At 71.8% G+C, this 230046-nt stretch carries 204 protein-coding genes, 2 tRNA genes, 3 pseudogenes and 2 riboswitches; of the genes and pseudogenes, 128 read left to right on the top strand and 81 right to left on the bottom strand.

The genetic code is table 11. From position 1 onward, the window contains the following. The 3 genes from ACZ4SF_RS24645 to ACZ4SF_RS24655 form a co-directional block, all read left to right on the top strand. Positions 1 to 844 (top strand): cytochrome c oxidase subunit I (locus tag ACZ4SF_RS24645; RefSeq protein ID WP_468388096.1); only part of this gene is annotated, 844 nt, incomplete at its 5' end. Then, positions 841 to 1239, top strand: coding sequence for a cytochrome c oxidase subunit 4 (locus tag ACZ4SF_RS24650; protein WP_468388098.1), 399 nt, complete (start codon positions 841 to 843; stop codon positions 1237 to 1239). The genes ACZ4SF_RS24645 and ACZ4SF_RS24650, both read left to right, overlap by 4 nt. Positions 1240 to 1398: 159 nt before the next feature. Further along, the gene (locus ACZ4SF_RS24655) at positions 1399 to 2661 is read left to right on the top strand and encodes a L,D-transpeptidase (protein ID WP_468388100.1); all 1263 of its coding nucleotides are present in this window, start codon (positions 1399 to 1401) and stop codon (positions 2659 to 2661) included. A gap of 77 nt (positions 2662 to 2738) precedes the next feature. Here the strand turns inward: ACZ4SF_RS24655 and ACZ4SF_RS24660 are convergent, their stop codons facing one another. Then, entirely contained in the window at positions 2739 to 3140 is a 402-nt protein-coding gene (locus tag ACZ4SF_RS24660) for a response regulator (protein ID WP_468388102.1), read from the bottom strand. 166 nt (positions 3141 to 3306) lie between these two features. Between ACZ4SF_RS24660 and ctaE the strand changes: the two genes are divergently transcribed. From ctaE to ACZ4SF_RS24695, 7 genes are all read left to right on the top strand, one after another. Further along, entirely contained in the window at positions 3307 to 3927 is a 621-nt protein-coding gene (gene ctaE, locus ACZ4SF_RS24665; RefSeq protein ID WP_468388104.1) for an aa3-type cytochrome oxidase subunit III, read from the top strand. 62 nt (positions 3928 to 3989) lie between these two features. Continuing rightward, a complete protein-coding gene (qcrC, locus tag ACZ4SF_RS24670) occupies positions 3990 to 4802 on the top strand; it encodes a cytochrome bc1 complex diheme cytochrome c subunit (protein ID WP_468388106.1) in 813 nt (270 codons plus the stop codon). Then, positions 4799 to 5857, top strand: a complete 1059-nt coding sequence (qcrA, locus tag ACZ4SF_RS24675; protein WP_468388108.1) for a cytochrome bc1 complex Rieske iron-sulfur subunit — start codon at positions 4799 to 4801, stop codon at positions 5855 to 5857. The genes qcrC and qcrA overlap by 4 nt, the downstream gene beginning before the upstream one ends. After that, entirely contained in the window at positions 5854 to 7500 is a 1647-nt protein-coding gene (gene qcrB / locus ACZ4SF_RS24680) for a cytochrome bc1 complex cytochrome b subunit (RefSeq protein WP_468388110.1), read from the top strand. Before qcrA ends, qcrB begins: the two co-directional genes overlap by 4 nt. A 120-nt stretch (positions 7501 to 7620) precedes the next feature. Beyond that, positions 7621 to 8685, top strand: coding sequence for an anthranilate phosphoribosyltransferase (gene trpD, locus ACZ4SF_RS24685; protein ID WP_468388112.1), 1065 nt, complete (start codon positions 7621 to 7623; stop codon positions 8683 to 8685). A 97-nt stretch (positions 8686 to 8782) separates the two neighbouring features. After that, a riboswitch (SAM riboswitch) is annotated at positions 8783 to 8899 on the top strand. 173 nt (positions 8900 to 9072) lie between these two features. Beyond that, positions 9073 to 10446, top strand: a complete 1374-nt coding sequence (locus ACZ4SF_RS24690; RefSeq protein ID WP_468388114.1) for an aminotransferase class V-fold PLP-dependent enzyme — start codon at positions 9073 to 9075, stop codon at positions 10444 to 10446. Between the two features lie 157 nt (positions 10447 to 10603). Next, complete coding sequence (locus ACZ4SF_RS24695; protein WP_468388116.1) at positions 10604 to 13003, top strand: protein kinase domain-containing protein; 2400 nt, start codon at positions 10604 to 10606, stop codon at positions 13001 to 13003. Positions 13004 to 13146: 143 nt separating this feature from the next. On the opposite strand, the gene ACZ4SF_RS24700 is transcribed toward ACZ4SF_RS24695, so the two are convergent. Beyond that, positions 13147 to 13428 (bottom strand): Lrp/AsnC family transcriptional regulator, encoded by a 282-nt coding sequence (locus ACZ4SF_RS24700; protein WP_468388118.1) that lies wholly within the window; start codon positions 13426 to 13428, stop codon positions 13147 to 13149. 202 nt (positions 13429 to 13630) lie between these two features. Next, a pseudogene (locus ACZ4SF_RS24705) lies at positions 13631 to 14368 on the bottom strand (rhomboid family intramembrane serine protease); the annotation flags it as partial. Between the two features lie 162 nt (positions 14369 to 14530). On the opposite strand from ACZ4SF_RS24705, the gene ACZ4SF_RS24710 reads away from it, so the two are divergent. The 5 genes from ACZ4SF_RS24710 (at position 14531) to ACZ4SF_RS24730 (ending at position 19895) form a co-directional block, all read left to right on the top strand. Then, a complete protein-coding gene (locus ACZ4SF_RS24710) occupies positions 14531 to 14770 on the top strand; it encodes a hypothetical protein (protein ID WP_129309567.1) in 240 nt (79 codons plus the stop codon). A 46-nt stretch (positions 14771 to 14816) separates the two neighbouring features. Beyond that, complete coding sequence (locus tag ACZ4SF_RS24715) at positions 14817 to 16160, top strand: NYN domain-containing protein (RefSeq protein WP_468388120.1); 1344 nt, start codon at positions 14817 to 14819, stop codon at positions 16158 to 16160. A gap of 212 nt (positions 16161 to 16372) precedes the next feature. Next, positions 16373 to 17404, top strand: a complete 1032-nt coding sequence (locus ACZ4SF_RS24720) for a C40 family peptidase (protein ID WP_468388122.1) — start codon at positions 16373 to 16375, stop codon at positions 17402 to 17404. 235 nt (positions 17405 to 17639) lie between these two features. Continuing rightward, on the top strand, positions 17640 to 18650 hold the full coding sequence (locus ACZ4SF_RS24725) for a C40 family peptidase (RefSeq protein ID WP_468388124.1): 1011 nt from the start codon (positions 17640 to 17642) through the stop codon (positions 18648 to 18650). Positions 18651 to 18677: 27 nt separating this feature from the next. Next, positions 18678 to 19895 carry a hypothetical protein gene (locus ACZ4SF_RS24730; protein ID WP_468388126.1) on the top strand — a complete coding sequence of 406 codons (1218 nt, stop codon included), beginning with the start codon at positions 18678 to 18680 and terminating at the stop codon, positions 19893 to 19895. A gap of 262 nt (positions 19896 to 20157) precedes the next feature. On the opposite strand, the gene ACZ4SF_RS24735 is transcribed toward ACZ4SF_RS24730, so the two are convergent. Continuing rightward, positions 20158 to 21393: a glycosyltransferase 87 family protein gene (locus tag ACZ4SF_RS24735; RefSeq protein WP_468388586.1), complete on the bottom strand. Its 1236-nt coding sequence runs from the start codon at positions 21391 to 21393 to the stop codon at positions 20158 to 20160. Positions 21394 to 21537: 144 nt separating this feature from the next. Between ACZ4SF_RS24735 and ACZ4SF_RS24740 the strand changes: the two genes are divergently transcribed. Together ACZ4SF_RS24740 and ACZ4SF_RS24745 are read left to right on the top strand one after the other, a co-directional pair. Next, positions 21538 to 22680: a glycosyltransferase family 4 protein gene (locus ACZ4SF_RS24740; protein ID WP_468388128.1), complete on the top strand. Its 1143-nt coding sequence runs from the start codon at positions 21538 to 21540 to the stop codon at positions 22678 to 22680. Positions 22681 to 22745: 65 nt separating this feature from the next. Further along, positions 22746 to 24368 carry a GMC oxidoreductase gene (locus ACZ4SF_RS24745; RefSeq protein WP_468388588.1) on the top strand — a complete coding sequence of 541 codons (1623 nt, stop codon included), beginning with the start codon at positions 22746 to 22748 and terminating at the stop codon, positions 24366 to 24368. Between the two features lie 13 nt (positions 24369 to 24381). Here ACZ4SF_RS24745 and ACZ4SF_RS24750 read toward each other — a convergent pair whose 3' ends face one another. After that, the gene (locus ACZ4SF_RS24750) at positions 24382 to 26178 is read right to left on the bottom strand and encodes an AMP-dependent synthetase/ligase (protein ID WP_468388130.1); all 1797 of its coding nucleotides are present in this window, start codon (positions 26176 to 26178) and stop codon (positions 24382 to 24384) included. A gap of 296 nt (positions 26179 to 26474) precedes the next feature. Here ACZ4SF_RS24750 and ACZ4SF_RS24755 point away from each other — a divergent pair, with 296 nt between their 5' ends. From ACZ4SF_RS24755 to ACZ4SF_RS24785, 7 genes are all read left to right on the top strand, one after another. Then, complete coding sequence (locus tag ACZ4SF_RS24755) at positions 26475 to 27272, top strand: metallophosphoesterase family protein (RefSeq protein WP_468388132.1); 798 nt, start codon at positions 26475 to 26477, stop codon at positions 27270 to 27272. A 123-nt stretch (positions 27273 to 27395) separates the two neighbouring features. Then, positions 27396 to 27836, top strand: a complete 441-nt coding sequence (locus ACZ4SF_RS24760) for an SRPBCC family protein (protein WP_468388134.1) — start codon at positions 27396 to 27398, stop codon at positions 27834 to 27836. 130 nt (positions 27837 to 27966) lie between these two features. Then, on the top strand, positions 27967 to 29139 hold the full coding sequence (locus tag ACZ4SF_RS24765) for an ArsA family ATPase (protein ID WP_468388136.1): 1173 nt from the start codon (positions 27967 to 27969) through the stop codon (positions 29137 to 29139). A gap of 55 nt (positions 29140 to 29194) precedes the next feature. After that, the gene (locus ACZ4SF_RS24770; RefSeq protein WP_468388138.1) at positions 29195 to 29686 is read left to right on the top strand and encodes a DUF5304 domain-containing protein; all 492 of its coding nucleotides are present in this window, start codon (positions 29195 to 29197) and stop codon (positions 29684 to 29686) included. Positions 29687 to 29753: 67 nt separating this feature from the next. Beyond that, positions 29754 to 30707 (top strand): ROK family glucokinase, encoded by a 954-nt coding sequence (locus ACZ4SF_RS24775; protein ID WP_468388140.1) that lies wholly within the window; start codon positions 29754 to 29756, stop codon positions 30705 to 30707. 145 nt (positions 30708 to 30852) lie between these two features. Then, positions 30853 to 31605: an endonuclease/exonuclease/phosphatase family protein gene (locus ACZ4SF_RS24780; protein WP_468388142.1), complete on the top strand. Its 753-nt coding sequence runs from the start codon at positions 30853 to 30855 to the stop codon at positions 31603 to 31605. Positions 31606 to 31721: 116 nt separating this feature from the next. Beyond that, a complete protein-coding gene (locus ACZ4SF_RS24785) occupies positions 31722 to 33089 on the top strand; it encodes a serine hydrolase domain-containing protein (RefSeq protein ID WP_468388144.1) in 1368 nt (455 codons plus the stop codon). Positions 33090 to 33317: 228 nt separating this feature from the next. Here ACZ4SF_RS24785 and ACZ4SF_RS24790 read toward each other — a convergent pair whose 3' ends face one another. From ACZ4SF_RS24790 to ACZ4SF_RS24800, 3 genes are all read right to left on the bottom strand, one after another. Next, on the bottom strand, positions 33318 to 33989 hold the full coding sequence (locus ACZ4SF_RS24790) for a TetR/AcrR family transcriptional regulator (RefSeq protein ID WP_468388146.1): 672 nt from the start codon (positions 33987 to 33989) through the stop codon (positions 33318 to 33320). A 72-nt stretch (positions 33990 to 34061) separates the two neighbouring features. Beyond that, a complete protein-coding gene (locus tag ACZ4SF_RS24795; RefSeq protein ID WP_468388148.1) occupies positions 34062 to 34646 on the bottom strand; it encodes a hypothetical protein in 585 nt (194 codons plus the stop codon). Beyond that, a complete protein-coding gene (locus tag ACZ4SF_RS24800) occupies positions 34639 to 35418 on the bottom strand; it encodes an alpha/beta hydrolase (protein ID WP_468388150.1) in 780 nt (259 codons plus the stop codon). Before ACZ4SF_RS24800 ends, ACZ4SF_RS24795 begins: the two co-directional genes overlap by 8 nt. 117 nt (positions 35419 to 35535) lie before the next feature. On the opposite strand from ACZ4SF_RS24800, the gene ACZ4SF_RS24805 reads away from it, so the two are divergent. The 4 genes from ACZ4SF_RS24805 to ACZ4SF_RS24820 all read left to right on the top strand — a co-directional run bounded on the left by ACZ4SF_RS24805 (position 35536) and on the right by ACZ4SF_RS24820 (position 39396). Then, positions 35536 to 36267, top strand: coding sequence for a lysophospholipid acyltransferase family protein (locus tag ACZ4SF_RS24805; protein ID WP_468388590.1), 732 nt, complete (start codon positions 35536 to 35538; stop codon positions 36265 to 36267). A gap of 43 nt (positions 36268 to 36310) precedes the next feature. Further along, complete coding sequence (gene macS, locus ACZ4SF_RS24810) at positions 36311 to 37546, top strand: MacS family sensor histidine kinase (RefSeq protein ID WP_468388152.1); 1236 nt, start codon at positions 36311 to 36313, stop codon at positions 37544 to 37546. Beyond that, entirely contained in the window at positions 37543 to 38220 is a 678-nt protein-coding gene (locus ACZ4SF_RS24815; RefSeq protein ID WP_468388154.1) for a response regulator, read from the top strand. The genes macS and ACZ4SF_RS24815 overlap by 4 nt, the downstream gene beginning before the upstream one ends. Before the next feature lie 147 nt (positions 38221 to 38367). After that, positions 38368 to 39396, top strand: a complete 1029-nt coding sequence (locus ACZ4SF_RS24820) for a 6-phosphofructokinase (RefSeq protein WP_468388156.1) — start codon at positions 38368 to 38370, stop codon at positions 39394 to 39396. Between the two features lie 16 nt (positions 39397 to 39412). Here the strand turns inward: ACZ4SF_RS24820 and ACZ4SF_RS24825 are convergent, their stop codons facing one another. Further along, positions 39413 to 41323, bottom strand: a complete 1911-nt coding sequence (locus ACZ4SF_RS24825) for an anthranilate synthase family protein (protein ID WP_468388158.1) — start codon at positions 41321 to 41323, stop codon at positions 39413 to 39415. A 100-nt stretch (positions 41324 to 41423) separates the two neighbouring features. Beyond that, positions 41424 to 41480, bottom strand: a complete 57-nt coding sequence (locus ACZ4SF_RS24830) for a trp operon leader peptide (protein WP_468388592.1) — start codon at positions 41478 to 41480, stop codon at positions 41424 to 41426. Positions 41481 to 41585: 105 nt separating this feature from the next. Between ACZ4SF_RS24830 and ACZ4SF_RS24835 the strand changes: the two genes are divergently transcribed. Continuing rightward, positions 41586 to 42938, top strand: coding sequence for a class II 3-deoxy-7-phosphoheptulonate synthase (locus ACZ4SF_RS24835; protein WP_468388159.1), 1353 nt, complete (start codon positions 41586 to 41588; stop codon positions 42936 to 42938). Positions 42939 to 43090: 152 nt separating this feature from the next. Further along, the gene (locus ACZ4SF_RS24840; protein WP_468388161.1) at positions 43091 to 43315 is read left to right on the top strand and encodes a (2Fe-2S)-binding protein; all 225 of its coding nucleotides are present in this window, start codon (positions 43091 to 43093) and stop codon (positions 43313 to 43315) included. 10 nt (positions 43316 to 43325) lie between these two features. Here ACZ4SF_RS24840 and bfr read toward each other — a convergent pair whose 3' ends face one another. Next, positions 43326 to 43805, bottom strand: a complete 480-nt coding sequence (gene bfr, locus ACZ4SF_RS24845; RefSeq protein WP_468388162.1) for a bacterioferritin — start codon at positions 43803 to 43805, stop codon at positions 43326 to 43328. A gap of 175 nt (positions 43806 to 43980) precedes the next feature. Here bfr and ACZ4SF_RS24850 point away from each other — a divergent pair, with 175 nt between their 5' ends. Continuing rightward, positions 43981 to 44613: a sulfite oxidase-like oxidoreductase gene (locus ACZ4SF_RS24850; protein ID WP_468388164.1), complete on the top strand. Its 633-nt coding sequence runs from the start codon at positions 43981 to 43983 to the stop codon at positions 44611 to 44613. Positions 44614 to 44632: 19 nt separating this feature from the next. Here ACZ4SF_RS24850 and ACZ4SF_RS24855 read toward each other — a convergent pair whose 3' ends face one another. From ACZ4SF_RS24855 to thiO, 6 genes are all read right to left on the bottom strand, one after another. After that, positions 44633 to 45142 (bottom strand): DUF4396 domain-containing protein, encoded by a 510-nt coding sequence (locus ACZ4SF_RS24855; RefSeq protein ID WP_468388594.1) that lies wholly within the window; start codon positions 45140 to 45142, stop codon positions 44633 to 44635. A 75-nt stretch (positions 45143 to 45217) separates the two neighbouring features. Next, entirely contained in the window at positions 45218 to 46099 is an 882-nt protein-coding gene (locus ACZ4SF_RS24860; RefSeq protein ID WP_468388166.1) for a deoxyribonuclease IV, read from the bottom strand. A gap of 57 nt (positions 46100 to 46156) precedes the next feature. Then, positions 46157 to 48085 carry a Stk1 family PASTA domain-containing Ser/Thr kinase gene (gene pknB, locus ACZ4SF_RS24865; RefSeq protein WP_468388168.1) on the bottom strand — a complete coding sequence of 643 codons (1929 nt, stop codon included), beginning with the start codon at positions 48083 to 48085 and terminating at the stop codon, positions 46157 to 46159. A gap of 441 nt (positions 48086 to 48526) precedes the next feature. Continuing rightward, positions 48527 to 49321 (bottom strand): thiazole synthase, encoded by a 795-nt coding sequence (locus ACZ4SF_RS24870; protein ID WP_468388170.1) that lies wholly within the window; start codon positions 49319 to 49321, stop codon positions 48527 to 48529. Between the two features lie 3 nt (positions 49322 to 49324). Continuing rightward, positions 49325 to 49537, bottom strand: a complete 213-nt coding sequence (gene thiS / locus ACZ4SF_RS24875) for a sulfur carrier protein ThiS (protein ID WP_468388172.1) — start codon at positions 49535 to 49537, stop codon at positions 49325 to 49327. Continuing rightward, on the bottom strand, positions 49534 to 50703 hold the full coding sequence (gene thiO, locus ACZ4SF_RS24880; protein ID WP_468388174.1) for a glycine oxidase ThiO: 1170 nt from the start codon (positions 50701 to 50703) through the stop codon (positions 49534 to 49536). The genes thiS and thiO overlap by 4 nt, the downstream gene beginning before the upstream one ends. Beyond that, a riboswitch (TPP riboswitch) is annotated at positions 50701 to 50812 on the bottom strand. Its footprint overlaps the gene before it by 3 nt. Before the next feature lie 53 nt (positions 50813 to 50865). Between thiO and ACZ4SF_RS24885 the strand changes: the two genes are divergently transcribed. The 6 genes from ACZ4SF_RS24885 to ACZ4SF_RS24910 all read left to right on the top strand — a co-directional run bounded on the left by ACZ4SF_RS24885 (position 50866) and on the right by ACZ4SF_RS24910 (position 55921). Next, positions 50866 to 51216: an avidin-fold protein gene (locus ACZ4SF_RS24885; RefSeq protein WP_468388176.1), complete on the top strand. Its 351-nt coding sequence runs from the start codon at positions 50866 to 50868 to the stop codon at positions 51214 to 51216. A gap of 32 nt (positions 51217 to 51248) precedes the next feature. Then, complete coding sequence (locus ACZ4SF_RS24890) at positions 51249 to 52484, top strand: NAD(P)/FAD-dependent oxidoreductase (RefSeq protein WP_468388178.1); 1236 nt, start codon at positions 51249 to 51251, stop codon at positions 52482 to 52484. 108 nt (positions 52485 to 52592) lie between these two features. Then, positions 52593 to 52958: an Rv2175c family DNA-binding protein gene (locus ACZ4SF_RS24895; protein ID WP_468388180.1), complete on the top strand. Its 366-nt coding sequence runs from the start codon at positions 52593 to 52595 to the stop codon at positions 52956 to 52958. 92 nt (positions 52959 to 53050) lie between these two features. Continuing rightward, entirely contained in the window at positions 53051 to 53698 is a 648-nt protein-coding gene (gene thiE, locus ACZ4SF_RS24900; protein ID WP_468388182.1) for a thiamine phosphate synthase, read from the top strand. A gap of 325 nt (positions 53699 to 54023) precedes the next feature. Further along, complete coding sequence (gene metF, locus ACZ4SF_RS24905) at positions 54024 to 54947, top strand: methylenetetrahydrofolate reductase [NAD(P)H] (protein ID WP_468388184.1); 924 nt, start codon at positions 54024 to 54026, stop codon at positions 54945 to 54947. Between the two features lie 56 nt (positions 54948 to 55003). Next, a complete protein-coding gene (locus tag ACZ4SF_RS24910; protein ID WP_468388186.1) occupies positions 55004 to 55921 on the top strand; it encodes an SCO2102 family sporulation regulator in 918 nt (305 codons plus the stop codon). A 247-nt stretch (positions 55922 to 56168) separates the two neighbouring features. Here the strand turns inward: ACZ4SF_RS24910 and ACZ4SF_RS24915 are convergent, their stop codons facing one another. The 5 genes from ACZ4SF_RS24915 to ACZ4SF_RS24935 all read right to left on the bottom strand — a co-directional run bounded on the left by ACZ4SF_RS24915 (position 56169) and on the right by ACZ4SF_RS24935 (position 62332). After that, complete coding sequence (locus tag ACZ4SF_RS24915; protein ID WP_468388188.1) at positions 56169 to 57680, bottom strand: phytoene desaturase family protein; 1512 nt, start codon at positions 57678 to 57680, stop codon at positions 56169 to 56171. Between the two features lie 58 nt (positions 57681 to 57738). Next, positions 57739 to 58341: a DUF4126 domain-containing protein gene (locus tag ACZ4SF_RS24920; protein ID WP_468388190.1), complete on the bottom strand. Its 603-nt coding sequence runs from the start codon at positions 58339 to 58341 to the stop codon at positions 57739 to 57741. A gap of 409 nt (positions 58342 to 58750) precedes the next feature. Next, complete coding sequence (locus tag ACZ4SF_RS24925) at positions 58751 to 59380, bottom strand: TetR/AcrR family transcriptional regulator (protein ID WP_468388192.1); 630 nt, start codon at positions 59378 to 59380, stop codon at positions 58751 to 58753. A gap of 47 nt (positions 59381 to 59427) precedes the next feature. Continuing rightward, positions 59428 to 61512, bottom strand: coding sequence for a YhgE/Pip family protein (locus tag ACZ4SF_RS24930; protein ID WP_468388194.1), 2085 nt, complete (start codon positions 61510 to 61512; stop codon positions 59428 to 59430). Beyond that, on the bottom strand, positions 61484 to 62332 hold the full coding sequence (locus ACZ4SF_RS24935; RefSeq protein WP_468388196.1) for an ATP-binding cassette domain-containing protein: 849 nt from the start codon (positions 62330 to 62332) through the stop codon (positions 61484 to 61486). Before ACZ4SF_RS24935 ends, ACZ4SF_RS24930 begins: the two co-directional genes overlap by 29 nt. Positions 62333 to 62498: 166 nt before the next feature. On the opposite strand from ACZ4SF_RS24935, the gene ACZ4SF_RS24940 reads away from it, so the two are divergent. The 3 genes from ACZ4SF_RS24940 to ACZ4SF_RS24950 all read left to right on the top strand — a co-directional run bounded on the left by ACZ4SF_RS24940 (position 62499) and on the right by ACZ4SF_RS24950 (position 64682). Beyond that, complete coding sequence (locus ACZ4SF_RS24940) at positions 62499 to 63083, top strand: SAV_6107 family HEPN domain-containing protein (protein WP_468388198.1); 585 nt, start codon at positions 62499 to 62501, stop codon at positions 63081 to 63083. Between the two features lie 167 nt (positions 63084 to 63250). Next, positions 63251 to 64021 carry a methyltransferase gene (locus ACZ4SF_RS24945; protein ID WP_468388200.1) on the top strand — a complete coding sequence of 257 codons (771 nt, stop codon included), beginning with the start codon at positions 63251 to 63253 and terminating at the stop codon, positions 64019 to 64021. A 277-nt stretch (positions 64022 to 64298) separates the two neighbouring features. Then, a complete protein-coding gene (locus tag ACZ4SF_RS24950; RefSeq protein WP_468388202.1) occupies positions 64299 to 64682 on the top strand; it encodes a DUF3040 domain-containing protein in 384 nt (127 codons plus the stop codon). A 137-nt stretch (positions 64683 to 64819) separates the two neighbouring features. Here the strand turns inward: ACZ4SF_RS24950 and ACZ4SF_RS24955 are convergent, their stop codons facing one another. From ACZ4SF_RS24955 to ACZ4SF_RS24970, 4 genes are all read right to left on the bottom strand, one after another. After that, complete coding sequence (locus ACZ4SF_RS24955) at positions 64820 to 67207, bottom strand: transglutaminase TgpA family protein (RefSeq protein ID WP_468388204.1); 2388 nt, start codon at positions 67205 to 67207, stop codon at positions 64820 to 64822. Continuing rightward, a complete protein-coding gene (locus tag ACZ4SF_RS24960; RefSeq protein ID WP_468388206.1) occupies positions 67204 to 68565 on the bottom strand; it encodes a DUF58 domain-containing protein in 1362 nt (453 codons plus the stop codon). Before ACZ4SF_RS24960 ends, ACZ4SF_RS24955 begins: the two co-directional genes overlap by 4 nt. Next, on the bottom strand, positions 68565 to 69641 hold the full coding sequence (locus ACZ4SF_RS24965) for an AAA family ATPase (protein ID WP_468388208.1): 1077 nt from the start codon (positions 69639 to 69641) through the stop codon (positions 68565 to 68567). The genes ACZ4SF_RS24960 and ACZ4SF_RS24965 overlap by 1 nt, the downstream gene beginning before the upstream one ends. 249 nt (positions 69642 to 69890) lie before the next feature. Then, positions 69891 to 70502, bottom strand: coding sequence for a beta-class carbonic anhydrase (locus tag ACZ4SF_RS24970; RefSeq protein ID WP_468388210.1), 612 nt, complete (start codon positions 70500 to 70502; stop codon positions 69891 to 69893). 356 nt (positions 70503 to 70858) lie between these two features. On the opposite strand from ACZ4SF_RS24970, the gene rsmH reads away from it, so the two are divergent. The 17 genes from rsmH to ACZ4SF_RS25055 all read left to right on the top strand — a co-directional run bounded on the left by rsmH (position 70859) and on the right by ACZ4SF_RS25055 (position 88913). Then, a complete protein-coding gene (rsmH, locus tag ACZ4SF_RS24975; protein WP_468388212.1) occupies positions 70859 to 71815 on the top strand; it encodes a 16S rRNA (cytosine(1402)-N(4))-methyltransferase RsmH in 957 nt (318 codons plus the stop codon). Positions 71816 to 71864: 49 nt separating this feature from the next. Continuing rightward, complete coding sequence (ftsL, locus tag ACZ4SF_RS24980; protein ID WP_468388214.1) at positions 71865 to 72446, top strand: cell division protein FtsL; 582 nt, start codon at positions 71865 to 71867, stop codon at positions 72444 to 72446. A 5-nt stretch (positions 72447 to 72451) separates the two neighbouring features. Further along, on the top strand, positions 72452 to 74416 hold the full coding sequence (locus ACZ4SF_RS24985; RefSeq protein WP_468388216.1) for a peptidoglycan D,D-transpeptidase FtsI family protein: 1965 nt from the start codon (positions 72452 to 72454) through the stop codon (positions 74414 to 74416). Positions 74417 to 74446: 30 nt separating this feature from the next. Beyond that, positions 74447 to 76102 carry a UDP-N-acetylmuramoyl-L-alanyl-D-glutamate--2,6-diaminopimelate ligase gene (locus tag ACZ4SF_RS24990; RefSeq protein ID WP_468388218.1) on the top strand — a complete coding sequence of 552 codons (1656 nt, stop codon included), beginning with the start codon at positions 74447 to 74449 and terminating at the stop codon, positions 76100 to 76102. Positions 76103 to 76106: 4 nt separating this feature from the next. After that, positions 76107 to 77522 (top strand): UDP-N-acetylmuramoyl-tripeptide--D-alanyl-D-alanine ligase, encoded by a 1416-nt coding sequence (locus tag ACZ4SF_RS24995; RefSeq protein WP_468388220.1) that lies wholly within the window; start codon positions 76107 to 76109, stop codon positions 77520 to 77522. Next, positions 77519 to 78592, top strand: a complete 1074-nt coding sequence (gene mraY / locus ACZ4SF_RS25000; RefSeq protein WP_201818126.1) for a phospho-N-acetylmuramoyl-pentapeptide-transferase — start codon at positions 77519 to 77521, stop codon at positions 78590 to 78592. Before ACZ4SF_RS24995 ends, mraY begins: the two co-directional genes overlap by 4 nt. Continuing rightward, positions 78574 to 80007 (top strand): UDP-N-acetylmuramoyl-L-alanine--D-glutamate ligase, encoded by a 1434-nt coding sequence (gene murD, locus ACZ4SF_RS25005; RefSeq protein WP_468388222.1) that lies wholly within the window; start codon positions 78574 to 78576, stop codon positions 80005 to 80007. The genes mraY and murD overlap by 19 nt, the downstream gene beginning before the upstream one ends. Positions 80008 to 80075: 68 nt before the next feature. Next, positions 80076 to 81437, top strand: a complete 1362-nt coding sequence (gene ftsW, locus ACZ4SF_RS25010) for a putative lipid II flippase FtsW (RefSeq protein ID WP_468388224.1) — start codon at positions 80076 to 80078, stop codon at positions 81435 to 81437. Positions 81438 to 81443: 6 nt separating this feature from the next. Beyond that, the gene (gene murG / locus ACZ4SF_RS25015) at positions 81444 to 82532 is read left to right on the top strand and encodes an undecaprenyldiphospho-muramoylpentapeptide beta-N-acetylglucosaminyltransferase (protein WP_468388226.1); all 1089 of its coding nucleotides are present in this window, start codon (positions 81444 to 81446) and stop codon (positions 82530 to 82532) included. Positions 82533 to 82558: 26 nt separating this feature from the next. Continuing rightward, positions 82559 to 83350 carry a cell division protein FtsQ/DivIB gene (locus ACZ4SF_RS25020; protein ID WP_468388228.1) on the top strand — a complete coding sequence of 264 codons (792 nt, stop codon included), beginning with the start codon at positions 82559 to 82561 and terminating at the stop codon, positions 83348 to 83350. Positions 83351 to 83629: 279 nt separating this feature from the next. Then, the gene (gene ftsZ, locus ACZ4SF_RS25025) at positions 83630 to 84838 is read left to right on the top strand and encodes a cell division protein FtsZ (RefSeq protein WP_468388230.1); all 1209 of its coding nucleotides are present in this window, start codon (positions 83630 to 83632) and stop codon (positions 84836 to 84838) included. Next, positions 84835 to 85602 carry a peptidoglycan editing factor PgeF gene (gene pgeF, locus ACZ4SF_RS25030; protein ID WP_468388232.1) on the top strand — a complete coding sequence of 256 codons (768 nt, stop codon included), beginning with the start codon at positions 84835 to 84837 and terminating at the stop codon, positions 85600 to 85602. Before ftsZ ends, pgeF begins: the two co-directional genes overlap by 4 nt. 6 nt (positions 85603 to 85608) lie before the next feature. Continuing rightward, positions 85609 to 86328, top strand: a complete 720-nt coding sequence (locus tag ACZ4SF_RS25035) for a YggS family pyridoxal phosphate-dependent enzyme (protein WP_468388234.1) — start codon at positions 85609 to 85611, stop codon at positions 86326 to 86328. Between the two features lie 128 nt (positions 86329 to 86456). Beyond that, positions 86457 to 87098 (top strand): cell division protein SepF, encoded by a 642-nt coding sequence (locus ACZ4SF_RS25040; protein ID WP_030642042.1) that lies wholly within the window; start codon positions 86457 to 86459, stop codon positions 87096 to 87098. A 59-nt stretch (positions 87099 to 87157) separates the two neighbouring features. Beyond that, positions 87158 to 87448, top strand: coding sequence for a YggT family protein (locus ACZ4SF_RS25045; protein WP_468388236.1), 291 nt, complete (start codon positions 87158 to 87160; stop codon positions 87446 to 87448). A 52-nt stretch (positions 87449 to 87500) separates the two neighbouring features. After that, positions 87501 to 88604, top strand: a complete 1104-nt coding sequence (locus ACZ4SF_RS25050) for a DivIVA domain-containing protein (RefSeq protein ID WP_468388238.1) — start codon at positions 87501 to 87503, stop codon at positions 88602 to 88604. Between the two features lie 234 nt (positions 88605 to 88838). Further along, positions 88839 to 88913 (top strand) — tRNA-Ala (locus tag ACZ4SF_RS25055). Positions 88914 to 88999: 86 nt separating this feature from the next. Here ACZ4SF_RS25055 and ileS read toward each other — a convergent pair. Continuing rightward, positions 89000 to 92143, bottom strand: a complete 3144-nt coding sequence (gene ileS, locus ACZ4SF_RS25060) for an isoleucine--tRNA ligase (RefSeq protein ID WP_468388240.1) — start codon at positions 92141 to 92143, stop codon at positions 89000 to 89002. A 605-nt stretch (positions 92144 to 92748) separates the two neighbouring features. Here ileS and ACZ4SF_RS25065 point away from each other — a divergent pair. The 5 genes from ACZ4SF_RS25065 (at position 92749) to ACZ4SF_RS25085 (ending at position 97815) form a co-directional block, all read left to right on the top strand. Next, on the top strand, positions 92749 to 93891 hold the full coding sequence (locus ACZ4SF_RS25065; protein WP_468388242.1) for a histone H1-like repetitive region-containing protein: 1143 nt from the start codon (positions 92749 to 92751) through the stop codon (positions 93889 to 93891). A 67-nt stretch (positions 93892 to 93958) separates the two neighbouring features. Continuing rightward, positions 93959 to 94594 (top strand): signal peptidase II, encoded by a 636-nt coding sequence (lspA, locus tag ACZ4SF_RS25070; RefSeq protein WP_468388244.1) that lies wholly within the window; start codon positions 93959 to 93961, stop codon positions 94592 to 94594. 73 nt (positions 94595 to 94667) lie between these two features. Next, positions 94668 to 95612, top strand: a complete 945-nt coding sequence (locus tag ACZ4SF_RS25075) for an RluA family pseudouridine synthase (RefSeq protein WP_468388246.1) — start codon at positions 94668 to 94670, stop codon at positions 95610 to 95612. After that, on the top strand, positions 95609 to 96076 hold the full coding sequence (locus tag ACZ4SF_RS25080) for a GNAT family N-acetyltransferase (RefSeq protein WP_468388248.1): 468 nt from the start codon (positions 95609 to 95611) through the stop codon (positions 96074 to 96076). Before ACZ4SF_RS25075 ends, ACZ4SF_RS25080 begins: the two co-directional genes overlap by 4 nt. Before the next feature lie 152 nt (positions 96077 to 96228). Further along, complete coding sequence (locus ACZ4SF_RS25085) at positions 96229 to 97815, top strand: Na+/H+ antiporter (protein WP_468388250.1); 1587 nt, start codon at positions 96229 to 96231, stop codon at positions 97813 to 97815. 60 nt (positions 97816 to 97875) lie between these two features. On the opposite strand, the gene ACZ4SF_RS25090 is transcribed toward ACZ4SF_RS25085, so the two are convergent. Beyond that, on the bottom strand, positions 97876 to 98982 hold the full coding sequence (locus ACZ4SF_RS25090) for a mechanosensitive ion channel family protein (protein WP_468388252.1): 1107 nt from the start codon (positions 98980 to 98982) through the stop codon (positions 97876 to 97878). 107 nt (positions 98983 to 99089) lie between these two features. Between ACZ4SF_RS25090 and ACZ4SF_RS25095 the strand changes: the two genes are divergently transcribed. Beyond that, entirely contained in the window at positions 99090 to 99659 is a 570-nt protein-coding gene (locus tag ACZ4SF_RS25095; protein ID WP_468388254.1) for a dienelactone hydrolase family protein, read from the top strand. Between the two features lie 7 nt (positions 99660 to 99666). Here the strand turns inward: ACZ4SF_RS25095 and ACZ4SF_RS25100 are convergent, their stop codons facing one another. From ACZ4SF_RS25100 to ACZ4SF_RS25115, 4 genes are all read right to left on the bottom strand, one after another. After that, positions 99667 to 101328, bottom strand: a complete 1662-nt coding sequence (locus tag ACZ4SF_RS25100) for an alkaline phosphatase D family protein (protein ID WP_468388256.1) — start codon at positions 101326 to 101328, stop codon at positions 99667 to 99669. Positions 101329 to 101532: 204 nt separating this feature from the next. Next, positions 101533 to 102357 carry a thioredoxin domain-containing protein gene (locus ACZ4SF_RS25105; RefSeq protein WP_468388258.1) on the bottom strand — a complete coding sequence of 275 codons (825 nt, stop codon included), beginning with the start codon at positions 102355 to 102357 and terminating at the stop codon, positions 101533 to 101535. 98 nt (positions 102358 to 102455) lie between these two features. Continuing rightward, positions 102456 to 103160 (bottom strand): hypothetical protein, encoded by a 705-nt coding sequence (locus tag ACZ4SF_RS25110; protein WP_468388260.1) that lies wholly within the window; start codon positions 103158 to 103160, stop codon positions 102456 to 102458. 66 nt (positions 103161 to 103226) lie between these two features. Then, complete coding sequence (locus ACZ4SF_RS25115; protein ID WP_468388262.1) at positions 103227 to 104567, bottom strand: DUF2252 domain-containing protein; 1341 nt, start codon at positions 104565 to 104567, stop codon at positions 103227 to 103229. A 302-nt stretch (positions 104568 to 104869) separates the two neighbouring features. Here ACZ4SF_RS25115 and dnaE point away from each other — a divergent pair, with 302 nt between their 5' ends. Then, positions 104870 to 108409 (top strand): DNA polymerase III subunit alpha, encoded by a 3540-nt coding sequence (gene dnaE / locus ACZ4SF_RS25120; protein WP_468388264.1) that lies wholly within the window; start codon positions 104870 to 104872, stop codon positions 108407 to 108409. A 123-nt stretch (positions 108410 to 108532) separates the two neighbouring features. On the opposite strand, the gene ACZ4SF_RS25125 is transcribed toward dnaE, so the two are convergent. After that, a complete protein-coding gene (locus ACZ4SF_RS25125) occupies positions 108533 to 108703 on the bottom strand; it encodes a hypothetical protein (protein ID WP_468388266.1) in 171 nt (56 codons plus the stop codon). Positions 108704 to 108928: 225 nt separating this feature from the next. Here ACZ4SF_RS25125 and ACZ4SF_RS25130 point away from each other — a divergent pair, with 225 nt between their 5' ends. The 4 genes from ACZ4SF_RS25130 (at position 108929) to ACZ4SF_RS25145 (ending at position 112781) form a co-directional block, all read left to right on the top strand. Beyond that, on the top strand, positions 108929 to 110149 hold the full coding sequence (locus ACZ4SF_RS25130) for an NYN domain-containing protein (protein WP_468388268.1): 1221 nt from the start codon (positions 108929 to 108931) through the stop codon (positions 110147 to 110149). 59 nt (positions 110150 to 110208) lie between these two features. Continuing rightward, on the top strand, positions 110209 to 111222 hold the full coding sequence (locus ACZ4SF_RS25135; protein WP_468388270.1) for an ABC transporter ATP-binding protein: 1014 nt from the start codon (positions 110209 to 110211) through the stop codon (positions 111220 to 111222). A gap of 64 nt (positions 111223 to 111286) precedes the next feature. Then, positions 111287 to 112108, top strand: coding sequence for an ABC transporter permease (locus ACZ4SF_RS25140; protein WP_468388272.1), 822 nt, complete (start codon positions 111287 to 111289; stop codon positions 112106 to 112108). Positions 112109 to 112142: 34 nt separating this feature from the next. Beyond that, complete coding sequence (locus tag ACZ4SF_RS25145) at positions 112143 to 112781, top strand: AAA family ATPase (protein WP_468388274.1); 639 nt, start codon at positions 112143 to 112145, stop codon at positions 112779 to 112781. A gap of 151 nt (positions 112782 to 112932) precedes the next feature. Here the strand turns inward: ACZ4SF_RS25145 and ybaK are convergent, their stop codons facing one another. The 4 genes from ybaK to ACZ4SF_RS25165 all read right to left on the bottom strand — a co-directional run bounded on the left by ybaK (position 112933) and on the right by ACZ4SF_RS25165 (position 116964). Continuing rightward, positions 112933 to 113436, bottom strand: coding sequence for a Cys-tRNA(Pro) deacylase (gene ybaK / locus ACZ4SF_RS25150; protein WP_468388276.1), 504 nt, complete (start codon positions 113434 to 113436; stop codon positions 112933 to 112935). Positions 113437 to 113450: 14 nt separating this feature from the next. Continuing rightward, on the bottom strand, positions 113451 to 114191 hold the full coding sequence (locus ACZ4SF_RS25155; protein WP_468388278.1) for an LON peptidase substrate-binding domain-containing protein: 741 nt from the start codon (positions 114189 to 114191) through the stop codon (positions 113451 to 113453). A gap of 11 nt (positions 114192 to 114202) precedes the next feature. Continuing rightward, positions 114203 to 115264 (bottom strand): hypothetical protein, encoded by a 1062-nt coding sequence (locus ACZ4SF_RS25160; RefSeq protein ID WP_468388280.1) that lies wholly within the window; start codon positions 115262 to 115264, stop codon positions 114203 to 114205. Positions 115265 to 115386: 122 nt separating this feature from the next. Next, a complete protein-coding gene (locus tag ACZ4SF_RS25165) occupies positions 115387 to 116964 on the bottom strand; it encodes an oxidoreductase (RefSeq protein ID WP_468388282.1) in 1578 nt (525 codons plus the stop codon). 189 nt (positions 116965 to 117153) lie between these two features. Between ACZ4SF_RS25165 and hisD the strand changes: the two genes are divergently transcribed. From hisD to ACZ4SF_RS25215, 10 genes are all read left to right on the top strand, one after another. Then, complete coding sequence (hisD, locus tag ACZ4SF_RS25170; RefSeq protein WP_468388284.1) at positions 117154 to 118479, top strand: histidinol dehydrogenase; 1326 nt, start codon at positions 117154 to 117156, stop codon at positions 118477 to 118479. Next, positions 118476 to 119582 (top strand): histidinol-phosphate transaminase, encoded by a 1107-nt coding sequence (locus ACZ4SF_RS25175; protein WP_468388286.1) that lies wholly within the window; start codon positions 118476 to 118478, stop codon positions 119580 to 119582. The genes hisD and ACZ4SF_RS25175 overlap by 4 nt, the downstream gene beginning before the upstream one ends. Beyond that, a complete protein-coding gene (gene hisB, locus ACZ4SF_RS25180) occupies positions 119579 to 120172 on the top strand; it encodes an imidazoleglycerol-phosphate dehydratase HisB (protein ID WP_031166423.1) in 594 nt (197 codons plus the stop codon). Before ACZ4SF_RS25175 ends, hisB begins: the two co-directional genes overlap by 4 nt. A 3-nt stretch (positions 120173 to 120175) precedes the next feature. Continuing rightward, positions 120176 to 120340 carry a hypothetical protein gene (locus ACZ4SF_RS25185; RefSeq protein ID WP_258780527.1) on the top strand — a complete coding sequence of 55 codons (165 nt, stop codon included), beginning with the start codon at positions 120176 to 120178 and terminating at the stop codon, positions 120338 to 120340. After that, positions 120337 to 120981 carry an imidazole glycerol phosphate synthase subunit HisH gene (gene hisH, locus ACZ4SF_RS25190; RefSeq protein WP_468388288.1) on the top strand — a complete coding sequence of 215 codons (645 nt, stop codon included), beginning with the start codon at positions 120337 to 120339 and terminating at the stop codon, positions 120979 to 120981. The genes ACZ4SF_RS25185 and hisH overlap by 4 nt, the downstream gene beginning before the upstream one ends. Before the next feature lie 3 nt (positions 120982 to 120984). Continuing rightward, the gene (priA, locus tag ACZ4SF_RS25195; RefSeq protein WP_468388290.1) at positions 120985 to 121710 is read left to right on the top strand and encodes a bifunctional 1-(5-phosphoribosyl)-5-((5-phosphoribosylamino)methylideneamino)imidazole-4-carboxamide isomerase/phosphoribosylanthranilate isomerase PriA; all 726 of its coding nucleotides are present in this window, start codon (positions 120985 to 120987) and stop codon (positions 121708 to 121710) included. Beyond that, on the top strand, positions 121707 to 122102 hold the full coding sequence (locus ACZ4SF_RS25200) for a RidA family protein (RefSeq protein WP_468388292.1): 396 nt from the start codon (positions 121707 to 121709) through the stop codon (positions 122100 to 122102). The genes priA and ACZ4SF_RS25200 overlap by 4 nt, the downstream gene beginning before the upstream one ends. Continuing rightward, positions 122099 to 122854, top strand: a complete 756-nt coding sequence (gene hisF, locus ACZ4SF_RS25205) for an imidazole glycerol phosphate synthase subunit HisF (protein WP_468388294.1) — start codon at positions 122099 to 122101, stop codon at positions 122852 to 122854. The genes ACZ4SF_RS25200 and hisF overlap by 4 nt, the downstream gene beginning before the upstream one ends. A gap of 190 nt (positions 122855 to 123044) precedes the next feature. Then, entirely contained in the window at positions 123045 to 123632 is a 588-nt protein-coding gene (locus ACZ4SF_RS25210) for an ArsR/SmtB family transcription factor (protein ID WP_468388296.1), read from the top strand. A gap of 23 nt (positions 123633 to 123655) precedes the next feature. After that, the gene (locus ACZ4SF_RS25215; protein WP_468388298.1) at positions 123656 to 125008 is read left to right on the top strand and encodes an MFS transporter; all 1353 of its coding nucleotides are present in this window, start codon (positions 123656 to 123658) and stop codon (positions 125006 to 125008) included. 3 nt (positions 125009 to 125011) lie between these two features. Here ACZ4SF_RS25215 and ACZ4SF_RS25220 read toward each other — a convergent pair whose 3' ends face one another. Then, positions 125012 to 125410 (bottom strand): VOC family protein, encoded by a 399-nt coding sequence (locus tag ACZ4SF_RS25220; protein ID WP_468388300.1) that lies wholly within the window; start codon positions 125408 to 125410, stop codon positions 125012 to 125014. Between the two features lie 12 nt (positions 125411 to 125422). Further along, a complete protein-coding gene (locus ACZ4SF_RS25225) occupies positions 125423 to 126058 on the bottom strand; it encodes a TIGR03085 family metal-binding protein (protein ID WP_468388302.1) in 636 nt (211 codons plus the stop codon). A gap of 118 nt (positions 126059 to 126176) precedes the next feature. Between ACZ4SF_RS25225 and hisI the strand changes: the two genes are divergently transcribed. From hisI to lgt, 11 genes are all read left to right on the top strand, one after another. Then, positions 126177 to 126578: a phosphoribosyl-AMP cyclohydrolase gene (hisI, locus tag ACZ4SF_RS25230; RefSeq protein WP_468388304.1), complete on the top strand. Its 402-nt coding sequence runs from the start codon at positions 126177 to 126179 to the stop codon at positions 126576 to 126578. A gap of 11 nt (positions 126579 to 126589) precedes the next feature. Next, on the top strand, positions 126590 to 128068 hold the full coding sequence (locus tag ACZ4SF_RS25235; protein WP_468388306.1) for an anthranilate synthase component I: 1479 nt from the start codon (positions 126590 to 126592) through the stop codon (positions 128066 to 128068). A 61-nt stretch (positions 128069 to 128129) separates the two neighbouring features. Next, positions 128130 to 128768 carry a TIGR02234 family membrane protein gene (locus tag ACZ4SF_RS25240; protein WP_468388308.1) on the top strand — a complete coding sequence of 213 codons (639 nt, stop codon included), beginning with the start codon at positions 128130 to 128132 and terminating at the stop codon, positions 128766 to 128768. Between the two features lie 183 nt (positions 128769 to 128951). Further along, positions 128952 to 129209: an HGxxPAAW family protein gene (locus ACZ4SF_RS25245; protein WP_468388310.1), complete on the top strand. Its 258-nt coding sequence runs from the start codon at positions 128952 to 128954 to the stop codon at positions 129207 to 129209. Positions 129210 to 129376: 167 nt separating this feature from the next. Then, positions 129377 to 129787: a DUF2752 domain-containing protein gene (locus ACZ4SF_RS25250; protein WP_468388596.1), complete on the top strand. Its 411-nt coding sequence runs from the start codon at positions 129377 to 129379 to the stop codon at positions 129785 to 129787. A 133-nt stretch (positions 129788 to 129920) separates the two neighbouring features. Further along, the gene (trpC, locus tag ACZ4SF_RS25255) at positions 129921 to 130730 is read left to right on the top strand and encodes an indole-3-glycerol phosphate synthase TrpC (protein WP_468388312.1); all 810 of its coding nucleotides are present in this window, start codon (positions 129921 to 129923) and stop codon (positions 130728 to 130730) included. 20 nt (positions 130731 to 130750) lie between these two features. Continuing rightward, positions 130751 to 130957 carry a tryptophan biosynthesis modulator TrpM gene (gene trpM, locus ACZ4SF_RS25260; protein WP_468388314.1) on the top strand — a complete coding sequence of 69 codons (207 nt, stop codon included), beginning with the start codon at positions 130751 to 130753 and terminating at the stop codon, positions 130955 to 130957. 95 nt (positions 130958 to 131052) lie between these two features. Continuing rightward, entirely contained in the window at positions 131053 to 132336 is a 1284-nt protein-coding gene (gene trpB, locus ACZ4SF_RS25265) for a tryptophan synthase subunit beta (RefSeq protein WP_468388316.1), read from the top strand. Then, a complete protein-coding gene (trpA, locus tag ACZ4SF_RS25270) occupies positions 132333 to 133169 on the top strand; it encodes a tryptophan synthase subunit alpha (protein ID WP_468388318.1) in 837 nt (278 codons plus the stop codon). Before trpB ends, trpA begins: the two co-directional genes overlap by 4 nt. A 97-nt stretch (positions 133170 to 133266) precedes the next feature. Next, positions 133267 to 134046 (top strand): DsbA family protein, encoded by a 780-nt coding sequence (locus tag ACZ4SF_RS25275; RefSeq protein ID WP_468388320.1) that lies wholly within the window; start codon positions 133267 to 133269, stop codon positions 134044 to 134046. Positions 134047 to 134128: 82 nt separating this feature from the next. After that, complete coding sequence (lgt, locus tag ACZ4SF_RS25280; RefSeq protein ID WP_468388322.1) at positions 134129 to 135115, top strand: prolipoprotein diacylglyceryl transferase; 987 nt, start codon at positions 134129 to 134131, stop codon at positions 135113 to 135115. Positions 135116 to 135455: 340 nt separating this feature from the next. Here lgt and ACZ4SF_RS25285 read toward each other — a convergent pair whose 3' ends face one another. The 7 genes and pseudogenes from ACZ4SF_RS25285 to ACZ4SF_RS25315 form a co-directional block, all read right to left on the bottom strand. Next, a complete protein-coding gene (locus ACZ4SF_RS25285) occupies positions 135456 to 136274 on the bottom strand; it encodes an HpcH/HpaI aldolase/citrate lyase family protein (protein WP_468388324.1) in 819 nt (272 codons plus the stop codon). Continuing rightward, positions 136271 to 137476, bottom strand: coding sequence for a CaiB/BaiF CoA transferase family protein (locus ACZ4SF_RS25290; protein WP_468388326.1), 1206 nt, complete (start codon positions 137474 to 137476; stop codon positions 136271 to 136273). Before ACZ4SF_RS25290 ends, ACZ4SF_RS25285 begins: the two co-directional genes overlap by 4 nt. Beyond that, positions 137473 to 138366 (bottom strand): ribokinase, encoded by an 894-nt coding sequence (gene rbsK, locus ACZ4SF_RS25295; protein WP_468388328.1) that lies wholly within the window; start codon positions 138364 to 138366, stop codon positions 137473 to 137475. Before rbsK ends, ACZ4SF_RS25290 begins: the two co-directional genes overlap by 4 nt. Continuing rightward, positions 138363 to 139784 (bottom strand): ADP-ribosylglycohydrolase family protein, encoded by a 1422-nt coding sequence (locus ACZ4SF_RS25300; protein ID WP_468388330.1) that lies wholly within the window; start codon positions 139782 to 139784, stop codon positions 138363 to 138365. Before ACZ4SF_RS25300 ends, rbsK begins: the two co-directional genes overlap by 4 nt. Continuing rightward, entirely contained in the window at positions 139772 to 140974 is a 1203-nt protein-coding gene (locus ACZ4SF_RS25305; protein ID WP_468388332.1) for an ADP-ribosylglycohydrolase family protein, read from the bottom strand. The genes ACZ4SF_RS25300 and ACZ4SF_RS25305 overlap by 13 nt, the downstream gene beginning before the upstream one ends. A gap of 8 nt (positions 140975 to 140982) precedes the next feature. Further along, entirely contained in the window at positions 140983 to 142101 is a 1119-nt protein-coding gene (locus ACZ4SF_RS25310) for an ADP-ribosylglycohydrolase family protein (RefSeq protein WP_468388334.1), read from the bottom strand. A 455-nt stretch (positions 142102 to 142556) separates the two neighbouring features. Next, positions 142557 to 143576: pseudogene (locus tag ACZ4SF_RS25315) on the bottom strand (ADP-ribosylglycohydrolase family protein); the annotation flags it as partial. A 260-nt stretch (positions 143577 to 143836) separates the two neighbouring features. Here ACZ4SF_RS25315 and ACZ4SF_RS25320 point away from each other — a divergent pair. From ACZ4SF_RS25320 to ACZ4SF_RS25335, 4 genes are all read left to right on the top strand, one after another. Beyond that, positions 143837 to 144568, top strand: coding sequence for a VIT1/CCC1 transporter family protein (locus tag ACZ4SF_RS25320; protein WP_468388336.1), 732 nt, complete (start codon positions 143837 to 143839; stop codon positions 144566 to 144568). A 507-nt stretch (positions 144569 to 145075) separates the two neighbouring features. Further along, positions 145076 to 149668: a glutamate synthase large subunit gene (gene gltB, locus ACZ4SF_RS25325; protein WP_468388338.1), complete on the top strand. Its 4593-nt coding sequence runs from the start codon at positions 145076 to 145078 to the stop codon at positions 149666 to 149668. Further along, on the top strand, positions 149661 to 151124 hold the full coding sequence (locus ACZ4SF_RS25330) for a glutamate synthase subunit beta (RefSeq protein WP_468388340.1): 1464 nt from the start codon (positions 149661 to 149663) through the stop codon (positions 151122 to 151124). Before gltB ends, ACZ4SF_RS25330 begins: the two co-directional genes overlap by 8 nt. 151 nt (positions 151125 to 151275) lie before the next feature. Beyond that, the gene (locus ACZ4SF_RS25335) at positions 151276 to 152001 is read left to right on the top strand and encodes a vWA domain-containing protein (protein WP_468388342.1); all 726 of its coding nucleotides are present in this window, start codon (positions 151276 to 151278) and stop codon (positions 151999 to 152001) included. Positions 152002 to 152084: 83 nt separating this feature from the next. On the opposite strand, the gene ACZ4SF_RS25340 is transcribed toward ACZ4SF_RS25335, so the two are convergent. Together ACZ4SF_RS25340 and ACZ4SF_RS25345 are read right to left on the bottom strand one after the other, a co-directional pair. Then, positions 152085 to 153038, bottom strand: a complete 954-nt coding sequence (locus ACZ4SF_RS25340; RefSeq protein ID WP_468388344.1) for an acyl-CoA dehydrogenase family protein — start codon at positions 153036 to 153038, stop codon at positions 152085 to 152087. Beyond that, positions 153038 to 154177 (bottom strand): acyl-CoA dehydrogenase family protein, encoded by a 1140-nt coding sequence (locus ACZ4SF_RS25345; RefSeq protein WP_468388346.1) that lies wholly within the window; start codon positions 154175 to 154177, stop codon positions 153038 to 153040. Before ACZ4SF_RS25345 ends, ACZ4SF_RS25340 begins: the two co-directional genes overlap by 1 nt. Positions 154178 to 154237: 60 nt before the next feature. Between ACZ4SF_RS25345 and ACZ4SF_RS25350 the strand changes: the two genes are divergently transcribed. Genes ACZ4SF_RS25350 through ACZ4SF_RS25360 form a run of 3 tightly spaced genes read left to right on the top strand, consistent with a single transcriptional unit; the run spans position 154238 to position 156890 of the window. Continuing rightward, entirely contained in the window at positions 154238 to 155023 is a 786-nt protein-coding gene (locus ACZ4SF_RS25350) for an SDR family oxidoreductase (protein WP_468388348.1), read from the top strand. A 26-nt stretch (positions 155024 to 155049) separates the two neighbouring features. Continuing rightward, positions 155050 to 155706 (top strand): TetR/AcrR family transcriptional regulator, encoded by a 657-nt coding sequence (locus tag ACZ4SF_RS25355; RefSeq protein WP_468388350.1) that lies wholly within the window; start codon positions 155050 to 155052, stop codon positions 155704 to 155706. Positions 155707 to 155732: 26 nt separating this feature from the next. Then, positions 155733 to 156890, top strand: coding sequence for an acetyl-CoA C-acetyltransferase (locus tag ACZ4SF_RS25360; RefSeq protein WP_468388352.1), 1158 nt, complete (start codon positions 155733 to 155735; stop codon positions 156888 to 156890). A 210-nt stretch (positions 156891 to 157100) separates the two neighbouring features. On the opposite strand, the gene ACZ4SF_RS25365 is transcribed toward ACZ4SF_RS25360, so the two are convergent. From ACZ4SF_RS25365 to ACZ4SF_RS25380, 4 genes are read right to left on the bottom strand one after another with little or no spacing between them, the layout of a single operon-like run. After that, a complete protein-coding gene (locus tag ACZ4SF_RS25365) occupies positions 157101 to 158159 on the bottom strand; it encodes an NAD(P)H-dependent flavin oxidoreductase (protein ID WP_468388354.1) in 1059 nt (352 codons plus the stop codon). Further along, entirely contained in the window at positions 158159 to 158914 is a 756-nt protein-coding gene (locus tag ACZ4SF_RS25370) for a CoA-transferase subunit beta (RefSeq protein ID WP_468388356.1), read from the bottom strand. The genes ACZ4SF_RS25365 and ACZ4SF_RS25370 overlap by 1 nt, the downstream gene beginning before the upstream one ends. Continuing rightward, positions 158911 to 159762, bottom strand: a complete 852-nt coding sequence (locus ACZ4SF_RS25375) for a CoA transferase subunit A (protein WP_468388358.1) — start codon at positions 159760 to 159762, stop codon at positions 158911 to 158913. The genes ACZ4SF_RS25370 and ACZ4SF_RS25375 overlap by 4 nt, the downstream gene beginning before the upstream one ends. Further along, a complete protein-coding gene (locus tag ACZ4SF_RS25380; protein WP_468388360.1) occupies positions 159763 to 160506 on the bottom strand; it encodes an enoyl-CoA hydratase family protein in 744 nt (247 codons plus the stop codon). It abuts the gene before it with no gap. A 101-nt stretch (positions 160507 to 160607) separates the two neighbouring features. On the opposite strand from ACZ4SF_RS25380, the gene ACZ4SF_RS25385 reads away from it, so the two are divergent. Together ACZ4SF_RS25385 and ACZ4SF_RS25390 are read left to right on the top strand one after the other, a co-directional pair. Then, positions 160608 to 161384: an SDR family oxidoreductase gene (locus ACZ4SF_RS25385; RefSeq protein WP_468388361.1), complete on the top strand. Its 777-nt coding sequence runs from the start codon at positions 160608 to 160610 to the stop codon at positions 161382 to 161384. 1 nt (position 161385) lies between these two features. Continuing rightward, a complete protein-coding gene (locus tag ACZ4SF_RS25390) occupies positions 161386 to 162291 on the top strand; it encodes an SDR family oxidoreductase (protein WP_468388363.1) in 906 nt (301 codons plus the stop codon). A gap of 173 nt (positions 162292 to 162464) precedes the next feature. Here the strand turns inward: ACZ4SF_RS25390 and ACZ4SF_RS25395 are convergent, their stop codons facing one another. Beyond that, positions 162465 to 162950: a MarR family winged helix-turn-helix transcriptional regulator gene (locus tag ACZ4SF_RS25395; RefSeq protein WP_468388365.1), complete on the bottom strand. Its 486-nt coding sequence runs from the start codon at positions 162948 to 162950 to the stop codon at positions 162465 to 162467. A 115-nt stretch (positions 162951 to 163065) separates the two neighbouring features. On the opposite strand from ACZ4SF_RS25395, the gene ACZ4SF_RS25400 reads away from it, so the two are divergent. Next, on the top strand, positions 163066 to 164505 hold the full coding sequence (locus ACZ4SF_RS25400) for an MFS transporter (protein WP_468388367.1): 1440 nt from the start codon (positions 163066 to 163068) through the stop codon (positions 164503 to 164505). 82 nt (positions 164506 to 164587) lie between these two features. Here the strand turns inward: ACZ4SF_RS25400 and ACZ4SF_RS25405 are convergent, their stop codons facing one another. Then, positions 164588 to 165469 (bottom strand): hypothetical protein, encoded by an 882-nt coding sequence (locus ACZ4SF_RS25405; protein ID WP_468388369.1) that lies wholly within the window; start codon positions 165467 to 165469, stop codon positions 164588 to 164590. 80 nt (positions 165470 to 165549) lie between these two features. Further along, positions 165550 to 167307 (bottom strand): glycoside hydrolase family 35 protein, encoded by a 1758-nt coding sequence (locus ACZ4SF_RS25410; protein ID WP_468388371.1) that lies wholly within the window; start codon positions 167305 to 167307, stop codon positions 165550 to 165552. A gap of 231 nt (positions 167308 to 167538) precedes the next feature. Between ACZ4SF_RS25410 and ACZ4SF_RS25415 the strand changes: the two genes are divergently transcribed. The 6 genes from ACZ4SF_RS25415 (at position 167539) to ACZ4SF_RS25440 (ending at position 175288) form a co-directional block, all read left to right on the top strand. Next, positions 167539 to 168429, top strand: coding sequence for a helix-turn-helix domain-containing protein (locus tag ACZ4SF_RS25415; RefSeq protein ID WP_468388373.1), 891 nt, complete (start codon positions 167539 to 167541; stop codon positions 168427 to 168429). A gap of 34 nt (positions 168430 to 168463) precedes the next feature. Beyond that, positions 168464 to 168814 carry a chorismate mutase gene (locus tag ACZ4SF_RS25420; protein ID WP_468388375.1) on the top strand — a complete coding sequence of 117 codons (351 nt, stop codon included), beginning with the start codon at positions 168464 to 168466 and terminating at the stop codon, positions 168812 to 168814. A gap of 78 nt (positions 168815 to 168892) precedes the next feature. Beyond that, complete coding sequence (gene pepN, locus ACZ4SF_RS25425) at positions 168893 to 171403, top strand: aminopeptidase N (RefSeq protein ID WP_468388377.1); 2511 nt, start codon at positions 168893 to 168895, stop codon at positions 171401 to 171403. 108 nt (positions 171404 to 171511) lie between these two features. Further along, positions 171512 to 172336 (top strand): NAD(P)H-binding protein, encoded by an 825-nt coding sequence (locus ACZ4SF_RS25430; RefSeq protein WP_468388379.1) that lies wholly within the window; start codon positions 171512 to 171514, stop codon positions 172334 to 172336. A gap of 187 nt (positions 172337 to 172523) precedes the next feature. Next, a complete protein-coding gene (locus ACZ4SF_RS25435; protein WP_468388381.1) occupies positions 172524 to 173882 on the top strand; it encodes a pyridoxal phosphate-dependent decarboxylase family protein in 1359 nt (452 codons plus the stop codon). Next, complete coding sequence (locus tag ACZ4SF_RS25440; RefSeq protein WP_468388383.1) at positions 173879 to 175288, top strand: lysine N(6)-hydroxylase/L-ornithine N(5)-oxygenase family protein; 1410 nt, start codon at positions 173879 to 173881, stop codon at positions 175286 to 175288. Before ACZ4SF_RS25435 ends, ACZ4SF_RS25440 begins: the two co-directional genes overlap by 4 nt. Positions 175289 to 175296: 8 nt before the next feature. Here ACZ4SF_RS25440 and ACZ4SF_RS25445 read toward each other — a convergent pair whose 3' ends face one another. Next, positions 175297 to 177102, bottom strand: coding sequence for a bifunctional metallophosphatase/5'-nucleotidase (locus tag ACZ4SF_RS25445; RefSeq protein WP_468388385.1), 1806 nt, complete (start codon positions 177100 to 177102; stop codon positions 175297 to 175299). Between the two features lie 217 nt (positions 177103 to 177319). Between ACZ4SF_RS25445 and pyk the strand changes: the two genes are divergently transcribed. Next, a complete protein-coding gene (gene pyk, locus ACZ4SF_RS25450) occupies positions 177320 to 178756 on the top strand; it encodes a pyruvate kinase (RefSeq protein WP_468388387.1) in 1437 nt (478 codons plus the stop codon). 159 nt (positions 178757 to 178915) lie between these two features. Here pyk and ACZ4SF_RS25455 read toward each other — a convergent pair. Further along, positions 178916 to 178989: transfer RNA gene (locus ACZ4SF_RS25455), tRNA-Leu, on the bottom strand. A 101-nt stretch (positions 178990 to 179090) separates the two neighbouring features. Between ACZ4SF_RS25455 and ACZ4SF_RS25460 the strand changes: the two genes are divergently transcribed. After that, on the top strand, positions 179091 to 179741 hold the full coding sequence (locus tag ACZ4SF_RS25460; RefSeq protein WP_468388389.1) for an ANTAR domain-containing response regulator: 651 nt from the start codon (positions 179091 to 179093) through the stop codon (positions 179739 to 179741). Positions 179742 to 179881: 140 nt separating this feature from the next. On the opposite strand, the gene ACZ4SF_RS25465 is transcribed toward ACZ4SF_RS25460, so the two are convergent. From ACZ4SF_RS25465 to ACZ4SF_RS25505, 9 genes are all read right to left on the bottom strand, one after another. Then, complete coding sequence (locus tag ACZ4SF_RS25465; RefSeq protein ID WP_103815113.1) at positions 179882 to 180598, bottom strand: ABC transporter ATP-binding protein; 717 nt, start codon at positions 180596 to 180598, stop codon at positions 179882 to 179884. Further along, the gene (locus ACZ4SF_RS25470; protein WP_468388391.1) at positions 180595 to 181539 is read right to left on the bottom strand and encodes an ABC transporter ATP-binding protein; all 945 of its coding nucleotides are present in this window, start codon (positions 181537 to 181539) and stop codon (positions 180595 to 180597) included. The genes ACZ4SF_RS25465 and ACZ4SF_RS25470 overlap by 4 nt, the downstream gene beginning before the upstream one ends. Positions 181540 to 181544: 5 nt before the next feature. Continuing rightward, positions 181545 to 183371 (bottom strand): branched-chain amino acid ABC transporter permease, encoded by a 1827-nt coding sequence (locus ACZ4SF_RS25475; RefSeq protein WP_468388393.1) that lies wholly within the window; start codon positions 183369 to 183371, stop codon positions 181545 to 181547. Between the two features lie 5 nt (positions 183372 to 183376). Beyond that, entirely contained in the window at positions 183377 to 184306 is a 930-nt protein-coding gene (locus ACZ4SF_RS25480; RefSeq protein ID WP_468388395.1) for a branched-chain amino acid ABC transporter permease, read from the bottom strand. 110 nt (positions 184307 to 184416) lie between these two features. Beyond that, entirely contained in the window at positions 184417 to 185652 is a 1236-nt protein-coding gene (locus ACZ4SF_RS25485; protein ID WP_468388397.1) for a branched-chain amino acid ABC transporter substrate-binding protein, read from the bottom strand. A 289-nt stretch (positions 185653 to 185941) separates the two neighbouring features. After that, positions 185942 to 186577, bottom strand: coding sequence for a Tat pathway signal sequence domain protein (locus ACZ4SF_RS25490; RefSeq protein ID WP_468388399.1), 636 nt, complete (start codon positions 186575 to 186577; stop codon positions 185942 to 185944). Beyond that, a complete protein-coding gene (locus tag ACZ4SF_RS25495) occupies positions 186574 to 187011 on the bottom strand; it encodes a hypothetical protein (RefSeq protein WP_468388401.1) in 438 nt (145 codons plus the stop codon). The genes ACZ4SF_RS25490 and ACZ4SF_RS25495 overlap by 4 nt, the downstream gene beginning before the upstream one ends. Positions 187012 to 187167: 156 nt before the next feature. Next, complete coding sequence (locus tag ACZ4SF_RS25500; protein ID WP_468388403.1) at positions 187168 to 187659, bottom strand: hotdog fold thioesterase; 492 nt, start codon at positions 187657 to 187659, stop codon at positions 187168 to 187170. 47 nt (positions 187660 to 187706) lie between these two features. Continuing rightward, entirely contained in the window at positions 187707 to 190019 is a 2313-nt protein-coding gene (locus ACZ4SF_RS25505; RefSeq protein WP_468388405.1) for an FdhF/YdeP family oxidoreductase, read from the bottom strand. Between the two features lie 187 nt (positions 190020 to 190206). Between ACZ4SF_RS25505 and polA the strand changes: the two genes are divergently transcribed. Then, positions 190207 to 192933, top strand: a complete 2727-nt coding sequence (gene polA / locus ACZ4SF_RS25510; protein ID WP_468388407.1) for a DNA polymerase I — start codon at positions 190207 to 190209, stop codon at positions 192931 to 192933. A 196-nt stretch (positions 192934 to 193129) separates the two neighbouring features. On the opposite strand, the gene ACZ4SF_RS25515 is transcribed toward polA, so the two are convergent. Continuing rightward, positions 193130 to 193813, bottom strand: a complete 684-nt coding sequence (locus ACZ4SF_RS25515; RefSeq protein WP_468388409.1) for an NADPH-dependent F420 reductase — start codon at positions 193811 to 193813, stop codon at positions 193130 to 193132. Positions 193814 to 193878: 65 nt separating this feature from the next. Here ACZ4SF_RS25515 and ACZ4SF_RS25520 point away from each other — a divergent pair, with 65 nt between their 5' ends. Both ACZ4SF_RS25520 and ACZ4SF_RS25525 read left to right on the top strand, forming a co-directional pair. After that, entirely contained in the window at positions 193879 to 194385 is a 507-nt protein-coding gene (locus ACZ4SF_RS25520) for a winged helix-turn-helix transcriptional regulator (protein ID WP_468388598.1), read from the top strand. 612 nt (positions 194386 to 194997) lie between these two features. Beyond that, complete coding sequence (locus tag ACZ4SF_RS25525) at positions 194998 to 195399, top strand: hypothetical protein (RefSeq protein WP_468388411.1); 402 nt, start codon at positions 194998 to 195000, stop codon at positions 195397 to 195399. Here the strand turns inward: ACZ4SF_RS25525 and ACZ4SF_RS25530 are convergent. Further along, positions 195317 to 196180 carry a DUF4184 family protein gene (locus tag ACZ4SF_RS25530; protein ID WP_468388600.1) on the bottom strand — a complete coding sequence of 288 codons (864 nt, stop codon included), beginning with the start codon at positions 196178 to 196180 and terminating at the stop codon, positions 195317 to 195319. The genes ACZ4SF_RS25525 and ACZ4SF_RS25530 overlap by 83 nt on opposite strands. A 317-nt stretch (positions 196181 to 196497) precedes the next feature. On the opposite strand from ACZ4SF_RS25530, the gene ACZ4SF_RS25535 reads away from it, so the two are divergent. From ACZ4SF_RS25535 to pgfA, 3 genes are all read left to right on the top strand, one after another. Continuing rightward, positions 196498 to 198267 carry a lytic transglycosylase domain-containing protein gene (locus ACZ4SF_RS25535; RefSeq protein ID WP_468388413.1) on the top strand — a complete coding sequence of 590 codons (1770 nt, stop codon included), beginning with the start codon at positions 196498 to 196500 and terminating at the stop codon, positions 198265 to 198267. Positions 198268 to 198446: 179 nt separating this feature from the next. Next, positions 198447 to 198581 carry an SPW_0924 family protein gene (locus ACZ4SF_RS25540; protein WP_468388414.1) on the top strand — a complete coding sequence of 45 codons (135 nt, stop codon included), beginning with the start codon at positions 198447 to 198449 and terminating at the stop codon, positions 198579 to 198581. Positions 198582 to 198608: 27 nt separating this feature from the next. Then, a complete protein-coding gene (gene pgfA, locus ACZ4SF_RS25545; protein ID WP_468388416.1) occupies positions 198609 to 199601 on the top strand; it encodes a cell envelope lipid trafficking protein PgfA in 993 nt (330 codons plus the stop codon). A gap of 104 nt (positions 199602 to 199705) precedes the next feature. On the opposite strand, the gene ACZ4SF_RS25550 is transcribed toward pgfA, so the two are convergent. After that, complete coding sequence (locus tag ACZ4SF_RS25550) at positions 199706 to 202486, bottom strand: ATP-dependent RNA helicase (protein ID WP_468388418.1); 2781 nt, start codon at positions 202484 to 202486, stop codon at positions 199706 to 199708. A gap of 185 nt (positions 202487 to 202671) precedes the next feature. Next, positions 202672 to 203652, bottom strand: a complete 981-nt coding sequence (locus ACZ4SF_RS25555) for a class I SAM-dependent methyltransferase (RefSeq protein ID WP_468388420.1) — start codon at positions 203650 to 203652, stop codon at positions 202672 to 202674. A gap of 221 nt (positions 203653 to 203873) precedes the next feature. Here ACZ4SF_RS25555 and rpsA point away from each other — a divergent pair, with 221 nt between their 5' ends. Then, the gene (rpsA, locus tag ACZ4SF_RS25560; RefSeq protein ID WP_468388422.1) at positions 203874 to 205364 is read left to right on the top strand and encodes a 30S ribosomal protein S1; all 1491 of its coding nucleotides are present in this window, start codon (positions 203874 to 203876) and stop codon (positions 205362 to 205364) included. 188 nt (positions 205365 to 205552) lie between these two features. Here the strand turns inward: rpsA and ACZ4SF_RS25565 are convergent, their stop codons facing one another. Then, the gene (locus tag ACZ4SF_RS25565; RefSeq protein WP_468388424.1) at positions 205553 to 206512 is read right to left on the bottom strand and encodes a right-handed parallel beta-helix repeat-containing protein; all 960 of its coding nucleotides are present in this window, start codon (positions 206510 to 206512) and stop codon (positions 205553 to 205555) included. Between the two features lie 203 nt (positions 206513 to 206715). Between ACZ4SF_RS25565 and ACZ4SF_RS25570 the strand changes: the two genes are divergently transcribed. From ACZ4SF_RS25570 to ACZ4SF_RS25580, 3 genes are all read left to right on the top strand, one after another. Continuing rightward, positions 206716 to 207654: a PAC2 family protein gene (locus ACZ4SF_RS25570; protein WP_468388426.1), complete on the top strand. Its 939-nt coding sequence runs from the start codon at positions 206716 to 206718 to the stop codon at positions 207652 to 207654. Positions 207655 to 207747: 93 nt separating this feature from the next. Then, the gene (gene coaE, locus ACZ4SF_RS25575; protein WP_468388428.1) at positions 207748 to 208362 is read left to right on the top strand and encodes a dephospho-CoA kinase; all 615 of its coding nucleotides are present in this window, start codon (positions 207748 to 207750) and stop codon (positions 208360 to 208362) included. A 126-nt stretch (positions 208363 to 208488) separates the two neighbouring features. Beyond that, entirely contained in the window at positions 208489 to 208821 is a 333-nt protein-coding gene (locus ACZ4SF_RS25580; RefSeq protein WP_468388602.1) for a tetratricopeptide repeat protein, read from the top strand. Between the two features lie 267 nt (positions 208822 to 209088). On the opposite strand, the gene ACZ4SF_RS25585 is transcribed toward ACZ4SF_RS25580, so the two are convergent. Next, positions 209089 to 209394, bottom strand: a complete 306-nt coding sequence (locus tag ACZ4SF_RS25585; RefSeq protein WP_468388430.1) for a DUF6343 family protein — start codon at positions 209392 to 209394, stop codon at positions 209089 to 209091. A 137-nt stretch (positions 209395 to 209531) separates the two neighbouring features. Between ACZ4SF_RS25585 and ACZ4SF_RS25590 the strand changes: the two genes are divergently transcribed. From ACZ4SF_RS25590 to ACZ4SF_RS25600, 3 genes are all read left to right on the top strand, one after another. After that, a complete protein-coding gene (locus tag ACZ4SF_RS25590; protein WP_468388432.1) occupies positions 209532 to 210443 on the top strand; it encodes an acyltransferase domain-containing protein in 912 nt (303 codons plus the stop codon). A gap of 74 nt (positions 210444 to 210517) precedes the next feature. Next, entirely contained in the window at positions 210518 to 211204 is a 687-nt protein-coding gene (locus tag ACZ4SF_RS25595) for a class I SAM-dependent methyltransferase (protein WP_468388434.1), read from the top strand. A gap of 182 nt (positions 211205 to 211386) precedes the next feature. Then, the gene (locus ACZ4SF_RS25600) at positions 211387 to 212103 is read left to right on the top strand and encodes a uracil-DNA glycosylase (RefSeq protein WP_468388436.1); all 717 of its coding nucleotides are present in this window, start codon (positions 211387 to 211389) and stop codon (positions 212101 to 212103) included. 239 nt (positions 212104 to 212342) lie between these two features. On the opposite strand, the gene ACZ4SF_RS25605 is transcribed toward ACZ4SF_RS25600, so the two are convergent. Together ACZ4SF_RS25605 and ACZ4SF_RS25610 are read right to left on the bottom strand one after the other, a co-directional pair. Further along, positions 212343 to 212765, bottom strand: coding sequence for a RidA family protein (locus ACZ4SF_RS25605; RefSeq protein ID WP_468388438.1), 423 nt, complete (start codon positions 212763 to 212765; stop codon positions 212343 to 212345). A 115-nt stretch (positions 212766 to 212880) separates the two neighbouring features. After that, positions 212881 to 213090 (bottom strand): hypothetical protein, encoded by a 210-nt coding sequence (locus ACZ4SF_RS25610; RefSeq protein WP_468388440.1) that lies wholly within the window; start codon positions 213088 to 213090, stop codon positions 212881 to 212883. Positions 213091 to 213288: 198 nt separating this feature from the next. Here ACZ4SF_RS25610 and ACZ4SF_RS25615 point away from each other — a divergent pair, with 198 nt between their 5' ends. The 5 genes and pseudogenes from ACZ4SF_RS25615 (at position 213289) to ACZ4SF_RS25635 (ending at position 218966) form a co-directional block, all read left to right on the top strand. Further along, a complete protein-coding gene (locus ACZ4SF_RS25615) occupies positions 213289 to 215328 on the top strand; it encodes an FUSC family protein (RefSeq protein WP_468388441.1) in 2040 nt (679 codons plus the stop codon). A 238-nt stretch (positions 215329 to 215566) separates the two neighbouring features. Next, positions 215567 to 216479 (top strand): annotated as a pseudogene (locus tag ACZ4SF_RS25620) (amidohydrolase family protein). Between the two features lie 19 nt (positions 216480 to 216498). Further along, entirely contained in the window at positions 216499 to 217695 is a 1197-nt protein-coding gene (locus ACZ4SF_RS25625) for a cytochrome P450 family protein (protein ID WP_468388443.1), read from the top strand. A 296-nt stretch (positions 217696 to 217991) separates the two neighbouring features. Then, positions 217992 to 218636, top strand: coding sequence for a DUF899 domain-containing protein (locus ACZ4SF_RS25630; RefSeq protein ID WP_468388445.1), 645 nt, complete (start codon positions 217992 to 217994; stop codon positions 218634 to 218636). Positions 218637 to 218789: 153 nt separating this feature from the next. Next, positions 218790 to 218966 (top strand): hypothetical protein, encoded by a 177-nt coding sequence (locus ACZ4SF_RS25635; RefSeq protein WP_468388447.1) that lies wholly within the window; start codon positions 218790 to 218792, stop codon positions 218964 to 218966. Positions 218967 to 219056: 90 nt separating this feature from the next. On the opposite strand, the gene ACZ4SF_RS25640 is transcribed toward ACZ4SF_RS25635, so the two are convergent. The 3 genes from ACZ4SF_RS25640 to ACZ4SF_RS25650 form a co-directional block, all read right to left on the bottom strand. Then, complete coding sequence (locus ACZ4SF_RS25640) at positions 219057 to 221138, bottom strand: ABC transporter ATP-binding protein (RefSeq protein ID WP_468388449.1); 2082 nt, start codon at positions 221136 to 221138, stop codon at positions 219057 to 219059. A gap of 197 nt (positions 221139 to 221335) precedes the next feature. Then, complete coding sequence (locus ACZ4SF_RS25645; RefSeq protein ID WP_468388450.1) at positions 221336 to 221710, bottom strand: hypothetical protein; 375 nt, start codon at positions 221708 to 221710, stop codon at positions 221336 to 221338. A gap of 173 nt (positions 221711 to 221883) precedes the next feature. Then, positions 221884 to 222657, bottom strand: a complete 774-nt coding sequence (locus ACZ4SF_RS25650; protein ID WP_468388452.1) for an ATP-binding protein — start codon at positions 222655 to 222657, stop codon at positions 221884 to 221886. A gap of 225 nt (positions 222658 to 222882) precedes the next feature. Here ACZ4SF_RS25650 and ACZ4SF_RS25655 point away from each other — a divergent pair, with 225 nt between their 5' ends. Together ACZ4SF_RS25655 and ACZ4SF_RS25660 are read left to right on the top strand one after the other, a co-directional pair. After that, positions 222883 to 223743 carry a helix-turn-helix domain-containing protein gene (locus ACZ4SF_RS25655; RefSeq protein WP_468388454.1) on the top strand — a complete coding sequence of 287 codons (861 nt, stop codon included), beginning with the start codon at positions 222883 to 222885 and terminating at the stop codon, positions 223741 to 223743. Next, positions 223744 to 223998 (top strand): DUF397 domain-containing protein, encoded by a 255-nt coding sequence (locus tag ACZ4SF_RS25660; protein WP_030348027.1) that lies wholly within the window; start codon positions 223744 to 223746, stop codon positions 223996 to 223998. A 395-nt stretch (positions 223999 to 224393) separates the two neighbouring features. Here ACZ4SF_RS25660 and pdxR read toward each other — a convergent pair whose 3' ends face one another. Then, complete coding sequence (gene pdxR / locus ACZ4SF_RS25665; protein WP_468388456.1) at positions 224394 to 225833, bottom strand: MocR-like pyridoxine biosynthesis transcription factor PdxR; 1440 nt, start codon at positions 225831 to 225833, stop codon at positions 224394 to 224396. A 41-nt stretch (positions 225834 to 225874) separates the two neighbouring features. On the opposite strand from pdxR, the gene ACZ4SF_RS25670 reads away from it, so the two are divergent. Then, positions 225875 to 226402, top strand: coding sequence for a carboxymuconolactone decarboxylase family protein (locus ACZ4SF_RS25670; protein WP_468388458.1), 528 nt, complete (start codon positions 225875 to 225877; stop codon positions 226400 to 226402). 96 nt (positions 226403 to 226498) lie between these two features. On the opposite strand, the gene ACZ4SF_RS25675 is transcribed toward ACZ4SF_RS25670, so the two are convergent. The 3 genes from ACZ4SF_RS25675 to ACZ4SF_RS25685 all read right to left on the bottom strand — a co-directional run bounded on the left by ACZ4SF_RS25675 (position 226499) and on the right by ACZ4SF_RS25685 (position 229586). After that, positions 226499 to 227986 (bottom strand): glutamate synthase subunit beta, encoded by a 1488-nt coding sequence (locus tag ACZ4SF_RS25675; protein WP_468388460.1) that lies wholly within the window; start codon positions 227984 to 227986, stop codon positions 226499 to 226501. 235 nt (positions 227987 to 228221) lie between these two features. Continuing rightward, positions 228222 to 228701, bottom strand: coding sequence for an anthrone oxygenase family protein (locus ACZ4SF_RS25680; RefSeq protein WP_468388604.1), 480 nt, complete (start codon positions 228699 to 228701; stop codon positions 228222 to 228224). Positions 228702 to 228890: 189 nt separating this feature from the next. Beyond that, complete coding sequence (locus ACZ4SF_RS25685) at positions 228891 to 229586, bottom strand: DUF2293 domain-containing protein (RefSeq protein WP_468388462.1); 696 nt, start codon at positions 229584 to 229586, stop codon at positions 228891 to 228893. Between the last annotated feature and the right edge of the window lie 460 nt (positions 229587 to 230046).

Here is a 230046-nt window from a genome sequence, read left to right on the forward strand (position 1 = left end):
CATGGGCCTGATCGCCGCGACCATCGCGATCGCCGGTCTGTCCGTGACGGTGTGGGCGCACCACATGTACGTCACCGGCGGTGTGCTGCTGCCGTTCTTCTCCTTCATGACGTTCCTGATCGCCGTACCGACCGGTGTGAAGTTCTTCAACTGGATCGGCACGATGTGGAAGGGCTCGCTGTCCTTCGAGACGCCGATGCTGTGGGCGGTCGGCTTCCTGATCACCTTCACCTTCGGCGGTCTGACCGGTGTCATCCTGGCCTCGCCGCCGATGGACTTCCACGTCTCGGACTCCTACTTCGTGGTGGCGCACTTCCACTACGTGGTCTTCGGCACGGTCGTCTTCGCCATGTTCTCCGGCTTCCACTTCTGGTGGCCGAAGATGACGGGCAAGATGCTGGACGAGCGTCTCGGCAAGATCACCTTCTGGACGCTGTTCGTGGGCTTCCACGGCACCTTCCTGGTCCAGCACTGGCTGGGCGCCGAGGGCATGCCCCGTCGTTACGCCGACTACCTGGCGGCCGACGGCTTCACCGCCCTGAACACGATCTCGACGATCAGCTCGTTCCTGCTCGGCCTGTCGATCCTGCCGTTCCTCTACAACGTGTGGAAGACGGCCAAGTACGGCAAGCCGGTCGGCGTGGACGACCCGTGGGGCTACGGCCGCTCGCTCGAGTGGGCGACGTCCTGCCCGCCGCCGCGGCACAACTTCCTCACCCTGCCGCGGATCCGCAGCGAATCCCCGGCGTTCGACCTGCACCACCCTGAGATCGCCGCGCTCGAGCAGCTCGAGCACGCCGGTCACGGCACCGCCGTCGCGGGCAGCAAGGAGGCCGGCAAGTGAAGATCCAGGGTCGGATGTTCATCTGGCTGAGCGTCTTCATTCTGATCATGGCCATCGTGTATGGCGTGTGGTCGAAGGAGCCGGCCGGAACCACCGCGCTCTTCCTGGCCTTCGGCCTGAGCGTCATGATCGGCTTCTACCTGGGCTTCACCGCCCGGCGGGTCGACGCGGGCGCCCAGGACGACAAGGAGGCCGACGTCGCGGACGACGCGGGTGAGCTGGGCTTCTTCAGCCCGCACAGCTGGCAGCCGCTCATGCTGGGCTTCGGCGGCGCGGTCGCCTTCCTCAGCATCGCGGTCGGCTGGTGGCTGATCTACTTCGCCGCCCCGATCATCCTGGTCGGCCTGTTCGGCTGGGTGTTCGAGTACTACCACGGTGAGAACCGCACCCAGTAGTACGCGCCGAGCGCACCGGGAGCCCGGACCCCTCTTCAGGAGGGGTCCGGGCTCCCGTCGTTTCGGTGTGTTCGCGGCGTCCGTCCGTTGCCGCAGTGCCATTCACTCGTAGGAGGTACATGGCGCGCCGGTCCAGTCACCGTCTCATAGCGTGATCGTATGAATCACACTCCGCGGACCCGCACCGTCGTCAGCTGCACGCTGCTGGTGGCCGCCCTGGGCGCGGGCGTCACCGCTTGCGGTTCGGACGGCAACCCCCTGTCGGCCAAGCCGTACGACGCAGCGGACCAGATCTCCTTCAACGGCCCCACGGATGCGGGGAAGCGGGCCGACCCGGACAAGCCCCTGGAGATCACTGCCGAGAGCGGTGACGGCCGTATCACGGACGTCACCGCACAGGACTCCACAGGGCGTTACGTGGCGGGCGAACTGGCCGCCGACGGCAGCCGCTGGCACAGCACCTCCCCGCTGGCCGCCAACGCCCACTACACGGTCAGGGTGAGCACCGAGGACGAGGACGGCGCGCCCGGCCGCAAGGTCCTCACCTTCGACACCAGCAGGCCCACCAGCAAGAAACGCCTGAACGTCACCTTCGGGCCGGAGAAGGGCACGTTCGGCGTCGGACAGCCCATCACGGCACAACTCGACCAGCCGATCAAGGACAAGGCGCAGCGTGCCATCGTGGAGCGGGCGCTCAGGGTGGACTCCGTGCCGGCCGTGCCGGGCTCCTGGTACTGGGTCAGCGACAAGGAACTCCACTACCGCCCCAAGGAGTACTGGCCCGTCCACGCGACCGTCCAGGCGCACAGCAACCTGACCGGCGTCCGGATCAGCGACCGGCTGTGGGGCGGGAAGTCCAATGCGGTGAAGATCACCACGGGGGACCGGGTCGAGGTCGTCACGGACGCGGCCGCGCACCAGCTCACGTACTACAGGAACGGCCAGCAGATCGAGCAGATCCCGGTCACCACCGGCAAGGCCGGCTACGAGACCCGCAACGGTGTCAAGGTCGTACTGGAGAAGCAGTACTTCGTACGGATGCGCGGCACCACCGTCGGCATCGCCGAGGGCACCTCGGACTCCTACGACCTGCCCGTCTACTACGCCACGCGGGTCACCTGGTCCGGCGAGTACGTCCATGCCGCCCCCTGGTCCGTCGGCTCCCAGGGCTATGCGAACGTCAGCCACGGCTGCACCGGTATGAGCACGGCCAATGCCGAGTGGTTCTACGACAACATCCGTGAGGGCGACATCGTCAAGGTCGTCAACTCCTACGGTGACGAGATGGAGCCCTTCGGCAACGGCTTCGGCGACTGGAACGTCGACTGGGCGAAATGGCGGACGGGCAGCGCCCTCTTCAACGGCAGACCGGACGGCCCGGCACCGGGCGATGCGGTGCGCCTACGGCCGACAGCCGTGTGAGCGCCCTGATGGGGCGCGGGGAACGGCGCGGCCGGCCACGGACCGGCAGCCGCGCACGAACCCCGGGCCCCGGGCTGCTAGGCGCCCACCAGGCGCTTGCGGCGCAGCAGAGAAGCCAGCGCGGAGGCGAACTCCACCGGATCCACCGGCAGGGTCACCGCGGCGTCCGCCCGGCTCCACGTGGCCAGCCACGCATCCTGGGGCCGGCCCATCAGCAGCAGCACCGGCGGGCAGTTGAACACCTCGTCCTTGATCTGCCGGCACACGCCCATGCCCCCCATCGGCACGGCCTCACCGTCCAGCACGCAGACGTCGATGCCCCCCTTGTCCAGCTCGCGCAGCACCGCGTCCGGTGTCGCGCACTCCACGAACTCGACAAGGGGGACGTCCGGAGCCGGCCGGCGCCCGGCGGCCAGCCGTACTTGCTCGCGGGTGTTGGAGTCGTCGCTGTAGACCAGCACCGTGGCGGTCGGCTGCATTGTTCCTCCGAGACGTCAGCGTCGTACGGACAGGACGGACAGGGCCGTTCGGGCGGATGTTACTCCCGTCGTCGTCCCCATGAACACCACGTCAACACCGGTGTGGTGGGTGGCAACACTCCGAACGGCACCCCCCGGAGTGAGCGCGAGATAAGCGACCGACATAATGTCGGTCGTGGCGACAGCAACGACAGTAGAAACCGGGCACGCGCACCCGTCGGTCAACCGGCCGAACCTCACCAGCGTCGGAACCATCATCTGGCTGAGTTCCGAGCTGATGTTCTTCGCGGCCCTCTTCGCGATGTACTTCACCCTCCGGTCGGTGACCGGACCGGTCCACTGGAAGGAGCAGGCGGAGGCACTCAACGTGCCCTTCTCCGCCACGAACACCACGATCCTGGTGCTCTCCTCCCTCACCTGCCAGCTCGGCGTGTTCGCCGCCGAGCGCGGCGACGTGAAGAAGCTCCGTGGCTGGTTCATCCTCACCTTCATCATGGGTGCGATCTTCATCGGCGGTCAGATCTACGAGTACACGGAGCTGGTGAAGAAGGACGGCATCTCGCTGTCCTCCGACCCGTACGGCTCGGTGTTCTACCTGACCACCGGCTTCCACGGCCTGCACGTGACGGGCGGTCTCATCGCCTTCCTGCTGGTCCTCGGCCGTACCTACATGGCCAGGAGGTTCACTCACGAGCAGGCGACCGCCGCCATCGTCGTGTCCTACTACTGGCACTTCGTCGATGTGGTCTGGATCGGCCTCTTCGCCACGATCTACCTGATCAAGTAGCCGGGACCGCTCCCGCACATCCAGAAGCACCGACGCAGAAGATCCTGACACCGGGGTAATCCGTGAAAAAGCTCTCCGCACGACGACGCCATCCGCTGGCGGCGGTCGTCGTCCTACTCCTCGCGCTGGCGGCCACTGGGGGGCTGTACGCCGCGTTCGCGCCCGCGGGCAAGGCGCAGGCCGATGACACCTCCCAGTCCCTGACCATCAAGGAGGGCAAGAAGCTCTACGAGGTCGGCTGCGCCAGCTGCCACGGCACCGGTGGCCAGGGCTCCTCCGACGGCCCGAGCCTGGTCGGCGTGGGCGCCGCCGCGGTCGACTTCCAGGTGGGCACCGGCCGTATGCCGGCCTCCACCTCCCAGATGGCCCAGATCCCGAGCAAGAAGGTCGTCTACACGCAGGCCCAGATCGACCAGCTCGCCGCGTACATCGCGTCGCTGGGCGCCGGCCCGAACGTGCCCACCAAGGAGCAGTACGGCCCGGACGGGGCGGACATCGCCAAGGGCGGCGAGCTGTTCCGCACCAACTGCGCGCAGTGCCACAACTTCACCGGCAAGGGCGGCGCCCTCACCAAGGGCAAGTACGCGCCGAGCCTTGAGGGTGTCGCTCCGAAGCACCTCTACGAGGCCATGCAGACGGGCCCGCAGAACATGCCGTCCTTCCCCGACACCACGCTGTCGGAGAAGAACAAGAAGGACATCATCGCGTACCTGAACGCGGTCAACGGCAGCAAGACGGAGAACCCGGGCGGTCTGGAGCTGGGCGGCCTCGGGCCGGTCAGTGAGGGCCTGTTCGCCTGGATCTTCGGCCTCGGCGCGCTGATCGCGGTCGCCGTCTGGGTCGCCGCTCGGACCGCAAAGGCCAAGAAGTCATGAGTAGCCAAGACATTCCAGAAGAGAACCTGCCCGCTGAGCAGGACCACACGCACGGCGCGGTAAGCGTCGCGGACGAGGAGAACCCGTTCGCGGACCCGGGGCTGCCGCCGCACGAGCACCGCATCCAGGACATCGACGAGCGGGCCGCCAAGCGGTCCGAGCGCGTGGTCGCCATGCTGTTCACGCTGTCGATGCTGGCCACCATCGGCTTCATCGTCGCGTACCTGGTGATCCCGAACGACAAGTCGATCTTCGTCTTCCCGATCGGGCACATCAGCGCGATGAACTTCGCGCTGGGTCTCACCCTGGGCGTGGCCCTGTTCTGCATCGGCGCGGGCGCGGTCCACTGGGCCCGCACCCTGATGTCCGACGTCGAGGTCGCCGACGACCGGCACCCGATCGAGGCCTCCCCCGAGGTCCGCGCGAAGGTCCACGCGGACTTCCGCGAGGGCGCCAAGGAGTCCGCGCTCGGCCGCCGCAAGCTGATCCGCAACACCATGTTCGGTGCGCTGGCCCTGGTGCCGCTCTCCGGTGTCATGCTGCTCGGCGGTCTCGGCCCCGCGCCCGGCACCAAGCTCCGCCACACCCTGTGGGCCAAGGGCAAGCGCCTGGTCAACATGAACACCAACCAGCCGCTGCGCCCCGAGGACGTCGCCGTCGGCTCGCTCACCTTCGCCATGCCCGACGGCCTGGAGGAGCACGACGAGAACTTCCAGGACGAGATCGCCAAGGCGGCCCTGATGATCGTCCGGCTGCAGCCGGGCAACATCAAGGACAAGCGCGAGCTCGACTGGTCGCACGAGGGCATCGTCGCGTTCTCGAAGATCTGCACCCACGTCGGCTGCCCGATCTCGCTGTACGAGCAGCAGACGCACCACGTGCTGTGCCCGTGCCACCAGTCCACCTTCGACCTCTCCGACGGTGCCCGAGTGATCTTCGGCCCCGCCGGTCACGCCCTGCCGCAGCTGCGGATCGGCGTGGACAGCGAGGGTTACCTCCAGGCGCTCGGCGACTTCGAGGAGCCCGTCGGTCCTGCATTCTGGGAGCGCGGATGAGTACTGCACCGAACGAAAATGGCGCGGGGGGCCGCTCCCGCGGGAAGGCACCGGCCGGCGAGCGGATCGCCGACTGGGCCGACGGCCGGCTCGGGATCTACTCCCTGGCCAAGGCCAACATGCGCAAGATCTTCCCCGACCACTGGTCGTTCATGTTGGGTGAGGTCTGCCTCTACAGCTTCATCATCATCATCCTGACGGGTGTGTACCTGACGCTGTTCTTCCACCCGTCGATGAACGAGGTGGAGTACCACGGCAGCTACATCCCGCTCCAGGGACAGCTGATGTCCGAGGCGTTCAACTCGACCCTGCACATCTCCTTCGACGTGCGCGGTGGTCTGCTCATCCGGCAGATCCACCACTGGGCCGCGCTGATCTTCCTCGCCGGCATGTTCGTGCACATGATGCGCGTGTTCTTCACCGGCGCGTTCCGCAAGCCGCGTGAGATCAACTGGCTGTTCGGCTTCCTGCTGTTCGTCCTCGGCATGTTCACCGGCTTCACCGGTTACTCGCTCCCGGACGACCTGCTCTCCGGCACCGGTGTCCGCTTCACCCAGGGCGCGATCCTGTCCGTGCCGATCGTCGGCACGTACATCTCGATGTTCCTGTTCGGCGGCGAGTTCCCCGGCCACGACTTCGTCGCCCGGTTCTACTCGGTCCACATCCTGCTGCTGCCGGGCATCATGCTCGGCCTCGTGGTCGGCCACCTGATCCTGGTCTTCTACCACAAGCACACGCAGTTCGCGGGCCCCGGGAAGAGCGAGAAGAACGTCGTCGGCATGCCGCTGCTGCCGGTCTACATGGCCAAGGCCGGAGGCTTCTTCTTCCTGGTCTTCGGTGCCATCGCGATCATCGCCGCGGTCGCTCAGATCAACCCGATCTGGGCCATGGGTCCCTACCGTCCGGACCAGGTGTCCACCGGCGCCCAGCCCGACTGGTACATGGGCTTCGCCGAGGGTCTGGTCCGCTACATGCCGGGCTGGGAGATCAACTTCTGGGGTCACACGCTCGTCCTGGGCGTGTTCATCCCGCTGGTGCTCTTCGGTCTCGTCCTGGCGGCGATCGCGGTCTACCCGTTCATCGAGTCCTGGGTCACCGGCGACAAGAGCGAGCACCACATCCTGGACCGCCCGCGCAACGCCCCGACCCGTACCGCGTTCGGTGTCGCCTGGGTGACCGTGTACATGATCGGCCTGGTGGGCGGTGGCAACGACCTCATCGCCACCCACTTCCACCTGTCGATCAACGCCGTGACCTGGTTCGTCCGGATCTTCTTCTTCGCCGGACCGGTCATCGCGTTCCTCGTCACCAAGCGGATCTGCCTGGGTCTGCAGCGCCGTGACCGCGACAAGGTGCTGCACGGCCGCGAGACCGGCATCATCAAGCGGCTGCCGCACGGTGAGTTCATCGAGGTGCACGAGCCGCTCAGCCAGGAGCAGCTGCACACCCTCACGGCCCACCACCAGTACGAGCCGGCCGCGGTCGGCCCGACGGTCGACGAGAACGGTGTCGAGCGCAAGGTGAAGGCGTCCGAGAAGCTGCGCGCGAAGCTCAGCAACGCCTACTACGGCGAGGACAACCAGATCCCGAAGCCCACCGTCGACGAGTACAAGGAGATCACGAGCGGCCACGGCCACCACTGATCCCCGCGTCGCCACGCCACACCAGAAGGGCCCCGTCCGGCTTACGGACGGGGCCCTTCGCCGTGTCCCGGGCTGGATAGGGTGGGGACCACATTGTTCTTTCGACACCCAGGAGCGGCTATGAACGCTGTGACCCCCGCTGGAGGCGACACCGCGGCGGGCCGTTCCTGGCCCACCCTGCTGAACGGCCTGCTCACCGGTCAGGACCTGTCCGCCGACGACACGGCCTGGGCGATGGACCTGATCATGCGCGGGGAGGCGACCGACGCCCAGATCGCCGGGTTCATGGTGGCGTTGCGGGCCAAGGGCGAGACGGTCCAGGAGATCAGCGGCCTCGTCCGCACCATGTACGAGCACGCCAACGTGATCGAGGTGCCGGGCCCGGCCGTCGACATCGTCGGCACCGGCGGCGACGGCGCCAAGACGGTGAACATCTCCACCATGTCCGCGATCGTGGTCGCGGGCACGGGCGCGAAGGTCGTGAAACACGGCAACCGGGCCGCGTCCTCCGCCTCCGGCTCCTCCGACGTCCTGGAGAAGCTCGGCATCAACCTGAACCTGACCCCGCAGCGGGTCGCCGAGGTCGCCGAGGAAGCCGGCATCACCATCTGCTTCGCGGTGCGCTTCCACCCGTCGCTGCGTCATGTCGCCCCGGCGCGCTCCCAGTTGGGCATCCGGACCACCTTCAACGTGCTCGGTCCGCTCACCAACCCGGCCAAGGTGCGCGCCCAGGCGGTCGGGGTCGCCGACCCGCGCATGGCGCCCATCGTCGCCGGTGTCCTCGCCGAACGCGGAAACTCCGCACTCGTCTTCCGGGGCGACGACGGCCTGGACGAGCTGACCGTCACCGACACCTCCCGGGTGTGGGTGGTCCGGGACGGCAAGGTCACGGAGCAGACCTTCGACCCGCGTGACGTCGGCATCGACCTCGTCCCCGTGGACGCCCTGCGCGGCGCCGACGCGTCCTACAACGCGGAGGTGGCCCGCCGACTCCTGGACGGCGAGCAGGGGGCCGTCCGGGACGCGGTGCTGCTGAACTCGGCGGCGGCACTGGTGGCCCTCGAACCGACGGACGCGCCGCTCGCCGAGCAGATCCGCGCGGGCATGACCCGGGCGGCGGAGTCGATCGACTCGGGCGCGGCGAAGCGCACGCTGGAACGCTGGGTGGCCGTCAGCAACGCCTAGGGGGTGTCGCGACACCCCATGGCCCCCGTCGAGGTGCGTCCCGCGATCCGGACACGGGTTGCGGGGCGCCGATCATTTCGCGTACGTTCCTGTACCAGGTCATGAGCGACAGTCATTCGGCCCCGGCCGGCTGTCCGGCAACCCTCCGTCCGTGGCGGGGTGCCCCGGGTGAAGACCAGGTCGTAGGCAGCGAGGTCTACGGCAAGCGCGGACCCCTCGCGAAACCAGGGGTCCTGGTCGTCGAGGAGCCTTCCGTGAGCAAGCGAATGCGATAGGGCCGCAGAGCCCCGCCTCCGCATCCCCTTTCACCTTCACCGCGCTCGAGCCGCCGTACCTGCGTGTGCTGCTCGCGCGGTGAATTCCACCTGCCTTCACGGGAGTTCCGCCATGTCCGTCTCCACCGCTGCCACCGACCAGTCCGTCTGCCGTGACATCTCGGCGGTGCTGCCCGTTCTGGGCAGGGATGTCACCGTCCCGCTCGTCACCGGTGGCGAAGTCACCTACGCCGCCCTCGACTACGCCGCCAGCGCCCCCGCCCTCCAGCGCGTCTGGGACGACGTCGCCGCCTACGCCCCCTACTACGGCAGCGTCCACCGCGGCGCCGGCTACCTCTCGCAGCTGTCCACCGACCTGTTCGAGAACGCGCGCCAGGCGGTCGCCGAGTTCCTCGGCTGCCGGCCGGCCGACCAGGTGATCTTCACCCGCTCGACCACCGACTCCCTCAACCTGCTGGCCCGCAGCCTCCCGGCCGACTGCCAGGTCTTCGTCTTCGAGACCGAGCACCACGCCTCCCTGCTGCCCTGGCAGGACGCGAAGGTCACCTGCCTCGACGCCCCGCGCACCCCGCAGCAGGCCGTGCGCACCCTGGAGCGGGCGCTCGCCGACCGCGACCCCTACGGGCCGGCCCTGGTCTGCGTCACCGGCGCCTCGAACGTCACCGGCGAGCTGTGGCCGGTGCGTGAACTGGCCGCCGCAGCACACGCCCACGGTGCCCGGATCGTCCTGGACGCCGCCCAGCTGGCCCCGCACCACCCCGTGGACATCCGTGACCTGGACGTCGACTGGGTCGCCTTCTCGGGGCACAAGCTGTACGCCCCCTTCGGCTCCGGTGTCCTGGCCGGCCGCGCCGACTGGCTGCAGGCTGCCGGGCCGTACCTCGCGGGCGGCGGCGCCAGCCGCAAGGTCACCCGGCGCCAGGACGGCGGCGTGGACGTGGAGTGGCACGACAGCGCGGCCCGGCACGAGGCCGGCTCCCCGAACGTCATCGGCGCCTACTCCATCGCGTCCGCCTGCAAGGCGCTCACCGAGGCCGGCTGGGACACCCTGGTCGCCCGCGAACAGCACCTGATCCGCACGGTCCGAGCGGGCCTCGCCGAGGTCCCCGAGGTGAAGGTCCTCTCCCTCTTCGGCGACGACGCCCCCCGCGTCGGCGTCCTCTCCTTCGTCGTGGAGGGCTGGAACAGCTCCCACTTCGCCGCCGCCCTCTCCGCCGAGTACGGCATCGGCGTCCGCGACGGCCTCTTCTGCGCCCACCCCCTGGTCCGCACCCTCCTGGGCACCGGTCCGCAGACCCAGGGCGAGTGCGGCGCCCCCGAGGCAGCCCCGGGCGAGAAGTCCCTCAACGCCATCCGGGTGAGCTTCGGTGCGGGCACTCCCGACGAGCACGTCGAGCGCTTCGTCAACGCCGTCAGGGAACTGGTCCGGGACGGCGCCAAGTGGCAGTACCGCACGGAGGAAGGCCGCTGCGTCCCGGCGGTGTGACCAGCGCCCCGAAGGGACGGGGGGTACGGCGCGGGAAACCACGACGGACCCGCGCCCGCCGTACCATCGCACCCGGCAGACGATCGGGCGACGTCCACAGGTCCGACGGCGCCCAATACACTCCCCCTGGCAGCAGCTAGACCGGGGGGATCACGGAGTGCAATCGCTGCGCGCAACCGACCCGCGCCACATCGGCCCGTACGACGTCACGCACAGACTCGGCGCCGGCGGTATGGGCGAGGTCTATCTCGCCCGTTCCCGCACCGGACTCCGGGTCGCGGTGAAGGTCGTACGGGCCGAGCACGCCGAGGACCGCACCTTCCGTGCCCGGTTCCGGCACGAGGTGCGGGCCGCGCAGACCGTCGGCGGTGCGGGCACCTACACCGCGCGGGTCGTGGACGCCGACACCGAGGCCGAACGCCCGTGGATGGCCTCGGAGTTCGTGTCCGGCCCGAATCTGCGGGACGCCGTCCTGGACCACGGGGCGCTGCCCGAGCCGGCGGTGCGGGTGCTGGCCGCCGCGCTCGGCGAGGCGCTGGGTGCCATCCATGCCAAGGGGCTGGTGCACCGCGATCTCAAGCCGTCCAACATCCTGCTCGGCCCGGACGGGCCGCGGGTCATCGACTTCGGGATCGTCCGGGCCCTGGAGGCCACCGCGCTGACCCGTACCGGCGCGGTCGTCGGCTCGGTCGGCTACGTCTCGCCGGAGCAGATCCGCAACGGCGGCCAGGTGGGCCCGCCGAGCGACGTCTTCTCCCTCGGAGCGGTTCTCGCCTACGCCTCGGCCGGCCGGGAGCCGTTCGGCGAGGGCCAGGACTCGGTCGTCCTCCTGCGCATCCTGACCCGCGACTTCGATCTGTCCGGCGTGCCGGACGGCGTACGCCCGCTGGTGACGGCTTGTCTGCGCGAGGACCCGCTGGAGCGTCCGGTGCCGCAGGAGGTGGTGGCGAGCGCCGGGTTCACCCCGGACACCCTGCGCGCCGGGCTCCACCCGGGCTGGTACGGCCCCACGACCGAGCCGGGCTCCGCACCCGCAGACCGCCCCAGCGGCGTGGAGTACTTCGCACCGGCGCCCGCCCTCGCGCCGGTGTCCGCCCTCGCGCCGGGGGCCGATCCCGCCCTTACCCCGGGGGCCGATCCCGCCCCTACCTCGGGGGCCGATCCCGCACTCACGCCGGGGTCCGATCCCGCACTCACGCCGGGGGCCGATCCCGCACTCACGCCGGGGTCCGATCCCGCACTCACGCCGGGGTCCGATCCCGCCCCCAGGTCCGACACTGCCCCCACCCCCACCCCCGCCTCCTCGGCCACCCCTTCTCCGGCGCCTGCCTCTTCCGCCACCCCCACCCCCACCCCAGCCTCCTCCACCGTCCCCGCCGTTCGCCGCCTCGGTGCCGTCGCCCCCGGTCGGCGCCGTCTGCTGCAGGCGCTCGCCGGTGGCGCCGTCGCCGTGGCCGGTGCGGGCGTGGGGGGCTGGCTGTGGCAGCGGGGGACCGGGACCGAGGGGATGACCGGCGATTACCGGCTGCCCGAGGAGTCGGCCCCGGGCATGGCGCAGACCCCGGCCGCCGGCAGGCCCGCCGTGCTGCGCTGGCAGTACGACCTGGGTGGCATCGGCGGTCTGGACGGCCCTTGTTGCGCGCTCTCCCCGGACGGTTCCGTCATCTACGCCGGCACCTCCGACGGCGTCCTGCACGCCGTCTCCCGGGACGGCTCCAAGCGCTGGAAGGTGCGGCTCGGCGACGACGTCTCGACCCCCGTGGCCACCGCGAACGGCGTGTACTGCGTGGTCGGCTTCCATGCCGAGCAGGCGCGCCGGCTCACCGCGGTCAGTCCGTCCGGCAGCCCGCGGTGGACCCGCACCCTCGGCGACGAGGGCTACGCCGTTCCGGTGCTGCTCGGTGCCGACGTACTGGTCTCGGTCGGCGGCACGGACGCGGGCGGGCTGCGCTGCTACACCTCCGACGGCAGCACCAAGTGGACCGCCAAGACCCCGGCCGGCCCCACCGGCACACCCCTCGTCTCGGGCGGTGTGATCTACACGGGCAGCTACGGCGACGCGCTGCTGGCGCTGGACGCGCGGGACGGCTCGCGGAAGTGGCAGGTGGCCGCCGGCACCGACGTACGTGCCGTCGCCCTTGCGGGCAGCACCCTGCTCGCCGACACCGCCGGCATCCGTCAGGGCTTCCGGGTCACGGACGGGCGGCGGCTGTGGCGCAGGGAGGCGTACGCCGCGGCGATGACCGCGGGTGACCGGACGAGGGCCGTCGGCACGGACTCGAACAGCGTGTATGCCGTCCGGGCGGCCGACGGCTCGGTGGCGTGGACGTGCACAGTCGACGACGAGCAGGCCGATCCGTACGCGGTGACGGCCGGCGACACCGTGTACGCGCGAGCCGGTGACCGGGTCTGGGCGCTGGACCTGAACGGCGAGAAGCGCTGGGACGCGGCCCTCGGCCACGCCGCCCGCGACGACCAGCACACCCCGGTCGTGCGCGGCGGCCGGCTCTACGTCCCTTCGGGCACCGGCATCGCCGCGGTGGACCTGAACACCTAGCCCGCCCCGCTGACGCCTGGCCTGCCCCCTGAACGCTTGGCCTGCCCTGCTGGACGCCTAGTCCGCCTCGCTGAATGCTTGGCCTGCCCTGCTGGACGCCTGGCTCGCCCCGCTGAATGCTTGGTCCGCCCGGTCGCCAGGGCCTAGTTGTCGAGGCCGATCGCGAACGCGGCCTCCAGGTCGTGCTGGGAGTAGGTGCGGAAGGCGACGTGCGTGTCGGTGGCCTCCACTCCGGGGATCTTGCTGATCCGGCCCGGGATGACATCGGCGAGGTCGTCGTGCCGGCGGACCCGCACCATGGCGATCAGGTCGTAGGTGCCGGTGACCGAGAAGACCTCGCTGACGCTGTCCAGCGCGGCGATCTGCTCCGCGATCTCGGGGATCCGGTCCACGCTGGTCTTGATCAGAACGATCGCGGTGATCACGGCTGTTTCTCTCCCTCGGTGACCGGAGCTGGGGCGGCCTTCACTCTAGCTCGCCCGTCGCCCACCACCGCCCTTCCAAGGCCGCCCTACGGGCCCTTCCCTTCCCCGTCGCCCCCCACCGCCCTTCCAAGGCCGCCCTACGGGCCCTTCCCTTCCCCGTCGCCCACCACCGCCCTTCCAAGGCCGCCCTACGGGCCCTTCCCTTCCCCTCGCCCACCACCGCCGTGCCGGGGCCGCCCTGTGCGCCCTTCTTCTTCCGGTACCGCATCCACGCGTAGACGAAGCCGAGCCCGAATCCCACCAGGTGCGCGAGATAGGCCACCCCGGGGCCGTCGGAGACCCGGCCCGCGGCCAGCCACTGGAGTGCTGCCCAGAACGGCAGGACCACCCAGGCGGGGAAGCGCAGCGGCAGGAAGAACAGGAACGGCAGAAGACTTGTCACCCGGGCGTGGGGAAAGAGGTAGAGGAAGGCCCCGAGGACGGCCGAGATCGCCCCGGAGGCGCCGACCAGCGACTGCTCGGAGGCGGCGTTGGCCGCCGCGTAGCCCAGCAGGGCGAGGTAGCCGCAGCCGACGTAGAACAGGGTGAACTCCACCCGGCCCATCCGTTCCTCGGTCATCGCCCCGAAGACGAAGAGGAAGAGCATGTTGCCGAGCAGATGCACCCAGCTGCCGTGCACGAACAGTGCGGTGGCCGGGGTGAGCGCGGCCTGGGCCGGCGCGTCGAACAGCTCGGCCGGGATCACGCCCCATCGCCGGAAGTACGCCCGCTGCGCGGCGAGCAGTGCGTCCCCCGAGCCGTACCCGGGGACGAGTCCGGAGGCCGGACCGAGGAGGAAGAGCAGACAGCACAGGACGATGAGGCCGTACGTCACCGGTGCCGGGGTGCCCCGGGCCGCTCTGAGTGTCCGGCCTGCCGCGGTGCTCCAGGTGCTGATCATGACTACAGAGCATGACGTAACGGGACGCAAGCTGACAGACCGCCTCGCCGCCGCAGACGGGCGGGCGGCGAGGACCCGCCAGGCCGTAGGGTTACGAGCCACACGCGTCGAGTAGCGGCGCGGACGCACACGACGTATACGACAAGGAAGCGGACGGTCACGATGACGGTTCCCCTGCCGACGGCCACGACACGTTGGCGCTGCACCCTCTGCGGCAACCTCACCCGGTTCGACGTGACCCGCTCGTCGAAGGTCGTCGAGTACGTCCACCTCGATCTGGCCGGTGAGCCGACGGTGGAGGAGCGCGAGGTGGTCAGTGAGACCATCGAGTCGGTGCGCTGTCGCTGGTGCAATGCGGTGGACCAGGTGGAACTCGTGGACAGGCCGGGCAGCGGCTCCTGAGCGGAGTGCTCCCGGAGAGGCATTTTTCGGTATTGGGGTGTGACGGATGGTGGAGACCGCAGGCGGGGGGCCGGGCGACGGCACCGCTGAGGTGCTTGACCGTCCGCTGCCCGACGGCGTGCGCCGGCGGGTCGTGCAGATCGTCTCGGACGGCTTCGGCGGCCTGACCGTGGCGGAACTGCCCGCCCAGCTGAGGCAGTACGCCCGGTTCGCCCCCAATCGCCGGGCGAAGTTCGCCGGGAACGCCATGGCGGCGGCGCTGGAGACCGATCCCCTGTTCCGGCAGCGGATCGGGGAGAAGTTCAGAGAGGCGCAACCGGAACTCGCCGGTGCCCTGGACTCCGGCTCCCCGCCCCCGGCCGCGGACCCGCTCGACGTGGCGGCCGCGGCCTACGTACTGCGTCCGGCGGGCTGGGTGAAGCTGGTCACCGCGGCCGGCGAGGAGGCTCAGCGCGCGGACGCCGAGCGGGCCGACGAGGAGAGCCGGGCCGAGCTGGAGCGGCTGCGCGCCGAGCTGGCCCAGGCCCGTGACCACACCCGCGCCGAGACCGAACGGCTGCGCACCGAGCTGGAGTCGGCGAAGAAGGAAGCGGAATCGCTGCACCGCAAGCTGCGCGCCGCGCTCAGCGACGTGAAGCGGGGCGAGGCCGCGCTGCGCAGGATGCAGGGCGACATCGACGCCGCGCGGGCCGAGGCGCAGGCGCAGGTGTCGGCCGCGGAGAGCGAGTCGCGCCGGCTGAAGTCCCGCCTGGGCGAGGCCGAGGCCGCCCTGGAGGCCACCCGCCGGGCGGCCCGGGAAGGGCGCAGCGTGGAGGACATGCGCGTGCGGCTGCTGCTCGACACCCTGCTGGACGCGACCCAGGGGCTGCGGCGCGAACTCGCCCTGCCTCCGGTGTCGGTGCGCCCGGCCGAGACCGTGGATGCGGTCGAACCGGGACGAATGACCCCGAAGGACATTGCGACACGTGCCCTGTCCGAGCATGATCCGGCAATTCTCGACCAGCTTCTCGCACTGCCGCAGGCGCATCTGGTCGTCGACGGCTACAACGTGACCAAGACCGGCTATCCGCAGATGCCGTTGGAGAAGCAGCGGCTCAGACTGCTGGGCCAGCTCTCGGCGCTCGCCGCGCAGACCGGGGCCGAGGTGACCTGTGTCTTCGACGGCGCCGAACTGGCCGCGCCGGTGCTGCTCGCGCCGCCGCGCGGGGTTCGGGTGCTGTTCTCCAAGCCGGGCGTCACGGCCGACGAGCTGATCCGCCAACTGGTGCGAGCGGAGCCGCCGGGCCGTCCGGTCATCGTCGCCTCCACCGACCGCGAGGTGGCCGACGGGGTCGCCAAGGCTGGTGCCCGACCCGTGGCCTCTGCGGTGCTTCTGAAGCGACTGTCCTGAACGTCCAATCGACAGGGCTGATGCCCGAATTGGCCGTATCGTCACGCAACGTAGTGTCAATCGACTCTCACTGCATGTGAGTTGCGTGCAAAGAATGCATTGCGGGGCGGGATTTTTTGGTGTGAGGATTTGAACTGATCACAGCTGGGTCACTAGGGTCTGGGCTCGAACCTCCGAGCGGGTGATCACTCACAAGAAGGAGTTCGTCCTCCGTGGCGTCCCACCGTCGACCCAAGCAGCCGAGCCGCACGCGCGTGACCGTGCTCACCACCGCTGCCGCAGCTGCCGTCGCGCTCAGCGCCAACGCCGCCAACGCCGCACCGAGCGAGAAGCTCGGCAAGGACGAGGTCAAGGCAAAGGTCGACAAGCTCTACGAGCAGGCCGAGCAGGCGACCGAGAAGTACAACGGCGCCAAGGAGAAGCAGCAGAAGCTGCAGAAGGAAATCTCCACCATCCAGGACGACGTCGCCCGCGGCCAGGAGGAGCTCAACAAGCTGCGTGACGGCCTGGGTTCGCTGGCCACCGCGCAGTACCGCTCCGGCGGCATCGATTCCTCGGTCCAGCTGTTCCTGTCCTCCGATCCGGACGACTTCCTCGACAAGGCGTCCACGCTGGACCAGTTGAGCAGCCAGCAGGTCGACGCGCTGAAGAAGATTCAGGACAAACAGCGCGAACTCGCCCAGGAGCGGGCCGAGGCCACCGAGAAGCTCAAGGACCTCTCGGCCACCCGCACCGAACTGGGCAACAAGAAGAAGGAAGTCCAGGGCAAGCTCGCCGAGGCGCAGCGGCTCCTGAACACCCTCACCGCCAAGGAGAAGGCGGAACTGGCCGCCAAGCAGCAGCGGGCCGACCGCTCCTCCAGCGACCGGGTGGACCTCGGCGACGCCCCGCCCGCCTCCGGACGCGCCCAGGCTGCCTTCGCCGCCGCCCAGAGCAAGATCGGATCGCCGTACGTCTACGGCGCCTCCGGCCCCTCCTCCTTCGACTGCTCGGGCCTGACCTCCTGGGCCTACGGCCAGGCCGGCGTCTCCATCCCGCGCACCTCCGAGGCACAGGCGAACTACGGCACCCGGATCGGCATGAGCGACCTGAAGGTCGGCGACCTGGTCTTCTTTTACGGCGACCTGCACCACGTCGGCCTGTACGCGGGCAACGGCCAGGTGCTGCACGCCCCGCACACCGGTGCCGTCGTCCGCTACGAGGCGATCGGCAACATGCCGTTCCAGTTCGGCGTCCGGGTCTGACCCCCGGTCGGCCGGACACGCCGGCGCCCGAACGGGCGAATCCCGGCAACCGGAACTGACCCCACGCCCCGTCCGTGACCTGCGTCTCGGGCGGGGTGTCACTCTGCGTTGACGCCTCGGTCTTTGGCCGCGGCCCCTCCGCACGGCTACTGTCTGCCGCGTTTCCCCGGCGCCGGGGCCTCCCCGTCCTCAGGCGCCCGGGAGACCGTCTCTGTCCGTCAGCAGAAGGACTGCCGTGGGGTCCCATCGCCGCCTTGCACCTTCCGGATTCGACCGGGGCGCCACCGCCCTGTGCGTGCTGTCGGTCGCGGCCGCCGCGCTCGGCACCGTACCGGCGCAGGCCGCGCCGGGCACCGGCACCCGCGCCGAGGTGGACCGTCTGTACGAAGAGGCCGAGAAGGCCACCCAGGCCTACGACAAGGCCGACGAGCGCGCCGGGGTGCTGCGCCGCGAGGTCAGGGACGCGCAGGACCACATCGCCCGGCAGCAGCAGCGCATCAACACCCTGCGGGAGAGGCTGGGTTCGCTGGCCGGCGCCCAGTACCGGGCCGGCGGCATCGATCCGGCCGTCGCCCTGCTCTTCTCCGACGACCCCGGCGACTACCTGGACAAGGCCGCCACCCTCGACCGCATCGGCACCCGGCAGGCCGGACAGCTCAGGGAACTGCAGTCCGCGATGCGCGAACTGGCCCAGGAGCGCGCGGCGGCGACCGGTAAGCTCGCGGAGCTCGAACGCAGCCGCAAGGCCGTGGCCGCCCACAAGCGGACCGTGGAACGGAAGCTCGCCCGCGCCCGGCAGCTGATCAACGCCCTGCCCGACGGCGAACGCGCCGCCTACGACCGGGCCTCCCGGGGCAGCCGCGGCGACCTGCCCGAGCCGGGCGGCGCCGTCGCCGCCGACGGCCGCGCCGCCGCGGCCCTGGCGGCCGTCCGCTCCGCCCTCGGCCGCCCGTACGTGTGGGGGGCCAACGGCCCCTCCGGGTTCGACTGTTCCGGCCTGATGCAGTGGTCGTACGCGCAGGCCGGCATCCATCTGCCGCGCACCTCGCAGGAGCAGCGCCTCGCCGGCCGGCAGGTCCCGCTCTCCCAGGCCCGCCCGGGCGACCTGGTCGTCTACCGCTCGGACGCCAGCCATGTGGCGATGTACGCCGGCAACGGGCAGGTCATCCACGCGCCCTATCCGGGTGCCCCGGTGCGCTACGACCCGGTCGGGATGATGCCGGTCTCCTCGGTGACCCGGCCCTGACGGCGCTGAGCGCCGTACGATCGGGAAGTGGCTGGTCGCAGACGGGCGTGGGGCATCGGGGCCGTAGGGCTCAGTCTGCTGCTGCCCCTCGCCGGATGCGGCGGGGGGACGGCCGACGACCCGGCCCGGGCGGAGGTGCAGCAGGTGCTCGACCGGCGCTCGGCGGCCCTGCTCGGCCACGACGAGACGGCGTACGCCGCGACGGGCGCCCGCACGGAGTACGTCCGGCTGCGCGCCCTGCCGCTGGCCTCCTGGAGCTACCAGGTCACCGCTCTGCACCGCACCGCCTCCGGTGCCACCGCCGACGCCGACCTGCACTACCGCGTCGCCGGGTACGACAAGGCCCCCGTCGACGCGCGCCGCACCCTCACCCTGGGCCGCCGCGCCGGCGGCGGGTGGTACGTCACCGCCGACGAGCCCGCCGAGAAGGCCGGGCAGCAGCTGTGGGACCAGGGCACGGTGACCGCCGTGAAGGGCGCGCACAGCCTGGTGCTGGGCACCGGCTCGTCCGCCGGGGGCCTGCAGATGTACGCCGGGCTGGCCGATCACGCGGTACCGGCCGTCTCCGGGGCGTGGGGCACGGACTGGACCCGCCGGGTCGTCGTCCTCGTGCCGCGGTCCCTGGCCGGCATGGCGGCCCTGCTCGGCTCGCCCGCCGCCAACTACCAGGGCATCGCCGCCGTCACCACGGGCGAGGCGAGCGAGGCGAAGGGCCGGGCGAAGCCCGCGGGAGCCCCGGGCCGGGCACCGGCGGACCGGGTGGTGGTCAACCCGGAGGCCTACGCCGAGCTGGGCGACCTCGGCAAGCAGGTCGTCCTCACCCATGAGACGACCCATGTCGCCACCCGGGCCCACACGACCGCCGCCACCCCCCTGTGGCTCTCCGAGGGCTACGCCGACTGGATCGGCTACCTCGACACCGGCCGCAGTCCGGCCGACATCGCCCCGGAACTCGCCCGTGCCGTCCGCGACGGCGAGGTGCCCGATGCCCTCCCCGCCGACGAGGACTTCGCCTTCACCACCGAAGCCACGAAGCTGGCCCGCGCCTACGAGACCGGCTGGCTCGCCTGCCGGATGATCGCCGACCGGTGGGGCCCGGGCCGCCTCGCCGCCTTCTACCGCGCGGTCGGCGCCCACGCCGACCGCGCCGGCGCGGTCGACGATGCCCTGCGCACCGTGCTGGGCACGACCCCGCAGGAGTTCACCGCGGGCTGGCGCGACTACCTCACGAAGCAGCTCGGCTGAGCACCCCGACGGCCTCCCGCAGCCCTTCGCCTACAAGGTCATGTACAAGTCGTATACCTCGCCACCATGGCCTTCCACGCGGTGCGGCAGGCCGCCGCCATCCACACCGTGCACACCAGGGGCGACGGCGAGGGCGCCCGCCGGGACACCGGCCGGCAGACGGTGTGTGCGGCCTCGGCCTGCCCGGCGTCTGCCTGGCGCCGGCGCTCGCGACGGCCGTCCGGTGCGCGGCCGTGGCGGCGTCGCCGCGGCGGGCCGGACGTCAGGAGGAGACCGGTGTCTCCGTGGCGCGGGCGGGCTGAGGGGGGAAGGGGGCGGTGCGGGCCGGGGGGACCGTGGACTGCCAGAGGCGGTGGGCCGCGACCAGGGTCGCCGTCACCAGCAGGCCGTTGCGCAGGGCCAGCAGGGTGATGCCGTACCAGTCGCTCAGCACCACGTGCGAGAAGCCGAGCGGGAACTCCAGGACCGTCATGAAGGACGCGAGGAGGACCAGCACGGCGGGTGCCGTCATGCGGCCGGCTGCGTGGGTGAGGCAGACGGCGGCCAGGCCGACCAGCCACACCAGGTACTGCGGGCTGATCACCCTGCTGGTCACCGTGAACAGCAGCACCGCCGTGAGGGCCGCGTCCGCGACGGTGTGCGGGGCGAAGCGGCTCGCGCGCAGCCGCCACAGCAGCAGCCAGGCGAACGCGATCCCGGTCAGCGCCAGCGCGGCCGTGCTGACCTGGTCCACGTACGGGCCGATGAACTCGATCGACCCGTAGTTCAGCAGCACCTGCCCGTGCCATCCGAAGTGCCGGGCCACATGGAAGACCAGGCCGCCCACCGACTCCACCTCGGTGCCGCGGTCCCGCTGGAAGGTCAGGAAGGCGAAGGCGCCCGGCATGGACACCGTGAACAGGGCCGCGAGGCCGGCCGCGGTCACTGCCGCCGACGCCCAGGCCCGCCGCCGCACGGCACCGACCAGCAGCAGCGCCGGCCACACCTTGAGCAGCGCCCCGAACGCGGTCAGCGCGCCCATCACCCGCGGGTGCCGGGCCCCGGCGAGCAGCGCGCCGACGGCCACCGCGGTCACCGTCACGTCGTAGCGGGCGTACACCGTCGGCCCGAGCAGCGGCACGCCCGCCACCCAGACCCACGCCCCGCGCCGGGACCGCCCGGCGTGCCGGCCCGCGGACAGCAGCAGGGCCAGCACGACCGCGTCGGCCAGGCAGGCCAGCACGAAGAAGGCGTGCGTGTACGACAGGAAGGGCAGGACGGCGGGGGAGAGGATCGGGAGGGCGGCCGCCGGCGGGTACTGCCAGGTCACGTCGTCCAGCGGAAACGTTCCGTGCCGCAGGACCTCGTACCAGCCGCGGTAGATCACCGACACGTCCGACGTGACGTCCGGGCCCGGGAAGGTGTACACGCGGAACACGAACAGCAGCAGCGCCACGCGGGTGACGCCCCAGGTCGCGAGCAGCCATGCCGGGGACCGCCGGGCGGCCTTCGTCTCCACGTGATCCCCTGTCGTCCGGTTCATGGCGATTTCTGCGCCGTTCGATTCCGCTTCGAGCGTCCATGATGTCCTGCACAGCCGTGCGCATGCCACAGACTCGGCCGCTCCCGGCCGCGGACGGCCCATTCGGTAGGGTCGGCGGCGATGCACAAGACCCTGATCGTCACCAACGACTTTCCGCCCCGGCCGGGCGGCATCCAGGCCTTCCTGCACAACATGGCCCTCCGGCTGGACCCCGGGCGGCTCGTCGTCTACGCCTCCACCTGGAAGCGCGGCCGGGAGGGCGCCGCGGCCACCGCCGCCTTCGACGCCGAGCAGCCCTTCACCGTCGTACGCGACCGTACGACCATGCTGCTGCCCACCCCGCAGGCGACCCGGCGCGCGGTCGGGCTGCTGCGTGAGCACGGCTGCACCTCGGTGTGGTTCGGTGCGGCCGCCCCCCTCGGGCTCATGGCGCCCGCGCTGCGCAAGGCCGGCGCCGAGCGGCTGGTGGCGACCACCCACGGGCACGAGGCCGGCTGGGCCCAGCTGCCCGCCGCCCGGCAGCTGCTGCGCCGGATCGGGGAGTCCACGGACACGATCACCTACCTCGGCGAGTACACCCGCTCCCGGATAGCGACCGCGCTCACCGCGGAGGCGGCCGGGCGGATGGTGCAGCTGCCGCCCGGGGTCGACGAGAAGACCTTCCACCCCGCCTCCGGCGGCGACGAGGTCCGGGCGCGGCTCGGCCTGACCGACCGGCCGGTGGTGGTCTGCGTCTCCCGCCTGGTGCCGCGCAAGGGCCAGGACACCCTCATCCGGGCCATGCCCCGGATCCTCGCCGCCGAGCCGGACGCCGTCCTGCTCGTCGTCGGCGGCGGCCCCTACGAACAGGACCTGCGCCGGCTGGCCCGCGAGACGGGCGTCGGGTCCGCCGTCCGCTTCACCGGCGCCGTGCCCTGGTCCGAGCTGCCCGCGCACTACGGTGCCGGGGACGTCTTCGCGATGCCCTGCCGCACCCGCCGCGGCGGCCTGGACGTCGAGGGCCTCGGCATCGTCTACCTGGAGGCCTCGGCCACCGGCCTGCCGGTCGTCGCCGGCGACTCGGGAGGGGCCCCGGACGCGGTCCTGGAGGGCGAGACCGGCTGGGTCGTCCAGGGCGGCTCGGCGGAGCAGACCGCCGAGCGGATCGTCACCCTCCTCGGCGACCCCGGACTGCGCCGCCGTATGGGCGAGCGGGGCCGGCAGTGGGTCGAGGAGAAGTGGCGCTGGGACCTGCTGGCGCAGAAGTTGAAAGCTCTGCTGTAAAACGCACCGCGAGTCTAGGCGGAACGGGAAAATCCGCACATGCTGCGCGCATGACAGCAAAACTGATGCAACGTCAGCTGACGAGACGTCACATACTCGGTATGGCCGCGCTCCAAGCGGCGGCCACCCTCGGCTTCACCCGCGTCGGCCTCCAGTCCGCCCGCGCCGCCGAACCCGACGCCACCGACAACTCCCCGGCGATCGTGATCGGTTCCGGCTACGGCGGTGCGGTCGCCGCCCTCCGCCTCGGCCAGGCCGGTGTCCGCACCCTCGTCCTGGAGATGGGGCGCCTCTGGAACACCGCCGGCCCCGACGGCACGGTGTTCTGCTCCACCAGCGCCCCCGACCAGCGCTCCATGTGGTTCCGCAACCGCACCGAGGCCCCGCTCGCCACCTTCCTCTGGCTGGACGTGGTCAACAAGGCCATCGGCCCCTACCCGGGCGTCCTGGACCGCGTGCACTACGACCACATGTCCGTGTACGTCGGCCGGGGCGTCGGCGGTGGCTCCCTGGTCAACGGCGGCATGGCGGTCACCCCGCCGAGGGCCTACTTCACCGAGCAGTTCCCGGCGGTGGACGCCGACGAGATGTACGGCACCTACTTCCCGCGCGCCCGTGCCATGCTCGGCGTCAACACCATCGACCCGGCCTGGTTCGAGGCCACCGAGTGGTACAAGTTCACCCGGACCTCCCGCAGGGCCGCCGCCGCTGCCGGCCTCAGGACCACCTTCGTGCCCAACGTCTACGACTTCGGGTACATGCAGCGCGAGGCCGCCGGCACCGCCACGAGGTCGGCGCTCGCCGGGGAGGTCATCTACGGCAACAACCACGGCAAACGCAGCCTGGACAAGACCTATCTGGCAGCGGCCCTCGGCACCGGCAACGTCACCGTCCACACCCTGGAGAAGGTCAGATCGGTCGGCCGCGCGAGCGACGGCACGTACGTCCTGACCGTGGACCGGATCGACGACACGGGCAAGGTCGTCGGGACCAGGCAGTACGGCTGCACCTACCTGTTCCTCGGCGGCGGCAGCATCGGCACCACCGAACTCCTCGTCCGCGCCCGGGACACCGGCACCCTGCCCGACCTGGACTCCGCGGTGGGCGCGGGCTGGGGCCCGAACGGCAACACCATGCTCGGGCGCGCCAACCACGTGTGGGACACCGTCGGCGCCAACCAGGCCACCATGCCCGTCATGGGCATCGACGACTGGGCCAACCCCGACAACCCGGTCTTCGCGGAGATCGCCCCGCTGCCCATGGGCTTCGAGCACTGGATCAGCCTGTATCTCGCGATCACCAAGAACCCCGAGCGGGCGTCGTTCTCGTACGACACCATGTCCGGCACCGTGAAACTCGGCTGGACCGCCGCCCAGAGCGCCGTCTCCGCGGGCATGGCCAAGAAGCTGTTCGACCGGATCAACCGGGCCAACGCCACGATCTACCGCTACGACCTGTTCGGCTCGACCAGCAAGATCTTCGCCGACGACTTCACCTACCACCCGCTGGGCGGCTGTGTGCTGGGCCGGGCGACCGACGGCTACGGCCGGGTGAAGGGGTACCCGCGGCTGTACGTCACCGACGGCTCGCTCGTGCCCGGGTCGATCGGCGTGAACCCCTTCGTCACCATCACCGCGCTCGCAGAACGCCTCATGGCGCGGGTCCTCGCCGAGGACACCGCGCCATGAGACGACTCCCGGATCACTTGGCGTAGATCGCCTCGATCTCGTCCGCGTAGTCCTTCGCCACCACGTTCCGCTTGAGCTTCAGCGACGGAGTGAGGTGGCCCGACTCCTCGCTGAACTGGGAGGACAGAATGCGGAACTTCCGCACCGATTCCGCCTTCGACACCGCGGCGTTGCCGTCGTCGACCGCCGCCTGGACCGCCGCGTGCAGATCCGGGTCCTCGCGCAGCGACGCCGCGGTGGAGCCCGCGGGCTTGCCGTGGTCGGCGGCCCAGCGGCCCAGGAACTCCTCGTCCACGGTGACCAGCGCGCCCACGAACGGCCGCCCGTCGCCCACCACCATGCACTCCGCGACCAGCGCGTGCGCCCGGATCCGGTCCTCGATCACCGCCGGGGCGACGTTCTTGCCGCCCGCCGTGACGATGATCTCCTTCTTCCGGCCGGTGATCTGCAGATAGCCGTCCTCGTCGAGGGTGCCGATGTCACCGGTGTGGAACCAGCCGTCGGCCAGCGCCTCCGCGGTCGCCCCCGGGTTGTTCCAGTACTCCTTGAACAGGTGCTCGCCGTGCAGCAGCACCTCGCCGTCGTCCGCGATCCGCACCACCGAGCCGGGCAGCGGCTGTCCGACCGTGCCGATCTTCTGCCGGTCCCACGGGTTGAACGCGGTCGCCGCGCAGGACTCGGTCAGGCCGTAGCCCTCCAGCACCGTGAAGCCGATGCCGCGGAAGAAGTGCCCGAGCCGCTCGCCCAGCGGGGCACCACCGGAGATGGCGTACTCACCCCGCCCGCCGAGGACGGCGCGCAGCTTGCCGTAGACCAGCTTGTCGAACACCTTGTGCTTGATCTTCAGGCCCATCGACGGGCCCGACGGGCTGTCCAGCGCCTTGCTGTAGGCGATCGCGGTGTCCGCCGCCTTGTCGAAGATCGCGCCCTTGCCGTCCGCCTGCGCCTTGGCCCGCGCCGAGTTGTAGACCTTCTCGAAGACCCGCGGGACGCCGAGGACGAGCGTCGGCCGGAACGCGGCCAGCTCGTCGGTGAGGTGCTTGATGTCCGGGACGCAGCCCAGCTTGATCGGCGCCATCATCGGGGCGATCTGCACGAGCCGCCCGAAGACGTGCGCGAGCGGCAGGAAGAGCAGCACCGAACACTCGCCGGTACGGAACAGCGGGCGCAGCCGCTCCACGATGTTGCCACACTCGGCGAAGAAGCTGCGGTGGGTGAGCACACAGCCCTTGGGGCGGCCGGTCGTGCCGCTCGTGTAGACGATGGTCGCCGGGTCGTCGGCCTTGGCGAGCGAGCTGCGCTCCTCGACCGTCTGGTCCGACACGTCCTGCCCGAGCCGGCCCAGCTCCTCCACGCCCCCGGCCTCGATCTGCCAGACGTGCTTCAGCGCGGGCAGCGAGTCCCGCACGGACTCCACGGCGGCCGCGTGGTTGTCCAGCTCCACGACGCAGGCGGTCGCGCCCGAGTCGGACAGGATCCACTGGACCTGCTCCGGCGAGCTGGTCTCGTACACCGGCACGGTGACCCCGCCCGCGCTCCAGATCGCGAAGTCCATGAGGGTCCACTCGTACCGGGTCCGGGACATCAGCCCCACCCGGTCGCCCGGCTGCACCCCGGCGGCGACGAGACCCTTGGCGGCGGTGTGCACCTCGGCCAGGAACTCCCGGGCGGTCACGTCCTGCCAGGCATGGCCCACCTTGCGGGCGATGACGGCGACGTCGGGATGCTGCGCGGCGTTTCTGCGGACGATGTCGGTCAGATTGCCGTCCGCAGGGACCTCGTACAAAGCCGGAAGGCTGAACTCGCGCAAGACTGCTGCTCCTCATAGGGCGCCGGCGCCACGACGTTGTGCGATGCGACGGTGCGGTCCAAGGCTCGGGCAAGTGCTCGGGAATTCACTTGTTGAAATCCTGAGCACGACTGGACTGCCCGGACGTTACCCGCCGGTATGGCGTCTACGACAGGGGGTCCCGGCGAGATGTTCGCTGCGTCACACACACGGGCGTTCCTTTGCGCACAGTAGTCCACGGCTGAACCGACCGGCCAGTAACCGCAGGCCGGACCGGCACTGTTCACCTGTACCGCACACGCCTACGCTTGATCACCATGGCATCCACACGCAGCGGCGACCGGCGGACCCGCGTCCATGTGGTCAGCGACGTGCACGGCAACGCCCGTGATCTGGCCCGGGCCGGCGAAGGTGCCGACGCCCTCGTCTGCCTCGGCGACCTCGTCCTCTTCCTCGACTACGCCGACCACTCCCGCGGCATCTTCCCGGACCTGTTCGGCAAGGAGAACGCGGACCGCATCGTCGAGCTGCGCACCGCCCGCCGGTTCGCCGAGGCCCGCGAGTTCGGCGCCCGGCTCTGGGCGGGCATCGGCACCGACCGGGCCGCGGCCATCGAGAAGGCCGTGCGCAAGCAGTACGCCGAGCTGTTCGCCGCGTTCCCCACGCCCACGTACGCCACCTACGGCAATGTCGACATGCCGCCCCTGTGGCGGGAGTACGCCCGGCCCGGCACCACGGTCCTGGACGGGCAGCGGGTGGAGATCGGCGGCCGGACCTTCGGCTTCGTCGGCGGCGGCCTGCGCACCCCCATGCGGACGCCGTACGAGATCAGCGACGAGGAGTACGCGGCGAAGATCGAGGCGGTCGGCGAGGTCGACGTGCTGTGCACGCACATCCCGCCGGAGGTGCCCGAACTGGTTTACGACACGGTCGCGCGCCGCTTCGAGCGGGGCAGCCGGGCCCTGCTGGACGCCATCCGCCGCACCCGACCGCGTTACGCGCTCTTCGGCCACGTCCACCAGCCGCTCGCGCACCGGATGCGGATCGGCGTGACCGAGTGCGTGAACGTGGGGCACTTCGCCGGCACCGGGAAGCCCTGGGCGCTCGAATGGTGAGGCCCGGGAGACGGGGTGAAGTCGGCAGGTCGGCGGCGCGGTAGCCTTCACGCTGCACACACGTGCGCAGCCCGGCGCACGCATACCTCTTCAATACGGCCCGCATCTGGAGGAGCCACGGCGATGGCGGAACACACCAGTTCGAGCATCACGATCGAGGCGGCTCCGGCCGACGTCATGGCGGTGATCGCCGACTTCGCGCGCTACCCGGACTGGACCGGCGAGGTGAAGGAGGCGGCGGTGCTGGCCGCCGACGAGCTGGGCCGCGCCGAGCAGGTCCGCCTCGTCATGGACGCCGGTGCCATCAAGGACGACCAGACCCTCGCGTACACCTGGACCGGCGAGCACGAGGTGTCCTGGACCCTGGTCAAGTCCCAGATGCTCCGCTCCCTGGACGGCTCGTACATCCTCAAGCCCACCGGTCCCGGCACCACGGAGGTCACCTACCTCCTCACGGTCGACGTCAAGATCCCCATGCTCGGCATGATCAAGCGCAAGGCGGAGAAGGTCATCATCGACCGGGCGCTGGCGGGCCTGAAGAAGAGGGTCGAGTCGGGCCGGTAGCCTCGCGCCGCTCCGGCGCCGGCCGGCAGACGGGTACGGGAGCGTCGGGGCGGACGGTGTCCACGCGCCGGAGCCGCACCTCACATGCCGCCCCGCGCCGCCGGCCACGTCTCCGTTACCGTTCACACTCATGCGCACCATCCTGATCACGGGTCCGGGCGGCAGCGGTCGTACGACCATCGCTGCCGCCACCGCACTGCGCGCCGCAGGCGAGGGCACCCGCACCCTGCTGCTCAGTGCCGACCGCACCGACACCCTCGGTGCCGCACTGGGCTGCGGGACAGGACCGGTACCGACGGAAGCCGCGGCGAACCTCAGCACCTGGCGCCCCGACGCCGTCGAACGCTTCCGCGAGGACCTCACCGCCTTCCAGAACCGCGCCGCGAACGTGCTCGACCTCCTCGGCGCGGCCCGCCTGGACGCCGAGGAGGTCACCCCGCTGCCCGGCGCCGAGGAGCTGTCCTTCCTGCGTGCGCTGCGGGACGCGGCCCTCTCCGAGCGCTACGAGCTCCTCGTCGTCGACCTCCCGCCCCTTGCGGGAGCCCTCGCCCTGCTCGGCCTGCCCGAGGAGCTGCGCCGCTATCTGCGCCGGCTGCTCCCGCCCGAGCGGCAGGCCGCCCGCGCCCTGCGCCCGGTGCTCGGCCGGCTGGCCGGCGTCCCCATGCCCGCCGACTGGCTGTACGAGACGGCGGCCCGCTGGGACGTCGAACTGGCCGCCGTGGAAGCCGTCCTCACCGACCGCGACACCGCCGTACGCCTGGTCGCCGAACCCGGCCCGGCCGGCGCCGCCGCCGTCCGCACCGCGTCCCTCGGCCTCGCCCTGCGAGGCCTGCGCACCGAGGCCCTGATCGCCAACCGGACCCTGCCCGAGACGGCCCCCGACAGCTGGCCGCCCTCGCTCCTCGCCCAGCAGCGCAAGGCGCTCGCCGACTGGCGGGAGTCGTACGACGTCCACCCCGTCCCGCACCTCGGCCGCGACCCGCACGGCCCGGACGACCTCGACGCCCTCGCCGTGCCCGCCGTCAACCCGGCGCCCACCCCGGTCGAGTGGCCCGTCACCGACCGGATCGCCGAGGACGGCGTGCTGGTCTGGCACCTCCCGCTGCCCGGCGCGATACGGGACGAGCTGGACCTGATCCGGCGCGGCGACGAACTCCTGATCACCGCGGGCCCGTTCCGGCGCATCGTCCCGCTGCCCTCCGCGCTGCGCCGCTGCACCGTCGCCGGCGCCGGACTGCGGGACGGTGAGCTGTGCATCCGGTTCGCCCCGGACCCCGGTCTGTGGCCCGCCGCCGGACGATGAACCGGTTCGCCCGTTCGGGTAACGTCGTAAAGGCGAACCGTAGTCAGGAGCCGCCATGAGCGAAGAGCGCCCCGCACCCGATCCGGTCGAGGACGAGCAGGCGCGGGCGACCGACGCCGACGCCTGGGCCACGGCCTGCGCCGAGGACCTCGCCGCCCAGCAGGCCCGCCGCCGTGCCGAGCACGGTGCGCCGCCGGGCTCGGCCGCCGAGGAACTGAAGAAGCTCGTGGACTCGGTGGCCGGGAAGCTCTCCGGCCTCCAGTCGCCGCTCCTCGGCGGCCTCGCCGGACCCGCCGCCCAGCAGATGGTGCGGCAGGTCGTCCAGCAGGCGAAGGCCGCCGTCGAGCCCGTCATAGACCGCAACCCCGATGTCTTCGACCATCTGGCCGCGGCCGGCAGCGAGCTGCTCGCCGCCTACCGCTCCGCCGTCCAGGCCCAGGAGCGCCGCTGGACCGCCCGCACGGCCGACCCGGCCGCAGACCGGCCGGACGACCGCCGTGACGGGGGCGAGGGCACCGGTCCGGGCGAGCGCATCGACCTGGACTGAAGCCCTTCCCCGGCAGGGCCTCGGGTACGGTTGGCCGTAGCGGGGCTCGACCGAAACTGAGGGATTCATGGGACTCACCATCGGCGTCGACATCGGCGGCACGAAGATCGCGGCCGGCGTGGTCGACGAGGAAGGCAACATCCTCTCGACCTTCAAGGTGCCGACCCCCACCACGCCCGAGGCCATCGTGGACGCCATCGCCTCGGCGGTGGAGGGCGCGCGTGCCGGGCACGAGATCGTCGGCGTGGGCATCGGTGCGGCCGGGTACGTCAACCGGCAGCGCTCCACGGTCTACTTCGCGCCCAACATCGACTGGCGCAACGAGCCGCTGAAGGAAGAGGTCGAGGCCCGCACCGGCCTCCCGGTCGTGGTCGAGAACGACGCCAACGCCGCCGCCTGGGGCGAGTACAAGTTCGGCGCCGGCAAGGGCCACCGCAACGTCATCTGCATCACTCTCGGCACCGGCCTCGGCGGCGGCATCATCATCGGCAACAAGCTGCGCCGCGGCCACTTCGGTGTGGCCGCCGAGTTCGGCCACATCCGGATGGTCCCGGACGGCCTGCTGTGCGGCTGCGGCTCGCAGGGCTGCTGGGAGCAGTACGCCTCCGGCCGCGCCCTGGTCCGCTACGCCAAGCAGCGGGCCAACGCCACCCCGGAGAACGCCGAGCTCCTGCTCGGCCTCGGCGACGGCACCCCCGACGGGATCGAGGGCAAGCACATCTCCATGGCCGCCCGCCAGGGCGACCCGGTCGCCGTCGACTCCTACCGCGAGCTGGCCCGCTGGGCCGGCGCCGGCCTCGCCGATCTGGCCTCCCTCTTCGACCCCTCCGCGTTCATCGTCGGCGGCGGCCTCTCCGACGAGGGCGAGCTGGTCCTCGACCCGATCCGCAAGTCCTACAAGCGCTGGCTGGTGGGCGGCAACTGGCGTCCGGTGGCCGACGTGATCGCCGCCCAGCTCGGCAACAAGGCGGGCATGGTCGGCGCGGCGGACCTGGCCCGCGAACCCGATCCGATCATGTGAAGGTCACTGCCTGAGCCGTGATGACGGCACCGGCCTCAGGGGCGCGGGGACCCGCGCGACCGCCACGACGAACCGGCGGTCGCCCACGGACCTCGCGCCCCGCGTCATGCGGCGCCCCGGCTCCGGCGCGGCGTAGATTGACGGCATGGCAACCCCCCTGCTCCCCAACTCCCGTACGGAAGCCGACGGTTCCGCGGTCATCAGGGTCCTGAGCTACAACATCCGCTCGATGCGGGACGACACCAACGCCCTCGCTCGCGTCATCACCGCCTGCGCCCCCGATCTGGTCCTGATCCAGGAAGCCCCCCGCTTCTTCCGCTGGCGCAAGAAGCTCGCCCGCCTCGCGGGAGCCTCCGGCCAGGTCGTCCTCACCGGCGGCGCCACGGCCGCGGGACCGGCGATCCTGTGCAGTCTGCGCGCCACCGTCGAGCGGACGGAAGACGTCCTGCTGCCTCTCACCCCCGGCCTGCACAGGCGCGGCCTGGCCACGGCTGTCGTGCGGTTCGGCGGCGCCCGCGTGGGCGTGGTCAGCTGTCACCTCAGCCTCCAGCGGGACGAGCGCTACGAGCAGAGCGGCCTGCTCCTCGACCGCCTCGCCGGACTCGGCGTGGAACACGCGATCGCGGGCGGCGACCTCAACGAACGCCCCGACGGGCGCACGTTCCGCCGGCTCGCCGCGGACCTCCAGGACTGCCGCGCCGTCGCGCCCTGGGGCGGCGAGTTCACCTCCACCCCCGCCGACCCCCACCAGCGCATCGACGCGATCTTCGCCACGAAGGGCATCGCGGTGCTCGGCTGCGGTGTCCCGGTGGACCAGCCGGGCATGTCCCGGGCCGACCTGACCGCGGCCACGGACCACCTGCCGGTGCTGGCCGCCCTCCGGCTCCCTGCCCACTGACACCGAGGGCTTGAACTAAGTACAGGAAAGTCCTTGCGGGTCTGTCCGGGGATCCTCTACGGTCCTTCTTGTACTTAGTTCAAGTCGCTGTCCGCATCACCAGGAGGGGGAACCTGATGCCCCACGAGGAACTGCACGCGTTCGTCGAGGCCACGGCGGAGGAGTACGGGGTTCCGGGGGTCGCCGTCGGCGTGCTGACCGGCGGTCAGGAGATCCACGTCGTGCACGGGGTGACCAGCGCGGAACACCCGCTGCCCGTCGACGGGCGGACGCTCTTCCATCTGGCCTCGGTGTCCAAGAGCTTCACCGCGACCGCGCTCATGCGTCTGGTCGAGCAGGGCCGTGTGGACCTCGACGCGCCGGTGCTCCGGTACGTCCCCGGCCTGAAGCTCGCCGAGGCGGGGGCCGCCGAGCGGATCACCGTGCTGAACCTGCTCAACCACACCGCGGGCCTGGACTGGAACCTTGTCGACGCCGACGAGACCGACGGCTCGCTCGCCGCATTCGTCGCCCAGCTGGACCGGCTGCCGTTCATCGCGCAGCCCGGCGCCCGCGCCTCCTACAGCCAGGCCGGCTACAACCTGCTCGGCCGGGTGATCGAGAACGTCACCGGTCTGGCGTTCGAGAAGGCCGTGGCCGACCTGGTCCTGGAGCCGCTGGGCCTCGCCGACACCGTCTTCGACCTGGACGACGTCGTGGTCCGCCGCTTCGCCATGGGCCACAACCGTGCCGAGGACGGCACCCTCACCCCGGCCCGCCCCTGGAAGGCCTGGCGGGCCGGAACCCGCGGCAACAACCCCGGCGGCGGCATCGTCTCCTCGGTGCGCGACCTGCTGCGCTGGGCCCGGTTCCAGCTGGGCGACGGCGACGGCCTGCTGTCCGCCGGGACGCTCGGCCTGATGCAGCAGCCGACGGCCGAACTGCGGGGCAGCACGCTCGGCGACGCCTTCGGCATCTGCTGGTTCCTGCGCGACATCGACGGGGTCCGCACCGTCGGACACGGCGGCTCCGGCAACGGACAGTTCGCCGAGCTGCTCCTGGTGCCGGAACACGACTTCGCCGTCGTCTCGCTGGCCAACGCCGGCCCCGGCGGCTACCAGTTCAACCAGGCCGTCGTGAAGCGCGCGCTGGAGCTGTACCTCGGAGTGGTCGAACGGGAGCCGCAGCCGGTGCCGTACGACGAGGCGCGGGCACGGGAGGTCGCCGGGCGCTACGAGATCGACGCCATGTACCTGGACATCGCGGCCGAGGACGGCCGGCTGACGCTCGCCGTCGGCATCAAGCCGGAGATCCGCACCGCCTCCGAGACCGAGATGCCCCCGGACTACCCGGCCGCGGCCGTCGGGTTCCTGCCCGGCGACGGCGACGAGTACATCGTCACCGAGGACGGCCTGAAGGGACAGCGCGGCTTCTTCTCGCGCGACGCCGACGGCACGGTCACCGGGGTCGACCTGGCGGGGCGACTCTTCTCCAGGACCGTGTAGCCCCTGCGGGACCTCGGGGGGCTGATCGCGCAGTTCCCGGCTCTCCTGCCGAGTGCAGCGATCCGTGCCGGTATCGCCCAGCGGCTGCCGGCAGTCGTGCCTCCCACAAGCCGCTCCGAGCAGGGAGCGCCCTCGGGCGGCACGGGCGGGCGATGGGGATCCCCCTGCTCGAGGGGAGCCGAGAGCTTGGGGGAGGCGCCCTCCCGGCGAGCAGCGCCTGTCCCGTCGTCAGACGACGGCCGGCCGCAATCCGTCGAGCAGTGCCCGCAACCCCGCCGCATAGGTCCCCTCAGGCGCCGCCGCGTACTCCGTGGCCGCCGGTGTACGCAGACGCGCCCGCAGCCGGGGGAACGGCTCCGCCGTCTCCGCCGCCCGGGCGAGCGTCTCCTTGAAGGCCTGTTCGGGGTCCCCGCCGGCCCGGCGCAGCTTGCGGGTCAGGGAGGCCGTGGCGGCGGCGCCGAGCGCGTTGCCGAGGACGTAGGTGAACACCGCTCCGGCGGCACGGTCGGCGTCCTGCGCGGTGAAGCCGGCCGTCTCGAAGACCCCGAGCAGGTGGTCGTCGTAGCGGGACATGGCGGTGCCGTGGAGAAGGTGGGAGCTGATGGCCTGCACCAGCCAGGGATGGCGGAGGAACATCGCGTACAGGCCGTCGGCCATCGCCGTCGCGGTGCCACGCCAGTCGGCGGAGTCCAGCGGCGGCAGGCCGACCTCCTGCCACACGTGGTCCGCGGCCATCTGCACCAGGTCGTCCTTGTTCTTGACGTGCCAGTACACGGCCGTGGCCGCGGCCCCGAGCCGCCGGCCCAGGCTGCGCATGTTCAGGCCTTCGAGGCCCTCCTCGTCGAGGAGCTGCACGGCGGTCCGGACGATCTGTTCCGGGGTGAGCGTGTCGCGCGGCATGGGCTCACGATAGGTGAACGGGCCGGGCCCCTGCACAAAGTCCGGGCGCCGGCCCTCTCGTTCCCGGTCCCCTCAGACCACGGCCCCGCGTCCCGGGTGGTCGTCCTCGTCGTCGTCCGTCCGCATCCGCGTCACCAGCGTCACGAAGCCGCCGAGGAAGCCGCCGATGCCGAGGGTCGCCAGCCACCACGTCATCTCCCAGCCGAGCAGCACCGCCAGCAGGAGCAGGATCGGGCCGCCGACGACGCCCAGCCACGCGAACCGGGCCGTGGTGTCGGCGGACGGCAGCGGCGGGGGCTCCGGCGGCACGAAGTGGCCCTCGTCGTCCTCGCCGAAGTCGTCGTCGGACGGCTCGGGCGCCACGTGGTCGCGCGGGCCGCCGACCCCGGGCGCGAAGGAGACCGAGCCGCCCAGCGGCAGGGCGGGCTGCCGGCCCGCGGAGTCGTCCGTGCCGCTCCTCGGGTCGCCCTCAGGGTCCTTCTCCAGCAGCGCGAGGTCCTCCACCGCCTTGAACGGCCGGGATCCCGGCGGGTCCGGCGGCTCCTCGCCGTACCCGGCGACGATGGCGCGCCAGGCGGCGTCCTCGTCGAACGGCACCTTCTGCTCGTCCGGCTCGCGGCCCTCGCGGTCCTCACGGTCGGAGTCGTGCTCAGCCAACTGCGGCCGTCCCTTCCTTGCCGACACTGGGTGCGAGCCGGCCGACGAAGGCGAGGCTCTCCTCGAAGATCCGGTCCGCGTCCTTGTCCAACGTCGCGACGTGGTAGCTGTGTTCCAGCACGATCTCCGTCACGTCCGTGGACGACACCCGGCTCAGCACCCGCGCCGAGTCGGCTGCCGGAACGACATGGTCCTGGGCGCTGCGCAGCAGCAGCAACGGCTGGGTGACCTGCGGAAGCTCGCCGTCCAGCCGGCGCAGCCCCACCCGCAGCGAGTGCGCCGCGTGCAGCGGCACCCGGTCGTAGCCCAGCTCCGCCGCGCCCTCCTGGGCTATGTCGCTGGCGATGCCCTTCGTCGTACGCACCAGGTGCCGGGCCGCCGGAAGGGCGTACGCGGACAGACCGTGCACCTTGTTCGCCGGGTTGACGACCACCACCCCCGCGACCCGCTCGCCGTGCAGCGCCGCGAGCCTGAGGGCCAGCGCGCCGCCCATCGACAGGCCCGCGACGAAGACCCGGGAGCAGTGCCGGGCGAGCAGCCGCAACTCGCGGTCCACCTCCGCGTACCAGTCCTGCCAGCCCGTGAGCTGCATGTCCTCCCAGCGCGTGCCATGACCGGGCAGCAGTGGCAGGGACACGGTCAGCCCCCGGGCCGCATGGTGCTCCGCCCACGGGCGCAGCGACTGGGGCGCACCGGTGAAGCCGTGGCAGAGGAGAACACCCGTCTCCCCGCCCTCATGGCGGTACGGCTCGGCGCCGGGAAGAACTGGCATGTGCTTCACCGTACGCGACCGCACTGACACCGACCAGGGTCGTCGGGTCCTTCGGCGGTGCTCCGGGTTAAGGTCTCCTCGACGGAAACAGGAGGCACACAGGTGTTGTACGGCACGATGAAGGTCGCCATCGGCGGGCCGCTGAAGGTTGCCTTCAGGCCATGGGTGGAGGGTCTGGAGAACATTCCGGCCGAGGGCCCCGCCATCCTGGCCAGCAACCACCTGTCCTTCTCGGACTCGTTCTTCCTTCCGACGATGCTGGACCGCAAGGTCACCTTCATCGCGAAGGCCGAGTACTTCACCACCCCCGGCGTGAAGGGCCGCCTCACCGCCGCCTTCTTCAAGGGCGTCGGCCAGCTCCCGGTGGACCGCTCCGGGGCGCGCGGCGCCGGCGAGGCCGCGATCAAGAGCGGCATAGAGGTGCTGCAGCGCGGCGAACTGTTCGGCATCTACCCGGAGGGCACGCGCTCGCCCGACGGCCGGCTGTACCGGGGCAAGCCCGGCGGTCTGGCGCGCGTGGCGCTCGCCACGGGAGCGCCGGTCATCCCGGTCGCGATGATCGACACGGAGAAGATCCAGCCGCCCGGCAAGGTCATGCCCAAGCTGATGCGGCCCGGCATCCGCATCGGCAAGCCGCTGGACTTCAGCCGCTACCAGGGCATGGAGCACGACCGGTTCGTGCTGCGCGCCCTGACCGACGAGGTCATGTACGAGATCATGAAGCTCTCCGGCCAGGAGTACGTCGACATGTACGCCACCGCGGCCAAGCGCCAGATCGCGGATGCGGCGAAGGCGGCCAAGGAAGCCGAGAAGGCCGGCAGGGCCGAGAAGAAGCAGACGGAGTCCTAGACGGCGGGGCGGGGGAATCGGGGGACCGGGGGGATCGGGGGAGATGACCAAGCGCGAGCGCGTCATGCGGATGTCGGTCGAGCTGCCGCTGTGGCGGGCGCTCACCGGCTACCGCGTGCTCACCATGCTGTACGCCATCGGCCTGTGCGCCACCGCGTACGACCGGTTCGTCCGCCCCTGGGTCGCCGTCGCCTACTACGCCGTCCTGGTCGTCTGGACCCTGGCCACCCTGCCCAAGGTCGCCAGCGCGGCGAGCTGCACCAGGCGCTTCCTGGCCGCGGACCTCACCGTCGCGCTCGTCGGCATCCTGCTCACCCCGGTCGCCGACAGCCACCAGCGGATCGCCGACGGCGGACCCACCCTGCCGTCGATATGGACCGCCGGCGCGGTGCTCGCCTTCGCCATCAAGGGCGGCTGGCGCTGGGCGGCCGTCGCCTCCACGGCCGTCGCCGTGGTCAACCTGGTCGAGCGCGGCCACCCCGCCCGGGACACCGTGCACAACGTGATCCTCGTCTGGGTCGCCTCCATCGCCATCGGCTACGTGGTGGAGGTGGCCCGCGCCTCCGAGCGCACCCTCGCCCGCGCCCTGGAGATCGAGGCCGCGACCCGGGAACGGGAGCGGCTGGCCCGGGACATCCACGACAGCGTCCTGCAGGTGCTGGCGATGGTGAAGCGGCGGGGCGCGGCCCTCGGCGGCGAGGCGGCCGAGCTGGGCCGGCTGGCCGGGGAGCAGGAGGTGGCCCTGCGCACGCTGGTGTCGGGCGGTCTGCTGCCGGTGTCCCGGGTGTCGGAGGACCTGGCGGACGGCGCCGTCGTCCGCGTGGTGGAGGAGCCGTACGAGGACGAACCGGCCGGTCCGGTGGACCTGCGCGCCCTGCTCGCCCCCTACGCGTGCGCCCGGGTCAGCCTCGCCGAGCCCGGCGCCCCGGTGCTGCTGCCGCCGCCGGCCGCCCGCGAGGTGGCCGCCGCCGTGGGAGCCGCCCTGGACAACGTGCGCCGGCACGCCGGAGCGCAGACGCGGGCCTGGATCCTCGTGGAGGACGAGCCGGACGAGATCGTCGTCACCGTCCGGGACGAGGGCCCCGGCATCCCCGACGGCCGGCTCGCGCAGGCCGAGGGCGAGGGCCGGCTCGGGGTGGCCCAGTCCATCCGCGGCCGGCTGCGCGACCTCGGCGGCAGCGCCGAGTTCGTCTCCGTCCCCGGGCAGGGCACGGAAGTCGAACTGAAGGTACCGAAGGGCGCCGTACGGGCGCGGGGGAAGAAGGCGGAGCGACGATGACGCAGCAGCAGGACCCGATCAAGGTCATGGTGGTGGACGACCACCCGATGTGGCGGGACGCGGTCGCCCGGGACCTGGCCGAGTCCGGCCTGCAGGTGGTCGCCACCGCCGGCGACGGCGAGCAGGCGGTACGCCGCGCCAAGGCCGCCGCCCCCGACGTGCTGGTCCTGGACCTGAACCTGCCCGCCAAGCCCGGTGTCCAGGTGTGCAAGGAACTGGTCGCGCACAACCCGGCGTTGCGCGTCCTCGTCCTCTCGGCGAGCGGCGAGCACGCGGACGTGCTGGAGGCCGTGAAGTCCGGCGCGACCGGCTACCTGCTGAAGTCCGCCTCCACCGAGGAACTCCTGGACGCGGTGCGCCGTACCGCCGTCGGCGACCCGGTGTTCACGCCGGGCCTGGCCGGCCTGGTCCTCGGCGAGTACCGGCGCCTGGCCTCCGAACCCGCGCCCGCCCCGGACACCGACGAGCCCGGCGCGCCCCGGCTGACGGAGCGGGAGACGGAGGTGCTGCGGCTGGTGGCGAAGGGCCTGAGCTACAAGCAGATCGCCGAACGCCTCGTCATCTCCCACCGCACTGTGCAGAACCACGTCCAGAACACCCTCGGCAAGCTCCAACTGCACAACAGGGTCGAGCTGGTGCGGTACGCGATAGAGCGCGGGCTCGACGAGGAGTAGACCCGACCGGTGCCCCGACCGGTAATCGGACCGGTAAAGCGGCGTCCCGACAATTCACCGGAATTGCCCTCCCCGCCTCTCCCTGCGTGACGCACATCACCATTACCGTGACTCAGCGTCAGGCAACCGCGGTGAAGGGACATTTCCATGCGGGTCGGAGTACTGACCGGAGGCGGCGACTGCCCCGGGCTCAACGCCGTCATCCGGGGCGTCGTCCGCAAGGGCGTGCAGGAGTACGGCTACGACTTCGTCGGCTTCCGGGACGGCTGGCGAGGTCCTCTCGAGAACGACACCGTCCGCCTCGACATCCCCGCGGTGCGCGGCATCCTGCCCCGCGGCGGCACCGTCCTGGGCTCCTCGCGGACCAACCCGCTCAAGGTGGAGGGCGGCATCCGCCGGATCAAGGACAACCTGGCCAAGCAGGAGGTCGAGGCGCTCATCGCGATCGGCGGCGAGGACACCCTCGGTGTGGCCGCGCGACTCGCCGACGAGTACGGCGTGCCCTGCGTGGGCGTACCGAAGACCATCGACAACGACCTGTCGGCCACCGACTACACCTTCGGCTTCGACACCGCCGTCAACATCGCCACCGAGGCCATCGACCGGCTGCACACCACCGCCGAGTCCCACATGCGCGTCCTGGTCTGCGAGGTGATGGGCCGGCACGCCGGCTGGATCGCCCTGCACTCGGGCCTGGCCGGCGGCGCCAACGTCATCCTCATCCCCGAGCAGCGCTTCGACCTGGACCAGGTGTGCGCCTGGATCACCTCCCGCTTCAAGGCGTCGTACGCGCCGATCGTCGTCGTCGCCGAGGGCGCGATGCCGAAGGACGGCCAGATGGTCCTCAAGGACGAGTCCCTCGACTCCTTCGGGCACGTCCGCCTGTCCGGGGTCGGCGAGTGGCTGGCCAAGGAGATCGAGAGGCGCACCGGCAAGGAGGCCCGCACCACGGTCCTCGGGCACATCCAGCGCGGCGGCACCCCCAGTGCCTTCGACCGCTGGCTCGCCACCCGCTTCGGCCTGCACGCCATCGACTGCGTCCACGAGGGCGACTTCGGCAAGATGGTCGCCCTGCGCGGCACCGACATCGTCCGCGTCCCGATCGCCGAGGCCACGGCCAGGCTCAAGACGGTGGACCCGGAGCTGTACCGGGAGGTCGGGGTGTTCTTCGGCTGACGCGGCCACCGGACGGCTACACGGTCGTGCGGCGCAGCTGACCGGTCAGCTCCCGCACGATCGAGGCCCCGTTCAGCGTCAGCACCGACTCCGGGTGGAACTGCACCCCGCTGAACCCGGGGCCCCGGATCGCGTGCACCTCGCCGCCCGCGTCCCGGCTCACCTCGATCCCCTGTGCGGCGAGTTCACGCGCGGCGTCGTCGTCGCAGCGGGCCACGAAACTGTTGTAGAAGCCGACGGTCTCGCGCCGCCCGAACAGGTCGATCTCCGTCTGCGCCCCCTGGTGGGGCACTTCCTTGCGTACGATCTCCAGGCCCAGCTCCGCCGCGATCAGCTCGTGCCCGAGGCAGACGCCCAGAACGCCGTGCCGGCGCAGGGGCGTCCCCCCGGCCCGAGCGGAGCCGAGCGCCCGGGGGAGGACCACCTCGGCGGTGAGGTCCCGCAGGAACCGCATCCTGGGCTCGTCGAGGTCGGCGGGGTCACCGGGCCCCGGCCCGAGCACGACCGGTCCCTCGTGCGCGGACACCGCCTCCCGCAGCCCCGGCTCGTCGTACCGCCGGACGGTCACGTCGAGCCCGCCCGACCGCAGGACGTGGGCGAGCATCGCGGTGAAGGTGTCCTCGCAGTCGACCACGAGGGCATGGCCGGCCGGCCGCGGCGCACGCTCCTGCATCCGCAGCCAGAACGGCGCCAGCGACGAGCGCCGCCCGTCCAGCGCGGCCCGCACCCGCGGGTCGTCGGCCAGCCGGGGCCGCTCCCGCTCCGCCCGCGGCCGGCCCGGCCGGACGCCGAGGGCCGCCAGCACCCCCGCCGCCTTCGCGTGCGTCTCCGCGACCTCGCCCGCCGGGTCCGAGCCGCGCACCAGCGTCGCCCCGACCGGGACGCGCAGCCGGCCGTCCGCGGAGATGTCGGCGGTACGGATCAGGATGGGGGAGTCCAGCGTCTGGGCGCCGCCGGAGTCCCGTCCGAGCAGCGCCAGCGCACCGGCGTAGTACCCGCGCCCGACGCCGTCCCGCCCGAGGGGTTCGTACCGTTCGATCACCCGGCAGGCGTTCTGCACCGGCGACCCGGTGACGGTCGCCGCGAACATGGTCTCCCGCAGCACCTCCCGCACGTCCAGGGAGGACTTCCCGCGCAGCTCGTACTCGGTGTGGGCGAGGTGCGCCATCTCCTTCAGCCGGGGGCCGACGACCACCCCGCCCATGTCGCCGACGGTGCACATCATCTTCAGTTCCTCGTCGACGACCATGGACAGTTCCTCGATCTCCTTGCCGTCGCCGAGGAAGTCCAGCAGGTGCTCGGGCGTCGGCCCTCCGGCGGGATACCGGTACGTCCCGCTGATCGGGTTCATCACGACCGTCCCGCCGGACATCCGGACATGCACCTCGGGGCTGGCACCCACCAGCGTCCGGTCGCCGGTGTGCACGACGAAGGTCCAGTACGCACCCCGCTCGCCCTCCAGCAGCCGCCGGAACAGCGCCAGCGCGTCCGCGCGGGAGAACCCCGGGATCTCGCCCTCGTACGTCCGCCGGATCACGAAGTTCGCGCCCTCGCCCCGGCCGATCTCCTCGGTCAGCACCCGCCGGACGATCCCCGCGTACTCCTCGTCCCCGACGTCGAAGCCGCCCCCCTCGACCCGCACGCCGTGCCCCGGGAGCTGGTCCAGCGCGTCCGCGAGCGGGATCTCGTACGACTCCTCGGGTGTCAGCACCAGCAGCGGGGTGCCGTCGTCGCGGACGTCGAAGCCGCGCTCTCGGATCTGCCGGAACGGGACGAGGGCGAGCCCCTCGTCGGGCAGGTCGGCGAGCCGGTCCCGGCGGGTCACCGGGCCGAGCAGCACCTCCACCGTCTGCCCGGCGCGGCCGGGGGTGCGACGGCGCAGCAGGGCGAACGGACGGGGGTCGCAGAGCAGGTCCTGCAGATTCACGGGCGGGGCTCCTTCTCGATCTTCTGACGGAGAGGAACGACCCCGGAAAACACCGAAGGCCGCCCCTCGGGCGGCCTTCGCGAAGTCTGTGTACGCGCAGTCAGCGGGCCGCCGGAGAAGCGGTCCACCACCAGGTCTGGATCGACGGCGCGAACATGGGGCGAACCCTACCGCACCCCGCCGGTGTCCGCGTGGTAAGCAATCCGTCTCATTCTTCGAGCCAGAGGAAAATCATCCCACTCGACCCCGTAATGTTTACGGAGTGACCGTGAACGCTAAGACCAGCCCGAGCGCTGGCAACACCTGGCGAGACCTGCCCGCGGCGCAGCAGCCCGAGTACCCCGACGCCGAGGCTCTGCGCGCAGTGATCGCGGACCTCGAGTCGTATCCGCCGCTCGTCTTCGCGGGCGAGTGTGACCAGCTGCGCGCCCGGATGGCAGCCGTCGCCAAGGGAGAGGCGTTCCTTCTCCAGGGCGGCGACTGCGCCGAGGCCTTCGATGCGGTGTCGGCCGACCACATCCGCAACAAGCTCAAGACCCTCCTGCAGATGGGTGCCGTGCTGACCTACGCGGCCTCGGTGCCGGTGGTGAAGGTCGGCCGGATCGCGGGGCAGTACTCCAAGCCGCGCTCGAAGCCCACCGAGACCCGTGACGGTGTCACCCTGCCCGTCTACCGGGGCGACTCGGTCAACGGTTTCGAGTTCAACGAGGCCTCCCGGATCCCCGATCCCGAGCGGCTCAAGCGCATGTACCACGCCTCGGCGTCGACGCTGAACCTGGTGCGTGCCTTCACCACCGGCGGCTACGCCGACCTGCGCCAGGTCCATGCCTGGAACCAGGACTTCGTGCGGACCTCGCCGTCCGGGCAGCGCTACGAGCAGCTCGCCCGGGAGATCGACAACGCGCTGAACTTCATGCGGGCCTGTGGCACGGACCCGGAGGAGTTCAAGACGGTGGAGTTCTTCTCCTCGCACGAGGCGCTGCTGCTGGACTACGAGTCGGCGCTGACCCGGGTGGACTCGCGTACCGGGCGGCTGTACGACGTCTCGGGGCACATGGTGTGGATCGGTGAGCGCACCCGGCAGCTGGACGGTGCGCACATCGAGTTCGCCTCGAAGATCCGCAACCCGATCGGGATCAAGCTCGGCCCGACCACGACGGCCGAGGAGGCGCTGACCTACATCGACCGCCTCGATGCCGAGCGGGAGCCGGGCCGGCTGACCTTCATCGTCCGGATGGGCGCGGACAAGATCCGTGACCGGCTGCCGGAGCTGGTGGAGAAGGTCACCGCCTCGGGTGCGACGGTGGCCTGGGTGACCGACCCGATGCACGGCAACACCTTCGAGGCGGCCTCCGGGCACAAGACCCGCCGCTTCGACGACGTCCTCGACGAGGTCAAGGGCTTCTTCGAGGTCCACAAGGCGCTGGGCACCCACCCGGGCGGCATCCACGTGGAGCTGACCGGCGACGACGTCACCGAGTGCGTCGGCGGCGGCGACGAGATCTTCGTCGACGACCTCCACCAGCGTTACGAGACCGCCTGCGACCCCCGCCTCAACCGCAGCCAGTCCCTCGACCTCGCGTTCCTCGTCGCCGAGATGTACCGGGACCAGTGACCGGCCGGGGATGACTGCCCCTGGGGCGCGGATCACACCGGATCCGCGCCCCACCCACTTTTGCGGCCGCTGCAGGATGGGTAAGGTTAGGTTTGCCTCACCGGGAACACGGGACGGCACCAGAGAGCGATCCCGTCGGGAGGTGAATCCGCGTGTACGTGTGCAGCTGCTTCGGCATCACCGAGGCCCAGGTCAAGAAGCACGCGGAGGACGGCGCCTGCACCCCGCGCCAGATCGCCTCCGCCTGCAAGGCCGGCACCGACTGTGGTTCCTGTGTCCGCCGGATCCAGGCCATCCTCGGCCGTGGCGCCTGCCCGCGCCGCGAGCTGGCCGACCAGGGCCGGCCGGTCCTCACCTCGCTGGACGAGGCGGCCTAGCCCCTGCCCGTCAGCTGTCCGGCTGCTCGATGAGCTGGGCGATGTACAACGCCTCGCCGAGCTTCTCCACCAGCTCCAGCTGGGTGTCCAGGTAGTCGATGTGGTGTTCCTCGTCGGCGAGGATGTCCTCGAAGATGTTCGCCGACGTGATGTCACCCTTCTCGCGCATCACCTTGATCCCCCGCTTGAGCCGGTCGATCGCCTCCACCTCGATCTGCCGGTCGGCCTCGAACATCTCCCGGACCGTCTGCCCCACGCGGACATGGAACAGCCGCTGGTAGTTGGGCAGCCCCTCCAGGAACAGGATCCGGTCGGTGAGCACCTCGGCGTGCTTCATCTCGTCGAACGATTCGTGCCGCGTGTATTTGGCGAGCTTCGTCCAGCCGAAGTTCTCCTGCATCTTCGCGTGCAGGAAGTACTGGTTGATGGCGGTCAGCTCGCCGGTGAGCTGCTCGTTGAGGAACTCGATGACCTCGGGGTCGCCCTGCATCGCAGCGGCTCCTTCCACTCGCGGAGACGGGGAGGTACGCGGCGGCATGATTACACCGGCAACGTAGATCGTCCAGTAAGTGCGTACTTAGTAAGTACGCACTGAGTTGGTGTCACTTGTCCGGTTCGTGAGTGGGTGGTCAAGGGCACTGCCCGAGGTCTGTCAGGATGGATACATGGGTCATCCGGTGGAGCGAGAGTCTGGAGCAGCGGCAGGTACCGAGCTTCCGCCGGGTCAGCGGCTCCAGCGCGGCTGGCCGGTCACGCACTACGGGCCCGTACCGAAGTTCCGGCCCGAGCGCTGGGAGTTCCGGGTCTTCGGCGCCACCGCCGACGGTGACAAGCGCACCTGGAACCACGAGGAGTTCACGGCCCTGCCGTACACCACCGTGGTGGCCGATCTGCACTGCGTGACGAAGTTCAGCATGGTCGGCGCCGAGTGGGGCGGCGTCCCGGCCCGCACCGTCCTGGACCTCGCACCGCCGGCCCCGGACGTCACCCATGTGATGGTCTGGGCGGAGTACGGCTTCAGCTCGAACCTGCGCCTCGCGGACTTCGCCTCCGAGCGCACGATCTTCGCCACCCACAAGGACGGCGAACTCCTCACCGCCGAACACGGCTTCCCGGTCCGCCTGATCGTGCCCCACCTGTACGCCTGGAAGGGGCCCAAATGGGTCCGGGGCGTGGAGTACATGACCGCCGACCGCCGCGGCTTCTGGGAGGAGCGCGGCTACCACAACGTCGGCGACCCCTGGAAGGAACAGCGCTACTCCTACCAGGAGGAGCCCGGGGACGGCCCCGAGCTCTGATCCCGGTCCGCCCGGGCGGTCAGTGGTGGTACCGGTGCACCACCGCATGCCCCTTGCCGCGGCCGATCGTCCACTTGTTGACCGGGGTCGTCACCGCGAAGGCGATCACGAGGGACGCCGCGAGCGAGATCCAGAACAGCGCGTCGCCCAGCATGGCGTCCGTCGCGGACGGCCAGGCCAGGATGACGCCGTTGTCGATCAGCTCCATCACGGCGATGGACAGGGTGTCCGCGGCCAGCGCCACCCGGAAGGCGGTGCGGAAGTCCACGCCCGCCCGCAGCACCCCGCGCAGGGTGAACGAGTAGCCGAAGAAGAAGGCCAGCACGATCGCCAGCAGGGTGGTCGGCAGGTTGCCCCACCCCAATGCCGTGCCGATGACCATGCCGAGCACCTCGCCGACGGCACAGCCGGTGAGGCAGTGCAGGGTGGCCTGCGCGGCCGCCTGCCAGGTGGCGGCGGGGGCGTGGCCGTGGTGCTGATGCTCCGGGTGCTGTTGGTGCTGATGCTCTGTGTGGATCGAGTGGTCCATGGTTTCCCCCATGCCGAGTGACGGTTCCTGCGAATCACAGGAACCGTATACCCCCCGGGGGTATTCCTCAACGGGTCAGGAATCCCGGAGTCTCTTCAGCCGCTCCACGTCCGCCGCGTGTCCCTCCTTGCCGCCGGGCGTCTCGATGATCAGCGGCACGCCCGCCGTCGCCGGGTGGGTCATCAGGGCGCGGAAAGGGGCCTCGCCGATGTGGCCGGCGCCGATGTTCTCGTGCCGGTCCTTGTGTGCGCCCACCACGTCCTTGGAGTCATTGGCGTGGATCAGCTTCAGCCGGCCCGCGCCGACCGTGTCCACCAGCAGGTCCAGCGTCCGGTGCATCCCGCTCGGCCCGGTCAGGTCGTGCCCGGCGGCGAAGATGTGGCAGGTGTCCAGGCACACGCCCAGCTTCGGATGGGCGTCCAGGGCCTCGAAGTACGGCCCGAAGTCCCAGGTGCGCGAGCACAGCGAGGCGCCCTGCCCGGCGGTCGACTCCAGCAGCAGGAACGGGTCGTCGTCGTGCGTCAGCTCGTCCAGCAGCGGCAACAGGTGCTCGCGGACCTGCTTCAGCGCCACGTCCCGGGCCCGCCCGCCGGTCGCGCTCCCGGTGTGCACGACCACGCCCAGCGCGCCGATCTCCCGGCCGCGCCGCAGCGAGTGCCGCAGCGACTCCACCGACCGCTCCACGGTCGCCTCGGTGTGCGAGCCGAAGTTGATCAGGTAGGGGGCGTGCACGTACGCCGGGACCGACTCCTCCGCGCACGCCGCGCGGAACGCCTCGTCCTGCCGCGGATTCCCGGCGGGCGTCGCCCAGCCGCGCGGGTTGGCGACGAAGACCTGCACCGTCTCGGCCTTCAGCTCACGGGCGTACGACAGCCCCACGGAGTGCAGGCCGCCGGCCACGGGCACATGGCCGCCGACGGGATTGCGGGGGAGGGGGGAGGACTGGTCGGAACTCACCCGTTCAGGGTGTCATGTCCGCCCCGGCCCCCGGACCACGCTCCCCGGTGACCCCCGTCACCGGATGGTGATGGTGATCGTCGACCCCTTGGGCGCCTTGTCGCCGCCCTCCACCGACTGCTCCTTCACGGTGTCGCCGAACAGCCCGAGCAGCCCGCGGTCCTCGTTCACCTCGAAGCCCGCGCTCTCCAGGGCGTCGTGGGCGTCGTCCACGCTGTCCCCGACCACGTCCGGGACCTCGATCATCTCCGGACCCTTGGACACCGTCAGCGTCACCGTGTCGCCCTCGGCGGCCCGGCTGCCCTCGCGCGGGCTCTGCGCGGCCACCTCGCCCTTGTCGAACTCGGAGGAGTGGACCTGCTTGTCGGCGATCCGCACCTTCAGCCCGGCGTCGGTCAGCTCCTGCTTCGCGGTGTCCAGGTCGTCGCCCGTCACGTCCGGCATGTCGATCGGGCTGCCCTTGCTGACGGTCAGCGCGATCGCCGAGCCCGCGTGCCGCTTGGTGCCCGCGTCCGGTGTCGTACCGATCACCGAGCCCCTGGGGACGTCCTCGCTGAACTCACGGGTGATCATGCCCGGCTCCAGGCCGTCCGCCTTCAGCCGCGCCTGCGCCTTCGCGAGAGGCTGTCCCTCCAGGTTCGGCACGTTCACCGTCTCCGGGCCCAGCGACACGGTCAGCGTGACCGAGTCGTGGTCCCGGATCCGCTCGCCGGGCGCCGGGTCGCTGCCCATGACCGTGCCGCGCTTGACGGTGTCGCTGTAGGCCCGCTTGACCCGCCCGACGTCGAGCCCGGCTGCCGTCAGCCGCTGCCTGGCCTGCTCCTCGGTCTGGGTCAGCAACGGCGGGACCTTCGTGAACTGGCCCGAGTTGATGTACCAGACCCCGGTGCCCACGCCGATCAGCACCAGCACGGCCGCGATCACCGCCAGCAGCGCGCGCCGCGGCCGGGCCGGGCCCCGGCGGGGAGGCACGGGCGGGCTCTGGAAGCGGGCGGTGCGGTCGGTCCCGTCCCCGGGGGCTTCGTCGCCGACGGGCAGCGGCCGGGGCACCGTCAGTGCGCGCGGGATCACGCTCGTGCGGTCCTCCGCGTTGTCGTGGTCCGCGGTCAGCGCCTGCGGCGGGACCGTGTCCAGCTGCTCCTCGGTCAGCCCCTGGCGGGCCTCGCGGACCTGGGCGAGCAGCGCCACGGCGTCGTGCGGCCGGATGCCGGGGGTGCGCGCGGTGGCCGAAGCGACCAGCTCGTCCAGCGGGTACGGCAGCCCCGGCACGAGCGCCGAGGGCGGCGGCACGTCCTCGTGCAGGTGCTTGTAGAGCACCTGTGCCGGGGAGTCCCCGGCGTGCGGCTTCGCGCCCGTCAGCATCTCGTACAGGACGACACCGCACGCGTACACGTCGACGCGCGGGTCGGTGGTGCCCTGCTCGATCTGCTCCGGTGCGAGATACGACACGGTCCCGAGCACGGCACCCGTCGTGCTGGTCACCGTGTCCACGGACCGCACCAGGCCGAAGTCGGCGACCTTCACCCGGCCGTCGTCGCCTATCAGCACGTTCTCGGGCTTCATGTCCCGGTGCACGAAGCCGGCCCGGTGCGCGGCGCCGAGTGCGGCGAGCACCGGCTCCAGGATGTCCAGCGCGGCCCGCGGCTGCACGGCACCCCGCTCGCGCAGCACGTCCCGCAGGGTGCAGCCGGCGATGTACTCCATCGCCAGGTAGACGTACGACCCGTCGGCGCCCTGGTCGAAGACCTGCACCACGTTGGGGTGGTCCAGCCGGGCGACGGACTTCGCCTCCCGGATGAAGCGCTCGACGAAGGACCCGTCGGTCGCGAGCGTCGGGTGCATCACCTTCAGCGCGAGCACACGGTCCAGACGGGTGTCCAGGGCCCGGTAGACCGTGGCCATCCCGCCGGCCGCGATCCGCGCGTCGACGCGATAACGGCCGTCGAGCACCTGCCCGACGAGGGGGTCCTGAAGGGTCGTATCCACGAGAGCGCAGTCTACGAGGGGTGACCGACAGTTCCCCCGCCGAGACCGCTTTCCCCCGGCCACTGAAGCCGACCTGTGACGCGACACACGACAACGCGTAGCGAAGCCGCCCCCACAACCGCCGACGGCGAGAACGCCCCACGGCACCGCAGCCGCACCCGCGGTCGCCGACGGCGAGAACGCCCCACGGCGCAAGGCCCGCGGCACCGCAGCCGCACCCGCGGTCGCCGACGGCGAGAACGCCCCACGGCGCAAGGCCCGCGGCACCGCACCCGCACCCGCGGTCGCCGACGGCGAGAACGCCCCACGGCAAGGTCCGCGGCACCGCACTCGACCCCGCGGCCGCCGACGGCGAGAACGCCCCACGGGAAAGTCCGGCCTCTCAGCCGACGGTGACGGGCGGTGCGTGGGTGGGAGAGGAATGGCCCGCTGCAGCGCCGGTCAGAACGCGGGGCGCTCGGGATCCAGCACGGCCAGGCCCTCCGCAGGAGACGACGCCTCGGCGAGATACCGCCGCGGAATCCGCCCCGCCAGCCGAGCCAGCCGGCCCCCCTCCACCGCGAGCCGCATCGCCGCAGCCATCCGCTCCGGCTCCTGCGCCCGCGTCACCGCCGACGCCAGCATCACCCCCGCACACCCCAGCTCCATCGCCAGCGCCGCGTCGGACGCCGTACCGGCCCCCGCGTCCAGGATCACCGGCACACGCGCGTGCTCCACGATCAGCTGGAAGTTGTGCGGGTTGCGGATACCGAGCCCGGACCCGATCGGCGAGCCGAGCGGCATCACCGCGGCACAGCCGGCGTCTTCCAGCTTCCGCGCGAGAACGGGGTCGTCGTTCGTGTACGGCAGCACCGTGAACCCGTCGTCCACCAGCGTCTCGGCCGCCTCCAGCAGTTCCACCGGGTCCGGCAGCAGCGTCCGCTCGTCGGCGATGACCTCCAGCTTGATCAGGTCCGTGCCCAGCGCCTCCCGGGCCAGCCGGGCGGTCAGCACGGCCTCCCCGGCGGTGAAACAGCCCGCCGTGTTCGGCAGCACCCGGATGCCGAGCTTCTCCAGCACCGACAGCACCGAGCCGTGCACGGACGGATCCACGCGCCGCATCGCGACCGTCGTCAGTTCCGTGCCGGACGCGACCAGCGCCCGCTCCAGCACCTCCAGGCTGGGCGCGCCCCCCGTACCCATGATCAGCCGGGACGAGAAGGTCACCCCTCCGATGACCAGGGGATCGTCGGCCATGGCTCAGCCTCCCTGCACAGCGGTGAGAACTTCGATCCGGTCACCCTCGGCGAGGGCGGTCGTCGCCCACTGCGCGCGCGGGACGACGGTTTCGTTGACGGCGGCGGCCACCCCGCGCGGTGCCGCGGTGAGCGTCTGCACAAGGGCATCGAGCCCGGTGCCCGGAGCGATCTGGCGGGGTTCGCCGTTGACGGAGACGGTGACGGAGATGCTCATGCGGGCTGCTCCAGGTGTGCCAGGGCCGCGGTGCGGAATCGCTGCGGGGTGAACGGACGTGCCTCCTCGGGAAGCTCACCGGTGACCAGGGCGTGCGCCAGCACGTCGCCGGTGACCGGGGTGAGCAGCACGCCGTTGCGGTAGTGCCCGGTGGCCAGCAGCAGCCCGTCCAGGCCGGACGGGCCGAGCAGCGGGGCATTGTCGGGGGAACCGGGCCGCAGCCCGGCCCGGGTCTCGGTGAGCGGCAGCTCGGTGATGCCGGGCAACAGCTCGTGGGCGTCGCGCAGCAGCTCGTACACGCCCCCCGCCGTGACGGTGGTGTCCCAGCCCAGCTCCTCGCTGGTGGCGCCGACGACCAGTTCGCCGTTCTCCCGGGGCACCAGATACACGTGGCTGCCCCGCACCACGGCCCGCACGGTCCGGCTCAGGAACGGCGCGTACCGGCGCGGCACGGTCAGCCGCAGCACCTGCCCCTTGACCGGCCGGACCGGCGGCAGCAGCTCGTCCGGCACGCCCGCGAGCCGTCCGCTCAGGCTCCCGGCCGCCAGCACCACCTGCTGTGCGCGCAGCGCGGTGCCGTCCGCCGTGGTGACTCCGGCGGCCCGGCCCCGCGCCACGTCCAGCCGCTCGGCCCACGCGCGGTGGAACACCACGCCGGCCCGTTCGCACGCGGCCACCAGAGCCGCCGCCAGCCGCCGCGGGTCGATCTGGTGGTCGCCGTCGACCCGCAGACCGCCGCGCACCCCGGGCGCCAGCATCGGTTCCAGCCGCCGGCACTCCCGCCCGGACAGCCACTCCGACGCGAGCCCCGAACGCTGCTGCAGCGCATGCAGTTCGCGCAGGCCGGCGCGGTCGTCGGCGTCCAGCGCCACGGCGAGGGTGCCGCAGCGGCGGTAGCCGAGGTCGTGGCCCGTCAGTTCGGTCAGCTCGGCCGCGAAGCCGGGGTAGCGGCGGGCCGATTCCAGGTTCAGGGCGAGCAGGGTCTCCTCGCCGTAGTGCAGCTCGGTGACCGCGGCCAGCATCCCGGCCGCGACCTGCGCGGCCCCGCCACCCGGGGTGGGGTCCAGCACGGCGGTGGTGAACCCGCGCTGCGCGGCCCGCCAGGCCGTGACCAGGCCGATGATTCCGCCCCCGATGACGAGGACGTCGGACGTACGCGACGACATGGGCGTCCAGCCCCTCCCTTCGCCGGCATGACCCGGATCAGGTTCGTACGGTCGGAGGCCGCCAGCCTCCCTCTCAGCCCGGTGCGTCCGGGCTCCCGCGAGTGCTTGTACGGTGGCCACCCTAGCCCGCCCCGCTCGTCACTCGTAAGGGAGCCCTGTTCGATGGCCCGCTCGCTCGACGGACTGACACTCGCCCCCGTCGCGGACCAAGCCCCAGGTCAGGTGGGCACCCGCACCCGGTTCACGTACCACGAGAAGGACGGCGAGATCTGGGCCGAGTACGCGGGCGGTGACGTGGTACGCGGCCACCTGGTCGGCACCCGCGAGGGCGACCGGCTGGACTTCCGGTACGTCCAGCTCAAGACCGACGGGACGACCGCCTCGGGGCACTGCGTCTCCACGGTCGTGGAGCTGCCGGACGGGCGGGTGCGCCTGGAGGAGACCTGGGAGTGGGAGTCCCGGCCCGGCTCCGGCACGAGTGTTGTGGAACAGCTCACCGAGCACGCCCCCTGAATGACAGAACGTCAGTTGTCTATGGTGATCGGGTGAGCGAGCAGACAGCGCAAGAGGGCACGTCACCGGGGCGGCGCGTGGTCGTCGTCGGCGCCGGCATGGCCGGGGTGCAGACCGCGGTCGCCCTGCGGGAGCAGGGCTTCCGGGGCGGTGTGACCGTCATCGGGGCCGAGCCGCACCAGCCGTACGACCGGCCGCCCCTGTCGAAGGCCGTGCTGCTCGGCAAGGCCGAGGACTCCGCCTTCGACGTCGACTTCGAGTCCCTCGGCGTCGAGCTGCGCCTCGGCTGCGAGGTGTACGGCCTGCGCCCGGCCGTGCGCGAGCTGGACACCGAGGCGGGTCCGGTGCCGTACGACGTCCTGGTCCTCGCGGCCGGCGCCGAACCGATCACGCTGCCCGGCACCGAGGGCGTGCCCGGCGTGCATCTGCTGCGCACCCTCGACGACGCCGAACGGCTGCGGCCGGTGCTCGCCCGGCAGCACGACATCGTGGTCGTCGGCGCCGGCTGGATCGGCGCCGAGTTCGCCACGGCCGCCCGCGAGGCCGGCTGCGCGGTGACGGTCGTGGAGGCCGCCGACCGGCCGCTCGCCGGCGCCCTGCCCGCCGAGGTCGCCGCGCCCATGGCCGCCTGGTACGCCGACAGCGGCATCGAACTGCGCACCCACGCGCGCGTGGAGCGCATCGAGGCCGGCGTGGTGGTGCTCACCGACGGCACCCGGCTGCCCGCGGGCGCCGTCGTCGTCGGCATCGGCGCCCGCCCCGCCACCACCTTCCTGGCCGGTTCCGGCGTCGAACTGGGCGCGCACGGCGAGGTGCTCGCCGACGCCCACCTGCGCACCTCCCTGCCGGACGTGTACGCCGTCGGCGACTGCGCCTCCTTCCCCTCGGCCCGCTACGGCGAACGGCTGCTCGTCCACCACTGGGACAACGCCCTCCAGGGGCCGCGCACGGTCGCCGCGAACATCCTCGGCGAGACACCCGTGGTCTACGACCCGGTGCCGTACTTCTGGTCCGAGCAGTTCGGCCGGTTCGTGCAGTACGCCGGCCACCACGCCGCGGCCGACCGCCTGGTCTGGCGCGGCGACCCGACAGGCCCGTCCTGGTCGGTGTGCTGGCTGCGCGAGGGCCAGCTGGTCGCCCTGCTGGCGGTAGGCCGTCCGCGCGATCTGGCCCAGGGCCGCAGACTGATCGAGTCCGGCCGCCCCATGGACGCAGCGGCCGTGGCGGACCCGGCCCGACCTCTGAAAGACGCGACGGCAGCTCCCTAGAGCCACGGGAAACTGCGCGACCAGCCACAACGGCGCCGCGGACGGCCGACGACAGAGCGCGGCACAGCCGATCGCGACCTGCCCGGCGGAGCGCCTACGCTAGGTGGCGTGACCGAGATTGACGCAAAGATCGATGCTCTCGTCCCCGCCTGGCTCACCCTTCCCGACATCGCCGAGATGCTCGGCGTCGAGGTGACGCGTGTACGGCAGCTGGTCAAGGAGGGCCAGCTCATCGCCGTACGCCGAGGTGAGAACAGGGCGCTGCACGTCCCCGCCGCCTTCATCGACGGCGACAAGGTCGTCAAGGGCCTGGCCGGGACCCTGACGCTCCTGCGGGACGACGGCTTCACGGTCGACGAGATGATCGAGTGGCTCTTCACCCCCGACCCGACTCTGCCCGGCACCCCCGCGCAGGCCCTGAGCGAGAATCGCGGCACGGAGGTGAAGCGCCGCGCCCAGGCGCTCGCCGTCTGAGCCGACCCGCACCAGGAGGTGGCGTGCGGGCCGGCCGCCCGCACGCCACCGTCCAGTACCGCCAGGCACACCGACCCCGGGGGGACCCACGCATGTCCGACACCGCCCGCGCCGCGCTCGCCGGCGCCCGCCTGTACCTCTGCACGGACGCCCGCAGGCGCCAGGGTGACCTGCCCGAGTTCCTGGACGCGGTCCTGGCCGGCGGTGTCGACATCGTGCAGCTGCGCGACAAGGGCATGGAGGCCGCCGAGGAGCTGGCGCACCTGCAGGTGTTCGCCGAGGCCTGCGCCCGGCACGGCAAGCTGCTCGCGGTCAACGACCGGGCGGACGTCGCCCACGCGGCCCGCGCCGACGTGCTGCATCTCGGCCAAGGTGACCTTCCGGTCCCGGCCGCCCGGGCGATCCTCGGCGCGGACGTCCTGATCGGCCGCTCCACGCATGCCGAGGACGAGGCCGCCGCTGCAGCCGTCCAGGAGGGCGTGGACTACTTCTGCACCGGCCCCTGCTGGCCCACCCCGACCAAGCCGGGCCGCCACGCCCCCGGCCTCGACCTGGTCCGCCACACGGCGGGCCTCGGCACCGACCGTCCCTGGTTCGCCATCGGCGGCATCGACCTCGCCAACCTGGACCAGGTGCTGGACGCGGGCGCCCGCCGGGTGGTGGTGGTCCGCGCGATCACCGAGGCGGACGACCCGGGCGCGGCGGCGGCCGAGTTCGCGAAGCGACTGCGGCAGGTCTAGGGGCCGCTTTCCTCCGGCCCTTCCGGAGACTTCCCGGTCCTTGGCCGGAGCCTTCCCGCTCCTTGCCGGACACCTTCCCCGTCCGCTCCCCGTTCCTGACCGGAGCCTTCGCCTTTGCTTGCCGGAGGCCTTCCCGGCTCCTTCCCCGTGCCTGCCCGGAGCCGGCCCGGATCCCGCCCGGGTCTTCCCCTGGTCGCGGGCTCGGCGGCGGGTGCGCGGCGGCGGTGTCCGGACATCTGTCCAAGGGGCGGACAGGAAGTCGACAATTCGGGCATATTTCCGACGTGCGGTTGGGGGACCGCCCTCCCCTGGCTAACCTGCCCGTATGGCCCTCGGAACCGCATCCACCAGGACTGATCGCGCACGCACCGTGCGTGACATCCTCGCCGCCGGCAAGACGACGTACTCGTTCGAGTTCTACGCGCCGAAGACCCCCAAGGGCGAGCGGAGCCTGTGGAACGCGCTGCGCAGGGTCGAGGCCGTGGCCCCCGACTTCGTTTCCGTCACCTATGGCGCCGGCGGCACCACGCGGACGACCACGGTCCGCGAGACGCAGCAGATCGTCGTCGACACCACGCTCACGCCGGTCGCCCACCTCACCGCGGTCGACCACTCCATCGCCGAACTGCGCAACATCATCGGCCAGTACGCGGACGCCGGCATCCGCAACATGCTCGCCGTGCGCGGCGACCCGGCCGGCGACCCGATGGGCGAGTGGGTCCCGCACCCGCGGGGTCTGACGTACGCGGCCGAACTCGTCCGCCTCATCAAGGAGTCGGGCGACTTCTGCGTGGGCGTCGCCGCCTTCCCGGAGATGCATCCGCGCTCCGCCGACTGGGACACCGACGTCCGCCACTTCGTCGACAAGTGCCGTGCGGGTGCCGACTACGCCATCACACAGATGTTCTTCCAGCCGGAGTCGTACCTGCGGCTGCGCGACCGGGTGTCGGCCGCGGGCTGTGACACCCCGGTCATCCCCGAGGTCCTGCCGGTCACCAGCGTGAAGATGCTGGAACGGGTGCCGAAGCTCAGCACGGCGCTGTTCCCGGACGCCCTGAAAGAGCGGATCCTCACAGCAAAGGACGATCCGGCGGCGGTACGCTCCATCGGTATCGAGTTCGCCACGGAGTTCTGCGCTCGGCTGCTGGCCGAGGGAGTGCCCGGACTGCACTTCATCACGCTCAACAACTCCACGGCGACCCTGGAAATCTACGAGAACCTGGGCCTGCACCACACCCCGCAGGCCTAGACCGGCCGCACCGCGATACGACACACTGCGTAGCGGTCACTGGGAGAGGGGCGTACATGGGCTGGACGGTCCTCTACATCGCGTTCGGCATCGTCGCGCTGTGGTTGCTGGGCGAGGTGCTGCTGCAGTACAAGGCACGCCTGCGCTGGCGACTCCTCGCGTTCGCCGGGTTCCTCGGCGTCGTGATCGGTGTGCTGATGCCCTCCGTGATCGTGATCGGACTGGGCGCGATCGCCTTCGCGGTCGGCCAGACCTACGTCACGCTGTCGTTCCGCCGCGGCTTCGCCGCCGGCTGGGCGGTCAAGCGGCCCGACGCCGAGACCGAGGGCGGCAGCAAGCGCCGGCGCGGCCGGGCGGACCGGCGCGACGAGGGCCCGCTGGAGTCCGACCAGGAGTTCGCCGAGGCCGACGACGACCCCGCCGAGCACGCCGGCTACGGCCGCGGCCAGGCGCACGGCGGCTACGACGACGACTACGACCGCGACGACGTCTTCACCCCGGCCCCCTCGCGCACGGCGGACGAGCCCACCGCCGCCGAGAGCACCGCCGTCTACGAGCCGCAGCCCCTCCCCGACGACACCGGCAACTACGGCGTCTACGGCGACACCGCCTACGCGAACGCCCAGCAGAGCTACGCCTACGACTACTCCGGCTACCCCCAGCAGGGCTACGGCTACGACAGCGCAGGCCAGCAGGGCTACGCCAACTACTCCGACCCGTACATCGGCAGCCAGTCCTACGGTTCCTACGACCAGGGCTACGGCCAGCAGTACGGACAGCAGCAGGGCTACGCCCAGGACCCGTACGCCACCGGCGGCTACGGCGAGACCCCGGCCGGCGGGGTGTGGGTGCCGCAGCAGCGCACCGACGAGGTTTACGGCGGTGAACTCCCGCAGGAGCAGCCGTATCCGCACCAGGGGGGCGGGCAGCAGTCGCAGCCCGGTGCCGGATACGACGAGCAGTACCGCTTCTGAAGCCCCGGGCTCTGACCCCGGGCCCCGGCCCGCCGACTCCCGGCTCACCGTCTTCCTGCACGCCGTCTTCCTGCGCCTCGGCTTTCAGCGTGGCTGCCTTCCGCGCGTCGGCTTTCAGCCTGGCTGCCTTCCGCGCGTCGGCTTCCAGCCCGGCTGCCTTCTGCGCGCCGGTATCCAGCCCGGCTGCCCTCCTGCGTGCTTGCTTCCGGCGCGCCCGTTCCTGCGCCTCCGACCCGCCTGCCCCCGCTCACTGAGAGCCGCGGAACCCCGACCCCTCTACGATCAGGCCGGCCACCAGCGCGCCCGACATGCCGGCGTGCGGGAGGCCGCCGCCCGGGTGGGACCAGCCGCCGACCCGGTACAGCCCGGGCAGCCGGGTGGTGTTCGACGGGTGCAGGAAGCGCCCCTGGCCGGCGGCGAGGGCCGGCGCGGGCACGGCCCCGGACCGGGCGCCCGTCTCGGCCTCGATGTCACCGGGCACCCGCACCTCGTGCCACAACAGGCGCTCGCGCAGTCCGGGTACCGCGCGCTCGGCCGCCTGGAGGAGGAAGCCCGTGTACCGCCGGACCGTGCCGTCGTCGTCCCAGGCGGCCTCGGTGGACACCGTGGCGGACAGCACCACCGACTCGTGTTCGCCGTCGGGCCGCAGCGCGGGGTCGTCGGGGCGCAGCACCGTCACCGTCGGACAGCGGGGCTCGTCGCCGCCGGGCGAGGCCAGGAAGTCCCACTCCGACTCGGGAGCCGCCGGATGAACGACCGTGCGGTGCGCGGCTCCGGGCTCCCGCCGGCCACGCAGAGCCAGCAGCAGTGTGAACCGGGCGGGCGGGGCGGCGCCGGGGTCGGCCCGGACATCGCCCTCGTCGTCCAAGTGACGCTCCGTCAGCGACCCGAGCAGCGCCGGGTGCACGTCCGCCACGACATGGTCCGCCTCGGCGACGCTCCCGTCGGCCAGCTCCACCCCCGCGGCCCGGCCGTCCTTCTCCAGGATCCGGGTGACCTCGGTGCCGAAGACGAACTCCACCCGCCGCTTCAGGCAGCGCTCGTACACCGCGCGCGCCAGCTCACGGATGCCACCGCGCACGTACCAGGTCCCGAAGGCGTGTTCCATGTACGGCAGCACGGCCGCACTCGCCGGAGCGGACCAGGGAGCGAGGCCGTACGCCAGCGCGTGGCTCATCAGGATGCCCTCGAGGCGGTCGTCACGCAGTTCCCAGAAGCCGATCTCGGCCAGGGTCCGGGCCCGGCGCGTGCGCAGCAGCCGTTTGTGCGCAACCGCCGGATACGGCTCCTTGTCCGCCAGCACCTGCCAGTTGGGCCACAGCGGCTCCTCCAGCAGCGGCCGGCGCGTCCGGTCCCAGGCCTCACGGGCCCGCACCAGGAAGTCGCCCCAGCGCTCGCCCGCCCCCGCACCCAGCGCCTCGTCCAGGGCCGCGACGACACCCGCGCGCGAGGCGTTCGGCAGCGACACCTCGGTGCCGTCCGCGAAGACATGCCGGGCCGACGGGTCGACCTGGACCAGCTCGACGCAGTCCTCCAGCGGCTCCTTGCCGGTCTTGACGAACAGATCGCGGTACACCGCCGGCAACGTCAGCAGCCCCGGGCCCGTGTCGAAGCGGAAACCCTCCCGCTCGAACCGGCGCACCGCACCGCCGTACGTCTCCGTCCGCTCGTACACCGTCACCCGGTGGCCCGCGACGGCCAGCCGGGCAGCGGCCGCCATCGCGCCCATGCCGGCGCCGATCACCGCAATCCGTGCCATGTCCGGGACTTTATCGACCGCCACCGACAATCCGGCCACCGGGCGGCTGCGGCGCAGGTCAGGGGGCCCGTGAGGCCAGGCGCCGCTCCTCACGCCGCTGGGCCCGGCGGCGCAGGAAGCGCCGGATGCGCGAGACCAGGAACAGCAGTATCAGCAGGCCGCCCGCCAGCAGGACGGCCGCGATGATCGCCGCAGCCTTCGGATGGAACATCGCGAACGTGACGATGCCGCCGACCCCGAGGTCCTCGGCGACGCTCAGCACGAAGTTGCTGAACGGCTCCGGCGAGGTGTTGACCGCCATCCGCGTCCCGGCCTTGACGGTGTGACTGGCCAGCGCCGTCGACCCGCCCACCAGAGCGGCCGTCACGTCCGAGAGCGAGCCGCTGTGCCCGGCGAGCAGCGCCCCGACCCAGGCGCCCGCCAGCGGCCGGATCACGGTGTGCACCGAGTCCCAGAGGGAGTCGACGTACGGGATCTTGTCGGCGACGGCCTCGCACAGGAACAGCACACCGGCGGCGATCAGCACCTCGGGGCGCTGCAAGGTCTGCGGGACGTCGTCGCTCACCCCCGTCATGCCGAAGAGGCCGAGCAGCAGCACCACCGCGTAGGCGTTGATGCCGCTGGCCCAGCCGCTGGTGAAGACCAGAGGGAGTACGGACACGGAGGCGATCGTAACCAGGCGGGCGGCCGGAGTCGTGGGCATGCGCGCGGACGGCTGAGTACGCGTACCTAGACGGCCAGATGAGTACGCGCGCGGATGGGACGGCGGCCCCCGGGACGAGAGAGTAGAGGCACGGCAGGGGGCGTGGCCCGGCACCGCCGACACGGGGCGGCGGAACGGCGCCCGCCCGCCGGCCGCTCCTTCCGTCGATCCGTCGGCGGAAGCGAGACACGGGGGTCCCGGGGAAGACCACCACGGGGGTCCGCACGGGGGGCCCGCACGGGGGAGTGCGGGAAGGAAACACGGGGGATCACGGGGGAGCAGTACGGGGGGTCACGGGGAACAGAAGGCGCCGGTCCGGCAGCGGACCGGCGCCTTCCGTATGCGCCCGGTGGCGGATGCCCCGTGCTCAGACCCTGCCGCTGACCCGGCCCTGGAGCAGCCGGGACAGGGCCGCGTGGACGTCGTCGAGAGAGCGCTCCGGCTGGAAGGACTTCCAGTCCAGCGCGGCCACCAGGACCATGCCGACCAGGGCCGCCGCGGTCAGCTGGACGTCGATCTCGTCGCTGAACTCCCCGGTCGCCACGCCCTCGCGCAGCACCCCCTCGACCACCGCGACGGCCTCCTGCCGCACCACCATCAGGGTGGACTGCCAGGCCCGGTTGGTGCGCCACAGCTCGGCGACGTACAGCTGGGTGAAGGCCGGGTAGCGGTCGATGAAGACCAGGCCCGCGCGGACCATCGCGTCCAGCGCGTCCACCTTGCCGCCGCCCGCGCGCGTGGTCTCCTCGGCCGCCTCCTTCAGGGAGGCGGTGAGCAGGCCCACGCCGTGCCGCAGCAGCTCCTCGAAGAGAACGGACTTGCTCGCGAAGTTGTAGTACACCGTGCCCTTCGCGACCCCCGCCCGCTCGGCGATCTCGTCCACGGTGGTCGCGGAGAAACCCTGCTCGGCGATGAGCGTGACGGCCGCCTCGTAGAGCTTCTGGCGAGTGGCCTCGCGGCGCGTGCTGCCGCCGGACCTGGTGCTGCTGCTTTCCATGGCCCCGATTCTCACAGGTACGCGCGCGTGCAGGGGCTTTCCCGGGATCAAAGGCTCAGCTCCGGGTGCAGCCGGTCCAGCGTCCACACCTGACGGCGCCGGGCCGCGAGGGCGGTCAGCGCCAGGGCGCCGGCGGTGAACGCGGCGAGCACACCGCACGCCTGCCACACCGGCCCGAGCCCGCCGCCCGTGATGAGCCGGCGCAACGCCTCCACGATGTAGCTCATCGGCAGGAACGGGTGGATCGCGTTGAAGAAGCGCGGGCTGGTCTGCACCGGGTAGGTGCCGCCCGCCGAGGTCAGCTGCAGCATCAGCAGCGCGAGGACAAGGATCCGGCCCGCCGCGCCGAAGCGGGCGTTCAGCCACTGCACGATCGCCGCGAAGCACGCCGTGACCAGGCACAGGAAGCCGACCGTGCCGGCCGCCCGCAGCATCTGCAGACCGATCGCCCAGTGCAGTACGGCCATCAGCGCGGCCACCTGGAGCACGCCCACGGCGACCACCGGCAGCCAGCCGGCGAGCGCGATCCGCCAGGCGGACGAACCGGCCGCCAGGGCACGCCGGTTGAGCGGCGGGATCAGCATGTAGGCCACCATCGCGCCCACCCACAGCGACAGCGGGAGGAAGTACGGGGCGAAACCGGTGCCGTAGTTCGGCGCCTTGTGCAGGTCGTGGGAGGCCAGCTGGACCGGGTCGGCCATCACGCCGGTGCGCCGGTCGCGGTCCTGCTTGTCGTAGTCCGGGATCTTCTTGGCGCCGGAGTGCAGGCCGCCGGCCAGCTTCCCCGAGCCGTCGGAGAGCTTGTACAGGCCGCCGTTCAGCGTCTCGGCACCCGACTTGGCCGTGCCGAGGCCCTTGTCCAGCGTGACCGCGCCGGTGCGGGCGGTGCCCAGGCCGGTGTGCAGCTTCTCGGCGCCGGTGGCGACCTTGTGCGCGCCGGTGTTCAGCTTGCCGATCTTCTTGACGGCGTCCTCGACGTCCTCGGAGAGGTGTGGTGCGCGCTCGGCGAGCGCGTCGGCCTGCTTCTGGAGCGTGCCGAGGTTGTCCCGCATCGTCTTCAGGTCGCCGTTCTGGTCGGCGATGAGCGTGTTGAGGTCGTCGGCGACGGTGGCCACATCGTCGGCGGCGGTCTTGGCCCGCTTCAGGTCCGGGCAGACCGGGTCGGGGAGGGCCGCGGGCTCGCAGCGCTTCTTGTAGACCTCGTCCAGGACGGCGGCGGACGCGTGAGCGGTCTTCGCGGCGCCCGGAGCGAGCTTCACCAGCACGTCCAGGTTGTCCTTCACCGCCTTGGCCGAGTCGGAGACCAGCTTGGCGGTGTCCCCGATGGTCTTCTCGTTGGTCTTGATGAACGGGCCCGCCTTGGCGTAGACACCGTTGACCTTGTCGGCGAGCGCCTGGGTGCCGTCGGCGACCTGCCGGGAACCCTCCTCCAGGTCGCCGGCGCCCGTGTCGAGCTTCTTCAGGCCCTTGGCCAGCTTGCCGCTGCCGCTCTTGGCGTCCTTCAGCCCGTCGGCGAGGTCCTTGGACCCCTTCTCCGCCTTCCCGAGGCCCGTGTCGAGCTTGTCGGCGCCCTTGGCCGCGGTGACGGTCTTGTCGTGGATGTCGGAGAACGAGACGAAGATCTTGTCCAGGAAGGTCCGGGAGGCCTTGGTGGACGCGGCCGAGCGGACCTCGTTGAAGACGGTGCGGGAGATCTGGCCGACGATGTAGTTGTTCGCGTCGTTGGTGCGCACCCGGAGGGCGCCGGTCTCCGGGGAATCGCCCGAACTGGAGGCGATGCGGCGGCTGAAGTCGGCCGGCATGGTCAGCGACAGGTAGTAGGTGCCGTCCTCGACGCCCTTGCGGGCCTCCGCGTCGCTCACCTCGTGCCATTCGAAGGTCCGGCTGTCGCGCAGCCCGTCGACGATGTCGTCGCCGGCGGTGATCTTCTTATCGCCCGCCGTGGCGCCCTTGTCGTCGTTGACCAGGGCCACCGGGATGCGGTCCAGGCGGCCGTACGGGTCCCAGAACGACCACAGGTAGAGGGCGCCGTAGAGCAGGGGGAGCACGAGCAGCGCGACCAGGGCCGCGCGCGGCAGCCTCCCGCGTCCGAAACGCCTCAGCTCAAGCGCGGCCAGCCTCGGTGAGCGCATCGGCTCCCTCCTCCTTCGGGTCGCTGTTCTCGGTGGTCTCGCCGGCGCCCTCGGCGTCGCCCGCGTCTTCCGCCGCCGGGCCTGCTTCGTCCGTGCCGTCGCGGCCGTCGCCGTCCTTGCCCGCACTCTCCTCGCTCGGGCGCGTCGAGACGGGCACGCAGTCCTCGGGGGCGGTGCGGCACACGGCCACCACCGTCGTGCCCGCGCGCGTGAGGGACCGCAGCAGGTCCCAGACCTGGGCGCGCTCGGCATCCGAGAGCTTCATGTCGATGTCGTCGACGCCCAGCAGCCGGGGCCGTCCGACGAGGGCCAGGGCCACGGACAGGCGGAGTTCCTCGAGCCGTTCCAGGTCACGGACGGCCGTCCGGGGGCCCTTGGGCAGGCTGTCGAGGTCGAGCCCGGCCGCCGCCAGGGCCGCGTCCACCCGCAGCCGTGCCTCCTGCGCCCGCCGGGCGCGAGGCCGCACCAGCGCGCGCAGGGAGCCGTCGAAGCGGCGTTGCAGCAGGGCCCGCTCCCGCAGATGCTCCCCGACGGTCAGCGCGGGCTCCAGGTCGGTCACCCCGGTCACGTTGGCCACCGCGCTGACGTGCCGCAAGGCCGCCAGATGACGGGGAAGTTTGAACCCGCCCACGGTGGCCACCCCTTCGGTGGGCTTCATCCGTCCCGTGAGCGCGAGCAGCAGACACGTGCGGCCGGAGCCGGACGGTCCCTCGATCGCGATCAGCGAGCCGGGCTCCGCGCCGAGGGTGACGCCGCGGAACACCCACCCTCGCGGCCCCTTGAGCCCGAGGCCCTCGGCCCTGACGTCCGCGCCGTCCACAAACCCGCCCCCTGCCTGACTTATTTGAACTGACTGGTCAGTGCAAAAATACGCCCGAACCGTCGATCGAGGCAAAGGGCCAGGTCAGAACGGATTGTCAGTGCCATACCTCACGATGGGCACATACGGCATCCGTGCCGTCACACCAGACGACAGGAGGTTCGTCATGGCCAGCTCGTCCGCAGCCGCCGCCCGCCGGCGCCGCGCCACCGGCCCTGCCCCCTCACTGACCGGCCCGGCGAGCGACGTGCACCCCGTGCTCCGCCGGGCCCCGGCCCCGCCCGCCGCCCTCGATCTGCTCGCCCAGGCCCGCGCCGGACTGGACGAGGCCGCCGTCCTGGAAACGCCGAACGAGCGCTATGCGACGGCCCACCTCGCCGCCCTGCGCACCGCCGCCGCCGTACTCGCTGCCCGGGGCCGGCCGGAGACCTCCCCGCGCCGCCGGGCCCGGATCCGCAGCGCCTGGGAAGTGCTCCCGGAGATCGCGCCCGAGCTGACCGAGTGGAGCGCCCTGTTCGCCGCCGGTGCCGCGCGCCGCGCCCGAGCCGAGGCGGGCATCCAGGGGGCGGCCGGGCAGCGGGACGCCGACGACCTCATACGCGACGTGGCGATGTTCATCCGCATCGTCGAGCGCATGCTGGTCCTCCAGCCGGTCCTGCCCCAGCCCCGCCAGGACACCGGCACCGGCACCGGCACCGGCACCGGCCAGCACGGGCCGGAGACGGGAGGCGGCCTCCCGGACGCGGGCTGACGGGAGCCCGTCCGCCGACCGCGCCCGGTGTGTCTGCCGGCCGCGCCCGGCGCGTCCGGCGGCCGGGACCCGTGCGGTCATCGACGGCCGCGGTGACCAGGCGCGGTGCGGAGGCAATAGGGTGGAGGTCGCCTGAAGCGTTCCGTGCTGCCGAGGAGTCAACTGCCGTGTCGGACCCGATGCGCCCCCGCGCCTCCCTCCGTACCGCCGTGGTCTGGGAGGTCCTGCAGGACGCCCTCGACCGCCGGGTCAAGGCCACGGGCCGGGACTCGCTCGACGTCCTCGACACCGGTGGCGGCAGCGGCAACTTCGCCGTGCCGCTCGCCCGCCTCGGCCACCGCGTCACCGTCGTCGACCCCAGCCCCAACGCCCTGTTCGCGCTGGAGCGCCGGGTAGCCGAGGCCGGCGTCGCCGATCGGGTCCAGGGCGTCCAGGGCGACGCGCACGGCCTGTTCGACGTGGTCGAGCGCGGCGGCTACGACGCCGTCCTGTGCCACGGCGTCCTGGAGTACGTGGACGACCCGGCCGAGGGCGTGCGCAACGCGGTCGCCGCGCTGCGCGCCGAAGGCGTCGTCAGCCTGCTCGCCGCCGGTCTCGGCGGAGCCGTGCTCGCCCGCGCCCTCGCCGGCCACTTCACCGAGGCCCGGCAGGCGCTGCAGGACCCCGACGGCCGCTGGGGCACCGGCGACCCGATGCCCCGCCGCTTCACCGCCGAGCAGCTCACCGCGCTGGCGGAGGGGGCCGGCCTGCGGGTCGGCGCGGTGCACGGCGTGCGCGTCTTCGCCGACCTCGTGCCCGGCGTCCTGGTGGACACCGAGCCCGGTGCCCTCGACGCGCTGCTGAAGCTGGAGGCCGCGGCGGCCGAGTTGCCCGCGTTCCACTCCGTGGCCACCCAGCTGCACGTGCTCGGTGAGACGACGGGTGCCGCAGAAGCCTGAGCGCACTGCCGGGACCAGCCGCTGATCAGGGCCTTGGCCGCACATGGAGTACGACACAAGCCCCCCGAACGAGGGGTTTGCGCCGTATGATCGAGGTACACCGCCCGGCATGACGGGCCGGCCGCCGGGGAATGCAAGCCTCAGCGAGCCGGGGCTGTCATGACGGGTTCCGATTGGCCAACTGGCGTAGAGGGGCGGGTTTCACGGGGGCGATTCCCTGCCTATCCTGAAGGGACCCCCCGGGTCGCCCCGGCGACTGCACGATGAGGAGGACTCCGTGCCGCTCTCCGAGCACGAGCAGCGCATGCTCGAGCAGATGGAGCGAGCGCTGTACGCCGAAGATCCCAAGTTCGCGTCGGCGCTCGAGGGAAGCGGGCTGCGTACGTACACCCGGCGTCGGGTCTACCAGGCGGTCGCAGGCTTCCTCGTGGGTATCGCGCTCCTCATGGCCGGAATGGTCGCCCAACTGATCTGGGTCAGCGTGGTGGGTTTCCTCGTCATGCTGGGCTGCGCCGTCCTCGCCGTGACCGGCTGGCGCAAGGCACCGAAACCGGGTGAGCAGCCCCAGGGCGCCGCTCGCCGACAGGCACGGCCGAAGCGCTCCATGATGGACAAGATCGAGCAGCGCTGGCAGCGCCGCCGGGACGAACAGGGCCACTGACCGGCCCGCGGCTCCAGGGCCGAGACGGACAGACGTGAGGGGCGGCCACCATCCGGTGGCCGCCCCTCACGTATGCCGTCGGGCAATGGGTGAGGGCGAGTCTCGGCAGCGCGGCCGCCCGCGCCCTGGAGGAGCGGTCAGCTCTGCTGCCCGGAGGTCCGGCGCAGCGTCGGCCGGGCCGCCGCCGCCCGGGTGCTGAGCGCCGACCAGCGGGCCGACACCGCCCAGAGCACGCGCACGGCCGAGCGGGGCAGGAACAGCGCCCGCAGCCGTGTCCCGGTGCTCACCGTGGCCCGCAGCGCCTCGACCACCCGGCGCACGTCCTCCGCCGCCCCCGCCGCCAGTCGCGGCCGGGGCGCGTACAGCACCTGCTCCACCGCGTCCGCCACCCGGTGCACGGCGGCCCCCGCCGTCGCATCGAGCTGCCCCAGCCGGACGATCCGGTCGGCCGCCTTGCGCGGGGTCAGCGACTCGTCCGGCGCGATGCCGTGGTCCCAGGCGCTGTCCGTCAGCTCCTGCCAGGCGGCCAGGGTGTGCGCCGCCGCGCCCTGCGCGGTCCGCGCGTGCCCGCCCAGCCGGCGCCCGCGCAGCTCCTGCCGCCACAGCATCGGCGACAGCGGAACCGCCACGACGACCAGCACGCCCAGGCCGATCAGCAGCCACCACCACGGGCCGCCCCGGCCGTCCTCCTCGTGCTGCGGGACCGCCGCGGCGGACTGGCTGCCGCACGCCTCCAGCTTGCGCAGCCCGCCGGCGCAGCTCTCGCTCGGGGAGGCCGCCGCCGAGGGCGCCGACGAACTGCCCTTGGACGGCAGGGCCTCCTCGGGCAGCGAGGTGCCGGGCGTGTCCGACTGGGTGTACGGCGGAGTGGTGCCGCGGGTGGGGGTCGGTTCGAAGCGGGTCCAGCCGACGCCCTCGAAGTACAGCTCGGGCCAGGCGTGCGCGTCCTTCTGGTTCACCGCGACCGTGCCGTCGGCCTGCGGGGTGCCGGGCGCGAAGCCCACCGCGACCCGGGCCGGGATGCCGAGGGTGCGGGCCATCGCCGCCATGGCGAAGGAGAAGTGGACGCAGAAGCCCTCCTTCTTCTTCAGGAAGTTCGCTATGGCCCCGGGGCCGCGGCCGACCTCCACCTGCGTGTCGTACTGGAAGCCACCGGTGACCGAGAACCAGTCCTGGAGCTTGACGGCCTCCTCGTAGTGGCTGCTCGCTCCGGCGGTGATCTCCCCGGCGGTGCGGGCCACCACCTTCGGCAGCGAGGACGGCACCTTGGTGTACTCGCGCTTCAGGGCGGCCGGCGGCTGCGGCGCGGAGGCGAGCTGCCGCGCGGTCGGCTCCACGTCCAGGCTGGTGACCTGGTAGGTCTGACCGCGCGTGGTCTGGCCGTGGTCGCCGACGAGGGTCATGCCGACGGGCTCGTACCGCCACCGGCCGGCGACCTTCACGCCGCTCGGCGGGTACGGCATCGGCAGCCAGTCCTGGGCGTACGTGTCCGTCGCGGTGACGACCGTGCGCACCTTGCTGCGCTTGACGTCCGAGCCCAGGCCGATGGGTGTGGGCAGGGTGTCAGGGATGCCCACGATGTGCCGCTGGGCCGGCTTCCAGGTGGTGCCGTCGAAGTCGTCCAGCGAGACGATCCGCAGATACAGGTCGGAGATGTCGCTCGTGCTGGTCCGCAGGGACAGCACCTTGCGGTCGTCGTCCGTGTTCAGGTTGTCGCGCAGCGACACCAGCGGGTTGACCGCCGAGATCGTGCCGCCGGTGCCGTTGCCCGCGCCCACGCCGGTGCCGGCGCCGTCGAGCAGGCTGCCGTGCAGCTCGGGCAGGGTGAGCGGCACGACCAGGGCCACACCGAGCGCCACCGCGCCGATGCGGCGGCCGGTGCGCACCGGCGCCACGACGCCCGTCTCCGGGACGCCCGGGGTGCGGGGCGCCCCGCCGAAGACCCGGCCCCACTGCGCGAGCCGCTCCCGGCTCTCGGCGAGCAGCAGCATCAGATAGCCGGCCGCCGCCACCAGGAACCAGAGCCAGTCCGCGCCGCCGTCGGACAGGCCCGCCGCCACCGAGTACAGCGCGAGCAGCGGCAGCCCGGCCGGGGCCGCGCCGCGGAAGGTCACCGCCAGCGTGTCCACCAGCAGCCCGATCACCAGGGCGCCGCCGATCAGCAGCAGCTCGATGCCGTCGGTCAGTGGCGCCGGTATCGCGTACCGGCTGACGTCGTCCGAGCCCTGCTGCAGCAGTTCGGCGAAGTGGCGGAGGGCGTCCGGGCCCGGAATCAGTCCGAAGATCGCATGCTGCCGGGCGAACACCAGGGTGAGCAGCAGCAGGATGGCCAGCGTCTGCGCCGCCACCGTCAGCGGCCGGCCCAGCGGGACCCGCCGGGCCGCCATGCCCACCCCGGTCTGTACGGCCACCAGCGGAGCCAGCAGCAGCAGCCATGTCGGCTCGGCGACCAGGGGAAGCAGTGCGCACGAGGTCATCAGCGTGGCCGCCGCCGCGCACAGCGCCAGTCGTGCCCGCCCGCTCATGCCCGTGCCTCCCCGCTCACGGCGGTCAGGCCGGAGCGTTCCCGGTCCGCCTGCCGCCACAGCTCGTCCAACGAGGCGCCGCGCGGCACGCTCAGCGCCGTCCAGCCCGCCTCCCGCAGCAGCCGCAGCCGGTCCGCGTGCCGGTCACCGGGACGCGGCACGTCGGTCGCCTCCCGCGTCCAGGTGCCGGGGTCCAGCACGAAGGCGACGGCGCCGCCGCTGCGCCGGCTCATCTTGGCGACCGTCGTGGCCTGCTCCTCGTCCAGGTCGCCGAGGAAGGCGATCAGCAGCCCCTCGTTGCCGCCGCGCAGCACGTCGTACGCGCGGGACAGGCCGGAGCCGTCGGAGTAGTCGATCACCGCGAGGGTGTCCATCATCAGCCCGGCCGCGTCCGCGGTCTCCTGGCCGGTGCCCGCGAAACCGTCGCCGCCCTCGCCGGGCATCGCGCTGCCGCTGTCGGTCAGCAGCCGTACCGAGAAGCCGCGTTCCAGCATGTGCACCAGCACCGAGGCGGCACCGGAGACGGCCCACTCGAAGGCCGAGTCCGGGCCCGCGCCCTCGTGGGCACCGCCCCGGGTGTCGAGGAGGACGGTGCACCGGGAGCGCCGGGGCTGCTCCTCGCGGCGGACCATCAGCTCGCCGTAGCGTGCGGTCGAGCGCCAGTGCACCCGGCGCAGGTCGTCGCCGTAGCGGTACCCGCGCGGGATCACGTCGTCCTCGCCGGCCAGGGCCAGCGAGCGCTGCCGTCCGTCGCCGTAGCCCTGGGCCTCGCCGCTGAAGCGGACCGGCGCCAGCGGCTCCACGCGCGGGATGACCGTCAGGGTGTCGTACGTCGAGAAGGAGCGGGTCAGTTCGCACAGCCCGAACGGGTCCGTGAGCCGCAGCTGCAGCGGGCCCAGCGCATAGCGGCCGCGCAGGTCGGAGCGGACCCGGTAGGACACCTCGCGGCGACCGCCCGGCTCCACCCGGTCCAGCACGAACCGGGGGCGGGGCCCGAGGACGTAGGGCACCCGGTCCTGGAGCATCAGCAGGCCGGTGGGCAGCCGGGAGACGTTGTCCATGCGCAGGTGCACCCGGGCCTCGCTGCCGGCGGGCACGCGCGCGGGGGACAGGCGGCGGCCGGCCGACACCCGGTAGCGGGTGCGGTACAGCACGGCCGCGCAGATCAGCGGAAGGGCGGCCAGCAGCAGGCCGACGCGCAGCAGATCGGTCTGGCCCAGCACGAACGCGCAGATCGCGGCGGCGATCCCGGCCGCCAGGAAGGAGCGGCCGCGGGTGGTGAGGCCCGCCAGGGCGGTACGGACACCGCTCTTCTCGCCGCGGTCGGCCTGCGCCGGTCCGGCCCCCCCGGCACTCATCACAGACTCCGCGGAGGCTGCTGGGGATAGGCCGGGACATTGCGGCCCAGGCCGCCGAAGCCGCTCTGCTGTCCCGGCACCGCGGGCACCGGGGTGTGCTGGAGGATCTCCAGCACCACCTGCTCGGCCGTACGCCGGTTCAGCTGGGCCTGGGCGGTGGGCAGCAGGCGGTGGGCGAGGACGGCGGCGGCGAGTGCCTGGACGTCGTCCGGCAGCGCGTACTCCCGGCCGGCGAGGGCCGCGGACGCCTTCGCCGCGCGCAGCAGGTGCAGCGTCGCGCGCGGTGAGGCGCCGAGTCTGAGGTCGGGGTGTGTGCGCGTGGCGGCGACCAGCTCGACCGCGTACCGCCGGACGGACTCCGAGACGTGTACACCGCGAACGGCCTCGATCAGCTTCACGATCTCGTGCGCGTGCGCCACCGGCTGGAGGTCCTCCAGCGGGCTGACCCCGCCGTGGATGTCGAGCATCTGCAGCTCGGCCTCCACGCTCGGGTAGCCGACCGAGACGCGGGCCATGAAGCGGTCGCGCTGGGCCTCGGGCAGCGGGTAGGTGCCCTCCATCTCGACCGGGTTCTGGGTGGCCACCACCATGAAGGGGCTGGGCAGTTCGTAGGTCTGCCCGTCGATGGTGACCTGCCGCTCCTCCATGGACTCCAGCAGCGCCGACTGGGTCTTGGGCGAGGCGCGGTTGATCTCGTCGCCGATCACGATCTGCGCGAAGATGGCGCCCGGCTTGAACTCGAAGTCGCGGCGCTGCTGGTCCCAGATGGACACACCGGTGATGTCGGAGGGCAGCAGGTCCGGTGTGAACTGGATGCGCCGCACCGAACAGTCGATGGACCGCGCCAGCGCCTTGGCGAGCATCGTCTTGCCCACCCCGGGGACGTCCTCGATCAGCAGATGGCCCTCGGCGAGCAGCACGGTCAGCGCGATGCGTACGACCTCGGGCTTGCCCTCGATCACGCCTTCCACCGAACCGCGCACCCGCTCCACCGTGGCGGTCAGATCATCCCCCACCCTCGAATTCACTCGGGTGGGGGTGCCCCCATGGCTCGCCCGATCGTCATAGGTCGTCACCCGGCCCTCCTCGGCCCGTATATCCGGGCCGACGCTCTCGGTGCGAAACCGGCCCACCCCAAAACACGGACACCACGCGGGAAAAGTTCCGCGCGACGCCACACCCCCGCATTCTTGCTGCCGTTACCGATTCGTGTCACTCGCCTGTGGACAACTGCCCGCACGATGTCGGTCTTACGGCTTTTTCGACCGCATTTTCGATACGGGGAACGGCGGGAGGTGTTCCTGGGCGGCCGGCCGGAGCCCCGGTCAGGCCGGGTCGACCTCGCGCAGCAGACCGGTGCGCACGTCGAACACGAACCCGCGGACGTCGTCGGTGTGCAGCAGGAACGGCGAGGTGCGCACCCGCTGCATGGACTGGCGCACGTCCTGGTCCACGTCCCGGAAGGACTCCACCGCCCACGCCGGACGCTGCCCGACCTCCATCTCCAGCTCGCTGCGGAACTCCTCGGTGAGGGACTCCAGGCCGCAGCCGGTGTGGTGGATCAGCACGACGCTGCGGGTGCCGAGCTTGCGCTGGCTGATGGTCAGGGACCGGATGACGTCGTCCGTGACCACACCGCCGGCGTTGCGGATGGTGTGGCAGTCGCCGAGCTGCAGGCCGAGGGCCTTGTGCAGGTCGAGACGGGCGTCCATGCACGCGACCACGGCGACGTGGAGAACAGGACTGGCGTCCATACCGGGATCGGTGAAGGCCTCGGCGTAGTGCCGGTTGGCCTCCACGAGCCGGTTCGTCACGGTGTCGCCAGTGGTTATGGCGCCTTCGGATCCAGTGGGTACGGCTGCAGAAGTCGTCATGCCGACGACGTTACTGGTCACGTTGTGTTCCGGCCTGCCGTGAGACGGGACAAAGAACGTCATCGCGGCTGTTGTGAGCTAACCCACACGGAGGGCAAACCGGCGCCGTACGGGTGAATCCCGCGCAATCGCCGTCCCCGCCCCACCCCGGTGCGCGACGCGCAGGCCGGTTGATTGACCGCGAGACAGGGTGGACTAAAGTGGCGCGAAGCGGGAGGCGTGGCTCTTCCTGCTGGTGAAACCCCTGGAGGCCCCGGCATGCGCCCGGACCGTCTCCCCACGCGCGCGGCGCGTACGTACGGCTCGGCCTCCTCCCGCTCCCGGTCGGCTGACGCTTCCGGCGCCGGCGGACCACCCCTCCGCGAGCTGGCGGGGACCCGTGGCGGTGCGTATCCTGCGCCGGATCATGAGAGGCCCCCTTGAGCCAGAGTCGACACGTCCCCGTGATGCTCCAGCGGTGCCTGGATCTGCTGGCACCCGCCCTGGAGCGGCCGGGAGCGGTCGTCGTCGACTGCACCCTCGGCCTCGGCGGCCACAGCGAGGCGCTGCTGACCCGGTTCCCCGAGGCGCGCCTGATCGGCCTCGACCGGGACAAGGAGGCGCTGCGCCTGTCGGGTGAGCGCCTGGAACCGCACAAGGACCGCGCCACCCTCGTGCACGCCGTGTACGACGAGCTGCCCGACGTGCTCGGCCGGCTCCGCATCCCGCGCGTGCAGGGCGTGCTGTTCGACCTCGGTGTCTCCTCCATGCAGCTCGACGAGGCCGACCGCGGCTTCGCCTACGCCCAGGACGCCCCCCTGGACATGCGCATGGACCAGACGACCGGCATCAGCGCCGCCGAGGTCCTCAACACCTACCCGGCGGGCGAACTCGTGCGCATCCTGCGGGCGTACGGCGAGGAGAAGCAGGCCAAGCGGATCGTCTCCGCGATCGTCCGCGAGCGCGAGAAGGAGCCGTTCACCAACAGCGCCCGGCTCGTCACGCTGATCCGCGACGCCCTGCCGCAGGCCGCCAAGCGCACCGGCGGCAACCCGGCCAAGCGCACCTTCCAGGCGCTGCGCATCGAGGTCAACGGTGAACTGTCCGTCCTGGAGCGGGCGATCCCGGCCGCCGTGAAGGCGCTGGACGTCGGCGGGCGGATCGCCGTGCTGTCGTACCACTCGCTCGAAGACCGGCTCGTCAAGCAGGTGTTCGCGGCCGGCGCCACCTCCACGGCGCCGCCCGGGCTGCCGGTCGTGCCCGAGCGGTACCAGCCGCGGCTCAAGCTGCTCACCCGCGGTGCCGAACTTCCCACCGAGGAAGAGATCGCCGAGAACCGCCGGGCCGCGCCGGCCAGGTTGCGCGGCGCCGAGCGCATCAGGGAGGACGTCGAGTGAGCGTGACGGGTCGGACGGCTCCCCCCGTGCACGGGGCAAAGGGGGAACGGTGAGCAGGAAACCCCAGCTCAGGGGCAGGGCCGCGCGGCTCGCCCGGCTCTTCCCGGCCGGCCGTGCCCGGGCGGCCCGCGCCCCGTTCGTGCTCCTCGTCGTCCTGCTCCTCGGCGGCGGCCTCATCGGGCTGCTGGTGCTGAACTCCGCGCTCAGCGAGGGCTCGTTCGAACTCGCCGACCTGCAGAAGCGGACGAAGAACCTCACCGACGAGGAGCAGGCCCTGCAGCGGGACATCGACGGCTACTCGTCCCCCGACGCCCTCCAGCGGCGCGCCCGTGAACTCGGCATGGTTCCCGGCGGCGACCCGGCCTTCCTCGGCCCCGACGGCACCGTCAAGGGTGTCCCCGGCGTCGCCCCCGAGGCAGCGGCCCTCTCCGGCCCGGCCGCCCCCGGGGCGATGGACCCGGCGGTCGGCCGCTCCACAGCCCCGGCCCCCACCGTGGCGCCCGGCACCACGCCGGGCCAGGCCTCGGTGAGCCCCCCGGCCGCCACCCCGGCCCAGCCCCCGGCGAGCCCCCCGGCAGCCGTGCCGCCCGCCACCCCCCAGCCCGCCTCCACTCCGACCCCCGGCAGGTGACGGAAGTGACCGACAGGGAACCGCCGCGCCGCCGTGTGCCCGGGCCCGCCAAGCCTCCCCGGCCGCGGGGCGCGGTGCGGCGGCAGCCCGGCCCCGGTGCCCGTCCGGCCCGACGTCCGGGCGGGGCCCGGCCCATGCCCCCGCCCCCGCTCCGGCTCGGCAGCCCGCGGCCCCGCCTGCGCCTGGTCAGCCTCGGCCTGACCCTGGTCCTGCTCGCCTTCGTCGTGCGGCTGCTCCAGGTGCAGGCCGTCGACGCGAGCGCCTACGCGGCACGGGCCGAACAGAACCGCTACGTGGTGCACACCCTGGCCGCCGAGCGCGGCGGGATCACCGACCGCAACGGCGTCGCCCTCGCCATCAGCGAGGACGCCTACGACATCACGGCCGACCCGACGATGTTCAGCGCCAGGCAGCTGAAGATCGACGACGGACCGGAGCAGGCCGCCGCGCTGCTCGCCCCGATCCTCGGCCAGGATCACGCCACGATCGTCAAGAAGCTGCGGCCCGGGAACAGGAACTCCCGCTACACCCGGCTCGCCGCGCGGCAGACCCCGCAGGTCTGGAAGCAGATCAAGGACCTCAAGTCCGCGCTCACCAACAAGGCCGACACCGACCACACCACGGTCAACGTGCTGTCCGGCGTCTTCGCGGATCCCAGCAGCCAGCGCGTGTACCCCAACGGCGACCTCGGCGCCGGGATACTGGGCTGGGTCAACGCCGACGGCCGGGGCGGCGGCGGCATCGAGCAGCAGCTGGACAAGCAGCTGTCGGGCAAGGACGGCAAGGTCCGCTACGCCCAGTCCGGGGGGCGTGAGGTACCCACGGCGGGGTCCACCGAGACGCCCGCCGAGCCCGGTGCCGACGTCGAGCTGACGATCGACCGCGACATCCAGTGGGCCGCACAGAACGCGATCACCGAGCAGGTCGCGAAGTCCAAGGCGGACCGCGGTTACGTCATCGTCCAGGACACCCGGACCGGCCAGATCCTGGCCATGGCCAACTCCCCCGGCTTCGACCCGAACGACCTGTCGAAGGCCGACGGCGACGCCATGGGCAACGCGGCCCTCCAGGACGCCTACGAGCCCGGCTCCACGGCCAAGGTGATGTCGATGGCGGCCGTGCTGGAGCGGAACGTGGCCACCCCGCTCACCCACGTCGTCGTACCCAACCGGCTGCACCGCGGCGACCGGCTCTTCCAGGACGACATCGACCACGCCACCTGGTACCTCACGCTCAACGGAGTGCTCGCCAAGTCCAGCAACATCGGCACCATCCTGGCCACCGGCGAACTCGGCAAGACCCAGCCCGAGGCCAACCGGGTCCTCCACTCGTACCTGCGCAAGTTCGGCATCGGCAGCTACACCGGCCTCGGCTTCCCCGGCGAGACCCGCGGCATCCTCGCGCCGCCGCAGAAGTGGTCCACCTCGCAGCAGTACACGATTCCCTTCGGCCAGGGCTTCTCCATCAACGCCATGCAGGCCGCCTCCGTCTACTCGACCATCGCCAACGGCGGGGTACGGGTCGAGCCGACCCTGGTGCGCGGCACCAAGGGCGCCGACGGGCGCTTCACCCCGGTGCCGAAGGCCGGACGGACAAGGGTGATCAGCGAGAAGACGGCCAAGGCCCTCGCCCGGATGCTGGAGTCGGTCGTGGACGACGAGCAGGGCACCGGCGTCAAGGCCCGCATCCCGGGGTACCGGGTCGCGGGCAAGACCGGCACGGCGAACCGCGTGGATCCGGCCACCGGCCGCTACCGGGGCTACACCTCGTCGTTCGCCGGCTTCGCCCCCGCGGACAACCCCCGTGTCACCGTCTACTGCGCCATCCAGAACGCCACCTCGGGCAGCTACTTCGGCGGCCAGATCTGCGGCCCCATCTACAAACAGGTGATGGAGTTCGCCCTCAAGACCCTCCAGATCCCGCCGACCGGGGCGAGAGCCGCGAACCTGCCCGTCGACTACAAGCCCTGACCGGCTTCCGAAAGACCCAGGAACGAACCCGTGACAACGATCACCCCGAACCCCGGGAACCAGGGGCCCGCGAGCCCCTCACTTCGCTCCGGAGCGGGTGCGCCCGGTACGCTCACCGCCGTGCCACACGCTGATCAGTCCCAAACCACCCAGAAGGGCGCTTCCGTGACATATCCGGGACCGCCGCGACCGGTTCAGGTCTCCGCCACACCCCTCGCGGAACTGGCCGATCAGCTGGGTGCCGCCGCTCCGGCCGGCTCCGCCGAGATCACGGGGATCACCCACGACTCGCGCGCCGTCCGCCCCGGCGACCTGTACGCCGCCCTGCCGGGCGCCCGCCTGCACGGCGCCGACTTCGTCACCCAGGCCGCCGGCCTCGGCGCGGTCGCCGTGCTCACCGACCCGAGCGGCGCCGAGCGCGCCGCCGCGACCGGTCTGCCCGTCCTGGTCGTGGACGACCCGCGGGCGCGGATGGGCGAGCTGGCGGCGACGATCTACGGCCGCCCCGGCCGCGATCTGCTCCAGATCGGCATCACCGGCACCTCCGGCAAGACCACCACCGCCTACCTGGTGGAGGGCGGCCTGAAGACCGCCCGCAGCACCGGGCTCATCGGCACCGTCGAGATGCGCATCGGCGACGAACGCATCAAGTCCGAGCGCACCACCCCCGAAGCCACCGACCTGCAGGCGCTGTTCGCCGTCATGCGGGAGCGGGGTGTCGAGGCGGTCGCCATGGAGGTCTCCAGCCACGCCCTGGTCCTCGGCCGGGTCGACGGCTGCGTCTTCGACATCGCCGTCTTCAACAACCTCAGCCCGGAACACATGGAGTTCCACTCCGACATGGAGGACTACTTCCGGGCCAAGGCACAGCTGTTCACGCCGGAACGCAGCAAACTCGGCGTCGTCAACGCCGACGACGAGTACGGCCGCCGGCTCGCCGAGGAGGCGACCGTGCCGGTCGTCACCTTCTCCGCCGAGGGCCACCCCGACGCCGACTGGCGCGCCCAGGACGTCCAGGTCGGCCCCATGAACTCGACGTTCACCGTGCTCGGCCCGAACGGCGAGAGCGTGCAGGCCAGGTCGCCGCTGCCCGGCCCCTTCAACGTGGCGAACACCCTCGCCGCCATCGTCGCCCTCGCCGCGGCGGGCATCGACCCGCAGACCGCCGCCGACGGCGTCGCCGCTGTACCCGGCGTCCCCGGCCGCCTGGAGCGCGTCGACGCAGGCCAGCCCTATCTCGCGGTCGTCGACTACGCCCACAAGACCGACGCGGTCGAGTCGGTGCTCAAGGCGCTGCGCAAGGTCACCGGGGGCCGGCTGCACGTGGTGCTCGGCTGCGGCGGCGACCGCGACCAGACCAAGCGCGCCCCGATGGGCGCCGCCGCGGCCCGGCTCTCCGACACGGCCGTACTGACCTCCGACAACCCCCGCTCCGAGGACCCCCTCGCGATCCTCGCGACCATGCTCCAGGGCGCGGCCTCCGTGCCCGCGCACGAGCGCGGCGAGGTGCTCCTCTTCGAGGACCGGGCCGCGGCCATCGCCGCCGCCGTGGGCCGGGCCCAGGCCGGCGACACCGTGCTGGTCGCGGGCAAGGGTCATGAGCAGGGCCAGGACATCGCCGGCGTGATCCGTCCCTTCGACGACCGCCAGGTGCTTCGCGAAGCTATCCAGAAGACCCAGGGATGAACTTGTGATCGCCCTCTCCCTCGCCGAGATCGCAGCAGTCGTCGGCGGGCAGAAGCACGACATACCGGATCCGTCCGCGCAGATCACGGGCCCGGTGGTCCGGGACTCCCGCGAGGTGGTGCCCGGCAGCCTGTTCGCCGCCTTCGTCGGCGAGCGCGTGGACGGCCACGACTACGCACCGCAGGTGGTCGAGGCCGGCGCGGTCGCCGTGCTGGCGTCCCGGCCGGTCGGCGTCCCCGCGATCGTGGTGGACGACGTCCAGACCGCCCTCGGCGCCCTCGCCCGGCACGTCGTACGCCGGCTCGGCGCGACCCTCGTCGCCCTGACCGGCTCGGCCGGAAAGACCAGCACCAAGGACCTCATCGCCCAGGTGCTCCAGCGCAAGGCGCCGACCGTGTTCACGCCCGGCTCGCTCAACAACGAGATCGGGCTGCCGCTGACCGCCCTGTCCGCCACCGAGGAGACGAAGTTCCTCGTGCTGGAGATGGGCGCCCGCGGCATCGGGCACATCCGCTACCTCGCCGACCTCACCCCGCCGCGGATCGGCCTGGTCCTCAACGTCGGCACCGCCCACATCGGCGAGTTCGGCGGCCGCGAGCAGATCGCGCAGGCCAAGGGCGAGCTGGTCGAGGCGCTGCCCGCGGCGGAGGACGGCGGCGCGGCGATCCTCAACGCCGACGACCCGTTGGTCCGGGCCATGGCCTCCCGTACCAAGGCGAAGGTGGTCCTTTTCGGAGAGTCGGCCGAAGCGGACGTACGCGCCGAGAACGTGCGACTCACGGACAGCGGACAGCCCTCCTTCAGGCTTCACACACCCTCCGGTGCATGCGATGTGACCATGCGCCTGTACGGTGAGCACCACGTGTCGAACGCGCTCGCCGCGGCCGCCGTCGCCCATGAGCTGGGCATGTCCGCGGAAGAGATCGCCCTCGCGCTCTCCGAGGCGGGCTCCCTCTCCCGCTGGCGCATGGAGGTCACCGAGCGCCCGGACGGCGTGACCATCGTCAACGACGCCTACAACGCCAACCCCGAGTCCATGCGGGCCGCCCTCAGGGCGCTCGCGGCCATGGGCAAGGGGCGCCGCACGTGGGCGGTGCTCGGCAAGATGGCCGAGCTGGGGGACGAGGCGCTCGCCGAGCACGACGCCGTCGGACGGCTCGCCGTCCGGCTCAACGTCAGCAAGCTCGTCGCGGTCGGGGGGATTGAGGCCTCCTGGCTGCAACTGGGCGCATATAACGAGGGTTCGTGGGGTGAGGAGTCGGTGCACGTGTCCGACGCACAGGCGGCGATCGACCTGTTGCGCAGCGAGTTGCGCCCGGGGGACGTCGTACTCGTGAAGGCGTCCCGTTCGGTGGGGCTCGAGAGCGTTGCCCAGGCGCTCGTCGAGGCCGGTGCCGGGCGTGGGGTTGATGCCCGATGATGAAGCAGATCCTTTTCTCGGGCGTCATCGGTCTCTTCCTGACGCTGATCGGCACCCCGCTGCTGATCAAGCTTCTCGCCCGCAAGGGCTACGGCCAGTACATCCGTGACGACGGTCCGCGTGAGCACGCCAGCAAGCGCGGTACGCCGACCATGGGCGGTATCGCCTTCATCCTGGCGACGATCGCCGCGTACTTCCTGTCCAAGGTGATCACCGGCCAGACGCCGACCTACTCGGGCGTGCTGGTCCTCGGCCTGATGTTCGGCATGGGCCTGGTCGGCTTCCTCGACGACTACATCAAGATCGTCAAGCGGCGTTCGCTGGGCCTGCGGGCCAAGGCCAAGATGGCCGGCCAGCTGATCGTCGGCATCGCCTTCGCGGTGCTGTCGCTGCAGTTCTCCGACGCGCGCGGCAACACCCCGGCGTCCACGAAGCTGTCGTTCATCACGGACTTCGGCTGGTCGATCGGTCCGGTGCTGTTCGTCGTCTGGGCGCTGTTCATGATCCTCGCGATGTCGAACGGCGTGAACCTGACCGACGGTCTGGACGGCCTCGCCACCGGCGCCTCCGTCCTCGTCTTCGGCGCCTACACCTTCATCGGCGTCTGGCAGTTCCAGGAGTCCTGCGCCAACGCGCAGACCCTGACCAACCCGGGTGCCTGCTACGAGGTGCGCGACCCGCTGGACCTCGCCGTGGTCGCCTCCGCGCTGATGGGCGCCTGCCTGGGCTTCCTGTGGTGGAACACCTCGCCGGCGAAGATCTTCATGGGCGACACCGGTTCGCTCGCGCTCGGCGGTGTCCTCACGGGTCTGGCCATCCTCTCCCGCACGGAGCTGCTGGTGGCCATCATGGGCGGCCTGTTCGTCCTCATCACCATGTCGGTCGTCATCCAGGTCGGCTCCTTCCGGCTCACCGGCAAGCGCGTCTTCCGGATGGCACCCCTCCAGCACCACTTCGAACTCAAGGGCTGGTCCGAGGTCCTGGTCGTGGTCCGCTTCTGGATCATCCAGGGCATCTGTGTGATCGTCGGACTGGGCCTCTTCTATGCAGGATGGGCAGCGGACAAGTGACCTCCTCGGTGCCTTCTGAATTCCAGGGCAAGCACGTCACCGTCGCCGGGCTCGGCGTCTCCGGCGTCCCGGCGGCGAAAGTGCTGCACGCGCGCGGGGCGATCGTCACGGTCGTCAACGACGGCGACGACGCACGCGCGCGTGAACAGGCCGCGGAGCTGCGGGCGCTCGGCATCACCGTGCGCCTGGGCGACGGGGCGACCCTGCCGGAGGGCACCGAGCTGATCGTCACCGCGCCCGGCTGGAAGCCCGACAAGCCCCTGTTCCTCGCCGCCGGGAAGGCCGGCGTGCCGGTCTGGGGCGACGTGGAGCTGGCCTGGCGGCTGCGGGGACCCGACGCGGCCCCCTGGCTGGCCGTGACGGGCACCAACGGCAAGACCACGACCGTCCAGATGCTCGCCTCCATCCTGCGGGCGGCGGGCCTGCGCACGGCCGCCGTCGGCAACATCGGCGTCTCCCTGCTGGACGTGGTCCTCGGCGAGGAGCAGTACGACGTGCTCGCCGTGGAGCTGTCCAGCTACCAGCTCCACTGGGCGCCCTCCCTGCGCGCCCACTCGGCGGCCGTCCTCAACCTGGCCCCCGACCACCTCGACTGGCACGGCTCCATGGAGGCCTACGCCCGCGACAAGGGCCGTGTCTACGAGGGCAACAAGGTCGCCTGCGTCTACAACGTCGCCGACAAGGCCACCGAGGACCTCGTACGCGAGGCCGACGTCGAAGAGGGCTGCCGGGCCGTCGGGTTCACGCTGGGCACGCCCGGGCCCTCTCAACTCGGTGTGGTGGACGGCATCCTGGTCGACCGCGCCTTCATCGAGAACCGGCAGAAGAACGCGCAGGAGCTGGCCGAGGTCTCCGACGTCAACCCGCCGGCCCCGCACAACATCGCCAACGCCCTTGCCGCGGCTGCGCTCGCGCGCGCCTTCGGGGTGCCCGCCGGTGCCGTACGGGACGGTCTGCGGGCCTTCCGCCCGGACGCCCACCGCATCGCGCACGTGGCCGACATCGACGGCGTCGCGTACGTCGACGACTCCAAGGCGACCAACACCCACGCCACGGAAGCCTCGTTGGCGGCATATGAGCCGATCGTATGGATTGCGGGCGGTCTGGCGAAGGGCGCGGTCTTCGACGAGCTGGTCGCCAAGTCGGCGAAGCGGCTGCGCGGCGTGGTCCTGATCGGCGCCGATCGTGCCCTGATCCGTGAGGCCCTCGCGCGACACGCCCCGGAAGTACCCGTGGTCGACCTCGACCGGACCGACACTGGGGCGATGCTCCAGGCGGTGACGGAAGCGAAGCGGCTGGCTCAGCCCGGCGACACGGTGCTGCTGGCCCCGGCCTGTGCCTCCATGGACATGTTCACCAACTACAACCAGCGCGGTGACGCGTTCGCGGCGGCGGTCCGCGAACTCGGAGCCTGACCCCGGCCGCCTGCCGGGCGGATCTTGGGAGGGACGCGTGGGACGGCCGACGTTCACCGGAGGCGCCGATGTCCAGTAGCCGTACCGGCCGCCCGCCCGTACAGCGGGCGTCCCGGCGTCCCGCCCTCCCACGGCCGCCGCGCGAGAACCCCGTCCGGCGGCTCTACACGCGCGCGTGCAAGGCCTGGGACCGTCCGCTGACGGCCTACTACCTGATCGTCGGCGGCAGCGTCCTGATCACCGTGCTGGGCCTGGTGATGGTCTACTCGGCCTCCCAGATCACCGCGCTGCAGCTTTCGCTGCCCGGGTCCTACTTCTTCCGCAAGCAGGCCCTGGCCGCGCTCATCGGCGGTGCACTGCTGTTCGTGGCCTCCCGCATGCCGGTGAAGCTGCACCGGGCGCTGGCGTACCCGATCCTCGCCGGCGCGGTCTTCCTGATGGTCCTGGTGCAGGTGCCCGGGATAGGGATGGCGGTCAACGGCAACCAGAACTGGATCTCCCTCGGCGGTTCCTTCCAGATCCAGCCCAGCGAGTTCGGCAAGCTCGCGCTGGTGCTGTGGGGCGCGGACCTCATCGCGCGCAAGCAGGAGAGGAAGCTGCTGACCCAGTGGAAGCACATGCTGGTGCCGCTGGTTCCGGTCGCCTTCATGCTGCTCGGGCTGATCATGCTCGGCGGCGACATGGGCACCGCGATCATTCTCACGGCGATCCTGTTCGGCCTGCTGTGGCTCGCGGGGGCGCCGACCCGGCTGTTCGCGGGCGTGTTCTCCATCGCCGCCCTGATCGGTGCGGTCCTCATCAAGACCAGCCCCAACCGGATGGCGCGCCTCGCCTGCATCGGTGCCACGGAGCCCAGGACGGGGGTCGCGGACTGCTGGCAGGCCGTGCACGGCATCTACGCGCTCGCCTCCGGCGGACTCTTCGGTTCCGGGCTCGGCGCGAGTGTGGAAAAATGGGGCCAACTCCCGGAAGCCCACACCGACTTCATCTTCGCCGTCACCGGTGAGGAACTGGGCCTCGCGGGGACGCTGTCGGTGCTCGCCCTGTTCGCGGCTCTAGGCTATGCGGGTATCCGCGTGGCCGGACGCACGGAGGACCCCTTCGTGAGGTATGCCGCGGGAGGCGTGACCACCTGGATCACCGCCCAGGCGGTGATCAACATCGGTGCGGTGCTCGGTCTGCTGCCGATCGCCGGCGTCCCCCTCCCGCTGTTCTCCTACGGAGGGTCCGCCCTGCTTCCGACCATGTTCGCCATCGGGCTGCTGATCGCCTTCGCACGCGACGAGCCCGCTGCGCGGGCAGCGCTTGCCACGCGGCAGCCCCGCTTTGGTAAAAAGCGGGCTGGAGGCTCCGGTGCCGAGCGGGGGCCTCGGAGATGGAACACGATGCGACGGCGTGCCTCGGCGGCGCGTTCGTCCGGAGAGCGGTGAATTTCGGTGCATGTCGTACTCGCCGGTGGGGGGACCGCCGGCCACATCGAGCCCGCGCTCGCCCTCGCGGACGCCCTGCGCAGGCAGGACCCGACCGTGGGGATCACGGCCCTGGGCACGGAGCGCGGCCTGGAGACGCGGCTCGTTCCGGAGCGCGGCTACGAGCTGGCGCTGATCCCGGCGGTGCCGCTGCCCCGCAAGCCAACGCCCGAGCTGATCACCGTGCCGGGCCGGCTGCGCGGCACGATCAAGGCGGCCGAGCAGATCCTGGAGCGCACCAAGGCGGACTGCGTGGTCGGCTTCGGCGGCTATGTCGCCCTGCCCGGCTACCTGGCCGCCAAGCGCCTCGGTGTGCCCATCGTGATCCACGAGGCCAACGCCCGCCCGGGCCTGGCCAACAAGATCGGCTCGCGGTACGCGGCCCGGGTCGCCGTCTCCACCCCGGACAGCAAGCTGCGTGACGCCCGCTACATCGGCATCCCGCTGCGCCGCTCCATCGCCACTCTGGACCGCGCCGCCGCCCGCCCCGAGGCCCGCGCCCGCTTCGGCCTCGACCCGAACCTGCCCACGCTGCTCGTGTCCGGCGGCTCGCAGGGCGCCCGGCGGCTGAACGAGGTGGTCCAGCAGGTCGCCCCGTGGCTCCAGCAGGCCGGCATCCAGATCCTGCACGCGGTCGGTCCGAAGAATGAACTGCCGCAGGTGCACCAGATGCCGGGGATGCCCCCCTACATCCCGGTAAGTTATCTGGACCGGATGGACCTCGCGTACGCCGCGGCCGACATGATGCTCTGCCGCGCGGGCGCGATGACTGTCGCCGAGCTCTCCGCCGTCGGGCTCCCGGCCGCGTACGTCCCGCTGCCCATCGGCAACGGCGAGCAGCGTCTGAATGCCCAGCCGGTGGTCAAGGCCGGCGGGGGACTCCTCGTCGACGACGCGGAGCTGACGCCCGAGTGGGTGCAGCAGAACGTGCTGCCCGTGCTCGCCGATCCGCACCGGCTGTACGAGATGTCCCGCGCGGCAAGCGAGTTCGGCCGCCGGGACGCCGACGACCTGCTCGTCGGCATGGTGTACGAGGCGATCGCCTCGCGCCGTTAGGACCGCATGACGAAAGGGCAGTGAGCGTGGCCGGACCGACGACCGCCGAGCGCGGTGAACGCCAGCAGGAGTCGTCCGGCCCGCCGCTCGTCCGCAGGCTCGGAAAGCCACGTCTTCGTATGATCATCATCCTGGTCGTCGTCATGCTTCTGGGCGGCGGCGGGACTTGGGTGTTGTACGGCTCGCAGTGGCTGCGCATCCGGCACGTCTCGGTGTCGGGCACGCTCGTGCTGACCCCCGCGGAGGTCCGCAAGGCGGCGGCCGTGCCGGTCGGGGCGCCCATGATTTCCGTCGACACGGAGGTCATCGAAGCCCGACTTCGCCGGAAATTGCCCCGAATTGACACCGTGGACGTGGTTCGTGCCTGGCCTCATGGAATCGGCCTGAAAGTGGTCGAGCGCACTCCGGTTCTGCTTGTCCAAAAGGGCGGGAAGTTCATCGAAGTCGATGACGAAGGTGTCCGGTTCGCCACGGTTTCGCAGGCCCCGAAAGGTGTCCCCCTGCTGGAATTGTCCGCTTCCCGGAAGGGTTCGGCCGCCGCCGGCTTCCGGCGTTTCGGCACCGACCGGCTGGTGCGCGAGGCCGTCCGGGCCGCCGGAGACCTGCCCGCCGCCGTGGCCCAGTCCGCCCGGTCCGTCCAAGTCCGTTCCTTCGACGCCATCTCGGTGCAGTTGGGCGACGGGCGCACGGTGGCATGGGGGAGCGGTGAGAACGGCGGCGCCAAGGCACGGGCCCTCACGGCTCTCATGAAAGCAGCTCCCGGCGCGCGGCACTTCGATGTCAGCGTCCCCACCGCCCCTGCGTCATCGGGGAGTTGACGCACATCAGCGCAGGCCAGCACCCTGGTTGGGCACTGCTACGGCTGATCACATAGGGTGAAAAGAAAAACGGGAGGTTCGGCGTGTTCGTTGAACGGGCGCCACTTGTCGACTTAGTGTCCTGTTCAGAAGACTCCAGGAAACAGACACACTGGTAACCCTAAACTTCAGGGTTAGGGTTCGGGTCGGCGCTACGGACCGTCCCATTCGGCATCTGTCGTCCCGGCGCGGGGCACCGCACGGCGGCGACAACGTAATTCGAGGCGAGAGGCCTTCGACGTGGCAGCACCGCAGAACTACCTCGCAGTCATCAAGGTCATCGGTGTCGGCGGCGGTGGTGTCAATGCCATCAACCGGATGATCGAGGTCGGTCTCAAGGGCGTCGAGTTCATCGCCATCAACACCGACGCGCAGGCGCTGTTGATGAGCGACGCCGACGTCAAGCTCGACGTCGGCCGTGAACTCACCCGCGGACTCGGCGCCGGAGCCAACCCGGCCGTCGGCCGCAAGGCCGCCGAGGACCACCGCGAGGAGATCGAGGAGGTCCTCAAGGGGGCCGACATGGTCTTCGTGACGGCCGGGGAAGGCGGCGGCACCGGCACCGGCGGCGCGCCCGTCGTGGCCAACATCGCGCGCTCACTCGGCGCCCTGACCATCGGCGTGGTCACGCGCCCGTTCACCTTCGAGGGGCGGCGCCGCGCGAACCAGGCCGAGGACGGCATCGCCGAACTCCGCGAAGAGGTCGACACCCTCATCGTGATCCCCAACGACCGGCTGCTGTCCATCTCGGACCGCCAGGTCTCGGTCCTGGACGCCTTCAAGTCCGCCGACCAGGTCCTGCTCTCCGGTGTGCAGGGCATCACCGACCTCATCACCACCCCCGGTCTGATCAACCTTGACTTCGCCGACGTCAAGTCGGTCATGTCCGAGGCCGGTTCGGCCCTCATGGGCATCGGCTCGGCCCGCGGCGACGACCGCGCGGTGGCCGCGGCCGAGATGGCGATCTCCTCGCCGCTGCTGGAGGCCTCCATCGACGGCGCCCGCGGCGTGCTGCTCTCCATCTCCGGCGGCTCCGACCTCGGCCTCTTCGAGATCAACGAGGCGGCCCAGCTGGTCAGCGAGGCCGCCCACCCCGAGGCCAACATCATCTTCGGCGCGGTCATCGACGACGCCCTCGGCGACGAGGTCCGGGTCACCGTGATCGCGGCCGGTTTCGACGGCGGCCAGCCGCCGGCCCGCCGGGACAACGTCCTCGGCTCGGCCTCCGGCTCGGCTTCCGGCCGCCGTGAGGAGCCCGCCCCGGCCCGACCGAGCGAGCCCAGCCGTCCGTCCTTCGGCTCGCTGGGCAGCGTCAAGCCCAAGGAGGAGCCGGAGCCCGCGCCCGAGCCGGTGGCCGAGATCCCGGTCACCCCGCCGGTGACGCCGGCGCCCCGGACCTACTCGGACAGCGCGGCCGAGGAACTGGACGTTCCGGACTTCCTCAAGTGATAGGACAGCGCGAGAGCGTCAGCGGCGCGCACTTCGCCTTCACCGACCGGTGGGGCGGGGTGAGCGCCGCTCCGTATGAGGAGCTGAATCTCGGCGGTGCCGTCGGCGACGTGTCCGAGGCGGTCCGGGCCAACCGGGAGCTCGCGGCCAAGTCGCTCGGCCTCGACCCGGGCCTGGTCGTCTGGATGAACCAGGTGCACGGTGCCGATGTCGCCGTGGTGGACGAGCCCTGGGGCACGGGGGACCCCCATGACCGGGGGAGAAGCCGAGAGCGGGGGAGTGCGGTGCCGGAGGTCGACGCGATCGTCACCACCCGGCGCGGACTGGCCCTGGCCGTGCTCACCGCCGACTGCGTGCCGGTGTTGCTGGCCGACCCCGTCGCCGGGGTCGCCGCCGCGGCCCACGCGGGCCGGCCCGGCATGGTCGGGGGAGTCGTCCCCGCCGCCGTACGGGCCATGGTCGGACTCGGCGCCGTACCCGAGCGGATCGTCGTCCGCACCGGACCGGCCGTGTGCGGCCGGTGCTACGAGGTGCCGGAGCAGATGCGTGCCGAGGTGGCGGCCGTCGAGCCGGCGGCGCACGCTGAAACAAGCTGGGGCACACCGGCGGTCGACGTGAGCGCCGGCGTGCATGCGCAGCTCGACCGACTCGGGGTGTGCGACCGGGCGCAGTCGCCGGTGTGCACGCTGGAATCGGCCGACCACTTCTCGTACCGCCGCGACCGCACCACGGGGCGGCTCGCGGGCTATGTCTGGCTGGACTGATGGGGCATGACGGACCGTAAGGCAGAACTCGCCGCAAATCTGGCGAGAGTGGAGGAGCGCATCACCGCCGCGTGCGTGGCGGCCGGGCGCAAGCGGGAAGAGGTGACCCTCATCGTGGTCACCAAGACCTACCCGGCGACCGATGTGCGGATCCTGTCGGAACTCGGTGTACGCCATGTCGCCGAGAACCGCGACCAGGACGCGGCCCCGAAGGCCGCCGCCTGCACAGATTTGCCCTTGAAGTGGCATTTTGTCGGGCAGTTGCAGACCAACAAGGTCCGCTCCGTGGTCGGTTATGCCGATGTCGTGCAGTCCGTCGACCGTTCGCGGCTCGTCACCGCGCTGTCGAAGGAGGCGGCACGGGCGGAGCGCGAGGTGGGCTGCCTCATCCAGGTCGCGCTCGACGCGGGCGCGAACGGCCGGGGCGACCGCGGCGGCGTGGCACCCGGCGGAATCGAAGAGTTGGCCGACCTCGTCGCCGGCGCACCCGGGCTGCGCCTCGACGGGCTGATGACCGTCGCTCCGCTCACCGGTGAGTACGCGGGACGAGAACAGGCGGCGTTCGGGCGCCTCATGGATTTGTCGACTGACCTGCGCCGAGCCCATCCGGCTGCAACCATGGTGTCGGCAGGGATGAGTGCGGATCTCGAACAGGCCGTGGCCGCCGGTGCGACACATGTACGCGTCGGCACCGCGGTACTCGGAGTCCGCCCCAGGCTCGGGTAACGTCGCCAGGAAGTCGGACCACAGCAGAAAATATGGTCAGTGCTCGCCAAGGCGGGCACAACGACCACGTGGATCGCGGGCACTTGGCAGTCGTCAGTCGATCCACCACAGAGCGGAGGACTCAGAGCATGGCCGGCGCGATGCGCAAGATGGCGGTCTACCTCGGCCTCGTGGAGGACGATGGGTACGACGGCCGCGGATTCGACCCCGACGACGACTTCGAGCCCGAGTTGGACCCGGAGCCCGAGCGGGACCACCGACGGCACGAACCGTCGCACCAGTCACACGGTGCGCACCAGTCCCAAAGGGACGAAGAGGTGCGAATCGTACAACCGCCCGCGCCTCGCGAACCGGTGGCCCGTTCGACTTCGCTCGCCGCGGAATCCGGACGCCCGGCGCGGATCGCGCCCGTGGCATCCATCACACAAGAACGTCAGTCCCTGGAGAAGAACGCACCGGTGATCATGCCCAAGGTCGTGTCGGAACGAGAGCCGTACCGGATCACCACGCTTCACCCCCGGACGTACAACGAGGCCCGTACCATCGGGGAACACTTCCGTGAGGGCACCCCGGTGATCATGAATCTGACTGAGATGGATGACACAGACGCAAAGCGACTTGTCGACTTTGCGGCCGGTTTGGTGTTTGGTCTTCACGGCAGCATCGAGCGGGTGACGCAGAAGGTGTTTCTGTTGTCTCCTGCTAACGTCGATGTCACGGCGGAGGACAAGGCCCGCATCGCAGAGGGCGGGTTCTTCAACCAGAGCTGAGACGCACGAACTGATCGCAGTACGGAAGAGCATGGACAGGGGAGAGGGAACAGCAGGCCATGAGCGTGTTCGCGCAGGTGATCTACATCGCGCTGATGGTGTTCCTCGTCGTGCTCATCTTCCGACTGGTCATGGACTACGTCTTCCAGTTCGCCCGCTCGTGGCAACCCGGCAAGGCGATGGTGGTCGTACTGGAGGCCACCTACACTGTCACCGATCCACCGCTGAAGCTTCTGCGGCGGTTCATCCCGCCGCTGCGTCTCGGGGGCGTGGCGCTCGACCTGTCCTTCTTCGTACTGATGATCATCGTCTACATTCTCATCTCCGTTGCGCATGGCTTCGTGAGATGAGGGTGGACGATCCGGTCTTGCCGACTGCCGATGACTACGTTGAGGTGAAGAGATGCCGTTGACCCCCGAGGACGTGCGGAACAAGCAGTTCACGACCGTCCGCCTCCGAGAAGGCTATGACGAGGACGAGGTCGATGCCTTCCTCGACGAGGTCGAAGCCGAACTGACCCGTCTGCTCCGCGAGAACGAGGACCTGCGCGCCAAGCTGGCCGCGGCCACGCGCGCTGCTGCCCAGAACCAGCAGAACATGCGCAAGCCTCCGGAGCAGGACCAGCAGCAGGGCATGCGAGGTCCCGGCGCACCGGTGCCCGCCGGGATATCGGGCCCGCCGCAGCAGCAGATGGGTGGCCCCATGGGTGGTCCGCCCCAGCTGCCGAGCGGTGCCCCGCAGCTGCCCGCCGGCCCCGGCGGTCAGGGCGGCCCGCAGGGTCCCGGCCCGATGGGCCAGGGTCCGATGGGTCAGGGCCCGATGGGCGGCCAGCCGCCCATGCAGCAGATGGGCGGTCCGATGGGCGGCCCCATGGGCGGTCCGATGGGCGGCCCCGGTCAGGGCCCCGGTGGCGACAGCGCCGCCCGTGTCCTCTCGCTGGCCCAGCAGACCGCCGACCAGGCGATCGCCGAGGCCCGCTCCGAGGCCAACAAGATCGTCGGCGAGGCCCGCAGCCGCGCCGAGGGTCTGGAGCGTGACGCCCGTGCCAAGGCCGACGCCCTGGAGCGGGACGCGCAGGAGAAGCACCGCGTCGCCATGGGCTCCCTGGAGTCCGCCCGCGCCACGCTGGAGCGCAAGGTCGAGGACCTGCGCGGCTTCGAGCGCGAGTACCGCACGCGCCTGAAGTCGTACCTCGAGTCCCAGCTGCGCCAGCTGGAGACCCAGGCGGACGACTCCCTGGCTCCGCCGCGCACCCCGGCCACCGCGTCGCTGCCGCCGTCCCCGGCGCCCTCCATGGCCCCGGCCGGCGCGAGCGCCCCGTCCTACGGCGGCAACCAGACGATGGGCGGCGCGCCCGCTCCGTCCGCCCCGTCCTACGGCGGTCAGCAGCAGATGACCCCGGCCATGACCCAGCCGATGGCCCCGGTCCGTCCGCAGGGTCCGTCCCCGATGGGCCAGGCGCCCTCGCCGATGCGCGGGTTCCTGATCGACGAGGACGACAACTGACAGGTCAGTGAGACCAGTACGACAACGGCGTCGGCAGCGTCACTAGGGCGGGCCCCCGGACTTCGGTCCGGGGGCCCGCCCTTTTTACGCGTGTTGCCAAGAGGTACGTCAGGCACGCGGGGCTGCATGCGGTGTGCGGCTCCGCCGCGTGGGCGCACGATTCCCTTCCGGACGGCACCCGTCGGGAGGCGGTGGGCCTTCGATGATCAGCCCCTGTAACCTTCTCCGTGCGCCGGGGCGCGTAGCGCAGATGGTCGTCGCGCCTCGATGGCATCTAGGAGGACGCCGGTTCGAATCCGGCCCGCCCCGGCGCACCCGGTCGCTCTTCCGTGACGCCGAAGGCCCGGCCCCCTGCCGGGGGGCCGGGCCTTCAGGCTGTCCGGCGGCGGAGGCGGCTACGCCTTGCGCAGGCGGAACGTGAGCGACAGACCCTCGTCCGTGAAGGGCTCGCCGAACGTGTCGTCCGCCTCGCCCTGGGCGAAGTCGGTCGCGAGGACCTCGTCGGCGATCAGACCGGCATGCTCGGTGAGGGCCGCGACGACCGCCGGGTCCGTGGACGTCCAGCGCAGGGCGATCCGGTCGGCGACGTCCAGGCCGCTGTTCTTGCGGGCCTCCTGGATCAGCCGGATCGCGTCACGGGCCAGGCCCGCCTGGCGCAGCTCCTCCGTGATCTCCAGGTCCAGCGCGACCGTGGCACCGGAGTCGGACGCCACCGACCAGCCCTCCCGCGGGGTCTCCGTGATGATCACCTCGTCGGGCGCCAGGGTGACCGTCTCACCGTCGACCTGCACGGAGGCCGTGCCCTCGCGCAGGGCGAGCGAGAGGGCAGCCGCGTCCGCGCCCGCGACGGCCTTCGCCACGTCCTGGACGCGCTTGCCGAACCGCTTGCCGAGCGCCCGGAAGTTCGCCTTGGCGGTCGTGTCGACGAGGCTGCCGCCGACCTCGCTGAGCGAGGCCAGCCCCTCGACGTTCAGCTCCTCGGTGATCTGCGTGTGCAGCTCCGGATCCAGGGACTCGAAACCGGTCGCCGCGATCAGTGCACGGGACAGCGGCTGACGGGTCTTGACGCCCGACTCCGCGCGCGTGGCGCGGCCCAGCTCCACCAGCCGGCGGACCAGGACCATCTGCTTCGACAGCTCCGGGTCGATCGCCGACAGGTCCGCCTCCGGCCAGCCGGCCAGGTGCACGGACTCCGGCGCGCCCGGGGTCACCGGGACGACCAGGTCCTGCCACACCCGCTCGGTGATGAACGGGGTGATCGGCGCCATCAGCCTGGTGACCGTCTCCAGCACCTCGTGCAGCGTGCGCAGCGCGGCCTTGTCGCCCTGCCAGAAGCGGCGGCGCGAGCGGCGGACGTACCAGTTGGACAGGTCGTCCACGAACGCGGACAGCAGCTTCCCGGCGCGCTGGGTGTCGTACGCCTCCAGCGCCTGGGTCACCTGGTCGGTCAGCGCGTGCAGTTCGGACAGCAGCCAGCGGTCCAGCACCGGGCGCTCGGCCGGCGCCGGGTCGGCCGTGGACGGCGCCCAGTCCGACGTGCGGGCGTACAGCGCCTGGAAGGCGACCGTGTTCCAGTAGGTCAGCAGCGTCTTGCGGACGACCTCCTGGATGGTGCCGTGGCCGACCCGGCGGGCCGCCCACGGGGAGCCGCCGGCCGCCATGAACCAGCGCACCGCGTCCGCGCCGTGCTGGTCCATGAGGGGGATCGGCTGCAGGATGTTGCCCAGGTGCTTGGACATCTTGCGGCCGTCCTCGGCGAGGATGTGGCCCAGACAGACGACGTTCTCGTACGACGACTTGTCGAAGACCAGCGTGCCGACCGCCATCAGCGTGTAGAACCAGCCGCGGGTCTGGTCGATCGCCTCGGAGATGAACTGCGCCGGGTACCGGCTCTCGAACAGCTCCTTGTTCTTGTACGGGTAGCCCCACTGCGCGAACGGCATCGAACCCGAGTCGTACCAGGCGTCGATGACCTCCGGCACGCGTGTGGCCGTCTTCCCGCAGCCGTCGTGGCGGCAGGCGAAGGTGACGTCGTCGATGTACGGCCGGTGCGGGTCCAGGCTCGACTGGTCGGTGCCGGTCAGCTCGGACAGCTCCGCGCGGGAGCCGACGCAGGTGAGGTGGTCGTCCTCGCAGCGCCAGACCGGCAGCGGGGTGCCCCAGTAGCGGTTGCGGGACAGCGCCCAGTCGATGTTGTTGTTCAGCCAGTCGCCGAAGCGGCCGTGCTTGACCGTCTCCGGGAACCAGTTGGTCTTCTCGTTCTCCTGGATCAGACGGTCCTTGATCGCCGTCGTACGGATGTACCAGGAGGGCTGCGCGTAGTAGAGCAGCGCGGTGTGGCAGCGCCAGCAGTGCGGGTAGCTGTGCTCGTACGGGATGTGCCTGAAGAGGAGGCCGCGCTGCTGGAGGTCCTCGGTGAGCTTTTCGTCGGCCTTCTTGAAGAAGACGCCGCCGACCAGCGGGACGTCCTCCTCGAAGGTGCCGTCGGGCCGGACCGGGTTCACCACCGGCAGGCCGTAGGCGCGGCAGACCTTGAGGTCGTCCTCACCGAAGGCGGGGGACTGGTGGACCAGGCCCGTACCGTCCTCGGTCGTCACGTACTCGGCGTTCACCACGTAGTGCGCCGGCTCCGGGAACTCCACCAGCTCGAACGGACGTCGGTACGTCCAGCGCTCCATCTCGGCGCCGGTGAAGCTCTGGCCCGTGGTCTCCCAGCCCTCGCCGAGTGCCTTGGCGACCAGCGGCTCGGCGACGACGAGCTTCTCCTCGCCGTCGGTCGCGACGACGTAGGTGACCTCCGGGTGCGCGGCGACGGCCGTGTTGGACACCAGGGTCCAGGGGGTCGTCGTCCACACCAGGAGCGCGGCCTCGCCGGCGAGCGGACCGGAGGTGAGTGGGAAGCGGACGTACACGGACGGGTCCACGACCGTCTCGTAGCCCTGCGCCAGCTCGTGGTCGGACAGGCCGGTGCCGCAGCGCGGGCACCAGGGGGCGACCCGGTGGTCCTGGACCAGGAGGCCCTTCTTGAAGATCTCCTTCAGCGACCACCAGACGGACTCGATGTACTCGGGCTCCATCGTGACGTAGGCCTCGTCGAGGTCGACCCAGTAGCCCATGCGGGTCGTCAGCTCGGAGAACGCGTCGGTGTGGCGCAGCACGGACTCGCGGCACTTGGCGTTGAACTCGGCGATGCCGTACGCCTCGATGTCCTTCTTGCCGGAGAAGCCCAGCTCCTTCTCGACCGCCAGCTCCACGGGCAGGCCGTGGCAGTCCCAGCCGGCCTTGCGGGCCACGTGGTAGCCCCGCATGGTGCGGAAGCGGGGGAAGACGTCCTTGAAGACGCGCGCCTCGATGTGGTGGGCGCCGGGCATGCCGTTGGCGGTGGGCGGGCCTTCGTAGAACACCCACTCGGGGCGGCCCTCGGACTGCTCCAGGCTCTTGGCGAAGATCTTCTGCTCGCGCCAGAAGTCGAGCACGGCGTGCTCAAGAGCGGGCAGGTCGACCTGTGCGGGCACCTGGCGGTACGTCGGCGCTGTCATCTGCGAGCATCCTCCAACGGACTTGCTGCCTTCCGTCGGAGGGACGAGAGCCTTCGATCCTGTCTACGCCGTGTGCGGCGCGCTCCCGCGGTACCACCCTCCTTGGCCCTCCGCCGCGCCGTACGCGCCGGTGAGCCCCCTCATTGGGGTCGCGAAGCCGGTTCTACTCGCCCCCGCCTCGCGGCTGCGGCTTTCCTCCGGCGGCTCCGGGGTGATCTTCACGTCGCGCTCGCCCCCGGGCTCACACCGTCCCCGGGTCGCTCTGGGCTGCGTACGCCGCTACTCGTCCCCATCCACGCTTTTCGCTCCGCCCAGTGTACGGCGCCGCGCGGACAGCGGCGGACCGGTTTTCCGTGCGGCGCGGGCGGCTGCGGGGTGACCGGGCCGTATGACCCGAATGGCGAGGGTGCGGGCGCCCGGGTCCACGCGGACCCGGCCCGGCGGATTACCCGACGGGGAGCTGGGCACAACGGATGCAGGCCCGTGGCGCGGGGGGCGCGGGCGGGCGAACCGGGCGGTGTGCCCCGTTGCCGCGGGACTCAAGTCGATTTATCGTCCCAGCACGATTCGCGAGCAAGGTCACAATATGTGAAGGGGCCGCGGCCATGGTGGCGAAGAAGACCGCCGTACAGCAGCCGGCGACCGGGAAATCCCGCGCGAAGCCTGCCACCAGGAAGACGGCTGCGGGGAACACGGCCGCGAAGAAGACGGCCACCAAGAAGACGGTGGCGAAGAAGACGGCTGTGAAGGAGGGGGCGGCGACGAGGACGGTCGCCGGGGCGGCCGCGAAGAAGAACGCGGTCGAGGAGGCGCCGGCGAGGAAGACGGCCGTGAAGAAGACCGCTCCGGAAGAGGCGCCGGGGAAGAAGGCAGCCGTGAAGAAGACCGCCGTGAAGAAGACCGCCCTGAAGAAGACCGCTCTGAAGGAGACGCCTGCGCGGAAGGCCGCGGCGAAGGAAGATGCGGCGAAGGAAGATGCGGCGAAGCATGCGGCCACCGGGAAGACGGCGACCGGCAAGACGGTGACCGGGAAGACGGTGACCAAGAAAACTGTCACCACGAAATCTGTCACCAGGAAGACGGTCACCAAGAAGGCGGACGGCAAGGAGGCGGCCACCGAGAAGGCGGTGACCAGGAAGACGGCTGCGAGGAAGACGCCGGCCGGGAAGGCGCCGGCCGAGAAGACCGCGGCGAAGAAGACCGCGGCCGAGAAGAGCACGGCCAAGAAGGCGGGTGCGGCGCGGGCCGCGAAGCAGACGGGAGCCACGACAGTGGTTGCGAAGAAGACTCCTGGCACGGCCACTGCGGCCCAGACCGCCGTTCCCAAGGCGCGGGTCGCCGCGGTGGAGCCCGGCGATCTGGCGGTCCGCCCGGGCGAGGACCCCTGGACCCCCCAAGAGGTCGCGGAAGCCCGCGCGGAGCTGCAGTCCGAGATGGAGCGGCTGCGGGAGGAGATCAGCTCGTCCGAGGCGTCCCTCGTCGGCCTGATGCGGGACTCCGGGGACGGTGCCGGCGACGACCAGGCCGACACCGGCACCAAGAACATCACGCGCGAGCACGAGCTGGCGCTGGCCGCCAACGCGCGCGAGACGCTCACCCAGACCGAGCGTGCCCTCGAACGGCTGGACGCGGGCACCTACGGCCTGTGCGAGAACTGCGGCAATCCCATCGGCAAGGCACGCATGCAGGCCTTCCCGCGGGCCACCCTGTGCGTGGAGTGCAAGCAGAAGCAGGAACGTCGCTCCTGAGCGTGAGGGCCTCACGAGGCGTGCCGTACTCTCGTCCTCAGTCAGGCACCTAGGTTGAGGGACTCACGTGGCAGAGGCGGAGCGCATCATCGGTACGCCGGACACCCCGGACGACAGCGGCGAGCAGACGGCGGCGGCCGGAGCACCGGCCGGCTCGGGCGCGTCCGGCACGGCCGGCGCGGGCGAGCGGCAGACCCCCGCGCAGCAGCGGACCGGCCGCGGACGCCGGATCGCCGTGCTCTTCGCGGTGGCCGTGTTCGCGTACGCCCTCGACCTGATCAGCAAGATGCTCGTCGTCTCCCGGCTGGAGGGCCACGCGCCGATCCGGCTCGTCGGGGACTGGCTGGAGCTGCACGCCATCCGCAACCCGGGCGCCGCCTTCGGCTTCGGCGCGGCCTTCACGATCATCTTCACGCTGATCGCGGCGGCCGTGATCGTGGTGATCATCCGCCTGGCCCGCAAGCTGTACAGCCTGCCCTGGGCGATCGCGCTCGGCCTGCTGCTCGGCGGCGCGCTCGGCAACCTCACCGACCGGATCTTCCGGGCGCCGGGCATCTTCGAGGGCGAGGTCGTGGACTTCATCGCGCCGAAGGGCTTCGCGGTGTTCAACCTGGCCGACTCGGCGATCGTGTGCGGCGGCATCCTGATCGTGCTGCTGTCCTTCCGCGGCCTGGACCCGGACGGCACGGTCCACAAGGACTGAGGCCTCTGCGGCCCCGGGGGAGTTGTCCACAGGCTCGTTCGGGTGTGCCGGAGCCGTCCGGCATACTCGTCGGGTGAGCACGATTCCCGAGATCCGAACCCTGCCCGTGCCCGACGGCCTGGAGGGCGAGCGTGTCGACGCCGCCATCTCGCGCATGTTCGGCTTCTCCCGCACCAAGGCGGCGGAGCTGGCCGCAGCCGGCAAGGTCCAGGTCGACGGCGCGGTGGTCGGCAAGTCCGAGCGGGTGCGCGGTGGCGCCTGGCTCGAGGTCGAGATGCCGCAGGCGCCCGCGCCGGTGCAGGTGGTGGCCGAGCCGGTCGAGGGTATGGAGATCGTGCACGACGACGATGACGTGGTCGTGATCGTCAAGCCGGTCGGCGTGGCCGCGCACCCGTCGCCGGGCTGGTCCGGGCCGACCGTGATCGGCGGTCTCGCCGCCGCCGGGTACCGGATCTCCACCTCGGGTGCCGCCGAGCGCCAGGGCATCGTGCACCGCCTGGACGTCGGCACCTCCGGCCTGATGGTGGTCGCCAAGTCCGAGCGTGCCTACACGTCGCTCAAGCGCCAGTTCAAGGAGCGCACGGTCGACAAGCGCTACCACACGCTGGTCCAGGGCCACCCGGACCCCACGAGCGGCACGATCGACGCCCCGATCGGGCGCCACCCGAACCACGACTACAAGTGGGCGGTCACCGCCGACGGCAAGCCGTCCGTGACGCACTACGACCTCATCGAGGCCTTCCGCGCCGCATCGCTGCTGGACGTGAAGCTGGAGACCGGCCGCACCCACCAGATCCGGGTCCACATGTCCGCCCACCGCCACCCGTGCGTCGGCGACCTCACCTACGGTGCCGACCCGACCCTCGCCAAGCGGCTCCGGCTGACCCGCCAGTGGCTGCACGCCGTACGGCTCGGCTTCGAGCACCCCGGGGACGGCACCTGGGCGGAGTTCGCCAGCGAATACCCCGAAGACCTGCAGAAGGCCCTCGACCAGGTCCGGGAGGAGACGTACGCGTGAGCCTGCCGTACACCGTCCGCATCGCCGCGGACCCCGCCGACCGCGAGGCCTGCTTCGCGGTCCGCAAGGAGGTCTTCGTGGACGAGCAGGGCGTCGCCGAGGACATCGAGTACGACGCCTGCGACGCCGTGGCCGTGCATGTGCTGGCGGTCCGCGAGGACGGTGTGCCGCTGGGCACCGGACGGCTGCTGCACGGTGCGGCGGCGGCCACGAAGACCGGCGGTGACCCGGCCGTGGGCTCCCTGGGGCGGCTCGCCGTCTCCCGGGCGGCACGCGGGCTCGGCGTCGGGGCCGCCCTGGTGCGCGCCATCGAGGACGCGGCCCGCGCGCATGGCCTCACGGCCGTGGACCTGCACGCGCAGACCCACGCCCTCGGCTTCTACGAGCGCCTCGGCTACGAGGCGTACGGCCCGCAGTTCCCGGACGCCGGCATACCGCACCGCGCGATGCGCCGCGCCCTGTAGCGCCCCGGAGCAGGGCGGCCGGGGCGCGTGAAGGAGGCGCCGGTCCGTCCGAGGTGTCCTGTGGGCGTACGCCGTCGATCACGGGGAAGCCGCAGGCCGCGGTGGCAGACTTGAGATCCGCCGTGTGATCGTCGACCCCCGGAGCGCCGTCCGTGGATCAGCTGGCTCTGTTGTTCGTCCTGCTGCTCGGGGCCCTGGTGAGCGTCCCGGTCGGCGATCGGCTCGGCGTGCCGGCGCCGGTGCTGATGACCCTGTTCGGCGGGGTTTTGGCGGTGGCCGCATTCGTGCCCGACGTGGACATCCCGCCCGAGCTGATCCTGCCCGGCCTGCTGCCGCCGCTGCTCTACGCCGCTGTGCGCCGGACCTCCTGGCGCCAGTTCGCGGCGAACGTGCGGCCGATCCTCCTGCTGGCCGTCGCCCTGGTCTTCGTCACCACGGTGTGCGTGGCGTTCGTCGCCAACGCGATCGTGCCGGGGCTGCCGATCGGCGCCGCCGTCGCCCTCGGCGCCCTGGTCGCGCCGCCCGACCCGGTCGCCGCCACCAGCGTCGCCGGGCAGCTCGGGCTGCCGCGCCGGCTGGTGTCGATCCTGGAGGGCGAGGGACTGTTCAACGACGTCACGGCCATCGTGCTGTACCACGTCGCCGTCGCCGCGACCCTGAGCGGCAGCTTCTCCCCCTGGAAAGCCGGGCTGGACCTCGTGCTGTCCGCCGTCGTCGCGGTGGCCGTCGGCCTCGCGCTGGGCTGGGGTGCGAACAGGCTGATGGACCTGCTGGGCGATCCGACCCTGCAGATCGGCATGACCCTGCTGGTGCCGTACGCCTCGTACGTACTTGCGGAGAAGCTGCAGGGCTCCGGCGTGCTCGCCGTGCTCACGACGGCGCTCTTCCTCGCCGAGTACGCCACCGACGCCGACGACGTGATGACCCGGCTGGCCGGGCACACCTTCTGGGACATCATCGACACCCTGGTCACCGGCGTCGCCTTCGGGCTGATCGGCCTGGAGCTGCACAACGCCATCCACACGGCAGAGGGCCGGTGGGGCGAGATGCTCGGCTGGGCGGCCGCCGTCGTGGTCGTGGTGGTCGTCGTACGGCTGCTGTGGCTGCTGCCGGCGACCTGGCTGACCAAGCGGCTGCACGCCCGCCGGGACTACGACGAGGAGATCCCGGTGAGCTGGCGGGAGACCGTCGTCATGTGGTGGTCCGGGATGCGCGGGGTGGCCTCGGTGGCGCTGGCGCTGGCCGTGCCGCTCAAGACGGACGACGGGGCTCCGTTCCCCGACCGGAACGAGATCATCTTCATTGCGTTCGGGGTGATCATCGTCACGCTGGTGCTGCAGGGGATGACGCTGCCGTGGCTGGTGAGGCGGCTGGGGGTGCGGGCCGACTCCGAGCGGGAGAAGGAGTTCGAGAAGGAGCTGGCGGTGCGCGCGGCGAAGGCTGCGAAGCGCAGGCTGCGGGAGATCGAGCAGGTGGAGGAACTGCCCGAGGAACTCTCGGAGCAGATGCTGCGGCGGGCCTTCGAGATCGGCATCCGGATCAGTCCTGACATGGGGGAGGAGGAACGGCGGGAGGCGCAGCACCAGCGGGTCAAGCGGCTGAAGCGGGTGCGGCGCATCCAGGGCGAGTTGCTGAGTGCGGCACGGCACGAGGTACTGGCGGCGCGGAGCGAGCCGGGGGCGGATCCGGAGATCGTGGACCGGGTGCTCCGGCATCTCGACGTGCGCAGCCTGCGGTGATCTCGCGCCCGTGCACCGACCGGCTCCGGTCGGTGCACGGGCGCGAGGCGGACGGCCGGGTCAGTTGCGGCCCGTGCGGGGGAAGTCGTAGGCCCGGCGGAGTGAGGCGCCGTCGGGGGACGGGATCTGATGCGGCGGGAGCACCGACTCCGCGGTGTTCACCCGGGGGAGCGCGTAGGGGTGCTCCGTGGACAGCCAGGTGATCATCTGCTCGCGCACCGTGACCCGTACCGTCCAGATGTCGTCCGCGTCCTTCGCCGTCACCAGGGCGCGTACCTGCACGGTGTTCGGTGTGGTGTCCGTCACCTGCAGGGTGCAGGCGCGGCCGTCCCAGGCCGGGCACGCGCGCAGGATGTCCCGCAGCTTCTCGCGCATCGCCTCGACGGGCGCGCTGTGGTCGAGGTGCCAGTAGACGATCCCGGTCATCTGCGGGGTGCCGCGGGACCAGTTCTCGAACGGTTTGGAGGTGAAGTACGACACCGGCATGGTGATCCGGCGCTCGTCCCAGGTCCGCACCGTCAGGAAGGTCAGGGTGATCTCCTCGACCGTGCCCCACTCGCCGTCCACGACGACCGTGTCGCCCAGCCGGACCATGTCCCCGAAGGCGATCTGCAGCCCGGCGAACAGGTTGGACAGTGTGGACTGGGCCGCGACGCCGGCCACGATGCCGAGGACGCCGGCGGAGGCCAGCAGGGACGCGCCGGCCGCGCGCATCGCCGGGAACGTCAGCAGCATCGCCGCCGCGGCGACGACGCCGACGATCGCCGACACGACGCGCATGATCAGCGTCACCTGGGTGCGGACCCGCCGGACCCGGGCGGCGTCGTGGTGGGCGCGCGCGTAACGGCTGTAGGTCGTCTCGACTATGGCCGCCGTGATACGGATCACAACCCACGCCGCTGCTCCGATCAGCACCAGGGTCAGCGTCCGGCCGATGCCGACCCGGTGGTCCTCGAACAGCTCTGCCTGGTCGTAGGAGCCTCTGAGCAGGGCCGCGCACAGCACCATCTGGTACGGCACGCGGCCACGCCGCAGCAGGCCCCACAGCGGTGTCTCGCTGTGGCGCTCGTCGGCCTTGCGTAGCAGCACGTCCGTGGCCCAGCCGATGAGTACGGTCAGGAACACGGAACTGCCGACCACGATCACGGGGCGGAGTACGGTCTCCATGTCTCCGAACGTAACCAGCTTCGGCGTTCCATGAACATGTGACTTCGGCGCGCGTGTGGGTACGGCCGCGATGAGGCTCCGGCCGGCCCGGCTGGCACCATGGCCTCATGAACATCATGCTCTTTCACTCGACCTACGGGCTCAGGCCCGCGGTGCGCGAGGCCGCGGACCGGCTGCGTGAGGCGGGCCACGAGGTGTGGACGCCGGACCTCTTCGAGGGGCGCACGTTCGACACCGCCGAGGAGGGCATGGAGTTCAAGGAGCGGACGGGCAAGGAGGAGCTGCTGAAGCGGGCCGTGCTGGCGGCGGCGCCGTACTCGGACCGGGGGCTGGTGTACGCCGGGTTCTCGCTGGGAGCGTCCGTCGCCCAGACCCTCGCCCTCGGCGACGCCAAGGCGCGCGGGCTGCTGCTCCTGCACGGCACGTCGGACATCGCGCCGAACGCGCACGTGGACGAGCTGCCGGTGCAGCTGCACGTGGCCGAGCCGGACCCGTTCGAGACGGACGACTGGCTGAACGCCTGGTATCTGCAGATGGGCCGCGCGGGCGCCGATGTGGAGGTGTACCGGTACGCCGGGGCCGGGCACCTCTACACCGACCCCGGGCTGCCGGACTACGACACCGAGGCAGCCGAGGCCACCTGGCGGGTGGCGCTCGGCTTCCTCGACAGCCTGTAGGGGCCGGCTACACCGGGTCGTAGGTCCGCTCGACCTTCTGCGTGCCGGTGCGGGTGCGGTACGAACGCGCCCAGCTGGAGGTGGCGTTCGCGTCGGTGCGGTCCGACAGGACGTAGTAGTCCATCTGTGCCCGGGCGGCGGTGATGTCCAGGATGCCGTAGCCGTGCCGGTCGGTGTCCACCCAGTGGACGTGCCGGTTGGCGGCCTTGATGAGCGGCGAGGCGACCGTGGAGACCGTGCCCTCGGGCACCTTGACGATGTCGTCCAGGTTGTCGGAGGTCACCGAGGTCACCACGAACTCGGTGGCCGCCGACGCCGACAGCGGGTAGGTGCCCGCGTCCACCGGCACGTCGTTGGCCCACGCCATGTGGATGTCACCGGTCAGGAAGACGGTGTTGCCGATGGCGTTGGAGCGCAGGTGGGCCAGGAGTTCGCGACGGTCGTCGGTGTAGCCGTCCCACTGGTCGGTGTTGGCGGCGATGCCCTCCTGCGGCAGCCCGAGCAGCTTGGCGAGAGGCTTGAACAGGTCGGCGGAGAGGGAGCCGAAGGAGAACGGCGAGATCATCACCGAGTTGCCGACCAGCCGCCACCTGGTGTCGGAGGCCTTCAGCCCGGCCTTCAGCCAGTCGAGCTGGGCCCGGCCGGTGAGCGTGCGGTCCGGGTCGTCCACCGAACCGCTCGCCGTGGCCGCCTGCTGGGACCGGAAGGAGCGCAGGTCCAGCAGCGACAGATCGGCGAGCTTGCCGAAGCGCAGCCGCCGGTAGGTGGTGCCCGCGACGGCCGGGCGGACCGGCATCCACTCGAAGTAGGCCTGCTTGGCCGCGGCCTGACGGGCCGCCCAGGCGCCCTCGGCGCCCTCGGTGTGGTTGACCGCGCCGCCGGACCAGGCGTTGTCGGCGAACTCGTGGTCGTCCCAGATCGCGATGACCGGCGCCTTCAGGTGCAGGGCCTGCAGGTCGGGGTCGGTCTTGTACTTCGCGTGCCGGATCCGGTAGTCGGCGAGGGTGAGGATCTCGTTCGCCGGGGCGTGCGGGCGGACGACCTTGCCCCGGGTGCCGTACTCACCGGACTTGTACTCGTAGATGTAGTCGCCGAGGTGCAGCCAGGCGTCCAGGTCGCCCCGGGCCGCGAGGTGGCGGTAGGCGGAGAAGTAACCGGCCTCCCAGTTGGCGCAGGAGACCACGCCGAAGCGCAAGGAGGACACGTCCGCGTTCGCCGCCGGCGCGGTGCGGGTGCGCGCCACCGGGGAGTCGGTGCCGCCGGCCGAGAAGCGGAACCAGTAGTCGGTGGCCGGTTCCAGGCCGCGGATGTCGGCCTTGACGGTGTGGTCGGAGGCGGCCGTCGCGGTGGTGGAGCCCTTGGCGACGACGGTGCCGAAGCTCTTGTCCTTGGCGACGACCCAGCTCACCTCGGTGTCCGGGCCGACTCCGGAGCCGGGTATCGCCTCCGGGACCGGGGTCACGCGGGTCCACAACAGGATGCCGTCGGGCAGCGGGTCGCCGGAGGCGACACCGTGCAGGAAGGCGGGGGCGTCCGTGGCGGCGCGGGCCGGCAGGGCGGCGGCGAGCGGGCCGGCCAGGACAGCGGTCGCCGCCGCGGCCTTGACGACCGAACGGCGGCGAGGGGTGGGGGAGCTGTGCTGCTCGGATGATCTGTATCGACTGGTCACAGCCGATCAGGTTACTGACTGGTACTAACGAGAGGTAGCCAACTAGCGAAGTTCGCCAGGTCTTTGACGTGCTGTCGCCGCCGGTGCTTCCGCATCCATGAGTGGCGGCGGCGCCGGCCGGTGCCGCCCCGCTTGCGACGCGCCGTGACAGCGACATCCCCTCAGGCGCCTCGCGCCTGAGGGGATGTCACGTCACTCGGGGATTCAGCCCTTGAGGGCCTTGTCGATGGCCGCCGTGAATTCCGAGGCCGACATGGGGGCGGTCTTGCCGTCACTGCCGGTGACGGCCTTGCCGTCCATCAGAAGTGTCGGGGTTCCCTGGAAACCGTACTTCTTGCCGTCGGTGTTGAACTTCTCGCTCATCACCAGAGCCCACTTGTCGTAGGTCCCGCTCTTCACATCCTTCTGGAACGCCGTGTTGTTCTTCAGAGCGCTCACGGTGTTCGCCACCTCGATCAGGTAGTCGTCGCTCTTGAACTTGTCGTCCTGCTCACCCGGGTGGTACTTCGCCGAGTACAGGGCACTCTTGTACTCGGCGAAAGCCTCGGGGCTGACGTTCAGCGCCGCGCCCAGCGCGCTGAGGGCGTTCCTGGAGCCCTCGCCCGGAATGTTGTTGTCGATGAACGTGGCACCGACGTACTGGATCTTGAACTTGCCGGCGTCGAGGTCCTTCTTCGCGGCCGGGCCGACCGACTGCTCGAACTGTGCGCAGATCGGGCAGCGCGGGTCCTCGTACATCACGAGGGTCTTCTTGGCGGTGCTCTTGCCGATGACGACGGTCGTGCCGTCCGCTCCCGTGCTGTTGGCCGGCTTGACCAGCTTGTCGTCCTTCACGCCCTCCCAGTAACCGGGCTTGTTGGCCTGGACGACGGCGTAGCCGATGCCGCCGGCCGCGGCCAGGACGGCCACGACCGAGGCGGCCACGACGACCTGGCGCTTGGCCTTGTCACGCTTGGCCTGCCGCTCGCGCTCCTGGCGCAGCCGCTCCCGGGCCGCCGTCTTCGACGCCTGGCTGTTCCGCTTGCTCATAGTGGTGATCTCCATGTGGGACGCGCACACGTCGTACGCGGGATACGTGTGGGGGACTGGTCGTGCTCAGATGCCGTCGACCGCGGCGGAGCCGTCGCTCAGGCGAAGGACAGGGCGAGGGCGCGGTCGGCGGCGGGGGAGCACGGCGGTCCACGCCGTCCCAGGGAGTGCACCAGGAGCCGGTCGCGTGCGGCCGTCCGGCGCGGTGCCGGGCGGGGCAGCCGACGGGCCGGGAGCGGCCGTACGGCGACCGCGGCCACCGCCAGCAGCAGCGGCCGGAAGGTGGTGGCGGCCACCGCGCGGAGCAGCTGGGCCAGTGCCCGCTCGCCGCGGCGGAGCCAGGCGGCGGCGAGCAGGCCCACGCCGATGTGCGCGGCGAGCAGCAGCCAGGCGGCGGCCGGGCTGGCGTGGGCGAGCAGCGCCCCTGCATGGTCCGGACCACCGGTGACCCCGGCCAGCGGGGTGCCGACGGTGCCCTCGCACAGCACGTCCAGCCCGACCGCGTGCAGAGGGCCTGCGACCGGGCCGCCCGCGCGGCCGTAACAGGTGTGCTGGCCGGTGGTGAACACCGTGTCGGCGGCCAGCTCCAGCGGCACCAGCAGGGCCGCGATCCGGCCGAAGCCACGCTCGCGGCCCGCCAGCGCGTACGCGGTGACGAACACTCCCGCCGCGACCGCGGCCACGGTGGCCGGCGGCAGCGGGGCACGGGACAGCAGTACGTGCGACGCGGTGCTGAGCGTCACGACGAAGGCCGTGAACAGCGCCGCGCGCACGGCCCTGAGCTGAGTCCCGGATATGTCCATAGCGAGAGGAGAGTCTGTCACGGAGGTGAGTAGGAGACCCCTAAAGGGTGCCTGTGAATCCGCGCGTCACAACCCCGGGATCCGGCCGTTGCGGAACAGGTCCACGAAGATCTGGTGGTCGGCGCGCGCGCGTGCGCCGTAGCCGTGCGCGAAGTCCGCCAGCAGGGGCGCGAAGCCTTCCTCGTCGGCCGCGATCGCCGCGTCGATGGCCCGCTCGGTGGAGAACGGCACCAGGGACTCGCCGGAGGTGTCGTCCGCCGCCGCGTGCATGGTGGCGGTGGCCCGGCCCAGGTCGGCTACGACGGCCGCGATCTCCTCCGGGTCGTCGATGTCGCCCCAGTCCAGGTCCACGGCGTACGGCGAGACCTCGGCGACCAGCTGTCCCGCGCCGTCCAGCTCGGTCCAGCCCAGCCACGGGTCGGCGTGCGCCTGCAGGGCGCGCTGGGAGATCACCGTGCGGTGGCCCTCGTGCTGGAAGTACTCCGCGATCGCCGGGTCCGTGACGTGCCGGGAGACGGCCGGGGTCTGGGCCTGCTTGATGTAGATCACGACGTCGTTCTCCAGGGCGTCGCTGTGACCCTCCAGGAGGATGTTGTACGACGGCAGGCCGGCCGAGCCGATGCCGATGCCGCGACGGCCCACGACGTCCTTGACCCGGTACGAGTCCGGGCGGGCCAGGGAGGAGTCCGGAAGGGTCTCCAGGTAGCCGTCGAAGGCGGCCAGGACCTTGTAGCGGGTGGCCGCGTCCAGCTCGATGGAGCCGCCGCCCGGGGCGAAGCGGCGCTCGAAGTCACGGATCTCGGTCATCGACTCCAGCAGCCCGAAGCGCGTCAGCGAACGGGCGTCGCGCAGCGCGTCCAGGAGCGGGCCCTGGGCGGTGTCCAGCGTGAACGGCGGCACCTCCTCGCTCTTGGCACCCGTGGCCAGGGCGTGGATGCGTTCGCGGTAGGCGGCCGCGTAGACCGTCACCAGCTCGGTGATCTGCTCGTCGCCGAGCGCCTTCGCGTAGCCGACGAGCGCGACGGAGGCCGCGAAGCGCTTGAGGTCCCAGGTGAAGGGGCCGACGTAGGCCTCGTCGAAGTCGTTGACGTTGAAGACCAGGCGGCCGTTGGAGTCCATGTACGTGCCGAAGTTCTCGGCGTGCAGGTCACCGTGGATCCACACGCGCGAGGTGCGGTCGTCCAGGTACGGGCCGCCGCGCCTGGACCCGAACTCTTTGTTCGCCGTCAGGTCGTGGTAGAAGAGGCACGCCGTGCCCCGGTAGAACGCGAAGGCCGAGGCCGCCATCTTCCGGAACTTCACCCGGAACGCGGCCGGGTCGGCGGCCAGGAGCCGGCCGAAGGCGGTGTCGAAGACGGCGAGGATCTCCTCGCCGCGCTGCTCCTCGTTGAGCTGGGGGACCGACATCGCGGGGTGCCTCCTGGTACAGGACGGGTGGTGCATGAAATGTGCATGAAAGGGTCGACAGCGCTTCCGCCGTCTCCAACGGGCGACGCCACGCGGGAGTGCCCGGTTCCCGCACGAAGGTACGTCCGGATCGCGCTCGGGTGTCAGTGGCGGGGCATAGGATTCGACGTTGTCCCCCAGACCGTCCGCAGTCGGTCCACAGCCGGTCGGAAGATCGTGGACGCCTGCCCACCCGTCTGCCGACCACCGCCCCTCAACGAGGCGCTTCGCGCCGCGCCTGTTCGATCTTGGAGGCCGAAACCGTGTCGAAGCCGCCCTTCACGCACCTGCACGTCCACACCCAGTACTCGCTGCTGGACGGTGCCGCGCGGCTCAAGGACATGTTCAACGCCTGCAACGAGATGGGCATGACACACATCGCCATGTCCGACCACGGCAACCTCCACGGGGCGTACGACTTCTTCCACTCCGCGAAGAAGGCCGGAATCACCCCGATCATCGGGATCGAGGCGTATGTCGCCCCTGAGTCCCGGCGGAACAAGCGCAAGATCCTCTGGGGCCAGCCGCACCAGAAGCGGGACGACATCTCCGGTTCCGGTGGTTACACCCACAAGACGATGTGGGCCGTGAACAGGACCGGCCTGCACAACCTCTTCCGGCTGTCCTCCGACGCCTACGCCGAGGGCTGGCTCCAGAAGTGGCCCCGGATGGACAAGGAGACCATCGCGAAGTGGTCCGAGGGCATCGTCGCCTCCACCGGCTGCCCCTCCGGCGAGGTGCAGACCCGGCTGCGCCTCGGTCACTTCGACGAGGCCCTGAAGGCCGCCGCCGAGTACCAGGACATCTTCGGCAAGGACAAGTACTTCCTGGAGCTGATGGACCACGGCATCGAGATCGAGCGCCGGGTCCGTGACGGCCTGCTGGAGATCGGCAGGAAGCTCGGCATCCCCCCGCTGGTCACCAACGACTCGCACTACACGTACGCCCACGAGGCGGGCGCCCACGACGCCCTGCTGTGCATCCAGACCGGCAAGAACCTCTCCGACCCGGACCGCTTCAAGTTCGACGGCACCGGCTACTACCTGAAGTCCACGGACGAGATGTACGCCATCGACTCCTCGGACGCCTGGCAGGAGGGCTGCGCCAACACGCTCCTCGTGGCCGAGATGGTCGACACCGACGGCATGTTCGAGAAGCGCGACCTCATGCCCAAGTTCGACATCCCCGAGGGCTACACCGAGGTCACCTGGTTCAAGGAGGAGGTCCGCCGCGGCATGGAGCGCCGCTTCCCCGGCGGCATCCCCGAGGACCGCCAGAAGCAGGCCGACTACGAGATGGACACCATCATCTCGATGGGCTTCCCGGGCTACTTCCTCGTGGTCGCCGACTTCATCATGTGGGCCAAGAAGCAGGGCATCGCGGTCGGCCCCGGCCGGGGCTCCGCGGCAGGCTCCATCGTGGCCTACGCCATGGGCATCACCGACCTCGACCCGATCCCGCACGGCCTGATCTTCGAGCGGTTCCTCAACCCCGAGCGCATCTCGATGCCCGATGTCGACATCGACTTCGACGAGCGCCGGCGCGTCGAGGTGATCCGGTACGTGACCGAGAAGTACGGCGCCGACAAGGTCGCCATGATCGGCACGTACGGCACCATCAAGGCCAAGAACGCGATCAAGGACTCCGCGCGCGTGCTGGGCTACCCGTACGCGATGGGCGACCGCATCACCAAGGCCATGCCCGCCGACGTCCTCGGCAAGGGCATCCCGCTCTCCGGCATCACCGACCCCAGCCACCCGCGCTACAGCGAGGCTGGCGAGGTCCGCGGGATGTACGAGAACGAGCCGGACGTGAAGAAGGTCATCGACACCGCGCGCGGTGTGGAGGGTCTGGTCCGGCAGATGGGTGTGCACGCGGCCGGCGTGATCATGTCCAGCGAGACCATCACCGAGCACGTCCCGGTCTGGGTCAGGCACACCGACGGCGTGACCATCACGCAGTGGGACTACCCGAGCTGCGAGTCGCTCGGCCTGCTGAAGATGGACTTCCTGGGCCTGCGCAACCTCACGATCATGGACGACGCGGTCAAGATGGTGAAGGCCAACAAGGGCCTCGACATCGACCTGCTGTCCCTTCCGCTCGACGACCCCACGACCTTCGAGCTGCTCCAGCGCGGCGACACCCTCGGCGTCTTCCAGTTCGACGGCGGCCCCATGCGGTCCCTGCTGCGGCTGATGAAGCCCGACAACTTCGAAGACATCTCCGCCGTGTCGGCCCTGTACCGCCCGGGTCCGATGGGCATGAACTCCCACACGAACTACGCGCTGCGCAAGAACGGGCAGCAGGAGATCACGCCGATCCACAAGGAGCTCGAAGAGCCCCTCAAGGAGGTCCTGGACGTCACCTACGGCCTGATCGTCTACCAGGAGCAGGTGCAGAAGGCCGCCCAGATCATCGCGGGCTACTCGCTCGGCGAGGCCGACATCCTGCGCCGCGTGATGGGCAAGAAGAAGCCCGAGGAGCTGGAGAAGAACTTCGTCATCTTCCAGGGCGGCGCCCGCAAGAACGGCTACAGCGACGAGGCGATCCAGGCGCTGTGGGACGTGCTGGTCCCGTTCGCCGGCTACGCGTTCAACAAGGCGCACTCGGCCGCGTACGGCCTGGTGTCGTACTGGACGGCGTACCTCAAGGCGAATCACCCCGCCGAGTACATGGCCGCCCTGCTGACCTCCGTCAAGGACGACAAGGACAAGTCGGCGGTCTACCTCAACGAGTGCCGCCGCATGGGCATCCGGGTGCTCCCGCCGAACGTCAACGAGTCCGAGGCGAACTTCGCGGCCCAGGGCGACGACGTGATCCTCTTCGGCCTCTCCGCCGTCCGCAACGTCGGCACCAACGTGGTCGAGTCGATCATCAAGTGCCGCAAGGCGAAGGGGAAGTACGCCTCCTTCCCCGACTACCTCGACAAGGTCGACGCGGTCGTCTGCAACAAGCGCACCACGGAATCGCTGATCAAGGCCGGCGCCTTCGACGAGATGGGTCACACCCGCAAGGGGCTCACCGCGCAGTACGAGCCGATGATCGACAACGTGGTCGCGGTGAAGCGCAAGGAGGCCGAGGGCCAGTTCGACCTCTTCGGCGGCATGGGCGAGGAGACCAGCAGCGAGCCCGGCTTCGGACTCGACGTGCAGTTCACCGACGAGGAGTGGGACAAGACCTATCTGCTCGCCCAGGAGCGGGAGATGCTCGGGCTCTACGTCTCCGACCACCCCCTCTTCGGCCTGGAGCACGTGCTGTCCGACAAGGCCGACGCGGGCATCGCCCAGCTCACCGGCGGCGAGCACGCGGACGGCGCGGTCGTCACCATCGGCGGCATCATCTCGGGCCTCCAGCGCAAGATGACCAAGCAGGGCAACGCCTGGGCGATCGCCACCGTCGAGGACCTGGCGGGCTCGATCGAGTGCATGTTCTTCCCGGCGACCTACCAGCTCGTGTCGACCCAACTGGTCGAGGACGCCGTGGTCTTCGTCAAGGGCCGCCTCGACAAGCGCGAGGACGTGCCGCGGCTGGTGGCGATGGAACTCATGGTCCCGGACCTGTCCAACGCGGGCACCAACGCCCCGGTGATCCTCACCATCCCGGCCACCAGGGTCACCCCGCCCATGGTCAGCCGCCTCGGCGAGATCCTCAGCCACCACAAGGGCGACAGCGAGGTCCGGATCAAGCTCCAGGGCCCGCGCAAGACGACCGTGCTGCGCCTGGACCGGCACCGGGTCAAGCCCGACCCGGCGCTCTTCGGCGACCTGAAGGTGCTGCTCGGCCCGTCCTGCCTGGCCGGCTGAGGCCGCGCGGCACCAAGCAGCGAGAACGAAACAGCGAGAACGAAACAGCGAGAACGAAACAGCGAGAAGGGGCGCACCCATGACGGGTGCGCCCCTTCCATGTGTCCGGGCTTCAACTGCCCTTTAGTTGTGGCCGAAGCTCTTCTGCTTCTTGCCACGAGCAACATCCGACGGGCTGCCCGGGGTGTGCGCCATCGGCGACTCGTGCTCCTCGGCCGAAGGACGCTGTGCGTGCTCGGTCTGCTGAGCGCGGTTCTGCGGGCCGGCCTGCTTACGGTTCTTGTTCTTGGCCATGGTGATGTGCCTCCTGTGGGGGATCTAGGGGCCAGGGCCGGGACCAGATTCACATACGCTGACATCAAGCGCATGTCGGATAATTACCGTCTGTGACTGGGCAGCTGGGCGGACGGGAACCGCAAACGCCACGCCGAAGATCGAGTTCGGGCCGTTAACCCCCGCGCGGTCGGGCAGACTCGAAGGAAGTCCGAAACAAAGCCTCCCGGGAAGAGGGTGAGTCGCGTGGACCGCTGCATCGTCCTGGTGGACGCCGGGTATCTGCTGGGTGCCGCCGCCAGCCTCCTCGCCGGTGAGCCCTCGCGATCCCGGATCACCGTCGACCATGCCGCACTGATCCAGGCGCTGCGCGAACGCGCCGAGTCCGACACCGAGCGCCCGCTGCTGCGCATCTACTGGTTCGACGGCGCCCCCGACCGGGTCCCCCAGCCGGAGCATCGCCGGCTGCGCGTGATGCCCCGGGTCACCGTCCGGCTGGGCGCCCTGACCCGCAGCGACGGACGCTGGGCCCAGAAGGGCGTCGACGCTGCCATGCACGCCGAGCTGACCGAGCTGGCCCGCAACCGCGCCTGCTCCGACGTCGTCCTCGTCACCGGCGACGGTGACCTGCTGCCCGGCATGATGGCCGCCAAGGAGCACGGCGTCGCCGTGCACCTGTGGGCCGTGCAGGCCGCCGACGGCGACTACAACCAGTCCGAGGACCTGGTCGCCGAGGCCGACGAGCGGCGCGTGCTGGACCGCGCCTGGATCACCCAGGCCGTCCGCGCCAAGGAGCTGACCGGCATCTGTGCCCCGCCGCCCGCACCCCGTCCCGAGATCGCCGCGATCCTCTCCGCGCCGCTGCCCGAATCCGCGCTCGCCGGCACGGCCGAGCGGCCCGCCGAACAGCCCGCGCACCCGCCGGCCGCGGCGGCCGAGGCCGGCGCGCCGGAGCGGGTCCCCGCACCCAAGGGCGTCCCCACCCCCAAGGACCTCGCCGCACTGCGCGCGCCCGGCGCCCAGCCCGTGCAGCACCCGGCGACCGCGACCCTGCGCTGGTCCTCGGACAAGGGCTGGGTCGACCGGCCGGGCGGGGTCGCCGAGCCGCCCGACGTCGCTTCCATGCCGACGCTGGCCCAGCTCACCACGGCCGAGCAGCGGTGGGCCGACCGCGAGGAGGACATCACCACCGTCGGCGGCGACCCGTACGAGGTGGGCCAGGTCTTCGCCCGCCGCTGGATCTCCCGGCTCGGCGACCAGCTCCATCTGCACAAGCTCGCTCAGCTGTACCCGCGCATCCCGCACCGCATCGACGGGGAGCTGCTGCGGTACGCGGCCCGGTTCGGGCTGCTGGCCCACAAGGACGACCAGATCGACGAACACGACCGTTACGCCATTCGGGCGGGGTTCTGGCGTGAGATCGACGTTCCGGCCGCCGGCGAACAGCACGTGCCCGCCGCCGACTGAACGCGGGTAGCCGCCCCCGAAGGCGAGCAAGGCCCCGAGACCCCGTAGTCTCGTCCCTTGTGAGTACGCGCGCGGGACAGGCACTTCGGTATGACGAGGTCGTATGCGTGCGCGGGCTCAGCAAGACCTATCCGGCCGTGAAGGGCCGGCGGGGCGCGCCCGGGACGCCCGAGGTACGGGCCACCGACGGGGTCGGGCTGGAGGTGCGGCGCGGGGAGGTCTTCGGGCTGCTCGGGCCGAACGGCGCCGGCAAGTCCACCCTCGTACGGCAGCTCACCGGCCTGCTGCGGCCGGACACGGGCAGCGTCGAGATCCTCGGCCACGACATCGTGAAGCACCCCGAGCGGGCCGCGCGGATCCTCGCCTACCTCGGTCAGGAGTCCTCCGCCCTGGACGAACTGACCGTGTCGCTCGCCGCCGAGACCACCGGGCGGCTGCGCGGCCTGGACGTACGGCGGGCGCGGGCGGAGCGGGATGCCGTACTGGAGGAGCTGGGACTGACCCAGATCGCCGGACGGGCGCTGAAGAAGCTGTCCGGCGGGCAGCGGCGGCTCGCCTGTTTCGCCGCCGCCCTCGTCGGGGAGCGGCCGCTGCTCGTGCTGGACGAGCCGACCACCGGCATGGACCCGGTGGCCCGGCGTGCCGTGTGGGCGGCCGTCGACCGGCGGCGGGCCGAGCGCGGCACGACCGTGGTGCTGGTCACCCACAACGTCATCGAGGCGGAGACCGTGCTCGACCGGGTCGCCGTGCTCGACCAGGGCCGGGTCATCGCCTGTGACACCCCCGCCGGTCTCAAGGCCCAGGTCGCCGGCGAGGTGCGGGTCGAGCTGGTGTGGCGGGAGCGGGCGCCCCTGGACGTGCCCGAGGTCGCCGTGCTGCGCGAGCGGGCCGTGGAGTCCGGCCGGCGCTGGACCCTCCGGCTCGCGCCCGAGGAGGCCCGTGCCGTCGTCGCCACGGTGACCGGTGGGGCCGCCTTCGCTGCCCTGGACGACTTCACGCTCGCCACGCCCAGCCTGGAGGACGTCTACCTGGCGCTGGGCGGCGCGGCCCGGCAGGGGCTGGTGAAGGCGTGAGCGCGCGGGCCGCCGTACGCGTATGGATGTGCGCGACTGCCGTAGGGAAGAGGAGCAGCTCGTCGTGAGTGTCGTACCCGCCGAGGTTCTGCCGGGCGGTGCCCGGGCCGTTCCGGAGACGGCGCCCGGCGCGGCCGAGCTGGGGCCGCCCGCGCGGCTGTGGCCGTCGCTGGTGGCGGTCTACCGGGCGCAGCTGTCCCGGGCCCGGGTGGCCCGGATCCCGCTGCTGTTCGTGGCCACCTTCCAGTCGGTCGGCATCACCGTGATGATGCGGGGCGTCGTCGACAGCGGCAGCGAGGCCCAGTCCGTGGTGGCGGGCTCCTCGGTGCTCGTCGTCGCCTATGTCGCGCTGAACCTGCTCTCGCAGTACTTCGGGCAGCTGCGGGCCAGCGGCGGGCTCGACCACTACGCCACCCTGCCGGTGCCGCCGGCCGCGGTGGTGCTCGGCGCGGCGGCGGCGTACGCCTCGTTCACCGTGCCGGGGACGCTGGTGACCGCCGTCTTCGGCTGCGTGCTGTTCGGGCTGCCGCTGTCCAACCTGTGGATCCTGGTGGCCGTCATCCCGCTCGCCGGGGCCGCGCTCGCCGGGCTCGGTGCCGCGTGCGGGCTGCTCGCGCCCCGGCCCGAGCTGGCCACGCTGCTCGGGCAGCTGGGCATGTCGGCGGCGCTGCTCCTGGGCGTGCTGCCGGCCGACCGGATGCCGGGGATCGTGCGGCTGGCCCGGGATCTGCTGCCCTCCACCTACGGCGTGGAGGCGTACGCGCGTACCTTCGGGGCACACCCGGACTGGGCCGTCGTACTTGCTGACCTGGGGGTGTGCGCGGGTGTCGGAGTCATCTCGCTGGCGGTGGCGGCCTGGGCGTACCGCAGGGCCGCCGTCCGGTGACGCGGCACACAGCGCGACCTGGCACGATAATCAGGTGACCGCACCGCTGACGCCGCCGACGCCACCGCACGACCACTCCCCGCACCAGGTCTGGGAGGCTCCGCCGCCCGCCGGGAGGCCGGGTTCGGGCATGTACGAACAGGACGGCCCCGGGATGAAGACGGAAGTGCGGGAGGCCGCCGTGATCACGGTGGTGGTGGCGCTCAGCGGGGCGCTGCTGGGGCTGCTGTGGTGGTGGCTGGCGCCGCACGTGCCGCTGGTCGGTGACGAGGTCGACAAGAGCTGGGTCGTGTATTTCAAGGACACCGAGGGGGAGCAGGCGGCCGGGGTGGACGGCACGTTCGCCCTGCTGGGGCTGGCCTTCGGGCTGGTCGGGACGGTGGCCGTGTTCCTGCTGCGGCGGCGGGGCGGTGTGCCGCTGGTCGTCGCACTGGGCGTAGGCGGGCTGCTCGGGTCCTTGCTGGCGTGGCGGCTCGGGGTGTGGCTCGGGCCGGAGTCCGACGTGCTCGCGCACGCGCAGGCCGTGGGCAAGGGAGTGACGTTCTCGGCGCCGCTGAAGCTGTCGGCGAAGGGCGCGCTGCTGGCCTGGCCGCTCGCCGGGTTGCTGGTGCATCTCGGGCTCACGGCGGCGTTCGGTCCCCGGGATCCCGAGCCGCTGTATCCCCAGCAGTAGTTTTCCCACCCGCCGACCCGTCTCGGCCGGCCGACAGGTGCTCGAAAAGGCCGGCCCGGTCACCTTTGCCACCCGCCGACCCGTCTCGGTCCGCCGGCAGGTGCACGAGAAGGACGGCCTTGGTCGCCCCGTTGGAAGGGACCGGTCCCCGTCAGCCCTTGCCGATCGGGGCCAGTACCGCGGTCGTGAGGCGGGCCAGGTCCGTCGGGGACAGTTCGACCTCCAGACCCCGGCGGCCCGCCGAGACGCAGATCGTCTCGTGGGAGTCCGCGGAGTCGTCGATGACCGTGCGGAGCTTCTTGCGCTGGCCCAGCGGGGAGATGCCGCCGCGGACGTAGCCCGTGGTGCGTTCGGCGAGGGCCGGGTCGGCCATGGCGGCGCGCTTGCCGCCCACCGCCGCCGCGAGCGCCTTCAGGTCCAGGGAGCCGGCCACTGGGACCACGCCGACCACGAGGGAGCCGTCCACGTCGGCCACCAGGGTCTTGAAGACGCGGTCGGGGGAGACGCCCATCGCCTCGGCCGCCTCCTCGCCGTAGGACGGGTGGGACGGGTCGTGGTCGTAGGCGTGGACCGTGAAGTCCACGCCCGCCGTGGTCAGCGCCACCGTCGCGGGCGTTCCCCCGGACTGCTGCTGCTTCTTCGGCTTCTTCGCCATCAGGAGCGGTTTCCTCAGTTCTGACTGGTCGGCGTCCGCGTCAGCTCGAACGCGGGCAACGACGGCAGGCTACGGATGATGGCGGTCTCGGCGCGAAGGAGTTTCAGCTCGTCCCGGAGCCGGGAGGCGGTGTCCGGGGCCTGGAGCAGTCGCTGCTTCGTCGGGGTGTCCAGCACCATCGCCGCCGCCACCAGGTACGACACCACGCTCGGGTCGTCCGGCAACTCCGTCCCCGTGGACAGGGAGCGCTCCCGGGCGCCCGCGAGGCGTTTCTGGTACTGGCGGAAGGAGCGCAGCACGCCCTCGGCCAGCGCGCCGGCCTCGTCGCCGGGCTCCTCCGGCAGCTCTTCCAGCTCCGCAGTCAGGAACGGGCCCGAGGCGTCCACGGAGAGCAGGCGGACGCGGGTCGTGCCCGTCGCCAGCACCTCGAAGGTGCCGTCGGCCCGTTCCCGGATGGTCGCCGCGTCCGCCACACAGCCCACGCCGTGGAAGGACCGGGCCGGGTCGGGGCCGAAGCCGGCGGCCGGGCCGCGTTCGGGCCGGGCCGTGGGATCCGGCATGCCGGGGGCGCTCGGCGCGACCTCGTGGCCGTCGCGGATGGCCACGACGGCGAAGCGGCGCGGCTCGTCCTCGGGGGTCTTCAGCATGTCGCGCATCATGGCGCGATAACGCTCCTCGAAGACGTTGAGCGGCAGCACGAGCCCCGGGTACAGCACCGAGTTCAGTGGAAAGAGCGGGAGACGGACGGTGGTCACGGCGCCCCAGCCTAGTGGTCACCGGCGCGGACGTGTCCGCCGTGCTCACGGAACGGGACCGGCGGTGCCGGTATCAGCCCGGCCGGAACGGGCCGCGGGCCCGCTGTCAGCAGGTGCTCGCTCAGGCGCAGGAAGTGGCCGAGCGGGTCGTCCGAGAACCGTTCCCAGGGGAAGGACGTGGCGTACGGGCCGATCATGCGCAGCTGGGCGCGGGCGTCGTCCCGGCGGTCCAGCCGCAGCAGGACGTACAGCAGCTTGTTGCGGACCTCGGCGGGCCAGGGGTCGGCCGCCGGGAACCGCGCGGACAGGGCGATGGCGCGGTCGGCCGCCGCGTCCAGCCGGGCGCGCGGCACCTCGGGCCCGCAGCCGTCGGTCAGGTAGCCGAAGGCCGCCCGGGCGGGCAGGGCCTGTACGAGCGAGTCGGCGGGGGCGTCCTGGGCGGCGGTGTCGGCGAAGTCGAAGCACGCGTGGTGCGAGCCGTGCCAGGAGGAGGCGATGTAGCGCAGGGCGGCCACGTGGCAGCCGTAGTGGTGCGGGGCACGCCGGACGGCCGCCTCCCACAGTTCGCCGAAGTAGCGGTGTCCGGCCCTGGACCCGCGCGCGTGGTCCAGCGCGATCCGCCAGGGCACGGGATCGCGGTCGTCGGCGCGGGCGGCGGCGGTGATGTGCGGGCTGACCTCCCGCAGCAGCTCGGCGCGGGCCGGTGAGGGCCAGGCGTGGTCCACCGCCAGCTGGGCCCCGACGAGCAGCGCGTCGGGGTCATCGGGGACGGCCGTGCGCCAGGCCTCGAACCACTCGGGGCGCGAGCGGGCGAAGGCGGCCAGGCGCCGCGCGTACCGGTCCCGGTTCTCCCACTCGGCCGCGGTGCGGGTGGCGGCCAGCAGGCCGGCCGCGGCGGTGTGCTCGCCCTGTCCGGCCGCGACCAGCGCGGGCGAGAGCCGGTCGTCGGGCGCGTCGAGCACGGCCTCGTCCCCGGCCGGCGGCCGGCCGGCCGGGGACGCCGGGGATGCAGAGCGTTTGGTCATCCGGGTGGGGCGGATGAACGAGGGCAGCAGAGCCATGGTGTCGACCATTGAAAGACCGCTGGTCGGGACCGCGCCAGAGGGCCCGCGGAAGTCGCGGAAGGTTGTACGGCAAACGGTCAAGGACTGGTAAAAGGTGACTGTTCAACCTTTAAGTGACTCTATGTGCTGGATCAGCTGCGGCGCAGCAGGCGGGTCGCGCCCGCCGCGACGGTGGTCGCCAGGATCCAGCCGAGCAGGATCATCGCGGCCGCCAGCCACTGCCAGCCGCCGCGCAGCTGCCACTGGCCGGCCTGGCCCAGATCGATCACCGGCAGCAGCAGGTCCAGCGTGAACAGCGCCGGGCTCCAGGCCGGATGCCCGCCGGAGTTCACCGGCGGATGGTCGGCGTGCGCGAACGCCAGCGTCCCGGCCGCCCACAGCACCGCCATCCACACCGCGGCCCGGCCCGGCCGGTAGCCGTAAGCCACCGTCCAGTCCTGCACGAACCCCCACATCTTCCCGGCCGGCGGCAGGGTCTCGCGCCGCCGGCGCTGCTTGGCGAGCAGCACCTCGCGCGCGTCCTCGTCCTCACCGGCGGCACGCAGCACCGCGGCCAGCCGCTCGTACGGCTCCGGGGCGTACTCGGCGGTGGCCGCCGCCACCCAGTCCAGGCGCCGCGTCAGCGGGAAGGGGCCCTGCGGCACCAGGCTCTCGTAGGCGAAGCCGCCCATGTGCAGGCTGCCCGGTTCCGGCCAGCTGCTCGCCCGGTCCACCAGGGTCACGATCCGCGCCCCGGACAGCACCACCTTGCCGCGCTGCGGCTTGTCCCCGAGGAAGCGCAGCTCGGGCGTCTGCACCCGGCGCAGCGACAGCTCCTGGTCGTCGGTGAGGACGAACCGGGCCCGCTCCAGGTCGACGGCGTCCCCGAACCGCCCGTCGTCCAGCCGTACTCCCCCCTGGCACTCGAACCGCTGGATGCGCGTCCCGCGCGCGGGTGTCGTGCCGCTCAGCAGCGGGCTGCCGACGCCGGCCGGGGTCAGGTACAGCGTGCGCTCGACGGTCAGCTGGGGCGCGTTCAGGGCGAGCCGGGCGTACGGATTGACGAGCCTGGCGCCGCGCAGGCTGAGCGAGACGCCGACCTTGGCGCCGCGCAGGCTCAGCTCGCCGTGCGACTCCAGCATCTCCGCCTGCAGGTCCTGCCCGACGGTCATCCCGTCCCCCGCGATCGACCGGCCGCTGCGGTCCCGGCCCACGATGGCCTGGTTGAGCAGCAGATCGGTGCCGATGTGCGCGTCGGTCAGCCGGACCCCGCCCGGGAAGCGGCAGCGGGGCAGGTGCAGATCACCCTCGGTGTGCACTCGGGCCGCCTCCAGACGCGGCGCCGAGCAGTCCACCAGGCGCACGGTCGTGAACCCGGCCTCCGGCAGCCGGATCTCCTCGTCGAAGCGGCAGCCGCGCAGCTCCACGTACGGGGTGACCTGGCCGCCCGCCAGGTCCAGCGCGCCGGTGACGCGCACACCGACGAGCTTCAGCGCGGGCACCCGCCCCGCGAGCGCTGGCGGGCCGTCCAGCAGCAGCCAGCAGACGATGCGCGCCCGCACGGTCCGCCCGGCACCCCAGGGATGACCGCCGTGCGGATCGTCCACCGCGGCGTCGCCGCTGCTCAGGTCGTACAGGCTGCCGTTGCGGAAGGCCTGCCACATGCCCGCCTCGGCCGCGGTCAGGTCGTCCGGCAGGTCCCCGGCGCGGATGCCGGCCCCCTCGGTCACCGCACTCCTCTCCCGGTTCAGTCGTTTTCGTACAGCCGTTCATGCCCGCTGCGTGACCCCGGGAACACCACACGTGAAGGTGATCTTCCGGGTTCCGGCCAGCCTATGTACCAGGTATTGGCCCACATCCTGTATCAGCCATTGATACGCGCGAACAGCTGCGGACACCGGTCTGAGAGAATTGGGACTGTGATTTCCCGAATCGATCTGCGCGGCGACGCCCTCCCCGAGGGCCCCGCCCTGCGCGACCTGCTGCCCCGAGCCGACTTCGACGTCTCGGCCGCCCTGGAGAAGGTGCGTCCGATCTGCGAAGCCGTGCATCATCGTGGCGACGCGGCGCTGATCGACTTCGCCGAGAAGTTCGACGGAGTACGGCTGGAATCCGTCCGCGTGCCGGCCCAGGCGCTCACCGACGCCCTGGCGGCCCTCGACCCGGCCGTGCGCGCCGCCCTGGAGGAGTCCATCCGCCGCGCCCGCCTGGTCCACCGCGCACAGCGCCGGACGACGCACACGACGCAGGTGGTGCCCGGCGGCTCGGTGACCGAGAAGTGGGTGCCGGTCCAGCGCGTCGGTCTGTACGCGCCCGGCGGCCGTTCGGTCTACCCCTCGTCCGTGATCATGAACGTCGTGCCGGCACAGGAGGCCGGGGTCGAGTCCGTCGCGCTCGCCTCGCCGGCGCAGGCCGACTCCGGCGGGCTGCCGCACCCGACGATCCTCGCCGCCTGTGCCCTGCTCGGCGTGGACGAGGTGTACGCGGCCGGCGGCGCCACCGCCGTCGCTATGTTCGCGTACGGCACCGAGTCCTGCCCGCCCGCCAACATGGTCACCGGCCCCGGCAACATCTGGGTCGCCGCCGCCAAGCGCTACTTCACCGGCAAGATCGGCATCGACGCCGAGGCCGGCCCCACGGAGATCGCGATCCTCGCGGACTCCACCGCCGACCCGGTGCACGTCGCTTCGGACCTGATCAGCCAGGCCGAGCACGACCCGCTCGCGGCGGCCGTCCTGGTCACCGACTCCGTCGAGCTGGCGGACGCGGTGGAGCAGGAGCTTCAGCCGCAGGTCGCGGCCACCAAGCACATCGAGGACCGGATCGTGCCCGCGCTGAAGGGCCCGCAGTCCGCGATCGTCCTCGTGGACGGCATCGAGGAGGGCCTGAAGGTGGTCGACGCGTACGGCGCCGAGCACCTGGAGATCCAGACCGCCGACGCCGCCGCCGTCGGCGACCGGGTGAAGAACGCCGGTGCGATCTTCATCGGCCCCTGGGCCCCCGTCTCGCTCGGCGACTACGCGGCGGGGTCCAACCACGTCCTGCCCACCGGTGGCTGCGCCTGCCACTCCTCCGGCCTGTCCGTCCAGTCCTTCCTGCGCGGCATCCACATCGTGGACTACACGAAGGACGCGCTGGCCGAGGTCGCGCACCACGTGGTGACGCTGGCGGAGGCGGAGGACCTGCCCGCGCACGGCGCGGCGGTCAAGGCGAGGTTCGGCTGGAAGGTACCGACGAGCAAGTGACCCGCATCGACGATCTCCCCGTACGGGACGAGCTGCGCGGCAAGTCCCCCTACGGCGCGCCCCAGCTGGACGTCCCCGTACGGCTGAACACGAACGAGAACCCCTACCCGCTGCCCGAGCCGCTGGTCGAGCGGATCGCGGAGCGGGTACGGGAGGCCGCCCGTGACCTGAACCGCTATCCCGACCGGGACGCGGTCCAGCTGCGCACCGAGCTGGCCGCGTACCTGACGAAGACCGGCAAGTACCCGCTCGGCACCGAGAACGTGTGGGCCGCCAACGGCTCCAACGAGGTCATCCAGCAGCTGCTGCAGACCTTCGGCGGCCCGGGCCGCACGGCCCTCGGCTTCGAGCCGTCGTACTCGATGCACGCCCTCATCGCGCGCGGCACCGGCACCGGCTGGATCTCCGGCCCGCGCGGCGCGGACTTCACGATCGACCTCGCCGCCGCCGAGCGGGCAATCGCCGGGCACGAGCCGGACGTCGTCTTCATCACCACCCCCAACAATCCGACCGGCAACGCGGTCCCGTCGGAGACGGTCCTCGCGCTGTACGAGGCGGCCCAGGCGGCCAAGCCGTCGATGGTGATCGTGGACGAGGCGTACGTCGAGTTCAGTCACGGCGAGTCGCTGCTGCCGCTGCTCGCGGGCCGGCCGCACCTGGTGATCTCCCGCACGATGTCGAAGGCGTTCGGCGCGGCCGGTCTGCGCCTCGGCTACCTCGCCGCCGACCCGGCGGTCGTGGACGCCGTCCAGCTCGTCCGGCTGCCGTACCACCTGTCGGCGATCACCCAGGCGACCGCCCTGGCCGCGCTGGAGCACACCGACACGCTGCTCGGTTACGTCGAGCAGCTGAAGGCGGAGCGGGACCGACTGGTCGCCGAGCTGCGCGCGATCGGATACGAGGTCACGGAGTCCGACGCCAACTTCGTGCAGTTCGGCCGGTTCGACGACGCCCACGAGGCCTGGCAGCGGATCCTGGACCGGGGTGTCCTGGTCCGGGACAACGGCGTGCCGGGATGGCTGCGGGTGTCCGCCGGCACACCGGAGGAGAACGACGCGTTCCTCGACGCGGTCCGTGATGTGAAGAAGGAGCAGAGTTCATGAACCGCGTTGGACGCGTGGAGCGCACCACCAAGGAGACCTCGGTCCTCGTCGAGATAGACCTAGACGGCACGGGCCGGACCGACATCGCCACCGGCGTCGGCTTCTACGACCACATGCTCGACCAGCTCGGCCGGCACGGTCTGTTCGACCTGACCGTGAAGACCGACGGCGACCTGCACATCGACTCCCACCACACCATCGAGGACACCGCCCTCGCGCTCGGCGCCGCCTTCAAGCAGGCGCTCGGCGACAAGGTGGGCATCTACCGCTTCGGCAACTGCACGGTCCCGCTGGACGAGTCCCTCGCCCAGGTCACCGTCGACCTGTCCGGCCGCCCCTACCTCGTGCACACCGAGCCCGAGAACATGGCGCCGATGATCGGCGAGTACGACACGACGATGACCCGGCACATCCTGGAGTCCTTCGTCGCCCAGGCGCAGATCGCGCTGCACGTGCACGTGCCGTACGGGCGCAACGCGCACCACATCGTGGAGTGCCAGTTCAAGGCGCTGGCCCGGGCGCTGCGTTACGCCTCCGAGCGCGACCCGCGCGCGGCCGGCATCCTCCCCTCCACGAAGGGTGCGCTGTAACCCATGACCGGTCTGTCGACCCTCCTGATCGTCGTCGGCCTCTTCCTGGTCGGCGGCATCATCTCCTTCGCCAAGCAGAAGATGCCCGCCAGCCTGATCGTGCTGCTCTCGATCGGTGCGGGCCTGTGCCTGGTGGCGGGCGTCATGCGGCTGGAGGTGTGGAATTGAGCGCTGCGGCGAAGAAGGTCGTCGTCTTCGACTACGGATTCGGCAACGTCCGTTCCGCCGAGCGTGCCCTCGCGCGCGCGGGTGCCGAGGTCGAGATCACGCGCGACTTCGACAAGGCGATGAACGCCGACGGGCTGCTGGTGCCGGGTGTCGGCGCCTTCGCGGCCTGTATGCAGGGCCTGCGCGCGGCCCGCGGTGACTGGGTGGTGGACCGCCGGCTGTCCGGCGGCCGCCCGGTCATGGGCATCTGCGTGGGCATGCAGATCCTGTTCGCGCGCGGCATCGAGCACGGTGTGGAGGCCGAGGGCCTGGACGAGTGGCCCGGCACGGTCGAGCCGCTCCAGGCCGACGTCGTGCCCCACATGGGCTGGAACACCGTCGACGCCCCGGCCGGCTCGCAGCTGTTCGCGGGCCTGGACAGCGACGCGCGCTTCTACTTCGTGCACTCCTACGCCGTCCACGACTGGTCCCTGCAGACCCACAACCCGCTGATCGAGGCCCCCAAGGTCACCTGGGCGACGCACGGCAAGCCGTTCGTGGCCGCCGTGGAGAACGGCGCCCTGTGGGCCACCCAGTTCCACCCCGAGAAGTCCGGCGACGCCGGCGCCCAGCTCCTCACCAACTGGATCGGAAGCCTGTAGACCATGGCCAAGCTCGAACTCCTCCCCGCCGTCGACGTCCGCGACGGCCAGGCCGTCCGCCTCGTGCACGGCGAGTCCGGGACCGAGACGTCCTACGGCTCCCCGCTGGAGGCCGCCCTCGCCTGGCAGCGCTCGGGCGCCGAGTGGCTGCACCTGGTGGACCTGGACGCCGCGTTCGGCACGGGCGACAACCGGGAGCTGATCGCCGAGGTCGCGAAGGCGATGGACATCAAGGTGGAGCTGTCCGGCGGCATCCGCGACGACGCCTCCCTGGCGGCCGCCCTCGCCACCGGCTGCACGCGCGTGAACCTCGGCACGGCCGCCCTGGAGACCCCGGAGTGGGTCGCCAAGGTCATCGCCGAGCACGGCGACAAGATCGCGGTCGGCCTGGACGTGCGCGGCACCACCCTGCGCGGCCGCGGCTGGACCCGTGACGGCGGCGACCTGTACGAGACGCTGGAGCGCCTGAACAAGGAGGGCTGCGCCCGCTACGTCGTCACCGACATCGCCAAGGACGGCACGCTCCAGGGCCCGAACCTGGAGCTGCTGAAGAACGTCTGCGCCGCCACGGACCGCCCGGTCGTGGCCTCCGGCGGCGTGTCGTCGCTGGACGACCTCCGGGCCATCGCCGAGCTGGTGCCCCTCGGTGTCGAGGGCTCCATCGTCGGGAAGGCCCTGTACGCGAAGGCGTTCACGCTGGAAGAGGCCTTGGAGGCGGTGGCCAGGTGAGCGACGTGCGACGCGTGTCGACGGGTGCGCCCTGGGAGGAGCAGTTCGGCTACTCCCGTGCGGTGGAGCTGCCCAACGGTCTGGTGCTGGTCTCGGGCTGCACGTCCATCGTGGACGGGCAGATCGCCGGGGGCGGCCCCTACGAGCAGGCGGTCAATTCCTTCAACGTCGCGCTGGCCGCACTGGAGCAGCTGGGTCTCGGCCGCGACGACGTCGTACGGACGCGCATGTACATCACGCACGCCCGGGACGTCGACGAGGTCGGCCGTGCCCACAAGGAGCTGTTCGACACCGTCCGGCCTGCCGCATCCATGATCATCGTCTCCGGTTTCGTGGACCCCAGCCTGGTCGTCGAGGTCGAGGTGGAGGCGTTCCGAGGAGTTTCCGCATGACCCTGGCCGTACGAGTGATCCCCTGCCTGGACGTGGACAACGGCCGGGTCGTCAAGGGCGTCAACTTCCAGAACCTGCGCGACGCGGGCGACCCCGTCGAGATGGCCAAGGTGTACGACGCCGAGGGCGCCGACGAACTGACGTTCCTGGACATCACCGCCTCCTCCGGCAACCGGGAGACGACCTACGACGTCGTGCGCCGCACCGCCGAGCAGGTGTTCATCCCGCTGACGGTCGGCGGCGGCGTGCGCACCGCCGAGGACGTGGACAAGCTGCTGCGGGCGGGCGCCGACAAGGTGGGCGTGAACACCGCCGCGATCGCCCGCCCCGACCTGATCCGCGAGATCGCCGAGCGGTTCGGCCGGCAGGTGCTGGTGCTGTCGGTGGACGCCCGCCGCACCGAGTCGGGTTCGTTCGAGGTGACCACCCACGGCGGCCGGCGCGGCACCGGCATCGACGCCGTGGAGTGGGCCCACCGGGCCGCCGAGCTGGGCGCGGGGGAGATCCTGCTGAACTCCATGGACGCGGACGGCACGAAGGACGGCTACGACCTGGAGATGATCGCGGCGGTCCGCAAGCACGTGACCGTCCCGGTGATCGCGTCCGGCGGCGCCGGCAAGCTCGCCCACTTCCCGCCGGCCGTCGGGGCGGGCGCGGACGCGGTGCTGGCCGCGTCGGTGTTCCACTTCGGCGACCTGAGGATCGGCGAGGTCAAGCAGACGCTGCGGGAGGCGGGACACCCGGTGCGGTGACGCTGCGCCGAGCTTTCGGCCCCGGTCGCCTTGGAGGTGGCCGGGGCCTTGCCATGTCCGCATGAGCTGCCAGGTGTCGGGCCGGATGCGGATGCGGATGCGGATGCGGAGGCGGATGGCTGGGAGGATGCGAAAGGAAAGTTGCGCAAAATATATTGCGCAACTTTCCTTTCGTATCTACCGTGAGGGTATGGCGAGCGAAGAGAACCGCAGGATCACGGACGTGGGCACGCTGAAGGCCCTGGCGCATCCGTTGCGCGCGAACCTGTACCGGCTGCTGTGCGTCGAGCGCGTCGCCACGGCGTCCCAGCTGGCCGAGCACGTGGACGAGGCCGTGTCCCTGGTCAGCTACCACCTGCGCAAGCTCGCCGAGCACGGGCTGATCGAAGAGGCGGAACCGCAGACCGGGGACGCCCGGGAGCGGTGGTGGCAGCCCGCCTCGGACGGCGTGAGCATCCGGGACGAGGACTTCCGCGGGGAGCCCGGCAAGGCCGCGGCCCACCTGGCGGCCACCCGCCTCTTCCACGACCAGCGCACCGGCCACTACCGCCGCTACCTGGACGAACGCCCCACGTGGAGCCCCGCGTGGAACACCGCGTCGATCGACAACGAGTCCTGGATGCGGCTGACCCCGGCGGAACTCACCGCGCTGAAGGAGGAGCTGGTGGCGCTCCTGCGCCGGTACGACGAGCAGGGCCGGGCCGCCGAAGCCGCCGGCGCCACCGAGGAGCGCGAACACGTCGCGCTCTACATGTACGGCTTCCCCTTCCGCGTCTGACCCGAGTCCGAGAGGCCCCCTCCATGACCGTCACCGCCGTACCCCCGGCCGCGCCGGCCACCGACGACCGCCCCGCCCACCGCGACTCCAACGTCCTGCGCTGGCTCGGCGCCTACACCTCCTCGATGCTGGGCGACAACGTCTACTACCTCGCCCTGTCCTGGGCCGCCGTCCAGACCGGGACCCCCGCCCAGGCCGGCCTGGTGATGTCGGCCAGCGCGCTGCCGAGAGCCGTGCTGCTGCTCGGCGGAGGAGTGATCGCCGACCGCTTCGGGCCGCGCCGGGTCGTCATCGGCAGCGACGCCGTACGGTGCGCCGCCGTCCTCGCCGTGGCCGCGCTGCTGTTCCTCACCAGCCCCGGGCTGTGGCCGCTCGCCCTGCTGGCGCTGGTCTTCGGCACCGTCGACGCCGTGTTCATGCCCGCCGTGGGCGCCCTCCCGGCGCGCATCACCGGCAAGGGCCAGCTCGCCCGCGTCCAGGGCATGCGCGGGCTCGCCATCCGGTTCGCGAACGTGGCCGGCGCCCCGCTCGGCGGCCTCGGCGTGGCGGTCGGCGGAGCACCCACGGCCTTCGCCCTCGCCGGCCTGCTCATCGCCGTCTCCGTGCCCCTGCTGATCTCCGTACGCGTCAAGGACCTGCCCGCGGACCGTGCCGACACCCCGCGCGGGGACCTTTCCGGGGACGCCCCCGGCGGGGACCTGACCGCGGACCACGGGGACGCCCCCGGCGGGGACCTGACCGCGGATCCCGGGGAAGCCTCCCGCTCCACCGCCTGGGCCGATCTGAAAGCCGGCCTGCGCCACATCCGCCACCACCGGGTCCTCGCCCCGCTGATGCTGGCCATCGCCCTCGGCGACCTCGGCTTCGTCGGCCCCCTGAACGTGGGCCTCACCTTGCTCGCCGACCAGCGCGGCTGGGGCGCCTCCGGGATCGGCTGGGTGCTCGCCGGGTTCGGCGTCGGCGCGGGCGCCGCCTCACTGCTGCTGACCGTGCGCGGCCGGATGCCCCGCGCGGGGCTGGTCACCGGGTGCGCGTGCGTCGCGGGTTCCGTGGCCATCGGCGCCCTCGCCTTCGTGCCCGCGCTCGCCGCAGCCGTCGCCGTGGCCCTGCTCGTCGGCCTGCTCGCCGGCCTCAGCGGCGCCCTGTGCGGGGCCCTGCTGCAGACCCAGTCCGACCCCGCCTACCTCGGCCGGGTCAGCGCCGTCGCCAGCCTGGTCAGCCTCGGCCTCGCCCCGCTGAGCATGCCGTTCGCGGCGGCCGCGATCGGCGTCTGGGGCCTCGGGCCGGTCTTCGTGGCCAGCGCGGCCGTCTGCGCCCTCGGCGGGGCGGTCGCCCTCCTCGTGCCGGGCCTGCGCCGCGCCGAACTGCCCCGCTGACCCTCACGCCACCGGCTGCACCAACTGCACCAGGTTGCCCACCGTGTCGTCGAACACCGCCGCCAGCATCGGCCCCTGCTCCTGCGGGGGATGGGTGAACCGGACCCCGAGGCCGGTCAGCCGCTCGTGCTCGGCCCGGATGTCGTCCACCGAGAACACGATGCATGGCAGCCCCGCCTCGTGCAGCGCCCTGCGGTACGGCTCCGCGATCGGACCCTCGCCCGGCTCCAGCAGCAACTGGAGATCGGGCTGGGCCCCGTCGGCCGCCCCGACCGTGACGAAGAGCGTGCCGCCGCCGAGGTCCATGTGCAGGCGCGTCTCGAAGCCCAGGACCTCCGTGTAGAAGGCGTGGGCCTTCGCCACGTCGTCCACGTACACGCTGGTCATCGCGACCTTGATCACGGGACGGACCTTTCAGATGCCCAGCCGCTTGGACTCGTGCAGTTTGTCGATCGCGTCCGCGTCGCCCTCCAGCTCGACCTTGGCCGCGCTCTGCCGGCCGTACGCGAACAGCAGCAGCTCCGACGGCTCGCCCGTCACCGTGACCACCGGAGTGCCGCGGTGCGCCACCACCGTCTGGCCGTTCGGGCGGCGCAGCACCAGACCCGTCGGCACACCCCGGCCCATCAGCCGCGCGGCGCGCTCCAGCCGGGACCACAGCGCGTCCTCGAAGACCGGGTCCAGCTCACGCCGGCTCCAGTCCGGCTGGGCGCGGCGGACGTCCTCCGTGTGGACGTAGAACTCGATGATGTTGGCCGCCTCGTCCACCTGCTTGAGCTGGAACGGCGAGAAACGCGGCGGGCCGGTACGGATCAGCTGGACCAGTTCCTCGTACGGCTTCGCGGTGTACTCGGCCATCACTTTCTCGAGGCGCGGCGCGAGCTGCTTGATCAGCGCTCCCCCTGCCGCGTCCGGGCGGCGCTCGCGCACGATCACATGCGCGGCCAGGTCCCGGGTCCGCCAGCCCTCGCAGAGGGTCTCGGCGTCCGGACCCACGGTTTCCAAGAGGTCGGCGAACAGCAGCCGTTCACGCTTGGCGAAGGTCGACATGCAGCCAGCCTACGGCCCGTCGCGGGGTCCGCCCAGCGGGCATCCGCCGAACAGCCCCGACGGTCCGGCCCGTGGACACGGACGGTCACCGCCGGTCCCGCGCGGCACAATGGCACCCATGACCCGTTCGACCGGTACGCCCCGGCCCAGCAGCCTCGACCCGGAGATCGCCGCGCGCCTGAAGCGCAGCGCCGACGGCCTCCTGCCCGCCATCGCCCAGCAGTACGACACCGGCGAGGTGCTCATGCTCGGCTGGATGGACGACGAGGCGCTGCACCGGACCCTGACCACGGGCCGCTGCACCTACTGGTCACGCAGCCGCCAGGAGTACTGGGTCAAGGGCGACACCTCGGGCCACTTCCAGTGGGTGAAGTCCGTCGCGCTGGACTGCGACGCCGACACCGTGCTGGTCAAGGTCGACCAGGTGGGCGCCGCCTGCCACACCGGCGCGCGCACCTGCTTCGACGAGGACGTGCTGGTCAAGGACGCCGATTCCGGTCCGACCGGCTCCGATCAGTAAGGTCAGCGGGCATGGACCTCGAGACCTTCCGCAAGCTGGCAACCGACCGGCGCGTCATCCCGGTCACGCGCAAGCTCCTCGCCGACGGCGACACCCCGGTAGCGCTCTACCGCAAGCTCGCCGCCGAGCGCCAGGGCACCTTCCTGCTGGAGTCCGCGGAGAACGGCCGGTCCTGGTCCCGGTACTCGTTCGTCGGCGTCCGCAGCGCCGCCACGCTCACCGCGCGGGACGGGCAGGCCCACTGGCTCGGCACCCCGCCCGTCGGCGTCCCCACGGACGGCGACCCCCTGCACGCCCTGCGCGCCACCATCCAGACGCTGCACACCCCGCACCAGGAGGGCCTGCCGCCCTTCACCGGCGGCATGGTCGGCTACCTGGGCTACGACATCGTCCGCCGCCTGGAGAAGATCGGCCCCGGCGAGCGCGACGACCTCCGGCTGCCCGAGCTGACCATGCTGCTGACCAGCGACCTCGCGGTGATGGACCACTGGGAGGGCTCGGTCCTGCTGATCGCCAACGCGATCAACCACAACGACCTCGACACCGGCGTGGACGAGGCGTACGCGGACGCCGTGGCCCGGCTGGACGCCATGGAGGCGGACCTCTCCCGCCCGGTCGCCCAGCCCCCGGCCCACCTGCCGCCCTCCGAGCTGCCCGAGTACACCGCCCTGTGGGGCGGCCCCGACTTCCAGCGGGCCGTCGAGGACGTCAAGGAGCGCATCCGCGCGGGCGAGGCCTTCCAGGTGGTGCCCTCCCAGCGCTTCGAGACCCCGTGCACGGCGAGCGCCCTGGACGTCTACCGGGTCCTGCGGGCCACCAACCCCTCGCCGTACATGTACCTCTTCCGCTTCGAGGGGTTCGACGTCGTCGGCTCCTCCCCGGAGGCGCTGGTCAAGGTGGAGGACGGGCGCGCGATGGTCCACCCCATCGCCGGCACCCGGCACCGCGGCGCCACCCCGCAGGAGGACCAGGCCCTCGCCGACGAACTGCTCGCCGACCCCAAGGAGCGCGCCGAGCACCTGATGCTGGTCGACCTCGGCCGCAACGACCTGGGCCGGGTCTGCGAGCCCGGCTCGGTCGAGGTGGTCGACTTCATGTCCATCGAGCGCTACTCGCACGTGATGCACATCGTCTCGACCGTCACCGGCAAGGTGGCCCGCGGCCGCACCGCCTTCGACGTGCTCACCGCGTGCTTCCCGGCGGGCACCCTGTCGGGCGCCCCCAAGCCCAGGGCCATGCAGATCATCGACGAACTGGAGCCGTCCCGGCGCGGCCTGTACGGCGGCTGCGTCGGCTACCTGGACTTCGCCGGCGACTCCGACACCGCGATCGCCATCCGCACGGCCCTGCTCCGCGACGGCACGGCCTACGTCCAGGCGGGCGCCGGCATCGTCGCCGACTCCGACCCGGTCGCCGAGGACCAGGAGTGCCGCAACAAGGCGGCGGCGGTGCTGCGGGCGGTGCACACGGCGAACCGCCTGGGGCAGTAGGGCCCTTGTCGCGCTTCTCACCGAGGCCCCGGGTGACGGTTCGCCCGGGGTTCAGGCGATAGTGGACTACGTGACTGCTGCACCTCACCCCTCTTCCGAAGCCGCCGCACCCGCCCGGTCCGGCCGGCGGAGCCTCGCCGTGGCCCTTCTGTGCGGTGCGCTCGGCGCGGCCGTGGCGCTGCTCGCGAGCCGCCAGCGCTGGGCGGAGGGCACCGCGACGGTGGCCGGCGGCGCGTTCCCGCTGACCGCCAAGGGCAGCGACGTCACGGGCGTCCCCGCGGCCCTCGCCATAGTGGGTCTCGCCGCGCTCGTCGCCGTCTTCGCCGTCCGCAGGGCCGGCCGTCTCGTCGTCTCCGGGCTGCTCGCGCTGTCCGGCGCCGGGATCGTCGCCGCGGCCCTCGGCACCGCCTCCGACAGCTCGGCCCTGGACGAGAAGGCCGCCCAGGCGAGCGGCGACACCTCCGCCACGATCGACGCGCTCAGCCACACCGGCTGGCCCTACGTCGCGGCCGCCGGCGGCCTGCTGATCCTGATCGCCGGCCTGCTCGCCCTGCGCTACGGCAGCCTGTGGCCCGCCATGTCCGGGCGCTACGAACGCGGCACCGCCCGCCCGCGGCGCACGGCCCGGCCGGCCGACCCGGAGCGGCCCGAGGAGATCTGGAAGGCCCTGGACCGGGGCGAGGACCCCACCGGCGCCTGACCCGAGCCGCACGCCCCCGGATGTGGTGAAACAGACGCCACCCCCGCGTCCGGCACACGCCCCCGTACGGGACAATGGACTGACGAGCGTCCGGCTCGGGACAGTGACGGGCGGGCTCGGAACCGTACGGGACACGACGTACGACGCGTCCTATCGACACGTACAAGCAACGAGGAGCAAGTCATGGCGGGCAGCAGCCACGGTCACACCCCGGCCGCCTGGACCGGTGTCATCATCGCCTTCATCGGTTTCTGCGTCTCGGGCGCCTTCATGGTGATGGCCCAGCCGCTCGGCTTCTGGGCCGGCATGGTGATCGTGGTGCTCGGCGGCGTGGTCGGCGTCGTCATGCGCGCCATGGGCCTCGGCCAGCCGAAGCCGGCCCGCGCGCTCCCGTACGCCGCCCCCGCCGCGACCCGCGAGCCGGCCGGCGCCGAGAGCTGAGCCCAGGTGTCCCGCGAGGGGCGGCCCGTCACCCGCAGAGGGGACGGGCCGCCCCTCGCGTGCGTGGCGGCGGGCGGGCGGGGCGGCGGACGGCGGGGCAGAATGCCCGCGTGAAAGCCGACAGCCCCGCGGTCCCGCCCCAGGCCCGGCGGGTTCTCCCGCAGCCGGTGCCGCCCCGCGCGCCTGTCCGGCGCCGGCTGGCCCTCCCGGCAGCGGCGTGCGCGGCCGCCGCCGGGGCCTTCGCGTACGTCGGCACGGTCGACCCGCACGAGCCCGGCCACTACCCGGCCTGCCCCCTGTACCGGCTCACCGGCCTGTACTGCCCCGGTTGCGGCGGACTGCGCAGCGCGCACGCCTTCGTCCACGGCGACCTGCTCGCCGCCCTGCGCGACAACGCGCCGGCCGTCGCCGCCTACGTCGGCTTCGCCGTGCTGTGGAGCGTCTGGGTGGTCCGCGCGGTCCGAGGCCGGCCGCTGCGGACCGGCGTCACACCGGCCCGGCTGTGGGGCGCGGGTGCCCTGCTCCTGGTGTTCACGGTGGTCCGGAACCTGCCGTTCGGTGGCTGGCTCCGTCCTTGATCGAATACGAATGTCCAGGTAGTGGGACCGCGCTCCGCCGGATGCGAGGCCTCGGCTCTCCTGCGGATACCATCGCAGTGACCAGAGGTTTTCAGAACCTGAAGGAACCACCGTCCGGAAGGGGGCCGCTCGCGTGAGTGTGCTCGACGAGATCATCGACGGAGTCCGTGCCGACCTCGCAGAGCGGCAGGCACGCGTCAGCCTCGACGAGCTCAAGGAGCGTGCGGCCAAGGCCCCGGCCGCCAAGGACGGGGTGGCCGCGCTCAAGGGCGACGGCGTCAAGGTGATCTGTGAGGTCAAGCGCTCCAGCCCCTCCAAGGGCGCGCTGGCGGCGATCGCCGACCCGGCCGGGCTGGCCGCGGACTACGAGGCGGGCGGCGCGGCTGTCATCTCCGTCCTCACCGAACAGCGCCGCTTCGGCGGCTCGCTCGCGGACCTGGAGGCCGTCCGCGCCCGCGTGGACATCCCGGTGCTGCGCAAGGACTTCATCGTCACCTCGTACCAGCTGTGGGAGGCCCGGGCCTACGGCGCCGACCTCGCGCTGCTGATCGTGGCCGCCCTGGACCAGTCGGCCCTGGAGTCGCTGATCGAGCGCGCGGTGTCCATCGGCCTGACCCCCCTCGTCGAGGTGCACGACGAGGACGAGGTCGAGCGCGCGGTGGACGCGGGCGCCAAGATCATCGGTGTCAACGCGCGCAACCTGAAGACGCTCGAGGTCGACCGCGGCACCTTCGAGCGGGTGGCCCCGGAGATCCCGGACAGCCTCGTCAAGGTCGCCGAGTCCGGCGTCCGCGGCCCCCACGACCTGATCGCCTACGCCAACGCCGGCGCCGACGCGGTGCTGGTCGGCGAGTCCCTGGTGACCGGCCGGGATCCGAAGGCGGCCGTGGCCGACCTGGTGGCGGCGGGCGAGCACCCGGCGCTGCGTCACGGACGCGGCTGACCCGGCTAGGCTTGGTGCCGATGACTCTCACCGAGACGACCGTGGACCGGCACGCGCGCCTGGCGCGCGGCTGCCGCCCCAGGGGCTGCCGCGCCCCGGCGCGGCGCGTCCACGGCCGCCGCGTGCGGTACGTCATCGGCGACGAACCCGGACAGGTGAACGGACGTCGATGGCAGCGCCCCGTCAGGGGCGCGGGGCAGTGTCCGTACATGCAGCTCGCCGCGTGAGCGCGAGCAACCACCGACGTCCGCAGTAGACGGACGGATCCCCGCCCCCACGGCGAACAGTGTCTCTTCACACGCACTCACCGTGAGGTTTCCGCATGCCCAGCGACTACTTCTTCCCTGACCCCGCCGGTCAGGTGCCCAGCGCCGACGGCTACTTCGGCGCGTTCGGCGGCAAGTTCATCCCGGAGGCCCTGGTCGCCGCCGTGGACGAGGTCGCCGTCGAGTACGACAAGGCGAAGGCCGACCCCGAGTTCGCCCGCGAACTGGACGACCTGCTCGTCAACTACACCGGCCGTCCCAGCGCGCTGACCGAGGTGCCGCGGTTCGCCGAACACGCCGGTGGCGCCCGGGTGTTCCTCAAGCGCGAGGACCTCAACCACACCGGCTCCCACAAGATCAACAACGTGCTCGGTCAGGCCCTGCTCACCAAGCGCATGGGCAAGACCCGGGTCATCGCCGAGACCGGCGCCGGCCAGCACGGCGTCGCGACGGCCACCGCCTGCGCGCTGTTCGGCCTCGACTGCACCATCTACATGGGCGAGGTCGACACCGAGCGCCAGGCCCTGAACGTGGCCCGGATGCGCATGCTCGGCGCCGAGGTCGTCGCCGTGAAGTCCGGCAGCCGGACCCTCAAGGACGCCATCAACGAGGCGTTCCGGGACTGGGTCGCCAACGTCGACCACACCCACTACCTGTTCGGTACGGTCGCCGGCCCGCACCCCTTCCCGGCCATGGTCCGCGACTTCCACCGGGTCATCGGCGTCGAGGCCCGCCGGCAGCTCCTGGAGCGCGCCGGCCGCCTCCCCGACGCGGCCGTGGCCTGCGTCGGCGGCGGCTCCAACGCCATCGGCCTCTTCCACGCGTTCATCCCCGACGAGGGCGTTCGCCTCGTCGGCTGCGAACCGGCGGGGCACGGCGTCGAGACCGGCGAGCACGCGGCCACCCTCACCGCAGGCGAGCCCGGCATCCTGCACGGCTCCCGGTCGTACGTCCTGCAGGACGACGAGGGCCAGATCACCGAGCCGTACTCGATCTCGGCCGGCCTGGACTACCCGGGTGTCGGCCCGGAGCACTCCTACCTCCGTGACTCCGGCCGCGGCGAGTACCGCGCGATCACCGACGACGCGGCCATGCAGGCCCTGCGCCTGCTGTCCCGCACCGAGGGCATCATCCCGGCCATCGAGAGCGCTCACGCCCTGGCCGGCGCCCTGGAGGTCGGCAAGGAGCTGGGCAGGGACGGCCTGATCCTCGTCAACCTGTCCGGCCGCGGCGACAAGGACATGGACACCGCCGCCCGCTACTTCGGCCTGTACGACACCGACGCCGAGGTGGCCGCCAACGAGGCCGACACCGCCGAGATCGAGGGGGACGCGAAGTGAGCGGGACTGCATTCATCGGCGGCAAGGGCCGGCTGCTGTCGGACACCCTCGCCGGCGCCAGGGCCGAGGGCCGCGCCGCGCTCATCGCCTACCTTCCGGCCGGCTTCCCCACCGTGGACGGCGGCATCGAGGCGATCAAGGCCGTGTTCGACGGCGGTGCCGACATCGTCGAGGTCGGTCTGCCGCACAGCGACCCGGTCCTCGACGGTCCGGTCATCCAGACCGCCGACGACATCGCCCTGCGCGGCGGTGTGAAGATCGCCGACGTCATGCGGACGGTCCGGGAGGCGCACCGGGCCACCGGGAAGCCCGTGCTGATCATGACGTACTGGAACCCGATCGACCGGTACGGCGTGGAGCGCTTCACCGCGGAGCTTGCCGAGGCGGGCGGCGCCGGCTGCATCCTGCCCGACCTGCCGGTCCAGGAGTCGGCACTGTGGCGGGAGCACGCCGCGAAGCACGGCCTGGCGACGGTCTTCGTCGTGGCGCCGAGCAGCAAGGACGAGCGGCTCGCCGAGATCACGGCGGCGGGCAGCGGCTTCGTCTACGCGGCCTCCCTGATGGGTGTCACCGGCACCCGCGAGTCCGTCGGCGCGCAGGCCCACGACCTGGTCGAGCGCACCCGCGCGAGCGGCACCTCGCTGCCCGTCTGCGTCGGGCTCGGCGTCTCCAACGCGGCCCAGGCGGCCGAGGTCGCCGGCTTCGCCGACGGCGTCATCGTCGGCTCGGCGTTCGTGAAGCGGATGCTCGACGCCCCGGACCACGCGTCCGGCATCGAGGCGGTCCGTGAGCTGGCCGGTGACCTGGCGAAGGGCGTACGCGGGCAGGCGTGACCGCCAGTGATGTCCCGTTTCGGATGATTCGGTCACTCGAACGGGTGGACCTGGGACCGGGGAGGCGCGCTGCGCCTCCCCGGTTCGTTCTGGGGGTGTGAGCGAGAAGAACCGTGACGGAAAGCGCACCGCCCGGGAGCGGCTGGCGGTCGAGCGCGAGAAGCAGAAGTCCGCGGAGAAGCGGCGGCGCACGCTGATCGTGGGCGCGAGCGTCGTCTGCGTCCTGGGCCTCGCGGCGGTGATCGGCGTCCTCGCCGCGAACGCCGGCAAGGACAAGAAGGGAAGCAGCGAGGCGGGCCCGGTCGTGGCGCCCTCGGGCGCGCAGGGCAAGGACAGCCTCGCCATCCCGGTCGGCAAGGACGGCGCCAAGTCGACGCTCACCGTCTGGGAGGACTTCCGCTGCCCGGCCTGCCAGGCCTTCGAGGCGGCGTACCGGCCGACGCTCCACGAACTGGCCGACGCCGGCAAGCTCAGAATCGATTACCACCTGGTCCAACTGATCGACGGCAACCTCGGCGGCAGCGGCTCGCTGCGCGCGGCCAACGCCGCGGCCTGCGCCCAGGACGCCGGAAAGTTCCGCGACTACCACGACGTGCTGTACGCGAACCAGCCCGAGGAGACCGACGACGCCTTCGGGAGCGACGACAAGCTCATCGAACTCGCGGGCAAGGTGAAGGGCCTGGACACCCCCGCGTTCCGCAAGTGCGTCAAGGACGGGACCCACAACAGCTGGGTGGACAAGTCGCACCAGGCCTTCGAAGCGGGCCACTTCAGCGGCACGCCCACGGTCCTGTTCGACGGCAAGAACATCTACCAGGACCAGTCGATGACCCCGGCCAAGCTCAAGGAGATGGTGGAAGCGGCCAACCGCGGGTGAGCGTTTCTCACGCCCCCGTTATGGACCCGTAGCCGGGCTGCTTGCCGTCCCCACGGCCCGGCACGGTAGCGTCGGACCTGCCATGAACCTTGCCTACATCCCCAGCCCGTCGCACGGGGTGCTGTACCTCGGCCCCATCCCGCTGCGCGGCTATGCCTTCTGCATCATCATCGGCGTGTTCGTTGCCGTCTGGTTCGGCAACAAGCGCTGGATCGCCCGTGGCGGGCAGTCCGGCACGGTCGCCGACATCGCCGTCTGGGCCGTACCGTTCGGCCTGGTCGGCGGCCGGCTCTACCACGTCATCACGGACTACGAGCTGTACTTCAGCGAGGGCCGTGACTGGGTGGACGCCTTCAAGGTCTGGGAAGGCGGCCTGGGCATCTGGGGCGCCATCGCGCTCGGTGCGCTCGGTGCGTGGATCGGTGCGCGGCGCCGGGGCATCCCGATGCCGGCGTACGCCGACGCCGTCGCACCCGGCATCGCGCTCGCGCAGGCCATCGGCCGCTGGGGCAACTGGTTCAACCAAGAGCTGTACGGCCGCGAGACGCATGTGCCGTGGGCGCTGCACATCACCTCCTCCGAGGGCGGCCGGGTGCCGGGTTACTACCACCCGACCTTCCTCTACGAGTCCTTGTGGTGCATCGGCGTCGCCCTGCTCGTCGTCTGGGCCGACCGCCGCTTCAAGCTGGGCCATGGCCGGGCGTTCGCCCTGTACGTCGCCGCGTACTGCCTGGGCCGCGGCTGGATCGAGTACCTGCGCGTGGACGACGCCCACCACATCCTGGGCCTCCGCCTCAACGTCTGGACCGCGCTGATCGTGTTCCTGCTCGCGGTGACGTACATCGTGGTGTCGGCGAAGACGCGGCCGGGACGGGAAGAGGTCGTCGAGCCGGGAGCCTCCGGTGGTCCGGCCGACGGTGCGTCCGGTGGTCCGGCCGACGGCAAGGAGGCTGTCGCCGAGGGTACGGAGGCCGCCCCCGAGGGCGGGGAGAAGACCGCCCAGCCGGATGCCGAGGAGACGAAGGCCGAGGCGAAGGACGAGGCCGAGTCAGCGACCAAGAAGAGCTGACCGCCGGTTGTACGACACCGAGGGCGCCCGGATCTCTCCGGGCGCCCTCGGTGTGTGCGGGCGGACTGGCCACGGCTGGTTCGGCACCGCCGGTCACCGCCGTCGTGGTCGGTCGCCGTCGCGGCGGCGATGAGGGGGCGGCGGACAAGAGCGGGGCGGCGGAGAGGGCGGGGAGAAGCGGAGGCGGCGGGGAGAAGTGGAGGCGGCGGGGAGAAGCGGAGGCGGCGGGTGGGAGGGGGCGGTGGATCCGTCCCGGTCTGTCATTCCCTTCCGCCGTGGCGGTGATCAGCGACGGTGTTGCCGGTCGGCGGTGGGGCGGACCGGGGTCCTTGGGGACAGCTCAGTTCCTGGATGCCAGTGAGAGAGTTCGCCGGGCCATCGCCACCACCGCTGCGTCGATGAAGCGGCCGTCGGGAAGGGCCTGTGCGCCCTCGTTCGCGGAGGCCGCTTTGATGATCGTCTCGGCGTGTTCGATGTCCGCTTCCGTGGGCAGGTAGGCCCGCTCGATCACCGGGAGCTGGCGGGGATGGATCGCGGCGCGGCCCAGGAAGCCGAGGGCGCGGCCGTGGGCGCAGGAGGAGGACAGGCCGCCGAGGTCACGGATGTCCGGGTAGACCGTCTGGGGCGGTGGGGCCAGACCCGCCGCCCGCGCCGCGACGATCACCCGGGAGCGTGGCCAGTCGAGGCCCGTCTCGGCCCGTACCCCGAGGTCGGCCCGGAGGTCCGCCTCGCCGAGGGCGATGCCCCGCAGGGACGGATGGGCGGCCGCGATGGCGTAGGCGTGTTCGACGCCCACCGCCGACTCCAGCAGGGCGTACAGCGGGAGGGGGGTTGCGGTGGCGACGTGTCTGATCTCCTCGGGGGACGTCACCTTCGGGAGCCGTAGCCCGGACACACCCGGCAGGGTCGCCAGTGCGGAGAGGTCCGCCGCCGCCCAGTCGGTGCCGAGGGCGTTGACGCGGACGTGCACCGGCACCGGCTGCGGCTGCGGCTGCGCGAGGAGTTCCGCAGTGGCCGCGCGGGCGTACTCCTTGCGGTCCGGGGCGACCGCGTCCTCCAGGTCGATCACGACCACGTCGGCGCCCGCGACGAGCGCCTTGGCCACCACGTGCGGGCGGTCCCCGGGGACGTAGAGCCAGGTGAGCGGGAACCGGGTCACAGGGCGCCCTCCGCACGCAGGGCCGTGATGTCGGCGGAGGTGAGACCCAGTTCGGTGAGCACGGCGTCCGTGTCGGCGCCGTGCGGGCGGCCGGCCCAGCGGATCGCGCCGGGCGTCGACGAGAGCCGGAAGAGGACGTTCTGCATGCGCAGCGGTCCCAGCTCCGGGTCGGCGACCGTGGTGACCGTGTCCAGGGCCTGGTACTGCGGGTCCGCGAGCACGTCCCGGACGTCCTGGACGGGAGCCACCGCGGCCTCTGCCTTCTCGAAGGCCGCGAGGACCTCGGTCCGGCCGCGGGCGGCGATCCAGGAGCCGACGGCCTCGTCCAGCACATCGGCGTGGGCGGCCCGGTCCGCGCCGGTGGCGAACCACGGCTCCTCGATCAGATCCGGCCGGCCCACCAGCCGCAGTACGCGTTCGGCGACCGACTGCGCCGAGGTGGAGACGGCGACCCAGCAGCCGTCGGCGGTGCGGTAGGTGTTGCGCGGGGCGTTGTTCGCGGACCGGTTCCCGGTGCGTTCCTGGACGTAGCCGAGCTGGTCGTACCAGGTCGGGTGCGGGCCGAGGACGGAGAGGATCGGCTCGATGATCGCCATGTCGACGACCTGCCCCCGGCCGGTGTGCTCCCGTGCGGCCAGGGCCGTCAGCACGGCGTACGCGGTCGCCAGGCCCGCGACCGAGTCGGCGAGACCGAAGGGCGGCAGCGTCGGGGGCGCGTCCGGTTCGCCGGTGACCGCGGCGAAGCCGCTCATCGCCTCGGCGAGGGTGCCGAAGCCGGGGCGGCGCGCGTACGGACCGAACTGGCCGAAGGCGGTGACCCGGGCGAGCACCAGCTGGGGGCTGGCCGCCGACAGTTCCGGCCAGCCGAGGTCCCACTTCTCCAGGGTGCCGGGGCGGAAGTTCTCGATCACCACGTCGGCGGTGGCGGCGAGCCGCAGCAGGGTGGCCCGGCCGCCGGGGGTCGACAGGTCGAGCGTGATGGCACGCTTGTTGCGGCCCAGCACCTTCCACCACAGGCCGATGCCGTGCTTCGCCGGGCCGTGGCCCCGGGACGGGTCGGGCCGCCGGGGATGCTCGACCTTGATCACCTCGGCGCCGAAGTCACCGAGCAGGGTGGCGGCCATCGGGCCGGCGAAGAGGGTGGCCAGGTCCAGTACCCGCAGGCCGTCCAGGGCGGGGCGCGTCCGTGTCGTCGTACTCATGCGGTGTACTGCGCGTCGATCTCCGGGCGGTACGGCATCGATGCCGACGCCCCGGCCCGCTGGACGGAGATCGCCGCCGCGGCGGCCGCCCAGGACAGTGCCTCGCGTACCGGTTTCTCCTCGGCGAGGGCCACGGCGAGCGTGCCGGCGAAGGTGTCGCCCGCGCCGGTGGAGTCGACGGCGGTCACCCGGGGTGCGGGGACCACGAGCGGTTCGGTGCCGCGGGCCATGTAGAGGCAGCCCGTCGCGCCCAGGGTGACGACGACCTCCGGCACCAGATCCAGCAGGGCGGCTGCCGCCTCGCGCGGGTCGGTGCGGCCGGTGAGAGTGATCGCCTCGTACTGGTTCGGTACCAACAGCTCGGTCACGGCGAGGAGTTCGGGCGGAAGCGGCTGGGCGGGGGACGGGGTGAGGACCGTACGGACGCCGTGCCGGCGGGCGGCCTCCGCGCCCGCGACGACCGCGGCCATCGGGATCTCCAGCTGCAGCAGCAGGGCGTCGGCGGAGGCGATCACCCCTTCGTCGCCGGGCGAGAGGTGGTCGACGGTGCCGTTGGCGCCGGGGATGACGACGATCGCGTTGCCGCCCTCGTCGTCCACCACGATGTGCGCGGTGCCGGAGGGGCCCTCGACCGTGCGCAGGGAGTCGGTGTCGACGCCGGAGTGTTCGAGGGTGTCGCGCAGCCGCACGCCGAAGGCGTCGTTGCCGACCGCGCCGATCATGGAGACGGTGGCGCCCGCGCGGGCCGCGGCGATCGCCTGGTTGGCGCCCTTGCCGCCGGGAATCGTACGGAACTCCCGTCCCGTCACCGTCTCCCCGCGCTGCGGGGCCTTGCCGACGTAGGCGACGAGATCCATGTTCGTGCTGCCGAGGACGGCGATGTGGGTCATGAGCGGGTCGCCTCCAGGTGGGTGAGGTGGGCGAGGGTGTCGAAGCCGGTGCCGTCGAAGTCGGCGACGGTGGTGGCGAGCCGGTTCTTCAGCGGGGCCCGCCAGTGGTCGGGGAGCGCGCTGGGGGTGCCGGCGAGGAGGCCTGCGATGCTGCCCGCGGTCGCGCCGGCCGAGTCGGTGTCCCAGCCGCCGGAGACGGCACGGCAGACGGAGCCGGTGAAGTCGCCGTCCGCGTGGGTCAGGGCGGCGGCGATCAGGGCGGTGTTGGGAAGGGCGTGCACCCAGTGGTGGGTGGGGCCGTAGCGGGCGTGGAGGTGGTCCACGACGTCGTCGAAGTTCTCCTCGGTCCGGGCCAGCCGGACGGCGTGGTCGATCGCCTTCGCCAGGCGGGAGCGGGGCGGGATCACCGTGCGGCCGGCGCGGAGGCAGTCGTGGACGTCGTGGCGTCCCGTGGCGGCGGTGGCGATGGCGGCGGCCGTGAACATCGCCGCGTAGACACCGTTGGCGGTGTGGGTGAGGACCGCGTCGCGGTGCGCCTGTTCGGCGGCGGCGGCCGGGTCGCCCGGGTTGGTCCAGCCGTGCACGTCGGCACGGATCAGGGCGCCGATCCACTCGCGGAACGGGTTGCGGTGGCGGGCCGTGTGCGGGGGCTCGATGCCGGCGAGGAGGTTGCGGTGGGCGAGGCGCTCGGCGGTGAAGGTACGGCCGGGCGGAAGTTCCTCCAGCCAGAGCCGTGCCACGTCGTCGGTGCTGAAGGACTTGCCGTGCCGCTGGAGCAGCAGGAGGTTGAGCAGGGGGTAGTCGAGGTCGTCGTCCTCGGGCATGCCGTCGATGTTCTCGGCGAGCGAAGTGGCGGCCGAGCGGCGGTTCCAGGGATGGGCGTCGAGCAGCTCCCGTGGGACGCCCTTCGCGGTGAAGTACCCGGTGAGCGGCCAGTTGCCGACGGCTCGGGCCAGCGCGCGGATGCCGTCGAGGGGGAGCTTCTCGACGGGCTTGCCGAGGAGGCAGCCGACGGCCCGGCCCAGCCAGGCGGCTTCGAGCGCGGGAAGGCGTCCCGCAGCGGCGCGAGGAGCCGCGCCCTCAGCCATGTGCGGCCCGCGGTCGCGCGACGGCGCATCCCCGCGGCCCGCCGGCGTCGGCCAGTGCGGGCACAGGGACTTGATGCGGGCCAGGTCCGTGGGCTCGTCCTCGGACAGGCGGCTGGGCAGATCGGCCAGCTCGTCCAGCAGATCCTCGGCCAGCAGACGCAGGTAGCGCGAGGCCCGGTGCGGGGACGCGCCCGCCCGTTCCGGGGCCTCGGTCCCTCCGGCCGCCCGCCATCTGGCCTCGATCCTCGACGGCTCCCGGCCGTCCAGCCGGGCCTGCCGGATCTCGTGGCCGAGCAGATCCTCCGGCTGCACCCAGGTCAGTCGGAGCACGGCCGGCCTCCGAGCGCGGTGAAGGCCCGCTCGTGGGCGCGCCGCCGGCGCACGTCCCGGTCGAAGATCTCGCGGGTGACCTCGGTGAGCGTGCGGGCCGGTGCCCACAGGTCCAGGCGGCTCGCGTCCGCCACCGTCTTCGCCCACTCCTCGGGCACGGGCGAGCCGAGCGCGCCCGCGAGGGCACCGGCCATGGTGGCGATCGAGTCGCAGTCCCGGCCGTAGTTGACCGCGCCGAGGACGGCGTGCCGGTAGTCGCCCCCGGAGACGATCAGCATGCCCAGGGCGACCGGGAGTTCCTCGATGCTGTGCAGCCGGGAGGGGCGGCGGGCGCCGAGGGAAGGGGCGCGGTAGTCGGGGCCGACCGTGTCGTACGGGGCCACCGCCGCGCGCAGCGGGCCGAGCGCCGACTCGAAGTCCCGGTGCCGGGCGGCGGCCTCGCAGACCTTCTCGATCGCCGTGCGGGTGCCGTCCTTCGCCAGGGACAGACAGGCGGCCACGACCGAGTCCGGGGTCGCGCCGGGCGCGGCCGCGGCGGCGACGGCCGCGGCGATGACACCCGCCGCCTCACGGCCGTACGAGGACTGGTGGGCGCCGGCGACGTCCAGGGCCTCGGCGTAGGCGGCGGCCGGGTCGGCCGCGTTGACGAGGCCGACCGGGGCCATGTACATCGCCGCACCGCAGTTGACGATGTTGCCGACGCCCGCCTCCCGGGGGTCGATGTGACCGTAGGCCAGCCGGGCCACGAGCCACTTCTCGGCGAGGAAGACGCGGTGCAGCGGCAGCGCCTCGGTCTCCAGCTCCGGGATCCAGCGGGGGGTGGTCATCAGGTCGGGGACCAGGTGGTCGGCGATCGCGTACGCGTCGAGGTGGTCGCGGACGCGGTCGTAGACCCGGATCAGCGCGTGGGTCATCAGGGTGTCGTCGGTGACGTGGCCGTCGCCCTTGTGGTACGGCGCGAGGGGGCGGGCGGTGCGCCAGTCGTCGCCGTGCCAGGGGCCGACGATGCCGCGTACTCGGCCGCCGTGGCGCTCGGCGATCTGGTCGGGGGAGTAGCCCTCGACCGGCCCTCCGAGGGCGTCCCCGACGGCGGCACCGACCAGGGCGCCGGTGATGCGGTCGGCGAGACCGTGCGGGGACGGCCCGCCGTTTCCTTCTTCTTCGAGTCCTCTGGGCTCCTTGGGCGTCATGCCCCGAATCATCCTCCTGGACGGGCCGGTTGTGCGGCTTCCAGGAGTCCGGCGAGTTCCACCAGGTCGGTGCCGGTGAGGCGGGGCAGGGTGCAGCCGGGCAGGATGCGGCAGGCGTCCCGCCAGGTCTGCGGGATGGCCTCGCCACCGCAGAGGGCGCCGGTCAGCGCACCCGCGAGGGCCGGGGCGGAGTCGGCGACCCGGGACAGACAGGCGGCGGCGGGTACGGCCTCGGCGATCCGGCCCCGGGCGGCGGTCGCGAGGGCGAGGGCGACGGGCACGGTCTCGGCGGCGGCGATGCCGTAGCTGTAGACGTGGTCGACGATCTGGTGTTCCAGGAGGGGTACGAGGGCGAAGGCGGACTCGCTGTCCTCGGCCAGGGCGAGCGCGTGCCGGGTGTTGCGGCCGATCTCGGTGTCCGCGGGCAGCTCGGCGAGCGCGGCCGTCACGCAGGTGTCCGTGTCCGCGTCGGCGAGGGCGAGCGAGAGGGCCGCGGCCATGGCACGGGCGCCGTGCACGCCGTCGCCGTCCTGGGTGTAGCGGGCGTCGAACTCGGCCAGTGCCGCGGCCTGCCCGGGGTCGCCGGGGTGGGCCACGGCGAGGACGCAGGCGCGGACGCAGGCCGCGTCGTCGAAGTAGTGCGGGTTGTCGTGGCCGGTGGCGGGCGGGCGCAGGCCGGTGGCGAGGTTGCCGAGTCCGGCGCGGACGGAGATCCGGGCCCGCAGGGGGAGCACGGCCGACTCGATCTCCGGTGCGCGGTCCGCCGCGGCGGCGACCTCGGAGGCCACGGCGGTCCAGGTGAGGTCGATCGCGGCGCGTATCCGGCGCGCCCGGCTGAGGTCGCCGAGGACGTCGTCGTCACCGGCACGCAGGACCGCCTCCGCGGCGAACACCGCCCACTCGGCGTCGTCGGAGGGGCCGAGGCGGAGGGGTTCGGGGGGCTGGTTGAGGGCGATCGGCACCGGGAGGGTGGTGGTGGCGTTCTGCTCGGCGAAGGTGTCCAGCTCGCGGGTGAGCCGGCGGGTCCACTCGGGCATCCGGGCGGCGCGGTGCCGGGCGGCGGGCCAGCCGGCGGCGTCTCCTGCGGCGAGACCGAGGAGCAGGCCCTCGACCCGGCGCGGCCTCATGCCCGGCCCTCACTGTCCTGCTGCCCACCGTTCCCGGCCCCGACCAGGGGGCTCCGCTCCCTGGGCCCCCGGTCCTCCGTCCACCCACCATCCGACTCGGTGGGCCGAGACGGGGAGGGCGGGGACGCGGGTGGTTCGGTGGGGTGGGTGGTGCTGGGCGGGAGGGTTGGTTCGGTGGGGTGGGTGGCGGTGGGCGGGAGCGTCGGCTTGGTCGGGTGGGTGGTGGCGGGCGGGAGGGTTGGTTCGGTGGGGTGGGTGGTGCCGGGCGGGAGCGTCGGCTTGGTCGGGTGGGTGGTGGCGGTGGGCGGGAGGGTTGGTTCGGCGGGGTGGGTGGCGGTGGGCGGGAGCGTCGGCTCGGCCTGGGTGGTGGCGGCGGGGGGCAAGGCGTGGGTGGTTTCCCGGGGCAGGGTGGGGTCCGTCAGCCGCAGGAGTTCGCGTAGCGGCTCCGGCAGTGCCACATCCGCCCCCCACTTCCCGCCCTCCTCCGGGACCAGCAGTTCCGCGACGTCCAGGACGTGGTGGCCCGCCATGGACGGCAGGCACCGCCCCCGGGCCGGGCCGATCGCCGCCGCCCAGGACGGGGGGATCGCGGAGACGCCCTGGGTCGCGCCGGACAGGGCGCCGGCCACTGCCGCCGTCGTGTCGGCATCGCGGCCCATGTTGACGGCCGTCAGGACCGCTTCCCGGAAGTCGCCGTCGGCCGCCGCGTACGCGCCGAAGGCCAGGGCGACGGCCTCGGGGGCGAGGTCGGTCCAGGGATAACCGCCGATGACGACCGCGGAGCGGACCGCGCGTTCGCCGCGATGGGCCACGGCCACCGCGCGCCGCAGGGAGCGGGCCGTCCAGGAGTCGTCCGGGATCACCGCGAGGGCGGCGGCGATCACCACCGGCACCGGCGCGCCCGTCATCGCCGCCGCCACGCCCGCCGCGACGGCCTGGCCGCCGTAGATGCCCTCGCCCTCGTGGCTGACCGAGCCGTCGATGGCCACCAGCCGGGCCGCTTCGGCGGGGCGCCCGGCGGCGAAGACCCCGAAGGGTGCCGCCCGCATCGCCAGGCCGTCGCTCCAGGCGTGCCGGTGCTGGGCCGAGATGGGGGCGGCGAGGCCCCGGCGGAGGTTCTCCAGCGTGCCGCGTTCGCTGAAGCCCGCGCCCCGGAAGGGGCCCTCGGCCCGGTCGGCGATCCACTGGTGCCAGGCCGCCTCCACCTGCGCCGGCGTGAGCGCCGAACCGTGCCGGGCGAGCAGCAGTCCGGAGAAGATCGCGTACTCGGTGTCGTCCGTGCCGCAGGGGCGCTCGCTGACGTACCCGGTGATGCGGCCCCAGCGGGCCCGGATCTCGGAGGGCTTGAGGTTCTCCGCGGGCGCCCCCAGCGCGTCGCCGACGGCCAGGCCGAGCAGCGCACCGCGCGCCCGCTCGCGGAGTCCGGCGGCGTCACCGGGCGCCGGGACCGGGGGAGTGCAGGCGATCGATGGCATGGGGCCTCCTTCGCGCGGGCCGCTCGGGCCCTTTGCGGATGTGTCCCACAGGAGGTGCGCGCGCGTGCACAGGACGGCTCCGCGTCACCCTCTCGGCATCTGAGCCAGCAATCGCACATTTGAGCGTCCGGGCGGAAAAGCGCTGGTTAGCCGAGCCTTCCCTTGCTGGCGGGAGTGGAATTATCGGCGTAGGTTCTGTGTTGTCGAAAAGTAGAAGAGTTCCAAAGTTAGCTTTGGCTTAGCTTCCCTGGGGGGCCTGCATGGCCATCATCGAGACCGAGGCCGCGCTGCACGTGGCACACCGCGACAACCACACGCACCGGGACGTGAACGGTGGCTGGCTTCGGCCCGCCGTCTTCGGCGCCATGGACGGACTGGTCTCCAACCTCGCCCTGATGACGGGTGTGGCCGGCGGATCCGTGAGCCAGCAGACCATTGTCATCACCGGTCTCGCCGGCCTCGCTGCCGGCGCCTTCTCGATGGCGGCCGGCGAGTACACCTCGGTCGCCTCGCAGCGGGAACTCGTCGAGGCCGAGCTCGACGTGGAGCGTCGTGAGCTGCGCAGGCATCCGCAGGACGAGGAGGACGAGCTGGCCTCCCTGTACGTGGCACGCGGAGTCGAGCCGAAGCTGGCCCGCGAGGTCGCCCGGCAGCTGTCCGAGGACCCCGAGCAGGCTCTGGAGATACACGCCCGCGAAGAGCTGGGCATCGACCCCGGGGACCTGCCGTCGCCGCTGGTCGCCGCCGTGTCGTCCTTCGGATCGTTCGCGCTCGGCGCGCTGCTGCCCGTCCTGCCCTACCTGCTCGGCGCGACCGCGCTGTGGCCCGCCGTGCTGCTGGCCCTCGCCGGGCTCTTCGCGTGCGGTGCCGTCGTGGCCAAGGTGACCGCACGGACCTGGTGGTACAGCGGTCTCCGGCAGCTCGCGCTGGGCGGTGCGGCGGCCGGTGTGACGTACGCCCTGGGCAGCCTGTTCGGAACGGCCGTAGGATAGCCCGAATGGTACTTATGCGATGGGCCGCATAAGTAGCCGTTACTCGCTGGTTTCGAGTGCGTGACCACCGGGCATGAGCCGTAAGCGCTGTGGGCAATGACGCCTGCCGCACCCCTGCGGGGTGGGCGATGACGCTCCCCCCGGCCCCTCAGGGCCGACGGACGCCGATCCGACCGATCTTGTCCGCCACGGTCCCCCAGCACGTTGGCCGCCACTGCGTGGCACCCCCGCCGCCCTCGCGCGGCACCCTGCCGTCACCCGCACGGCACCCCCTGCCGTCACCCGCGCGGCACCGCCGCAACCGCGTGGCACCGCCGTGATCGCACGGCACTCGCCGCGTTCGTCCGGCGCTCCGTCGCGACCGCGGCGTCCGCATGGTGGAACGGAGTATCCGGTTCCCGGGGACCGCCCCATCATGTAATCTGCACGAAATTTTGATCTCACGCAGAGGGCCAACGTCGTCCCTCGGCACCTGCCACATGCCACATGACGACGACGGGAGAGCCGATGCGTACGCCGCGCCAGCCGTCCCAGCATTCCGCGAATGGCCAGAACTGGTCGTTCATGGATGCTCGCCCTGCTGCGCAGGGTATGTACGACCCCCGCAACGAACACGACGCCTGCGGCGTCGGTTTCGTCGCCACTCTCACCGGCGACGCTTCGCACACGCTGGTCGATCAGGCGCTCACCGTACTGCGCAACCTGGAGCACCGCGGCGCCACCGGCTCCGAGCCCGACTCGGGCGACGGCGCGGGCATCCTCTCCCAGGTGCCGGACGCCTTCTTCCGCGAGGTGGCCGGATTCGAACTCCCCGCGGCCGGCTCCTACGCCGTCGGCATCGCCTTCCTGCCGGAGGAGGGGACCGAGGACGCCGTCTCACGTATCGAGACGATCGCGGCCGAGGAGGGTCTCACGGTCCTCGGCTGGCGTGCGGTCCCGGTCGCCCCGGAGCTGCTGGGCGCCACCGCCCGCTCCACCATGCCGGCCTTCCGGCAGATCTTCGTGACCGACGGGGCCAGCGAGGGCATCACGCTGGACCGCAAGGCGTTCGCGCTGCGCAAGCGCGCCGAGCGCGAGGTGGGCGTCTACTTCCCGTCCCTCTCCGCCCGCACGATCGTCTACAAGGGCATGCTGACCACCGGCCAGCTGGAGCCCTTCTTCCCGGACCTGTCCGACCGCCGCTTCGCGTCGGCCGTCGCGCTCGTCCACTCGCGCTTCTCCACGAACACCTTCCCGTCGTGGCCGCTCGCGCACCCGTACCGCTTCGTCGCGCACAACGGTGAGATCAACACCGTCAAGGGCAACCGCAACTGGATGCGCGCCCGCGAGTCCCAGCTCGTCTCCGAGCTGTTCGGGGACCGCGACCTCGAGCGCATCTTCCCGGTGTGCACGCCCGACGCCTCCGACTCGGCGTCCTTCGACGAGGTGCTGGAACTGCTCCACCTCGGTGGCCGCTCGCTGCCCCACTCCGTGCTGATGATGATCCCGGAGGCGTGGGAGAACCACGACTCCATGGACCCGGCCCGGCGCGCCTTCTACCAGTTCCACTCCACGATGATGGAGCCCTGGGACGGCCCCGCCTGCGTCACCTTCACCGACGGCACCCAGGTCGGCGCCGTGCTCGACCGCAACGGTCTGCGCCCCGGCCGCTACTGGGTCACCGACGACGGCCTCGTCGTCCTCGGCTCCGAGGTCGGCGTCCTCGACATCGACCCAGCCAAGGTCGTCCGCAAGGGCCGCCTGCAGCCCGGCCGGATGTTCCTCGTCGACACCGCCGAGCACCGCATCATCGAGGACGACGAGATCAAGGCGTCCCTCGCCGGCGAGAAGCCGTACGCCGAGTGGCTGGAGGCCGGCGAGATCGAGCTGGGCGACCTGCCCGAGCGCGAGCACATCGTCCACACCCACGCCTCGGTCACCCGCCGCCAGCAGACCTTCGGGTACACCGAGGAGGAGCTGCGCGTCATCATCGCCCCGATGGCCAAGGCCGGTGCCGAGCCGATCGGCTCCATGGGCACGGACTCGCCGATCGCGGCCCTGTCGGAGCGGCCGCGGCTGCTGTTCGACTACTTCACCCAGCTGTTCGCGCAGGTCACCAACCCGCCGCTGGACGCCATCCGCGAGGAACTGGTCACCTCCCTGCGCAGCTCGCTGGGCCCGCAGGGCAACCTGCTCGACCCGACCGCCGCCTCCTGCCGGTCCGTCGTGCTGCCGTTCCCGGTCATCGACAACGACGAGCTGGCCAAGCTCATCCACATCAACGCCGACGGCGACATGCCCGGCTTCAAGGCCGCGACCCTCTCCGGTCTGTACCGGGTCTCCGGCGGTGGCGACTCCCTCGCCGCGCGCATCGAGGAGATCTGCGCCGAGGCCGACGCGGCCATCGAGAACGGTGCCCGGCTGATCGTCCTGTCGGACCGGCACTCGGACGCCGAGCACGCGCCGATCCCGTCGCTGCTGCTCACCGCGGCCGTCCACCACCACCTCATCCGCACCAAGCAGCGCACCCACGTGGGCCTGCTGGTCGAGGCCGGTGACGTCCGCGAGGTCCACCACGTCGCCCTGCTCATCGGCTACGGCGCCGCCGCCGTCAACCCGTACCTGGCGATGGAGTCGGTGGAGGACCTGCTGCGCGCGGGCACCTTCATCAACGGCCTGGAGCCCGAGAAGGCCATCAAGAACCTGATCTACGCCCTCGGCAAGGGCGTCCTGAAGGTCATGTCCAAGATGGGCATCTCCACGGTCGCCTCCTACCGCGGCGCCCAGGTCTTCGAGGCCGTCGGCCTGGACCAGGCCTTCGTGGAGAAGTACTTCAACGGCACGGCCACCAAGATCGGCGGCGTCGGCATCGACGTCATCGCCAAGGAGGTCGCCGCCCGTCACGCCAAGGCCTACCCCGCCTCCGGCATCGCTCCCGCGCACCGTGCGCTGGAGATCGGCGGCGAGTACCAGTGGCGTCGCGAGGGCGAGCCGCACCTGTTCGACCCGGACACGGTCTTCCGGCTCCAGCACTCCACGCGTACCGGCCGGTACGACATCTTCAAGAAGTACACCGAGCGCGTGAACGAGCAGTCCGAGCGACTGATGACGCTGCGCGGTCTGTTCGGCTTCGCGTCCGGCCGGCAGCCGATCTCCATCGACGAGGTCGAGCCGGCGAGCGAGATCGTCAAGCGGTTCTCGACCGGTGCCATGTCGTACGGCTCCATCTCCAAGGAGGCGCACGAGACCCTCGCCATCGCCATGAACCAGCTGGGCGGCAAGTCCAACACCGGTGAGGGCGGCGAGGACCCGGAGCGCCTGTACGACCCGGCGCGGCGCAGCTCCATCAAGCAGGTCGCCTCCGGCCGCTTCGGCGTCACCTCCGAGTACCTGGTCAACGCGGACGACATCCAGATCAAGATGGCCCAGGGCGCCAAGCCCGGCGAGGGCGGCCAGCTGCCCGGCCACAAGGTCTACCCGTGGGTCGCGAAGACCCGTCACTCGACGCCGGGTGTCGGCCTGATCTCCCCGCCGCCGCACCACGACATCTACTCCATCGAGGACCTGGCCCAGCTGATCCACGACCTCAAGAACGCCAACCCGGCGGCACGCATCCACGTGAAGCTGGTGTCGGAGGTCGGTGTCGGCACGGTCGCGGCCGGTGTGTCCAAGGCGCACGCGGACGTGGTCCTCATCTCGGGCCACGACGGTGGTACCGGTGCCTCCCCGCTGACCTCCCTGAAGCACGCGGGCGGCCCCTGGGAGCTGGGCCTCGCCGAGACCCAGCAGACACTGCTGCTCAACGGCCTGCGCGACCGCATCGTCGTGCAGACCGACGGCCAGCTGAAGACCGGCCGTGACGTGGTCATCGCCGCGCTCCTCGGCGCCGAGGAGTTCGGTTTCGCGACCGCTCCGCTCGTCGTCTCCGGCTGCATCATGATGCGCGTCTGCCACCTGGACACCTGCCCGGTCGGCATCGCCACCCAGAACCCGACCCTGCGCGACCGCTTCGCCGGCAAGGCCGAGTACGTCGTGAACTTCTTCCGGTTCATCGCCGAGGAGGTCCGCGAACTGCTCGCCGAGCTGGGCTTCCGCTCCATCGAGGAGGCCGTCGGCCACGCCGAGGTGCTGGACGTCGAGCGCGCCGTCGACCACTGGAAGGCGCAGGGCCTGGACCTGGAGCCGCTCTTCCACGTGCCGGACCTGCCCGAGGGCGCCGTCCGCCACCAGCTGATCTCCCAGGACCACGGTCTGGAGAAGGCGCTGGACAACGAGCTGATCAAGCTCGCCGCCGACGCCCTGTCCGCGAACGACGCGACCGAGGCGCAGCCGGTGCGTGCCCAGGTCGCCATCCGCAACATCAACCGAACGGTCGGCACCATGCTCGGCCACGAGGTGACGAAGAAGTTCGGTGGCGCGGGCCTGCCCGACGACACCATCGACATCACCTTCACCGGCTCGGCCGGCCAGTCCTTCGGCGCGTTCCTGCCGCGTGGCGTCACGCTGCGCCTGGAGGGCGACGCCAACGACTACGTCGGCAAGGGCCTGTCCGGCGGCAGGGTCGTCGTCCGCCCGGACCGGGCCGCCGACCACCTCGCCGAGTACTCCACCATCGCGGGCAACACCATCGCCTACGGCGCCACCGGCGGCGAGCTGTTCCTGCGCGGCCGTACCGGTGAGCGGTTCTGCGTCCGCAACTCCGGCGCGCTGGTCGTCTCCGAAGGCGTGGGCGACCACGGCTGCGAGTACATGACCGGCGGTCACGCGGTCGTCCTCGGCCCGACCGGCCGCAACTTCGCGGCGGGCATGTCCGGCGGTGTCGCGTACGTGATCGACCTCGACCGCGACAACGTCAACGCCGGCAACGCCGGGTCGGTCGAGGCGCTGGACGACACGGACAAGCAGTGGCTGCACGACGTGGTGCGCCGCCACGCCGAGGAGACCGGCTCGACGGTCGCCGGGAAGCTGCTCGCCGACTGGGACGCGGCCGTGGAGCGCTTCAGCAAGATCATCCCCAGCACGTACAAGGCAGTGCTCGCCGCCAAGGACGCCGCCGAGCGAGCCGGTCTCACGGAGACCGAGATCACCGAGAAGATGATGGAGGCGGCGATCAATGGCTGACCCGAAGGGCTTCCTGAACCACGGCCGTGAGGTCGCCAAGACCCGTCCCGTCGGTGAGCGCGTCAAGGACTGGAACGAGGTCTACGTCCCCGGCTCCCTGCTGCCGATCATCAGCAAGCAGGCCAGCCGGTGCATGGACTGCGGCATCCCGTTCTGCCACAACGGCTGTCCGCTGGGGAACCTGATCCCCGAGTGGAACGACTACGCCTACCGCGAGGACTGGGCCGCGGCCCAGGAGCGGCTGCACGCGACCAACAACTTCCCGGAGTTCACCGGCCGCCTCTGCCCCGCTCCCTGTGAGTCGGCGTGCGTGCTGGGCATCAACCAGCAGCCGGTCACCATCAAGAACGTCGAGGTCTCGATCATCGACAAGGCGTGGGAGACCGGGGACGTCGCCCCGCAGATCCCCGAGCGCCTGTCCGGCAAGACGGTCGCGGTCATCGGCTCCGGACCTGCGGGTCTCGCCGCCGCCCAGCAGCTGACCCGGGCCGGCCACACGGTCGCCGTCTACGAGCGCGCGGACCGCATCGGAGGCCTCCTGCGGTACGGCATCCCCGAGTTCAAGATGGAGAAGCGGCACATCAACCGCCGTATCGAGCAGATGCGCGCGGAGGGCACCCGCTTCCGCACGGGTGTCGAGGTCGGCCGGGACATCAACTCCCGCGACCTGAAGAAGCGGTACGACGCGATCGTGATCGCCGCCGGTGCCACGACCGCCCGTGACCTGCCGGTGCCGGGCCGCGAGCTCAAGGGCATCTACCAGGCCATGGAGTACCTGCCGCTGGCGAACAAGGTCCAGGAGGGCGACTACGTCACCACTCCGATCTCCGCCGAGGGCAAGCACGTCGTCGTCATCGGCGGCGGTGACACCGGCGCGGACTGCGTGGGCACCGCCCACCGTCAGGGCGCGGCCTCCGTCACCCAGCTGGAGATCATGCCGCGCCCGAACGACGACCGGCACCCGACCAACCAGCCCTGGCCGACCTTCCCGATCCTCTACAAGGTCACCTCGGCGCACGAGGAGGGCGGCGAGCGGATCTACTCCGCCTCCACCACCCACTTCGAGGGCGACGAGGACGGCAACGTCCAGTGGCTGCACCTGGCCGAGGTGGAGTTCGTCGACGGCAAGCTGACCTCGAAGCCGGGCACCGAGCGCAAGATCCCGGCCCAGCTGGTCACCCTCGCGATGGGCTTCACCGGCACCGACCGGGAGAACGGCCTCGTGGAGCAGTTTGGTCTGGACCTCGACGAGCGGGGTAACATCGCCCGCGACGCCGACTTCCAGACCAACGTGCCGGGCGTGTTCGTCGCCGGCGACGCCGGCCGCGGCCAGTCCCTCATCGTCTGGGCGATCGCGGAGGGCCGCTCGGCCGCCCGCGGAGTCGACCGCCATCTGACCGGAGCCAGCGACCTGCCGGCCCCGATCCGCCCGACGGACCGCGCCCTGGCGGTCTGACGCGCCCACCGGGGACCTGAGGTCCCCCGACAGACGTCCCGTACAAAGGCGTGCGGAACACTGACGACGCCTGCCCGCCTGTCCCCGACCGGACGACTGGGCAGGCGTCGTTGCATGTACGCTCGGGCGCCTGAACAGCCAAGGGGGGATCATGGCGGCGATCAGTCTGCGCAAGGTGGAGGAGACCGCGCCCGCGCTCGTCGGCGCCTACCGGTCGGCGGGGGTCTCGCTGCGCAAGCACGGCCTGGACGGCCTGCGGGCCGCCGTCTACCTCGTCGTCGACTACTCGGGCTCCATGAAGCCGTACTACAAGGACGGCAGCGTGCAGGCGCTCGCGGACCGGGTGCTGGGCCTGGCGGCGCACCTGGACGACGACGGGTGCGTGCCCGTGGTGTTCTTCTCCACCGACGTCGACGCGGTCACCGACATCGCCCTCGCCGGCCACCAGGGCCGTATCGAGCAGATCGTGGCCGGGCTCGGGCACATGGGCAAGACCAGCTACCACCTGGCCATGGACGCCGTCATCGATCACTACCTGGACAGCGGCGCCACTGCCCCCGCCCTCGTCGTCTTCCAGACCGACGGCGGCCCGATCAACAAGCTCGCCGCCGAGCGCTATCTGTGCAAGGCCGCGAAGCTCCCGCTGTTCTGGCAGTTCGTCGGCTTCGGCGACCCGGGCAGCAGGCAGTTCGAGTTCCTGCGGAAGCTGGACGAACTGGCGGTGCCCGGCAAGCGGGCCGTGGACAACGCCGGCTTCTTCCACGCGGGCCAGGACCCCCGGCGGGTCACCGACGCCGAGCTGTACGACCGTCTCGTCGGCGAGTTCCCCCGGTGGCTGCAGGCCGCGCGAGCCGCGGGCGCGGTACGACCGGACTGACCTCGTTCCGCCAGTTGCCCCGGACTGCCTCCGGCCGCGGCCGGAAGCCGGCCCGCCGCATCGGCCCGCCCGCCGGCCACCTCCTACGGTTCCGCCGCAAGCACCAGGTCCCGGCACTCCTCCGGCGTCCCCCACGCCGAGCGCAGCGCCCGCGCCTTGGTCAGCCACAGGGACAGGTCGTACTCCGCCGTGTAACCGATCGCGCCGTGCAGATGCAGCGCCGTCCGCGCCGTACCGTACGCCGCCTCGCACGCGGTGAGCTTGGCCGCCGCCACGTCCGCAGGGTGCAGGGAGACCGCCGCCCCGAAGAGCAGCGGGCGGGCGAACTCCAGGGCCGTCTTCGCGTCGGCCAGGCGGTGTTTGACGGCCTGGAAGGAACCTATGGCAACCCCGAACTGGGTGCGCTGCTTCACGTGCGCGACGGTCCGGTCCAGCAGGGCGAGCCCGGCCCCGAGAGCCTGCGCGGCGGTGGCCAGACGCATCCAGGTGAGCGCCTCCTCGTACGGCGGCTCGGGGGTGAGGAGTTCGCCGGCCGGGGCGAGCCGGGTCAGCCGGCGGGCCGGGTCCAGGGAGTGGCGCACCGGGCCGGGGGCCGCCGTGGACAGATACAGGCCCGCGGCGGCCGGGGACAGGCGCACGGCGGCCGCGTCGCCGTCGACGGCGTGACCACAGGGTGCGGCCACGGTCGCCAGGTCGGTGCCGGCCGCGAGCGCGGGCAGGAAGCGTTCGGCCGGCGCCGGTTCGCCGAGGAGTACGGCCGCCCCGACCGTCTCCGCGAGCGGTCCGGGCACCGCATGCCGGCCCAGCTCCACGAACGCCACCGCCAGTTCCACCGGGCGCTGCCCCAGCCCGCCGTGCTTCTCGGGCACCGCGAGCCCGAACACGCCCGCCTCGGCGATCCGGGCCCACAGCGCGCGCCCGCTCGCATGCTGGCCCCGGCTCCAGTCCCGGATCACCGCCGGAGTGGCCGCGGCGGTCAGCATCGCGCCCAGCGAGTCCGCGAAGGCGCGTTGTTCGGCGTCGAGGAGGAAGCGCATCAGCGGCGTCCCTTCGGCAGGCCGAGCAGCCGCTCGGCGACGATGTCCCGCTGGATCTCGTTCGTGCCCGCGTAGATGGGCCCGGCGAGGGAGAAGACGTACCCCTCGGACCAGGCTCCGTCGGCCAGTTCACCCTCCGCGCCGAGCAGGTCGAGTGCCGTTTCGTGCAGGGCGAGGTCCAGCTCGGACCAGAACACCTTGTTCATGCTGGACTCCGGGCCGAGCCGGGCGCCGTCCAGGACCCGGGAGGCGGCGGCGTAGGTGAACAGCTGGTAGGCCCGGGCCGCGATCAGCGCGTCGGCCACCCGGGCACGGGCGTGCTCCGGCGACCCCTGCGCCCGCCACAGGTCCTTGAGCCTGGCGGCGGAGGCGAGGAAGCGGCCCGGGGAGCGCAGGGTGAGACCGCGCTCGTTGCCCGCCGTGGACATCGCGATCCGCCAGCCGTCGCCGGGCGCGCCGATCACGTCCTCGTCCGGGACGAACACGTCGTCCAGGAACAGCTCCGCGAAGGCCGGTCTGCCGTCCAGCCGGCCGATCGGGCGGACGGTGACGCCGGGTGCCCGCAGGTCGAACATCAGATACGTGAGCCCCTGGTGCGGCTTCGCCGCCGCCGGGTCGCTGCGGAACAGGCCGAAGGCCCGGTCCGCGAAGGCCGCCCGCGACGACCACGTCTTCTGCCCGCACAGGCGCCAGCCGCCGTCCGTCCGCACCGCCCGGGAGGTGAGCGCGGCCAGGTCCGAACCCGCCTCCGGCTCCGACCAGGCCTGCGCCCAGACCACCTCGCCGGTGGCCATCGGCGGCAGCACGCGCGCGCGTTGCTCCTCCGTGCCGTGCTCGAGGAGCGTCGGCGCGAGCAGGCTGATGCCGTTCTGCCCGACCCGGCCCGGCGCGCCCGCCGCCCAGTACTCCTCCTCGAACACCAGCCACCTCAGCAGCCCGGCGTCCCGTCCCCCGTACCGCTCCGGCCACGAGACCACCGACCAGCGGTCCGCGGCCAGTTCGGCCTCCCACGCGCGGTGCGTGGCGAAGCCCTCCTCCGTCTCCAGGGACGGCAGCGGCGTGCGCGGGACGTGCGCGTCCAGCCAGGCGCGGGCCTCGGCACGGAACTCCTCGTCGGCCGGAGAGTGGGTCAGGTCCACGGTCGCCGCCTTCCTTCCGCCACCTTCCCTAACAAGTGTTTGGTAGGTTAGCGTGGCCCTATGACAGGCGTCGAGAGCCCGGCCTACGTCCCCGGGCACGGACTGCTCCGGGGCCGCACCGCCGTCATCACCGCGGCGGCCGGCGCCGGCATCGGCGGGGCCACCGCGCGCCGCTTCCTGGAAGAGGGCGCGCGGGTGCTGATCAGCGACGCCCACACGCGCCGGCTGAAGGAGCACGAGGCCGAACTGGCCCGGGAGTTCCCGGGCGCGGTGACGGCGATGCCGTGCGACGTCACCGACGAAACCCAGGTGCAGGCGCTGTTCGAAGCCGCCGTGGCCGCCCACGGAAGGCTGGACGTCGTCGTCAACAACGCCGGCCTCGGAGGAACGTCGGCACTGCTCGACATGACCGACGAGCAGTGGTCCCGGGTCCTGGACGTCACGCTGAACGGCACCTTCCGCTGTACCCGCGCCGCCCTGCGCGCCATGCGCGGGACCGGCGGCGGGGTGATCGTCAACAACGCCTCCGTCGTCGGCTGGCGCGCCCAGGCCGGCCAGGCCCACTACGCCGCCGCCAAAGCCGGCGTGATGGCGCTGACCCGGTGTGCGGCGATCGAGGCCGCCGCCTACGGCGTGCGGGTCAACGCGGTCGCCCCCAGCCTCGCCATGCACCCGCACCTGGCGAAGGTCACCTCCGCCGAGCTGCTCGCCGAACTGACCGAACGCGAGGCCTTCGGGCGGTACGCGCAGCCCTGGGAGGTCGCCAACGTCATCGTCTTCCTCGCCTCCGGCTACTCCTCCTACATGACCGGCGAGGTCGTCGCCGTCAGCAGCCAGCACGCCTGACGAGCGGAGCAGACCACAATGGGTGCGTGCCGACCAAGAAGAAGCCCCAGGTGACCGCGGCAGCGGCCCGGCGCGGTGAACTCCTCCACACCGCTGCCGAGGTCTTCGCCGAGCACGGCTACAACGCCACCACCGTCCGCAGGATCGCCGACCACGCCGGGATGCTCGCCGGCAGCCTCTACTACCACTTCGACTCCAAGGAGTCGATGCTCGAGGAGATCCTGCGGACCTTCCTCGACGAGCTGTGGGACGGCTACGACACCGTCCTCGCCTCCGGACTCGGTCCGCGCCAGACGCTGGAGGCCCTGGTCACCGAGTCCTTCCGGGAGATCGACCGGCACCGCGCCGCCGTCGCCATCTACCAGAAGGAGAGCAGACAGCTCGCCGCCCAGGACCGGTTCGCGTTCCTCGCCGAGTCCCAGCGCCGGTTCGAGAAGGCCTGGCTCAGCACTCTGGAACGCGGGGTCGACGAGGACGTCTTCCGCGCCGACCTGGACGTCCGGCTCACCTACCGGTTCGTCAGGGACACCGTGTGGGTCGCCGCCTCCTGGTACCGGCCCGGCGGACGGCACAGCCCCGAGGAGATCGCCCGCCAGTACCTGTCGATGGTGCTGGACGGAATCGCCGTACGCGACGAGCGCCGCGGCCGAGCAGAACAGAGCGAACGGGAAGAGCACGGATAACCCCCCTTTCAGGCGAGGGAGTCGCCATGGCCGAGGCCTACATAGTCGAAGCGGTCCGCACGCCCGTCGGGCGGCGCGGGGGAGGGCTCGCCGGGGTCCACCCCGCCGACCTGGGCGCGCACGTCCTCAGGGCGCTGGTCGAGCGCTCCGGGATCGACCCGGCCGCCGTCGAGGACGTGGTCCTCGGCTGTCTGGACACGGTGGGGCCGCAGGCCGGGGACATCGCCCGCACCTGCTGGCTGGCCGCCGGCCTGCCCGAGGAGGTGCCGGGCGTGACCGTCGACCGGCAGTGCGGATCCTCCCAGCAGGCCGTGCACTTCGCCGCGCAGGCCGTGCTCTCCGGCACCCAGGACCTGGTCGTCGCCGGCGGGGTGCAGAACATGTCCCAGGTCCCCATCGCCTTCGCCTCCCGGCAGGCCGCCGTCCCCCTCGGCCTGACCGACGGCCCCTTCCTCGGCAGCACCGGCTGGCGCGCCCGCTACGGCGACCGGCCCGTCAACCAGTTCGCCGGCGCCGAGACGATCGCCGCACAGTGGGGCATCGGCCGCGAGGAACAGGAGGAGTTCGCCCTGCGCTCGCACCGGCGCGCGATCTGGGCGATCGACACCGGACGCTTCGACCGCGAGACCGTCCCCTACGACGAGGTCACGGTGGACGAGGGTCCGCGCCGGGACACCTCCGCGGAGAAGATGGCCGCGCTGCGGCCCGTACTCGACGGCGGCACCATCACCGCCGCCTGCTCCTCGCAGGTCTCCGACGGGGCAGCGGCCCTGCTCCTCGCCTCCGAGCGGGCGGTACAGGACCACGGGCTACGCCCCCGCGCCCGCGTCCACCACCTCTCCGCGCGCGGAGAGGACCCCATCCGCATGCTCTCCGCGCCCATCCCGGCCACCGCCCACGCCCTGAAGAAGACCGGCCTGTCCCTCGACGACATCGACCTCGTCGAGATCAACGAGGCGTTCGCACCGGTCGTCCTCGCCTGGCTGAAGGAGACCGGCGCCGACCCCGGCAAGGTCAACGTCAACGGCGGTGCTATCGCCCTCGGCCACCCGCTCGGCGCGACCGGCGCCCGCCTGATGACCACCCTGCTGCACGAACTGGAGCGCACCGGCGGCCGGTACGGCCTGCAGACCATGTGCGAGGGCGGCGGCCAGGCCAACGTGACCGTCATCGAACGGCTGTGACCGAGGCGGCGCTCACCGAACGGCTGTGACCGAGGCGGCGAGCGCCACCACCCCTGCCCAAGGCGGCGGTCACCGAGGGCCGGTGACGAGGGCGGCGGTCAGCGAACCGCTCCGAGTCCCGTCGGTCACCGAAGGGCGTTGGCGAGGGCGGCGGTCACCGCACCGCTCCGAGTCCCGTCGGTCACCGAAGGGCGGTGGCGAGGGCGGCGGTCACCGCATCGCTCCGAGATCCGTCAGGCCGGTCAGCACCTCCTCCGCCTCCTTCATGATCCGCTCCACCAGCTCCGCGCACGACGGCAGGTCGTCGATCACCCCGGCGACCTGCCCGGCCGCCATCACCCCGAGGTCCGTACGGCCGTCCACCATCGCCGACTTCAGCAGCATCGGTGTGTTCGCGGCGAGCAGGACCTGACTCCAGGACAGTTCCTTGCCGTGCCGGAGGGCGAGGCCGTCGCGGACCAGCTGCCGCCAGGTGAGCCCCGACAGCCGCCGGAAGCCCGCCGCCCGCCGCACCGCGTGAGCGAAGGCACGTGTCCGGCCCGACCGCTCCAGGGTGTCCACCAGGTCCGTGCGCAGCATCCGGTGCGGCAGGCCGTCCACCGCCCGGGTCACCGTGACGTCCCGGACCGTCGCCGCCAGATATCTGGCCTTCACCGCGTCCGGCACCGTCGAGTCGGAGGTGAGCAGGAACCGCGTGCCCATCGCCACCCCGGCCGCCCCGTACGCCAGCGCCGCCACCAGACCCCGCCCGTCGCGGAAGCCGCCCGCCGCCACGACCGGTATCCGCACCGCGTCCACCACCTGCGGCAGCAGTACGCTCGTCGCCACCTCTCCGGTGTGCCCGCCGCCCTCGCCACCCTGCACGAGCACCGCGTCCGCGCCCCAGGCCGCCACCTTTTCGGCGTGCCGCCGGGCGCCGACGGACGGGATCACCACCACCCCCGCCGACTTCAGCTCGGCGATCAGCGCGGCGGAAGGTGCCAGGGCGAAGGACGCCACCCGGACGCCCTCCTCCACCAGGATCCGCACCCGGTCCGCCGCGTCGCCCGCGTCCGCCCGCAGGTTCACCCCGAACGGTGCGTCCGTCCGCGACCGCACCTCCCGTATCGCGTCGCGCAGCAGGTCGAGCGGCATCGTCGCGGAGGCCAGGATGCCGAGGGCGCCCGCGTTAGCCGCCGCCGAGACCAGTCGCGGCCCGGCCACCCAGCCCATCCCGGTCTGCACGACCGGATGACGGACCCCGACCAGCCGGGTGAGTGCGGTCTCCATCAGTCGCGCACCCCCTCCGGCACCTCGCGCATGCGCGTGCCGTCCGGATCCAGCACGGTACGGATCAGCCGCAGCTCCTCCGCCTCCGGTTCCCGGGTGCACGGAACCTCGTCCGGCACCGCCGGCGCGAACCCCGTCGCCTCCCGCACCTGCTCCACGCTCACTCCGGGATGCACCGAGACCAGCCGCATCGAGTGGTCCGGCGTGGCGAAGTCGAATACGCCGAGGTCGGAGACGACCCGGGCGATGCGGTGGAAGCGGGCCGTCTGCCCGAGGGCCGCCGCCCGGTCGTACCCCACCCCGCACACCATGTCGACCCGCTCCACGAACACCCGCCGGGAATGCCGCGGGACCCAGTAACTCGTCGGGTTGTTCAGCGTGTTCAGTGGCGCGCCGCGCACCCCCAGCAGCTGCCTGCGGGGGCGGGACCAGTCGCCGATGCAGGAGATGTTCTGGTTGCCGTACCGGTCGAGCTGGCTCGCGCCCATCATCACGTGCCGGCGCCCGCCCGCCACCAGTGCCAGGTGCTGCCGGTAGGGCAGCCAGCCCTCCGGGGTGCCGTCCGGGCGGACGAGCAGGGCTTCGCCGTCGGTCAGCAGCAGATCCGGTGCGAACGTGAGCCGGGCCAGCCGGGCGCCCAGTGAAGGGATCAGCCCCATCGGACTGGCCAGGATTTCCCCGGCGCCACGCCAGGCCTCGGCGCACGCGATCACGCAGTACTCGGCGCGGGTCACCGCCGTCCTCGCCGTACTCATCCCTCCCGCTCCTTCCGCCACCGCCGCACCGCCTCCCCGTACGCCGCCTCGTCCATGCCGGTGAACCGCTCGGCGAACTCGGGCCACGGGGTGGCGGCGTACCACCGCTGGAACTCCTCGTCCCTGCCGTACTCCGGTGCGCAGGACGTGAAGTGCGCGCCGTTCGGCGCCTCCACCACCCCAGTCACCGCGAGCCGCTTGAGGAGCAGCGACTGCGGGGGCGCCTCCTTGGTCAGGTCGGCCGTGTCCACGATCCGCTCGCAGGAGACGTAGGCCGTGTCCGCCGCTTCGCAGAACAGGTCGTCGAAGTACGGGTCGGGGCCCAGACACTGGCCGTTGCCCAGCCGGTCGGCGCGGTTGACGTGCACCAGGGCGGCGTCCATCCGCAGGGCCGGCATGGCCACCAGCGTCTCCCCGTCCGCGTACGGCGACGTCACCGTCCGCAGCTGCGGGTTGACCCGCATGACGTCCGAGCCGGCCCCCGCGCGCACCGGCAGGAACGGCAGCCGGTGCGCCGCCGCCTGCAGTCCCCACAGCAGCATCCCCTCGTCCACCTCGGTGAGTTCGAAGCCGCCGCGCTCGCGCGCCGCCCGGTAGTGCGGCTCCAGCGGAACGGAGTCGAGGGTGACGAAGGCCGTGACCAGCTTGCGGATCCGGCCGGCGGCGGCCAGCATGCCGACGTCCGGACCGCCGCAGGAGACGACGGTGAGATCACCGATCCCGGACCGCAGCAGCGCCCGGACCAGCGCCATCGGCTTGCGCCGGGAACCCCAGCCGCCGATGCCGAGGGTCATCCCGCTCGACAGCCGGGAGACGACCTCCTCGGCGGTCATCGTCTTGTCGCCCATCTACGCACCCTCCTTCCCGAACGTGTCGCGGACCCGGCCGGCCAGTCCGCTGAGGTTGGCCTCGAAGGTGAAGCCCTGCTCGAAGCGGTAGCTGCGGCGCACGTCGACCGGATCGATGCCGTTGATGGCGGACTTGGCCATCCGCAGCAGCCGGCCGTCCTTGGCGGCTATCTCCCGGGCCAGCTCCAGCGCCGCCGCCCGCAGTTCCTCGGGCGGCACCACGCGCCAGACCGAGCCGTGCCGGTGCAGCTCGGCGGCGCTCGCCGTGCGCCCCGTGTAGTACAGGGCGCGCATCAGATGCTGCGGGACCAGCCGGGCCAGATGCGTCGCCGCGCCCAGCGCACCCCGGTCCAGCTCGGGCAGTCCGAAGGCGGCGTCCTCGCTCGCCACGATCGCGTCCGCGTTGCCCGCCAGGCCGATCCCCCCGCCCAGGCAGAACCCGTGCACCGCCGCGACGACCGGCGTCTCGCACTCGTACACCGCCGCGAAGGCCTCCGCGCAGCCGTGGTTGGCACCGATCAGGGCCTGCTGGCCGGCCGCCTGTATCTCCTTGATGTCCACGCCCGCGTTGAACCCGCGTCCCTCGGCGGCCAGCACGACGCACCGGACCTCCGGATCGCCGCCCGCCGCCCGCACCGCCCGGGCCAGCGCGAACCATCCGGCCACCGGCAGCGCGTTGACCGGCGGGAAGTCGACCGTGACCAACGAAATCCCCTTTACCGGGGACGAGGTGGAGACACCCATGGGGACATCAGCTACCTTCGCACTCAACGCCTTTCCACCAAACATTTGTTAGGTGTGACGGCTTCGACGCTAGCAGTCGGTGCAGACAAGCGGGAGGCCCTGTGGACAACTCACTGCGCGGCAGCACCGTCATCGTCACCGGTGGCACCAGAGGGGTCGGCGCCGGCATCGCACGGGCCTTCGCCGCGGCCGGCGCCGACGTTCTGGTGTGCGCCCGCAGACCGCCCGAACAGCCCTTGGACGGCGTGGAGTTCGCCCCGCTCGATCTGCGCGACCCGCCCGCCGTCCGCGCCTTCTTCGCCGCGCTGCCCCGGCTCGACGTGCTCGTCAACAACGCCGGCGGCACGCCGTACCGGAGACTGGCCGACGCCGACGCCGAACGGCACGCCCGGGTCGTCGAGCTGAACCTGATCGCCCCGCTGACCGCCTCCCTCGCCGCCTACGAGCACCTCAGGCGCAGCAGGGGCTCCATCGTGATGGTCGGCAGCGTCAGCGGCGCCCGTCCCTCGCCCGGCTCGGCCGCCTACGGCGCCGCCAAGGCCGGACTGGCGAACCTGGCCGCCTCCATGGCCGTCGAGTGGGCGCCGGAGGTCCGCGTCAACACGCTGGTGGTCGGCATGGTCCGCACCGAACTCTCCGCTCTGCACTACGGCGGCCCGGACGGCATCGCCGCCGTCGCCCGTACCGTCCCGCTCGGCCGGCTGGCCGACCCGGCCGACGTCGGCTCCGCCGCGGTCTTCCTCGCCTCCGATGCCGCCGGCTACATCAGCGGGGCGAACCTGCACGTACACGGCGGCGGCGAACGCCCCGCTTTCCTGGACGCCGCGACCACCGGACCCGAGGCCCCGGACGCCCCGACTGCCGACAAGGAGAGCTGAGATGAGCGGAATCTGCGCAGACCGGGTCGTGGTCGTCACCGGAGCCGGCCGCGGCCTCGGCCGCGCGCACGCGCTGGCCTTCGCGGCCGAGGGCGCCCGGGTCGTCGTCAACGACCTCGGCGTCGGACCGGACGGAGCGCCGGGTGCGGAGAGTCCGGCGGACGCCGTCGTGACGGAGATCCGCGCCGCGGGCGGCGAGGCGGTCGCACACGCCGGAGACATCGCCGCGACCGACGGCGCCGCCTCCCTCGTCCGGACCGCCGTCGAGACGTACGGCCGCCTCGACACCCTGGTGAACAACGCCGGTTTCCTGCGCGACCGCATGCTGGTCAACCTCGACGAGGACGACTGGGACGCCGTGATGCGCGTCCACCTCAAGGGCCACTTCCTGCCGTTGAAACACGCCGCCGCGCACTGGCGGGCCGAGGCCAAGGCCGGGCGTACCCCGGTGGCCCGAGTCGTGAACACCAGCAGCGGAGCCGGTCTCCTGGGCTCGGTCGGGCAGGGCAACTACAGCGCCGCCAAGGCCGGGATCGTCGGGCTGACCCTGGTCGCCGCGGCCGAACTGGCCCGCTACGGGGTCCAGGTCAACGCCGTGGCACCGGCCGCCCGCACCCGCATGACGGAACGTGCCTTCGCCGCGGCCATGGCCGCCCCGGCCACCGGTTTCGACGCGATGGCGCCCGAGAACGTCTCCCCGCTCGTGGTCTGGCTCGGCTCGGCCGTGAGCGCGGGCGTGACCGGGCGGGTGTTCGAAGCGGAGGGCGGCCGGATCACGGTGATGGAGGGCTGGCGGCCGGGCCCCACCGCGGACAAGCAAGCCCGCTGGACACCGGCGGAGGCGGGGGAGGCGGCACGGAAACTGCTGACGGACGCCGAACCGCCGGGCTCGGTGTACGGGGCGTGACGCAGTCCTGCGCCAGGAGAGGCACCTGTCCCGTGTCGGGAGTGTCCGCAGTCTCGCGCCCAGATGGGCACCTGTCCGGTGTCCGGGGTGTGAGGCCGTCCTGCGCCCAGGCGCACCTGCCCGGTGGCCGGGACGCGGCGCACGGCGTCGCGCCCCAGTGAAGGTCCGCCCGCCTACGACGCCGACAGGCGGGCCGCGGCCGCGCGCTGCCGCTCGCTCATGACGGACAGGAAGCGGACCGCCGTCCGCAGCTCCTCCGTGCTGAACTCCTCGCACGCCTCGACGATGTCCCGGGCCCAGTCCTCGAAGAATCCGGCCAGCTCGGCGAGCTTCTCCTGGTTCAGCTCGACCAGCACCCGGCGCTTGTCCGTCGGGTGCTTGACCCTGCGCACGAAGCCCTTGGCCTCCAGGCGATCCAGCAGGCCGGTGACGGAGGCGGGGGCGAGTCCGGTCAGCTCGGCGAGGTCCTTGGCGGTGAGCGGTCCCTCCCGCTGGAGGTAGTCGAGGGTCTTCTCCTCCGTCGCGTTGAGTCCCTGCTTCGCGGCGACGGCCGAGTGGAACATCACCGTCACACCGCTGTGGGCCCTTCCCACCGCCATGAGCTGCTGCAGCACCTCGGCCCGTGCCGTCTCGTCCGGCTTCTCGTCTCCCTCGGTCATGGCCCCAGGCTAGCAAATATTTCGTTCGCCCGAACTAAGGACTTGCGGGGAGTGGTGCGGAGTGCAAGTCTTTCGTTAGGTCGAACGAAATAAATCCGAATCCAGGGGGAGACCCATGTCCACGACCGCCACCACCCACCCGCCGGCCCAGGCGCAACCCCATCCGCGCCGCTGGGCCGCCGCCGTCGTCATGATGATCGCGGCCCTGATGGACCTGCTGGACGTCACGATCGTCAACGTGGCGCTCCCCTCCATCAGCCGGGACCTGCACGCCTCCGCGAGCGACCTGCAATGGGTCGTCTCCGCCTATCTGCTCGGCTTCGCCGCGGCCCTGATCGTCTCCGGCCACCTCGGCGACCGCATCGGCCGGCGCACCCTCTTCCTCGCCGGTACAGCGGGCTTCGGGCTGGCCGGCCTTGCGTGCGGCACAGCCCAGTCGCCCGGGCAGCTGATCGCCGCCCGAGCCGTCCAGGGCGTTCTCGCGGCCGTGCTCGTACCGCAGGTGATCGGATCGTTCCGGACCTTGTTCCAGGGCAAGGAGCGCGGGGCCGCGTTCGGGATGTACGGCGCCGTCGCGGGGTTCGCCTCGGCTGTCGGGCTGCTGCTCGGCGGGGTGCTCACCGACGCCGACCTGTTCGGCTGGGGCTGGCGCTCGGTGTTCCTGGTGAACGTGCCGGTGGCGCTCGCCGCCTTCGTCGGCGGCCTGCTGCTGGTGCCGACCACGCGGGAACGGTCGGCGGGCCGGCCCGACGTCCTCGGCAGTGTGATCCTGGCCGGCGGGCTGGTCGCGGTCGTGCTGCCGCTGGTGCAGGGCCGGGAGAACGGCTGGCCGCTGTGGGGGTGGATCTGCCTCGCGGGGGGCGCGGTGGCGGTGGCAGGGCTCGGCGTGTACGAGGCGCGGCGGCACCGGCCGGGGATCGTCCCGCTGCTGCCCGCGCGCGCGTTCCGTCTGCCCGCGTTCTCCGTGGGAGTGGTCGTACAGCTGCTCTTCTCCGTCGGTATGCAGGGCTTCTTCCTGGTGTTCGCGGTGTGGCTGCAGGGCGGCGAGGGGTACACGCCGATGCAGGCCGGACTGGTCACGGTCGCCTTCTCGGCCGGCGGCTTCCTGACCGCGCCCGTCTCGGACGGGCTTGCCGTGAAGTACGGGCGGCTGGTGCTCGGCGCGGGCGCGCTGCTGATGGCCGGCGGCTTCGCGTGGGTGTGGGCCGTGGTCGAGGGTGCGCCGGCCGCGCATGCGGGGGCGTGGCCGCTGGTGCCGGGGCTGTTGACCGCCGGGGCGGGGCTGGGCTTCCTGGTGGTGCCGCTGGTGAACGTGGTGCTGTCGGCGGTGCCGGGGGAGTCGGCCGGAGGAGCGTCCGGGATCTTCTCCACGGCTCAGCAGTTCGGGGGTGCGCTGGGGGCGGCGGTGATCGGCACCGTGTTCTTCGGGGCCGTGGGGAAGGGGTTCACCGGGGCGCTTTCCGAGGCGATGCCGTGGGTGGTCGGGGCGTTCGTGGTGTGCGGGGTGTTGTGCGCGGCGTTGCCTCGGCGGGCGGTGCCGACCCACGACGGCTGATCCCCTGCACCACCCGAGGGCTCCGCCGCCGGACCCCGCTCGCCCACCCGGCTCGGTCGGCAGGAAAGGGGCGTAGCCGGGGTCAGGTGTCGCACTCCAGTACCGTCCGGCACAACCCGCACCGCGCGCGGACGCGCCCCCGTACCGGTACCCGGATCCGCTGATGGCAGGTCGGACAGGGGAAGGAGACGCGGAGGTGGCCGGCCGGGTCGGAGGTGAAGGCGTAAAGGGCGCCCGGCGGTACTCCGGGCGCATGCCGGCGGTCGTGGGCGTAGCGGCGGCGGCCCGCCCAGCCGGCCCCGGTGAGCGGCGGCTGCTGCCCGTCCCGGCGGGCCAGGGCCATGCCCTTGCCGTACGCGGTGTAGGCCTGCGGGCTGGTGAACCACACGGACGGGTCCTCGTGGAAGAGCAGGGCACGCTTGCCGAGGACGTAACCGAACTCCTCGGGGGTGAGATAGCCGAGCTTCTGCGAGGAGACGCCGTCCTCCCGGTAGGCGTCCAGCAGCAGCCAGCCCGCGCCCAGATAGGCCGTCACCGTGTCCGTGAGGATCTCGTTCTCGGCCGTGGTGGGGAAGGCGAGGTCCAGCCGGTGCAGATAGACGTGTGCCACCTCATGTGCGAGTGCCGCGCCGATGTCCCTGCGATGGGTGCGGAACCGTTCGTTCAGCTCGACGAAGTACTCGGGACCGGCCGCCAGTTCGACGTTCGCCGCGTGGGTCATCTCCCGGAAGCCGACGATCAGCCGCGCGTCCGGCAGCCGGAAGTGCCGCACGATCTCCCGGGCCACGCGCTGCGCGCCCAGATGCAGGTCGTCGGTGTCGCAGAAGGCCACGTCGGCGGGGGCCACGCTGGCCGAGAACGTCCGGACGGTGTCGGGGGACAGGCGCCGGTACAGCGCGGTGACGGCGGCCCGCACCGTCTCCAGGTGCGGGTAGCCGTGCTCGACCGGTCCGCCGTTCGCCACGTCCGCACCCCCAAAGACGCCGGAACTCCTCTCCACTGTAGGCGGGGAGGGCCCCGCCGGCCGCGGGGGCGCACGGCCGGTCACACGGGCAGGAGCCGGGGCGCCGGCCGGTCCGCTCCACCCTCGTCCAGCTCCAGTACCCACACCTCGTTCTCGCCCTCGCGCAGCACCGGGCCCGGCACGTACAGGGACCGCTGGGGGCCCACCGACCAGTAGCGGCCCAGGCCGAACCCGTTGATCCAGACGAAGCCGCGCGTGTGGCCCGGCAGCTCCAGACGGGCGTCCCCGGCCCCGCGGACCGTGACCGTGCCCCGGTACAGGCCCGGCTCGCTCCTCCCGGGCAGCGCACCGAACGGCACCGCCTCCACACCGCCGGTGAACGCGTCCAGGTCCAGCCCACGCGCGCGTACACCGTGCAGGTACTGCCGTTCGTGCAGGACGCCGCCCGTGATGCCCTTCGCCTCGCCGAACCGCGGCCCGTAGTTCACCCGCCCCAGGGACTCCACCCACAGCTCCACGCGCGCGGGACCCGCGACGGGCTCCTTCAGCCGCGGCTCCTCCTCGGTGAGCACCCCGGCCCGCCGGCCGTCGACGTACACCACCGCGAGGTCCCGCAGCCCGCGCACGGTCAGCGGGTAGGGCCGCCGCGGGCCCGGCACGTCGACCTCGTAGCGGACCAGGCCCCGGGTGACGCCCAGCTCCTCGAAGGAGGGCGGCACGGGTGCGACCGTCCCGGCGCCGCCGAGTGTCTCCAGGACGTCGGACAGCGGTGCCCAGTCCGTGAGCGTGACCTCGGCCGCGGCGCCCAGCGCGGCCGGCTGCGCAGGCAGGCCGGGCAGCGGGCCGGGCAGGCACTCGGCCAGCACCTCGCGGAAGCGCCAGAACTTCTCGGTGGGGCGGCCGTACTCGTCCACGGGCGCGTCGTAGTCGTACGAGGTCACGTCCGGCTCCAGCGGACCCTCGTGCAGCTCGCCGCCGCCCCGGTTGGCACCCGCCCAGCCCCCGAAACTCGTGCCGCCGTGCGCCATGTAGAGGTTCACCGAGGCCCCGCACCCGAGGATCTCCCGCAGCGCCCCGGCGGCCTCGGCAGGGTCCCGTACGACGTGCTCGCCGGCCCAGTGGTCGAACCAGCCGCACCAGAACTCCATGCACATCAGCGGGCCTTCGGGCCGGTGCCGGCGCAGCGCCCCGAAGGCCTCGCGCGCGTGGGAGCCGAAGTTCACCGTGGCGAGCACCCCGGGCAGCGAGCCCCCCGTCAGCATGTGGTCCTCGGGGCCGTCCGAGGTGCACAGTGCAGCCGTGACCCCCTCGGCGCGCAACAGCCCGGCCAGCTCCCGCAGATGGCCGGCGTCACTGCCGTAGCTGCCGTACTCGTTCTCCACCTGGACCATGACCACCGGACCGCCGCGGTCCATCTGGCGGGGCACGATCTCGGGCAGCAGCCGGCGAAACCAGTTCCGGACGTGGAACATGTAGCGCTCGTCGGACGTACGCGCGCGTGTGCCCGTCTCACCGGTCAGCCACGCCGGCAGGCCGCCGTTCTCCCACTCGGCGCAGATGTAGGGCCCCGGCCGCACGATCGCCCACAAGCCCGCCTCGCGGACCGCGTCCAGGAACCGGCCGACCGCCCGTACGTCCCGGTAGGTCCCCGGCCGCGGCTGGTGCAGGTTCCACGGGACGTACGTCTCCACACAGTTCAGGCCCATCGCCCGCAGCATCGCCAGCCGGTGGCCCCACTGCGCCTCGTGCACCCGGAAGTAGTGCAGCGCGCCGGACAGCAGCCGTACCGGCCGCCCGTCCAGCAGGAAGCCGGATTCCCCCACCGAGAACTCGCTCATGCGCCCCAGCGTCACCCCTTCCGGTGATCGGCACCATGGACGAAGATCGGCGCTGCTTGGACAAAAGTTCCGCGCACCGGTCCGGGCGCACGGCCCGTACACCGGTCTGTGCGCCTGGAGCGAGCGCACAGCCGGTGCGCATGGTCCGTGCGTGCGGTCCGTGCGTGCGGTCCGTGCGTGCGGTCCGTGCGTGCGTCCGTGACGGCCCGCCGACGCCGGGGAGGAGCACCGATGTACCAGACCTGGATGCGGTTCTTCAGCCCCGGCCCCGCCCACCACCGCCTCGGCCTGGTCTGCCTCGGTGTCGGACTGCAGCACGGCGCGCTGCCCACGGTCGGCCCGCGCACCCTCGACCACCACGTGGCCGTCGTGATCAGCTCCGGCGGAGGCTGGTACCGGGGCGCCGACGGCCGCCGCACGACCGTCACCGCCCCCACGCTGCTGTGGCTCACCCCCGGCGTGCCCCACCACTACGCACCCGACCCGGACACCGGCTGGGACGAGGGCTTCGTCGACTTCGCCGGGCCCGCCACGGCGGCCTACACCGAGCTCGGCTACATCGAGCCCGAGCGGCCCGTCGTCCCGCTCGCCGACGCCTCCGGCCCCCGCACGGTCGTCGCCCGCATCGCCCGGGCCGCCCGCCAAGGCAACCCTCTGCTGGAGGTGGAGACCGGCGCCGCCGTCCACGAACTCCTCGTCACCCTGCGCCGAGCCCGCGCCGACCTCGCCCCCGACGGCGACCAGGTGCTCCAGGCGCTGGCCCGGGACGCCTGCACGCCGATGAGCGTCGCCGACCACGCCGCCCGGCACGGGATGACCACCGCCGAGCTGCGCGGCGCGGTCCGCCGGGCCGCCGGGTGCAGCCCCAAGGACTACCTCCTCGGCATCCGCCTCACCCGCGCCAAGGAGCTGCTCGCCGCCACCGAGCTGCCCGTCGCGGCCGTCGCCCGCCGCGTCGGCTACGACGACCCCGCCTACTTCTCCCGGCTGTTCACCCGGCGTGTGGGTCTGGCCCCGGTGCGCTTCCGCGCCCAGCAGGGCCACAGCGTCCCCGGCGGCTGGAGCGAGCGCGTCCCGGACCCGGGCGATCCGCCGATGATCCAGTCCCCGGACACCCCGTGAGACAGAGCCCGCGCAGCGCATAGGGTTGACGGTCATGACCACCAGCAACCCCGGCACCGGCTCCGTGGACCCCGAGGTCCGCCAGGAACTGGAGCGGCTGCGCGACAGCATCGACAACATCGACGCGGCCGTCGTCCACATGCTCGCCGAACGCTTCAAATGCACCCAGCAGGTCGGCCGGCTCAAGGCACTGCACCAGCTGCCGCCCGCCGACCCGGCCCGCGAGTCCCGGCAGATCGACCGGCTGCGCAGCCTCGCCGAGAACGCCAAGCTCGACCCGGCGTTCGCGGAGAAGTTCCTCAATTTCATCATCGCCGAGGTGATCCGGCACCACGAGCGGATCGCCGGGGACACCCACAACGGACAGCCCGCGCAGCAGGACTGACCACGAGCGTGCAGGGACAAAAGCCGTATACCGGCCCACCCCTGTGCGCTGTCGGTCCCATCAGGCAGCATGGCCTGCATGTCCGTACTCACGCGCGACGAAGCGCAGCTCCGAGCACAGTTCCTCGACGTCCACCGCTACACGGTCGAACTGGACCTCACGACCGGTGACGAGACCTTCGACTCCCGTACCGTGATCCGGTTCACCGCCCGGACCGACGGGGACACGTTCGTCGAGCTGAAGCCCGTCCAGCTGCGCACGGTCACGCTCGACGGACAGCCGCTCGACCCCGAGTCGCTGCAGGAGGACCGCCTGCCGCTGAAGAACCTCACCGCCGGCGAGCACGAGCTGCGCGTCGACGCGGTCATGCGCTACTCCCGCACCGGCGAGGGCATGCACCGCTTCACCGACCCCAGCGACGGTGAGACGTACGTCTACACGCAGATGTTCATGGACGACGTCCAGCGCATCTTCGCCGCCTTCGACCAGCCCGACCTCAAGGCCGTCTTCGAGGTCTCGGTCAAGGCACCCGAGGGCTGGACCGTCCTCGCCAACGGCGTCACCGGGCACCGCGGCGACGGCCTCTGGCAGGCCGCGCCCACCCCGCCGATCTCCACCTACCTCGTCGCCGTCGCCGCCGGCCCCTGGCACTCGGTGCGCACCGAGCACTGCGGACTGCCCTTCGGCATCCACTGCCGCCGCTCCCTCGCGCCCCACCTCGACGCCGACGCCGACGAGATCCTCGACGTCACGCGCGCGTGTTTCGACCGCTACCACGAGAAGTTCGAGGAGCCGTACCCCTTCGACTCCTACGACCAGGCATTCGTCCCCGAGTTCAACGCGGGCGCCATGGAGAACCCGGGCCTGGTCACCTTCCGCGACGAGTTCATCTACCGCTCCGCCGTCACCGACACCGAGCGGCAGACCCGCGCCATGGTCATCGCGCACGAGATGGCCCACATGTGGTTCGGCGACCTCGTCACCCTCAAGTGGTGGGACGACATCTGGCTGAACGAGTCCTTCGCCGAGTACATGGGCTACCAGACCACCGCCGAGGCCACCCGGTTCACCGACCCGTGGACCGAGTTCGGCGTCACCCGCAAGTCCTGGGGCTACGACGCCGACCAGCGGCCCACCACCCACCCGGTCGCCCCCGAGAACGTCGACGACACGGCCTCCGCCCTGCTCAACTTCGACGGCATCTCCTACGCCAAGGGCGCCTCCGCCCTGCGCCAGCTGGCCGTATGGCTCGGCGAGAAGGACTTCCTCGCCGGCATCAACACCCACTTCGCGCGGCACAAGTTCGGCAACGCCACCCTCGCCGACTTCATCGACTCCCTCGCCTCCGCCACCGACCGCGACGTGCACGCCTGGGCCGACAGCTGGCTGAGCACCACCGGCGTCGACACCCTCACCCCGGTCGTCACCTCCGCCGACGGCACCTGCACGCTGACCGCCGGCCACGCGGGCAGCCGCCCGCACCGCCTGAGCGCCGGGCTGTACGACCACGACGTCGCCGACGAGGGCCGGCTGGTACTGCGCGAGCGCGTCTCCCTCGACGTCCCCCAGGCCGCCCCGCAGCCCATCGGCAAGCGCCCCGCGCTCGTCCTGCTCAACGACGGCGACCTCACCTACGCCAAGATCCGCTTCGACGCCGGCTCCTTCGAGACGCTGCGCACCGGTCTGTCCGGCCTGCCCGACCCGCTCACCCGCGCGGTCGTCTGGAACGCCCTCAGGGACGCCGTCCGCGACGGCGAACTCCCGCCCGCCGCCTACCTGGAGACGGCCCGCGCCCACCTGCCCCACGAGACCGACCTGGCCGTCGCCGAGGGCGTCCTCGCCTTCGCCGCCGGCCAGATCACCGACCAGTACCTCACGCCGCAGGACCGCCCGGCCGCCCTGGCCACCCTCGCCTCCCTCTGCCGCGACCTGCTGCGGCGCACCGAGGACGGTGAGCACCCCGGCCTGCGGCTGATCGCCGTACGGCACCTGATCGGCGTCTCCGCCCACCCGGAGACCATCGCCGCCTGGCTCGCCGACGGCACGGTCCCCGGCGGTCCGGAACTCGACCCCGAGCTGCGCTGGCGCATCCTCGCCCGGCTCGCCGTGCTCGGCGCCACCGACGAGGCCGCCATCGCCGCCGAGCTGGAGCGCGACCCGAGCGCCACCGGCCAGGAGGGCGCCGCCCGCTGCCGCGCCGCCCTGCCCGGCCCGGAGGCCAAGCGCGCGGCCTGGGAGGCGATGTTCGCCCGCGACGACCTGTCCAACTACCTCTTCACGGCCACCGCACAGGGCTTCTGGCAGCCCGAACAGGCCGAGCAGGTACGGCAGTACGTGCCGCGTTTCTACGAGGACGCGGTCGCCGTCGCCGCCCGCCGCGGCCCCGCCATCGCGGTCGCCGCCGGCCGCTGGTGCTTCCCGGCCCACGCCGTCGACGCCGAGCACGTGCAGCTCGGCGAGGCCTGTCTGCGCGACGCCGAACTCACCCCGGCCCTGCGCCGCACCCTCGCCGACCGGCTGGACGACCTGTCCCGCGCCCTCAAGGTGCGCGACGGGCAGGCCGAACGGGCGGCGGTTCAGCCGGCGTAGGACCGATGACGTAGGGCGCGGCTGGTCCCTGCCGACGATGCGCGGGGCCGGCCGCCGTTCCTAGGCTCGGACGGTCAACGACCAGCCCAAGCCCTCGGAGGCAGCACCGTGATCGTAGTGACCGGCGCGACCGGCAACGTCGGCCGTGCCCTCGTCGACCGTCTCCTCGCCGCGGGACAGCCCGTCCGGGCACTGACCCGCGACCCGCAGCGGGCCGCGCTGCCCGGCCAGGCGGAGGTCGTCCGGTTCCGGACGGACGATCCGGCCGCCCTCTTCGGCGGGGCGACGAAGCTCTTCCTGTACGCCCTGCCCGGCGCCGCCCCGCTGCTGGAGGCGGCCCGCGCACACGGGGTACGGCACGTCGTCCTGCTCTCCAGCGGCATCGTCCAGGAGGGCGCCGACGAGACCCACCCCATCCACGTCATGCACGCCGGCGTCGAGCGGGAGATCCGCGACAGCGGGCTTCCCTGGACGTTCCTGCGGCCCAACGCCTTCGCCACCAACGCGCTGCACTGGGCGCCCCAGATCCGCACGGGCGACACCGTGCGGGGCGTCTTCGCGGACGGGCTCTCCGCCCCCATCCACGAGGACGACATCGCGGCCGTCGCCGAGCGCGTCCTGCTCGACGACGGGCACGAGAACGCCGTGCACCGGCTCACCGGCCCCGAGGCGACCAGCAACGCCGACCAGGTCGCGGCGATCGGCGCCGCGCTCGGCAGGAAGCTGACGTTCGTGGAGGCGGACCCGGCCGAGGCCGGCCCGGAGCTGTTCCCGGACCTGCCGCCGCCCCTGCGCGACCGGCTGCTGCAGAGCTTCGGGGAGACCGTCGGCGTACCCCCGGAGATCACCGGCACGGTGGAGAAGCTGACCGGCACCCCGGCCCGCACCTTCGCCGAGTGGGCCCGCGACCACGCCGGGGACTTCCGGGCGTAGCCGGCAGCAGCTGATCCACTCCTGTCCCAACAGCCCCGCGCGATACGGCAGTACACACTTTCGGGTTCTGTTCGCCGGGCTTTCGGGACACAGGGCTCTCTTCCGGTACAAGCTGGAAGTCCACCCACAAGCCGGATGCCCCGGGCCCGGAAGCCCGTCGGGCGGTCCCGTGCCCGGAGGAGAGCCCATGAGCATGCCGCCCCTCGCCTCGGGCCCCGGCGGCCCCGACACCCTGCGGCCCCTCCTGGACACCGTGCTCGACGCGCTCACGGCCGGCGCCGCCCGGCGTGGCGGACCACTGCCCGCCGGCGGCCCGGACGGCGTCGCCGCGCGCGTCGCCGACGCCCTCGGGGACGTCCTGCCGGACACCGGCGATCCGGACGCCCTGCACACCCTCGTCCAGCTCCTGGCCGAGGGCGCCGCCGACCCAGCCGACCCGCTGTGCGCAGCTCATCTGCACTGTCCGCCGCTCGCCGTGGCCACCGCCGCCGACCTCGCCGTGAGCGCCCTCAACCCCTCCCTGGACTCCTGGGACCAGGCCCCGGCCGCCTCCGCCCTCGAGGCCGCCGTCGCCCGCACCCTCGCCCGCACGGCCGGCCTCGCCGACGCCCTCGTCACCACCGGCGGCACGGAGTCCAACCAGCTCGCCCTGCTCCTCGCCCGCGAGGCCCACGGCGGCTCCGTCCAACTGGTCTGCGGCGCGAGCGCCCACCACTCCCTGCCGCGTGCCGCCTGGCTGCTCGGCCTGCCCGAGCCGGTCGTCATCCCCGCGCCGAACGGCACCCTCGACCCGGCCGCCCTGCACGGGGCCCTCACCGCGCTCTCCGGCCCGCTGCTGGTCGCCGCCACCGCCGGCACCACCGACGCCGGCCTCATCGACCCGCTGCCCGAGATCGCCGGCCTGTGCACCGCCCACGGCGCCCGGCTGCACATCGACGCGGCCTACGGCGGAGGCCTCCTCTTCAGCGACCGCCACCGCGACCGGCTCGCCGGCCTGGAAGCCGCCCACACCGTCACCCTCGACCTGCACAAGCTCGGGTGGCAGCCGGTCGCCGCCGGTCTCCTCGCCGTCGCCCGCCCCCACGAACTCGCCACCCTGCACCAGCGCGCCGACTACCTGAACGCCGACGACGACACCGAGGCCGGCCTCCCCGACCTGCTCGGCCGCTCCCTGCGCACGACCCGCCGCCCCGACATCCTGAAGATCGCCGTCACCCTGAAGACGCTGGGCCGCAGCGGCCTAGGCACCCTGGTCGACCAGGTCTGCGCCCGGGCCCGCGAGTTCGCCGCACTGGTGCAGGAACACCCCGGCCTCGAACTCCATGACCGGCCCGCCATCAGCACCGTCCTGTTCCGGCCCGCCGACGCGGACGACACCGCCGTGGCCGCCGTACGCCGCAGACTGCTGCAGGAGGGCCGGGCCGTGCTCGGCCGCGCCCGGACCGACGGCCGCCTCTGGCTCAAGGCCACCTTCCTCAACCCCCACACGCGGCCGGACGACCTGGCCCACCTGCTCAAACTCGTCGAAGGAAGCACCCCCGCATGACCCACCCCCCACGCCACGAGCCCGCGTCCCCGCGCGACCTGGTCGGCATCGGCATCGGCCCCTGCAACCTCTCCCTCGCCGCACTCGCCCACCCGCTCGCCGAACTCGACGCCGTCTTCTACGAACAGCGCCCCGGCTTCGACTGGCATCCCGGGCTGCTCATCGAGGGCGCCACCATCCAGGTGCCGTACCTCGCCGACCTGGTGACCCTCGCCGACCCCACCAGCCCCTGGAGCTTCCTCAACTACCTCCGGACCCGCGAACGGCTCTTCCCCTTCTACTTCGCCGAGCGCTTCCACATCCAGCGCGCCGAGTACGACGCCTACTGCCGCTGGGTCGCGGAGGCACTGCCCGGACTGCGCTTCCGCCACCAGGTCGACGCCGTCCGCTGGAACCCCGAACGGGACGTCTTCGAGGTCGACCACACCCAGCTCGACGCCGAGGGCGAAGCCGAGTCCCTCGGCCGTACCTACACCCGCAACATCGTCCTCGGCATCGGCACCGCCCCCTACGTGCCCGACCCGCTCCAGCCCCTGGTCGACGCGCCCGGTGTGCCCGTCATCCACGCCGCTGACTACCTCGACCACCGCGACTCCGTCCTCGCCGCCGGGCACGTCACCGTCGTCGGCTCAGGGCAGTCCGGCGCCGAGGTCTTCCTCGACCTGCTCCGGCACCGCCCGCCCGGCCAGGAGAAGCTGCACTGGATCGGCCGCACCGAGGCGTTCGCACCGATGGAGTACTCCAGACTGGGCCTCGAACACTTCACGCCCGACTACACGCGGTACTTCCACGCCCTCGCCGAACCCGTGCGGGACCGGCTGGTCGCCGCCCAGTGGCAACTGCACAAGGGCATCGGCGCCGGCACCCTCGCCGCCATCCACGACGAGCTGTACCGGCGCACCGTGAACGGCGGCTGGCCCGACGCCGTCCTCACCCCGGGCGTCCGCGTCCGCACGGCCGGCCGGATCGCCACCACCAGGATCGAGCTGCACCTGGAGCACCTGCAGCAGGACAGCCGCTCCCGGCTGACCACCGACGCCGTCGTCCTTGCCACCGGCTACCGCGAACGCCCCCTGGGCCGCCTCCTCGCCGGACTCGACCCCTACGTCCGCCGGGACAGCAGCGAACGCCTGCGCATCGACGAGGAGTTCCGGCTCGTCCTCGACCCCTCGGTCACCGGCTCCGTCCACGTCCAGAACGCCGAGCTGCACACACACGGCGTCGGCGCCCCGGACCTGGGTCTGGCCGCCTGGCGCAGCGCGACCATCCTCAACGCGCTCACCGGCAAGGAGCCGTACCCGCTCCCGTCCCGGACCGCCTTCACCTCGTTCGGACTGGAGCCTGCGGCCGGGGTGCCGCAGACCAGGCAGCCGAAGCGGCTCACTCCGCTCGTCGAGGGAAGGTAGCGGGCGTCCTAGAACACCGGCGTGCCGTTGCGCGTGAGCTTCCAGTCCCCCGACGCGAAGTCCTTCGGGTCCAGCACACCCTTCGCGGTCACCCACTCCGCGATCCGGGTGCGGATCTCCGTCGACTCCGACCACAGTTCCTTGGCGGTGGCGACGTGCGGGAAGGCACCGCCGCCGTTGGCACGGTAGTTGTTCACCGCGAGCACGAACTGCCGGGCGTCGTCCAGCGGAGCCCCGCCGTAGGTGAGGTTCTTGATCCGCGACCCGGCCGGCTGGGCGATGTCGATGTCGTACACCATGCCCGAGACGTAGTCGTAGTTGTAGTCCGGCCGGTTGCCCGCGTTCGTCAGCTTGTCCACGTCGACCGCCGCACCGGCGGCCGTCTGGACGTAGTACTCCGCCGAGTACTCCAGGTACGCCCGCACCTGAGCGCCCGTCAGCAGCTTGGCGACCAGCGTGTTGTCGTACACGTACAGGCTCGACAGGTCCCGGATGGTGACGTCGCCGGCCGGGATCTCGGAAGTACGGGAGAACGGCGACGCCTGCGCGATCACCGGCAGCGAGGCGTACTCGGTACCGGCCAGCGCAGCCTTGACCACGTCCTCCTGGACCTTGGTGATCAGGTCGATGATCGGCGCGTCCTTGTAGCGGGCGTCGACGGTCGTCAGGGTCTCGGTCGCCCGGCCCACGACCTGGTTGACGTACGCCACGACCTTCTTGTGCTCGTCGGTCAGCAGCTTGGTGATCTTCGGGTCGTCGGCGACGGTGTTGGAGTTGCGCAGCGAGGCGGAGACCGACTCGACCTCCCAGCGGCCCTTGCCGAACACCAGCTCGATGTCGAAGAGGGTGAGCCGCTCGGCGTAGCACAGCGGCTCGGACAGCACGACGGTCCTGCCGGTCTTCTCGTTGACGACCTTCAGCTCCGGGATCTCCACGTGCGCGTGGCCGACCAGGATGGCGTCGATGCCGGGCACCTGCCTGGCCACGTTGGCCGCCGCGTTCTCCACGTGGGGCACCTGGTCGCCGTACGACGACGTGCCGGACGTACCCGAGTGCGCCGAGACGACGACCACGTCGGCGCCCATCGACTTCAGCTTCGGCACCCACTTGGCGGCCTGCTCCTCCAGCCCCGGGAACGCCAGCTTGCCCTGCACGTAGGCCTTGTCCCAGATCGCGATGCCCGGGTTGGTCAGGCCGAGGACGGCCACCTTGACCGGCTTGGCACCCGGCACGTGGAAGGTCTTCATGAAGTACGGCGGGAAGGCCGGCCGCAGCGTCTTCGCGTCCACGGCGTTGGCGCCGAGCAGCGGGAAGTCGAGCTGGTCCTCGAACTTGCGGAGCGTCTCGATGCCGTAGTTGAACTCGTGGTTGCCGAGCGCCGCCGCGTCGTACCCGATCGCGTTCATGGCCTGCGCCATCGGGTGCACCGGACCGCCCTTGGCGGTGATCGGGTCGACCTTGGCGTAGTAGTAGGTCAGCGGGGTGCCCTGGATGGTGTCACCGGCGTCCAGCAGCAGGGTGTTGCAGTGGCCCTTCTCCTCGCGCACCTGGTTGACCAGGGTGGAGATTCGGGCGAGGCCCATGGCGTTGCCCGCCTTGTCGGCGTACTCCGCGTTCTTGAAGTAGTCCCAGTTGAAGACGTGGCCGTGCAGGTCCGTGGTGCCCATGACGGTCAGGGAGTACCGCTTCACGGGGTGCCCCGGGTGCTTGCCCTCCGCCGCCTCGGCCGCCGGAGCCGCCGCCGCTCCGGCGATCGCCACCCCCGCTCCGGTGGCGGCGGACTTCTTCAGGAACTTCCGGCGGTTCAACGGCATCTTCAGGTCTCCTTGGCGCATGGTCAACGACGCGCGTAGATTCTGACCTGAACATGACCTCCGGCGACAGGTACGGAAGGTTGCGATCTGGTGACCATCGCTCATAGGAGCGGACCGTCGCACAATTCAACACTTGTCAATAACCCTTTGCCCAAAGTCTGTTGAGTAGTCATACGGCGCCAATTGTCTACCCGCCGGTAAGCCATAGGCTCGACTCATGCGCCGAGCAAAGATCGTCTGCACTCTGGGGCCCGCCACCGACTCGTACGACCAGATCAAGGCACTGGTCGAGGCCGGAATGGACGTCGCCCGCTTCAACCTCAGCCACGGCACCCACGCCGAGCACGAGGAGCGATATCAGCGCGTACGAAAGGCCGCCGACGAAACCGGCCGCAGCGTCGGAATCCTCGCCGACCTTCAGGGCCCGAAGATCCGCCTCGCCCGCTTCGGCGAAGGACCCGTACTCCTTGAACGCGGCGACACCTTCTGCATCACCGTGGAAGAAGGTGTCGAGGGCGACCGCCACCAGTGCGGCACCACCTACGCCGGCCTCGCCGCCGACGTCACCCCCGGCGAACGCATCCTCGTGGACGACGGCAAAGTCTGCCTGGAAGTCACCACCGTCGACGGCCCCCGCGTGCACACCCGCGTGGTCGAGGGCGGCATGGTCTCCGACCACAAAGGGCTCAACCTGCCCGGCGTCGCCGTCTCCGTCCCCGCCCTCTCCAAGAAGGACGAGGACGACCTGCGCTGGGCGCTGCGCACCGGCTTCGACGTGATCGCCCTCTCCTTCGTCCGCAGCGGCGACGACGCCGCGGACGTGCACCGGATCATGGACGACGAGGGCCGCCGCCTCCCCGTGATCGCCAAGATCGAGAAACCGCAGGCCGTGGCCAACCTCGACGGCATCGTGGCCGACTTCGACGGACTCATGGTGGCCCGCGGAGACCTCGGCGTCGAAATGCCGCTGGAACAGGTCCCGATCGTCCAGAAGCGCGCCGTCAAACTCGCCAAGCGCAACGCCAAACCGGTGATCGTCGCCACCCAGATGCTCGACTCGATGATCGAGAACTCGCGCCCCACCCGCGCCGAGGCCTCCGACGTCGCCAACGCGGTCCTGGACGGCACCGACGCCGTGATGCTCTCCGGAGAAACCAGCGTCGGCAAATACCCGGTCGAGACCGTACGCACCATGGCGAAGATCGTCACCGCGGCCGAGGAAGACATGCTGGCCAAGGGCCTGCCCCCGCTCACCGAGCGGAACAAACCCCGCACCCAGGGCGGCGCGGTCGCCCGGGCCGCCGCCGAGATGGGCGACTTCCTCGGCGCGAAGTTCCTGGTGGCGTTCACCCAGTCGGGCGACACCGCCCGCCGCCTCTCCCGCTACCGCTCCCCGATCCCGCTGCTCGCCTTCACCCCCGAGCCGGCCACCCGCTCCCAGCTCAGCCTCACCTGGGGCGCCGAGACCTTCCTCGGACCGCACGTCGGCTCCACCGACGCGATGGTCGACCAGGTGGACGAGCTGCTGCTGAAGTACGGCCGCTGCCGGAAGGGTGATGTCGTGGTGATCACGGCCGGCTCCCCGCCCGGCGTCTCCGGCTCGACCAACATGGTCCGCGTCCACCACATCGGCGAGGACGACAGCCCGAAGTAACGGCAGGACCCCTCCAGCACTTACGCTTGCCGCCGGCGTTCGAGGGCGATGGGCTGCTCGTGCTTCTTGCCGGGGCCGCGGCGACGCGCAGCAAAAAAGCGGAGAATCACGCGAACGTGGGTCTCCGCTTCGGGGCCCGACCATGGAAACGTAGGAAAGTGCCCCGGGTGGGATTCGAACCCACACTGAATACCTTTTGAGGGTATCGTCTCTGCCGATTGGACTACCGGAGCTCCTGCGAATCGAAGATTCACCCCGACCCGCTGCCCGTCCACCTTACCGCAGCTAGGTAGGCTCTTGTCAGCAGTACCCCTGCCCTGAACGAGGAGCCCCCGTGACCGCCGAGTCGCCCCAGCCCGTAGACGCGCCCGACGACGACAAGTCGCACGTGCCTCCGCTGACGACCCGTGTCGTCATCGCCGAGGACGAGGCCCTGATCCGGCTCGACCTGAAAGAGATGCTGGAGGAGGAGGGGTACACCGTCGTCGGTGAGGCCGGGGACGGTGAGCAGGCCGTCGAGCTGGCCCGCGAGCACCGGCCGGACCTGGTCATCCTGGATGTGAAGATGCCCAAGCTGGACGGTATCTCCGCGGCCGAGAAGATCGCCGAGGAGTCGATCGCGCCGGTCCTGATGCTCACCGCGTTCTCGCAGCGCGACCTGGTCGAGCGCGCCCGGGACGCGGGTGCGATGGCGTACCTGGTGAAGCCGTTCAGCAAGAGCGACGTGGTGCCGGCGATCGAGATGGCCGTCTCCCGGTTCACCGAGCTGAAGGAGCTGGAGAAGGAGGTCGCCGACCTCACCCAGCGGCTGGAGACCCGCAAGCTGGTCGACCGCGCGAAGTCCATCCTGCAGACCGAGTACGGGCTGACCGAGCCGGCCGCGTTCCGCTGGATCCAGAAGACCTCCATGGACCGACGGCTGTCGATGCAGCAGGTCGCGGAGGCGGTCATCGCGGACAGCGAGGAGAAGAAGTCCGCGAAGTAGGGCTGAGTCCGACCCGCAGACATGAAGAGGCCCGCGCCCCGGACAAGGGGCGCGGGCCTCCGCGCCTCCCAGGGGGGGCGCGGGGGACTGCGCGACCAGCCGCGGACCACCCGAAGCGGCCGGCCGGACCGGCGGAGTGCTCAGTCCTCGCCGAGGTACGCCTTGCGTACCGACTCGTCGTGCAGCAGGTCCTGGCCCGTGCCGGACAGGACGATGTTGCCGACTTCCATGACGTGACCCTGGTCGGCGAGCGAGAGCGCCGCCTGGGCGTTCTGCTCGACCAGCAGGATCGTGGTGCCCTGGGCCTTCAGCTCGGCGATCGTCGCCATGATCTTCTGCATCATGATCGGCGACAGACCCATGGACGGCTCGTCGAGCATCAGCAGCTTGGGCTGGGACATCAGCGCCCTGCCCATCGCCAGCATCTGCTGCTCACCGCCGGAGAGGGTGCCGGCGGCCTGCTTCCGGCGCTCCCCGAGGATCGGGAAGAGGTCGTAGGCGCGCTGGATGTCCTTCTCGATGCCGGGCTTGTCGTTGCGCAGGAACGCGCCGAGGCGCAGGTTGTCCTCGATGCTCATGCGCGGGAAGATGTGCCGCCCCTCGGGGGAGTGGGCGAGGCCCAGGGAGACCACCTGGTGGGCCGGGATCTTCTTCAGCGATCTGCCGTTGAACTTGATCTGTCCGCCGACCGGCTTCAGCAGTCCGGAGAGCGTGCGCAGGGTGGTGGTCTTGCCGGCGCCGTTGGTGCCGATGAGGGTGACCACCTGGCCGGCCTCGACCTTGAAGGAGATGCCCTTGACGGCCTCGATCTTGCCGTAGGCGACCCGGAGGTCCTCGACTTCGAGCAGTGCGGTCATCGGTCGTTCTCCTTGCCGGGCGCGGCGTCCGTCGTGGTCTCGGCGGGGGCCTCCGCGGTCTCGGTCTGTGCCTCGGCGTGCGCCTCGGCGGCTTCCACCTCGGCCACCTCCTCGGCGCCGGGTGCGTCCTCGAAGGGCTCGCCGAGGTAGGCCGCGATCACGCGCTCGTCGCCCTGGACGGTGGCGCTGTCGCCCTCGATCAGCTTCTCGCCCTGTACGAGTACGGCCACGCGGTCGCACAGGTTGAAGATGAAGCGCATGTCGTGCTCGATGACGAGCACGGCGATGCCCATGTCCCGGATGGCGAAGACCAGTTCCTCGGTGGTCCGGGTCTCCTGCGGGTTCATGCCGGCCGTGGGCTCGTCGAGGAGCAGCAGGCCGGGCTCGCTGGCGAGGGCGCGGGCGATCTCCAGTTTGCGCTGTTCGCCGTAGGGGAGGTTGCGGGCGAGGTGCTCGGACTTGTGGTCCAGGCCCACGAACGCCAGCAGTTCCATGGCCCGTTCCTTGGAGGCGTTCTCGGCCTTGTGGAAGCCGGGGCCGCGCAGCACGGCGGACCAGAAGCCTTCCTTGGTGCGGGTGTGCCGGCCGACGAGGACGTTCTCCAGGACCGTCATGTTGGCGAACAGGCGGATGTTCTGGAAGGTACGGGCGATGCCGGCCGCGGTGACCTTGAAGGACTTGGGCGGCAGGACGTTGCCCTTGTACCGGACTTCGCCCTCGGTGGGCACGTACAGGCCGGTCAGGCAGTTGAAGAAGGTCGTCTTGCCGGCGCCGTTGGGGCCGATCAGGCCGACGATCTCGCCGGCGTTGACGGTGAGGTCGACGCCGCGTACGGCCGTCAGGCCGCCGAAGCGCATGGTGACGCCGCGGGCGTCGAGGACGGTCTCGCCGGACGCGGCGGCGCCGGCGGGGGTGTCCTTGGTGGTGGTGTCGGTCGTCATGGTGATCAGGCCCCTGCCTTCGTCAGGAGGGTGGGTGCTTCCGCCTCTTCGTGGAACTCGAGCTGGCGGCGGCGGTTGGGGATGAGGCCTTCGGGGCGGAACCGCATCAGCAGGATGAGCGCGAGACCGAAGGCGAAGAGCTGGTAGTTCCCGAGGAACTGCAGCTTGTTCGGGATCAGGAAGAGCAGGGCAGCGCCGATCAGCGGGCCGCTGATGGTGCCCATGCCGCCGAGGACGACCGCTGCGAGCAGGAAGGCCGAGTTGGGCGGGATGGGGCCGGCGAACAGGTACTGCTCGGGCGTCACGGTGTAGGTGACGTGGGCCTGGACGGTGCCCGCGAGGCCGGCGAGGGAGGCGCCGACGGCGAAGGCGATCAGCTTGACCCGGAAGCCGTTGATGCCCATGGCGAGTGCGGCGGTCTCGTCCTCGCGGATGGCCACCCAGGCACGTCCGATGCGGGAGTTGCCGCTGCGGCGGAAGACCAGCACCACGACCGCGGTGATGATCAGCATCAGGAAGAAGTAGTTGGCGAACCGGCCGATGGTGAAGCCGCCCATGTCGTGCTGGGCGCCGAAGTCGAAGCCGCCGATGTCGAGGTTCGGGATCGACGACACACCGTTGGAGCCGTTGGTGAGGTCGGGCCCGGAGGTGCCGTCGAGGTTGTTCGCCGTGATGCGGAAGATCTCACCGAAGCCGAGGGTGACGATGGCGAGGTAGTCGCCGCGCAGTCGCAGCGTCGGGGCGCCGATCAGCACACCGAAGACCAGCGAGGCGGCGGCGCCGACGAGGACGGCGGCCCAGAACGGGAAGTGCACGTCGAACGGGGAGCTGGGGGAGCCGGAGACCAGGGCCGCCGCGTAGGCGCCGACGCCGAGGAAGGCGACGTAACCGAGGTCGAGGAGGCCGGCCAGGCCGACGACGATGTTCAGACCGAGGGCGACGGTGGCGAAGATCAGGATGTAGACGCCGAGGGTCGCGTACTGGTCGTTGGTCTGGGTGAAGGGGAACAGCGCCGCCGCGACGAAGGCGCCGCAGATGGTGATGTTCTGGTGCCGGGCGGAGATCTGCGAGGCCTGGGCGATGAGGCCCGACTTGTTGAGGGCGGCGAAGCTGAAGCCCGCGGTGATCAGGAAGCCGATGAAGAGTTCGTCGTACTCGGTGCCGATGCCGTAGGTGAAGACGGTCAGGCCGAGTGCGAGGACGGCGACGATGATCAGGATTTCGGCGTACGACGGCAGGGCGGGTACGGGCCGGGGCGAGCCTGCGGTGAAGACGGCCTTGGTCGTTTCCCACTTGTGGCCGGCGCCGTGCTTGAACTTCTCCCAGCCGGTGTCGTCGGGGTCGATCGGGTCGGGCTCGGGCCGCTGGAAGGGCAGGGCCACGGCGCCGGCGAGGGCGGCGAGGCTGGCGACGGCGACGAGGAAGCCGCCGGGTTCGAGGTTGACGAGTCCGCCGAGGTCGCTGCTGATCGCGAGGATCGTGTACCAGCTGGTGGCGAAGGTGGCCAGGGTGGCGAACTTCAGGGCCGCTTCGGGGCCGGCGGGTGCCAGCCAGCCGAGGCCGCGGACGCCGTAGGAGGCGAGGGCGAAGAGGGTGGCGAGGGCCGCTCCGATGAGGACGAGGACCTGCAGGCCGCCGGGGTAGCCGTAGACGGTGAGGTCGCCGGGGAATGCGGAGGTCCACGTCCAGGCGAGGAAGGTGGAGACGATCGTCAGCACGCTGCCGCCGAGGGCGAGGGCGCGTGCGGCCTTCTCCGGCAGGGGCAGCAGTCCGGCCGGGGCGTCGGCCTTGCGGGCGCCCGGGGTGTCGGGTGCGGTGGTCTGTGTGGTCATCGGTCTCACGCCCTGTCCGCGACGCGCTCGCCGAGCAGGCCTTGTGGCCTGAACAGCAGTACGAGAATGAGGAGTACGAAGGCCCAGACGTCGGCCCAGGACTGGCTGCCGAACTTGTCCATGCCCGGGATGTCGGCGATGTAGGCGGTGGCCAGGGTCTCGGCCACGCCGAGGACCACGCCGCCGATCATGGCTCCGTAGATGTTGCCGATGCCGCCGAGGACGGCGGCGGTGAACGCCTTCAGGCCGAGGATGAAGCCCATGCGGAAGTTGATCTCGCCGTACTTCAGGCCGTAGGCGACGGCTCCGACTGCGGCGAACGCGGCACCGAGGGCGAACGCGATCACGATGATGCGGTCGGTGTTGACGCCCATGAGCTTGGCGGTGTCCGGGTCCTGCGCGGTGGCCTGCATACCGCGGCCGGTGCGGGTCTTCATCACGAAGTAGGCGAGGACCGCCATGCTGATCGGAGCGGCGACGACCAGGAAGACGTCACCGGTCTGGATGGTGACGCTGCCGATCTCGAAGGGGCCGCCCTCGATCTGCGGGAAGGTGCGTGCGGACTTCGCCTCCGGGTACCAGGCCCACACGGCCTGCTGCAGTGCGAGGGAGAGTCCGATGGCGGTGATGAGGGGTGCAAGGCGCGGTGCGTTGCGGAGGGGCCGGTAGGCGAACCGTTCCGCTCCGACGGCGATGGCGACCGCGACGATGACGGCGCCGATGATCATCAGCGGCAGCGCGATCCACATGCTGGTGCCGCCGGGAAGCCAGAGCCAAACGGTGAGAGCGCCGAACGCTCCCGTCATGAAAATCTCGCCGTGGGCGAAGTTGATGAGCTGGACAATGCCGTAGACCATTGTGTAGCCGATGGCGACCAGCCCGTACATGGATCCCAGTAGCAGGCCGTTGACCAGCTGCTGCGGCAGTTCGTTCACCGCATGTCCTCCGAGACGTTCGGAAATCGACGGATGTAGGCCGGATGCGAGTCCGCGCGGGGCGCCAGTGGAACAGCGCCCCGCGCGGCTCTTCGGGTGGTGAGGTGTGATCAGCCGGTGTAGGTACCGGACTTGACGGGCACCCAGGCACCGTTCTTCACGGCGTACACGGTCAGCTGCTTGTTGGTGGCGTCGCCGAACTCGTCGAAGGAGACCTTGCCGGTCACGCCGTCGAAGGACACGCCCTGCATGGCCTCGGTGACCTTGGCGCGGGCGTCGGAGGGCAGCTTGCCGCCGTTGGCGTCGACGACCTTCTTGACGGCCTCGATGACCGCCCAGGCGGAGTCGTAGGAGTAGCCGCCGTAGGCCGAGTACTCCTCCTTGTAGCCGCCGGCCTTGTAGTCGGCGACGAACTGCTTGGCGGAGGGCAGGTCCTCGACCGGGGCGCCGACGGAGGTGGCCAGGTCGCCGCCCGCCTCGGAGCCCGCCAGCTTCATGAAGGTGTCGTCCTTGATGCCGTCACCGCCGACGAGCGGGATCTTGGCACCGGCGGCCTTGATCTGCTTGCTCAGCGGGCCGGCCTGCGGGTACTCGCCGCCGTAGTAGACGACCTGGGCACCCGAGTTCTTCACCTTGGTGGCGATCGCCGAGAAGTCCTTGGCGTCGGGGTTGATGTGCTCGGTGCCGACCACCTTGCCGCCGAGCTTCTTGAACTCGTTGGTGAAGGTGGCGGCGAGGCCGGCGCCGTAGGTCTTCTTGTCGTCGATGACGAAGACCTTCTTCTTCTTCGCCGTGTTGTAGACGTACTGGGCGGCGAACGGGCCCTGGATGGCGTCCGTGGTCGCGGTGCGGAAGTACGACTTGTAGGTGCGGACCTTCTTGGTCTGCCAGTCGGGGCCCTGGGTGAGGCCCGGACCGGTGTTGGCCGGGGAGACCTGGACCAGCTTGGCGTCGTCGAAGACCTTCTGCATCGACTCGGCGACCGAGGAGTTCAGCGGGCCGACGACACCGAGGACCTCCTGCTCGGAGGTGAACTTGGAGGCGTTCTGCTGGCCGGCGGACGGCTGGGCCTGGTCGTCGAGGGCCTCGATCTTGAAGGTGACGCCCTTGACGTAGTTCTTCTTGTTGGCGTTCTTGGCGGCGAGGTCCGCGGAGTTCTTGATGCCGAGGCCCATGGCGGACAGGTCGCCGGTCAGCGGGGCGTCGACACCGATGACGACGGTGGTGCCGCCGCCGTTGCCGGAGTCCTTGCCCTTGTCGCCGCTGTCGCGCGAACCGCAGGCGGTGAGGGTGAGCGCTCCCGCCGCCAGCGCGGCGGTGATGGCGATAAGCGAACGTTGACGCACGATCAGTCCTTTCCCCAGGCACAACCGCCTCCCCGTGGAAGCGGTCGAGTCGCGCGCCGCGCTGAAGAAACAATCCGATGGCGCGGTGACTGGCCGTGACTCTAGGCGTGTGTGGGGAACGTGGAGGAGTGTCTGACCAAGGCTGTGACGCTCTTGTTATGACACGACGTAATGCAGAGCGGTACGCCGCGGGGGGAACGGTGGAATTCAGGTGGATTCGCGCTGTCCACATTTTGAGAACCCGCAGGACCCGCCATGATCTTTTCAGGCGTCTCAGCCGTTTTGGTGATTACTCAGCACTGTTGCTGCAGGCTACTTTCAGGGCATGGGAGAGGTCTCGGGCGTAGCGCCCGCCGAGGATGTAGCTCTGAACCTGTATTGCACGCGTATTACGCAGAGTTACATCCAGGAAAGGGAGGCCCGCGTCTGTGGGGGCTTTTCCGCATTTCGTCACGTGCATGGTTATCGTGATCTTGCGGGCGGAACGTGCCTCGGCCCGGAACGGAGTCGATGGTTCCGTTGTCAGGGAGAGTCCTGCGTACGGCTGGGTCACACGGGTCACGGTGACCGGCGGTCCCGGCGCCACGCTCAGCAGGACCGTGAAGCCGAAGCTGCGGGGCGGGGCCCCCGGCGCAGGTGCCCGGCCCTCCAGGTAGGTCACGTCCACGACTTGGGCCGGGTAGGGGGCCGGTGTCCGGGGGTGCGGGGGCTCGGGTGGCGGCTGCTGGGGTCGAGTGGCGTAGAGGGAGCCGGCGCCTCCCAGCAGGACGGCCGCGGCGGCGAGTGCCAGGGTGATCCGCCGGTGGCGGGCGTACCAGGCGGCCAGGGCCACGCCTGGCCCGTCGGCCGGCGGCGGGTCCTCCCCGTGCCGGGTGTCCCACGCGCGCGTGCCCTCGCCGGGCTCCAGCGGGCCGATGCCGTTCATGACCAAGGGCCTCCGGTCGGCGTTCCGTCGCGGTAGCGCTCGGTGCACGCTCTGCCGGTCTGACGGTGGATCAACTCATTGGCTGCTTTGCGCCCTTGACGCCGCAGGACGGTCCGTGCGTCGTCCACGACGTCCATCAGGATCTGGTACTGCCCGTGGGAGAGACCCATCGACTGATAGTCGCCGTAGGTGTCGTCGTCGAGCGCCTTGCGCGCCCAGTACGTGATCAGTCTGGCGCACAGCTCGGCGTCGGAGGTCGCCGAGGCCTGCGGGGGTGAGGGAGCTGCGGAGGCGGAACGCGCTGCCCGCGCGGGCTGCTTCGGGTGTGCGGAGCCGCCCGTTCCGGCGCAGCCGGTCGCACACAGCAGCGCCGGCACCGCCAGTGCGAGCACCAGGAACCTCGCCCCCGGCCGGGGGCCTCCTCGCCGTCCCATGTGCCGAAGCTAAGGGGAGGGGCGGCGGGGGGCAACGGTGAGGCAGGAGGCACTCGCCGACCCCGGACGTCAGGGGCCGGGGTCGGAGGGCCGGGGGCCGGTGGCTGAGCGTAGGGGCCGGGTGCCGTGCGGCGCAGCGGCCGGGGACGGAGTCGTTCAGCTGCCGACGGGGCGCGCGTGTGCCTCGTCGCCCGGGTTCACGTCCCGCAGCAGGCAGGTCAGCCGGGCCGAGCACACCCGCCGGCCCTGCTCGTCGCTGATCACGATCTCGTACGTCGCCGTCGACCGGCCCCGGTGCACCGGCGTGGCCACGCCCGTCACCAGGCCCGAGCGGACACCACGGTGGTGGGTGCAGTTCAGGTCCACACCGACCGCGATCTTCGAGCTGCCGCCGTGCAGCATGGAGCCGATCGAGCCCAGGGTCTCCGCCAGCACCGCGGAAGCGCCGCCGTGCAGCAGGCCGTACGGCTGGGTGTTGCCCTCCACCGGCATGGTCGCGACGACCTTGTCCGCCGAGGCCTCGAGGATCTGCACGCCCATGCGCGTGCCCAGATGCCCGGCCGAGAACAGCGCCGGCAGGTCGACGCCGAGCGCCGCGTACTCGTCGATGACCTCCTGCGGGAACTTCACTTGCTGCTGCTCACCCATGAGCCCGGCTCCGTTCGTCGTCCACCTGTCTTCAGCTGAGCAAACGCTCAGTCGGTCGCCGATTGTTCCAGACGGCTCTCCGCGCCCCCGGTGTGGCCTTCGAGTCGTACGACGACGGACTTGCTGGCCGGGGTGTTGCTGGTGTCGGCGGTGGCATCCAGCGGCACCAGCACGTTCGTCTCCGGGTAGTACGCCGCCGCGCATCCCCGCGCGGTCGGGTAGAGCACGACCCGGAAGCCGGGAGCCCGCCGCTCCACGCCGTCCCGCCACTCGCTCACCAGGTCGACGTACGACCCCTCGGCCGCACCCAGCGCCCGCGCGTCCTCGGGGTGCACCAGCACCACCCGGCGCCCGCCCGCGATGCCCCGGTACCGGTCGTCGAGGCCGTAGATGGTGGTGTTGTACTGGTCGTGCGAGCGCAGGGTCTGCAGCAGCAGCCGGCCCTCGGGCAGCGCCGGGTACTCCACCGGCGCCGCCGTGAAGTTCGCCTTGCCGGTCGCCGTCGGGAAGCGGCGCTCGTCCCGCGGGGCGTGCGGCAGCGCGAAGCCGCCGGGCCGGGCCACGCGCGCGTTGAAGTCGTCGAAACCGGGGATCACGCGCGCGATGCGGTCACGGATCGTCGCGTAGTCCTTCTCGAACTCCTCCCACGGCACGACGCTGCGCTCGCCGAGCACCCGCCGCGCGAGCCCGCAGACGATGGCAGGCTCGGACCGCAGCTGCCGGCTCGCGGGCCTCAGACGGCCGCGCGAGGCGTGCACCATGCCCATCGAGTCCTCGACCGTCACGAACTGCTCGCCGCCGCTCTGCACATCGGCTTCGGTGCGGCCCAGGGTCGGCAGGATCAGCGCCCGCGCGCCCGTGACCACGTGCGAGCGGTTCAGCTTGGTCGACACGTGCACGGTCAGCCGCGCGCGCCGCATCGCGGCCTCGGTGACCTCCGTGTCGGGCGAGGCCGAGACGAAGTTGCCGCCCATCGCGAAGAAGACCTTCGCCTCGCCGTCGCGCAGCGCACGGATGGCCCGCACGACGTCGAAGCCGTGCTCGCGCGGCGGCGCGAAGCCGAACTCCTTCTCCAGAGCGTCCAGGAAGGCCGGGGCGGGCCGCTCGAAGATGCCCATGGTGCGGTCGCCCTGGACGTTGCTGTGCCCGCGCACCGGGCACACACCCGCGCCCGGGCGGCCGATGTTGCCGCGCAGCAGCAGGAAGTTGACCACCTCACGGATGGTCGGGACGGCGTGCTTGTGCTGGGTGAGGCCCATGGCCCAGCAGACGATGGTCCGCTCGGAGGCGAGGACCATGCGCAGCGCCTGTTCGATCTCCGCGCGCGTGAGGCCGGTCGCGGTGAGCGTCTCGTCCCAGTCGGCCGTACGCGCGGCCGCGGCGAACTCCTCGAAGCCGTGCGTGTGTTCCCGCACGAACTCCTCGTCGACCGCGCCCTCGCGCTCCAGGATCAGCTTGTTGAGGAGACGGAAGAGCGCCTGGTCGCCACCGATGCGGATCTGCAGGAACAGATCGGTGAGCGCGGCGCCCTTGAACAGGCCCTGCGGGGTCTGCGGGTTCTTGAAGCGTTCGAGACCCGCCTCGGGCAGCGGATTGACACTGATGACCTGCGCGCCGTTCGCCTTGGCCTTCTCCAGCGCGGAGAGCATGCGCGGATGGTTCGTGCCCGGGTTCTGGCCGGCGACGATGATCAGGTCGGCCTGGTACAGGTCCTCCAGCCGGACGCTGCCCTTGCCGATGCCGATGGTCTCGCTGAGCGCCGACCCGGACGACTCGTGGCACATGTTCGAGCAGTCCGGCAGGTTGTTCGTGCCCAGTTCCCGCGCGAAGAGCTGGTACAGGAACGCGGCCTCGTTGCTGGTGCGGCCCGAGGTGTAGAAGACGGCCTCGTCCGGGGAGCCGAGGGCGGCGATCTCCTCGGCGACGATGTCGAAGGCCCGCTCCCAGGAGACCGGCTCGTAGTGGGTGCCGCCCTCGGGGAGGTACATGGGGTGGGTGAGCCTGCCCTGCTGCCCCAGCCAGTAGCCGCTGCGGCGGGACAGGTCGGCGACCGGGTGCGCGGCGAAGAACTCAGGCGTCACCCGGCGCAGGGTCGCCTCCTCGGCGACCGCCTTCGCGCCGTTCTCGCAGAACTCCGCCGCGTGCCGGTGCTCCGGCTCCGGCCAGGCACAGCCCGGGCAGTCGAATCCGTCCTTCTGGTTGACGCGCAGCAGCGTCATCGCGGTGCGCCGCACTCCCATCTGCTGCTGGGCCATGCGCAGCGTGTGCCCGATGGCCGGCAATCCCGCCGCCGCGTGCTTCGGCTCCGTGACCTGCGGCGCGTCCTGAACCGGGTCACCCTTGGGCGGCTTCGTCGCCATCGCACGCTCTCCTTCGACTGCGTGTGAGAAATACGGTGCCGATCCTCCCACGGGCGACCGACAGCGATGCCGGGCGGTGCCGGACCGCCTCTCGGCCACCCGCCGGCCCTGGCCGACTGTGCCGACGCTCACACCCGCCGGACGCACCCGGTCCGGACTGTCAGTGCGGCGTGGCAGGATCGGGGACGTGGCAGAGACAGCATCGAAGCAGACCGACAAGACCTCCGGCGGCACGCGACCCCGGCTGATGCTCATGGACGGGCACTCGCTGGCCTACCGTGCGTTCTTCGCGCTGCCCGCGGAGAACTTCACGACCGCGACCGGCCAGCCGACGAACGCGATCTACGGCTTCGCGTCGATGCTGGCCAACACCCTGCGTGACGAGGCGCCCACGCACTTCGCGGTCGCCTTCGACGTCTCCCGCAAGACCTGGCGCTCCGAGCGGTTCACCGAGTACAAGGCGAACCGCTCCAAGACCCCCGACGAGTTCAAGGGCCAGGTCGACCTGATCGGCGAGCTGCTCGACGCGATGCAGGCCCCGCGCTTCGCCGTCGAGGGCTTCGAGGCCGACGACGTGATCGCCACGCTCGCCACCCAGGCCGAGGCCGAGGGCTTCGAGGTGCTGATCGTCACCGGCGACCGCGACTCCTTCCAGCTGGTCAGCGAGCACACCACCGTGCTCTACCCGACGAAGGGCGTCTCCGAGCTGACCCGGTTCACCCCGGAGAAGGTTCTCGAGAAGTACGGGTTGACGCCGGCGCAGTACCCCGACTTCGCGGCCCTGCGCGGCGACCCGTCCGACAACCTCCCCGGCATCCCCGGTGTCGGCGAGAAGACCGCCGCGAAGTGGATCAACCAGTTCGGTTCGTTCGCGGACCTGGTCGAGCGCGTCGACGAGGTCAAGGGCAAGGCCGGGCAGAACCTCCGCGACCACCTGGAGTCGGTCAAGCTCAACCGCGTCCTCACCGAGCTGGAGCGCCAGGTCGAGCTGCCGAAGACGGTCGCCGACCTGGAGCGGGCCCCGTACGACCGCAAGGCCGTCGCGATGGTCCTGGACACTCTGGAGATCCGCAACCCCTCCCTGCGCGAGCGCCTCTTCGCCGTCGACCCCGGCGGCCAGGAGGCCGAGACCACCCCGGTCGCCACAGAGGGCGTCGAGATCGACGGCCGGATTCTGCGCACCGGCGAGCTGGCCCCCTGGCTCGCCGAGCACGGCACCGGGACGCTGGGCGTCACCACCGTCGGCACCTGGGCGCTGGGCACCGGCTCCGTCGCCGAGGTCGCCCTCGCGGCGGACGGGGGAGCGGCCGCCTGGTTCGACCCGTCCGAGCTGGACGAGGCCGACGAGAACGCGTTCGCGGCCTGGCTGGCCGACGCGGACCGCCCCAAGGTGTTCCACGATGCCAAGGGCGCCATGCGCGTCTTCGCCGAGCACGGCTGGAGCGTCGAGGGCGTCATCATGGACACCGCGCTCGCCGCCTACCTGGTCAAGCCGGGCCGGCGCTCCTTCGATCTGGACGCGCTGTCGCTGGAGTACCTGCACCGCGAGCTGGCCCCGGCCGCCGCGGCCGACGGCCAGCTGGCCTTCGGTGCGGACGACGGCGCGGAGGCCGAGGCCCTGATGATCCAGGCCCGCGCCGTCCTGGACCTCGGCACGGCCTTCGAGAGCCGCCTCGAGGAGGTGGGCGCCGCCGACCTGCTCCGGGACATGGAGCTGCCCACGTCCGCGCTGCTCGCGCGCATGGAGCGGCACGGCATTGCCGCGGACCGCCCGCACCTCGAAGCGATGGAACAGATGTTCGCGGGCGCGGTCCAGCAGGCCGTGAAGGAGGCGCACGCGGCGGCCGGCCACGAGTTCAACCTGGGCTCGCCCAAGCAGCTCCAGGAGGTCCTCTTCGGCGAGCTGGCCCTGCCCAAGACCAAGAAGACCAAGACCGGCTACACCACGGACGCCGACGCCCTGTCCTGGCTCGCCGCCCAGACCGACAACGAACTGCCGGTGATCATGCTCCGCCACCGCGAGCAGGCGAAGCTCCGCGTCACCGTCGAGGGGCTGATCAAGACCATCGCCGGCGACGGCCGTATCCACACGACCTTCAACCAGACGGTGGCCGCCACCGGCCGTCTGTCCTCCACGGACCCGAACCTGCAGAACATCCCGGTCCGCACCGACGAGGGCCGGGCCATCCGCCGGGGCTTCGTGGTCGGCGAGGGCTTCGAGTCCCTGATGACCGCCGACTACAGCCAGATCGAACTGCGCGTGATGGCCCACCTCTCCGAGGACGAGGGCCTGATCCGGGCGTTCACCTCCGGCGAGGACCTGCACACCACGGCCGCCTCCCAGGTCTTCGGCGTCGAGCCCGGCGCGGTGGACGCGGAGATGCGCCGCAAGATCAAGGCGATGTCGTACGGCCTCGCCTACGGTCTCTCCGCCTTCGGCCTCTCCCAGCAGCTGAACATCGAGGCGGCCGAGGCCCGCGCCCTGATGGACGCGTACTTCGAGCGCTTCGGCGGGGTCCGGGACTACCTGCGCCGGGCGGTCGACGAAGCGCGCGCAACGGGTTACACGGCGACGCTGTTCGGGCGCCGCCGCTACCTCCCGGACCTCAACAGCGACAACCGCCAGCGTCGCGAGGCCGCCGAGCGCATGGCCCTCAACGCGCCCATCCAGGGCACGGCGGCGGACATCGTCAAGATCGCCATGCTCAAGGTGGACAGCGCGCTGCGGGCGGCGGACCTCAAGTCCCGCATGCTCCTCCAGGTCCATGACGAGATCGTCCTGGAGATCGCCCCCGGCGAGCGGGCGGCCGCGGAGGAGATCGTCCGCCGCGAGATGGCCGCCGCCGTCACCCTGAGGGCACCGCTCGACGTCTCGGTCGGCGTGGGCCCTGACTGGGAGTCGGCAGCGCACTAGCCTGCGATGCGTGGGCGGAGGGGGCGCTTGCTCGCCACCGGGCCGAGGGGCGCTTGCCACCCGGCCGAGGGGTGTTCGTGCCGCGCAGGGGGGCTTGCCGCCGGTTCTGCGCGGCGCCCTCCGAGCCGCGCAGTCCCTCTGCGTCGTACCTTGCCGAGCCGCGCAGCCTCTCTGCGCCGCCTCCTGCCCAAGCCCCCTAGCGGGAGGCCCCCGTGCCGCCTTCCGCTTCGTGGCCGCTCGGGCCGGCCGCGTAGGCCAGCGGAGGGGCGATCGCCTGCGCATCCGCTCCCTCGCCGACCCACAGCGCGATGAACAGCGCGGCGGTCGCTTCCAGGAGTCCCGCCCGTCCGAGACCGCCGCCGGCCACGGGTTCACAGCCCACGTCCTGCACCAGCGCGCGTACCCGCGCGAGGGCCGTCTCGTCGTCCCCGCACACCGGCACCGCCAGTGGGCGCCCGTCGAACACGGGCGGCCGCAAGCGCCACACATCCTCGTGGCAGAGGTTGAAGGCCTTGACCACGTGGGCTCCCGGTGCCGCCGCAGCCAGTTGCTGCGCGGCTGAGGGGCCTCCTTCCGTCAGCAGCCGGAAACCCGGGCCGAGCGGGTTGGAACAGTCGAGCAGCACCTTGCCGTCCAGGGCCGCGCGCAGTTCCCGTGCCACGTCCACTCCTGCTCCATAGGGCAGCGCGGCCAGTACCACCTGACCGGCCTCGGCCGCCTCGCGCAGACCGGCAGGCCTTGTGCCGCCTCCGATGCGTGTCGCGAGCCGCTCCGCCTTGTGCGCGTCCCGTCCCCCGATGGTCACCTGGTGCCCGGCCCGCACCCAGTGGGTGGCGAGCGCGTCGGCCATGTTGCCCGTCCCCAGTACGCCGATTCTCATCACACGATCCCTCTCCGTGCCTGTTCCGACCGTTCACACCGACGCTAGAAGGCTGTTCGGGCACCATTTGGTACGTGACGACGACCGACGCCTTCCTCGCCGACTGCCGCGCCCGCCTCGGCTTCGACCTGCTGTCCAACACCTGGAACGCCGTGGTGCTCTGGGCGCTGCGCGACGGCCCCAGGCGCCCTGTCGAACTACAGGGACGGATCGGAGGTATCAGCTCCAAGGTCCTCACCGAGACACTGCGCCGGCTGCAGTTCAGCGGACTGGTCGACCGGCATTCCCACCCCGACGCACCATCACGGGTCGAGTACGAACTCACCGCTCTGGGCCGCACCTTGCTGGCACCCATCGACGCCGTCGGCGCATGGGCCTTCGAGCACGGCGATGAGGTGATGACAGCCCAGGAAGCAGCATGCGCCCCGCACTCGCCTCCTCCTAACTGCCAGACCTGCCAGACCTGCCAGACCTGCCAGGCCGGTCAGACCTGCCGGACCTGCCAGGCCGGTCAGACCTGCCGGACCGGTCAGGCCGGTCAGACCTGCCGGACCGGTCAACAGAGCGCGTAGGCGTCGCCGGCAGATGAGTGCACGTCCCCGCGTCCGGAAGAAGCACCCGGATGAGGCAGCGGCCCGATCAGCACCCACATCGCGTCGTCGACCGCCCACAGCTTCGGCCCCGCCACCCCGCCCTTCCGGATCATCCGTCCCGGAGCGGTCGCCCCTGGAAGATCATTCGTCAGGACTTCCGAGTCGCACAGCCCCCTGCGTCGTGCCCTCCAAACCGTGCGGCCCCTCCGCGCTGCACTCTCCCGCACCGCGCGACCTCTGTGCGCCGTGCCCTTCCGAGCGCGAGCCCTCCCGAGCCGCGCCCCTCCGAGCCTTCCCGAGCCGCGCCCCTCCGCGCCCTTCCGAGCCGCGCCCCTCCGAGCCCCTCCGAGCCGCGCAGCCCCCTCCGCCGCACCTCCCGCGCCGCGTGTTCCTTTTCCGCCGCAACGGCGATCAGCCCCCCCGGTGCTCCCCGGCGGTGCCGGACTCCCCGCACCCCGCACGGCACACGCCCCCACCAGGGACGACGAACCGGCCCGGCACCGGGCGGGTGGCCGAACCCCCGGAGGGCCCGTCACTCTCGTGGCCCCCGTCAAAACGCCCCGCACCCCCGCCAACCGCAACACTGCGGGCATGGGTATACGCATGCTTCACCGCCGGACACCCGAGGCGACCCCCCGGGCCTGGGCGGACACCTTCTCGGCGCAGGTCATGCCCACGTCGCAGACCCCGGCCCTCGCGGCCGACGCAAGCACCGCCCGCATCCCGGCCGACCTGGCCGCCACCGTCCGCAGCGTCACCAAGGACCTCCGGCGCAGACTCGCCGGCCGCACGGCCCGCACACCCGACTGGCGTCAGTGGGCCGACCTGGCCCGCGGCTACCTCGCCCTGACCCTCACCCTGCTCCCGAGAGCACGCCCCCGGCCCACGCTCACGGTCTACATCGCGTCCCTCACCGAGCGGCCGTCCGCTCCCGCTCCGCAGCGACCACCCCGCCGGGACCCCCGGGGCCGGCGCCCGGACGCCAGACCCTGACCCCGACGGCGTACAGCAGCAGTCCCAGGACCACCCCGGCGCCCACTCCGAAGCACAAGGTGGGCACCACCTCCCACGGCCGCGCCGTCGCACCCGGCTCCTCCCACCACCGGGCCGTGCGCTGCACCGCCCCGGCCAGCGCGCAGCCGCCGATCACCGTGAGTGCCCACCACCGGTCCCGACGGGACAGCAGCGGCACTCCCACCGGCACTCCGCCGACCGGCGCGCTCCGCAGCGCACGGGTCAGGAAGACCGCGATCACCACGGCACCCGCCACGGACGACCCGTATTGCAGCCAGGTGAACAACGGCATGCCCGCCGGGCCGTCCCGGCCGATGGCCGGAACCAGCCGCGTCCCCCACCGGCCGTGGTGTGTGAACGCGTCCCACACCAAATGCGTGAGCGCGCCGAGCACCGCGGAGCCGTACCACCAGCCCAGCGACGCGGCCCGCACGCGCGCGCGTGGCGCACCGCAGCGCAGCAGGGCGGCCGGCCGTCCCTGCCGGGCCCGCGGCAGCAGCGCGAGCAACGGCTCCCGGACCAGTAGCCACAGCCCCGTCAGCAGCCACGCGATGAGCACGTCGACCGTGGCGACCCCGCTGAACGCGTGCGTGACCGTGCCGAACTCCATGCCGCCCGGCAGGATCCCGGCCACGTAGTAGGGCAGGTCGGGCGTGACGGACCCCGCGACGAGCACCGCGGGCAGCAGCCGGCCACGGCCGCTTCCGTCCCTGCGGATCGCGGGCAGCACGGCTGCCGCATGGCTGAGAGTGAACGGCAACGGAGCCCCCAGAACGGTCGTCGGCCAGGCGCCGGTACCGGTGATCAGGTCTGCCCAGTATGCGGGACCGCCGTCCAGGGCCGTCCACGACAACGACAGTTGGCCAACCGGTGAAAACCGGGCGCGAACGGGTGCCCGGTCAAAGCAAGTTGCCGTAGGGTCACCTGCGTCGCTGTGCCGGGGGTGCGGTCGAACACACATCGCACAGATGGAGAGGCGGCACAGGGGCAACCAGAGCACCGGGTCAACCGTCACACCAGAGCGAGGCAGACCGACGGAGACGGACGCAGCGGGCGTCCACGGGAGGGGTTCACTCTATGGCGGCGCATTTCGGCAGGCGGCTGCGCAAGGGAGCGGCGACCACCGCCGTGGCCGCGGCGGCGGTCGCGGCTCTCTCCGCGTCCCAGGCTCCGGGAGTGACCAGCGAGGACCACGGCAGACAGACGGCAGCCGACAGCACCGCCACCCCCACCCTGGACACCGACGGCAACGCCACCGGCAACTCCCCGTACTACACGGACCTGCCGCCGCTGAACAGTCCCGCGCCCAGCCCCTCGTCGAGCGTCGGCCCCTCCGGCACCGTGGGCAGGACCGAGGGCGGCATCCCGGCGACGGTCCTGGCCGCCTACAAGAGGGCCGAGGCCGATCTGCGCGCCTCCAAGCCCGGCTGCAACCTGCCCTGGCACCTGCTCGCCGCCATCGGCAACGTCGAGTCGGGACAGGCCCGCGGCGGCCAGGTCGACGCCGACGGCACCACACTGCACCCGATTCTGGGCCCGCAGCTCGACGGCAACGGCTTCGCGCTCATCCAGGACACCGACGACGGCGCGTACGACGGCAACAGCACGTACGACCAGGCCGTCGGCCCCATGCAGTTCATCCCGTCCACGTGGGCCTGGGCCGGCCGCGACGGCAACGACGACGGCAAGAAGGACCCCAACAACGTCTACGACGCCGCGCTGGCCGCGGGCCACTACCTGTGTCGCAACGACTGGGACCTGTCCCACGAGGCCGACCTGCACCGGGCGATCCTCAGCTACAACAACTCGCAGGAATACCTCAACCTGGTCCTGAACTGGATGGAGTACTACCGCAAGGGTGCCCACTCCGTCCCCGACGGCACCGGCGGCGTGCCCGAGCACCGCAGCGACGACGACTCCGGCCGGCCCGCCTCCCCGAGGCCCTCGGACCCGCCGACGACCAAGCCGGACCCGAAGCCCGACAAGCCCGGTAAGCCTGAGAAGCCCGGAAGGCCCGGCAACGACCACGGCGGTCACGAGACCCCCGGCCCGAAGCCGCCGAAGCCCCCCGTCCCGCCGACTCCGCCCTCCAACACCGACCTCGTGGACCACTTGGAGAACGCCGGCCCGGCGAAACTCGCCGCGATGGCCGGCGATGCCTTCGGCGAGCGGATCAGCGCCCGCGCCGAGACGAAGGTCGGCAAGTCCGTCGCCAGGGTCAGGGTCAGGTTCACCATCACCGGCGAGACCGACGCCACCTTCGCCGGCGGCGAGACGGTGGCCACCGTCGTCACCGACCCCAAGGGCGTCGCGCATGCGCCGGCGCTCCAGGCGGGCGAGAAGACCGGTGACTTCAAGGTCGCCGCCGCCGTCGTGGGCCGCTCCGTCAAGGGCGTCGACTACACCGCCACCGTCACCGCACGCGCCGCCGACGCCCTGGCCCGCACCAGCGACACCCCGCTGACCTGCGTCCCGGGCGGCGAGTTCGCCGACCAGGTCCAGGTGAAGGCGACTTACAAGAGTGCCGTCGCGGACAAGGTCGCGGCCACCGCCACCCTGATCAAGTCGACGGCCGACGCCACGGAGAACGACAAGGGCCCCTACTTCAAGGACGCCGACGGCAAGCCGGTCCGCACGCTCACCGCACTCCAGACCGACGCCAAGGGCCTGTTGACGCTGCCGAAGCTGTACGCGGACGACACCACCGGCACCTTCCTGCTCCGCATCACCACCACCGGCGGCGCGACCCTCACCGTGGAACTGAAGGTGGCCGCCGACTCCCCGGCGACCCCTTCCCCGAGCCCGACAGCCGGCTCGTCCTCCTCCGCGAGCCCGTCCTCCTCCTGACGCCGCCTCGCAGGGCGCCCTCTCCGCTCCCGCGGGGAGGGCGCCCGCGTTCGTGCGCGCACCGCTGTTCTCATCTCGCCCGCCCGTTGCTACGGTGCCCCACCTGACGAGCAATCTGACGATCCGTCAACAACCGGCCGGCACTCGCCGGGACAGCGACCCTGCGTGGGGAGGCCCGTATGCGCGCCCTGATCGCCGCCGCGACCGGTCTCGCCCTCGCGCTCGTCCTGGTCCTCGGGATCAGCGCGCTGGGCTCGCCGTCGGGCCGGACGTCCCCCAAGCCGCTGCTGACGACGGTGCCCTCGCACCCGTAGCCGCGCCCGTACGGGAAGGAGGCCCGCATGCGCCGCACGGCAAGTCTGGTCCTGCTCGCCTTCGCCGTGTTCTTCGCGGCACTGTCCCCGCTGCTGCGCTGGTACGCCTTCCCGCACCTGGCCAGGATCCCGGCGAACCAGTACCAGGACATGGTCCTGGAGGCCAGGGGCGCCACCCTCCTCGACTACGGCACCATGCGCGCGAAGAAGGTCTCCAAGGTCACCATCGTGCAGACCCTCAAAGGCGATGTGGACGCCGCGAAGAAGATCGAGAAGACGGCGGGACGGCCGGTCGTCGTCTGGGACAGCCTGTCCTACGTCCAGGGCCCCGACGGCAAGATGGTCTCCAAGGTGCCCGAACGCTACATCTTCGACGCCCACAGCCAGGACCCCGTGCACGCCACCGGTGAGATGGTCGACGGCGATCCGGTCGAACGCGAGGGCATCGAGTTCAAGTGGCCCTTCCTGACACAGAGACGGGACTACGAGTACTTCGACGCGCAGACCCGCACCACCAGTCCCATCCACTACAAGGGCACCCAGACCTTCCGCGGACTGGAGGTCTACTACTTCGAGCAGACCATCCCCTGGACCAGGGTCCCCATGCCGAAGACCATGCCCGTCGAGGGCATCACAGCGGAGTCGGTCGCCAAGACCGGCACGACCCGCTGGTACAGCACGGTCCGCAAGTTCTGGGTCGAACCGGTCACCGGGGCGCCCGTCTACGGCGAGGAGATCCACAAGGAGGAACTCCGCGGCGGCACCCTGCTCGGCGACCGCGCCGAGGTCACGGCCTTCGCCGGGCACGTGAAGATGCGCGAGGACTACATCGAGCACACGGTCGCCCTGGTCAAGCACAACCGCACCCTGGTCCTGGCACTCACCTCGTACGTCCCCTGGACCTCCCTCGCCTTCGGCCTCCTGCTCCTGACCCTCGCCCTCTACCTCGAAGCCCGCGCCCGCCGGCCACGGTCCCCGGAACCGGCAGAGACGGCAGACCCCGCCCCGCTCACCGCCTGACCACCCCACCACCGCCGCCCACACCCGCCGCCCCCCGCACCTGCCCCCAAGAGCCCGGCCGCCGAGCGGCCGACGAGCCCGGCTGCCGAGCCTCGCGTCCGGGCTCAGTCCCGGCCCATCCGTGCCTTCGTGTGCCGGGTCGGCTCCGCCGTCGTGGGGTCCTCCGGCCACGGATGCTTCGGATAGCGCCCGCGCAGCTCCGCACGGACGGCTCGGTAGCCGTCCCGCCAGAAGGACGCGAGATCGGCCGTGACCGCAGCGGGCCGCCCGGCGGGGGAGAGCAGGTGCACGAGCAGCGGCACCCCTGCCACGGCCGGCGTCTCCCGCAGCCCGAACATCTCCTGCAGCTTGACGGCAAGAACCGGCCGCTGCGGATCCCGGTAGTCGATCCGGATTCCGGACCCACTCGGCACGGTGATCCGCTCGGGCGCCAGCTCGTCCAGCCGTGCGGCCTCCCCGCTCGCCCAGGGCAGCAGCCGCGCGAGCGCCTGCCCGGCGTCGATCCGCGCGAGATCCGCCCGCCGCCGGGCCCGGCTCAGCTCCGGCTCCAGCCACTCGTCCACGCGCGCGTGGAGCGCCTCGTCCGACACGTCCGGCCACGGCTCGGCGAGATGCGCCCGCAGGAACGCCAGCCGCTGCCGCAGCACCTCGGCCTCCGGCGACCAGCGCAGCAGCCCCAGCCCGTCCTGACGGAGCCCTTCGAGGAGGGCAGCGCGTACGAGAGCCGGGTCGGCGCCCCGCAGCGGCCGTACGGCCAGCTCGATCGCCCCCAGCCGCTCGACACGCCGGGCCACGACGTCCCCGTCGGCCCAGTGCACCTCTTCCCGCTCGGTGAGCAGCGCCCCGGCCGCGGCGAGCGCGACGTCCTGGGTCACGGCAGCCCCGAGCCGCACGCGCGCGTGACCCGTGCCGGAGGTCCGGTCGGCGACGACCACGACGATCCAGGGAGCGCCCCGCAGAGCGGACGCGTCGGCCGTCTCGGCCCGAGTCCCGGACGCCATGAGGTACGACCCCCCGTCCAGCCGGGCCACCCGCTCGGGAAAGGCCGACCCGGCAACAAGCCCGACAAGCCCCTCCTCCCCGGCCCCGGCCCGCCCGCCGGCACGCGCCGAATCCCCGGAGGACGCGGAAGCCACTGCCCCCGCCGCGCCACCGGCACGCGCTCCGCCACTGGTACGCGCGCCGCCGCCGGCCCCCGCCCCGTCACCGGTACGCGCCGCAGCCGCGGCCGGGCGGGACTCGGCGTTCGCATGCGGCGGGGGTGCCCCGGCCGTGGAAGCGGCCGGGCGGGCCTCGACGTCCGGGCGGGGCGCACGGTCACCCCGCTCCCTCGCGGCGCCTGTCCCGGCCTCGGCGTTCACCGGGGAGCGACGGTCATGTGCGGGCGGCTGGGCGAACTCCGCCGAGACGCCCCGCAGCCGCCGCACCTCCGCGGCCCACCGTCCCGCGTAGGCGTCGCCCCCACGCCGAGCCCGCCGCAACGCCCCCGCGAGGTCGTCCCCGTAATCCCGCGGCACCTCCTCGGACAACAGGGCGACGACCTCGGCACCCTCGGTACCCGTGTCGAGCAGCGCCCGCCCCAGCCGGGGGTGCACCCCGAGGCGGCCCAGCCGCGCACCGGCCTCCGTGGCCCGCCCGGCGGAGTCCACGGCTCCCACGGCCGTCAGAACCTCCCGCGCCGCCGCCATCGCCCCGCCCGGCGGCGGATCCAGCAGCGCCAGCCCGGAGGCGTCCGGATCGCCCCAGCAGGCCGCCTGCAGGGCGAACGCGGTCAGGTCGGCCACCTTGATCTCCGGCGCCGGAAATGCCGGCAGACGGCTGTCCTCGGCCTCCGCCCAGCACCGGTACACCGTGCCGGGCGCCTCACGCCCGGCACGTCCCGCCCGCTGCCGCCCGGCCGCCCGCGACGCCCGCACGGTCGTCAGCCCGCTCAGCCCACGCGCGTGATCCACCCGCGGTTCCCGTGCCAGCCCGGCGTCGACCACCACCCGTACGCCGGGCACGGTCAACGACGACTCCGCCACGGACGTCGCCAGCACCACCCGGCGCCGCTCCCCGGGCGCCAGTACCGCGTCCTGCACCGCGGCGGGAGCCCGCCCGTGCACCTGGAGCACGTCGACGCCGCCGAGGTCACCGAGCTGCCCGGCCACCCGCGCGATCTCCCCGACACCCGGCAGGAAGCACAGCACGTCCCCGTCGCGCTCGGCCAGGGCCCGCCGCACCACCGACGCCACATGCGCCAGCAGCGCGGGGTCCACCCGCATGCCGTGAGGCGGCCGTACCGGACGGGCCGGCGGCGCCCACACCACCTCCACCGGATGCGCGGTACCCGCCGCCTCCACCACCGGCGCACCGCCGAGCAGCCGCGCCCACCCCTCGGCGTCCGTGGTCGCCGACGCGGCCACCAGCCGCAGTTCCGGCCGCAGCGCCTGCCGCACGTCCCACAGGAAGGCGGCTGCCGTGTCGGCGTCCAGGTGCCGCTCATGGCATTCGTCGAGGACGACGACGTCGACGCCGGCCAGCTCCTGGTCGCGCTGCAACCGCTGCAGCAGCACACCCGTCGTCACGACCTCCACGCGCGTGTGCCGCCCCACCGCCCGCTCGCCACGCACCGTGAAGCCGATGGACCGGCCGGGCTGCTCGCCCAGCAGCCACGCCATGCGCCGGGCCGCCGCCCGCGCCGCGATCCGCCGCGGCTCGGCCACCACGACCCGCCGCGCGGGACCGCCCCCGACCAGTCCCGCGAGCACGAGCGGCACCAGCGTCGTCTTGCCGGTGCCGGGTGGCGCCACCAGGACGGCGGTCCCCTCACCCGCCAGGGCGTCGGTCAGGGCGGGCAGGGCGGAGCGCACGGGCAGCGCGTCCAGAGCGTCGTAGCGGATCACGCTCCCAGTGTCGTACGACGGCGAAAACCGTCTGCACGCGCGCGCACACACGCGCACGTCACGCCCGTGTGCAAGAGGAGTGGAAGCGAGGGCGCCGCAGGGGGCGCGCCCGTGAGATCGCCGCGAGCCGTCCCCGCCCGGTCGCGCGGTCCCCGCGCGCTGGAAGGCCCGGCCTGTCCGAGGGGCTAGTCCCGCTCGCACACGAAGATGGCCGTGCCCGGGATCAGGTTTCCGCGCAGGGGCGACCAGCCGCCCCATTCCGAGGTGTTCCAGGCCGGCCACTCCGGCTCCACCAGGTCCACCAGCCGGAAGCCCGCGGCCGTGATGTCGCGGATCCGGTCGCCGAGCGTCCTGTGGTGCTCCACGTAGACCGCGCGGCCCTGCTCGTCCTGCTCCACGTAGGGCGTGCGGTCGAAGTAGGACGCGGACACCGACAGGCCTTCGGGGCCCGGCTCGTCCGGGAACGCCCAGCGGACGGGGTGCGTCAGCGAGAACACGAACCGCCCGCCCGGCCGGAGCACCCGGTGCACCTCGCGCAGCACCAGCCGCGGGTCGGCCACGAACGGCAGCGCTCCGTACGCGGAGCACGCCAGGTCGAAGGAGCCGTCCGCGAAGGGCAGTGCCCCGGCGTCGGCACAGACCAGCGGGAACGACCCGCCGATCCGCAGGGCGTGCTGCAGCTGGCGGTGCGAGAGGTCCAGGGCCACCGGGCGGGCACCCTGGGCGGCCAGCCAGCGCGCGCACTGCGCCGCGCCCGCGCCGATCTCCAGGATCTCCTTGCCCTTCAGCTCCTCCGGCGGGCCGAGCAGCTCGGCCTCCACCTCGTCCAGGCCCTCCGGCCCCCACACGAAGCGGTCGTCGCCGAGGAAGGTGCCGTGCTCGGTCTGGTACTCGTCCGCGTTGCGGTCCCACCAGCCCCGGTTGGCCCTTGCGCTCTCCGTGACGTCCGCGTCACGCCGTGTGGCCTGCGGCTCGGTGTCCGCGGATCCGTGCGGGTCGTGCGTCTCCGGCTCTTGGATGATCGGCTCCCTCGTCGTACTCTTCCGTGCAACCCGCCGGGGGTGCTCGCGGAAGGGTTCCCTCAGGCCTGTGTGGCCTGTTGGGACGTAATTTCTGCCGGGTATGCGGTGTTCTGCCCCGGGTGTGCGCCTTCGCGCATTGACCATGTCCGGCTGCCCCCGTATGCTACAAGTTGCGCTGCGGGCCTGCGCACCTCAGACGTAGCAGGCTGCGCTCGCATCTGTTGTATGTCCCCTCGGTTGTCGAGGCGCCATCGCCAGTTCGCTGGTGGGGCGCTTCCTTGGCTGTCCGGCTTCTTCAGAGCGATACGGGCTCCCGGCGTAGCAGTACCTACGACTTCAATGTCCGTACCGGAGCCCTTTCCCACATGACGAGCAGCACCGAGACCACCGCCACCACCCCGCAGGTTGCGGTCAACGACATCGGTAACGAGGAAGCTTTCCTCGCCGCGATCGACGAGACGATCAAGTACTTCAACGACGGCGACATCGTCGACGGCGTCATCGTGAAGGTCGACCGGGACGAGGTCCTGCTCGACATCGGTTACAAGACCGAAGGTGTCATCCCGAGCCGCGAGCTCTCGATCAAGCACGACGTCGACCCGAACGAGGTCGTGGCCGTCGGCGACGAGATCGAGGCCCTGGTCCTCCAGAAGGAGGACAAGGAAGGCCGCCTGATCCTCTCGAAGAAGCGCGCCCAGTACGAGCGTGCCTGGGGCACCATCGAGAAGATCAAGGAAGAGGACGGCATCGTCACCGGTACCGTCATCGAGGTCGTCAAGGGTGGTCTCATCCTCGACATCGGCCTCCGCGGCTTCCTCCCGGCCTCCCTGGTCGAGATGCGCCGCGTCCGCGACCTCCAGCCCTACGTGGGCAAGGAGCTCGAGGCCAAGATCATCGAGCTGGACAAGAACCGCAACAACGTGGTCCTGTCCCGCCGTGCCTGGCTGGAGCAGACCCAGTCCGAGGTCCGCCAGACGTTCCTCACGACCCTCCAGAAGGGTCAGGTCCGCTCCGGTGTGGTCTCCTCGATCGTCAACTTCGGTGCCTTCGTGGACCTGGGTGGCGTCGACGGTCTGGTCCACGTCTCCGAGCTGTCCTGGAAGCACATCGACCACCCGTCCGAGGTCGTCGAGGTCGGCCAGGAAGTCACCGTCGAGGTTCTCGACGTGGACATGGACCGCGAGCGCGTCTCCCTGTCGCTGAAGGCGACCCAGGAAGACCCGTGGCAGCAGTTCGCCCGCACCCACCAGATCGGCCAGGTCGTGCCCGGTAAGGTCACGAAGCTGGTTCCGTTCGGTGCGTTCGTCCGCGTGGACGAGGGCATCGAGGGTCTGGTCCACATCTCCGAGCTGGCCGAGCGCCACGTGGAGATCCCGGAGCAGGTCGTCCAGGTCAACGACGAGATCTTCGTCAAGGTCATCGACATCGACCTCGAGCGTCGTCGCATCAGCCTCTCGCTGAAGCAGGCCAACGAGTCCTTCGGTGCCGACCCGGCCTCGGTCGAGTTCGACCCGACCCTGTACGGCATGGCCGCGTCCTACGACGACCAGGGCAACTACATCTACCCCGAGGGCTTCGACCCGGAGACCAACGACTGGCTGCCGGGCTACGAGAAGCAGCGCGAGGAGTGGGAGCGCCAGTACGCCGAGGCGCAGACCCGCTTCGAGCAGCACCAGCAGCAGGTCATCAAGTCCCGCGAGGCCGACGCCGCTGCCGCGGCCGAGGGCGGCGAGGCTGCGGCTCCGGCCGCGACCGGCGGTTCGTACTCCTCCGAGGGCGCGGACACCTCCGGTGCGCTCGCCTCGGACGAGGCGCTGGCCGCGCTGCGCGAGAAGCTGGCCGGCGGCCAGAGCTGATCGCTGCCGCTGAGGCTTAGCCGATAGCTGTTGAGGGGCCGTACCTTTCGGGGTACGGCCCCTCAGTCGTTTCCGCGGGCCGTTTCCCGGCTGTGGTCCCGGGCCGGCTGCCACGCCCGCACTGCACTGCGGAGTCGCACGTGCGTCCGCCCCGCCCCCGCCCTCTCAAGGGGGCTTTGGGTCCCCGGTCACGAGGTCACCGGGATGTCGGTCAGGCCCCTTCCGCCCGTCACCGTGTTGGTGCTGTGGACCGTCGTCCTGCAGGCCGGACTGAAGTTCGTCACGTTCACGGCCAGCTGCGTGGAGCCGGTCGCGCCCGTCAGTGTCGACCTGTTGCCCTTGAACACCGTGCCGCAGCCCCACCCCGACTGCTGGGTGTGGGTCTGGTAACCGTCGTTGGTGGTGTTCCTGCCCGTGTTGTCCTGGACGAGGACGTTGTCGCCTTTCACGTCGACCCAGGAGTCGTCGTAGTTGGCGCCGGTCAGGCCGCTGCCGTCGAACGTGTTGCCGATGATCTGCGCGCCGGTCGTGCCCTCCTTGATGTCGACGTTCTCGCCGCCCACGTCCGGGCCGATCGTGTTGTTCAGGATCTGGATGCGGTCGCTCCTGTCGGACAAGGTGTTCGCGGTTCCCACGTACACGCCCTCGCCCATGCCGCGGCCGTCGTTCCCGGTGTCGTAGATCTTCGAGTTCCTGATCACGCCGTCCGTGCTGGAGGTGCGGAAGTGCACGCCCTCCATGTCGAGGCCGTGCACCGTGACGCCGTCCACCACGACACCCTTGGCCGTGTCGATCACGATGCCCTTCTGGCCGCCGGTCACGGTCAGTCCGCTGACCGTCCAGTAGGAGGCGCCGTTCAGGTGCAGCCCGTATCCGCCGCCGGCGGCGAGCACGGCTCTGGGGGAGCCGGTGAGGGTGATGCGCGCGGATGCCGTGGCCGGGGCGGTGGCCTTGAAGTTGCCCGTGTACGTGCCGTCCGCCAGGTGGATCGTTTCACCGGGCCTGGCGGCGCCGAGTGCGGTCTTCAGCTGGGCCGCCGTCGTCACCTCGATGGTGGCGGCCGAGGCCGGGCCGGAGGCGGTGAGGAGCAGTCCGCCGGCGGCGAGAGTCGTGGCGAGCAGGGAGGTGAGCGGCGTGCGCATGCGCATGGGATGCCTTCCTGTCGTACGGACACCAGATCTCATACATGAACACTGGTCGGCATGATGAACGCCGATGTCTGGTGAAGGTACGGACCAGCTGACGGGGCGTCAAGGTGCTCGGCGCAGGTTCGCTGATCAGCGGCGTGTCGCGGGAATTCCCACCTCCCAGGGCGCGTTGTGCATGACGAACACGAGGAGGAGCGGTCACAGTGCTTGATCCGCAGGGTTTGTACGCATGGGAGCCGAAGGGCCTCGCCGTCGTCGACATGGCGCTCGCCCAGGAGTCGGCCGGCCTGGTCATGCTCTACCACTTCGACGGATACATCGACGCAGGAGAAGCCGGCGACCAGATCGTCGAACGGCTGCTCGACTCACTGCCCCACCAGGTCGTGGCCCGATTCGACCACGACCGGCTCGTGGACTACCGCGCCCGCCGGCCCCTGCTGACCTTCAAGCGGGACCGCTGGACCGACTACGAGGTGCCGGCCATCGAGGTCCACCTCGTCCAGGACACCACCGGCGCCCCCTTCCTGCTGCTGTCCGGCCCCGAGCCGGACGTGGAGTGGGAGCGGTTCGCGGCGGCCGTCCGGCAGATGGTGGAGCGGCTCGGCGTCCGTCTGGCCGTGAACTTCCACGGCATCCCCATGGGCGTCCCGCACACGCGCCCGGTCGGCCTCACCCCGCACGGCAACCGCACCGACCTCGTCCCCGGCCACCGCAGTCCCTTCGAGGAGGCCCAGGTGCCCGGCAGCGCCGAATCGCTGGTCGAGTACCGCCTCATGGAAGCCGGTCACGACGTCCTGGGTGTCGCCGCGCACGTCCCGCACTACATCGCCCGCTCCGCCTACCCGGACGCCGCCCTGACCGTCCTGGAGGCCATCACGGCCGCCACCGGCCTGGTCCTGCCCGGCGTCGCCCATTCCCTGCGCACGGACGCGCACCGCACCCAGAACGAGATCGACCGGCAGATCCAGGAGGGCGACGAGGAGCTGACCGCGCTGGTCCAGGGCCTGGAGCACCAGTACGACGCCGCGGCCGGTGCCGAGACGCGGGGCAACATGCTCGCCGAACCCGTGGAGATCCCGTCGGCCGACGAGATCGGGCAGGAGTTCGAGCGCTTCCTGGCGGAGCGCGAGGGCGACAACTGACGTGCGCGCCGCGGGGTACGGGCGGTCCGTACCCGTAGCACCGGCTCGTACCCGTCGTTCCGGCCGGCCGGCGCAGCGTCTAGGCTTCCGCCCATGCTGACAGTGGGTCTGACCGGCGGGATCGGCGCCGGCAAGAGCGAGGTGTCACGGCTGCTCGTGGAGCACGGGGCCGTGCTGATCGACTCCGACCGCATCGCGCGCGAGGTCGTGGAGCCCGGCACCCCCGGCCTCGCAGCCGTGGCCGAGGCCTTCGGCAGGGACGTCATCACCGCCGACGGCAGCCTGGACCGCCCCCGGCTCGGCTCGATCGTCTTCGCCGACCCCGAGAAGCTCGCCGTCCTCAACTCGATCGTGCACCCCCTCGTGGGCGCCCGCTCGCGCGAACTCGAGCGCGCGGCGGGCCAGGACGCCGTGGTCGTCCACGACGTCCCCCTGCTCACCGAGAACGGTCTCGCACCGCTCTACGACGTCGTGATCGTCGTGGACGCGAGCCCCGACACCCAGCTCGAACGGCTGGTCCGGCTGCGCGGAATGAACGCGGAGGACGCACGTGCGCGCATGGCCGCACAGGCGACGCGCGAACAGCGCCGCGAGATCGCCGACATCGTGATCGACAACGACGTCCCCCTGGACGCGCTGCGCAAGCGCGTGGCGGAGGTGTGGGAAGACCTCGTACGGCGGGCGAGCCGCGGCGGCGCGGACCTGTGACGGCCCCCTGCGGCACCGGCGCGGAATAGCGGCCGTGCCCGGGGCGTTGAACCCCGGCAGCGAGGGAAGGACTCTGCCGCGCCCGAGACCAGCGGTTCCACCGGTCGTACTCCGGAAACGCATGTCATCGACTTCCGTGCCGCCGAGCAGCTGCTCAACGCGCGGGACCCGCGGGGCGCGGTGAAGCTGCTCGACGAAGTCATCGCCGTGCACCCCGAGAACACCGCCGCCCGGCTGCTGCGCGCCCGGGCCTTCTTCGCCGCGGCGCAATTGCGGCCCGCCGAGCTGGAGTTCACCATCGTGCTGGAGCGCGAGCCGGACAACGCGTTCGCGCACTTCGCCCTGGCCCGCACCTATGAGCGCATGAGCCGTCCCGACCTGGCCAAACGCCACTTCCGGCTGGCAGCCGCCCTCGACCCCAACCCGCAGTACCTGAAAGCGGCACGCTTCGAGGACTGACTGACCGACACAAGCCACCGCGGAACTGCGCCCAGGGCGGCGGTGCCTCTGCCTCCGTCGGGAATCCGGCTCATGAGGGGCGGTGTCCCGTGTGCGTCGGGAATCCGGCTCATGAAGGGCGGCGTCTCGGGTGCGTCGGGAATCCACCTAACGAGGGGCGGCGCCTCTGGTGCGGCGGGAATCCGACTTACGAAGGGCGGTGCCCCGGGCTCGTCAGGGAACCACGCTCACGATGCCGGGCGCCTCGGGCTCGTCGGAAAGCCCCGTTCACGGGTGGCGATGCCTCGGCGGTCCCTGGTACCGCCGGTACGGCGGACCGTCGTCCGGGGGCGGGTACGGCGGGATCTCATGTCCCGGCTGATAGTGCGGGCCCTGCCGCATGTGCCTGAGGATCAACGCCATGTCGACGGTGACCACCAGCCACAGCGCCCCGCACGCCGCCGCCCAGCCGGGACGCCCGGCCAGCGCGAACGCCGCCGTACCGAAGACCGCCCAGACCAGCCCCCACACACTCAGCCAGAAGCGCGCCCGCAGAGCACTGCGCGCGGTCGCCGGTTCACTGCCCGTACGCATCGGATCACCACTCCTCCTTGCAACGTACTCTTCGAAGACGACCCGCACCAACGCTCGCCGAGACGACGTCGAACCGACACCGACCAGTCGCCGGACGTGCTGCGACGACGTCCGTCGAGGCCGAAGGGGGACCGCCCGTGCTGCCGGACGCCGACGACCTGCCCGAACTGCTCCTCGACCTCACCGTTCCGCACGAGGACATCAACGCGCTCGTCGCGCAGGGGCGGAGGGTCACCGCCGACCCGGGCACGCGCAGACTCCTGGCGGACTGCGTCGAGGAGCTGTTCCGCGAGCCCGAGGAGACGGGCCGCACACCCGACCTCACTGAACTGTTCGCCGCGGCTCCGGCGGAACTGGCCGACACCTTCCCCGTGTACGCCTTCCTTGCCGCGGTCCCGCGTACGCGCGCGTGCCACAGGGCACGTGGAATCCCCGCCGAGATCTCCCGGCGCACCCTCGCCGACCTGGGCCGCCACATCGCGGTGCACCGTCGGCGGCACGGCCGGACCGGCGTACAGTCCCGGCGCTGGCTCGTCCGCCACTTCCGCGGGGAGCTGTACCAGCTGGGACGGCTGCAGTTCGAACGGGCCCGGCTCGAACGGCGCCCGGCGCCGGTGCTGGGGGCGGCCGGACTGGACGCGGCACCCGGGACGCCCTGCCTGAACCTGCACATCCCCGACTATCACGGTCCGCTGACCCCGACCGCCTTCGACCGCTCCCTGGCGCTGGCCCGCGCGTTCTTCCCCCTGCACTTTCCCGAGGAGCATCCCGTGGCCGTGGTCTGCCACTCCTGGCTCCTGGACCCGCAGCTCAGGTGCCATCTTTCTGCCGAGTCCAACATCGTCCGCTTCCAGGAACGGTTCCGCATCGGCCACGACGACACCGAGCCGGCCGACACCGAGCCCGTCCAGTTCGTCTTCGGCGACCCTGACCTGCCCGTCCCCGGTCTGCCCCGGCGTACGTCGGTGGAGCGGGCGATCGGCGACCATCTGCGGGCGGGTGGCCACTGGTACGTCGGGCACGGATGGTTCCCGTTTCCGGCTGAATAACTCGAACGAGTGAAGAGGCGGCTGGTGGGAACGGGTTTGCGAGGCCCGGCCGTTGTCCGGGCATGAAGGTCGACATGCGTGAGGGACACGAGGGCACGGGACCGGGTGCGATCACCCCGGACGGCTGCGCGGTCGAGCTGTACAAGCGACTGCCGGTGGGCGACGAGCCGGACATCATCACCGCGGCAGTACCGGCCGGGGCGCACCTCCTGGAGCTGGGCAGCGGTGTGGGCCGGGTGACCCACCCGCTGCTGGAGCGCGGTTTCACGGTCACGGCCGTGGACGAGTCCGCCGACATGCTGGCCCAGGTCCGCGGGGCGCGCACGATATGCAGCCCCATCGAGCGCCTGGACCTCGGCGAGAAGTTCGACGTGGTGATGCTCGCGTCGTTCCTGGTGCACGTCGCCGACGAGGGGGTACGCAGAGGCCTGCTGCGTGCCTGCGCCCGGCATGTGGCGGAGGACGGCTGCGTGCTCATCCAGCGGGAGGGCGAGGACTACCACACCAATGTGCCGCGGGAACGGACCGACCCGACCGGCTTCACCCTCCGCATCGCCTCGGCGGAACCGGCCGGAGACGGGGTGAACTCGGTCCACGCCGAATACGTCTTCCCGGACGCGACGTGGACCCAGACGTTCCTGGCCCGCCCTCTGACGAAGGCGCAGTTCGAATCGGCGCTGGCCGAGGCGGGGCTGGAGGTGGACACGTATCTGACCGAGGACGGGACGTGGGTGAGGGCATTGCCTGTGACACAGCGATGAGTCGGCATAAACGACTGGGTGTCTGCGCGGAGCGACGGCGTCTCGGAGCGGAGCCACCCGGGCCCAACCGGCTCCACCCCGCATTCGCGCCGCCCCGCCAGCGCTCCGACCCCGCCTGATCTGCCCGTTCCGTACTCAGGCCACCGCATTCGGCCGGCCGAATCGGGGCATACGGTGGCGGTATGTACGACAGCGGTGGCCCTACGGACGGCAGCAGCGCCCTCGCCCGGCTCGATCGACGCGTCGCCGGGTGCCGGGCCTGCCCTCGGCTGGTCGAGTGGCGTGAGGAGGTGGCCCGTACCAAGCGGGCTGCGTTCGCCGACTGGACGTACTGGGGCCGGCCGGTGCCCGGATTCGGCCCGGCCGACGCCCGGCTGGTGATCATCGGGCTGGCGCCGGCCGCGCACGGCGGCAACCGTACCGGGCGGATGTTCACCGGGGACCGCTCCGGAGACGTGCTGTACCAGGCGCTGTACGACGTGGGGCTCGCCTCGCAGCCCACCTCCGTCAGTGCCGACGACGGTCTGGAGCTGTACGGCGTCCGGGTCACCGCGCCCGTGCACTGTGCCCCGCCCGCCAACAAGCCGACGCCGGGTGAGCGTGACGCCTGCCGGCCCTGGCTGGTGCGGGAACTGACCTTGCTCCGCCCGACGCTGAGGGCCGCGGTCGTCCTGGGCGCCTTCGGCTGGCAGGCCGCGCTGCCCGCGTTCGGCGAGGCGGGCTGGAGCGTGCCCCGTCCACGCCCGGTCTTCGCCCACGGCACCCGGGTCGCGCTCGACGGCCTGGACGTCTTCGGCTGCTTCCACGTCAGCCAGCGCAATACCTTCACCGGCCGGCTCACCGCAGAGATGCTGCGCGAGGTGCTGACGACGGCAGCGCAGGCGGCGGGTCTTCCGTAGGCCGAGGCGGCCCGGCGGCGGGCCTCAGACGGCGGCATCGGACCGTGCACCGTCCGCCTGGCCGGCGGGCGGGATGCGCCCTGGCCTCCGGAGATAGGTCACGGTGGCGTAGGCGCTCGGCCGACGGCTGTGCAACCGTGCCCGGCATCGGCATCGGTCCCGTGCAGGCACCGGTCGTGCCCGGTGCCGGCACCGGCCCGTGCCCCGAACCGGCTCGTACCCGATGCCGGACGTTCCGGTCAGGCTTCCTGCGTCTGCGGCCCGTCCGGCACCACCGCCGTCGCCGTGATCTCCACCAGCTGTCCGGTGTATCCGAGACAGGCGACACCGAGCAGGGTGGACGAGTGCGGACCGTGGCTCAGGCCCGACGCCTCGACCACGTCCCACACCGCGGACAGCGTCGCCGGCTCGCTGCTCACCACGTACACCTCCGTCACGAGCACATGCCGCAAGTCGCTGCCGACGGCCTGCAGTTGCTCACGCAGGTTGGCGATCACCTGCTCGGCCTGCCGTACGGGATCTCCCGGTCCCACCAGCTCGCCGTCGGCGGTGAGGGGCACGGCCCCGGCGAGGAACGCGAGCTTCGTCCCGGCCTCCACGACGGAGGCGTGGGAGTAGGTCGGCGGAGGGAAAAGGGCGGGGGCGGTCACGCGCCGGATCACGGAAGCGGCTCCTTTGTCGGTCGGCGGACAACTGCCCGATGATCGGTCCTCACCGCACCCGACCGCATCCGAATTTCGGCCCGCACCACGGAGCGATCCCGTGTTGCCCGAGGGGTCATGTGCACGCCCCTTCGCCCCGGACGACCTGGCGGGCCCTCTCGACCCGGACGACCTGCATGCCCTCGGCCGGCCGGGCGAGGGCTCCGACGTCGGCGGCTGTGGTGGCGGCGTCTTCAGCGGCGGAGCCGGCCGACCGTCGACGGCCGCCGGGGTCGATGTGCACCGCGCACTCGCCGACGCCGTGACCCAAAGCCGAGGGGACCATCGCCGACGATGCGTTGCAAGGAGAATGCGGCGGTAGGCCTTCATAAGGAAGGTCCAGGTATTGCGTTCATAAAGAAACCGGCTGTGCGGGCATCTTTCACACGGGCGAAACCTGATCGCCGCGCTCGCACGGGGAACACGCCCTACCGTGGGACCCACAGCCCGGCCGCCGTCGTCCGAAGGCCCACCCCGCCCTCGTATGAACAGGAGCCCTGTGTCCCGGCCCGCCGTACCCGCCTGGCTCGCCCACGCCTTCCGCGCCCAGCGCGGCCCCGTCCCCTGGAGCGCGATGACCCGGGGAGCGCTCGCCGCCGGGCCGTTGCTGCTCGCCGGGCTGCTGGCCGGGTGGACGGCCGCCGGGGTGCTCGCCGCCATCGCCGCGATGCTCGGCGGCATCAACGACCGGCCCGGCAGCCGGCGCGCCTCGGTACAGCGGCTCGGCGTGCCCGCGCTGGCCGGGGCCCTGGGCCTGCTCGCGGGCACGTACGCCGGACAGGGGCTGTCCGCCGTACCGCTGACCCTCGCGCTGACCGGACTCGGTCTGGTCGCCGGCGGCATCAGTGCCGTCGGACCGGTCGCCTCCGCCGCCGGAACGCAGTTGCTCGTCGCCGCTGCCATCGGTGCCGGGATGCCGGCGGCCGAGAGCGGCTGGCAGCGTGCCCTGGCCTTTCTCGCCGGGGCCGGCTGGCTGCTGGTGCTGCGACTCGCCCTGCCCACCCCCGGTTCGCTCGCCGGTGACTTCCGCTTCGACGGTGAGCGGCAGGCGATCGCCGAGGTGTACGACGCCATCGCCACCCTGCTCGACGCCGTGGGCGGGGAGCGGGCCACCGCCCGGCGAGCCGCGCTGACTGCTGCCCTCGACCATGCCCAGGACACCCTCGCCGGGCCCCGGCTACGCCGCTACGCCGACTCCGCCGCCGGGCCCGACCTGCGCCGCTACGCCGACTCCGCCGCCGGGCCCGACCTGCGCCGCTACACCGGTTCCGCCGCCGGGCCCGGGCCGCGCCGCTACACCGGTTCCGGCATCGGACCCCGGATACGCCATTACGCCGGCTCCGCCGCCGGACCCCGGATACGCCACTACGCCGGCTCCGCCGCAGAGCGCCGGCTGCACGCCCGGTTCGCGGCGGCGCTGCCCCTCGCCGAGGCCGCGACCGCCCTGTACTGGGCGGGGGAGCCGGTATCGGCGCGGGCGGCCGAGGGGCCGCGGCGGCTCGCCGCCGCCGTCCGCGACAGCACCGGCACAGGCACCGGCCCGCTGCCCGCGCCACGCCGGTCCGCGCCCGCCCTGCGCGCCCTGGACGACGCCCTGCTGCGTGCCGCCGAGGCCTTCGACCGGGGCGAGGGCGCCCACCGCGGGCTGCTGGGCCGGCGCGGCGGTGTCCGGCAGGCGCTGCGCGCCGCGTTCGGCGCCGGCGGGCGCGAGTACGGGCTGCGCGTCGCCCTGTGCTTCGGCGCCAGCGCCGCCATCGCCCAGGCCCTGCACCACACACGCTGGTACGGGCAGCACGCCCACTGGTACTGGCTGCCCGCCACCGCCGTCTTCCTGGTCAAGCCCGACCTCGGTCCGCTCGCCTCGAGGGTGCTGTGCCGGGCCGCAGGTACCGTCCTCGGGGCCCTGACGTTCGCGGGCTTCGCGGCGTTGTTGCCCCGCCCGGCAGGGCTGATCGCGCTGGTCGCGGTGTGCGGCGCCCTCGTCCCGGTCGCCACCCGGCACTTCGCGGCGCTGACCGCCGTCGTCACCGTCCTCGTCCTCGCCCTGGTCATGGCCGGCGGGGAGCCGCAGGCCTCGGTCAGCCGGATCGGCGAGACCCTGCTCGCCTGCGCGCTCGTCCTGGTCGTCGGGCACCTGCCGATGCCGGGAAAGCGCGGCGGCGCAGTACGGGACCGGCTCACGGTGGCCGGCAGCGCCGCGCACGCCTACCTGCTGCACGTCCTCGGCGAGTCCGGCGACCGCACCGAGCGGTGGGCACTGCGCCGGGAGGCCTACCGTGCCCTCGCCGAGGCGCGCGCCGCGATCTCGGTCACCGCCGCGGAACTACCCGTCCTTGCCCGGCACACCGAGGGCACGGACGCGATCGCCGAGGTGCTGGAACGCCTCGTGGACACGACCACGGCCTGCGCCGTGCACCTCGACGACACCGGCCGGCTCACCTCGCGGCACGTCGGCCGGCTCCGGGAGGCACTGGGGGAGCTGGAGCAGCAGGGGGTACGAGTGCCGCTGCCGACGGCCGCGTAGCGTCAGCGGCCGGCGCCGCAGAACGAGGCCGGACGGCCGGGTCCACCGGGCGAGCCGCGCAGCTGTACCGGCTGAGTGAATGGGCGACGGCCTCCGTCAGCTCACAGGCCCCCGTGCGCCGCAGCTCACAGGCCCCCGTGCGCCGCAGCTCACAGGCCCCCGTGCGCCGGGCGACAGGCCGGGACCGGATGCACGGTTCGGCTCACATCACGGTGGGACAGCACCGTACGTTGGGCTCATGAGTGCCGTTGGGCAGCCGAGCGCCGCTCCCGCCGACCTGGTCGTCACCGGCTGCACGGTCCTCGTCCACGAGGACGGGGAACGGATCGGCTTCCGCCGGGACGCCGCGATCGTCGTGCGCGAGGGCGTGATCGAAGCGGTCACCATGGCCACCGCCGCACGCGAGGTGCCGGCCGCGGAGCGGATCGAGGCACCGGGGCAGGTCGCGTTGCCCGGGCTGATCAACTGCCACACCCACGCGGCGATGGTCGCACTGCGCGGCCTGGCCGAGGACCTGCCGACCGAGGAGTGGTTCAACGACGTCGTCTGGCCCGTCGAGACCAACCTCACCGAGCGGGACGTGGAGTTGGGGGCGCGGCTCGCCTGTGCGGAGATGATCCGGGGCGGGGTGACCTGCTTCGCCGACCACTACTTCCACATGGACACGGTCGCCGCCGTAGTCGCCGAGTGCGGACTGCGCGCCCACCTCGGGGAGGCCTACTTCTCCAGCCAGGGTCCCCGAGGACGGGAGAAATCCGTGGAGTTCGCGGTCCGGCAGCGCGGCGCCGCCGCCGGCCGCATCACCACCGCGCTCGCCCCGCACGCCCCCTACACCGTCACCGCTGCCGACCTCACCGCCACCGCCGAACTGGCCCGCGAGCACGGCCTGCCCGTGCACATCCACGCCGCCGAGAACCGCGAGCAGACCGACACCAGCCTCGCCCGGCACGGCCTCACCCCCGTCGAAGTACCTCGTCCACAGCGCCCGCGCCGCCGACGTCCGCACCACCGTCGTGGACGGCCGCGTGCTCATGCGCGACCGCGAGCTGCTCACCCTCGATGTGCCCAGAATCGTACGGGAGTTGGAAGCCCGACTGCCCGGCCTGGTCGACCGGAGCCACGGCCGGCGCATCCAGCGGTACGACACCTGACTCCGCGTAGGCTGGCTCCATGGATCTCGCGGACGGCCTGCTCGACCATCCCTACGACGTCTACCGGCGCCTGCGCGACACCGCGCCCGTGCACCGCATCACCGGACCCGACGGCACCCCCGCCTGGCTGGTCACCCGGTACGACGACGTCCGTGCCGCCCTCAGCGACCCACGGCTCTCGCTCGACAAGCGGCACGCCACGGCCGGCACCTACAAGGGCCTGTCCCTGCCACCGGCCCTCGACGCCAACCTCCTCAACATGGACCCGCCCGACCACACCCGCATCAGGCGCCTGGTCGGCCGCGCCTTCACCCCGCGCCGCGTGCAACAGCTGCGCGCACCGATCCGCCGTACCGCCGACCGGCTCCTCGACGCCCTCGGCCCGCACGGGACCACCGACCTCGTCGCCTCCTATGCGGCCCCGCTGCCAATCACCGTCATCTGCGACCTCCTCGGCATCCCGGAGGAGGACCGGCTGGACTTCCGGCAGTGGACCGACAGCCTCACGGCCCCCGACCCGGCCCGCCCGCACGCCTCCAAGGAGGCGATGGCGGCCATGCTCGGCTTCCTCACGGGGCTGGTCGGGAGCAAGCGCCGGGCGCCGGCCGACGACCTGCTGTCCGACCTGATCGCCGTACGTGACGAGGGCGACCGGCTCAGCGAGGAGGAGCTGATGTCCCTGGCCTTCCTCATCCTCTTCGCGGGGTACGAGAACACGGTCCAGCTCATCGGCAACGCCGTGCTCGCCCTCCTCCAGCACCCGGACCAGCTCGCCGCCCTGCGTGAAGAGCCGGAACGACTCCCGTCCGCCGTGGAGGAGTTCGCCCGGCACGAAGGTCCCATGCTGCTCGCCATGCGCCGGTTCCCGGTCGAGGACGTCACGATCGCCGGGGTGACCATCCCGGCCGGGGAGACGGTGTGGGTGTCCCTGTCCGCCGCCGACCGCGATCCCGCCCGCTTTCCCGACCCGGACCGCCTCGACCTCTCACGCGATGCTTCGGGCCAGCTCGCCCTCGGCCACGGCATCCACTACTGCCTGGGCGCCCCGCTCGCGCGCGCGGAGACGGAGATCGCCCTGGCCGCCCTGCTCGAACGGTTCCCCGCACTGGCCCTGGCGGAGGGCGAGCTGCGGTGGCGGCCGTCACTACGGGCGCGGGGGCTGGTGGCGCTGCCGGTGACGTATGGACGGGCCGGTGATCCGACGGCCGGCTGCTGAGGCCCTTACGCCCTTACGCCCTTCCGCCGCGACGCACTGACGCCTTGACGCAGTGCGTGATGGCGGGCTGACGGATCGACTCGGCCGGTGCTGAGGCGCTGAGGTGTTGAGGTGCTGAGGTACCGGCGGACCGGTCGAGGTGGCGGAAGGCGACGGAAAGCGCTGTCGGAGACGGCACCGGAAGCAGTACCGCGAGACGTGCTGCAAAAGTGCCGGAAAAGCTCCTCCCGCACAGCGATGAGTTCCGTATCTGCCGACAGTCACCACCTCGAACCGACCGTCGGACAGGAGGGCCCATGTCGCTTCCGGAGATCGTCTCGCGCGAGGAGTGGCGCGCGGCGCGCGAGGAGTTGCTGCGCAAGGAGGAGGCGGTCAGACGGGCGCGCGAGGCGCTGGGCGTGGAGCGGCGCCGGCTGCCCATGGTCGAGGTCGGCCCGGAGTACGTCTTCGAGGGCGGCGACGGCAAGGCCACCCTCCTCGACCTCTTCCAGGAGCGGGCCCAGCTCGTCGTCCACCACTTCATGTTCGCGCCGGAGTGGGAGGCCGGCTGCCCGTGCTGTGCGGCCTTCCTGGACCAGGTCGGCCACCTCGCCCATCTGCGCGCCCGGAACACCTCCTTCGCGGCCGTCTCCCGGGCGCCGTTCACCCGGATCCTGCCGTTCAAGGCACGGATGGGCTGGACGGTGCCCTGGTACTCGGCGAGCCACGGCGACTTCAACCGCGACTTCGAGGCCACCGTCGAGAGGGGCGGCGAACTGGTCGAACGGCCCGGCCTCAGCTGCTTCCTGCGCGACCACGACCGGGTCTTCCACACCTACTCGGTGTACGACGACGGTCTGGACGCGCTCGGCACCATCGCCGGTCTGCTCGACCTGACCGCGCTCGGGCGCAGTCCCACCGGCAGCGAGCCGCTCCGCTTTCACGACGAGTACGATTCCTGACACGGAGGGTGCTGTTCGTGTCACAAGGTGAACGGATCCTCACGGTCCGCGCCGACCTGGTGTCGAGAATGTCTCAGTCCCGTCACTGAGCGAGCCGTTTCCCTCCTCCAGAGCGTTAACTCCTACAAGTACGACGCTTTCTGGAGGTGCGAGATGGTGAACGGGCGAACGGTGCTCGAACGCTTTCCCGCCGGTGGTCCCCGGGGATCCTGGCCCGCGGAGGAGTTCGCGCACGCGCGGCGTCTGGAAGGGCTGCCCGCCGAGGTCGTCATGGATCTCGCGACCGACACGTTTCTGGTGGTCGTGCGTGGGGGCGAAGCCGCGGAGTGAGCGGGCGCGTCCTCGCGCCGCTGCAGCGCCGGGGCGGCTGGAGCGGTCGGTGCCGCTGGAACGTGCGGGGCGGCCGGGCGGCCTGGCGGCTCAGGCCGGTTTCTGGGCCGGTACCCGCGCCGTGAACTGCTCCGCCTGAAGGGTGTACAGCTCGGCGTAGACACCGCCCCTGGCCAGCAGTTCGTCCGGGGTGCCGGACTCCACCAGGCGTCCGTGCTCCAGCACATGCACCAGATCGGCGTGGCGCACCGAGGCCAGCCGGTGGGTGATGAGCACGACCGTCTGCCCGCTGCCTGCCAGAGCCCGGATCTTCTCGAACACCTCCAGCTCGGCCCGCGCGTCGAGCGCCGCCGTCGGCTCGTCCACGATCAGGATGCTCCCGCGCCGGTAGGCCGCGCGGGCGATGCCGAGCCGCTGCCACTGGCCGCCGGACAGCTCGTGCCCGCCGCTGAAGTTCCGGGCCAGCAGGGTGTCCAGACCGCTCGGCAGCTGCGCGACCACCTCCTCGGCCCCCGCCTCGGCGACCGACGCGGTCAGCCGTTCCTCGGTCATGGGCGCGGCGGACCGGCCTACGGCCACGTTCACCCGGGCGGTGAAGGGCCAGCGCTTGAAGTCCTGCGCCACCATCGCGATGCGCTCGGCGAGCAACCGCCGGTCGGCCCGCGCCGCGTCCACGCCGTCCCACAGGATCCGGCCCCGGTCCGGCGTGTACAGGCCTGCCAGCAGCTTGACCAGCGTGGTCTTGCCCGAGCCGTTCTCCCCGACGAGCGCGATGATCCGGCCGAGCGGGAAGGTGAGGGTGACGTCGTCCAGGGCGGGGCGGGCGGTGCCGGTGTGGGCGCCGTTGTCCGGGGCGGGGCGGGCGGTCTCGGTGACGGTGTCGTCGTGGGCCGGGCTGGTGGTGTCGTGTACGGACGTGGGGCCGGGCGGCGTGTCCGGGGACGGACCCGCCTCACCCGGACGGGGGTCACGCGGGTAGCTGAAGGTGACGTTCTCGAAGCGGATCTCCTTCGGGTTGTCCGGCAGCGGCTCCCCGCCCGTCGGGATGGCGCGCTCGGCCGCCGCGACGTACAGCCGCTCCAGATCGCCCACGAACAGGGCCTCCTCGTGCAGCTCGTTGATGTCCAGTACCAGCGTGTCCAGGCTCGCCGCACCGGTACGGATCGCGATCACCGACGTACCGGCCACCGAAAGGGCCATCGCGCCGGTCAGCAGCAGCGCGCCCAGCGTCGCGTACGTCGCGAGCGTCGCCAGACCCGTCCAGGCCGCGGCGATGAGCCCGGTCCGGGCGGCCAGCCGGGACAGCCTGGCCTGTTCCGCCTCCGCGGTCTCCGACATGGACCGGAAGTGGCGCAGCAGGAACGGCCCCACCCCGTGCACCCTGACCTCGGGAGCGGCGGCCGGCTCGGTGAGCAGGTTGGCGAGCAGCTGGCCGGCCCGGGCGTGCTGCACCCAGGTGTGGAAGGACTCGTAGCGGCGCCGCGCGTTGGTCAGCGCGCTCCAGGCACTGGGCAGGGTCATGGTGACCAGCAGCGGCAGCAGCGCCGGATGCAGCACGGTGAGCACGCCCGCCGCGGCGACCAGAGAGATCATGGAGTTGATCACCCGGGTGCCGTAGCCGATCATGTGCCGGGTGGACCGTGCGCCGTACTGGGCCGTGTCCAGGAGTTTGTGGAAGGCGTGGTCCTCGATCGCGGCCAGCTCCACGGAGGCCGCCCGCTCCAGATACAGCTCGGTCGCCACCCGCTCCACCTTCGGCTCCAGCCGTCCGGTGGCGTAGGTCGACGCGGCCCGCAGCAGCGCGGCCACCAGCATCACGGCGGCCATCACGGCGAGGGCGGGGGCGGCCGAGCGCAGCCGCTGGGCGATGTCCGGGCCGGCCAGCAGCTTGCCGAGGGCGTTGTTCACCGCCAACAGGCTCACCGCCTGGGCCAGGCCCCGGCCCACCTCGGCGGCCAGCACCACCCGGGTGGCCCGTGCGTCGGCCTGCCGGGCCAGCCGGAGACTGGACGCCAGCATGCCGGGCAGCCGGGTCAGCATCGCCCGGAAGCCCAGCTCCAGGAAGGCGTCCGCGTGTTCGTTCCAGCCCATGTCGTACCGCAGCGGCCCTCCGAACAGCAGCCGCTCCGACTCCGACACCGCGGACTCGACCGCCTCCGGCCTCTTCCTCACCGCGACCTCCCCGCACCCCGACGGAACGGCCACTATCGCGGCCCGGGCGGCGGCTGGGCAGGGCGCGAGGGGCGATACGAGGGGGCGCGGAGGAAGCGCGGGGTGCAGGGGACCGGGTCTGATGCGTGTACTCGGCTGCTGTGGCTGCACAGCGGGCCTGCGGGGGGCGTGGTCCCCGGCCGCGGCAGGGCCGGCGATTACGCCGAGACGGCGCGCGACCAGTCCGGGGCCGTGTCCGTCACCCGGCACAGGGCGAGGTACAGCGGGATCGGCGGGGTGTACGGGGCCGTGCCCTGCGGACGGTGGATGAGCCGGGCCGTGCCGGTGACCAGGGCACCGGCGGCATAGTGGGCCGGGGACGGCCAGGGCAGGGCGTAGTCGGAGTCCGACGGAACGATCCACCACCAGTGGGACCCGTCGGCGTACACGCATCCCACGTGCGGCAGCCGCCGTACCACCAGCGGGCCGAGACGGTCGGGTACGGCGACGGCATCACAGCCGAGCGGGGCGGTCATGCCGTCCGGCAGCCGGAGGCGACGGGCCGGGTCCGGGGCCGGTCGCCGACGTTGCAAGCGCACCAGGGTGTCCAGGCCGATGCCGTGCTCGTGGCCGACGTGCTGCTTGCCTGTACCTGTACCTGTACCTGTACCTGTACCTGTACCTGTACCTGTGCCTGTCGCTGCATCTGAGCCTGCACCTGCCCCTGTGCCGGTGCGGCCGGGCCGGTCGGAGCTGCCGGGGCCGGTCACGAGTGCTCCCCGCGGCGGCGCTGCTCGGGGGTGTGGTGCGGGGGCCGGTCGGTTGCCGCGTGGCGGTGCGGTGCCGGGTACGTGCCGCGCCGATGTTGCTCGGGCATTCGGTGCGGGGGCTGACCGGCAGTGTGGTTCCGGCGTGGTCCCGGCGCGTTCTCGCCGTGCGGTTCCTGCTCGTGGCCGCCGCTGGCCTCGGCCCGGTCGTCGCCGGTGTCGTCGGGGCGGCCCGGCTTGGGGCGGGCACCCCAGCCCAGGTCGTTGCGGGGCTGGACGGTGCCATCGGCCGTGTCGGTCCGGCGGGGCAGTTCCGCCCAGACCAACAGGCCGGGGCCGTGCTCCTGGACACCCCAGGCCCGGCACAGCGCGTCGACGAGAAGCAACCCCCTCCCGTGCTCCTCGTCGGGTCGCTGTGGAGACGGATGGGGTTCGCCGGGAGCACAGCCCTCGTCGCGTACGGCTATGCGCACCATGTCGTCGTGGTCGTGCAGCTCGCACACGACCCGGCTGCTCGCCGTGTGCACGATCGCGTTGGTGACCAGCTCGGATATGACGAGAGCCGCGTTGTCGCAAGTGTCCGCGCACACCGACCACCCGGACAGCCGGGCATGCGTCAGGCGTCTCGCCCGGGCGGCGGAACCCGGATGTGCGGCCAGGTCGAAGTGGAACCTGCGCTCGGCAGCGCCCCGCTGGGGGGTCACGCCGGCCGCGGCGCCGAGACCGGAACGGTCTGCGGCGGCGTCTGTTCCTAAGGGCGCGGACGGAATCACGCCTGCCACTATCTCCCCGCCGCCGACACTTGGCAAGTGTCACTCTGAAAATTGCAGAGTGCAGTGTGACTCGGTCAGAGGGCGTGGCACACTGCTCGCAACAGCACCCCGCGCGGCGCCAATTGAAGTCCTCGGAGATCCGAACCGATCTTCGAATGAACCTTCGAATGGCGCCGTAGGGCTGTCAGGAAACTTTCGGTGGAGGCTTTCGGTGGAGGTGGGAGCGTGAGCGAACCGCGGTCCGCGCCGACGGTGGGACAGGTGGTTCTCGGCCGGCGCCTGTTGGACCTGCGGGAACGCGCAGGACTGAAGCGCGAGGAGGCCGCCCGCGTGCTCCGCGTCGCCCCCGCCACCGTCCGCCGCATGGAGATGGCCGAGGTCGCCCTCAAAATCCCCTACCTGCAACTGCTGCTGAAGGCCTACGGCGTCCCCGACGACGAGGCCGACCTCTTCGTCCAACTGGCCGAAGAGGCCAACAGGCCCGGCTGGTGGCAGCGGTTCCACGACATCCTGCCCGGCTGGTTCTCGATGTACGTCAGCCTGGAGGGCGCGGCCGGCCTCATCCGCTCCTACGAGCCGCACTTCGTCCCCGGTCTGCTGCAGACCGAGGACTACGCGCGCGCGGTGCTGAAGTCCGGGGCCATCGGTCAGACGAGCCCGGACGAGATCGAGCGGCACGTCGCCCTGCGCATGCAACGCCAGGAACTGCTCAACCGTACGGATGCCCCGCGTTTCTGGGCGGTGATGGACGAGACGGCCCTGCGCCGCCCGGTCGGCGGTCCGGAGGTGATGCGTGCGCAGATCGACAAGTTGCTCGAGGCCACGAAGCTGCCCCATGTGACGCTTCAGGTCGCCCCGTTCGCCAACGGGCCGCACCCGGGGACGTACGGGCCCTTCGTGCTGTTCCGATTCGCCGTGTCGGAACTGCCGGACATGGTCTACAGCGAGTACCTGACCGGCGCCGTCTACCTGGACGCGCGCACCGAGGTGGCGACCCATCTGGAGGTCATGGACCGCATGGCGGCGCAGGCCGCCACGGCGCAACGTACGAAGGAGATCCTGCGGGACCTCCGCAAGGAGCTGTGAATGGATCGCATCAAGCCGCGCGGCCGTGTGTACAACGGCATGCCTGCGCGGGAATTGGGCAGCGAGGGCTGGCACAAGCCCTGGAGCGGCGGCAACGGCGGAAACTGCCTGGAGGCGATGAAGCTGGCCGACGGCCGGATCGCCGTGCGCCAGTCGACCGACCCGGACGGGCCCGCGCTGATCTACACCATGGACGAGATGACCGCGTTCATAGAGGGCGCCAAGGCGGGGGAGGCCGACTTCCTCCTGTCCTGAACCTGGCTTTGTTTTTCACTCAACTTCCTTATCGTGATGCAGCCTTGATCGTCCAACGACACGCCCGGCGAAGTCCGGCTGCGGGGCGTGTGCCGCGCGTCCCGGCCGCGGGATGTGCACCGCGCGACTCGGCTGTGGTGGGTGCGCCGGGTACTTCCGTCGTGTGCGGCGCGCGAAATTCGGCTGCGTGGCACACACGCCGCGCTTACGGTGGTCGTGGTTCAGGTGCGCAGGCAGCGGATCCTTCGCCGCCGGTACTCGCTACCCCCCGGCCGACCCGCCCCACTCCGGTCGGCAGGTCAATGCCGGCGGCCGGCTCGACACCGGCCGCCGGCACGCGGGTGTCACGTCGCCGCCGCCGGATTCCGATCTCTGAACCCCCCGCTGTGGGCCGGTCATTCCGGCGGCAGCACCCCGCACAGCGCCTCCAGCGCCGCCCCGTAGGCGTGCTCGGACGGGGTCGCGTACCCCACCACCAGACCGTCGCCCGCCACCATCGCGCTCTCCGGGTGCCGGAACGCGGCGAGGCCGTCGAGGGCGATGCCCTGCCAGGCGGCCGCCTGCACGGCCGACCGCTCCGTGCCGGGCGGCAGCCGCAGCACCGCGTGCAGCCCGGCAGAGATGCCCGTCACCTCGACGTGCGGAGCGTGCACGGCGAGCGCACCGACGAGCCGGTCACGCCGACGCCGGTAACGCTGCCGCATCCGCCGCACATGACGGTCGTACGACCCGCCGGACATGAAGTCCGCCAGCGCGAGCTGGTCCAGCACGCTCGCCCATGCCTCCCGCTCGCCCTTCGCCGCCAGCACCGGCTCCACATGCCGCTCCGGCAGGACCATCCAGCCCAGCCGCAGCGCCGGTGACAGGCTCTTGCTGACCGAGCCGATGTGGATGACCCGCTCAGGGTCGAGACCCTGCAGTGCACCGACGGGCCGGCGGTCGTAGCGGAACTCGCCGTCGTAGTCGTCCTCCAGCACCACCGCCCCGCGAGCGCGTGCCCAGCCGATCACCGCAGCCCGGCGCTCCGGGTGCAGCGGGCCACCGGTCGGGAACTGGTGAGCGGGCGTGAGCAGCACGGCGCGTTCCCGTCCGAGGTCCGCCACCTGTGCGCCGTGCTCGTCCAGCGGCAGCGGTACGGTGCGCACGCCGGCCGCCGCGAGCAGCTCCCGGTGGAAGCCCAGCCCGTAGGCCTCGACGCCGAGCGGACCGCGCAGCACCCCGCCCGCCGCCGGTCCCTCCTGCGCGCCCCGGCTGAAGAGAAGCCGCAGCGCGTGCGCGAAGCCCGAGCAGATCACGATCCGGTCCGGCTCGGTACGCACCCCACGCGCGCGTGCCAGATACTCCGTCAGCGTCTCCCGCACCTCCCGGCGCCCGGCGGGGTCCCCGGGCCCGAACGCCTCGCCGGGCGCCGCCTGCAGAGCCCGGCGGTACGAGGCCGCCCAGGCCGCGCGCGGGAACGCCGACACGTCCGGCGTGCCCTGCCGCAGGTCGTGCCGCGGCCCACGCACGCGCGGGGGCATCTTCACGGGGCTCCGCACGGCGGGGCGCAGCGGCTCGGCCCGCTCGGCGACCCGCGTCCCCGACCCCTGCCGCGCGGTCAGCCAGCCCTCGGCCACCAGCTCCGCGTACGCGTCCGCGACCGTGTTGCGGGCGACACCCAGGTCGGCGGCGAGCGAACGGTACGGCGGCAGCCGGGTGCCCGGCGCCAGCCGCCCACTGCGCACGGCCTCCCGCAGGGCCCGGATCACCGCGGCCCGGCGCCCGCCCGGTCCCGACAGCTCCAGATGCAGATCGGCGCCGATCCGCTCCGCGGAATTGACCCATGATTCCGTCATGGAAATGCACCCTACAACCAGTCTTTCAGGCCCGTAGATTGATGCACATGACGACGAACACGACCGCCGCACCGGCCATCGACCCCACCACCGAGATCGCCGCCGCCGAGGTCGCACGCACCCGCCTGGACTTCGCGAAGGCCGCGCCGAAGGTCTTCCGCGCGATCATCGGCTTCGACGCCGCCGCGCGCCAGGGCATCGACCCCGCCCTCGTCGAACTGATCCAGATCCGCGCCTCGCACCTCAACCACTGCGCCTACTGCCTGCACATGCACACCAACGACGCCCGCAAGGCCGGCGAGAGCGAGGACCGGCTCCACATGGTCGCCGTCTGGCGTGAGGCCCGGCACTTCTTCACCCCGAAGGAACAGGCCGCCCTCGCCCTGACCGAGGCGGTGACCCTGGTCGCCGACGGCGGCGTCCCCGACTCCGTCTACGCCGAGGCCGCCGCCCAGTTCGACGAGCAGGAACTGGCCCACGTCCTCGCCCTGATCCTCACCATCAACACGTGGAACCGGGTCGCCCTGGCGACAGGCAAGGTGGCAGGCACGGACGAGCGCACCGGCTGACACCACCTGCCGGGGCAGCGGGCGGTGGTGGGCGTGCCTCCCCGGCTGCCCCGGTCGTGCACCGACGACTCACCGGCTCGGCCAGGTGACGGCACCTCAGACCACCATCGGCCGGTCCGTGGGCGCGATCGGGGACGGCAGACGCGAACTGCCGGTCAGATAGTGGTCGACCGCCGCCGCGACCGCCCGCCCCTCCGCGATCGCCCACACGATGAGCGACTGCCCGCGCGCCGCGTCCCCGGCGGCGAACACCCCGGGGACGTTGGTCGCGAAACCGGCGTCCCGGGCGATCGTCCCGCGCGGCGCCAGCACGAGACCCAACTGCTCGATCAGCCCGTCCCCCTGGTCGGGCCCGGAGAAGCCGAGGGCGAGCAGCACGAGGTCGGCGGGGAGTGTCCGTCCGGTGCCCGGCACCGGAAGCCGCCGCTCGTCGACCTCGACCAGATGCAGTGACCGTACCCGTCCTGTCTCGTCCCCCGTGAAGTGCAGCGTGGACGCCGCGAACAGCCGTGCGTCCGCGTCCGCCGCCGGCGCCGTACCCAGATCCCGCGCCTCCTCGTGGGCGGCCGACAGCCGATAGATCTTCGGGTACGTCGGCCACGGCTCGGTGTCGTCGTCGCGCTCCGCACCCGGCTGTGCGTAGATGTCCAGCTGGCTCACGGACGCGGCCCCCTCGCGCACCGCGGTTCCCAGACAGTCCGCCCCGGTGTCCCCGCCGCCGACGATCACGACGTGCTTGCCGGCAGCCGACAGCGGCGATACCTCCAGATCCCCCGCACACACCCGATTGGCCAGCGGCAGATACTGCATCGCCTGGTGTATCCCGTTCAACTCCCGGCCCGGCACCGGAAGTTCCCGCCACGCCGTCGCACCTGTCGCGATCACCACCGCGTCGTACCGGGCCCGCAGCTCCGCCGCGGGAACGTCCCGCCCCACCACCGTCGACGTACGGAACTTGGTCCCCTCGGCCCGCATCTGCTCGATCCGTCGCTCCAGATGCCGCTTCTCCATCTTGAACTCGGGGATGCCGTACCGCATCAGCCCGCCGATCCGGTCGTCCTTCTCGTACACCGCCACCGTGTGCCCGGCCCGGGTCAGCTGCTGTGCCGCGGCCAGTCCGGTGGGCCCGGAGCCGATGACGGCGACCGTCTTCCCGGACAGCCGCTCGGGCGGCCGGGGCGGGGTGAAACCTTCCTCCCACGCCCGGTCCGCGATCGCGCACTCGACGTTCTTGATGGTGACCGCCGGCTGGTTGATCGCCAGCACACACCCCGCCTCGCACGGCGCCGGACACAACCGTCCGGTGAACTCGGGAAAGTTGTTGGTGGCGTGCAGCCGGTCGCTCGCCGCCCGCCAGTCCTCCCGTGAGACCAGGTCGTTCCACTCGGGGATGAGATTGCCCAGCGGGCAGGCCTGGTGGCAGAACGGAATGCCGCAGTCCATGCAGCGGTCGGCCTGCTTGCTGATGATGGGCAGCAGCGCGCCCGGGACGTACACCTCGTCCCAGTCCCGCACCCGTTCCTCGACGGGCCGCCGAGGCCACTCCTGGCGCGGCGTGGTCATGAACCCCTTGGGATCGGCCATGGGCGTCTCCTCGCGTACGGGCACCACCGGAGGCGCCGGATGTACGGCGGGCCGTGCGTCATCGTGCGGCACTCTTTCGGCCACGATACGTCCGCGCCGACGGCACTGCAGGGCGACGGACAGCGCTTTCTGCCGGGGGTGTCGCAGGGGGCGCGCAGGAGGAACTCAGGGGTCACCGTGGGCGCGGTTCAGGGGATCGCCCTAGGGAAGGGGTGTGGGGCTGCCGGGGGTGGAATCAGGTGAGGGCCAGTACATAGACGAGGGCCGCCGCGGCGGAGGCGACGGTCCGGACGTGGTTCCAGAACGTCCACTCGCGCACATACACCGGCCAGTACACGGCGGCCTCCGGCGCACCCGGGGTGAGCTCGGCCAGCCGGTCGTTGCGGGGCACGTTCGCGGTGATCGTCAGCACGAACGAGCCGAGCAGGTACAGCGCGCTGCCGATCAGCAGCTCCGCCTTCCCCTGGTCCGGCCACACCACGAACGTCACCACCGCGATCATCGCGCTCAGTACCGCCGACCCGATGAACAACGACATGAAGGCAGGCCGCACCGCGGCGACGTTGATCGCGTTCATCGCGGCGACACCCTGCGCAGGCGGCAGCGCAGCGAGCCCCCGCATCACGAAGGCCGAGAAACCGCAGAAGACACCGGCCACCAGCCCGGTCGCAAGGATCCCCGCCAAGACCAGCAAGAATAGCGGCCCTTCGATCATCTCCACGCCCCCATCCCGCGCCACCGGACCCGGTACCCGACGCCACCATCACCTTCACCCCCAGTGAAAGCCCAGCGGTCGAAACCAGCCATCGCTCGACCCGGCTCCGGACGGCAGCGGCCGCTTCTCCTCCTCAGCCGGTGTCCTCCCCGAAGCCGGCTCCGGCCGGCGGCAGCTGCTTCCTTCTCCTCAGCCGGTGTCCTCCCCGGCCGTCTGCCACGCCAGCAGCACGCTCTCCACGGCCGGCGCGATCCTGCGCCGGGCCTCGTGCCGTGGTATCCCGCGCATCAGCAGCTGGTCGTACGGCGTGTCCACATGCCGTACACCCGCCACGACCGCCGAGATCACCGCCCCTTCGCTCAGTGCCCGCCCGGCCGGGCTGCGCCCGACCCGCCCGCTGCCCCGCACCGACGCGTGGGCCGCGATCGCTCGTGCCCGCTCTGCCGGACAGCCCGGGAACAGCCGGAGGATCTCAGCCGCGAACGCCGCCGCGAACTGCTCGTCCTCCGCCGCCCTGCGCCGAGCGTCCCGCGCCCGCCTCCGGCGCCGGGCCTCCGCGTCCGCCAGACAGCGGGCCTCGGCCCGGGCCAGCGCGGCCTCCTCCACGAGCACGCCCTGGCGCTCATAGCGGCTCCTGCGCCGGTTGAACCGCACCACCACCGCTGACAGCGAGCTTTCCTCCCGCGACCTGCGCGTCAGGGCCGTGTCCCCGCGCGGCAGGAACACCAGGTGCCCGAGGTCCGCGCAGTGCAGGCAGTGTGGTGCGCCGTCCTCCAGCACCAGCAGCGACAGCGGCCCACGCCGGCAGCGGGCACACCGCTTCTGCTTCAGCGGCTGGATGACGACAAGTCGGCCGGGAGAGTGGGGAGTTGCGGGAAGCGCCATACGCGGTACTTTCCCCGCCACCACCCCCGCCTCCCGCCTCCGCCCAGGTCAACTTCTCCCCTCCCCGTCCGCCGCCGTCCCCACGTGCCGACCCTGATGTCGACTGCCCGCCGCTGTCCCCACGTGCCGGCCCTGACGTCGACTGCCCGCCGCCGTCCCCACGTGCCCGCCCTGACGTCGACTGTCCACCGCCGTCCCCATGCGCCGGCTCTTACGTCGGCTGTCCACCGCCGACCGCACCTGCCCCACGCGCCGGCTCTTACATCGGCTGTCCGCCGCCGACCGCACCTGCCACGTGCCGGCCCTGACGTCGACTGTCCACCGCCGGCTCCGCGCCGGGCTCGACGCCCTGTTGTGATCGTCACCGACCGCGCGTCGGCCCGCCGCCGGTGGCATCCCCGGCCCCGGCGCCGACTGCCCGGCTCCCATCCGATCGCAGGCGCCCGCGTTGCTCCGCCGG

Source organism: Streptomyces sp. NPDC027663 (assembly GCF_055566415.1).

Coding starts and splice junctions, on each gene's coding strand:
- ACZ4SF_RS24655 (WP_468388100.1), top strand. CDS start 1,399: ATGAATCACACTCCGCGGACCCGCACCGTCGTCAGCTGCACGCTGCTG.
- ACZ4SF_RS24660 (WP_468388102.1), bottom strand. CDS start 3,140: ATGCAGCCGACCGCCACGGTGCTGGTCTACAGCGACGACTCCAACACC.
- ctaE (WP_468388104.1), top strand. CDS start 3,307: ATGTCGGTCGTGGCGACAGCAACGACAGTAGAAACCGGGCACGCGCAC.
- qcrA (WP_468388108.1), top strand. CDS start 4,799: ATGAGTAGCCAAGACATTCCAGAAGAGAACCTGCCCGCTGAGCAGGAC.
- qcrB (WP_468388110.1), top strand. CDS start 5,854: ATGAGTACTGCACCGAACGAAAATGGCGCGGGGGGCCGCTCCCGCGGG.
- trpD (WP_468388112.1), top strand. CDS start 7,621: ATGAACGCTGTGACCCCCGCTGGAGGCGACACCGCGGCGGGCCGTTCC.
- ACZ4SF_RS24690 (WP_468388114.1), top strand. CDS start 9,073: ATGTCCGTCTCCACCGCTGCCACCGACCAGTCCGTCTGCCGTGACATC.
- ACZ4SF_RS24710 (WP_129309567.1), top strand. CDS start 14,531: ATGACGGTTCCCCTGCCGACGGCCACGACACGTTGGCGCTGCACCCTC.
- ACZ4SF_RS24715 (WP_468388120.1), top strand. CDS start 14,817: ATGGTGGAGACCGCAGGCGGGGGGCCGGGCGACGGCACCGCTGAGGTG.
- ACZ4SF_RS24740 (WP_468388128.1), top strand. CDS start 21,538: ATGCACAAGACCCTGATCGTCACCAACGACTTTCCGCCCCGGCCGGGC.
- ACZ4SF_RS24745 (WP_468388588.1), top strand. CDS start 22,746: ATGCAACGTCAGCTGACGAGACGTCACATACTCGGTATGGCCGCGCTC.
- ACZ4SF_RS24755 (WP_468388132.1), top strand. CDS start 26,475: ATGGCATCCACACGCAGCGGCGACCGGCGGACCCGCGTCCATGTGGTC.
- ACZ4SF_RS24760 (WP_468388134.1), top strand. CDS start 27,396: ATGGCGGAACACACCAGTTCGAGCATCACGATCGAGGCGGCTCCGGCC.
- ACZ4SF_RS24765 (WP_468388136.1), top strand. CDS start 27,967: ATGCGCACCATCCTGATCACGGGTCCGGGCGGCAGCGGTCGTACGACC.
- ACZ4SF_RS24770 (WP_468388138.1), top strand. CDS start 29,195: ATGAGCGAAGAGCGCCCCGCACCCGATCCGGTCGAGGACGAGCAGGCG.
- ACZ4SF_RS24775 (WP_468388140.1), top strand. CDS start 29,754: ATGGGACTCACCATCGGCGTCGACATCGGCGGCACGAAGATCGCGGCC.
- ACZ4SF_RS24780 (WP_468388142.1), top strand. CDS start 30,853: ATGGCAACCCCCCTGCTCCCCAACTCCCGTACGGAAGCCGACGGTTCC.
- ACZ4SF_RS24785 (WP_468388144.1), top strand. CDS start 31,722: ATGCCCCACGAGGAACTGCACGCGTTCGTCGAGGCCACGGCGGAGGAG.
- ACZ4SF_RS24790 (WP_468388146.1), bottom strand. CDS start 33,989: ATGCCGCGCGACACGCTCACCCCGGAACAGATCGTCCGGACCGCCGTG.
- ACZ4SF_RS24800 (WP_468388150.1), bottom strand. CDS start 35,418: ATGCCAGTTCTTCCCGGCGCCGAGCCGTACCGCCATGAGGGCGGGGAG.
- ACZ4SF_RS24805 (WP_468388590.1), top strand. CDS start 35,536: ATGAAGGTCGCCATCGGCGGGCCGCTGAAGGTTGCCTTCAGGCCATGG.
- macS (WP_468388152.1), top strand. CDS start 36,311: ATGACCAAGCGCGAGCGCGTCATGCGGATGTCGGTCGAGCTGCCGCTG.
- ACZ4SF_RS24815 (WP_468388154.1), top strand. CDS start 37,543: ATGACGCAGCAGCAGGACCCGATCAAGGTCATGGTGGTGGACGACCAC.
- ACZ4SF_RS24820 (WP_468388156.1), top strand. CDS start 38,368: ATGCGGGTCGGAGTACTGACCGGAGGCGGCGACTGCCCCGGGCTCAAC.
- bfr (WP_468388162.1), bottom strand. CDS start 43,805: ATGCAGGGCGACCCCGAGGTCATCGAGTTCCTCAACGAGCAGCTCACC.
- ACZ4SF_RS24850 (WP_468388164.1), top strand. CDS start 43,981: ATGGGTCATCCGGTGGAGCGAGAGTCTGGAGCAGCGGCAGGTACCGAG.
- ACZ4SF_RS24855 (WP_468388594.1), bottom strand. CDS start 45,142: ATGGACCACTCGATCCACACAGAGCATCAGCACCAACAGCACCCGGAG.
- ACZ4SF_RS24870 (WP_468388170.1), bottom strand. CDS start 49,321: ATGGCCGACGATCCCCTGGTCATCGGAGGGGTGACCTTCTCGTCCCGG.
- thiS (WP_468388172.1), bottom strand. CDS start 49,537: ATGAGCATCTCCGTCACCGTCTCCGTCAACGGCGAACCCCGCCAGATC.
- thiO (WP_468388174.1), bottom strand. CDS start 50,703: ATGTCGTCGCGTACGTCCGACGTCCTCGTCATCGGGGGCGGAATCATC.
- ACZ4SF_RS24885 (WP_468388176.1), top strand. CDS start 50,866: ATGGCCCGCTCGCTCGACGGACTGACACTCGCCCCCGTCGCGGACCAA.
- thiE (WP_468388182.1), top strand. CDS start 53,051: ATGTCCGACACCGCCCGCGCCGCGCTCGCCGGCGCCCGCCTGTACCTC.
- metF (WP_468388184.1), top strand. CDS start 54,024: ATGGCCCTCGGAACCGCATCCACCAGGACTGATCGCGCACGCACCGTG.
- ACZ4SF_RS24910 (WP_468388186.1), top strand. CDS start 55,004: ATGGGCTGGACGGTCCTCTACATCGCGTTCGGCATCGTCGCGCTGTGG.
- ACZ4SF_RS24915 (WP_468388188.1), bottom strand. CDS start 57,680: ATGGCACGGATTGCGGTGATCGGCGCCGGCATGGGCGCGATGGCGGCC.
- ACZ4SF_RS24925 (WP_468388192.1), bottom strand. CDS start 59,380: ATGGAAAGCAGCAGCACCAGGTCCGGCGGCAGCACGCGCCGCGAGGCC.
- ACZ4SF_RS24930 (WP_468388194.1), bottom strand. CDS start 61,512: ATGCGCTCACCGAGGCTGGCCGCGCTTGAGCTGAGGCGTTTCGGACGC.
- ACZ4SF_RS24940 (WP_468388198.1), top strand. CDS start 62,499: ATGGCCAGCTCGTCCGCAGCCGCCGCCCGCCGGCGCCGCGCCACCGGC.
- ACZ4SF_RS24955 (WP_468388204.1), bottom strand. CDS start 67,207: ATGAGCGGGCGGGCACGACTGGCGCTGTGCGCGGCGGCGGCCACGCTG.
- ACZ4SF_RS24960 (WP_468388206.1), bottom strand. CDS start 68,565: ATGAGTGCCGGGGGGGCCGGACCGGCGCAGGCCGACCGCGGCGAGAAG.
- ACZ4SF_RS24970 (WP_468388210.1), bottom strand. CDS start 70,502: ATGACGTTCTTTGTCCCGTCTCACGGCAGGCCGGAACACAACGTGACC.
- mraY (WP_201818126.1), top strand. CDS start 77,519: ATGATGAAGCAGATCCTTTTCTCGGGCGTCATCGGTCTCTTCCTGACG.
- murD (WP_468388222.1), top strand. CDS start 78,574: ATGGGCAGCGGACAAGTGACCTCCTCGGTGCCTTCTGAATTCCAGGGC.
- ftsW (WP_468388224.1), top strand. CDS start 80,076: ATGTCCAGTAGCCGTACCGGCCGCCCGCCCGTACAGCGGGCGTCCCGG.
- ACZ4SF_RS25035 (WP_468388234.1), top strand. CDS start 85,609: ATGACGGACCGTAAGGCAGAACTCGCCGCAAATCTGGCGAGAGTGGAG.
- ACZ4SF_RS25040 (WP_030642042.1), top strand. CDS start 86,457: ATGGCCGGCGCGATGCGCAAGATGGCGGTCTACCTCGGCCTCGTGGAG.
- ACZ4SF_RS25045 (WP_468388236.1), top strand. CDS start 87,158: ATGAGCGTGTTCGCGCAGGTGATCTACATCGCGCTGATGGTGTTCCTC.
- ACZ4SF_RS25050 (WP_468388238.1), top strand. CDS start 87,501: ATGCCGTTGACCCCCGAGGACGTGCGGAACAAGCAGTTCACGACCGTC.
- ileS (WP_468388240.1), bottom strand. CDS start 92,143: ATGACAGCGCCGACGTACCGCCAGGTGCCCGCACAGGTCGACCTGCCC.
- ACZ4SF_RS25065 (WP_468388242.1), top strand. CDS start 92,749: ATGGTGGCGAAGAAGACCGCCGTACAGCAGCCGGCGACCGGGAAATCC.
- ACZ4SF_RS25090 (WP_468388252.1), bottom strand. CDS start 98,982: ATGGAGACCGTACTCCGCCCCGTGATCGTGGTCGGCAGTTCCGTGTTC.
- ACZ4SF_RS25095 (WP_468388254.1), top strand. CDS start 99,090: ATGAACATCATGCTCTTTCACTCGACCTACGGGCTCAGGCCCGCGGTG.
- ACZ4SF_RS25105 (WP_468388258.1), bottom strand. CDS start 102,357: ATGAGCAAGCGGAACAGCCAGGCGTCGAAGACGGCGGCCCGGGAGCGG.
- ACZ4SF_RS25110 (WP_468388260.1), bottom strand. CDS start 103,160: ATGGACATATCCGGGACTCAGCTCAGGGCCGTGCGCGCGGCGCTGTTC.
- ACZ4SF_RS25115 (WP_468388262.1), bottom strand. CDS start 104,567: ATGTCGGTCCCCCAGCTCAACGAGGAGCAGCGCGGCGAGGAGATCCTC.
- ACZ4SF_RS25125 (WP_468388266.1), bottom strand. CDS start 108,703: ATGGCCAAGAACAAGAACCGTAAGCAGGCCGGCCCGCAGAACCGCGCT.
- ybaK (WP_468388276.1), bottom strand. CDS start 113,436: ATGGCGAAGAAGCCGAAGAAGCAGCAGCAGTCCGGGGGAACGCCCGCG.
- ACZ4SF_RS25160 (WP_468388280.1), bottom strand. CDS start 115,264: ATGGTCGACACCATGGCTCTGCTGCCCTCGTTCATCCGCCCCACCCGG.
- hisB (WP_031166423.1), top strand. CDS start 119,579: ATGAACCGCGTTGGACGCGTGGAGCGCACCACCAAGGAGACCTCGGTC.
- ACZ4SF_RS25185 (WP_258780527.1), top strand. CDS start 120,176: ATGACCGGTCTGTCGACCCTCCTGATCGTCGTCGGCCTCTTCCTGGTC.
- priA (WP_468388290.1), top strand. CDS start 120,985: ATGGCCAAGCTCGAACTCCTCCCCGCCGTCGACGTCCGCGACGGCCAG.
- hisF (WP_468388294.1), top strand. CDS start 122,099: ATGACCCTGGCCGTACGAGTGATCCCCTGCCTGGACGTGGACAACGGC.
- ACZ4SF_RS25210 (WP_468388296.1), top strand. CDS start 123,045: ATGGCGAGCGAAGAGAACCGCAGGATCACGGACGTGGGCACGCTGAAG.
- ACZ4SF_RS25215 (WP_468388298.1), top strand. CDS start 123,656: ATGACCGTCACCGCCGTACCCCCGGCCGCGCCGGCCACCGACGACCGC.
- ACZ4SF_RS25225 (WP_468388302.1), bottom strand. CDS start 126,058: ATGTCGACCTTCGCCAAGCGTGAACGGCTGCTGTTCGCCGACCTCTTG.
- hisI (WP_468388304.1), top strand. CDS start 126,177: ATGACCCGTTCGACCGGTACGCCCCGGCCCAGCAGCCTCGACCCGGAG.
- ACZ4SF_RS25235 (WP_468388306.1), top strand. CDS start 126,590: ATGGACCTCGAGACCTTCCGCAAGCTGGCAACCGACCGGCGCGTCATC.
- ACZ4SF_RS25245 (WP_468388310.1), top strand. CDS start 128,952: ATGGCGGGCAGCAGCCACGGTCACACCCCGGCCGCCTGGACCGGTGTC.
- trpM (WP_468388314.1), top strand. CDS start 130,751: ATGACTCTCACCGAGACGACCGTGGACCGGCACGCGCGCCTGGCGCGC.
- trpB (WP_468388316.1), top strand. CDS start 131,053: ATGCCCAGCGACTACTTCTTCCCTGACCCCGCCGGTCAGGTGCCCAGC.
- lgt (WP_468388322.1), top strand. CDS start 134,129: ATGAACCTTGCCTACATCCCCAGCCCGTCGCACGGGGTGCTGTACCTC.
- ACZ4SF_RS25290 (WP_468388326.1), bottom strand. CDS start 137,476: ATGAGTACGACGACACGGACGCGCCCCGCCCTGGACGGCCTGCGGGTA.
- rbsK (WP_468388328.1), bottom strand. CDS start 138,366: ATGACCCACATCGCCGTCCTCGGCAGCACGAACATGGATCTCGTCGCC.
- ACZ4SF_RS25305 (WP_468388332.1), bottom strand. CDS start 140,974: ATGACGCCCAAGGAGCCCAGAGGACTCGAAGAAGAAGGAAACGGCGGG.
- ACZ4SF_RS25310 (WP_468388334.1), bottom strand. CDS start 142,101: ATGAGGCCGCGCCGGGTCGAGGGCCTGCTCCTCGGTCTCGCCGCAGGA.
- ACZ4SF_RS25320 (WP_468388336.1), top strand. CDS start 143,837: ATGGCCATCATCGAGACCGAGGCCGCGCTGCACGTGGCACACCGCGAC.
- gltB (WP_468388338.1), top strand. CDS start 145,076: ATGCGTACGCCGCGCCAGCCGTCCCAGCATTCCGCGAATGGCCAGAAC.
- ACZ4SF_RS25330 (WP_468388340.1), top strand. CDS start 149,661: ATGGCTGACCCGAAGGGCTTCCTGAACCACGGCCGTGAGGTCGCCAAG.
- ACZ4SF_RS25335 (WP_468388342.1), top strand. CDS start 151,276: ATGGCGGCGATCAGTCTGCGCAAGGTGGAGGAGACCGCGCCCGCGCTC.
- ACZ4SF_RS25340 (WP_468388344.1), bottom strand. CDS start 153,038: ATGCGCTTCCTCCTCGACGCCGAACAACGCGCCTTCGCGGACTCGCTG.
- ACZ4SF_RS25350 (WP_468388348.1), top strand. CDS start 154,238: ATGACAGGCGTCGAGAGCCCGGCCTACGTCCCCGGGCACGGACTGCTC.
- ACZ4SF_RS25360 (WP_468388352.1), top strand. CDS start 155,733: ATGGCCGAGGCCTACATAGTCGAAGCGGTCCGCACGCCCGTCGGGCGG.
- ACZ4SF_RS25365 (WP_468388354.1), bottom strand. CDS start 158,159: ATGGAGACCGCACTCACCCGGCTGGTCGGGGTCCGTCATCCGGTCGTG.
- ACZ4SF_RS25370 (WP_468388356.1), bottom strand. CDS start 158,914: ATGAGTACGGCGAGGACGGCGGTGACCCGCGCCGAGTACTGCGTGATC.
- ACZ4SF_RS25375 (WP_468388358.1), bottom strand. CDS start 159,762: ATGGGCGACAAGACGATGACCGCCGAGGAGGTCGTCTCCCGGCTGTCG.
- ACZ4SF_RS25380 (WP_468388360.1), bottom strand. CDS start 160,506: ATGGGTGTCTCCACCTCGTCCCCGGTAAAGGGGATTTCGTTGGTCACG.
- ACZ4SF_RS25390 (WP_468388363.1), top strand. CDS start 161,386: ATGAGCGGAATCTGCGCAGACCGGGTCGTGGTCGTCACCGGAGCCGGC.
- ACZ4SF_RS25395 (WP_468388365.1), bottom strand. CDS start 162,950: ATGACCGAGGGAGACGAGAAGCCGGACGAGACGGCACGGGCCGAGGTG.
- ACZ4SF_RS25400 (WP_468388367.1), top strand. CDS start 163,066: ATGTCCACGACCGCCACCACCCACCCGCCGGCCCAGGCGCAACCCCAT.
- ACZ4SF_RS25410 (WP_468388371.1), bottom strand. CDS start 167,307: ATGAGCGAGTTCTCGGTGGGGGAATCCGGCTTCCTGCTGGACGGGCGG.
- ACZ4SF_RS25415 (WP_468388373.1), top strand. CDS start 167,539: ATGTACCAGACCTGGATGCGGTTCTTCAGCCCCGGCCCCGCCCACCAC.
- ACZ4SF_RS25420 (WP_468388375.1), top strand. CDS start 168,464: ATGACCACCAGCAACCCCGGCACCGGCTCCGTGGACCCCGAGGTCCGC.
- pepN (WP_468388377.1), top strand. CDS start 168,893: ATGTCCGTACTCACGCGCGACGAAGCGCAGCTCCGAGCACAGTTCCTC.
- ACZ4SF_RS25435 (WP_468388381.1), top strand. CDS start 172,524: ATGAGCATGCCGCCCCTCGCCTCGGGCCCCGGCGGCCCCGACACCCTG.
- ACZ4SF_RS25440 (WP_468388383.1), top strand. CDS start 173,879: ATGACCCACCCCCCACGCCACGAGCCCGCGTCCCCGCGCGACCTGGTC.
- ACZ4SF_RS25445 (WP_468388385.1), bottom strand. CDS start 177,102: ATGCCGTTGAACCGCCGGAAGTTCCTGAAGAAGTCCGCCGCCACCGGA.
- pyk (WP_468388387.1), top strand. CDS start 177,320: ATGCGCCGAGCAAAGATCGTCTGCACTCTGGGGCCCGCCACCGACTCG.
- ACZ4SF_RS25465 (WP_103815113.1), bottom strand. CDS start 180,598: ATGACCGCACTGCTCGAAGTCGAGGACCTCCGGGTCGCCTACGGCAAG.
- ACZ4SF_RS25470 (WP_468388391.1), bottom strand. CDS start 181,539: ATGACGACCGACACCACCACCAAGGACACCCCCGCCGGCGCCGCCGCG.
- ACZ4SF_RS25475 (WP_468388393.1), bottom strand. CDS start 183,371: ATGACCACACAGACCACCGCACCCGACACCCCGGGCGCCCGCAAGGCC.
- ACZ4SF_RS25490 (WP_468388399.1), bottom strand. CDS start 186,577: ATGAACGGCATCGGCCCGCTGGAGCCCGGCGAGGGCACGCGCGCGTGG.
- ACZ4SF_RS25495 (WP_468388401.1), bottom strand. CDS start 187,011: ATGGGACGGCGAGGAGGCCCCCGGCCGGGGGCGAGGTTCCTGGTGCTC.
- ACZ4SF_RS25500 (WP_468388403.1), bottom strand. CDS start 187,659: ATGGGTGAGCAGCAGCAAGTGAAGTTCCCGCAGGAGGTCATCGACGAG.
- ACZ4SF_RS25505 (WP_468388405.1), bottom strand. CDS start 190,019: ATGGCGACGAAGCCGCCCAAGGGTGACCCGGTTCAGGACGCGCCGCAG.
- ACZ4SF_RS25515 (WP_468388409.1), bottom strand. CDS start 193,813: ATGAGAATCGGCGTACTGGGGACGGGCAACATGGCCGACGCGCTCGCC.
- ACZ4SF_RS25525 (WP_468388411.1), top strand. CDS start 194,998: ATGGGTATACGCATGCTTCACCGCCGGACACCCGAGGCGACCCCCCGG.
- ACZ4SF_RS25535 (WP_468388413.1), top strand. CDS start 196,498: ATGGCGGCGCATTTCGGCAGGCGGCTGCGCAAGGGAGCGGCGACCACC.
- ACZ4SF_RS25540 (WP_468388414.1), top strand. CDS start 198,447: ATGCGCGCCCTGATCGCCGCCGCGACCGGTCTCGCCCTCGCGCTCGTC.
- pgfA (WP_468388416.1), top strand. CDS start 198,609: ATGCGCCGCACGGCAAGTCTGGTCCTGCTCGCCTTCGCCGTGTTCTTC.
- ACZ4SF_RS25555 (WP_468388420.1), bottom strand. CDS start 203,652: ATGGTCAATGCGCGAAGGCGCACACCCGGGGCAGAACACCGCATACCC.
- rpsA (WP_468388422.1), top strand. CDS start 203,874: ATGACGAGCAGCACCGAGACCACCGCCACCACCCCGCAGGTTGCGGTC.
- ACZ4SF_RS25565 (WP_468388424.1), bottom strand. CDS start 206,512: ATGCGCATGCGCACGCCGCTCACCTCCCTGCTCGCCACGACTCTCGCC.
- coaE (WP_468388428.1), top strand. CDS start 207,748: ATGCTGACAGTGGGTCTGACCGGCGGGATCGGCGCCGGCAAGAGCGAG.
- ACZ4SF_RS25585 (WP_468388430.1), bottom strand. CDS start 209,394: ATGCGTACGGGCAGTGAACCGGCGACCGCGCGCAGTGCTCTGCGGGCG.
- ACZ4SF_RS25595 (WP_468388434.1), top strand. CDS start 210,518: ATGCGTGAGGGACACGAGGGCACGGGACCGGGTGCGATCACCCCGGAC.
- ACZ4SF_RS25600 (WP_468388436.1), top strand. CDS start 211,387: ATGTACGACAGCGGTGGCCCTACGGACGGCAGCAGCGCCCTCGCCCGG.
- ACZ4SF_RS25610 (WP_468388440.1), bottom strand. CDS start 213,090: ATGGTCCCCTCGGCTTTGGGTCACGGCGTCGGCGAGTGCGCGGTGCAC.
- ACZ4SF_RS25615 (WP_468388441.1), top strand. CDS start 213,289: ATGAACAGGAGCCCTGTGTCCCGGCCCGCCGTACCCGCCTGGCTCGCC.
- ACZ4SF_RS25625 (WP_468388443.1), top strand. CDS start 216,499: ATGGATCTCGCGGACGGCCTGCTCGACCATCCCTACGACGTCTACCGG.
- ACZ4SF_RS25630 (WP_468388445.1), top strand. CDS start 217,992: ATGTCGCTTCCGGAGATCGTCTCGCGCGAGGAGTGGCGCGCGGCGCGC.
- ACZ4SF_RS25635 (WP_468388447.1), top strand. CDS start 218,790: ATGGTGAACGGGCGAACGGTGCTCGAACGCTTTCCCGCCGGTGGTCCC.
- ACZ4SF_RS25660 (WP_030348027.1), top strand. CDS start 223,744: ATGGATCGCATCAAGCCGCGCGGCCGTGTGTACAACGGCATGCCTGCG.
- pdxR (WP_468388456.1), bottom strand. CDS start 225,833: ATGACGGAATCATGGGTCAATTCCGCGGAGCGGATCGGCGCCGATCTG.
- ACZ4SF_RS25670 (WP_468388458.1), top strand. CDS start 225,875: ATGCACATGACGACGAACACGACCGCCGCACCGGCCATCGACCCCACC.
- ACZ4SF_RS25675 (WP_468388460.1), bottom strand. CDS start 227,986: ATGGCCGATCCCAAGGGGTTCATGACCACGCCGCGCCAGGAGTGGCCT.
- ACZ4SF_RS25680 (WP_468388604.1), bottom strand. CDS start 228,701: ATGATCGAAGGGCCGCTATTCTTGCTGGTCTTGGCGGGGATCCTTGCG.
- ACZ4SF_RS25685 (WP_468388462.1), bottom strand. CDS start 229,586: ATGGCGCTTCCCGCAACTCCCCACTCTCCCGGCCGACTTGTCGTCATC.